Raw genomic sequence first — 176,823 nt, 5'->3', positions numbered from 1 at the left:
GCGACGATTGCGTCGGCAGCCTGAGCGCCGGAAGCTGCAACCAGAGCTGCAGCGGAGCCGAGAAGAAGGCTCTTGATGTTCATTTCTGACCTCCAGTCAAGAATCGGCGTCAGGTCAGAAAGCTATTTTAATTCAGATACTTATGTATTTTGGCGATTCAGCTTGTCAAAAAACAAGATCAACACGCCGTCGACGGAGCGCGCGAGAATCGGCCCAACGCGGTGATAATGTCTGCATTTTTGATGGGGGGATTGGTGTGCGCTGGCAGCGCAGTGGCGGAGAGGATGGGATTCGAACCCACGAGACCCTTATGAGGTCTACTCCCTTAGCAGGGGAGCGCCTTCGACCACTCGGCCACCTCTCCGGTAAGGGCGAGATAGCCGGTACGTGGCGGCATTTCAAGCGATTTACGCAGTAGCTGGTAAAATTTCCTGAGAATTACACCCTTTATATATAAGGCAATCATGGTGCAGGCCCGATTTGCGGCGTTTCCAGGACGAATCCTTCATTGCCCTGTCGCATGATAATGCCATTGGAAATGAAAGAGATTCGGAATCTTTAAAGAAGAATCGCTCGTTCCTTGCCATCTGGCGGACACTTTCCAATCCCCAGGCCGTAAACAAGGGAATCTCGAGTCGGGTTAAGCGTCCAAACTGAAAAAACACACGTTTTCAATCGTTAAGATCGATTAATTTCAATTTACTAATGTTAATAAAGACTAAAGAACCCCACTCAAAGCTGACAATTTCGTGTCTTTTCTGCAACAACCAGTCTGCATAGAGGCCTTGCTAAGGCAGGTAAGCCGTATTCGGTGTTGAAACGAAAGAGCGGGCGAGTATCTTCACATCCAGAAGAAGGAGCGCTTCGGGGCGACTTTTTCACAAGGGGATGGGGACAGGTTGTCCTTCAGCCAAATCAAAATGCCCAGACCCGTTTTTAACTTTGACTGGAGGTCAGAAATGAACATCAAGAGCCTTCTTCTCGGCTCCGCTGCAGCTCTGGTTGCAGCTTCCGGCGCTCAGGCTGCCGACGCAATCGTCGCGCCAGAGCCCGAAGCCGTTGAATATGTTCGCGTTTGCGACGCATACGGCGCTGGCTACTTCTACATCCCAGGCACCGAAACCTGCCTGCGCATCCATGGTTACGTCCGTTACGACGTAAAGGGCGGCGACAACGTTTACTCGGGTACGGATCGTGAAGGTTGGGACAAGGGCGCTCGTTTCGCTCTGCGTACCTCGACCGCTTCGGAAACCGAACTCGGCACGCTGAAGACGTTCACTGAAACCCGCTTCAACTATGCTTCGGCTAATTCCCGTGAAGACGGCGTTTATGGCTCGAACTCTTCCGACGTCGTTATGCAGTTCGCTTATATCGAACTCGGCGGCCTGAAGGTCGGTATCGATGAGTCGGAATTCCACACCTTCACCGGTTACCTCGGCGACATCATCAACGATGACGTGGTCTCGGCTGGCGCATACCGCACGGGCAAGATCTCGTACACCTTCACCGGCGGCAACGGCTTCTCGGCTGTGATCGCTCTTGAACAGGGTGCGGACAACGACGGCGGCTTTACCGGCGCTGGCGACTACGCAATCGACGGCTACATGCCACACGTTGTTGGCGGCCTGAAGTATGCTGGCGGCTGGGGTTCGATCGCTGGCGTCGTAGCTTACGACTCGGTCATCGAAGAGTGGGCTGCCAAGGTTCGCGGCGACGTCAACATCACCGACCGCTTCTCGGTTTGGTTGCAGGGTGCATACGCTTCGGAAGAAAATCCTGACCAGATGTATGGCCAGTGGGGCGGCGATTGGGCTGTCTGGGGTGGTCTGAAGTTCAAGGCAACCGACAAGGCTGTCTTCAACCTTCAGGGCGCACATGACGATTGGGGCAAGACCGCAATTGCTGCTAACGTTGCTTACGAGCTGGTTCCTGGCTTCACCATTACGCCGGAAATCAACTACACCCGCTTCAGCAACGACTGGCGCGCCTATGACGGTGGCATCACCGAAAAGGACGCGATCGGCGGTACCATCCGCTTCCAGCGTTCGTTCTAATCCTTTCCGGATTTGATACAGGAAACCCGGCAGCTCAGCTGCCGGGTTTTTTGTTGTTCTGTGATCCGAACGGCTCTTGCATTTGCGAAATGTCCTGTCTTTGTACGAACGAGCTATCGAAATGCGCTGCTTCGAAGAAGCGGATCACAGACACGGAAGGTGAGGCGACATGAAAAGCTGGTTCTGGCCGGGTGTAACGTGGACCGCAACACTGACTGCTCTGGCGCTGTGGTTCGGGGTGGAACGGGTTCAGACCGATATTTCCACTCGCACGTCCGAAGCATTGGCGCCCTATGTCTGGACTGGCTTCGATATTGAAGGCCGCGACATTACAGTGAAGGGCATTGCGCCTGACCCCGCAGAGCAGGAAGCGGCGCGTGCTGCTTTGCGTGCTGTGTGGGGAATCAACGACATCACGGATCTCACATCTGTTCTGCCTGCTACGTCGCCTTATGTTTTCAAGATTGAAAAGAGCAATGACGGCCTGGTCTTTTCAGGCTCCATTCCCGAAAATGCGCTCCGTGACCAGATCATGGAAGCCGCAGAAGGTGTCGCACCCGGCTCGTCGCTTGATGACGAAATGGCCTTGGCGCGCGGAAGCTGGCCACAATTCTCCGACAGTGTTCTTTTCGCTCTCACTTTGACCAAAACGCTTGCGGATGGCGAGGTAACGATCACCGACGGGTCGCTTTCGATCAAGGGGAAGGCGGCAAGCGCTGAGCAATATCAGGCAATGACCGATATATTGGCCAAGCCGTTGCCATTCGGTTTGAAACTGGCGGCATCCGATATAGCCCAGCCGTGATTCTATGGGATTAAGCTTATGCTAGGGCAGGGATTTGGGTGACTTTCCTGTTCGAAGTTGACAGTTTCGCTGTTTCAAATTTTGCTTTCTTATTATGACTAATGCGTGGGGGCTGACCCATGAAACCCAGTGCAGGTTTTGATGCTTTATCTTGCTGAAACATTCTGGCCCGTTCTTCTCGCGGCGGTATTGATCGGGATCGTCGTCGGGTGGCTGAGCGGTCGTAAATAAAGCAGTTGCCGAACTGGCTCGGCCTGCAAGAGATAAGATGCGCTTAATCAACAGGTTATGGCGCGTGAAGTATAGAGTACGAGGGAAACCGACATGCCGTTGCTGATCATTCAACTGGCGATCCTTGTTGCGGTGGCGTTTATCGTGGGATGTGTTCTGGGCAAATTGTTCCGGGGCAAAAGCAAGGCCATTACCGACGAGGAACGTATAATCGTTGCGGCTGCGCTCTCGACGCCTCCTGCCGTGGACGAGAAGCCCGAACCCGTTCAACCTGTCGCTGCTCCGGTAGAAGCGGCATCGCTGCCGAAAGACAAGAAGCCACAAAAAGTCAGCGCACCGAAGAAAGCGCCCGTGCCGGACGCGGAAGTCGTAGGCGGACCACTGCCGGTTCCGGCTGCAGAACCAGAAGTACCGCGTGAGCCGGAAGATCCGGGCCGTCCCGAACTGCTCGATGCGCCCCGTGAAGGCAAGGCGGATGATCTGACCGCGATCAGCGGTATCGGCAAAGCCATCCAGACGATGCTCAATAAGCTCGGCGTTTATCATTATGACCAGATTGCAAGCTGGTCAGACGAAGAAGCCGCGTGGATCGAACGTCACATCGGCTTCCCGCGCCGAATCGCACGCGAAAACTGGATCGCGCAGGCAGCAAAGCTCGCAGAAGCCACGAGCAAGCCCGCGGCCAAACGGCCAGTCAGAGCCAAGAAGGCTCCTGCGAAGCCGAAGGCCAAGCCTGCCAAGAAAACTGACGCTTGATGGAGTTACGGGATGATGTTTTGTAGCGCATCCCGCAGAATTTGAAGCTGTCTATCGACGCCCGTAAACCAGATCGGTTTCGATATCGGCAGAACCGGTCAAACGGGCTTTATAGACCTCGTAGTTTTCCATAACGCGCTGCACATAATTGCGCGTTTCCGAATAGGGAATGCGTTCAATCCAGTCGACGATCTCTTCGATCGACTGACCGCGCGGGTCGCCATATTTCTCAACCCATTCCGAAGCGCGGCGCGGCCCGGCATTATATCCGGCAAAGGTCAGGACATAGGAACCGTTGAAACGGTCAAGCTGTTCGCCAAGAAAATGCGCGCCGAGCGTGGCATTATAGCCTGCGTCGCTTGTCAGTCGCGGTGCGGAGAAAGCCATGCCGTTGCGTGTGGCGACGCTTTTGGCGGTCGCTGGCATCAGTTGCAGCAGACCGCGTGCCCCAGCCTTGGAAACGGCGCCGACATTGAATTCGCTTTCCTGACGTGCAATCGCATAGGCGAGGGCTTTGCCAGAGCCGCTGATATTGGCGCTGGCCGGGATGGCGCCGAGCGGATGGGACAGTGCACCGACATCAAGCCCGCGCATCGCGGCGGTTTTGCCCACGCGCAGCGCCAGATAGTGGTTCTCGTTGCGCTCGGCCATGACGGCCAGCAATGCGAGCTCGCCGACACTGTCGAGTTCCTGCGAAAGCTGCGTATAGATGGATGTCGCCTTGGCAGTATAGCCGATCTGTTCCAGACGCTTGATCGCCTGAACCGCGTTCCGGTTGGCAAAGCGAGCGCGATCCGTATCACTCGGTCGCGGATAGATCAGCTCCGGGGCTTTCTCATCCAGCTTGGCGGCGGAGAGCTGGCCGTAGAAGGTCGTGCCGAAATGCGCGGAGCGGCGATAATAATCGCGCGCATTGCCACCACTTCCCGCGTCCGCAGCGCGTCCAAGCCAATAATAGGCGCGCGATGCGGAAATCGGCCGGGCAGAAATCTCAGCAATTCTGGCGAAATGCGGTGCGGCCGTTTTCGGCTGCTTGAGCGCGCGCAACGCATACCAACCGGCATGGAATTCCGCTTCGGCTGCAACCGTTGGCGATTCGGCGGCGTGAGCCGCGACCACCTTATAGGCGAGCTGCGGCTTGCCAAGGTCGAGCAGTTCGCGCGACAGAATCCGCCGTTCGGTCCACCAGGCGTCCGGATCAACCAGCATGGCTGCCTGACGCGGCGCCTTCAACATCAGATCAGTGGCGTCATCATAGCGCTCAGCGCGACGCAGATAGCGGATCTTCAGAAACTGATAGGCAGCGTTCGCTTGCCAGGAGCGATCCACGGCAGCAATCGTTGCCGCTGCATTGGGCGACTTCTGGGCGACGGCTGCAAAGGCATTGTAAAGCGACTGCGCCTGTGCGGGACCGGCAAGCAGTTTGGCTGACTGTGTGCGGTCATTATAGATCGCGCGCAGAAAACGCCGCTGGTGGTCGTCCCGTGTCAGGACACCGTTGAATTCCTTCAGCACTTTCTGCTCGTCATCCGACGACAGACGCTGTGTTGCCCACCAGGGCGACAGGAGTTCACGAGCCTTCGCAGGATTGCCAATGCTGACATAGGCGCGCGCCAGTACGATCATACCCTCGGTGGTCACCGGGCGACGGCTGCCAAAAGCCGCCATCACCGTCCCAGCAGGCGGGTTTTCCTTGAACAGAGCACGTTCCGAATTGCGCTGAAGCGTGGAAATGCCGGGCCAGCCGGGCAATTCAGCGGTCGCGGCAGCAATTTCACCGCTTGAAACGCCGTCAATGCCTGAGGTCGCAATCGCCCAGGTCAGAATCTGCCGGTCAAGCGAACCGCGCGGCATGCCGTTACGGAAGGCAACCGCACTTGTTACATTGTTTGAATAAAGCGCATCGAGGCCGCTTTTCAGCGTGCCGCCAATGGCAGCCGGGTTTTCAACACGGCTGAATGATGAGGTGATAACCGGATCCGGCGGTGTGGGACGCGGTGTGGGCGTCACAAGATTCATCGGCGAAGCGGGAGACTGTGCTGCAGCAGGCGCAAAGGGACGCGCAAGCGGCGTCGGCACTTCGGTCGGCAGTGACGATTGTGCAAACGAAGCCACCGGCTGCACTGCAACCGCAACAAGGCATCCTGCAAGCAGGGCCTTTCGTCTGATACTGATCGCTACGACTTCTTTAGACATCCACACTCTGAAACAAAAATCCGGCCATCCGGGATACTGGTTGCTGTGAAATATGTTAGCAAAATCCGGCTTTTGTTAGCCTTCCATTTTGCCCGCACGTTTCGATATTCATGATACGTCTCAGGAATGAAACTATGATTAACAAAAGCTTTATAATTTAGCACCGCAGACGCCGAAACGGCTGTTGGACATACCCGCCCCGGACAGCTGTCGGGGCCTGCGAGGTAGTTGCTAAAATAAAGCCGGGATTTTCGTCGCAAATCTGCCGTATTACCCCTGTTTTCCGCTTGCAATGTGCTTGCTCCATTTCTGCTGCAAGACTATTGTTCATCGCCTCCGCAAACCGCAACACAGGTCGAGTGCCCCTTGAGGTTTGAGGTTCCGTCTATCTTTTTCAGGAGTTACTGATGCTGAAGGGCTCAATTACCGCGCTTGTCACGCCATTCGATCGTGAAGGAGCGTTCGATGAGAAAGCTTTTCGTGCATTTGTTGACTGGCAGATAAAAGAAGGCACCAAAGGTCTCGTGCCGGTTGGCACCACGGGCGAAACGCCGACGCTTTCCCATGATGAGCACAAGCGCGTCATCGAGGTTTGCATTGAAGTTGCCGCCGGTCGCGTACCGGTCATCGCCGGCGCAGGCTCGAACAATACGGTCGAGGCGATTGAACTCGCCCAGCATGCGGAAAAGGCTGGTGCTGATGCCGTGCTGGTGGTTACGCCTTATTACAATAAGCCGAACCAGCGTGGCCTCTACGAGCATTTCTCGCGGGTTGCCCGCTCGATCTCGATCCCGCTCATCATTTACAACATTCCGGGCCGTTCGGTCATCGACATGACGCCTGAAACGATGGGTGCTCTCGTGCGCGATCACAAGAACATCATCGGTGTGAAGGATGCGACTGGCAAGATCGAGCGCGTTTCCGAGCAGCGCGGTACCTGCGGCAAGGATTTCATCCAGCTTTCGGGCGAGGATGCAACGGCGCTCGGCTTCAACGCCCATGGCGGGGTAGGGTGCATTTCGGTGACGTCGAATATCGCGCCACGCCTGTGCGCCGAGTTTCAGGATGCCTGCCAGGCGGGCGATTACGCCAAGGCTCTGGAGTTGCAGGATCGCCTGATGCCGCTGCACAAGGCGCTGTTCATCGAGCCGAATCCGTCCGGCCCGAAATATGCCCTGTCGCGTCTTGGACGTGTCGAGCACCGTCTGCGCTCGCCAATGGTGCAGGTCGAGGAGTCAACCGCAGAAAAGATCGATCTGGCTATGAAGCATGCAGGTCTCATCAACTGATCCGGCAATGGCCGTGCTGTCAGTTGAAGACATGGCAAGCTGGTGATTTTTACGCTCCCGTCGTCGCGGGAGCGTTTTCATTTTAAATGCAACGCATTATATAGTGCAGTTATGAACAAGCCGAAGAATTCCCCTGCGCGCAAGATTATCGCGGAAAACCGCAAGGCGCGCTTCAATTTCGAGATTTTGGACACGCTTGAGGCCGGTCTGGTTTTGACTGGCACCGAGGTGAAGTCTCTGCGCGCCAATCAGTCGAACATCGCCGAAAGCTATGCCAGCTTCGAGAATGGTGAGTTCTGGCTGATCAATTCCTATATTCCGGAATATACGCAGGGCAATCGCTTCAACCACGAGCCGCGCCGTTTGCGCAAGCTTCTGGTCAACCGCCGCGAAGCGTCGCGTCTGTTCAACTCGGTCGCGCGCGACGGTATGACTGTCGTTCCGCTGAAACTATACTTTAATGATCGCGGACGCGCGAAGCTGGAACTGGCCGTGGCACGCGGCAAGAAGAACCACGACAAGCGTGAGACGGAAAAGAAACGCGACTGGGGTCGGGAGAAGGCGCGTCTGCTCCGCGACCGGGGCTGACCCTATTCCAACGAAAAAGAGCGCCGTGAGGCGCTCTTTTGATTCATGCTGGAGAGTGGTTATTCTTATAAACGAACCGCAATGATCTGCAGTTCGAACAGGGCTCGGTTTCGAGCCCTGACTGGTATCAATAGCCTTCGTCGAGATCGTCGTCCTGGCGGCGCGGTGCGCGCTCAGACGGGTCACGACCGATTTCAGCCTTCAGAGAAACGAGATCGATGAAATGATCGGCCTGACGGCGCAATTCATCGGAAATCATCGCAGGCTGGGTGGTCAGCGTGGAAACCACGGACACCTTGCGGCCCTTGCGCTGCAGGGCTTCTGCAAGCGAACGGAAATCGCCGTCGCCGGAGAAGATGACGAAATGGTCAACCGTGTCGGTCAGTTGCATGGCGTCGACGGTGAGTTCGATGTCCATGTTGCCCTTCACCTTGCGGCGGCCAGTCGAATCGGTGAATTCCTTGGCAGCTTTGGTGACTACCTTGTAGCCATTGTAATCCAGCCAGTCGATCAGTGGACGGATCGACGAATATTCCTGATCTTCAACAAGCGCAGTATAGTAATATGCGCGCAGCAGATAACCGCGCTTCTGAAATGCCTTCAAAAGCTTGCGGTAATCGATGTCAAAGCCCAGGGTCTTGGATGCTGCATATAAATTGGCGCCATCAATAAAAAGCGCAATTTTTTCACGAGAATCGAACATCGTGCAATATATCCACTCTACAGCCTAACGGGAGTGTGGACCGTCGACCGCGTATTCAGATTTGTTTCACAAACGTCGGCTGGCGAAATATTTCTACCAATAGCGTTTATAGCGTTTCTAAGGACATATTATAGAAAAACAAGCAACCATAGGTTGTTATTTTAGTGAGCTAATTTACCTTGTGTAGCAATTCAGATATGTGAACGAGTTTTGGTCTAGTTAATATTGTTCCATTCTGAACCGCAATGAGATAATATCCGGTATATCGTTTAAAATCGAGGACATAAGAGCGGATAAGGGCTATTTGACGCCTATAATCCCGCTTTAGCTTGTAATTTCGCCCAACAGGCGTTATGTGCAGAAAAAATCCGTTAAAGTTCGAAAATGAAAGGGACCGCGTATGGCCCGCGTCACCGTTGAGGACTGCGTAGACAAAGTCGAGAACCGATTCGAGCTGGTTCTGCTCGCCGGTCATCGTGCCCGCCAGATTTCCCAGGGCGCTTCGATCACTGTCGACCGCGACAATGATAAGAACCCGGTCGTTGCATTGCGCGAAATCGCCGATGAAACGCTTTCGCCGGACGATCTGAAGGAAGACCTGATCCACTCGCTGCAGAAGCATGTGGAAGTGGACGAGCCGGAAGCTGCTGCTCCGGCCCAGATCACCTCGTCATCCGACGAGCTGGTTGAAGGCATTGCCGAAGCTGCCGAGGAAGATGTCGTGTCTTTCGACCGCATGTCGGAAGAAGAGCTTCTGGCCGGTATCGAAGGTCTGGTTGCCCCGGAAAAGAACGACGACTTCTAAGTTTCGTTCGGGTTATCCATTTATACACGCGCTGCGGCTTATCGGGCTGCGGCGCGTATTTTTACGCGCGTGAACATAAAATGATCGCTGCGGCGGCTTGCAGGAAGTCAATTTCTGTCTGAAATTAATCCTGTTGGCAGATAATCGGTGCTAAAGCTCGCAAAACACTCGATAATTTGCGAAGTTGTGCTCGATTGGGGTGTTTAGGTGTCGCTATATGGCCGCCGATCGCCCGGCATTGGTTTGAGGAGTTGTTGTAGATGATGCGCCAGTATGAGCTTGTGGAGCGTGTGCAGCGATACAAGCCGGATGTAAACGAGGCGCTTCTCAACAAGGCATATGTCTATGCCATGCAGAAACATGGCAGCCAGAAACGTGCTTCCGGCGACCCTTATTTCTCCCATCCTCTCGAGGTCGCGGCTATCCTCACCGACATGCATCTCGATGAGGCGACGATTGCCATCGCGCTTCTGCACGACACCATCGAAGACACGACTGCGACCCGTCAGGAGATCGACCAGCTGTTCGGGCCGGAAATCGGCAAGCTCGTCGAAGGTCTGACCAAGCTCAAAAAGCTGGATCTGGTTTCCAAGAAGGCGGTGCAGGCGGAAAATCTGCGCAAGTTGCTTCTGGCCATTTCCGAAGATGTCCGCGTGCTTCTGGTGAAGCTTGCCGACCGTCTGCACAATATGCGCACGCTCGGCGTGATGCGCGAGGACAAGCGTCTGCGCATTGCCGAAGAGACCATGGATATCTATGCGCCGCTTGCTGGCCGCATGGGTATGCAGGACATGCGCGAAGAGCTGGAAGAGCTGGCTTTCCGTTATATCAATCCCGATGCATGGCGTGCGGTCACGGACCGTCTGGCCGAACTTCTGGAAAAGAACCGCGGTCTTCTGCAGAAGATCGAAAAGGATCTGTCCGAGATATTCGAAAAGAACGGCATCAAGGCCAGCGTTAAAAGCCGCCAGAAGAAGGCCTGGTCGGTGTTCCGCAAAATGGAAACCAAGGGCCTGTCCTTTGAGCAGTTGTCCGATATTTTCGGCTTCCGCGTCATGGTTGACACGGTGCAAGACTGCTACCGGGCGCTGGGGCTGATCCATACGACATGGTCGATGGTGCCGGGGCGTTTCAAGGATTATATCTCGACGCCGAAGCAGAACGATTATCGCTCGGTACACACGACCATCATCGGGCCGTCGCGTCAGCGTATCGAGCTGCAGATCCGCACCCGTGCGATGGATGAAATTGCCGAATTCGGTGTGGCTGCGCATTCGATCTACAAGGATCGCGGCAGCGGCAACAATCCGCATGCCATTTCGACCGAAACCAATGCATATGCCTGGCTGCGCCAGACTATCGAACAGCTTTCCGAAGGTGACAATCCGGAAGAATTTCTGGAACACACCAAGCTGGAGCTGTTTCAGGATCAGGTCTTCTGTTTTACGCCGAAAGGCCGCCTGATTGCACTGCCGCGCGGTGCGACGCCGATCGATTTCGCCTATGCGGTTCACACCGATATTGGCGACAGCTGTGTCGGCGCAAAGGTCAATGGCCGCATCATGCCGCTGATGACCGAGCTGAAAAACGGCGATGAAGTGGATATCATCCGCTCCAAGGCGCAGGTGCCGCCCGCAGCTTGGGAATCTCTGGTCGCAACCGGCAAGGCGCGTGCCGCCATCCGTCGCGCAACGCGTTCGGCTGTTCGCAAGCAATATTCCGGTCTTGGTATGCGCATTCTGGAACGCGCCTTCGAGCGTGCCGGAAAGCCGTTCAGCAAGGATATTTTGAAGCCGGGCCTGCCGCGTCTGGCGCGCAAGGATGTTGAGGATGTGCTGGCCGCTGTCGGGCGCGGCGAACTACCGTCCACCGATGTCGTGAAAGCCGTTTATCCAGATTATCAGGATACTCGCGTCACCTCGCAAAACAGCCCCGCCAAGACCGGTGAGAAGGGCTGGTTCAATATCCAGAACGCCGCTGGCATGATCTTCAAGGTGCCTGAAGGCAGTGAAGATCCAGAAGGCGATAAAAACAAGGATCAGGAAACTGCACCGAAGCCGGGTAAGCGCGCTTTGCCGATCCGCGGCACCAATTCCGATCTGCCGGTGCGGTTTGCGCCTGAAGGCGCTGTTCCGGGCGACCGCATCGTGGGCATTCTCCAGCCGGGCGCCGGTATCACCATCTACCCGATCCAGTCACCGGCGCTGACCGCCTATGACGATCAGCCGGAACGCTGGATCGACGTGCGCTGGGATATCGATGAAACGATGCATGAGCGTTTTCCGGCCCGTGTGAGCGTTTCTGCGATCAATTCGCCGGGCTCGCTGGCGGAGATTGCCCAGATTGTTGCGGCCAATGACGCCAATATTCACAATCTCTCCATGGTGCGCACAGCACCGGACTTTACCGAAATGATCATCGACGTTGAAGTGTGGGATCTGAAACACCTCAACCGCATCATTTCCCAATTGAAAGAAAGCGCGAGCGTCAGCGGCGCAAAGCGCGTGAACGGATAGGACCAAGATGAACACCGAAGGCGTGCTTGCCGTCTTCCGCGAAGCGGGAGCGATCCTCGAAGGCCATTTCATTCTCACTTCCGGCCTTCGCAGCCCCATTTTTCTGCAAAAGGCGCGCGTGTTCATGCATGCCGACAAGACGGAAAAGCTCTGCAAGGCGCTGGCTGAGAAGATCAAGGCGGCAAATCTCGGCCCCATCGACTATGTCGTCGGTCCAGCCATTGGCGGTCTGATCCCGTCTTACGAAACGTCGCGTCACCTTGGCGTCCCATCGGTGTGGGTCGAACGCGAAAACGGCGTCTTCCGCCTGCGCCGGTTCGATGTGCCCAAGGGCGCACGCGTCGTGATCGTGGAAGATATCGTGACGACGGGCCTGTCGATCCGCGAAACCATCGAATGCATGAAGCAACTCGGCATCGAAGTTGTGGCGGCGGCCTGCATCGTTGACCGCTCTGCCGGCAAGGCGGATGTTGGCACCAAGCTCATCGCGCTTGCGGAATATGAAGTGCCTGCTTATCCGGCTGACAATCTGCCGCCGGAACTGGCCGCGATCCCAGCGATCAAACCGGGCAGCCGCAACATCTGATCGTGTGTTTTTTTGCCAGAAAGTGTATTAGTAACAGCGTATTTTATAAGACTTTCTGGCGGGATATAATGTAAAAGTTGACGTTGCAGAGCTATTACAGCTCTGCGGCGAAATTTCTCTTTACGAATGACCTTAGGTTTACGTACTCTCTGCCGTTAACGAGAGAATTCGTTCAGTTCTCGCCGACAGGAAAATCCATCGTGGCTGTAACGTCTGTAGTTTTCGATCCGAAATCACCGTTTCGCGCGCCGTGCGGCATTTGTGTCGACTGCGATGTGCGTCGGATGGCGGTTTGCGCTGCGCTCGACGATGGTGATCTCGGCGCGCTGGAAGCGATCATGACGTCCAGAAGGCTGGATGCGAACGAGATGCTCGTGGAGGAGGGGGAGCCTAAGGCTCGGGTCTACAGCCTGACCTCCGGCATGTTGCGCATCTATACCTCTCTGTCAGACGGGCGCCGCCAGATCGCGGGCTTCCTGTTCCCAGGAGATTATCTCGGTCTCGCCGATGATGACGTCTATTCGCAGACTGCGGAAGCGGTCGTGCCTTCGGTGCTCTGCGCCTTTTCCACGAAGGAAATGGACAATCTGATGGAGCGCTTTCCAAAGCTCAAGGAAAGACTGCACCAGATGACCCGCGCCGCATTGCGCACAGCACGCGACAACCAGCTTGTTCTCGGTCGTCTCGCGCCAGTGGAGAAGCTTGCAAGCTTCCTGCTGGTTCTCTCGGCGCGTGCTGAAAAGCGCGGAGAACGCGCCAATCCGGTGCATCTGTCGATGAACCGCACCGATATTGCGGATTATCTCGGTCTCACCATTGAAACGGTGAGCCGCAGCTTCACCAAGCTCAAGAGCCAGGGGCTGATCCAGCTCATCGACGCCAACACGGTCGAGATCATGTCGCGCCGTTCGCTCGCAGCTGTTGCGGGCATGGATCTGGACGCATTTTAAGCTAACTCCCAATCCTCTGCTCGTTCATCGTCACCCGTTGATTCAAATCAATGCGGGGTGCCGCTTTGCCCTGTAATTCTTACCGTAAAGATTGATGCGGCTACAAAGGGACGGCCGCGCGGTGAATGGGGAGAAAGACGGGTGCTCTTGTGTCTGGTCACTGCAACATTGGCTGTCATTCATGCGGGGAGCCTTGCCGCCTCATGCCGTCCAGTGCCGCAGGCTGCAATTCGGGTTCCGGCATCAGCTTCTCCATTCGCTCTGGCAGAGCTTCGCCAGTCCGCGCGCCGCGCGAGGTGGATGCGCCATGCATGAAGAAACGATAAAGCTTTACGCAGCACTGGCCGTTCCTCGCTACACGTCCTTTCCGACGGCAGCCGATTTTGTTCCCTTCGAGCCTGAGACCACACAACGCTGGTTGCGTCAGATCGGTCCGGGCGAGGGCATTTCGCTTTATATCCACGTGCCTTACTGCAAGCAGCTTTGCTATTACTGCGGGTGTCATGCCAAGGTCGCCATTCGCGACGATGTTGTCGAGAGCTTCTATCATTCGCTTTTGAATGAAATCGAGACAGTGGGTCATGTGCTGACCGGCCGTCCGCGCGTCACCCATCTGCACTGGGGTGGCGGAACGCCATCCATTCTGAGTTCTTCCCAGTTTCTTGAAATCATCACCGCCTTGCGTTCGGTGTTCGAGTTCTCGCCGACGATGGAACATGCGATCGAGCTTGATCCACGCACGGTCACGCCGGACTTGGTCAGGACGCTGGCATTCATGGGTGTCAACCGGGCCAGCCTTGGCATTCAGGATGTGGATGTTCGTGTGCAGAAGGCCATTGGCCGGGTACAGATGATGGAGACCGTGTCGAACGCCACGTGGCTTCTGCGTGGCGAAGGGATCGAGAAGATCAATTTTGATCTCATCTACGGCCTGCCGATGCAGACGGTGGATAGTTTGCGCCGCACCTGCGCAACGGTGGCTTCGCTCCGCCCGGACCGTGTTGCCTGCTATGGCTATGCACATCTGCCGCAGCGACGCGCCAATCAGCGTCTGATCGATGCCAGCCTGCTGCCGGATGCGGAAGAACGCTTTGCGCAGTCGCGTGTTGTCGCCGAATGTTTCTCCGGTCTCGGCTACGAGCCGGTGGGTATCGATCACTACGCTTTGCCGCAGGACGCGCTGGCCGTTGCTGCCCGTAAGGGCCTGCTGCACCGCAATTTCCAGGGCTATACGACCGATAGAAGCCAGACGCTGATTGGTCTGGGACCGTCATCCATTTCGCAATTTCCGGGTGGTTACGCGCAGAACATTCCGGATATCGGGCAGTATCGCAAGAAGGTCGATGCGGGCGAACTTGCCACGATGCGCGGCTATACGATGCGCGAAAGCGACCGCCTGCGTGCGGCAATCATTACCGATCTGATGTGCAATTTTCAGGTTGATCTGGATGAAGTGGCGCCGGGTATGGAGTTCTCCGATGAACTCGCCCTGCTGCGCCCGCTGGTGGCCGATGGTCTGGTCGATGTGAAGGGGAGCGTCATCCGCGCTACCGAAGACGGCAAGCCGCTGATCCGCCTCGTGGCGGCTGCCTTTGATGAATTTCGCAGGGAAACGGTGCAGGGCTTCAGCTTCGCCGTTTGATCCTGCGCCTAGAGCGTTTCCAGCAAAAGTGCGTAGCGGTTTTGCTTAGGATAATGCGCAAAAACAAATAGCCTGATTGAGCGGTTCCGGAAGAGCCGTTTCAGAAATGCCGCTGTACCGGGCCGTCAAGAAGGTCAGTGGCATGGGAGCGCCGCCGTTGGGGGACGTGCGGCGCTCCCCCTTTTCGGGGGAACCTTTTCAGATTCAGGCTTTTGCTTTGCGGTTCTTTTCCAGTTTTGGCAGGAAGACCGTCAAAAGGCCGAGCAATGGCAGATACGAGCAGATCGTATAGACGAACTCGATGCCCTTGCGGTCGGCGACGATGCCGAGAACCGCGGCTGCAATACCAGCCATGCCAAAGGCGAAGCCGAAGAACAGGCCGGACACCATGCCCACGCGTCCCGGAAGCAATTCCTGTGCAAAGACCACGATGGCTGGGAAGGCCGAGGCCAGGATGAAGCCGATGATCACCGTCAAAACAGCTGTCATCTCAAGATTTGCATAGGGCAAAGCCAGAGTGAATGGCAGTACGCCGAGGATGGATACCCAGATCACTTTGCGCGTTCCGATGCGATCACCGATCGGGCCGCCGAAGATCGTTCCCGCCGCGACAGCACCGAGGAAAAGGAACAGCAGGATCTGCGAGGTCTGCACCGACACACCAAAATGATGGATTGTGTAGAAGGTGTAGTAGCTCGTCAGGCTAGCCATGTAGATGTACTTGGTGAAGATCAGCAGCGCGAGCACAGCCACGGTGGCGATTACCCGGTTGCGGGGCAGCGGCAGCGTCTTGTCAGGCTGCGCCCTGCGGGCATTGGCCAGCCGGTAGCGATTGTACCAGTTGCCGACATACCAGAGCAGCAGCATGCCTGCCAAAGCGGCAACCGAGAACCACGAAACGCTGATCTGGCCGAAAGGCAGCACGACAAAAGCTGCAAGCAGCGGTCCGACAGACGAACCGAAATTGCCGCCGACCTGAAACAGCGATTGTGCGAAGCCGTGCTTGCCGCCTGATGCCAGTCGCGCAACACGTGACGCTTCCGGGTGAAAGACGGACGAACCGAAGCCGACGCAGGCAGCGCCCATCAGCAGCACCGAATAATGATGCGCCGTGGCCAGCAGCACGAGGCCGACAAGGGTGCAGCCCATGCCGAAGGACAGCGAATATGGCATCGGCTTGCGGTCGGTATAAGTGCCGACGAGCGGCTGCAAGATAGATGCTGTCATCTGGAAGGTGAAGGTAAGAAGACCGATCTGCCAGAACGACAGGCTGTAATTCTCCTTCAGCATCGGATAGATGGCCGGAAGGAGCGACTGCATCATGTCGTTCAGGAAATGGCCCATGCTCGTGGCCAATATGATGGTGAGGACCGTATTGTCCGCACCGCTGTTGGACGGCTGCTGCGCAGCACTCATGCTCATAATGCTACTCCTTGAGCACATCCCGAAAAGTGAAACGGTTTTCGGATAGGATGTGCGTTAAAATAAGCGTCCAGAGCGCCGATCTGATTTAAGCAGATTGAAACGCATACAAAGAAGGCCCGGTCTGCTGCTCCAATCATCCCGTTGATCGGAAAGAAAAGATAGCGTGTGGATGTTTTGAAACGGAGATTTCGTCGAGCGTACTCTCCGGTTCTCTCCTCATAAGCGTATTGCGTGTCGCCCGCTTTCGTGATTTGGTCCATTACTTGTTTGAGTGGGCCAAGCTGAGCCGATTGAGTTTGATTTTGAGATGAAACCGCCATCGCCATCACGCCTTTTCTTACCCGAAAGCGAGGAGCTGCAACGCTTTCACGAAGACCGTGTGGCGATGCTGGAGACCATGACCGGACCGGTTGTGGCGCTTCCGACGAAATATCCGGATGGCTATTTCGTACCTCGCCATAGCCATTCGCGGGCGCAGCTCTTGTGTGCTTCGCAAGGTGTGGTTCTGGTCACGACGAATGCCGGGCGCTGGATGATCCCCGGTGATCACGCCATGTGGATACCGGCTGGCATCGAGCATTCGGTCGAGATCGTGGGCGATGTCTATATGCGCTCGATCTATATCAGCACAGATGCCGTGTCCGGCGTGCCCGACCATCTGCATGTGGTGGGGCTGACAAATCTGATGCGCTGCCTCATCATCGATGCAACGACGGTCGACAGCATACCGGAGGCGGGCAGCCGAGATGCGCTGGTTATCGAGCTGATCCTGCGGGATTTGCATACGCTGCCGCAAAGGTCGCTCGGGCTGCCCATTCCGAACGATCCGCGCCTGCAAAAGTTGTGTCGCGACTTTGTGAAAAATCCGTCCTCGCGTGTCACCATTGATGACTGGGCGGACAAGCTCGCCATGAGCAGGCGCTCATTCACGAGGCATTTCCAGCGCGAGACGGGGGTGAGCCTTTCGGTATGGCGGCAGCAGGCCTGTCTTTTCGCTGCCGTTCCCCGGCTTTCGGAAGGGGAAGCCGTGACCAGTGTGGCGCTCGATCTCGGCTATGACAGCGTTTCAGCCTTTACGACAATGTTTCGCCGCATGCTGGGCGTATCGCCTCGTCATTATCAGCCAAGACCAGACCTCGCGCCTACAGAATACCGCGATGCATGATCGGTAGGATGATCTAATAATAGCAATTGTTTCCGCTCGAGGAGAGCAGTATTAAGGGCCCATGTTATTCCAACGCCGACATCCACTGACCCGACGGGAGCGCCTGAGACTTATGGTCTGGCCGCGCCGTTCTTTTTCCCGTTCCTTCAAATACGGGGGCAAGAGGATTCTGCGTATCACTGCATCGCCGCATGCGGTGGCGGCGGGGTTGGCCGTTGGCGTTTTCTCGGCATTCACGCCGTTCTTCGGCTTTCATCTGATCATCGCGATTGTGCTGGCCTATTTTCTGGCCGGCAATATTGCGGCGGCCGCAATCGGCACGACGCTGGCCAACCCGCTCACTTTGCCTTTCATTTGGGGAAGCACGTTCGAACTCGGACGCTTCGTCATGAATGGCAGTGTGGACTCGGCGCCTCCGGTGCATCTTGGTCGTGCTCTCGAAACAATGCATTTCGATGAGATCTGGACGCCGCTTTTGAAGCCGATGCTGTTCGGTTCGACCATTCTGGGCGCAGCTTGCGCGGTGCTGGTCTATTTCGTGACGCGCTATGCCGTGTCCGTGTTTCGCCGTCGCCGTCTGGAGCGACTGGCTGAAAAGCACAGGCTGCATGGCGAGCGGGGGCTTCAGCAAATATGATCGTCGGCATAGGCAGCGACCTCATCGATATCCGGCGTATCGAAAAAGCGCTGGAGCGGCATGGCGACCGTTTCCGCAATCGGGTCTTCACCGAGATCGAACAGAAGAAGTCGGACGGACGCCAGCAGCGTGCGGCGTCTTATGCCAAGCGTTTTGCCGCCAAGGAAGCCTGTGCCAAGGCGCTTGGCACAGGCATTGCGCGCGGCGTGTTCTGGCGCGATATGGGCGTGGTCAATGCGCCTTCCGGCAAGCCCACCATGCATCTGACAGATGGTGCAGCCAAACAGTTGCAGAGACTTCTGCCGTCGGGAACACGCGCTGCCATACATCTGACAATTACCGATGATTTTCCTCTCGCGCAGGCTTTCGTGATCATCGAGGCGCTGCCAGATTCAAGCGGGCCGAAATAGGTTCCTGAGCAGGTTCAGGTAAAATTGATCGGCTCCGACGAAACTTGTTGGGGTTGTGACAGGTAAACTCCTGCTCATAATCGTGCGAGAAAGCAGTGCGCGGATTGCCTCACGCAATCTAAGCCGTTATTAGATCGCGTTATCGCAAGCGGAGAGACAATGAGCGTGTCCAGCAAGAGTGAAACCAAGAAGTCCGGCGGCCTAGGCGAAACCATCAGCGTTATCGTGCAGGCGCTGCTGCTGGCGCTGGTCATTCGCACCATTCTTTTCCAGCCATTCAGCATTCCTTCGGGCTCGATGCGCCCGACCTTGCTGGAAGGCGATTATCTGTTCGTGTCGAAATATGCCTATGGCTATTCGCGCTTTTCGCTGCCCTTCGGTCTCGACCTGTTTTCGGGCCGTATCTGGAGCGCGGAACCGAAGCGCGGCGACGTGGTGGTTTTCAAGCTGCCGAGCGACACTTCCATTGATTACATCAAGCGTGTGATCGGCCTGCCGGGCGACCGCGTGCAGATGCGTGGTGGTGTGCTTTACATCAACGATCAGGCTGTGAAGCGCGACCGCGTCGGCACCATCGACAATCCCGATGTGACCGAAGTGAACCGTCCGGTCGAGGTATACCGCGAGACGCTGCCGGAAGGCGTGACCTATGTCACGCTCGATCTTGCACCGAATTCTATCGGCGACGATACCCGCGTCTTCGAAGTGCCAGCCGGCCATTACTTCATGATGGGCGATAATCGCGACAACTCGCTCGATAGCCGTTTCGGCGTTGGCTATGTGCCTTTCGAAAATCTTGTCGGTCGCGCCAACATCATTTTCTTCTCCATTGCGGACAAAGCCAGCCCGCTCGAAATCTGGAAATGGCCGACCGATGTGCGCTTCAGCCGTCTGTTCAGCTCTGTGAATGCCGCGCCGCACACCGCCGTCACCGGAAACTGAGATGGTTTCCGCAGGCCAGGCAGCATCAATTCTCGAGGAGCGCACCGGACACCGTTTTCTGAATTTGAAACGGCTGGAACGTGCGCTCACGCATTCAAGTGTGCAGGCCCCTTCGCGGGCGAATTATGAGCGGCTGGAGTTTCTCGGCGACCGTGTGCTTGGTCTCGCTGTCGCAGAAATGCTGTTCGAAGCATTTCCCGAGGCTTCCGAAGGCGAATTGTCGGTGCGTCTCAATGCGCTGGTCAATGCCGAAACCTGCGCGGCGATTGCCGACGAAATCGGTCTCGCCAATTTCATCCATACCGGCTCCGATATCAAATCGCTGAACGACAAGCGCCTCATGAATGTGCGGGCCGATGTCGTGGAAGCGCTGATCGCCACCATCTATCTCGACGGTGGCCTTGAAGCAGCGCGCTCTTTCATCAAGCGTTACTGGAAGAAAAGGTCGCTTGAAACCGGCGCAGGACGCCGCGATGCCAAGACAGAGCTGCAGGAATGGGCGCATCAGCAGGGCAATGTGCATCCGTCCTATTCCGTTTTGAGTCGCAGCGGCCCGGACCATGACCCGCTCTTCGTGGTCGAAGTTCAGGTACAGGGTTTCGCGCCGGAAAATGGTGAAGGACGCTCAAAGCGCATCGCCGAACAAAGCGCTGCAGAAGCCATGCTCTACCGCGAAGGCGTGTGGAAGCGCGACGAAACTGTATGACGCAAGAACTCACGTTTTTTCAATCGAGATCGGTTATAATCGATCGATTGCGACAAATTTCGTTGTGATGACGACGCTGTTGCACAAAGGGGGCGTGCCAAGGGGACCACGCTCTATCAAAATATCGTCTGGAAGGATGGACAATGAATAATCGGACGACACCGACAGAAAGCGAAACGGAAACCGGGCAGACCCGCTCGGGCTTCGTTGCGTTGATCGGCGCGCCAAATGCGGGGAAATCCACACTGGTCAACCAGCTCGTGGGCACAAAAGTATCGATTGTCACGCACAAGGTGCAGACGACGCGCGCGCTCGTGCGCGGCATTTTCATCGAGGGGCCGGCACAGATCGTTCTGGTCGACACCCCCGGTATCTTCCGCCCGAAGCGAAGGCTCGACCGCGCCATGGTCACCACGGCCTGGGGCGGCGCAAAGGATGCGGATATCATTCTGGTGCTGCTGGATGCGCAGGGCGGTCTCAATGAGAACGCCGAAGCGCTGCTGGAAAGCATGAAGAATGTGCGCCAGAAGAAGGTGCTGGTGCTTAACAAGGTCGACCGGGTTGACCCGCCAGTCCTGCTGACGCTGGCCCAGAAGGCCAATGAACTCGTGACTTTCGACCAGACATTCATGATCTCGGCGCTCAACGGTTCGGGCTGCAAGGATCTGGCGAAATATCTGGCTGAAAACGTGCCGAATGGCCCGTGGTATTATCCGGAAGACCAGATTTCCGACATGCCGATGCGTCAGCTCGCAGCCGAAATCACCCGCGAGAAGCTTTATCTGCGCCTGCATGAAGAGCTGCCTTACGCATCGACGGTGGAAACGGAACGCTGGGAAGAACGCAAGGACGGTTCGGTTCGCATCGAACAGGTCATCTATGTCGAGCGCGAAAGCCAGAAGAAGATCGTTCTCGGCCACAAGGGCGAGACCGTGAAAGCGATCGGCCAGTCGGCGCGCAAGGAAATCTCGGAAATTCTCGAGCAGACGGTTCACCTGTTCCTGTTCGTGAAAGTGCGCGAAAACTGGGGCAATGATCCCGAGCGCTATCGCGAAATGGGACTTGATTTTCCCACCTAGCAGTCAAAACTGACGTCTATGGAATGGCATGATGAAGGCATAATTCTCGGCACACGTCGTCATGGTGAAACCAGCGCCATTGTCGAAGTGATGACCCGTGAACATGGCCGACATCTGGGTATGGTGCGCGGCGGGCGATCCCGCCGCATGCAGCCGCTGCTGCAGCCCGGCAACCATGTCGATATCGGCTGGTGGGCGCGGCTGGACGAGCATATGGGCAGCTTCACCATCGAGCTGCTGGGCTTTGCCGCAGCGCGACTCATTGAAACGCCAGTCGCGCTTTATGGCATCCAGCTTGCAGCCTCGCATTTGCGGCTGTTGCCGGAACGCGATGCGCATCGCGGCCTTTATGAAACGCTGCGGCTTATCATCGAACATTTTGACGATCCGCTCGCATCCGGTGAATTGCTGCTGCGGTTCGAAGTCATGATGCTGGAAGAGCTGGGCTTCGGTCTCGATCTCAAGGAATGTGCCGCGACAGGCCGTAGTGAAGAGCTGATCTATGTCTCGCCGAAATCCGGGCGGGCGGTCTGCCGCGAGGCAGGCGCGCCATGGGCCGACAAGCTTCTGGCCTTGCCTGCTTTCGTCAACGACACGGCGGTGCGTGCTTCGTCTTATGAAGACATCGACCATGCATTCAAGATGACGGGCTATTTCTTCCAGCGCCATGTCTGGGAACCGCGTGCGCAGACACCACCCGATTCTCGCGGGGGTTTTTTGAACGCGCTCAAACGCGGGCAGGCAGGCTAAAAACCTCGCCTTCGAACGCTTCCGCACCGCGCCCGATCAATTTGATCGCAGCAGTCATCCGGCCATTATGGCCCAGAATTTTATCTGCAATCTCGATCAGGCGAATATTCGGCGTTGCGGAAGGCGACTGTTTGCGCAACTCGAATGCCATCGCTGTTTCGTCGCTTTGCGGATCAAGCGCTATGGCCGCGATATAGGCGGCAGCGGTTGAACGGGAAATGCCCGCATAGCAATGGATGAGCAGCGGCGCGTCCTTTTGCCAGCCATGCACAAAGTCGAGCAAAGCTCGCACATGATCTGCATCGGGCGCGACCATGCCTTCGCGGGGTTCGACGATGTCGTTGAATGTCAGCACCAGACGCTGTGCAGCGCAGCTTTCAGGCAAGGCCGGAACTTCACCGCTGGTCAGTGTCACCACATGGCTCGGCCTGTGGCACTCAAGCTGTGCAGCCAGCTGGGAGAGGGGACTGACGACGATCAGCGTCATGAACCGCTCTTGCGTTTTTCTTCCAGCAAAGCAAAGCGCGCCAGAAAATCACTCTGTACGCTTTGCGTCGGGCGCGGGGTCAGGTCCAGTTCGGCGGGATCGAAATCGCGTGGACGACCGAAATATTTGATGGCTTCGCCTTCGCTGAAACCGGCCAGCCGCGTGGCCTCAAAATAGGCTGCGATCTGGTCAGCGCGTTTTACGAGTGGTTTGAGCTTTGCCGACAATGTTGCCGGTAGGGAAAAGCGGTGGTGAATAGCGGTTTGCAACCGTGTTTCGATCAGCTTGTAATTGCCGCCCATCACAGCCTTGAACGGCGAGATCATGTCGCCGATCACATATTCCGGCGCGTCATGCAGCAGGGTCAGAATTTGCCATTCGGCGCTTGCATCCGGCTGAAGGCGGTGGAAAATCTCTTCTACCAGCAGCGAGTGCTGCGCAACGGAGAAAGCATGCTCGCCAATGGTCTGACCGTTCCAGCGCGCCACGCGGGCGAGGCCATGCGCGATATCCTCAATCTCGACATCGAGTGGCGAGGGGTCGAGCAAGTCCAGCCTGCGACCCGACAACATGCGTTGCCAAGCCCGGGCTTTGCCGGATGATTTATCCGCAGCCGCCATCAGGCGTTGCCTGATTCGGCTTCAGGGAAACCAAACCGGACATGCGGCGGTAGGCTCAGCTCAAGCGGTGTTTCGCCAGCGAGAAGAGGGGTGCCTGCATCCATCGCATCCTTGACGCGGTCGATGCGCACAAGCGCGATACCGATGCCGTTCGCAGAACTGCCGAGATTGCCGACTTCGCGTCCGTCCGCTGTTATGGGCGTGCCAAGCGGCGGCAGATTGCCTTCCGCTCTGGCGACTAGAACACGGCGTCGCGGCGTGCCGCGATGCTGCATGCGGGAGACGACTTCCTGACCGATGAAGCATCCCTTCGGAAAGGTGACGCCGCCGATCTGGTCGAAATTGACGTCATGCGGAAACACATCGCTATAGGCAAAATCGGCTTCGCCTTCCGCGATGCCATATTCGGCACGCAGCTTCGTCCATGCCGATGCATCGGCATTTTCACCGGACTGACCATAGGTGCGAAGCACGTTCAACTCAGCCGGAAAACGGGAATCGCGCTTTGTTGAATCATCTTGTGAAGGAGCGGAATCAGTTTGCCAGGAAACGCTGACAAGTGATTCCGGCAATTGTGTAATTTCCGCTTTGGCGCGCAGGCGATAAAGCGTGATGCGCTTGCAAAAATCAGCTGCAGTGCTTGCGGGCAGGTCGAAGCGCAGGCCGTTTTCGATGCGCGAGACGAGGAAATCGAACAGGATTTTTCCCTGTGGTGTCAGCAGCGCACCCGGCTTGGCTTCATCAGGACCGAGCTTGTCGAGATTGGTCGTGATCACGGCCTGCAAAAACTTTTCCGCGTCTTCGCCAGTGATGTGGACCAGTGCTCTGTTGGAAAGATTTACCGTTTCGGCTGCCGTTGTCATCGCTTCTTCCTTGCGTTTCGCGCCTTCGTTACGTAATCCCCATTGGAAAGGCTCGCAAGTCCCATCCCAATCCTAGGAGACCATAATGGCCGAGACGTTCGACACGATTCTGAAAGGCGCAACCATCGTCAATCATGACGGTACCGGGCAGCGCGATATCGGTATCCGCAACGGGCGCATCGCTGCTATCGGCTCTCTGGGGCAGGCTTCGGCAGGCGAAGTGATTGACTGCACCGGCCTGCACATCCTGCCGGGCGTCGTGGACAGCCAGGTTCATTTCCGCGAGCCGGGCCTTGAACATAAGGAAGATCTGGAAACAGGTTCCCGTGCCGCCGTACTAGGCGGTGTGACGTCAGTCTTCGAAATGCCGAACACCAAGCCGTTGACGACGACTGTCGAAACGCTGGAAGACAAGATTCGTCGCGGTCGTCATCGGATGCATTGCGATTTCGCCTTCTGGGTCGGCGGCACGCGTGACAATGCCAAAGACGTTGGCGAACTGGAGCGCCTTCCGGGCGCCGCAGGCATCAAGGTGTTCATGGGCTCCTCGACCGGTGATCTGCTGGTTGAAGACGATGATGGCGTTCGCTCCATCCTGAAAAATACACGCCGCCGCGCAGCCTTCCATTCGGAAGACGAATTCCGCCTCAAACAGCGTGAAGGTTTGCGCGTACAGGGCGACCCGTCCAGCCACCCGGTCTGGCGTGACGAGGTTGCCGCGCTGCAATGCACGGAACGTCTGGTGCGCATTGCACATGAAACCGGCGCACGCATTCATGTGCTGCACATCTCTACGGCTGAGGAAATCGACTTTCTGCAGGCGCACAAGGATGTTGCGACCTGCGAAGCGACACCGCATCACCTGACGCTTTCCGCCGACGACTACAAGACGCTGGGCAATCTTATCCAGATGAACCCGCCAGTGCGCGACAAGCGCCACCGCGACGGTGTCTGGAAGGGTATCGATCAGGGTATCGTTGATGTGCTCGGTTCCGATCATGCGCCGCATACGCTGGAAGAAAAGCAGAAAGCTTATCCGGCGTCGCCATCCGGTATGACTGGCGTACAGACGCTGGTGCCAATCATGCTCGACCATGTGAATGCAGGCAAACTGTCGCTGGAGCGCTTCGTCGATCTGTCGAGCCATGGCCCGAACCGTATTTTCGGCATGTCGCGCAAGGGGCGCATCGCTGTCGGCTACGATGCCGATCTGACCATTGTGGACATGAAGCGCCGCGAAACCATCACGCATGAACAGGCTGGCTCGAAGGCTGGCTGGACACCCTACCACGGCAAGACTGTCACCGGCTGGCCGGTCGGTACGATCGTTCGCGGTATCAAGGTGATGTGGAACGCTGAAATCGTGAACCCGCATCAGGGTGAGCCGGTCGAATTCATTGAAGCTCTGCCGCGCGGATAATGGGTTGTCACGCTGTTCCTGTGAATGGCGTGATCTGTCCTATCTTTGTCCGGCATCTACCTTTCGATCAGGTTTGTAAGACGTAAATTCTCTCCTATATTCACACTGTAGGAGAACAAAAATGTCCGCTCAAGATACCGTTCTGCTTGTCGTCGATGCGCAGGAATCATTCCGGCACCAGCCTTACTATCGCGAGGCAGATGTGGCCGCCTATGTCGAACGCCAGCAAAAGCTGATTGATGGCGCAAATCAGGCGGGCATTCCGGTTGTGCAGATTTTCCATACGGCGGATAGCGGCAACTTCGCTGAAGCGTCAGGCTATGTCCGCACGCTCGCACCGCTTTCCTTCACGCCAGACGCCGTATTTCGCAAGCGCCGTCACAGCGCGCTGGTCGGCACCGGTCTCGATGTCTGGCTGGTGGCAAACGGTATTCGCCATGTGATTGTCTCCGGCATTCGCACGGAACAGTGCTGCGAAACCACCACACGTCAGGCTTCGGATCTCGGCTATGCGGTTGATTTCGTCGGCGAGGCGACCCTGACCTTCCCGATGACCGACGCGACGGGTCGTAAATGGAGCGCCACTGAGATTCGGGCGCGCACCGAACTCGTGCTCGCCAATCGCTTCGCCCGTATTGCTACGGTGGAAGAAGCTCTGGCTGGCCAAGCAGAACGGAAGGCCGCATGACCCAACCGACAGACGGCAAGCAAATCATTCCCGTCTATGTCATCGTTCCGCCACGTCTGCTTTTGCTGGACGTGGCGGGGCCGCTTGAAGTGTTGCGCAAGGCGAATCTCGATCAGGATAAGGTCGAGTTTGCGGTGCATTATGTCGGGCCGCTTGGCACGGTTCACAGTTCCATCGGTCTGGCGGTGACGGGTATTGAGCCATTGCCGGACGCGGTGCCGCAGGGATCGCTGGTGATTGTGTCCGGTTCCACGGATATGCCGCTTGGCGGGCCGGTTGCCAGCCGGGAGGAAGACGCCGTCTTCGAGCAGGCGATTATCAGCTGGCTGAAGCGCGTCGTCTGCCCCGGCGTCCGGCTGGTCACGATCTGCTCCGGCGCCTTGCTGGCGGCGCGCGCAGGGCTGCTCGATGGCTATGTGTGCACGACGCATCATCTGGCCATCGCAGAACTGGAGAAGTCTGCTCCCACCGCGAAAGTGCTGCAAAATCGCCTTTTCGTCGAAGATGGCGAACGGCTGACCAGTGCGGGCATTACCGCCGGGATCGACCTGATGCTGCAAATCGTGGCCGATATTATCGGTCACGGCGTCGCCTTGTCGGTGGCGCGCTATCTGGTCGTTTATCTGAGACGCAGCGGTGGCGATCCGCAGCTTTCGCCCTGGCTGGAAGGGCGCAATCATATGAACCCCGTCGTGCATCGTGCGCAGGATGCCATTGCGGCAGACCCCGCCGGAGCGTGGCCCGTCGAAAAGCTGGCCGATGCCAGCGGGGCAAGTCCGCGCAATCTTTCGCGCTTGTTCAATGAACATGCAGGCATGAGCGTGACCGATTATGTCAACCGGCTGAAAGTCGGTCTGGCCCGTGAGATGCTGCTCAATTCTGGTCTCGATATCGAGAATGTGGCCGAAAGATCAGGCTTCGCCTCGGCGCGGCAGTTTCGCCGTGCCTGGCAGCGCATCTATGATCAACCGCCAAGCCATGCACGTGGGGCCGTTGGGTGATTACTCTCCGGCGGTGAAAAAGCGCCAGCTTCCATCGGGTGCAATGCCGATGCTGTAGAAAATATAACCGCCCGCCTTTTTCATATCCTCAAAGTCGCTGGCGGTGACGATCTGAAACAGCTCAACGGTCTGCGATGGCGTCAGCCTGTCGAGCGGCATGGCGTAGAAATAGGGCCAGACATAGACCTCGTCATCTGTTCCGGCATTCATATGCACATAGCCCGTACCGAGCAGGTCGGCGATGATGGCGAGAATTTCGCGACCTTCCACATCGCCGGCGAGCGATTTCAGAAACTCGATGACATCTTCTTCATGGTCTTCGAGCGAAAGCTGCGTGCTGTTGTCGGCTTCGCCCAATAGCGGGCGCAATTGCTCGATGTCGCCGGATTGTGCGGCAGCAAGCATTTTCTCGCGCATTTGCCGGACAGGCTGCGGCAGCCTGTCAAAATCGCGCAGCACTTCCGGCATCGGCTTGGCGGCCGGTGCAGGCATGATCGTTGACGGATTCTGCGGTGTTGCAGATGGCACCCGGTGTGGCAACGCATTGGGAAGCGGAATCGGCGACGACACCGGATGCTCATCCGGTGCGGTGCGATAGGCCGGTAAAGTCAGGAATTCGGAGCGATCCACAAGCGCCAGTTGGTCCGCTGCCGCAAAGGCGGGCAGCGAAGCCAGCATCATGCCCGCGACGAGCGCAAGCGGTCGGACAGAATTCCAGATTGCAGGATGCATCGGTGTTGCCGGAGGACGACTGGTGGGAACGGCCGGTTCTTGCCCCGCAACCGGCGACGTTATGGTTCGGCTCGAGCATTTCCAGCAAAAGTGCGAAACGGTTTTGCGTAGGATAATGCGTGAAAACAATTGGATAGAGCGGTTCCGACGATTCCGTTAAAATAGGAACCGCTCTATTGCAGAATCCGTGCAGGAAGGAAGGCGCCAGCTTCGATCTGTTCGCGCATCTTTTCGAGCAGCTCAAGCGCGCAATCGTCACCAGCCTCACGGATAAGTTCCGTCAGCGCCGTTGTGAACGCGGCTTCTGCGAGAATTTCAGGCTCGATGCCTTCGGAAATACCGTCCGCCCAGGCCTCGTTCTGATATTCGATTGCCACGAGTTTCTTCTCGCGTGCGATCATCTCGTCCAGATCGGTCGGTGCATGTTCCATAGACTTCATCCTGGCTTTCGCCTTTCTGCCGTTTTGCGGATGTCTCACCGTGTTCCGGGAGCTCGATCCATTTGCGGCCTGCCCGCCTTCTTAAGACAGTGTTAACAGATTATAACGGATTTGAACGAGACTATTGTCCGCAATCCGCACAAGAGTGAATGATTGGTTAATTTCCATAGCGCGAGATGATCTCGTTCGACAAGCCTTCGCCTTCCTTCATGTAGCGGTCTATCGCCGCAAGTGCGGAAGGGGTGCAGCGGGTATAGTTGTCGCTGAAGACGCGATATCCGTGGTTGAAGCTCGAAACGATCCTCACCCTTTCGCCTTCCGATGGCTTCTCGGCGGCGATAATCGCATCCATGCGGTCGCGCCATTCGCTGCCTGCTTCTCCGCATAGGTTGCGCAAATAGTGCAGCGAACCAAGAACCTCGGCAAGCCGCAACATCTTGCCCTCATAAGGCGCATCCTGCGCAAAAGCCGGATTGGCTGCGCCTGCCCACATGAACAATGCGAACCGGAACAGTTTCATGCCTTTCAATCGGAAACCCTCTCACATGAAATGCACTTGTTGCGTGAAATAGGGGCTGCTTCAAGGCAGATTGTCAAATAGGTTTAATCGCCAATAGGTTTAATATCCCAAGGCATCTTCGCTTTCCGCGACAGAGCGGGCAACGTCCAGCGTGCTGTCCGTCACGCGCGCTTGCACCATTTCCTCAATCGTCAGCCAGTGGATCGCCGCAGCGTCATCGCCGGGTTGTTCGCGCCCTGAAATATCCAGCGCGCGAAAGACGGAGAGGAAATAGCTCTTTTCATAAGCCTTGCCTTCCAGCGCCAAATCCACGGTGATGACATGGGAGAGGGCGCTGACGTCCAGCGCGGTTTCTTCCTTCAGCTCACGAATGGCAGCCTGTTCCGGCGTTTCGCCTGTTTCGATGCCCCCGCCCGGAAAAGCCAACCAGCCCTTCCATGGCTCCTTCCCGCGCTCAACCAGCAGAAAGCGGCTTTCGCGGCGGCAGATCAGCGAAACGCCATGAACATGAAGCGGAACGGGAATGACGGGGATCGTAGGCATGAAATAGCTATGATCGGCTTGCAGCGATTTGGCAATCGTAAACCGGTCTTGACCGCCCGCACAAAAACCTGAACATGGCTGTCATGTGCGGACGCTTTTCATTGACGGCAAGCCGGGAAGAAATCGAGACTTTTCTGGCTGCCATGATCTCGGAGGACTTTCCTCCTCGCTATAACATCGCCCCGACCCAGCCGATCCTCACCATTGTGGCCGGGGAGACTCCGCCTGTAGGCAGTAACCGCCCGGACCGGGTAGGTACGCTGGTGCGCTGGGGTTTTGTGCCGTCCTGGGTGAAAGACCCGAATGACTGGCCCATGATGTTCAACATCCGTTCGGAAACAGCCGCCGAAAAGAACTCGTTTCGCGCTGCGCTGAACCATCGACGCGCGCTGGTTCCGGCTTCAGGCTTTTATGAATGGCGTCGCGAGGGGAAGAACAAGGCGCAAGCCTATTGGGTGCGCCCGCGCAATGGCGGTGTGGTGGCCTTTGGCGCACTGATTGAAACCTGGAGTAGTTCTGACGGATCGCAGATCGATACGGGCGGCATATTGACGACAAGCGCCAATGCGCTGCTGCGTCCGATTCACGAGCGCATGCCGGTGGTGGTACATCCGGAGGACTTTGCGCGCTGGCTGAACTGCAAGCGTTACTTGCCGCGCGAAGTGGCCGACATCATGCGACCGGTGCAGGAGGATTTTTTTGAGGCGATACCCGTCTCGGACAAGGTCAACAAGGTGAGCAACGCCACGCCAGACCTGCAATTGTGCGTTGAAGAAACGGTTGAAGCGCATACAACGCCACAAAAGCGCAAGGGTAAAACCGAACCGGATGACGGTTCCGGCGGTCAGCTTTCAATGTTCTGACCGCATGCGCGATTTGTACCGGTTGATACCGCTTACTTGGCGAATTTTTTGGCGGCCAGAATCGAATGACGACGATTGTCGTTGCGGCCTGCGCTGCTGCGCTTTGCGGCCGTCATCAAGGCGGCGACGAGCGCTGCGGGGCCAATTTCACGATACTTGTCGACCAGTCGGTCCTGACGCGGTTGCAGTTCACTCTTAGACATTTTTACTTCCTTTCCCCGAAGCGTCCAGTTTCGAATGCTTTCGAAACCAACCGATCTCCGGTTAGGCCTAAGCAATCCATGCTCACTATTTTGTGATGGATTGAGACTGAATGAAGGCTGTTTGGGGCCGGTTTTGCGGTATTCCGGTTAATGCCCGTCAAGGATTGTCCGGGTTGCAGAAATGCAACATTTTGGCGGATGCTATGGAGTAGGTTGAAGCTTCCCGGCAAAATAATCGGTAACAAGCAAAAGCGCTTGACTGTGGTTCACGGGATAGGGATAAGTGCAACCATGAAAACGCCGACCACGAACATTTGTATTTGTGCGATCATTATTGGCTAGCAGCCTGCTGGCCCGGCCGTTTTCGTCTCCCTTCCATAAAACAGGATGATAACGCCCCGGCCAGATGGCTGCGATCCGTCGTGCACTGAATTCACTTGGATTTTGCTGGTTATTTTGGGGAATGGTTACAATGGCTGATGCGCCGCAATTGCGTCTTTACAATACGCTGACCCGCACGAAGGAGGATTTTTCCCCCATCGATGCCGACAATGTGCGCATGTATGTCTGTGGACCCACCGTCTATGATTTTGCCCATATCGGCAATGCACGCCCGGTCATCGTTTTCGACATTCTGTTCCGGCTTTTGCGCGAGGTTTACGGTGCCGAACACGTCACCTATGCGCGCAACATCACCGACGTTGACGACAAGATCAATGCGCGCGCCGTCCGCGATTATCCGGATTTGGCCTTCAACGAGGCCATCCGCCGCGTGACGGAAAGCACCAACGCGCAGTTTCAGGCCGATGTGACGGCACTGGGCAATCTCGCGCCGAGCTTTCAGCCGCGTGCGACCGAGCATTTGGACGAGATGCGTGCGATGATCGACCGTCTGGTCGCCATTGGCGTCGCCTATGTGGCGGAAGACCATGTGCTGTTTTCGCCCTCTGCCATGAACGAGCGCGTCAAGACATTTGGCGGCCCGCGCTATGGCGCGCTGGCGCGCCGTTCGCTGGACGAAATGCTGGCGGGTGCGCGTGTCGACGTTGCATCCTACAAGCGCGACGAGATGGATTTCGTGCTGTGGAAGCCTTCGAAGAAAGGTGAGCCGGGCTGGCCGTCGCCGTCAGGCATCGAGACGCTTGGCCGTCCGGGCTGGCACATCGAATGCTCGGCCATGTCGATGGCCAAGCTTCTGGAGCCGTTTGGCGGCGGACTGAAATGCGATGATCCGGAAAAGAACCGCTTCGATATTCACGGCGGCGGCATTGATCTGGTCTTCCCGCACCACGAGAACGAAATCGCGCAGTCCTGCTGCGCATTCGGCACCGAGCGGATGGCCAATATCTGGATGCATAACGGCTTCCTGCAAGTTGAAGGGCAGAAAATGTCGAAATCGCTCGGCAATTTCATCACCATTCGTGACGTGCTGAATGAAGGCTTGCCGCAGTTGGGTGAGTGGGACGACAACGCAGCCCGTGACCGTTGGGTCGGTCTGGCTGCGCGTCTGTCGATGCTGCAAACCCATTATCGCGAGCCGATCAACTGGACGGCACAACGTCTGGCGGAATCGTCTGACGAACTGCGCCGCTGGTATGGCCTGCTGCGCGACGCCAAGTTCGTCGTGCCGGAAAAGCTGTCGGCAATTGGTGAAGTGACGGAAGCCCTGTCCGACGATCTGAACAGCTGGGTTGCGATTACCGCGTTGCGCAAGGCGTTCAAGAACAAGGATATTGCGACGCTGGGCGAGGGCATGGCGCTGATGGGCCTGCTCGATCCTTACTTCGTGACGGCTGAGGATGTGCCGGTCTTTGCCAGGGCGAATGTCGATACGGATGCCATCGAGGCCCGCATTGTGGAACGCCTGCGCTTCATCAAGGAGAAGAACTTTGCGGAAGCCGATCGCATCCGCGATGCGCTTCTCTCTGAAGGCGTGCAGCTCAAGGACGGCAAGGATCCTGCCACCGGCGAACGCATGACGACGTGGGATGTGGTAGGCTGACGACGATTTAAGCAGCGGTCGTTGATAAGGGAGGACGGCATGACGCTCGATAACAAGCCGATTTATACCGGTGGCTGCCAATGCGGCGCGGTGCGCTTCCGCATTGACGGCGCGTTGGGCTCGGCTTCCATCTGTCATTGTCGCATGTGCCAGAAGGCCTTCGGCAATTTCTATGCGCCGCTGGTTTCCGTCGACGAGGCGAAACTGGAATGGACGCGTGGCGAGCCGAAGCGTTTTCGCTCCTCCAACCATGTTCAGCGCGGGTTCTGCCCGGAATGCGGAACCCCGCTGACCTATGAAGCGCCCGATGGCGTCGCGCTCGCCATCGGTGCGTTCGACGCGCCGGAGGAAGTGGAGCCAACGGTTCAATGGGGGATCGAGAAGCAGCTTCCCTATGTGAGCGGACTTGCAGATCTTCCCGGCTATGCAACCGAACGCGATCCGGAGAGCATCGAATTCGTCAGAACGATGATCTCCTACCAGCATCCCGACTACGACACAGATAATTGGCCGCAACGGTAACGTTGGACCAACAGCAGACCCACCGACAGGCAGGCACTTATGGCACGCGAACGCATCTACATCTACGACACGACCTTGCGGGACGGACAACAAACCCCCGGCATTGATTTTTCTGTCGAAGACAAGAAGTCGATTGTCGCACTGCTTGAAGAATTGGGCGTCGATTATGTCGAGGGTGGTTATCCGGGCGCAAATCCGACCGATACGACGTTCTTCCAACGCCGTCAGACCGCGCGGTCCAAGTTCACCGCCTTCGGCATGACGAAACGCGCCGGTATTTCCGCTTCGAACGATCCGGGCCTGTCGAGCCTGTTGCAGGCGTCAGCCGATGCCGTCTGTTTCGTGGCCAAAAGCTGGGACTATCATGTGCGTCTGGCTCTTGGCTGTACCAATGAGGAAAATCTGGAATCGATCACCGCTTCGGTGACGGCTTCGCGCATGGCCGGTCGCGAAGCGCTGGTCGATTGCGAGCACTTCTTCGACGGCTACAAGGCAAATCCCGATTATGCGCTGGAATGCGCCAAGGCGGCTTACACCGCAGGCGCGCGCTGGGTTGTTCTGTGTGACACCAATGGCGGCACGCAGCCGCATGAGATTGCTGAAATCGTCAATGCGGTGAAAGCCATAGTGCCCGGCGAGAGCCTTGGCATCCACGCCCATAACGATACCGAACAGGCTGTTGCGGTTTCACTCGCCGCCATTGATGCCGGCGTGCGGCATGTGCAAGGCACGCTGAACGGTATTGGCGAGCGCTGCGGCAATGCCAATCTGGTTTCGCTGATCCCGACACTGCTGCTCAAGCCCTATTGGTCCGAGCGTTTCGAACTGGGTATCAAGCCGGCTTCGCTGAAGGCAATCACCCGCATCTCGCGCGCCTTCGACGACATTTTGAACCGTCCGCCGACCGAACAGGCGCCTTATACCGGCACATCGGCTTTTGCCACGAAAGCGGGCATTCACGCCTCGGCCTTGCTCAAGGAACCGCAGACCTATGAACATGTGCCGCCGGAAACGGTCGGCAACAGCCGTCGCGTCATGGTTTCGGATCAGGGCGGCAAGTCGAATTTTATCGCTGAACTGGAGCGTCGCGGTATTCGCGTTGCCAAGGATGATGTGCGCCTCGATACGTTGATTACGCTGGTGAAAGAGCGCGAGGCCGAGGGCTATGCCTATGAGGGTGCGGATGCGAGCTTTGAGCTTCTGGCGCGCAACATGCTCAATCCGCAGCCGGAATTCTTCAAGGTCGACTCGTTCCGGTGCCTCGTTGAACGCCGGTTCGATGCCAATGGCATGCTGAAGACGGTGTCGGAAGCGGTGGTCAAGGTGGAAGTCGATGGCGAAGTGCGCATGTCCGTTGCCGAAGGCCACGGCCCTGTCAACGCGCTCGATATTGCACTGCGCAAGGATCTCGGCCGCTTTCAGGCGGAAATCGAAGATCTTGAACTGGTGGATTTCAAGGTGCGTATCCTCAATGGCGGTACGGCGGCTATCACCCGCGTGCTGATCGAGTCCGGTGATGCGACCGGTGCCCGCTGGCGTACGGTCGGGGTTTCGGACAATATCATCGATGCATCGTTTCAGGCTTTGATGGATTCTGTGAATTTCAAGCTCATGAAAAACCGCTCCATGGCCGGGCTCGCCGCTGCGGAATAAGACGCATCATTCACCAGGATTGATGCTTCAATCATTTTAATTGAATGGATTTTATGAGTTGAGAAGCGCATAGCAGTGGCTGATCAAGCCATCTGCTATGCGATTTACTCAAAAAGCGGCTGTGCTTTCGAGCGGAGAGAGACAATGACCGACCAGACCTTGTCCGATGCCCGTCTTTCGGATGGGGCCAAAGGTTTTCTCATGGCGTTCGGCGCTTATGCGCTTTGGGGCGCGCTGCCGTTTTATCTGAAAGCAGTAGCCCATATTCCCGCCATGGAAGTCGTGTCTCACCGCGTCATCTGGTCGGTGCCGGTGGCACTGTTGTTGCTGGTGGCGCTGGGGCAGTTCAAGGATATCCTCTATGCTGTTCGCCAGCCACGCATGCTTGCGATGGCGGGGCTGACTGCAGCACTGATCACGATCAACTGGACAATCTATGTCTGGGCAGTCGCGCATGATCAGGTCATGGGAGCCGCACTCGGCTATTATATCAATCCGCTGTTCAATGTGGTGCTCGGTGGTCTTTTCCTCGGCGAGAGGTTGAGCAAAGTCCAGTATATTGCTGTTGGCTTTGCTGCGGCTGCGGTTTTGCTGCTCACCTTCAATGCCGGTGGCTTGCCATGGGTATCGCTGGCTTTACCGCTGACCTTCGGTCTCTACGGGTTCTTCCGCAAGTCACTGCCGATGCCGCCTTTGCAGGGCTTCACGCTTGAAGTGCTGATCCTGTGCGTTCCCGCGCTCGCTTATCTGGCCTTCCTGAGTTCGCAAGGGCAGGGTCATTTCTTTGCCGGGCCGGTTTCGAATGTCTGGCTTCTGATGCTTGCCGGGCCGTTCACCGCCATCCCGCTGATCCTCTACGCGGGCGGCGCTAAGCTGCTGCGCTACACAACGCTCGGGCTGATGCAGTATATGACGCCCACCATGTTGTTTTTCTTTGCGATTTTCATCTTCAACGAGCCGTTTTCGACCGTGCAGCTTGCCGCTTTCGTGCTGATTTGGGCAGGGCTCGCGCTCTACACCTGGTCGACACTTTCGCAGCATCGTCGCAATCGGGCACGCGCCTGATAGGTAAATCGTAAATAATTTGTGATTCACCTCCGGTGGATAACCCGCCGGAGGTCTTATTTTAGCCGCTGTGTCAGCATCATTTCCGCCAATATTTATAAAGAACCTAGAGAATTGTCGGAATGGCCCCCAGGGCAGGATACTCCCATCGCAAGCGTGCGGTTGCGGCAACGGCCCCATCTGGGTCAAGTTTCGCATCCGCCGGCGCAAATTTGAAGACGGAACCACTCTCGCACCGTAGCCTCGGGCCGGTGCGCTGGGTTCGTTTTTCCTTGCGCACGCATCTGCGTTTCTGTCTGGCGCTTGCCTCTGCCACAGTCATTGCAGGTGGCGGTTTGGTACTGGCTACCGGCGGGCTGGTACGCCACGGCCATGCCGCACAGCCAGCCTTCACCAACCCGACAGCTTTGGTTCGCCAGCATCATGCCGCCGCCAAAGACGCGCGGCTTGTACCTGCTGTGAACAACGATATGAGCCATCGTGTGTCGCGTCGTATCGATATTGCGGAAGGCGTCGAGGATGGCGATCCGCGCCTCTACACCTACCAGCATGTGGTGCTGGACGTGAAAGGCCACGACACCAGACGACCCGCCATCGACGATGCAATGGACGCATCGACAATGGCGATGAAATCTGTTGGCGTGGGCGAACCGACGCAGTCGCTATCCGAGCTGGAGCGAGGCGTTCCGGTCAATGTCAGCCTTGCCAAGCCCGCAGTCCACGAGAAGGCGGATGTGCACGAAATCATCGTTGCCCCGCAATCGCGGGAACGCATAGAAGCGCTTCTGCAAGCAGCCGGTATTGCGGCTGAAGACAGTCAAAGGCTTGAAGAAGCACTGGCCCGTACCGAGCTGTTGCCCGGTGACAATCTGGAATTGCTGGTTGATAAGAAAGACGGCAGCGATGCCGCCGCTCATGTTTCGCTTGCCCGCTTCAACCACGGCAATGCCAACAAGGCCGTCTATGGACGAGCGGATGATGGTGTGTTTCACGCCACCGGTAATGAGCGCCTGTTCGCGCGTCTGTCCCGCGATGCGATGCTGAGCGCTTATCATCCGTCGGCTCCGGCTGTCAGCAGTGATGGCAGCATCGAAACGAGGCTGGTTCAGGCTGGTGCACCGCGCGATATCGTGCGCGATGTCGAGAAGCTCGCCGATCAGAACGGCGTCGTGCTGGAGAAGGGCGCCAACTCTCCCGATCTGATCGACCTGCTTTTCAGGAAAAGTTCGGAGACGGACCCCGAGCTGGTATTCGTGGAATTTACCACGAATGGCAAAAGCAAGCGCCTCTACCGCCATGAGGGTGCGGGCGGAGCTACAGATTACTTCAACGAGGATGGCTCCTCGATGACCAAATATCTGATGCACAAGCCTTTGCCGAATGGACGTCTCAATGACGGTTTCGGCTGGCGTATCCACCCGGTTTTGCATGTCCGCAAGCACCACAACGGGGTCGATTACGACGCGCCGATCGGCTCACCGATCGTGGCTGCGGGCGATGGTGTGGTCGAGGTGATTTCGTCCGAAAAGGGATATGGCAAATATGTCCGTATTCGCCATCAGGGCGGATACAGCACCACCTATGCCCATCTTTCTTCCGCCAAGTCGGGGCTACGCATCGGCCAGCATGTGAAGCAGGGCGAAGTCATAGCCTATGTCGGCTCAACCGGTTATTCGACAGGCCCGCATCTCTATTACGAGCTGAAGGTCGGTGATCAGTATGTCGATCCGCTGACCGCGCGCCTCAATGCCGGTGAAAAGCTCTCCGGTTCGTCACTGTCGAGTTTCCGCGAGGAAATCGACCATGTCGGTCAGATCGTCGATGAAATGGCGCTGCCTATCCTGAAAGATGGCTCAGACGCCAAGGATAAAGCTGAATCGCATGACCGGCTCGGTGGCCATCAGGGGGCCGGCCCAGCTGGTGGGGGCTACGGCCGCCATTAGTTAGACAGATTACGGACGATAGGCATTCGCCAGAGCGACAAATTCCTCGACGCTCAGCGTTTCGGCGCGGCGGGTTCCGTCAATGCCGGTCTTTTCAAGCAGGGTAGCGCCGCCGATTGGCTTCAGGCTTTGGCGCAGCATTTTCCGCCTTTGGCCGAAAGCAGCCTGAGTCACCTGACCGAGCGCTGCCGCGTTGCAGGGCAGCGGATTTTCCAACGGTACGATATGAACCACCGATGACATGACTTTCGGCGGCGGCGTAAAGGCCTGCGGGGGCACGTCGAAAGCAATTCTCGATTTTGTCCGCCAGCCTGCAAGCACGCCGAGACGGCCATAATGATCGCTGTCAGGCGCTGCCACGATGCGTTCCGCCACTTCGCGCTGGAACATCAGCGTCATGGAGGAATAGAAGGGCGGCCATGGCTCAGACAGAAGCCAGTTCAGCAGCAATTGCGTGCCGACATTATAGGGCAGATTGGCGACGATCCGTGGCTTCGGCCCATCGGGAAACAGTGTCTTGAAATCCTGCTCCAGCGCATCACCGGAAATAATCCGCAGGCGGCTTGGATAATGCGCTTCAATCTCCGCCAGTGCCTCAAGGCAGCGTTCGTCGCGCTCGATTGCTGTTACATAGGCGTCTTGCGCCAGAAGGGCGCGGGTCAGCCCGCCGGGGCCGGGGCCAACCTCGATGACGGGCTGGTCTTTAAGGTCACCTGCCTGCCGGGCGATCTTGGACGTCAAATTGAGATCGAACAGAAAATTCTGCCCGAGCGACTTCTTCGGCATCAGATCATGCCGTTCGATGACTTCGCGAAGCGGGGGCAGGTTGTCGATGCTCATGCCTTGGTACCTGTTGTATTTTCTGCAAGCTCGTGGGCAAGCCGGATCGCCGCAATCAGGCTGTCCGGTCGCGCAATGCCCTGACCTGCAATGTCGAACGCTGTGCCATGGTCCGGCGAGGTGCGGATAAAGGGTAGGCCGAGCGTCACATTGACGGTTTCGTCGAACGCCAGCGCCTTGGCCGGAATCAGCGCCTGATCGTGATACATGCAGATTGCAGCATCGTAAGCAGCCCGCGCTTGACGGTGAAACATCGTATCGGCGGGCAGGGGGCCGCGCACATCAATGCCGTCGCGCAGCAGCTGTTCGACTGCCGGGCGAATGATGTCATCATCTTCCTTGCCGAGTGCTCCGCCTTCGCCCGCATGGGGGTTGAGGCCGGAAAGCGCCAGACGCGGCTGGGCAATGCCGAACCGTTCGCGCAGTTCGCGTGCCGTAATGCGCGACACTTCAAGAATATTCTCGGTCGTGAGCTGTCGCGGCACTTCGGCAAGCGGAATGTGAATGGTCACCGGCACTGCGCGCAATTGCGGTCCGCCCAGCATCATCACAGGAGTGATTTCGGTGCCGACGTGACGGCTAGCAAGCTCCGCCAGAAATTCCGTATGTCCCAGATGTCGGAAACCGGCTTCATAAAGCGGCTTCTTCGCAATCGGGCAAGTGACGACAGCGGACGTCTCGCTAGCGAGCGTGAGAGCGACGGCGCGTTCAATTGCTTCAACTGTACCGGCTGCGTTCTCCGCCAGCGGTTTGCCGGGGCTTTCTGTGTGCCTGTTGATGAGCGGCAAGACAGGCAATGCACGCGCAAAAACGCTCCGCGATGCGGTGGCATCTGCAACTGCCTCAATCTGAACGTCGAAATTGAGAAGCCGCGCGCGCGCTTCCAATTGTGCGGGATCTGCCAGCAACATGAAGGGCGGCAGGGATAGTTCATCCCGCTTGAGCCAGACGGCCAGCGCAATATCCGCGCCAACGCCGGACGGGTCGCCGATAGTAACCGCGAGCGGAAGAACAGATTTTGCGCACATGGCTTTGATTCCAAAAATAAAAGCTGGCAACCGGAAGGACCGTGCCAGCTCATATCATTGCCTTATCCTGAACGACAGCATTGCTGCCGCCGGAATTTTAGCGATTAACGATGGTGGCCTTCTTGCGCAACTCATCCAGATATTTGGTGGAGAGCGCGTCAGCCTTCTTTTCCTGACCTTCCGGCGAGTCCGCTCCCTCCATGGAGAAAACGAGCTGGGCGACGCGGTCGTCCGACAGCTGGCGCGTGGCGCAGACTGCGAGGAACTCGACACCCTTTTCGGTATCGTGCGGCGGTGTCGTGCGTCCTACGCCGGCTGCCTTCACATCCTTGGCCCATTCGCCCGGCAGCTGCTGTTCGATAATGCGTCCAAGATCGCGGACGGTCACGTCGATGATACCCTTGGCCTGCTGGCGGGTGGCGTCACAGCTCTGGAAGCGCGAACGAAGCGCATTGGCTTCCTGACGACGCTTCGCGAGAAGTGCCGGAGACCGTTTCGAGGTCGGGACGACAAAAATCACCTGCTGAAGATGATATTCGGTTGCGACTGGTTTCTTGCCGCCATCCTTCAGTATGCGCTGTACAGCATCCTGCTCACTGACCATGCCGGTTGCACGGAAGCGAGCGCTGACGAGGCGGCCCCAGCCCATCTGGACCATGATGTATTTCTTGAAGTGGTCCGGCGTAACGCCTGCCTGATTCAACACCTGGTTCATCTGGGCGAGGGTCATCTTGTTGCGGGACGCGAAGCCCGCATAGGCCTGATCGACTTCCTGATCGGAGACACTGATGTTGCGGCTCTTCATCTCGATTCGCTTCAGCATTTCGTCAGTCAGTTCCTGACGCGCGAGCTGGGTGAGATTGCCGCCTTTGCGTTGCAGCTTCAAAAAAGCCATCCGGTGCTGGATATCACCATTGGTGATGGCATTGCCGGATACGACAACCTTGACCTCACCTTCCCCAGCGGCAAAAGCCGAAGAGGGAAGTGCAACCGTGCCGAGCGCCGTCAGGCAGACAGTCGCGCTTAACAGGGAGGCGAAAAGAGGTCTTGCAAACATCATCTTGTTTCCCGATTTCCTTGCGGTCGGTGAACGAAACCCGTCACCGGATGTGTTCATTCGGTTTCGGATATGCTTGTCATCGAGCCGCAAGAGTATCGGAAACCAACTATAGTGCTGTCTGTATAGAGGAGGCAGTGCGGCGAAACAATGACCCTCGCGCATTTTACAAGACGATTGAGGGCTGCTTACTGAACGAAATCGCAATTTCTTGGAGAAGACGATTTCTATGCGAAATGTCCCAGAGCACAGATGACCGGAAACAAAAGAATATGTTTCCGGTCATAAATTTTAGAAGGTCTGGTTGCCGCTGCCGATGTCGCCGAGCGTGCGCAGCGAGATATTGAACCCGATACCGTGCGATGCCTTGTCCTCACCCGGGTTACGCGTCTGCGTGTAAGCCATCATATAGGTGAAGCACTCATCATCATAGGCAAGGCCAGATGACGCACGGACCAGCGTGCTGGACACAAGGTCATAAGTACCAGATCCGAACACGCGCCAGTTGGCGTTGACCTTCGCCGAAGCCGTACCGGTCACTTCCTGACGCAGATCGTTATAGCCATAGGCCGGCTGCGGTGTGATGTAGGCATATTGCGCTGTCAGCGTCAGCTTTTTCCAGCTCTGCTGCACTTCAAGTTCGCCACGACGCACGGACAGGCTGTCCTTGTCGAAACGACCGCGGGCGGCCAGGGCCAGACCAGTTGAATTGGACGTGCCGATCATCGCAACATAGTCGGAGCGAGCGCTGTCTAGACCCGAATCTGCACCAACATTTACGAAGTCGCTCGTGGCATAGGAATTCAGACCGCCAAGCTGGAACGACTGACCAGCCAAAGCGTAAAGCGACCAGTCGCTGTTGCTGAAGCTTCCAGAATAGCGGAAGCCGAGATTGGCGCGCGTGCCACCTTCAACGCGGTCATAGCCAGAGAACTTGTCGCGCGAGAACAGGTTCGTCGCGTCAAACACGAAGCTCTGAGCGTCTTCGTTTGGCAGTTCACCGGCATAACGCTCATTGTTGCGCACATAAATCTGCGCAATAGGCTCAATGATATGCGTTGAACTGGTGGTCGAGAACAGAATCGGCCAGCGCAGTTCGAGACCCGCTGTGGCCATTGCCCGCAGCGCTTCGGAGCGTACGACGGCGTCTGTATAGCCAGCAGACGAAAGATCAAGGCTCGTATTGGCGCCAATTGCATCCGCGCGCAACGCGAGCAACGGCGTGATAACCAAACCGGACGGCGTAATATAAGTGCGCTGCCATTCCGCTTCGCTCGTCAAGCGAGCACTAGTACCACCAAAACCGGGAACGCGCGGGTAGCGAGTACCAGCAGGCGTCACGTTATCGTTTTCTCGATAAAGGGCCTGCAGGTTGGTGTTGATGTTCAGCTCACCCCCATAGACAGGCTCAGGAACCGTGTAGGAATAGTCCAAACTTGGGAAAACCCAAGGTTGCTTCGAATGAATCTCATTTGAATCAGTTGGCAAGAGAGATTCTTGCACATTAAAACGATAGAAATTCAGATCGAAATAATTACGATTGTCGATGCCGGTCAGGTAAATTTTCGAAACCTGCGTTCCGGCATTATATCCTTCGATACTATAGGTACGGCTGAAGTTGCGATCACTCTGGGCCATGACGTCCCAGCCGTAGCGCCAGCGCGAATTGATCTCGAAATCACCCTTCGAAGCGATCATACCACGATTGTCGACATCGCGATCAACGGTCGCGACATCGAACTCGCCGGGCTTGGCCTGATGCATGCCCGCGATGCGCAGATTATAGGTGCCGTTCTCCAGACGATGACGCCACTCGGCTTCGTTCAGGAAGCCTTGCTTCGTGTAATAGGTCGACGAAAGGGTCACGTCGTAATTCGGTGCAAGAGCCCAGAAATAGGAGTTCTTGATGCCGAAGCCCAGATCGTCCTTGTAAGCAAAGCCTGGGAACAGGAAGCCGCTCTTGCGCTTGACCGTCGGGTCAGCCATTTCGAAGGCAGGGAACCATGCCAGCGGCATGCCCAGGAACTCGAACTGGCCGCGTTCGAAACGAACGGTCTTCGTTGTGCTGTTCCAGATGATCTTGCGGGCCTTGATCTGCCACAGAACAGGCCTGTCGGGGTCTTTCTTACATGCTTCGCAAGCCGTGTAGACGCCATTATTGAATGTTGTGATTTCACCGTTGCTGCGCTCGGCGCTTTCAGCGGCAAAACGTGTATTGTCCGTCGTCTCGACGCGCAGGCCATTCACAAAGCCGTCGCGGAAACTATCGGTGACATCCATATGATCGGAATAGATCTTGTTGCCGTCACGTTCGACGACCTCAACATTCCCGGTCGCGGTCATGCGGCGGGTCTGCTGATTATAGGTCACCTTATCTGCGACAAGGCGATTGCCGTCATACTCGATCTTGACCCGACCTTGAGCGGTTACGGTGTTCACATCGCGATCATAGACAAGCTCATCGGCCTGCAGAAGCATCCGGGCATTTGGATCGCTCTTGTAATTGGCACCGAGTGCCTCCTGCGCCAAAGCGGGCGAGGGCATGACTGCGACAGAAATGAAAGGCAAAGCAAGGACGCACGCCAACGCCGTCCCACGCGAGAAGCGTGAGAGCAGATGGGGCAATACCATGCGGGTGTTACTCAAACCCACTAACCATCCTCCTTATGCAACAAAAAGGAGACACCAAAGAATGTCGCAATAATCACAGGAACCCAGGCAGCTACAAACGGCGGAACGAATCCCGCATTGCCGAATGCTTTGACCAGTACCGAAACGACATAAAGCATGAAGCCAGCAACAACGCCACCCAGAATCATCGCACCGGACTGACCGAAACGCACAAATTTCAGGGACACTGTTGCAGCAATGAGAGTCATCGCCATCAGAAGCGCAGGCAATGCCAGAAGTGACTGGTATTGCATGTCAAATGCGTTTGCCGAATAGCCGAATGAACGCGCAACTTCGATCTTGTGTCGTAATTCAGTGAAGGGAATCGTATCGGGAGAAGCGAGCTTCTCTTCGACATATTCCGGACGCAGCTGCGTAGGGATAGCAAAGCTGGCCATTTTCTTGGGCTCTTCGCCGCGCGCGAATCGCGTCACGTCGTTGAGCTGCCAATGACCATCCATCAGTTGTGCGGTGCGGGCGTCGTAGCGCACGCTGATATTCTTTTGGCTGTCGAACTGGATGAAAGTCGCGTCGGCAAGCGTCGCGCCCTGATCCAGAATGCTCTTTGCGCCAATGATCGTTTCGCCTTCATCGGTCTTCTGGCGAAGCCAGGGATCGCGCAGTGCGGAAACGTCGGTAGTCTTGCCGTTTTTCCACGTTGCTGCAATTTCCTCAGCCTTGGAGAAACCATAAGCGGCGAGCGGATTGAGCACGAAAATCGTCGCGACACCGAATAGCAGCGCGCCGAGGCAGGCTGGCAGCAGAAACTGCCAGGCTGAAACACCGACTGAACGCGCTACAACCAGCTCATATTTGCGGTTCAGCGAAATCAGTGTCGCCATGGCCGAGAACAGTGCCACGAAGGGAATCATCTGCTGCATGATGAACGGCACGCGCATGGCCGAAATGCCGAGCGCTGCCCAAACCGTGTAATCAGGCAGATTTGAAAGTTTGCTGGCGTTCTCGGTAAAGTCGAGAAGCATCGAAAGCGCGAAAATACCCAGCAGAAAATAGAAGGTGATCTGCACGTAACGCGTGAAGAAGTAGCGACCAAGTGTCCAGCCGATCATGCCTGACCTCCCGCATTGCCGCGGAAGCGGCCCATCACGCGATCATAAAGATCGGAAATGATCTGCTTGAAGCGATCGAAGTTGTCGAGAATCCGGTCGTTCCACTTGCTGGGCAGTCCGATGCTGCGCCCGGTCGCCAGCGCAAAGCCGGTTACGAGCATGACGACGATGGGCACCAGATACATGACGAGTATATAGGCTTCTTCCTTGTCGGCGCGGTCGGAGGCGAAATACCCGGCCCAATAGACGAGCAAAGCAGTACTGATGGCCGAAAAGGATGCAGAAACGCGCGCTTCACGATGCGAACGGGAATCGCCTGCAAAAGCCAGCGCGATCATGGCGAAGACCACCGGATAGAGCCATTGCGTCAAACGTCGGTGCAATTCCGCCTTGTAACGGAGCGGGCGCGTTTGCAGGATCGGATCGTTTGGATCCGGATTGAGCAGATAAGACAGCGGACGGTCTTTCGCATAGATCACGAAATCGTCGCCAGCGGACGCAAACTGGCTGAGATCGAATGCGTAGGAATCGAATTTGATGATCGAAACCGTGCCATCGGAAACGCTGCGGCGCTGCACTTCACCATTCTGCATCAGAAGCATATTGGCGCCGGTATCCGTCGTGGCGATGCCGCCATCGGCTGCGTAGTAGATGAGATCGAGCGACGGATCGCGGGAATCGGCGATGAAAAGACCGCCGATGCTGCCATCGGCACGGCGCTCAGCCACCTGAATATAGAGATTATCGGCAAGCTTGCGGAAGCTGCCTTCCTGCACGATCAGATTGACGAGGTCTGCGCTGGCATTGGCGATCATGGCGCGCATGTTCATGCGCGCATAGGGATCGACATAATTGGCGACCAGAAACGAAACGATGGAAATCACGGCGGCCAGCATCAGGATCGGGCGCATCACCGCACTACGGGGCGCACCGGATGCATTGATGACGACAAGCTCGGAATCCTGGTTCATCGTCGAAAGTGTCTGCGTGATGGCGATGATCAGCGCAAAGGGCATCACCAGCGGAATGGCAGACGGGATCAAAAGCGAACTGAACTGAATGATCGTCTGAAAAGTCTGGCCGCTGGTTGTCAGAAAGTCGATGCGCTGAAGCACCTGCACCGTCCACGTAATGCCCACCGCTGCGCCCAGCACAGCGAGGAACATGATCGCCACGCGGCGCAGGATGTACAACTCTATCAATCGCATAGGTGGAGTCTACATCCCGGTTCCGTTGAAGGAGCCCATTCACAATTATGGAACGGCACTCCCAATAATGAACTTAATCTAATGCCGCTTGGCTAAGATTGCCCGAATAAACGCAGTTAACAGATTACTAAAAGCGAAGCGCTGGCGCTAGCTCCCGTCTGTTAAAAGGATTGAACTGCCTGAGGCAACATGTTTCTGCGCAACTGCTGAATGAAAAGACCGAGGTGTGACTAGGATATCGATTGCATTTGATGACGGTTCGCCCAAGTTAACGCAAAACTGATAAGGAAGGGCTTGCACCCTTGCTGTTTCGCCATATTCGTCTCACATGAGTGGGAAAAAGTCGCGACACAATCGTGTCATTTATCAATGGGCCATCGGTTTGGAGTTATCATGTCTAAACGTCCTTCGATTTCTTTCGGCGAGTTTGAAGCACCGGAAAAAGGCGTAGCCATCGTTCTGGTTGCCAAAGGCGGAGGCTTCGCTGAAGAAGCGGCAAAGGCCGTCGGCGGGGCGGAAAAGATTGCGCGCATCCTCGAAATCTCCGATTTCACCGGCGCATTGGGCAAAACCGCTGAAGCAATCGAAACGACGGCTGGCGGTATCGACAAGATCGTTCTGGTCGGCGTCGGCGAGCCGGGCAAGCTTGGGAATGACGACTGGCTGAAGATCGGCGGCGCGGCATTTTCGCGAATCGGCAAATCGGAACGCGCGACGGTCACGCTGGCCCTGCCGGAAACGACGATTGCCGGTGATGAAGCGGCTGACGTCGCGCTGGGCATGATCCTGCGCTCCTACAAGTTCGACCGTTACAAGACGCGCAAGAACGAGGAAAATGCAGAACCGAAGCACGCTGCGAAGATCACCATCAATGTTGCTGACACGCACAGCGCGAAGAAGGCCTTCGAAGTAGCCGAAGCCATCTCGGACGGCGTCATTCAGGCTCGCAATCTCGTCAATGAACCGGCCAATGTGCTGGGCCCGGTGGAATTTGCCGAAGAAGCGGAAAAGCTTGAGAAGCTCGGCGTTAAAATCGAGATCCTCGGCGAAAAAGAAATGAAGAAGCTCGGCATGGGCGCGCTTCTCGGTGTTGCGCAGGGTTCGGTGCGTCCGCCACGTCTCGTCATCATGGAATGGCAGGGCGCGAAGGGCAAAGAAAAGCCGGTTGCCTTTGTCGGCAAGGGCGTCGTGTTCGACACGGGCGGCATTTCCATCAAGCCGGCTGGCGGCATGGAAGACATGAAGGGCGACATGGGCGGCGCTGCTGCCGTGACGGGCCTGATGCGTGCGCTCGCTGGACGCAAGGCCAAGGTCAACGCGATTGGCGTGATCGGCCTTGTGGAAAACATGCCCGATGGCAATGCACAGCGCCCGGGAGACATCGTCACGACCATGTCTGGCCAGACCATCGAGGTTATCAACACTGATGCCGAGGGCCGTCTGGTTCTGGCCGATGCGCTACATTACACCAATGATCGCTTCAAGCCGCGTTTCATTATCAATCTGGCTACGCTGACCGGCGCGGTCATGGTGGCGCTTGGCCAGTATCATGCAGGCCTGTTCTCGAACGATGATGAGCTTGCAGACCAGCTTTACGATGCCGGTCAGGCAACGGGCGAGAAGCTGTGGCGTCTGCCGCTTGGCGCCGAATACGACAAGATGATCGATTCGAAATTCGCCGATATGAAGAACAGCGCCGGTCGTTACGGCGGCTCGATCACTGCTGCGCAGTTTCTGAAGCGCTTCGTGGGCGAAACGCCTTGGGCGCATCTCGACGTGGCAGGCACGGCAATGGGATCACCCGCAAACGAATATAGCCAGACCTGGGCGTCCGGCTATGGTGTGCGTTTGCTCGACCGCCTTGTCCGCGATCATTTCGAGAGCTAAACTCTTTTGGAAACAAGAAGATGGGGCGGAAATGTGAATCATTTTCTCCGCCCCGCTTCGAAAACGTTCTGGAACATGCATGGCGGAAATCCTGTTCTACCATCTGACGGAATCGACACTCGACGAAGCCCTGCCGGGTCTCGTCGAGCGGTCGCTTGGGCGCGGCTGGCGCGTGACGGTGCAGACCGTCAGCGAAGAGAGACGCGATGCGCTCGATAATCTGTTGTGGACTTTTTCCGACACGTCCTTTGTTGCCCACGGCACTGATGCGGAACCGCACCCGGACCAGCAGCCTGTCCTGCTGACGACGACCGAAAACAATGCCAATGGCGCGACCGTCCGCTTTCTGGTGGAAGGCGCAGGGCTCGAACAGGTCGGCAATTATGAACGGCTTGTGGTTATGTTCGACGGCCACGATCAGGACCAGCTCGATATTGCACGCGGACAATGGAAAGCCTTCAAGGCGGAGAATCATGATTTGACTTACTGGCAGCAGACGCCTGATCGCCGCTGGGAGCGGAAAGCCTGATGCGTCCAGTTTTTGTTGCGATGATCGTGGCGGGCGTCGGGCTCGGTCTGGGCTATCCCTGGTATATGCGCCATTTCACTGGCAGCGAGATCGGCCGCTGGACGATGCTGGAAAATCGCCAGAGCGGCTTCAAGGTGCAGCAAGTGCGACTTGAGGCTGGCGATGCGCCGGTGCGCGTTTTCATTGATGCCACGCCTTTGCCCGGCTATGTCCCGGCGGAACGTCGGTCCGCGCTGACGCTTGCCGTCAGCCGCGATGGTCAGCCGGTTCTGTCGCAGGGGCTCGATTTCGTGTCCAACAGCAGCTCGATCAATACGGACCGCCCGCAGGATGGAACGCCGCTGCGCCAGAGTGCAGGCGATTTCGATCCGGTCATTCCGGGCCAATATGCGTTTCGTCTCGTTCAGGGCAATACGGACGGCCTGCAGATATCGAAGGCCGATCTGGTTCTGCGCCGTGGGGCGGAAACGCCGGACGAAACCTTTACGACCATCGGTCTGGTTCTGGGGGTGCTGGGCGTATACGGCCTGATGCGCACCCGACTGCGCCGACAGAGCTGAGCCATGCAGTTCGTTCGCACCGTTACAGATCGTTTGCTTCTGCTTCTTCTGTCGGCTGTGCTGGCATTTATCGCCTTGTTTCCGCTTGAGAAGCTGGGCGTTTTCGGTTCGTCTTTTGAAGGATCGAGCGGTTACGCCGCAATCTATTTCGGGTTCCCGATCCTGACTATTATTTTCGCGGTTCTGGCGGTTCGGTTCGCGCCAAGGCCGTTGCCGGTCTGGGCACGCATCGTCGGATGGGTGCTGCTGGCGCTTGTTTTCGCTCTTGGGTTTCTCGGCTGAGTGATGGCGGGTTTAGGGCGCGTTTCGNAGATCGAAACGCGCCCTAATTCTCTGTTTGAGGCGCATCTTTTCCGAAAACCGTTTCACACTTTTCGGGATGCGCTTTAATCCGCCATCGCCTCTTCATATTCCGATGAAAGCTCCAGCCATTTTTCTTCCGCGTTTGCGAGCGCGGATTTCGCATCACTCATATCCTTGTTGATGCGAATGACTTTCTGAGGCTCTTTTTCATAAAGCGCCGGGTCTTCCAGCTGATTGGCGAAAGCTTGAATCTGTTTCTGCAGTTTCTGCATCAAGCTCTCGGTTTCCTTGATCTTTTTCTGCAAGGGCGCCAAGGCTTCGCGCTTCTGCGCGGCAAGCTTGCGCTGCTCCGCTTTATTGACCTTCGGACCTTCATCGCGTTCGGAAGCCGGTTCACCCTTGGCGTCGGCCAGAACGATCTGGCGATATTCATCGAGATCGCCTTCAAACGCCTTCACACTGCCTTCGCGCACCAGCCAAAGCCGCTCCATCGTGGCTTCGATCAGATGGCGGTCGTGCGCGATCAGGATGACAGCGCCGTTGAAGGCGTTGAGCGCGTGGACCAGTTCTTCGCGGCTGTCGATATCGAGATGGTTGGTCGGTTCGTCGAGGATCAGAAGGTTGGGCCCATGGAAGGTCGCAAGCCCCATCAGCAGACGCGCTTTCTCGCCGCCGGAAAGGTCCTTCGCAGGCGTCAGCATCTTTTCGGTCGAAAGCCCCATCCGTGCCACGCGAGAGCGAACTTTGGCCTCCGGCTCGGTCGGCATCAGCTTGCGCACATGCTCGATGGCGTTGTCTTCCGGCACCAGATCATCCATCTGATGCTGTGCGAAGAACGCCACTTTCAGATTGGGCGAGATGGTCAGCGTGCCGTTTTCCGGCTTCAACCGTCCCGCAATCAGCTTGGCCAGTGTGGACTTACCATTGCCGTTTGAACCGAGCAGCGCGATGCGGTCATCATTGTCGATGCGCAGCGTCACGTTACGCAGCACCGGCTTGCCCGGCACATAGCCGACATCGGCGTGGTCCAGCGCGATGATGGGCGAGGCGGCCTTCTTTTCGGCATCCGGAAAACTAAACGGCTGCACATGGCTGTCGACATAAAGCTCGATGGGCTTCAGCTTCTGCAAGGCCTTGAGGCGGGACTGCGCCTGCCGGGCCTTGGTGGCCTTGGCGCGGAACCGCTCAACAAAGGATTCCATGTGCTTGCGGTGCGCTTCCTGCTTGGCATGCGCCTTCTGCTGCAATTCCAGCATTTCGTGCCGCTGACGCTCGAACTGATCATAATTGCCGCGCCAGAAGCTGATTTTCTTCTGGTCGAGATGCATGATCGACGACGTGGCCGAATTCAGCAGTTCGCGATCATGGCTGATGATGATGACGGTGTGCGGATAGCGCTTAACATAGTCGACCAGCCACAGCACGCCTTCAAGATCGAGATAGTTGGTCGGTTCGTCGAGCAGCAGCAGGTCCGGTTCGGAAAACAGAACCGCAGCGAGCGCTACGCGCATGCGCCAGCCGCCGGAGAAGGCCGAGGCAGGACGCCGTTGTGCTTCGGCGTTGAAACCGAGACCGGACAGGATCGCACCTGCGCGCGCTTCCGCCGAATGGGCGTCGATATCGGCAAGCCGCGTGTGGATTTCCGCGATGCGATGCGGGTCGGTCGCCGTTTCGGCTTCGTCAAGAAGCGCCGCGCGCTCCTTGTCCGCCTTCATGACGATTTCGATCAGCGGTTCTTCCGTGCCGGGCGCTTCCTGTGCCACCTGACCGATGCGGGTGTTCTTCGGCACCGACACACTGCCCGTTTCAGGCGCGAGATCACCGGTGATGACCCGGAACAGGGTGGACTTTCCCGTGCCGTTGCGACCGACGAAACCGGTCTTCGATCCGGCAGGCAGCGTCACGCTGGCATGATCGATCAGAAGGCGTCCGGCGATGCGGACGGAAATGTCATCGAGAATAAGCATGGACTGGCTTTTGCACGGCTCTGCGCATTTCCGCAAGTATCAACATCAATCAGGCGAAGCGACGGCCGCCTTCCGTGCGCTGGAATTGCGAAAGGTCGAGCGAAGGGGCGTCTGTGCCGAGCCGCGTCAAGGCTGCGTGGATCTGGCCGCGATGGTGGGTCTGGTGATTAAACAGATGCGCCAGCGACGGTGCAAGCCGTTGGCTCATCGTGCGCATGTCCGAGACGGTTGTGTAGGTAAAACGCCCCGCAAGCTTGTCGGCGTTTAACCCGTCGGTATAGCGACAGATACGTCCATCCTCTGCGTGGCGCAGATCGCGCAGCGTGATGAAATTGTCGGTGATGATAGCGTCGAGCTGCTTTGGATGGTCGCCTTCGCCGGTAAACCGCTTCATCCAGATGCGGTCCGTGACCAGAAGATGGTTGAGCGTGCGATGGATCGAGCCGAAAAACAGGCCGAGATCGAGCCGGTATTCCTCGTCGCTCAGATCGGCGGCGGCGGCATAGAGCAGTTCATTGGCCCAGCGATTATACCACGCAAACATTTGAAAATGCTGTTCCATACAATTCCCCGCTACCCGACAGCCTGAATCAGAATGGCATTATCTATGCCTTCAAATTTCTGCCGTCTCAAGCTGCTAGGCGATACCGGATGTGCTCTAAAGGATAATCCGACTGGAGTGAGACGAGGATCGATAAGATTATGCTCGAAACGGCGCGGCCTCTTGGCAATTAAGCCTATCGACGGTATAGAGCCTCACTTTTCTAAAATTTCCCAGCAAACAAGGTGTCATAATGGCAATCGAACGTACCTTCTCCATGATCAAGCCCGACGCGACCCGCCGCAACCTGACCGGCGCAATCACCGCCAAGCTTGAAGAAGCTGGTCTGCGTGTTGTCGCTTCGAAGCGCGTCTGGATGAGCCTGCGTGAAGCACAGGGCTTCTACGCTGTTCACAAGGACCGTCCTTTCTTCGGCGAACTGACCGAATTCATGTCTTCGGGCCCGACGATCGTTCAGGTTCTCGAAGGTGAAAACGCAATCGCCAAGAACCGCGAAGTCATGGGCGCAACCAACCCTGCAAACGCAGACGCTGGTACGATCCGCAAGGAATTCGCTCTGTCGATCGGCGAAAACTCGGTTCACGGTTCGGACGCTCCGGAAACCGCTGCCGAAGAAATCGCTTACTGGTTCTCGGGTACCGAAATCGTCGGCTAATCCGATCCACATGCATGAAAAAAGCCGGGCTCGCGCCCGGCTTTTTTGTATCTTCTCTTAAATTAAATCAGAGATTTTGCGCCAGTGTCGCGATCTCTTTGCCGTCCTGATCAAGAAGGACGAGTTTACCCACGGTATCGATCTTGTAGGACCGCGTTTTCGTCAATGTATCAAGAAATTTACGTTCCTGATTCATGAGCGCTGGCGGGCATTGCATGTAGGTCGAACCGACATCGGCAAAGGAAATCGTTTCGCCTGTCACTGTCGCCTTGCTGAAATAGCGATTGCAGCCGCCGGAACCGCTGACAGAGCCGTCGGGGGTGACTGTCAGTGTGGTCTGGGCATTGTCAATGACGCCGCCGCCCTGAATGTCTTCGGCCAGCCAGTCCTTGCCTTCAATGCCGATGGATACGGTCTCGTCTGCGCTCTTGCGCACCATGACGACGCGCATTTCAATCGGAGTACCGGGATTGGCGGGATCGATGGTGTAATTCTGGTCGTTGACGAACCAGAGTGTATCGCCAGCAGTGATGCGGGCCTGCAGGGCATAGGTATGACCCGGCTGAATCTTGTCTGTGTCGAAATTGATCGCGAAGGGGATCGGCGATCCTTGTGCGGATTCGATGCGGGTTTCGGCAATCGTCTGGGATGGCGCATCGGCAAGCGAGATATCTGCAAGCTGTACCGTCAGCTTGGCTTCCGGCGGCAGAGCGATGCGTTCGCGATACATGACCTTGCCACTCACTGTCTTTTCAGCGGCAATGCTGCTCGTCGGCATGGACGTGGTCAGGAACAAGGCTGCGCCACCAAGCGCGCCAAGGCCGACCACGAGTGCCGTGGCAATTGAAAGAGTGCTCTTCAGTAGTTTTCGCATTCTTAAAGTCCGAAACCTCATTCCTGCACAATCGGGAATATTGCCCTATTGTGGCAGTGTTGCCGTGCCCGTCGCTCCGTCCGCGTTCCGCGTCCGACAGGAGCTTGATTCACTCCGCAGACAATAATGAAATCTTCATGTGAAAATTGTGGCAGCACAAGTAAGCGCCACCCAAATTACACTGTATTTTAGGGGTTTAAATAGTTAATTCGTGCTTAAAGAGAAACAGAGTTTTCTGCAAATAGATCAAAGCGCTGATCGGACGGATCAAGTATTTTGCGATTTGTCCCATCGCTTTCGACTTAAGTCGTCGTCATCCTTGGCCGTGACCCAGCCATCGGCGGTGCCGTCAGCGAGATGTTCGCGCTTCCAGAACGGCGCGCCGGTCTTCATGAAATCCATCAGAAAAGAGGCCGCCTCAAAAGCGGCAAGACGGTGCGCCGATGCGGTCGCAACGAGCACGATATTGTCGCCGGGCTTGATCAGCCCGTAACGGTGGATGATGGATATACCCAGAAGCGGCCAGCGCGCCATCGCCTGCTCGGCAATGCGCCTGATCTCGGCTTCCGCCATTCCGGGATAATGTTCGAGTTCTAGCGCGGAGAGGCGACCATTTTCATCCCGGCAAAGCCCGGAGAAGGTGACTATGGCCCCGATATCCTTGCGTCCAGCGCGAAGTTTTTCCACTTCCGCCGTCGCGTCGAAATCATCTTCGCGAACGCTGACGAACAGCGGGCAAATCGGCTGCCCGCCCATCTCAGCCACCCGTCATGGGCGGGAAAAGAGCGACCTCGTCCCCGTCCTGGATGAATTCATTATGTTCGGCATGTTCCTGATTGATTGCCGCGCGGATAACGTCGCCATGCTCGAAAGCGGCTTCATATTCTTCGCCACGGGTTTTCAGCTGGCTAATGAGTTCGCCGACCGTCACTTTCGGGGCAGGGAGAACGATGAGGTCTTCACCCTTGCCGATTTTCTCCCGCACCCAGGCGAAATAGACGACTTTGACGCTCACGAGCTTAATCCATCACGTGCTTGAGGCCTGCCTTGAAGTAATCCCAGCCCGTATAGAGCGTGAGGATTGCCGAGATCCAGAGCAGGACAATGCCCAGTTCCGTTACATAGGGCATGATTTTATCACCGGCAGGGCCGGCCAGCAAAAAGGCAAGCGCTACCATCTGCGCTGTGGTCTTCCACTTCGCAAGACGTGAGACGGGCACGCTGACTTTGAGTTCCGCGAGATATTCACGCAGGCCCGAAACCAGAATTTCGCGGCACAGAATGATGATTGCCGCCCACAGGGTCCAGCCGGCAATGGTGCCATCGGCAGCCAGAAGCAGCAGAATGGCAGATACGAGAAGCTTGTCTGCGATCGGGTCAAGCATGCGCCCGATCGTTGAGGTCTGCTTCCAGATACGCGCAAGATAGCCGTCGAAGAAATCGGTGATGCTGGCCACGATAAACAGGCCAAGAGCGGTCCAACGGGCGAAGTCGCTGGATTCGAGGCGCCCCTCCACAAAGAAGCACAACACCACAAGCGGCACGGCGACAATCCGTCCGTAAGTGAGAATGTTGGGCAAAGAGAGGGTATGTTTGTTCTGCATTGTTCCGCCGTAACCGTTATTTTGTGCACATCAACAGGGATGATCAATAAAATCAACACTTGTGCAGGTGTTCTGCTCGGACCTTATGACGCTGGTGCGCAAAAGCGCATCAAAATTGCGTCACCGGTCACGAAAATGATCGTGAATGGTACGTGCCATTGCCTCCGATATGCCGTCGATCTGCATCAGGTCCTCCATAGCTGCACGCGAAACCGCTTTTGCCGTGCCGAAATGATGGAGCAAAGCGCGTTTGCGCGACGGACCGATTCCCGCAATTTCATCGAGTGGGTTCTTGACCATCTCCCTCTTGCGCCGCGCGCGGTGCGTGCCGATGGCAAAGCGGTGCGCTTCATCGCGCATCCGCTGGATGAAATAAAGAACAGGATCGCGCGGGGGCAGGGTGAAAGGCTGCTTGCCATCCACGAAAAACCGCTCGCGTCCCGCTTCACGGTCCACGCCCTTAGCGATGCCGATTGCATTGACGAGATTGGCGATACCCATTTCATTGAGAATCTGACGCACAGCCCCCACTTGCCCCTGTCCACCATCAATGAGAATCACATCGGGCCAGGCCGGGAAACTGTCATTCACTTCAGGCGCTTCAGAGGTTTCAAGGTTTTCCGGATCGGACGCTTCATCCGGTGCGCCGTGCTCCTTCACCAGTCTTGAGAAGCGACGCTCGATCACTTCGCGCATCATGCCAAAATCGTCGCCCGGCGTGATATCGGTCGAGCGGATATTGAACTTGCGATACTGGTTTTTGACGAAGCCTTCCGGTCCGGCGACGATCATGCCGCCGACAGCGTTCGTGCCCATAATATGCGAGTTATCGTAGACCTCGATGCGGCGCGGCGTGCGTGCAAGACCGAATGTTTCCGCCATGCCTTGCAACAGACGCGCCTGCGATGAGGTTTCGGCAAGCCTGCGGCCCAGTGCTTCACGCGCATTGGTCAATGCGTGATCGACGAGATCCTTTTTCTCGCCACGCTGGGGCACATTGACCTGCACCTTATGACCGGCGCGGGTGGAAAGCGCCTCGGCGATGAGCGTCTGCTCTTCCACGGCCTCGGACAAAAGCACAAGGCGCGGGCAGGGCTTGTCGTCGTAGAACTGCGACAGGAAGGCGCCCAAAACTTCCGCCGGTCCAAGCGAGCTGTCGGCCTTCGGATAATAAGCGCGGTTGCCCCAGTTCTGGCCGGTGCGGAAGAAGAAGACCTGAATACAGGTCATGCCGCCTTCCTGATGGATGGCGAAAACATCGGCTTCTTCGACTGTCTGCGGATTGATGCCTTGATGCGACTGGACATGCGAAAGTGCTGCCAGACGGTCGCGATAAACTGCGGCATGTTCGAAATCGAGATCGGCAGACGCCGCCTGCATGGCGGTGGCCAGATGGTCTTTCACCGATTGGCTCTTGCCGGATAGGAATGCCTTGGCCTCGGAGACCAGCTCTCCATAATCCGCATCGCTGATTTCGTGCGTGCAGGGACCGGAGCAGCGCTTGATCTGAAACAGCAGACAGGGGCGGGTGCGGCTTTCGAACACCGAATCCGTACAGGTGCGCAGCAGGAAGGCGCGTTGCAGCGCGTTGATCGTGCGCCCCACAGCGCCCGCCGAGGCGAAGGGGCCGAAATAATCGCCCTTGCGCGAGCGTGCACCGCGATGCTTGAAAATGCCGGGCGCGCGGTGGTCGCCGGTCAAAAGAATATAGGGAAACGACTTGTCGTCGCGCATCAGCACGTTGAAGCGCGGGCGCAATCTTTTGATCAGATTCGCTTCGAGCAGCAGCGCTTCGGTTTCCGTTCGCGTCACGACGAATTCCATCATCGCCGTCTCGCGGATCATCCGCACGATGCGATTCGAATGGGCTATGCCGCGTGCATAATTGGAAACGCGCTTTTTGAGGTTCCGCGCCTTGCCGACATAAAGAACGTCGCCATCGCTGTTGAACATGCGATAGACGCCGGGATTGTTCGGCAAGCGTTTGACGAAGGCGTTGATGATATCCTGACCGCTAAGACCTGCCGTATCCGGCAGCCCGTCCGACGAATCCCACTGGATCTGGTCGGCCATGGAAGGCGCAGCAACAATTTCGGAACCCGTGTCGTCGCTGTCTTCATCATCATCGGCTTCCGCATCGCCAATGATAATACCGGCCACGTCCTGCTCGTCGTCGGACGGCAAGTTCGCACTGGTATCGTCATGGTTTTTGCGATTACCGCTCATTCCGTGATTCCTGCGATGTCGGGGGTTTCCCATGCCAGATGCTGCCCGCCATCGAGCGCAATCATCTGGCCGGTAATGGAACGATTCTCCCAGAAGTAACGCACTGTACGACCAAATTCCGGCAATTCTGGTGCACGCTGCAAGGCCACCTTGCTGACTTGCCGTTCAAAATCACCCGGACGCTGCCGTTCGCTTGGCAAGGTCGGCCCCGGTGCAATCGCATTCACACGAATGCGCGGCGCCAGTGCCTGCGCAAGCGTGCGGGTCGCATTCCAGAGCGCTGTCTTGGACAGCGTATAAGAGAAGAAGTTCGGATTGAGCTTCCAGACGCGCTGGTCGATTACATTGACGATCAACCCATCGGTTGTTTCCGGTAAGGCCTTGGCCATCGCTTCCGAAAGAATGACCGGCGCTTTGAGATGAATCGCGAAATGCCTGTCCCACAACCCCATGTCGAGATCACCAACCCGGTCATCCTCAAACAAGGACGCATTGTTGACGAGCAGGCGGATCGGCCCAAGCTGGCGCGCGGCTTTCGCAATAAGACCTCGCACATCCTGTTCGGATGCCAGATCAGCCTGAACGACACAGGCGTTGCCGCCGCGCGCAAGAATGGCGTCGGCCAAAGCCTGTCCTTCGTCAACCGACCGATTGCAGTGGATCGCAACAGGAAAGCCATGGGCAGCGAGGTCTTCGACAATCGCCTTTCCGATGCGCCGCGCGCCGCCCGTCACAAGAACCGGACATTTTGCAAGCTGGCTGACTTCCTGATCGTTCAACACGGTAAACACTTTCTTATCGAGATTCTCTCGTGATTTTCATGCCATTTTGCTCATGAAATTGCATCCATTAATAGCGCCAAGCGGGTCGGCTGCTGACAAAATAGTAGCAATTTCAGGTGCTTCTCGTGGCGAGGAGGTGAGTTGATTGCCCCGCAACAATCCGCACCTGCTCATATAGTCACAAAAGGTTGGCGTTGCGAGAATGCAACATCGCATTTTTGCCATTTTCTCGTCGGGTTTTCTTCACAGAAGCGGGCATTTCGTGCCGCAATTACCGACGATACCTCCTCCCATCAGCACGGCATGGGCAGTTCACTCCCAAAACGCTGCCCGCCCGATAAGGGACCGTGTCAAACGTAATTTGTGTAAGGAGAATGCTATGCGCACTCTTAAGTCTCTCGTAATCGCCTCGGCTGCGCTGCTGCCGTTCTCTGCGACTGCCTTTGCTGCTGACGCCATTCAGGAACAGCCTCCTGTTCCGGCTCCGGTCGAAATGGCTCCTCAGAACACCTGGGCTGGCGGCTACACCGGTCTGTACCTCGGCTACGGCTGGAACAAGGCCAAGACCGACGCTGTTGGCACCGTAAAGCCTGACGACTGGAAGGCTGGCGCATACGCTGGCTGGAACTTCCAGCAGGACCAGTTCGTGTACGGTGTTGAAGGTGACGCCGGTTACTCTTGGGCCAAGAAGTCCAAGGACGGTCTGGAAGTCAAGCAGGGCTTCGAAGGCTCGCTGCGTGCACGTCTCGGCTACGACCTGAACCCGATCATGCCATACATCACCGGTGGTGTTGCTGGTTCGCAGGTTAAGCTCAGCGGCAATGGCGACGACGAAAGCAAGTTCCGCGTTGGTTGGACTGCTGGTGCCGGTATGGAAGCCAAGCTGACCGAAAACATCCTGGGCCGCGTCGAATACCGCTACACCCAGTTCGGTAACAAGGACTACGACCTTGGCGGCGCTTCCGTCAGCAACAAGCTCGACACCCACGACATCCGCGTCGGCGTTGGCTACAAGTTCTAATTATCTGATAATTGAACACGGAAAACCGGGCAGGCAACTGCCCGGTTTTTTGTTGTCTAAAGTGCTCTTTGCCGAAAACTCGTCCGGTCAATAACCTTCCTGCTGTGCTGTATCGACCAGCCATTTGCGGAAGGAGGCCATGGCGTTTGTTTCCGGGCGAGATTGAAGCCTCGCCAGCCAATAGCTGCCCATCGTCACTGTCTGCTGGAAGGGCTGAACGATTGTTTCAGCATGAAGCTGCCGGGTAAACATTGACGGCGGTGCAAGTGCTACGCCCGCGCCCTGTATCGCGGCTTCCATCATAGCCAGCGATGAATCGAACATGATGCTTTTCGGCAGCGGCATGTCTCCAGTGACGCCGGCAGCAGCAAACCATTGCGACCATTCATCAGTCCGGTAAGATCTGAGCAGCGTTTGTCGTGTCAGATCCGACGGTGTTTTCAGCTGGTTTGCTATGTCTGAAATGCACAAGGGCGAAAGCGGCGCTTCCAGCAGCCGGGTTGCATCAACGCCATGCCAGGCGCCAGACCCAAAGCGAATCGCAAAATCCAGTCCTTCAGCCGCGATGTCGACGCGATTATTGTTGGTTGAAAGCCGCAAGTCGATGAATGGATGCGTGGTCTGAAAATCGCGCAGGCGAGGGATGAGCCAGCCGACTGCAAGCGTTCCGACGACGCCGACGCGCAGAACCTCGCGGTAATGTCCGCCCTCGAAACGTTCCAGTGTCCCGGCGATATTGTCAAAGGCCTCGCGCAAAGTGGGCAGCAGCGTTTCCCCTTCATGGGTCAGCAACAATCCACGCGGCAGGCGCTCGAACAGGGTGACATTGAGGCGGTGCTCGAGGCTTTTCACCTGATGGCTGACGGCGGCCTGTGTCACACACAATTCGATTGCCGCCTTGGTGAAACTCAGATGGCGAGCGGAAGCTTCGAAGGCGCGCAGTGCATTGAGCGGGAGATGAGGCCGTACCATCGCTATACCCAAATTTTCCTAATGCCAGAGCCAAGATAACGTCGTTTGTTTCGGACGTATAGCTCGCTTATATCGAGAGTGCCGGATAGACGGGTTTTGATTTCAGTTCACCCGCATCAGGGCTAACGCGCGTTATTTCACATGAGAAAACAATGATTTCCACCGCATGCCCCCAGAGCAGTGGAAAAATCGATTCACGATGAGGATTGCGTATAAGTCATGAGAAAAATTACCGTTCCTGCTTTGAGTATGGTCACTATCGCCAGCCTGTTGTCCAGTGTATCTGCCCAGGCTGCAGGCGCATTGAGCGAGAAAGAAATCAGGCATCTGGTCGATGAAACGATCAAGCCTGTCATGGCTGAGCACAAGATCCCCGGCATGGCCGTAGCGGTTACCGCTGGCGGCGAGACCCACTTTTTCAGCTATGGCGTCGCCTCTAAAGAACGTGGACAGAAGGTGACCGAAGACACGATCTTCGAGATCGGTTCCGTCTCCAAGACCTTTACCGCCACGCTTGGCGGATTGGGGCTTGCGGAAGGCGCGTTCAAACTGGGCGACGTGGCGACGAAATACGCTCCTGAACTGGCAAGCAGCAGCTTCGACAAGGTCTCGATGCTCGATCTTGGTACTTATACGGCGGGCGGTTTGCCCTTGCAGTTTCCAGATAGCGTCACCGATCACCAGACGATGATCGACTATTTCAAGAACTGGAAGCCGGATTATCCGGCGGGAACACAACGGCGTTATTCGAATCCGAGTATCGGTCTGTTTGGTTACCTTGCCGCCCAAAGCATGGGTGAGACCTTCGACAAGGTGATGGAAAACAAGCTTATTCCGGCATTTGGCCTGAAGCATACATTTATCCATGTGCCTGAAAGCCAGATGAAGAGTTACGCTTATGGCTATTCGAAAGCCAACAAGCCGATCCGCGTGTCTCCCGGCGCCTTCGACGCGCAGGCCTATGGAATCAAAACCACCGCACCGGATTTGATTCGTTTTGTGCAGTTGAATATGGACAGCGCATCGCTCGATCAGCCGATGCAAAAGGCCGTAGCGGCCACGCATACCGGCTATTACAAGGTCGGTGACATGACGCAGAGCCTCGGCTGGGAGCGTTACACCTATCCGCTGAACCTGAAAACGCTGCTTGGCGGCAACACATCCGACATGGCGATGAAATCGCACAAAATCGAAAAGCTCGATCCGCCAATGCAGCCGTCAGACGACATGCTGCTCAATAAGACCGGTTCGACTGGCGGCTTTGGTGCCTATGTGGCCTTTGTGCCGGCTAAGAAGATCGGCATTGTGATGCTTGCGAACCGCAACTATCCGAATGAAGAACGGATCAAGGCCGGTTACCGCATCCTGAAGGCCCTGGACGGCAACCACTAATCGCCAAAAACGCAAGCGCCCCGGATAGCGGCTGCCATCCGGGGCGTTTTTGTTTTCGTCAAGAAAGCTTAGCCGTGAACTCAGCCTTGCGGCAGCAGGGCCGTGAGTTCCGGATGCAGTTCCTGAAAACGCTTGACCCAGCGCTTGAGCTTCGGACGTCCGCGCTCCCATTTGCCGTCAAAGCGCAGCGCAAGATAGCCAAGCGTTGCAGCGACGGCGATATGGCCCGCATGGAGCTTGCCCGCCAGACGCGGCGGAGCTTCATTGAGCAGGTCGAGCGCGCGCTCTGCCTTGCGCCATTGCAGATCCAGCCAAGGCTGGTGGATTTTCTCTTCCGGGCGCATGCGGCGTTCGTAGACATGCGCGAGGAGAACGTCAGCCAGACCATCAGCAATGGCTTCATAACGCTCGGCATCGGTGCGCTTTTCCGCATTGCGTGGGAAGAGCTTGTTGCCGGAAACGCGGTTCAGATATTGCGTGATGGCGCGGCTGTCGAAAACCGCCTTGCCGTCATCCGTGACGAGGGTTGGAATCTTGCCGAGCGGATTGGCGGTGATGAGGTTCTCCGGCTCTGCCGACGTGTTCACGACCACGCTTTCAAAAGGGACGCCTGCATAATGCGCGGCCATACGCACCTTCGCGCTGTAAGGCGAAGCGGGTGAATAGAGAATCTGCGTCATGTTTGATTCCTGAGAATGAAGATTATTGGGTTGCCGGCATCATGACCGAACGGCTGCGGCAGGAGTTGTTGTTGACCTCCTGGCAGGCGCGAAACTGGAGATCCTTCGTCATGCAGATGCGCACTTCCTGAAGATAGTTGCGCTGGCACGTGACGGAAATGCCGTTGGCCTTCATGCCCGGATTGGCAGTGATGAAGGCGTTTTCGACGAGCATCGGGTCAACCCGGCGATTGCCGCTCACGCTACGCAGGCTCGGTGGGATATTGACTTGATCATAGGCTTTGCGAAGCGTGCCGAAATAGTCGGTCTGCGACAGGCCGGAACAGCTTCCGTGCTTGCGCCATTCATGCCCGATCAATCCGGCAGCAGGCATGATGTCTGAAAGGCTGGAAATGATCTGGCGCGGGACATAGCCGCCGCGGCTGCGATCATTGTCGAGCTGGCAATTGGCCGGATAGCCCCATTCATTCTGCGGCCACAGACCGTGCGCCACAAAGCCAAAAGGCCGCTGCGTGTTGCACTGCTGCTTGTTGGCGCGGCGGCCCTCCGACGCGCAATAGCTCGGCGACCACGAAAGCGACAGCACATAGAAGTCGAAATCGCCGGGCACATCGCCGCTGTCGCGGTCGTCAGCGAAGGCTGCACCCGACAATATTGTCGTTGCCATCAGGGCAACCGAAAGCAAAGCGCTCAGGACAGCCGCCAGTCTTCGCAGCATGGGACCTCCGGTCAGGTCAGCGGAGGACGCGGCAGCTTGGTGCGTCGTAGACATACCAGCGGTCGAAACCTTCAACGCAGAATTCCACGTTGCGGCCGACAGAGGCAAAACCCTGACCTTCTTCAATCAGATACCAGACCGAACGATACTGGCCGTCGCTCAATACGGCGGTGGCCTTGCAATAGGTGCGTTCGATCTCTGCCGGGTTTGTCTTCGGCTCAAAGCGGGTCAGGCGCACATCGCTCATTGCGGAAATGCCGACCTGCGGCAGTTCGGGCACATGGCGCACCTGATAGCCGAAACGCGAGACCACCGAGCGCAGCACGCTCTGCTGGTTGCAGACGGTGTTGTCGACCACGGCTGGGGGGGACTGAAGGTAATCGGCAGCGCTGGCGGGCAGGGCTGCAAAGGTTAGCGGCAGGACGGAGGCGGCGAAGAGGGCGGCTCGCGAAAAGCGTCCGAAGCGATCCAGTTTGCCCGAGGTAAGTTGCATGTCTCTATCCTGTCCCAAAATGCGAACGCGAAGCGCGCGCTTATGTCTGTGATAGCCGAAGCTTTGCTTCGCGCAGTTTCTTTCAGCAGGCCGCAGCGGTCAAGTGCGATCCGTCTCGCCGCGTATCCACCGAACACTGAAATTGCTTCCCTTTTCTTCGGCCAGCAGTTTCGTAAGGGTGGGAAGCAGCGTTTGCATCTCACTTTCGAGTGTATAGGGCGGATTCACGACGATCATGCCGGTGCCATCGAGGCGCGGTTCGGATGATGGCGCGCGAATCGCCAGCTCGATCTGCATGATTTTCGGGATGCCGGTTTCATAAAGCCGTTTGGCGAAACGCTCGGTTTCCTTGCGATCCTTTACGGGATACCAGAGTGCATAAGTGCCGCCGCCGAAGCGCTTGTGCGCTTTCGCGAGACCATCCACCATACGGTCGAACTCGCCTTCTAACTCGAAAGGCGGATCGACCAGCACGAGGCCACGCTTTTCCTTGGGCGGCAGATGTGCACCCATTGCCAGCCAGCCGTCGAGTTCAATGACGCGCACCTGATAATCGCCGTCGAAACGCTTGGCCAGTTTGGCCGCATCCTGCGGATGCAGTTCCAGCGCCGACAGACGGTCCTGCTTGCGCAACAGATGTCGTGTCACATAGGGCGAGCCGGGATAATGGCGGAGCTTGCCGTCCGCGTTTACCGCGCGCACTGCATCGAGATAAGGCGCGAGCAGTTCCAGCGCTGCCGGTTCGATCTGGCCCTTATCGACCGCATCGACAAGGCGGTGAATGCCGCCCGTCCACTCACCCGTCTTGCCGGCTTCGACACCTTTCAGGTCGTAAAGCCCGATGCCTGCATGGGTATCGATGACGCGAAAGGCCTGATCCTTGCGCTTCAGATAATCGATGATACGGGCGAGGATGACGTGCTTGACGACATCCGCAAAATTTCCGGCGTGATAGGCGTGACGATAGTTCATGATCGCGCTTGTTTCACGGCTTGTGGTTTTCGGCAAGAGCGATGCGAATTTCCGATTCGCCTTGGCTGTCATAAATGTGACATACAGCGGTCACCAACCGCATCTTCACCTGAGTCGAGCTTGCAATGTCCGGTGGCGTCCTTCTGATCGTCCTCTTTGGCGCGTTTCTTCACGCGAGTTGGAATGCTATCGTCAAAAGCAGCGGCGACAAGTTTTTCGCAGCCGCCAGCGTAACCGGCGCTGCCGGTTTCATCGCTCTGTTCATCGTGCCATTTCTGCCGATGCCGAACTCGGTGAGTTGGGTCTATATCCTGATGTCCACCGTCACCCAGACTTTCTATATGTCACTGGTGGCGGCGGCTTACAAATCCGGCGATATGAGCGAGGCCTACCCGATCATGCGCGGCACGCCGCCCTTGCTCGTCGCGCTGGTCAGTGCGCCGCTGGTGGGCGAAGTTATGGGCTGGAAGAGCTGGCTCGGCATTGTGTTCATTTGCTCGGGCGTGCTGGCCATGGCGCTGGAAGCAAGGCGGCGCAATCGCGGCACCTCCAGCCGCACGGCCATTCTGGCGTTGACCAATGCCGGTTTTATTGCCGGTTACACCATCATCGATGGTCTTGGCGTTCGGGCGTCCGGTGCACCGCTTTCCTATACATTGTGGTTGTTTGTCATCAATGCTGTGCCGCTTGCCGGTTGGGCGCTCTATCGCGAACCGGACCGGTTCATCAGCTATATGCGCAATCGCTGGCGTCCGGCGTTGATCGGCGGTGTCGGGACACTCGGCTCCTACGGGCTGGCGCTCTGGGCGATGACCATGGCGCCGATTGCCGTGGTGGCCGCCTTGCGCGAAACTGCCATTCTTTTCGGCATGATCATTTCTGCGGTCGTGCTGAAGGAAAAAGTGGGGCTACCGCGTTTTGCCGCAGCGGCGCTCATCGTTCTGGGTGCCATCACGCTTCGCCTGTCTTAACGATTCTGCGTCGAAAACATATTTCGCCGTGTGAGCGCTTGCGGTAATAAAGAAATATGAACGAGCAAGTTTCCAAATCCAATATCAAGATCGGCCATTCGGCTTGCCCGCATGACTGCCCGTCCACCTGTGCGCTCGATATCGAGCTTCTGGACGAGCGTACCATCGGTCGTGTGCGCGGCGCCAAGGACAATAGCTATACGGCTGGCGTGATCTGCGCCAAGGTCGCGCGCTATGCCGAGCGCGTTCATCACCCAGACCGTCTGAAGCACCCGCTGGTGCGCTCTGGCGCTAAGGGCGCTGGCGAATGGAAACAGGCTTCCTGGGAAGCCGCACTGGATCTGATAGCCGAACGGTTTTTGAAAGCCGAAGCCGAATATGGCAGTGAAAGCGTCTGGCCTTATTATTATGCGGGCACGATGGGGCTTGTTCAGCGCGATTCCATCAATCGTCTTCGCTTTGCCAAGCGCTACTCCAATCAGTTCGACAGTTTCTGCACCAATATGGCCTGGACGGGCTATTTCGCCGGAACAGGAAGCCTGATCGGCCCCGACCCGCGTGAGATGAGCAAGGCCGATGTGGTGGTGATCTGGGGCACCAATGCCGCCGCTACGCAGGTCAATGTCATGACCCACGCCGTGCGTGCGCGTAAAGAGCGCGGTGCGAAGATCGTCGTCATCGACATCTATGCCAATGCGACCGTGCGGCAGGCCGATATGGGCATCGTGCTCAAGCCCGGCACCGATGGCGCTTTCGCCTGTGCGGTGATGCATGTGCTGTTTCGCGACGGTCTTGCGGACTGGAATTATCTGGAACGCTATACCGACGACCCGAAGGGGTTGGAGGCGCATCTGGGCTCCCGCACGCCGGAATGGGCGTCGGCGATCACAGGGCTGACGGTTGAGGAAATCGAAGCCTTTGCGCATCTGGTCGGCAAGACCAAGCGGACCTATTTCCGCCTCGGCTATGGCTTCACCCGGCAGCGCAATGGCGCAGTGAACATGCATGCCGCGGCGTCGATTGCCTGCGTGACTGGCGCTTTTCTTCATGAAGGCGGCGGCGCGTTTCACTCGAACGCCAACATCTTCAAATTCGACAAGCGCGAGATTGAAGGTCGGGCGATGCAGGACAAGACCATCCGCTTCCTCGACCAGTCGAAGATCGGACGCATCCTCACGGGTGACCGTGAAGCGCTTTATGACGGCCCGCCCGTCATGGCTATGCTGATCCAGAACACCAATCCGATGAATGTGACGCCTGAACAACGTCTCGTCCGCAAAGGTTTTGCGCGCGAGGACCTGTTTGTCACGGTGCACGAGCAGTTCATGACCGACACGGCCAAGATGGCCGATGTCGTGCTGCCTGCCACCACATTCCTCGAACACGACGATATTTATCGCGGCGGCGGCCAGCAGCACGTCGTGCTCGGGCCAAAGCTGATCGAACCTTATGCCGAGGCGCGACCGAATATTTTCGTCATCAACGAACTGGCCAACCGGCTGGGCGTTGGTCATCTTCCGGGCTTTTCTGTCGATGAGCGCACGCTGATCGACAATATGAACGCCAATAGTGATTTGCCGCATTTCGACGAACTGAAAGAGCGACGCTTCATCGACAAGCAGCCGCCTTTTGAGGAAGCGCATTACATCAAGGGCTTCAAATGGCCCGATGGCAAGTTCCGATTCCGCCCCGATTGGACAGGAAGCCCCGCACCGGACCGCCCGCCGGAAGTCATGGGCCTGCAAGGTCCGTTCGAGTCGATCCCGGAATTCCCGGATTACTGGGAAGTGATCGAAATGGCAGATGCCGAGCATCCCTACCGGCTTGCGACATCACCGGCGCATAATTTTCTGAACTCGACCTTTGCTGAAACGCCAACTTCGCTTGCCAAGGAAATCCGGCCTGAACTGCTGATCCATCCGGATGATGCTGCGGAATTGGGCATTGCCGATGGCGAGCGGATCGAGATCGGCAATCATCGCGGCGAAGTGGTGTTACATGCCGTGCTACGCGCTGGTCAAAAACGCGGCGTGGTGGTGTCGGAAGGTATTTTCCCCAATGCGTCGTTCGAGCGCGGTGAGGGGATCAATACGCTGATCGGTGCCGAGCCCGCCGCTCCCTATGGCGGTCTGGCCGTGCATGACACCAAAATCTGGATCAGAAAACTGGGCTGAGGAGCAATGGTCTAAGCTGCTGCTCAATCTTTTCCCTCATCCTGAGGAGCCGTTGAAAACGGCGTCTTGAAGGGCGAGGGAAAACGCACAGCGCTTGTCTTCGTCCTTCGACAAGCTCTGGATGAGGGGGAAGCGTGGTGACCGGATCATGTTAAAGGTCACCAAAGTCCAATTACAAAGCCGCGCCGAATTTCTTCGGCGCGGCTTTTTCATAAAGCAGGCTAACGATTAACCGGCGTAGTTCAGGCGCAGGCGGGAAACGCCGACTGCTGCATTGAGGCCGCGCTGGCCCTGAACCGAAATCGGCTGCAGCGAAATTGTCTTCCACGAACCGCCAGTCAGGATGTTCGTGCCGAAGCCGATACCGATGGCTGCGTTGGCCGAAGCGCCGACATAACGACCCTTGAGCGCGCCTTCCGGACGAACGGTCGGAGCCCAGACGGCCCAAGCAACGGTGCCGCCATTGATGAAGCCGACGTCAACGCCGAGCTTGGTGATGGTGCCGGTGTAGTGTTCCAAAGGACCACGACCGCGCACAGGGCGGAACACACAATCAACATCCTGCTGGCTGCCGATGATCACACCGATGGCCGGGGAAATGTCGCAGGTCAGAGTGCCGACTTCCGAACGCGGCTGCGTGCGACCCGAAGCGGGAGGAGCTACGAAGTCTGCCGCGATGGCGGGAGCGGTGACAGCAATGCCGGAAATGACGGCGATTGCGGACAGGAAGGAAGTCGAAAAACGGAGAGACATGATCTTGTCCTCTTCTTGAACACATATTGAAAGAGACGGGTCTGAATGGGCTCGTCTCAATAACGGGGATTGCCGAAGCAAGTTCCGTTACAATCGAGAATTAGAGCTTTTTGCGGGAAATTAAAGTTTTATTAACAAAAAACTTGGGGTGTGATGAATTTGTCGCGCATAAGCGCCGTCAGGCGCTCACAATCATGGCGTCGGGCCTGGCATCGGGAAGAGACGCATCGACATCCTTCCTGCCGTTTGCAAATTGCCGCAGAACGAGCGGATAGATCCGGTGTTCAGCTTTCAAAACGCGTGCGGCCAGCGTGTCGGCGGTGTCGCCTTCGATGACAGGCACGGCGGCCTGGGCCAGAATGGGGCCTTCATCCATGCCTTCCGTGACAAGATGCACGGTGCAGCCCGCAAGCTTCACACCGGCGTCGATGGCACGCTGATGCGTGTGCAAGCCGGGGAACAGCGGCAACAGGGAAGGATGGATGTTGAGGATACGTCCTTCATAAGGCGCGATAAAACGCCCGGATAGAAGCCGCATATAGCCAGCGAGGCAGAGAAGGTTGGGCTTCAATGCGGCCAATGCGGCGAGGATGGCATCTTCATGCTCGTCCTTCGATGCAAAATCCTTGCGTTTGAAAACCTGGGTGGCAATGCCAGCGGCTTGCGCCTTGGCAAGGCCGCCTGCGTCTGCCTTGTCGGAAAAGACCGCGACGATTTCCGCCGGAAAATCGGGTGTCTGTGCAGCCCGGATCAGCGCCTCCATATTGGAGCCGCTGCCGGAGATGAAGATGACGACCCGTTTACGGCTCATAGCGCCAGCGTGCCCTTGTAGACGACGCCGTCCTTTTCGCGTGCGATCATGCGACCGAGCGTGACGACCTGTTCGCCTTCAGCGACGAGGGCCGCGACCACTTCGTCAACCTTTTCAGGCGTGACGACGGCGATCATGCCGATGCCGCAATTGAAGGTGCGCAGCATTTCGACAGGCTCCACGCCGCCAGTTTTGGCAAGCCAGGAGAAGACCGGCGGTACGGCAATTGCCGTCAGATTGACTTCGGCAGCCAGACCTTCCGGCAGAACGCGCGGAATATTGTCGGGGAAACCGCCGCCGGTGATATGCGCCAGCGCCTTGATGCCATCGGAAGCGCGGATGGCTGCAAGCAGCGGCTTCACATAGATGCGGGTCGGAGTGAGAAGCGCTTCGCCCAGCGTCGAACCCGGCTGGAATGGCGCATCGGACTTCCAGCCAAGGCTGGACAGTTCAACAATGCGGCGCACCAGCGAGAAGCCATTGGAATGAACGCCGGAAGAGGCGAGGCCGAGAATGATATCGCCTTCGGCAATATCGCCGCGCGGCAATAGCCGGTCGCGCTCTGCCGCACCCACGGCGAAACCGGCCAGATCATAATCGCCATCGCGATACATGCCCGGCATTTCAGCGGTTTCGCCGCCGATCAGCGCAGAGCCTGCCTGACGGCAGCCTTCGGCAATGCCTGCAACGATGTCGACGCCCTGATCAGGCGACAGCTTGCCGGTTGCATAATAATCGAGGAAGAAGAGCGGCTCTGCGCCTTGTACGACCAGATCGTTCACGCACATGGCGACGAGGTCGATGCCCACTGTGTCGTGCTTGTCGGCGTCGATGGCGATCTTCAGCTTGGTGCCCACGCCATCATTGGCGGCAACCAGAACCGGATCTTTGAAGCCAGCCGCTTTCAGATCGAAGAGGCCGCCAAAACCGCCGATTTCGCCATCCGCACCGGGACGGCGCGTCGAACGGACGAGCGGCTTGATCTTTTCAACCATCAGGTTTCCGGCATCGATATCGACACCTGCCTGCGCATAGGTCAGGCCATTGTGGCCGGCGAGCTTGTTTTCCGAGGTCATGGCCTGCTCCTGAAACTGGGTGCTATCCACCTGCGCGCAATGACACGAGATGGCTTTGCCCGCAAGGTCAAGAAGCGGGAAAAGCGCAAAACTCCGCTGGAATCTGCCCAGTTTTTCGCAGGACCGGTCATGTCCGTGTCAATATAGACGGCTGTTGCACTGGCTTTGCATTTCGCACAGCCCGGTCTACTCTTATCTAAAGAATGAGCCGTGCATCAGCGATAAGGTGACGGTAATGCAATTCTGATATTGTTTTGCCAGCAGGTCTTTGCAGAGAACGGAACCATATGGTCAAGAAACCGACGCCGACACGCCAGACGAGCACCAAGACAGGTACGAACAGAACTGGCGCCGCTGTTTCGGCTGAGAGCGGCAGCAAAGTCATTCGTCAAAAGGATGCCATCGCCTCAGACGGCAATATCCACGTCAATGTCGAGGTTGGCGGCTTCACGGGCACGACGGTACGGCGTCAGGCGATGTTCTGGGTCGCGACAATGGCCGTGTTCGTGCTGTTTCTGGTGGTTTTTAGTTCGGTCCTGCTGCCCTTCGTGGCGGGCATGGCGCTGGCTTACTTCCTCGACCCGGTGGCTGACCGACTTCAGCGCTTCGGCCTGTCCCGTATGACGGCAACCGTCGTCATCCTGCTGGTTTTCCTGATTGCACTTGTCGTTGGCCTGATGATCATCGTGCCAATTCTGGCTACCCAGCTTGCTGATTTCATTTCCAAGGTGCCGGGCTATATCACCCAGTTGCAGTCGTTGCTCGCCAATGAAAATTCACAATGGCTGAAGAAATATATCGGTATCGACAGTTCGGTCATTCAGCAAAATCTCAGCGCGCTGCTTCAGCAGGGTGCTGGTTTCATGACTACGCTGCTCCAGTCCCTGTGGAATTCGGGGAAATCGTTGATCGATATTGTAGGGCTTTTCGTGGTCACGCCGGTGGTCGCCTTTTACATGCTTCTCGACTGGGACCGCATGGTCAACCGCATCGATTCTTGGGTGCCGCGCGCGCAGCTTCACACGGTGCGCCAGATCGCGCGCGAAATGAATGCAGCGGTTGCAGGCTTCATTCGCGGGCAGGGCACACTCTGCCTCATTCTGGGTACGTATTATGCTCTCGGCCTGACCCTCACAGGGCTCAATTTCGGCCTGTTGATCGGCTTTTTTGCCGGTCTGATCTCCTTCATTCCCTATATCGGTTCATTTGTCGGTCTGGCACTCGCTATTGGTGTGGCGCTGGTGCAGTTCTGGCCTGACTGGATCATGATCTGCGCCGTCGCGGCGGTGTTCTTCATCGGCCAGTTTGTGGAAGGAAACATCCTCCAGCCCAAGCTGGTCGGCTCGTCGGTGGGCCTCCATCCGGTGTGGCTCATGTTCGCTCTGTTCGCGTTCGGTTCACTGTTCGGCTTCACCGGAATGCTGGTCGCGGTACCCGCTGCGGCGGCAGTCGGGGTGCTTGTGCGTTTTGCCTTGAATCGCTATCTCAATTCACCGATGTACGATCCTGCCTTTCGTCGTCGCGACCCGGATGCGGGACCGCTGATCGAGGCAGGCGAGAATGCAGGCCCGAATGCAGGCAAGGACAAATGAGACTGAACCGCAATCTGGACGGGTGTGCGGGAGGCAGCGATGCGTGACGCCCCGCGTCAGATTCCGCTGAATCTCGAACACCAGCCCGGTTATCACCGCGAGGATCTGATCGTCACGGGCTCAAACCGTGCAGCGGTCGATCTTATCGACCGCTGGCCGAACTGGGTGTCGCCGGTGACGATTCTGGCCGGGCCTACCGGCGCGGGCAAAACGCATCTGGCCGAAATCTGGCGTGCGGGCACAGATGCGCTTCTGGTCGATCCAACACGCATTACGGATGAAATTGTTCAGGCTGCGGCAGAGCGTGCGGTGCTGATCGACGATATTGGCGGCGCGCCCTTCGATGAAACGGGGCTGTTTCACCTGATCAACAGCGTTCGCCAACATGCGGCACAGGGCTTCGGGCCGTCACTTTTGATGACGTCGCGCCTGTGGCCCGCAAACTGGAACGTGAAGCTGCCCGACCTCGCATCGCGGCTGAAAGCGGCGACCGTGGTGGAAATCGCCGAGCCGGACGATTTGCTGCTGTCAGGCGTCATTCATAAGCTGTTTGCTGACCGTCAGGTGAGCGTTGAGCCGCATGTCGTGACCTATCTGGTCAGCCGGATTGAACGCTCGCTTCTGTCTGCGATTCAAATTGTCGATAAGCTTGACCGGGCGGCACTGGAACAAAAGACCCGCATCACACGGGCGCTGGCGGCACAGGTGCTGGCCGATACAGATGGCCAGCCGGGCGGCCAAACAGGCGACAAGGCAGGCTGACGGTGAAAATAGTCGTCACGGGGGCAGGCGGGTATATCGGCAGCGCGGTTACGCGGCAACTGCATGACGATGGGCATCAGGTCACGCCCCTCTCTCGCAACGATTTGGCAGATGCGGATTTTTCAAGCATTGAAACGGTTGTGCATTGCGCGGCGCTTGCGCATCGCACGGGCGCGGAACGACCCGATGCCGATGCCTTCGATGCCGTCAATCATCGTCTAACCGTTGAACTCGCCGCAAAGGCAAAGCAGGCGGGCGTAAAGCGCTTCATTTTCGTTTCGACCATCTACACGATTGCCGGAAACCCGTCGCCGCTCACGTCCGACATGCCGCTGTCCTCGAGGGCAGGCGACGACTATGGACGCGCCAAGGCAAAAGCGGAAGCGGCTTTGCTGGCAATGACCGGCATCGAGATTGTGATTGCACGTCCCGTGCTCGTCTACGGTCCCGGCGCGCGCGCCAATCTCAGGGCCTTGATGAAGCTCTGCGATAGTGCATTTCCGCTGCCTTTCGGTATGGCGAACAACCAGCGCAGCTTCGTGTCCTTGCAGAATGCCGCCCGCGCACTTGTATTCCTGTCGGAAGCTCCTGCCGAGACAGTCGCGGGACGGGTGTTCCATCTGGCCGAACCCAAGCCACGTTCAACACGCGAGCTGGTATCCATCGCCCGCCGTGCCATGGGGCGTCCGACGCGGCTTGTCTCTTTCCCGCCAGTGCTGATGCGCTTGCTGCTGACGGGTCTCGGCAAAAAGGGGCTTTATGAGCAGTTGTTCGGCGATCTGACGGCGGATACGTCGTCGCTGATCGCAGCCGGGTTTAAATATCTCCCCGGCGACCCGCAGATTGAAGCCATGGCTTTGGAATCCCGAAAACCCTAGTTCTTGTCCCCAACCGCCTTGGGCGGGACGATGCGGGACTGTGTCTGCACTGGCACGCTTTTCGCTATCTCCGGCTTCTTGGTCACCGAACCGGTAATCAGCGTTGCGCTATCCGGCTTGTTGCGACCACCGACAAGCTGGTCCTCATGCACCCAACCGATCATATTGGTTTTCGGAACGATAATGCGATGCCAGCGACCGGTTTTACCGTAGGAGCGCATCTCGCGCCCTTTTTCCACAGTGCCGATGGCTGCCGATTTATCCCAGGCGTTTTTGTGAATGGTCAGTTGCGTCCGGGCATAGACCACCGAAGGCGAATGCGCGGGTGTGTTGACGCCGCGTGGCGGCATCATATGTGGGCCGGTAGGCGCTGATGCAACGACCTGATTGGTCGGACGTGGAGGCTTTGGCGCCTGAACGGTCACTTGAGTGGGGGCTTGCACTGCTGCCTGCTGAACGGGCTTCTGTACGACAGGCGCAACAGGTGCAGACGGACGCGGCACAGGACCAACTGCAGCGCCATAGTCCTTGTCCTTGGACGGCGCGGTCGGCTCTGGAGCTTTGGCGGTAACGGTCGGCTTGCTCTCTGTGCGGGGCGAGGTCGATGCGAATGGATTGGTCGCGGAACGCTGGAACAGAGCGACCAGCGCGTCCTGTGGGCTCTTGTGCTGCGATGTGGCCCACAGGCTGAAAGCACCGAGACCGAGGATTGCTGCCAGCGCTAGTACAGGCGCAGACGAACCAGATCCGCCCTTGGTGGTGCGGGACCTCTTTTTCGGTGCAGCCTTTCGGGCAGGCTTCCGTGCAGCCATGTGTCTGACCCCTGTTCGAATCGCGATGGCTAGACGCTAACAAGTCTTCCTTCGCATTTCGTTACCTGAGGATGATCGGGCGATGGCTGCCCCACCAAATAGAAAACGCCGCTGGCGCGGCGTCTCTAATTCAATGTGAAGAAGCTAATCAGTGTCCGGACGTCTTGCCGTCACAGGAAGTTTCACCGGAAACCTTATCCTGTTGTTTCTGGTTCGATTCCTGCTCTTCAACTGCGTCGCGCCACTGGGCCCATTCGCGTTCGTGACGACGATAAAGTTCATCGGAAACAGTCTGGATACTCATTTCGATCCTCCGTTCATCTGGCGAAGCAAATAACACGGAGCTGTCCAGAACGTTGCATCACAAAGCGTAAGCGTTTGAAATCTAAATCGGTTTATATGTTTATAACCTTTTCAGACCTCAATTTTCCTGAACGGAAACACCACCTTCTCCGATTTTCAACTCAATCCCGGCGGGTTTTGTTTCTTCGCGATAGACGTAGAAAGCCAGACCAGCCGCAACGACGATCAACGCGCCGATAATCAGATAAAGCCCGTTTCTGTTCACGTGTAACTCCTCATTATGATCGATAAGGTTGGAACGCTTGAGCGCGGCATCGGTTCCGATAAAAAAAACCCACGCAAGCTGATGCTTGCGTGGGCTGTTGTTGGTCTGACCGTATGATCAGTGAGTTACGGCGGGCAGGGTTTCTGCCGGAACCATATGGGTAAATGGCGGCAGATAGGCCTGTGCCATCACGAGAAGGCCGATGAGCGATGCCAGTGCAATCGAGTGGAAAAACACGTAGCGCAGGATTTTCGACTCATGGCCGTACCACTGGGTTGCCGTGGAGGCGACGACGATGGACTGCGCATCGATCATCTTGCCCATGACGCCGCCCGACGAGTTGGACGCAGCCATCAGCACCGGCGACAGCCCAAGTTGCTCGGCGGTAATCTTCTGCAATCCGCCGAAAAGCACGTTGGATGCCGTGTCCGAACCGGTGAGCGCAACACCCAGCCAACCCAGCATTGCGCCGAAGAACGGATAGACCCAGCCGGTCTGCGCGAACGCAAGGCCAAGCGTGGCGTCTGTGCCGGAATAGCGCGTGACATAGCCAAGTGCCAGCATGGCAGCGATGGTGATGAGCGAGAAGCGCACCACATAAGCGGTCTTGCCGTATTCCTTGAGAAGCTTGAACGGATTGAAGCCGAGAACCAGTCCCGCCACGATGGCAGAGAGCAGGATGCCCGATCCGGTGGCCGATAGCAGGTTGAGCGTATAGACCGCCGCCTCTACATGGGCTTCGGCGACGACGGGCGGCACCTTGAACACCAGATTATGCAGATAAGGCACCTGAACCTTCAGCACCCAGAGCGAGTCGAGCCATGTGCGGAACTGCGGCGTTCCCCAGAGAAACACGAAGACCGACAGGATCAGCCAAGGCAGCCATGCGCGGAAAACGGTGCGGCTCGCATGTTGCTGGGGCGGTGTATAGGGCGCGGCGACTTCATCCGCATCGAGACTGGTGGACGTCCAGATGCGTTTCGGCTGCCATATCCGCAGAAATCCGGCGAGCGCTACCATGGAACAGACGGCGGCAATCACATCGACCAGCCACGGACCATGGAAGTTTGAAACCAGATATTGCGGCACCGCAAAGGCGACACCGGCAACCAGCAAGGCAGGCCAGACTTCCAGCATGCCTCTACGCCCGGCAAAGGCCCATATCAGCCAGAAGGGTACGATAACCGAGAAGAATGGCAATTGCCGCCCGATCATGCCGGATAGCTGCAGGAGGTCGATGCCGGTCACGGCGGAAAGCGCGATGACCGGTGTTCCAAGTGCGCCATAGGCGACGGGGGCGGTGTTCGCAATCAGCGACAGGCCTGCCGCCGGGAGAGGGGCAAAGCCCAGCCCCATGAGCATGGCGGCGGTGACAGCCACTGGCGTGCCGAAACCCGCCGCACCTTCAAAAAAGGCGCCGAAGGAAAAGGCGATGAACAGAAGCTGGAGCCGACGATCCGGCGTGATCCCGGCGATTGAATCGCGCAGGATGTTGAATTGCCCTGTCTGTTCGGTGAGGCGATAGAGAAAAATGACGTTCAGAATGATCCAGCCGATGGGCAGCAGGCCGTAGGCTGCGCCGTAGACGGCTGTTGCGCCGGCCTTGTCGGCGGGCATTCCAAATCCAATGACGGCGATGACGAGAGCGGTCAGAAGACCGAGTATTGCTGCAGTATGGGCCTTCATATGGAGAAAGCCGATGCCGCCCAGCAGGACGACAATTGGCAAAGCGGCGAGCAATGTTGACCAAAACATGCTGCCCAAAGGGTCATATACTTGATTCCAGGGCATGGTTCCTCCCTTCCTGGACTGAAAATGTTCCTCTCTTCAATGCAAAATGCTTCATCGGTCTGCGTGCCGATGAATAGGCAATGGACAGCCATCCTCTCCCAGGAGGTGCCTATTGCCGATCGTTGACTTATGTTGACGATTGATTGGTAAACTTACTTTACCAGGGCTGTCAATTCTACGGTGTCTGCTACTTTAGGCATGGAGATGCTATTCAAGCGCGAAACAAGACTGTGTTTCATGTTCTGACGTAACGTCAGAACTGTGTTTTGTCGGGGCGTTACAGGCTGTTGGCAGCCGCTTTTTCGTCGTTATTCCAGCGCACAATAAAAGGCCTCTTTGAGAGGAGGCTGTCATGGTCACGCGCGCATTGCCGCCGAAGGAATTCGAGGCACAGAATGTTCGTCAGGGCAGGCAGGGAACCCAGGTTCTTACCGTTTTGATTGCCAGTCTGATGGCATCCATCGTCGTTTGGATGTTTGTCGGGCTATTTGGATAGAACCGGGCAGATAGAGCGTATAGTCCTTCGCCGCTGGTCACCGATGCAGCGGCGTGACGGGTTTTTTGCTGACGCGAATGGTGCGCGAAGCTTCAGTCTGATCGATACTGAAGCCTTCGCACGAAAAGACATTGTCCAGATTTCAAAGAAACATCTATTGATAGGGCGGGGGAAGGCACTGCGAGTCGTCAATTTGCATTGACTGTTGTGAACACCCTGCCGGCGGCTGGGTCGGCACATCAATAAGGGAACCAGTCAAAGTAAATTGGGAGAACTTTTATGCGTGTCTTGAAGCGTATCGTTTTGGCTGCATCAATTGCGACCATTGCAACTGCGATCGGCGGGATGGCAATGACTGCCGCAAATGCCGAAGCGCCACTGAAACTCATCATCGGCACAGAAGGCGCCTATCCTCCGTTCAATTTCATCAACCCGGATGGCACGCTGTCTGGCTTCGACGTGGACATCGCGAAAGCGCTTTGCGATGAGATGAAGGCTGAATGCACTTTCATCACGCAGGAATGGGACGGGACGATCCCGGCGCTACAGGCTGATAAATTCGATGCCTATGTGTCGTCCATGTCGATCACGGAAGAACGCAAGAAGCAGGTCGACTTCTCCAACAAATATTACAACACGCCTCCAGGCATTGCCGTCCCGAAGGATAGCGATATCAAGGGCGTGACCAAGGCGGACCTCGCAGGCAAGACGGTCGGCGTTCAGGTTTCCACCACGCATGCCAATTATGCCGAGCATGCCTTTACCGACAGCACGATCAAGGCTTATCCGACGGCGGAAGAATATCGCCTCGATCTCGCCAATGGTCGTCTGGATGCCGCCAATGACGACAGCGTCACACTGGCCGAATGGCTGAAGACGCCGGATGGCGCGTGCTGCAAGATGGTGGGCACTTATCCGCCGGACCCGGAAATTCATGGTGTGGGCGTGGGCGTCGCCTTGAAGAAGGGTCGGCCGGAATTGGTTGAAAAGTTCAATGCCGCCATCAAGGCTATCCGTGCGAACGGAAAATACAAGGAAATCAACGACAAATATTTCGACTTCGACGCCTACGGCTCTGAAGACTGATTTTATCCGCGAATCTGCACCGGCCTTGCGAGTCGCAGGCCGGTGCGCTCAACGGGAGGTTTGCACCTGTGAACCTTCCCTTTGCCATTTGTGGTTTTGGACCAGCTGCGGGCACCGGTCGCGGCATTACGGGGACTTTTCGGGGTGTCCGGTCCTGTTATGTGTCAACCCGTCGATTTTTTTATGAAAGTTTGAAAATAGCTCTTGCCTTAGGAAAGCGAATTCTCTAGGGAACTCAACGTCCGAAAGGGCCACGGAGCGTAGCGCAGTCTGGTAGCGCACCTGATTTGGGATCAGGGGGTCGCAGGTTCGAATCCTGCCGCTCCGACCATTTTTCCCCACCATGATTGATCTGAAAAACCGAGCTATCCTGTGCTTGGCTTGAACCGTGCGTCTTTATCGCGTTGACATGGATTGGTGGGTCTACTATTGCCTTGTTGAAATTAAGAGCCCTTACGGGGGCGACAAGAGCATAGTCCAAGGTTCTTCAAATGGTTGCACGCATTTTCCGTCCAGCTAAGACTGCAATGCAGTCCGGTCAGGCCAAGACAGATCAATGGATCCTCGAATACGAGCCGGAAAGCCCGCGCAAGGTCGAGCCATTGATGGGCTACACGTCGTCAGGCGACATGAGAAGCCAGATCCGTCTCGCTTTCGATAGCCAGGAAGACGCTATTGCCTATGCAAAGCGCTACGGCATTGCCTATCGCGTTTCCGAGCCCAATGAACCGAAGCGCCGCAAAGTGTCCTATTCGGACAATTTCCGCTTCGACCGCACGATGCCCTGGACGCATTGACAGCTTTCCCGGCCTTGTGGTTCGCGCTAAGGCCGAGTTACCACCGCTCTGGATTTCACTGAAACCCGGAGCGCTGCACATGTCTTCGACTTTTAAAAGACGAGGTCCCGTAGCTCAGCTGGATAGAGCACCGGCCTTCTAAGCCGTAGGTCGCAGGTTCGAATCCTGCCGGGATCGCCACTTCTTCTCAACTTCCTCTCCGTTCATTTTGGCGTCCGCGATCATTTCGCAGGAATTATGCCTTGCATTTGGCACGCCCGGACCTGCGAGCCAGTCTGTGGCCGTCAGAACTTGGAATACCTCGAAGGTGAGAATCGCGCTTAAAAGCGCCGGTATTCTCATTGGAAAGGGTTGTTATGAGAGTTTTATTTCCAGTTATTTCGTTCGCTATCATTACTTTCACGCCCGCGGCCTATGCAGCGACCGACGCACAAGCCGATGGATGTGTTATCGCTCGTCCGCAGAAATGTTGTCCCAATCCAGAAAAGCCTGACTCGCTTATTTGTTTTCCATACACTGGCAGAACGTAAGCCAGGCTCAATACCGGCGACGACAGTAAATCTGGCGATATTCGGTGGATATAGTCCGATTTTCTTTCTTGTTTGCAGCTTTTGCGCGTATTTCAGCAAAGCTTAAATAAATGAAAGAGGAGAGGGCATGCGTTATATTCCAACGGCGGTGGCCGGGTTTGTCGGTCTGGTCTTGCTTAGCTTTGTTCTGGGTTCGTGGTACACGATCGACGAAGGTGAACGCGGTGTTATTCTGCGCTATGGCGCGGTGGCTGGTGTCGCGCAGCCAGGGCTGGGGTTCAAGATTCCCATGATCGGTTCCATCGTGCGCGTTTCGGTACAGTCGAAAGCTGCGATCTATAATCAGATGGAAGCCTATAGCCGCGACCAACAACCGGCTACCATGAACCTGTCGGTCAATTATCGCATTCCTCCGGATCGCGTGGAGGAAGTCTACGCCAATTACGGCGGTGAGGATGGTCTGCTTTCGCGTCTGGTGGAGCGTCGCGTCTTCGAGGAAAGCAAGACGGTGTTCGGCAAGTTCAATGCCGTGACCGCCATTCAGGAGCGCAGCCGTCTCAATCAGGAGATAGCAGAAGCCATCCAGAACAGCGTGCGCGGACCGGTGGTCGTCGATAGCGTCCAGATCGAGAATATCGATTTCTCGGATGCCTATGAACAGTCCATCGAGCAGCGCATGCTGGCCGAGGTGGAAGTTCAGCGCTTGCGTCAGAACGCCGAGCGCGAAAAGGTGCAGGCGGAAATCACTGTGACGCAGGCCAAGGCGCAAGCCGATGCGCGCCGTGCAGAAGCTGAAGCTCAGGCCGATGCTGTGCGTCTTCAGGCTGAAGCTGAATCCGAAGCCATTCGCCTGCGCGGTGAGGCGGAAGCAACCGCTATCAAGGCACGCGGCGATGCGTTGCGTGACAATCCGGGTCTGGTGTCGCTGACCCAGGCCGAACGGTGGAACGGGCAACTGCCTTCGACCATGTTGCCGAACAGCTCGATCCCGATGCTGAATCTCACGCCGCAGACGGTATCGGAATAAACGAAGAATGGCGGGGTTTTGCCCCGCCATTTTCTTGACCTGTTCGTCACATTATCGCGGTTCGTTACCGCGCGGACGTATATAGGCACGTGGGCCGCCATAGCCGCCGGGACGACCGCCGTGCCAGCCGGGGCGATCCCAGTTTCGGTTACGATAGCGGTAATCCGGGCGTCCTCCCCAGTGGCCGCGACGATAATAGTAATCATCGCGATCGTTGAGCGCAGAGCCGATTGCCACGCCCGCGATCAGCGGAATACCGATCAGGGCGGCATTGCGTCCGAAATCATCAGAATAACCGCTGCCGACTGTTCCTTCCCGGAACGCGATATAGCGTGACGCAGACCAGCCATAGGTCGAGCCATAGCTCACCTGACACCAGCCATAACCCGAGGTGCAACCATGCACCGTCACGGGCGCGCCACCCGGAATAGCGCCCATGGAAGGATAGCTGGTGCTTGGCCCGGTACGGATATTGAGATTGGCAGTGGAGATTGCATTTGCGGCCTGCGCCGCGCCTGCCGACAAGACTCCCACTACAACGAGAGCAGCTTTCAAAGCGAGTTTCATCGAACATCTCCCTGAATGATCACGATGAATGACTGTATTCTTTTATAAAACGAAGGTGCCGGACGAAAGTTCCTCTTCTGAACTTGGTAAATAATTGAAGGTCAAGGTGCTGAAGGAGAGGACAAATTTGCAGTGCAAATAAAAAGCGCCGGATTATCCGGCGCTTCTGAATGCGATTTTTCGTTCGTCTTGGCTTAGCGTCTGCAACGCGCAACGTAAATCTGGCCATGACGGTTGCGATATTGGCAATTGCCATTACGCAGCTCGCGCACCAGCAGACCGCCGAGGGCGCCAGCACCCGCGCCGATCAGGGCGCCACGTCCGCCACCGGCAATGCCGCCGATGATGGCGCCTGCGCCAGTGCCTATTGTAAGATCTTTTTCAGTGGTGGTGCAGCCCGAAATTGCCATCAGCGCCACCAGCCCAAGTGCTACTTTCCGCATTTCTCTCTCCTCCATGAACCCGATAATGCAATAAGAACGATTCGCATTGAAATCGGTTGCTTGAAATTAAAGGAGAATTTGCAGGGAAAACAGTCACTAGCGGCGATAGCGCAAAATGACCGCAATCGCCAGAACGGCGAGCCCGATGGCGATGAAACCCTGAATAATGAAAACTGCATTCATCATGATGTTATCCTTCGGCGCTGGCCGCGTTTTAAAACCAAGCCACCGCGCATAGTGTGCCATTGGCAGCGCTTTCAGCAAAGTCTGAAGCGCTGCCAATTGTTCAGATGGCTGCAAAGCCCTTTTCAAGATCGGCGATGATATCCGCGACATCTTCCAGACCGATCTGGAGGCGGATGACCGGACCCGGATAATTGCCCTTGGCAATCAGGCGGTCGGCAACGCGCACCTGCAACGCAAGGCTCTCATAACCACCCCATGAATAGCCGAGGCCGAAAATCTCAAGCGCATTGAGGAAAGCATGGGCTTCCGCTTGCCCGCCTTCTTTCAACACGAAGGAAAAAATACCTGACGAGCCTGTGAAGTCGCGCTTCCAGATATTATGGCCGGGATGGCTTTCGAGCGCCGGGTGCAGAACCTGCGCCACCGCAGGGTGGCTTTCCAGCCAATGGGCGACTTCCAGAGCGCTCTTGCGGTGATGTTCCAGACGAACCCCCATGGTGCGCATGCCGCGCAGGATCTGATAGGTGTCGTCGGGACTGGCGCAAAGTCCAAGCGTGCCGTGGGTTTCCAGAAGCTGCGGCCAGCACTTTTCATTGGCGGACACGGTGCCGAACAGAATGTCGGAATGGCCGGATGGATATTTGGTGGAGGCGTGAATGGTAACGTCCACGCCAAAATCGAGCGCCTTGAAATAGACCGCCGTTGCCCATGTATTGTCCATCATCACGATGGCGCCGCCCTTATGGGCGACGTCTACGATGGCCGGAATGTCCTGCATCTCGAACGTGTTGGAGCCGGGTGATTCCGTGAAGACGACCTTGGTATTGGGCCGCATCAACGCTGCGATGCCCGCTCCGATTTCCGGGTCATAATATTCGACATCCACGCCCATGCGCTTCAGGATCGTATCGGCAAAGTGACGGGTCGGATTATAGATCGAATCGACCAGCAAAGCGTGATCGCCGGGAGACAGAAATGCCAGCAGCGGCACGGTGACAGCTGCCAGGCCGGATGGCACACAGATTGTTCCGGCAGAGCCTTCCAGTGCGTTGATTGCTTCGCAAAGCGCATCGCTGGTTGGCGTCCCGCGCGTGCCATAAGTGTATTTCTGGTCGCCGGTCACCATGCTCTGGGCATCCGGGAAAAGCACGGTCGAGGCGCGGACGACGGGCGGATTGACGAAGCCGTGATAGTCGCGTGGCTGATAGCCATCATGCGCCAGTCGTGTGTTTATCCCCAGTTTCGCCGTCTTATCTTGCTGCTTAGCCACGAAATTGCCTCCAGACCATGTTGCATGCGTTCCGCCGGCTCTCATTTGAGAGAGTTCTGCATGGTCGTACCGACTACCGGATGCGGCCAGATGCGGTTGGCAGAAAGACCATCGATTCCGTCTGTTGCGGAATATTTAGAAGTTCATTCGATAAGCCGCGTCAGGGCTGGATGCAACCCCGCGTTCAGTGCTTGAAACGCAAGACGCGATGCGAAAAGGGAATAATGGAATGTCATCACCGGATTTGAAAAACGCGCTTCTCAATCCGGTATATGCGGCCATTGAACTTATTCGCGCTTGTCTGAGACCGGCCTACAAGGGCGCGCCGTCTTCCTGGACGATGCAGATGACTGCAATCGTCGTGCTGCTGCCGTTCATCATCCTGATTCTGCATCTGTGGGATGCCGATATCGTCCGTGCGGCGGCTGGAAGCAGCAATATCATCATGGAAGTTCTGCGGACTGTCACCGATGCCATTCGCACGGTTGTCTGGCTGGCTGTCGCGCTCGTCGTCTGGGTGGTCACAGCCTTTGTTCTGTCGCCCACCTATCGGGGTCAGATGCGCAGCGTGCTCACGCGGTGGCATGGCTGGGCCACGCTGGTTCTGGCATCCATCGTGGTGGGCAGCATCCCGTCGGAAATCGGCAAGTTGGCGATCGGGCGCGCGCGTCCGTTTTTGCTCGATCAGTATGGTGCAGCCTATTTTTCGCCCTTCAAGGGCGAGTTTCTTTATGAAAGCTTCCCATCCGGTCACTCGATGATGGCCGGTATCATGATGATGTCACTGAGTATTTTCCTGCCGCGCTGGCGCTTGCCGATCATTGTCGTTGGCCTGTTGTTCTGCATCAGCCGGCTTGCAGCCGGGGCGCATTTCCCGACCGACATTGTGGCAGGTTGTACCATAGGATTGCTCGCAACCTGGTGGGTGGCGCGCTACATGGCGACGCGAAATATTATTTTTTCTCTGGAAGACGGACAAGCACTCCCGCGGGTGTGATTCTGACCCATTTTGTCTGGTCTTCGGACCATTGTAGCAAAATGTAATTCATTTAAACATTTGTTATTACTATGTTTTCCTTGGGGTAATTCTGGCAGGCGTCAATTATTGCGTTCGGTTGGTCGCGCTCCCCAGAAATTGGGAAACCGTGTAAAAAAAATCGGTTCGCTCCCGAACTTTTCCACGAAACGCTGATTTTGCTGCCGATATTAACTTGACCATTGCCCAATTATCGCCTTCGATAAGGCGGTGAAGGCGACAGGCGTCACTATGCTCAGACATAAATAGAAGACCGGATAACCGGTCTCGGGCGAGGGGCGGTCTGCTAATGCAGTATGGGTTGGGGAGGAGCGCACGGCTTTTCCGGAAAGACCTATGCAACAAACAACGAGAGAAACGCGTGGTGTGTTTACGCCCATCGTTTCCAGGGAACAAAAAGGTTGCAGGCCAGATGAAAAATACAGTTTTGATGGGGGTACTGGGTGCAGCAGCGCTTTTTGGCGCGGCTTCGGGGGCATCCGCCGACACACTTTCCGACGTTAAGGCAAAGGGCTTCGTGCAATGTGGTGTGAACACCGGTCTTCTCGGTTTTGCTTCCACGAACGACAAGGGTGAATGGTCCGGCTTTGACGTCGATTATTGCCGCGCGGTTGCATCGGCGATCTTCGGCGATCCGACCAAGGTGAAGTTTACACCGCTGAATGCGAAGGAGCGCTTCACGGCGCTGCAATCAGGTGAAGTGGACGTTCTGATCCGCAACACGACCTGGACCATTAGCCGTGATACTTCGCTCGGCCTCGATTTTCCGGGCGTCAACTATTTTGACGGTCAGGGCTTCATGATCAACTCGAAGAAGCTCTCCGGCATCAACTCGGCGCTTCAGCTTTCGGGCGCTTCCATCTGCGTGCAGGCCGGCACGACGACCGAGCTGAACATGGCCGATTATTTCCGTTCCAATAAAATGGAATATAATCCGGTCGTCTTCGAAAAGGTCGACGAAGCCAATGCGGCCTATGATTCTGGTCGTTGCGATGCTTACACCACCGACCAGTCCGGCCTCTATGCAATTCGCCTGACGCTCGCCAATCCGGATGATCACGTCATCCTGCCGGAAATCATTTCCAAGGAACCGCTTGGACCAGCTGTCCGACAGGGCGATTCGAAGTGGGCTGACGTCATCCGCTGGACGCATTTCGCGCTGTTGAATGCTGAGGAATTCGGTATCACCAAGGCGAATGTCGACGAGATGAAGAACTCCGACAATCCGGAAATCAAGCGTTTGCTTGGCACGGAGGCCGATACCAAGATTGGTACCGATCTCGGCCTCGATAACGACTGGGTCGTCAAGATCATCAAGGGCGTCGGTAATTACGGCGAATTGTTCGATCGTAACCTGGGTAGCGGTAGCCCGCTCAAGATCGCACGCGGTCTCAATGCCCAGTGGTCGAAGGGTGGCCTGCAATACGGCATGCCGATCCGCTAAGGGCGACAGCTTTTGCATCTGACATGAGGTGGGGGCACTGGCATCCGCCTCATGCCGGATTTATCGGCTCTCTATTTCGTTGAAGCAGTTTCCCGCAAAGATCATCGGGATCTGATAGCAGCACAAGCATTTGAAATTGGGGCGATTGCCCGCAAGAGCTCATAGCATTTCGCTGGCCAGACAATTGAACCGGCCCGTCGCAAAAAATAATGGTTCGGCTGCATTGTCGTTTCGAGAATGACGCTCCGGTTTTTGGGGCGCTGTTTCCGTTCCGAAAATTTTGCGCCTGACCAAAGGTACAGGAAACATATGGCTTCCTATTCTGCAACCGAACGCCATGATAGCGGTGGAACCTCACTTCTGTACGATCCGCGCGTTCGCGGCATCTTCTACCAGATTTTAGTGTTCGTCGCGGTCGTGGGCGCGATCTACTGGATCGTCGGAAACACGGTCACCAACCTGCAGCGCGCGAATATCGCCTCGGGCTTCGGCTTTTTGAAAGGCCGCGCGGGCTTCGATGTCAGTCAGACACTGATTTCGTATAACAGCGATTCGACTTATGCCAGGGCCTTCCTGGTGGGTCTGGTCAACACGCTCTATGTTGCAGGTTTGGGCGTTATCACAGCCTCGATCATCGGATTTCTCGTCGGTATCGGTCGTTTGTCCCGCAACTGGCTGATCCGTAAGCTCTGCACGGTCTATGTTGAAATTTTTCGCAACATTCCGCCGCTGCTGGTCATTTTCTTCTGGTATTTCGGCATTTTGTCCACCTTGCCGAATGTGCGCGAAAGCATCAGCGGACCGTTGCACACCTATATCAATACCCGCGGTTTCTTCATGCCCGCACCCGTCTGGGGTGAGAAGGCGTGGCTTATTCCGGTGGCGCTGGTGCTGGGCATTGTCGCGTCTTTCGTGGTGGCGCGCTGGGCCAGACGCAGGCAGATGGCGACAGGTCAGCCCTTCCATACGATCCGTGCGACGATAGCACTGATTATCGGTCTGCCACTGCTTGCCTTCATCGCGACCGGCTTTCCGGTTTCCTTCGACGTTCCGAAACTCGGTACCTTCAATCTGACGGGCGGCGCTCAGATCAAGCCGGAATTCCTGGCCCTTTTCCTGGCCTTGTCCTTCTACACAGCCTCGTTCATTGCCGAAACGGTTCGCGCGGGCATTCTCGGCGTTAACAAGGGGCAGACGGAAGCGGCCTATGCGGTTGGTATGCGCCCTGGGCCGACGATGCGTCTCATCATTGTGCCGCAGGCGCTACGCATTATCATCCCGCCTCTGTCGAGCCAGTATCTGAACCTCATCAAGAACTCCTCGCTGGCAATTGCCATCGGCTATCCGGATCTCGTCGCCGTCGGCGGCACGGTCCTCAATCAGACCGGACAGTCGGTTGAAGTCGTGGCAATCTGGATGGTGATCTATCTGGGCATCAGCCTGGTCACGTCCGCCATTATGAACTGGTTCAACGCCAAAATGGCGCTGGTGGAGAGATGACCATGGAAAAAGCTGATCTCCAATATATCCGCACGGAAATGGTCGATGGCGAAAAGCCGCCGCGTTCGGTACAGGGCTTTTCGCACTGGCTGCGCGTCAATCTCTTCGCTTCTCCAACCGACGCGGCTCTGACAATCTTCGCCCTGTTTCTACTGGTCTGGTTCCTGCCGTCCGCCATTCAGTGGCTCTTCATCAATGCGGTATGGAGCGGAACCGACCGCACGGCCTGCCTGACCGTCGCACAGGGTGGCGCACAGCCGGATGGCTGGTCCGGCGCTTGCTGGGCTTTCGTTCAGGCCAAGTATGAGCAGTTCATCTATGGACGCTATCCGATCGATCAGCGCTGGCGGGTCAATCTGACGGCTCTGCTCTTCGTCATCCTTCTTGTGCCGCTTATGATACCGAAGGTGCCGCAGAAGGCGCTCAACGCCATTCTGTTCTTCTTCGTCTTTCCATTCGTGGCATTCTTCCTGCTGGTTGGCGGCTGGTTTGGTCTGCCCTTCGTGGAAACGCCACTCTGGGGCGGCCTTCTGGTAACACTGGTTCTTTCCTTCGTGGGTATTGCAGTCTCTTTGCCGCTCGGCATTCTGCTGGCGCTTGGCCGTCGTTCGCATCTGCCCGTCATCAAGACATTCAGCATCATTTTCATCGAAATGGTGCGTGGTGTTCCACTCGTGACGGTGTTGTTCATGGCGAGTGTGATGCTGCCGCTGTTCCTGCCGCCGGGCGTGACCTTCGACAAATTGCTGCGCGCCCTGATCGGCGTGGCGCTGTTCGCATCGGCCTATATGGCAGAAGTGGTGCGCGGCGGACTTCAGGCGATCTCACGCGGGCAATATGAAGGCGCGGATGCGCTCGGCCTCAGCTACTGGCAGAAGACGGGACTCATCATCCTGCCGCAAGCGCTCAAGCTGGTGATTCCGGGTATCGTGAACACCTTCATCGGGCTCTTCAAGGATACGAGCCTCGTCTACATCATCGGCATGTTTGATCTTCTGGGCATCGTGCGCCAGAGTTTCTCCGATGCCAACTGGGCTTCTCCACAGACGCCTGCTACCGGCCTCATCTTTGCGGGCTTCGTTTTCTGGATTTTCTGTTTCGCTATGTCGCGATACTCTATATTCATGGAACGACGGCTCGACACGGGTCATAAACGATAAAAAGAACAAAAGGGAATAATGGAATGAGTGCACAAAGCGCCCTCCCGCAATCAGAGCTCGGTGTCGAGGTCGACGGCTCGAAGATGCAGGTATCCAAAACCGATGTCGCCATCGAAATCACCAACATGCATAAGTGGTATGGTGAGTTTCATGTTCTGCGCGACATCAATCTGAAGGTGATGCGCGGTGAGCGCATCGTCGTTGCCGGTCCGTCGGGGTCGGGCAAATCGACGATGATCCGCTGCATCAACCGTCTGGAGGAGCATCAGAAAGGCAAGATCGTCGTTGACGGTATCGAGCTGACCAACGACCTGAAGAAGATCGATGAAGTGCGCCGCGAAGTCGGCATGGTGTTCCAGCACTTCAACCTCTTCCCGCATCTGACCATTCTGGAAAACTGCACGCTGGCCCCGATCTGGGTACGCAAGATGCCAAAGAAGCAGGCGGAAGAAATCGCCATGCATTATCTGGCCCGCGTGAAAATTCCGGAACAGGCCAATAAATATCCGGGCCAGCTTTCCGGTGGTCAGCAGCAGCGCGTGGCGATTGCCCGTGCACTGTGCATGAACCCGAAGGTCATGCTGTTCGACGAACCGACCTCGGCGCTTGATCCGGAAATGGTCAAGGAAGTGCTCGATACGATGGTGAGCCTTGCTGCCGAAGGCATGACCATGATCTGCGTGACGCACGAAATGGGCTTCGCCCGTCAGGTCGCCAATCGTGTGATCTTCATGGATCAGGGCCAGATCGTTGAACAGAATTCGCCAAACGAGTTCTTCGACAATCCGCAGCACGAACGCACCAAGCTGTTCCTCAGCCAGATTCTGCACTGATCCGGTTGAGTGCCTTGAATTGAAAACACCCGCCAGTCACGCTGGCGGGTGTTTTTGTTGGAGAATAGTTTCGATCAACCTGCCGCTTACTCTGCGTGTGGTCCTTCGCAGAACTGGATGCGGTTGCCGAAAGGATCAATCACGCTCATCACACGCCCCCAGGATTGGGTCTCAATCCCGGGGCGCATGAAGCGATAGCCGCGCGAAGTGATTTCCTTGTGCAAGGCATCGATGCCCTGCATGCGCACAAAAATGTTAGCGCCGGGACTGCCATCGCCGTGATGTTCGCTCAGATGCAGGATCAGGCCTTCGCGCGACACCTGCATATAAAGCGGCATATCCTCCGCAAATCGGTGCTCCCAGTCGAGGGTGAACCCCTGAAAACCGATATAGAACTCCTTGGCCTTTTCGATGTCGAAAATCCGGAAGATGGGGCAGGTTTGTTCAAACTGGATTGTCATGTTGAGCTAGCTTGCTCCGATGAGAGAGGGGACGGTGAGGTGTTTCGCCGTGCGGTATAGACGGCAGCCATAGTTCAATCTTCCACGAAGTGGCGCAGGCGCTGCAAGGCATCGTCCCACTGGGTTGAAACGGCGGCGAGATAGGCGCGGGCATCGACAAGCGGTGCCGGATGCAGGCGGAAATGACTTTCCCGACCGATCTTCTCGCGATGCACAAGCCCGACCTGTTCGAGAACCGTCAGGTGCTTGGTTACGGCTTGCCGTGTGATGCTGCCATTCTGTGACAGCACCACGATAGAACGGCTCTCACCGTCGCTCAATGTCTCGATGAGAGCGAGTCTCGTCGGGTCGGCAAGCGCCCCGAAAATAGCGGAAATCTCCATGGCGTGACTAACCGGATTTACGCTCATTTTTCGACATGGGCTTTGATATTGCCGACCTGCTCCTGCCAGCCGCCATCGTTCATGCGCAACGCCAAAGGCTGGCGTTCGGCGGGCAGGGCGTCGAAACCGCTTTCAACAACTGTCAGGCGCGTGCCGCTTTCGATCGGTTCAAGCTTGAACTCCACTAGCGTCGGCGGCTCCTTGGAATAATCCACGTCCGGCTCGACGGCATAAGGATGCCATGTAAAGGCGAAATAGTTCGGCGCCTTCATATCCTTGACAACGGATTCCCACCGAACATGCTCAAATCCCGGATAGGTGATGTGACCGGTCGAAGCTGCGCCAACGATGAACGGGCCATCGAGCTTGACGCGAAACCAGCTTCCAAACTCGTCATGGTCGGTCAAGGCGCGCCAAACGCGGTCAATACCTGCGCGAATGTCGACGGTCTTCTCAATGCGATCTGTCTTGTTTGCGACGGTCATGGTGTATCTCCTCCGTAATTGGCAACTCAATGGTTGCTAATTTAACGGCGTTGACAAAATAAGCAACCAAAAAGTTGCATATTTATTCCGGCAGGGGTGCCTTGTCGGGTAAAGGGAAGAGCGTGCGCAGTTTTTCCGCCAAAATGCGATCCCCTTTGACCGTCAGCAAATTGGCCTCCTCAAGCGCTGCCAATGGCTGTCCACCATAGATGGTTGCGGCGAGCATACGCGGTGCGCCCTGGAGTGAAAGATCGTATCGTTCCGGCATGCCGCGAGCGATATCCAGTGCCTCATCATGCAGGCGGGCGGTGAAATCTTCACCATCCAGTCGCAGGTGAATGATGGCATTCATCCCATGGGCGCGTCCGCTATCCAGCATGGTGCGCAGAGAAAGCAGGAACGAAACCGTTGAAATCGGCAGGTTCGGATCGTGCATTGGCGAACGCGCAGCCCAACGACCAAGCGCTTGCAGGATCGGTTCGCTTTCATAGCCCCATTCGGTGAGTTCATAGACCTGCACCGAGGCCGGCGGCGGCAATTTGGTCTTGTGGAGAATGCCGGCCAGTTCCAGCCCCTCGAGCCTTTGGGTGAGCACATTCGCGCTCACGCCCGGCAGATCGGCGCGCAAATCACTGAAGCGCTTCGGACCCAGCAGCAGTTCTCGCATGACCAGCAGCGCCCAACGTTCTCCAATTAAATCAAGGCCATGCGCGGCCGCGCACGCATCATCGTAGCTGCGCTTCGCGGCCTGTTTATCGCCTTTAGTTATTTTTTTTAACTTCATGGTTGCCTAATATAACTTATCTGTCATTATGTTCAAGCAAACTTAATCCGGACATCGCCAGAACACGCGAAAAATGTCTGGTGCTGCGGCGGGGCGCAGCGGCGACAAACAATAATAATGGATACAGGGCAGCGCCCTGCCAATGGAGGAAATGTCATGCCGAAAATGATTTTCGTAAATTTAGCCGTGAAAGACGTCGCGCGCTCGACGAGCTTCTATGAAGCCATTGGCGCAAAGAAGAATCCGATGTTCTCGGACGAAACCGCATCCTGCATGGTTTTCTCCGATACGATCCACGCGATGATCCTGGATCATGACAAGTTCAGCCAGTTCACGCCGAAGAAAATCGCCGATGCCAGTGCGGTGAGCGAAGTGCTGATCTGCCTGTCCGCCGACAGCAAGGCAGAGGTGGATGACACGGTCGAAAAGGCCGCGAAAGCTGGCGGTCGCGCTGATCCGGCGGCCAAGCAGGACTATGGTTTCATGTATGGGCGCAGCTTTGAAGATCTGGACGGTCATATCTGGGAGCTGATGTGGATGGACATGGAAGAAGCCGCCAAGGTTATGGGCTGAGCGCACAAACTGGATAAACAGGGAGGAATTGACCATGTCAGGTCTCACCATTTGCCTGTGGTTCGACGGGCAGGCGGAAGAAGCCGCCAATCATTATGTCTCGATCTTTCGCGCCTGCGGGCGACCGGCTTCAATTGATGGTTTCATCCGCTTCAAGCATGGCAACCAGCAAAACGAAGAACAGGCTGTCACCGCGAATTTCACGCTTGATGGACAGAAAATCTGTGGCCTCAACGGAGGTCCGCATTTCAAGTTTACGCCAGCGGCATCGTTGATTGTTCGCTGCAAGGATCAGGCGGAAGTGGATGCTTTCTGGGAAAAGCTTCTGGAAGGCGGGACACCGATGGAATGCAGCTGGCTGACCGACAAATATGGCTTCGCATGGCAGATCGTACCCGACATGTTGCTCGATACCATGGAAAATGGTGCGCCTGATGTGCGTCAGCGCGTGGCGGACGCCATGATGAAGATGGTCAAAATCGATGTTGCGACATTGGAAGCTGCGCGCGACGCGGCGTAACTTTTGACCGACTATCCGCGTATGGCCGCAACGGCATCATAGCCATAAAGCCAGTCCAGATCCTTCAGGAAAGTATCAGGGCGGCGCAGGGCGAACAGCATGTTGCGGCCAAACGCCATCGGTCCGGTGGCGTGATAGGCAAAGCGGTTAAGCTGACCGCGCTTGGCAACCGCCGCTATCCGTTCCTTGCGAACAGTTTCGAAGCGGCACAGCCCCGCCGATTGATCGGCGGCGTCAAGCGCTTCAGCAAGGGCGGCTGCATCCTCAATCGCCATCGCAGCGCCTTGCGCGGCAAATGGCGTGACGGCATGGGACGCATCGCCTAGAAATATGGTGCGGTTCGGCCCCAGAAACTGCGGTTCCGCCATTTCGAAAAGCGGCCAATAGGTCCAGTCTTCGGCAGCCGCCAACACATCACGAACGGGCTTGGCCCAGCTTCTATAAGCGGATTGCAGTTTTGAGCGGTCGCCGGTTTTCGACCAGCTTTCGCCGGGATTTTCGCCTGCTGTGATGGCAACGAAATTGAAAAATGTTCCGGCTTTGACCGGATAGGCGATGAAGTGAATGTCGGGGCCGAGCCAAGCGGATACGGCCTTGCGTTCTGGAAGAGCGCTCAGGAAAGAGGCGGGCAGGGCATCGGTCGCCAATGTTGCGCGCCACGCGATATGGCCGCTGAACTGCGCCTGGTCGTAACCGGCGATGGCACGCTGCGCAGACCAGACCCCGTCGCAGGCGATCAGATAGTCCGCCCCAACGATATCCGTCCCGCTTTCGCTTTTGACGGTCGCGACAATGCCAATGTCGCGGGCGGTATGATCGAGGATTTCACTGCCGATGTTGATCTGGATCACCGGATTTTCCTCGCAGGCTTGCAAAAGCGCCGATTGCAGATCGGCGCGGTGACAGGCCACATAAGAATGGCGCCAGCGGAGACGAGCCTTGTTGCCCAGTTCCATAGCGAGCAGGGGACGCGCCTTGCGTCCGTCAACAAGATAGAGTGTTTCAGGCGTTACAGTGTGAGGAACAAGTCTGTCGGCAATACCAAGGCGCTCAAGGTGACGCATTGCGTTCGGGGCCAGTTGCAGGCCCGCGCCGACTTCAGAAAGAGCGGATGCTTTCTCGATGAGCTGGATTGTCCAGCCCCGTGCTGCAAGTTCCAGCGCCGCGCTCAATCCCGCGACACCGGCTCCTGCTATCAATATGCGGCCTTTGCCCATATCGGTCTTCTTGCCCAATGCTGTGATAAGATGGGCTTAAATAATCGCTGATCAGGCCGCTTTATCGGCTGGAGCGTCGTAGGTGCAGCCTGTCGGAAGAGTTTCGTCGGCATGCAGCTTGGCATTGTAGCGATAAAGGGTCGAGCAATAGGGGCAAACCACTTCGCTTTCGTCGCCCATGTCGAGGAAGACATGCGGATGATCGAAAGGAGGGTTTGCACCGACGCACATGAATTCCTTCACACCGATTTCAATGGCACTATGACCGGCGTCGTTCTGGAAATGAGGAATGATGTGATCGGACATAATACGCTCCGGGCTGTCGTTCGCGGTATATAGCACGCTTCAGACCAGCGCGCTCAAAACTCTGCTTGCGTTTACCGCGAAACTCTTGTTTCCGGAAGCGTTTTCATCAATTCTAGGGATATTTAAGTGATTTGCTATCAAACTGTCATGCGACAGCCATAGGCTTTACGATGCGCCGGTTCTTTCCGGCAGATGCCGGATTAGGAAAAATGAACGAAAACAGTGCGTTGGCGAGCAAAACCCAGAGCGGGGCCCATGATATGACAGCTGAACCAGCCAGCACCTCCGAAATCGGCTCGGACATGCAAAACGCACCTGATGCTCACAAAGCTTTGAATGAGGATAAGATCGCGGAGCTGATGAGCAGCGCGGATCGCTTCGTCAATCGTGAGTTTTCCTGGCTCCAGTTCAACCGCCGCGTTCTGGACGAGGCCGCAAATATGCGCCAGCCTTTGCTGGAGCGTCTGCGTTTCCTGTCTATCTCGGCCACCAATCTCGATGAATTCTTCATGGTGCGCATTGCCGGTCTTGCCGCGCAGGTTCGCGCCGGTGTGGCGCTGCGCAGTGCCGATGGTCGCACACCGCAGGAACAGCTCGATTTTGTTCTGGATGAAGTGAGCCGCTTGCAGGCCGAGCAGCAGGGACGTTTCCGCATCTTGCGTGACGAGCTGGTGCAGGAAAATATCGAAATCGTTCGCCCATCGGGTTTGTCGGAACCGGAGAAGGAATGGCTGGAAAGTCATTTTCTCGAAACGATTTTCCCGGTTTTGACGCCGCTTTCCATCGATCCGGCGCACCCGTTCCCGTTCATCCCGAATCTGGGTTTCTCGATTGCTTTGCAGCTAGCGCGCCGTGCCGATAATCACCCGATGACGGCGCTGCTGCGTATTCCGGTGGCTCTGAAGCGATTCATCCAGCTGCCGACGGATCAGCAGAACGTCTATCGTTTCATCACCATAGAAGATGCGGTGAGCCTGTTTATCGGGCGACTGTTCCCCGGTTACGAAGTGCGCGGGGCAGGTACGTTCCGCATCATTCGCGACAGCGATATTGAAGTGGAAGAAGAAGCCGAAGACCTCGTACGTCTCTTCGAAACGGCGCTGAAGCGCCGCCGCCGCGGTCAGGTTATCCGCATTGAATTTGATGGCGAAATGCCGGAAGCCTTGCGCGTCTTCGTGGCGACCGAACTTGGCGTGTCCGAGAATCGCGTGAGCGTGCATGAAGGGCTTCTGGCGCTTAACATGATCTCGGAGATCGTCTCGATCCCGCGCGATGACCTGAAATTCGTATCCTACAATCCGCGTTTCCCGGAACGTATCCGCGAACATGGCGGCGATTGCTTCGCCGCGATTCGCGAAAAGGACATTGTGGTTCATCACCCTTATGAGTCGTTCGACGTTGTGGTGCAGTTTCTGCGTCAGGCGGCGGCGGACCCGGATGTGCTGGCCATCAAGCAGACGCTCTATCGCACCTCCAACGACAGCCCGATCGTTCGTGCACTGGTTGATGCGGCGGAGGCGGGCAAGTCGGTTACCGCGCTGGTCGAGCTGAAGGCGCGTTTCGATGAAGAAGCCAATATTCGCTGGGCACGCGATCTTGAACGCGCCGGCGTGCAGGTGGTTTTCGGCTTCATCGAGTTGAAAACCCACGCGAAAATGTCACTCGTCGTGCGCCGCGAAGACCAGAAGCTGCGCTCCTATGTGCATCTGGGCACGGGCAATTATCACCCGATCACCGCACGTATTTATACAGATCTGTCCTTCTTTACTTCTGATGCCGATATTGCCCGTGATGTGGCGCATATCTTCAATTTCATCACCGGTTATGCCCAACCGGCCGAAGAGATGAAAATCGCCATTTCGCCTTTCACCTTGCGGGCGCGCATTATCAAGCACATCGAGAATGAAGTGGCGCATGCCAAGGCAGGGCGACCGGCGGCGATCTGGATGAAGATGAACTCGCTGGTCGATCCACAGATTATTGATGCGCTCTACAAGGCAAGCCAGGCGGGCGTTCATATCGAGCTGGTGGTGCGCGGCATCTGCTGTCTGCGCCCGGGTGTGCCGGGCCTCTCCGACAATATTCGCGCCAAGTCGATTGTCGGGCGTTTTCTTGAGCATAGCCGCGTTTTCTGCTTTGGAAACGGGCATGATCTGCCGTCCGACAAGGCGATAGTCTATATCGGTTCTGCCGACATGATGCCGCGTAATCTCGACCGTCGCGTGGAGACGCTGGTGCCCATCACAAATGCCACAGTGCACCAGCAAATCCTGTCTCAGATCATGTTTGCCAACATAATTGATAACCAACAGAGCTATCAGCTACTTGCGGACGGCACCTCTCGCCGGATAGAAAAAGAAGAAGGAGAGGAAGCTTTCAACGCGCAGGAATATTTCATGACCAATCCCAGCCTGTCGGGTCGCGGAAAGTCGCTGAAGTCTTCGGCCCCCCGTCTTATCGCACATCGTAAGCGTGCGCAGGCGGAAAGAAAAACGACTGCATGAGTCCAGCTATAGCACAAGGCCGTCTGAAGGGTCTCAAGCCCATCGGCGTCATTGACATCGGCTCGAATTCGATCCGTCTCGTCATTTACGAAGGTATCGTCCGTTCACCGACGGTATTGTTCAACGAAAAACTCCTTTGCGGTCTCGGCAAGGGGCTGGCCAAGACAGGCCGGCTCAACGACAAGTCTGTCGATATCGCCTTGCGCGCCTTGCGGCGCTTTCGTGCGCTTGCCGAACAGGCGGGCGCGGTTTCCGTGCATGCGCTGGCGACTGCTGCCGCGCGCGAAGCGAAGAACGGCCCTGATTTCATCGCGCAGGCCGAGGCCATTCTCGGGCGGCACATTGAAGTGCTGTCCGGCAAGGAAGAAGCCTATTATTCGGCGCTCGGTATCATTTCCGGTTTTCACAAGCCTTGTGGCGTCGCGGGCGATCTGGGCGGTGGCAGCCTCGAGCTGGTGGCCGTCAACGATCACGATATCGGCGAGGGTATCACCTTGCCGCTTGGCGGCTTGCGTCTTCAGGATATGTCCGACGAAAAGCTGACCGAAGCTGCGAAGATCACGCGCACTGAACTTGCAAAGGCCTCACTCCTTGAAATGCATCAGGGACAGGTCTTCTACGCGGTTGGCGGTACATGGCGTAACCTTGCCAAGCTGCACATGACGGCCAAGCATTATCCGCTGCATGTCATGCATGGATATGAGATGGACCCGGTCGAGGCGCAGAGTTTTCTCAAGCGCGTCGCCAAGGGCAATATCGACACGATGCGCGGCATCGAGGCGGTATCGAAAAACCGTCGCCAGCTTTTGTCCTATGGCGCAACCGTGATGCTGGAAACCATCCGGCGCATGAAGCCGTCGAAGATTGTCTTCTCGGCATTGGGCGTGCGTGAAGGGTATCTCTATTCGCTGTTGCCCAAGAACGAGCAGAAACTCGACCCATTGCTCGCTTCTGCGGAAGAATTGGCGATCCTGCGGTCGCGCTCGCCGCGCCATGCGCGCGAACTGGCGGTCTGGACGACGCTTTCTCTGCCGCTGCTCGGCTATGACGAGACCGAGGATGAAGGGCGTTATCGCGAAGCTGCCTGTCTCGTGGCAGATATAAGCTGGCGTGCGCATCCGGATTATCGTGGTTCGCAGGCATTGAATATCATCGCGCACGGCTCGTTCGGCGGCATCGATCATCCAGGCCGCTCTTATATGGCGCTTGCCAATTATTACCGCCATGAAGGGCTGATCGAAGACGAAATCGCTCCGGAAATCGTGCAGCTTGCCACGCCGCGCCTGCGCGACAGGGCAAAGCTCCTCGGCGCGCTGCTGCGCGTTGTCTATCTGCTGTCAGCATCGATGCCGGGGGTCATTCCGCGCCTTTACTGGCGTGAGGAAGAAAACGGTATCGCGCTGGTCGTACCGAGCGATCTGGCCGATCTTGTATCGGATCGCCCGGAAGGCCGCTTGCAGCAGCTTGCCAAATTAACGGGAAAGAACCTCTATTTCGCGATAGGCGAAAAGGGAGGGGAATAAGGGAGTATGTTTTTACAGCCCTTTTAACCTATTCCCCTACTGCCTTATTCCCTTACTCCCCTAATTCCACCGCCCGGATACGACGGTTCTCGAACTTGATGCCAATCTTGCCGTCGATCAAGTCCAGTGCCTTCTGACCGAACACTTCGCGACGCCAGCCCTGCAAGGCTGGCACTTTCGCTTCATCACCTTCTGCTGCAATCTTGTCGATATCGTCCGAGTTGGCGACGATCTTGGCGGCTACGCCATGTTCTTCGGTTACAAGCTTCAGCAGAACCTTCAGAAGATCAGCTGCTGCGGCGCTGCCTTCCGGCGAATGCGATGGCTTGGGCAGCTTCGGCAGGTCTTCCTTCGGAATAGCAAGCGCTGACTGGATTGCGGCCACCAGACCGGCAGCCTGTGCCGAGCGTTCCCAGCCCTTGGGGATCGAGCGCAGGCGACCGAGCGCCTCGGCATCGCGCGGCTGCTGCTGCGCGATTTCGGCAATCGTGTCATCCTTGATGATACGGCCACGTGGCACGTTGCGTTCACGCGCTTCCCGTTCGCGCCATGCCGCGACGGACTGCATAATGGCAAGCTCAATGGGCTTGCGCACGCGGGCCTTCACGCGCCGCCATGCATCGTCCGGATGCAAATCATAGGTTTCGCGGGCGGTCAGCACCGCCATTTCCTCATTCACCCACTCGCTGCGACCTTCCTTCTGAAGCTCTTCCTTGAGATAGAGATAGATGTCGCGCAGATAGGTGACGTCGGCCAGCGCATAGTCGAGTTGCTTGTCTGAAAGCGGGCGTCTGCGCCAGTCGGTAAAGCGGGATGATTTGTCGAGATGCTTGCCAGTGACTTTCTGGACGAGCTGGTCGTAGGAAATCGCATCGCCAAAGCCGCAGACCATGGCCGCAACCTGACTGTCGAAGACCGGCGAGGGGATGAGGTCGCCGAGATGGAACACGATTTCGATATCCTGCCGTGCGGCATGGAAAACCTTGACGATCTTCTCGTCGGCCATCAGGCGGAAGAAAGGGGCAAGGTCGAGACCGGGCGCAAGAGCATCCACCAGTGCGGTGTGATCCGGCGAAGCCATCTGGATAAGGCACAATTCCGGCCAGAAAGTCGTTTCACGGATGAACTCCGTGTCGACAGTGACGAAATCTGACTTGGACAGGGCGGATACGGCCTCTTCGAGGGCCTCTGTGGTCGTGATGAGTTGCATGGTTTTCTTTTAGACAAAGCGACGCTGGTTGTCCCGAAAGAATGCGCAAAAGCGATAGCATAACAAGTGCAAATCGTGTTTTTTGTCGATACGTTACGTCATGCGGTCCGAACCGCGACACTTGTAGAGAGTGCAGACTTGACAAAACCCGGTCAAAATGCGTTTTTCCGCCAGAATTTGCAGCGCTTTGCCTGCACTGACTTATCTTACCAAAAGGCAGAAATCATGCACCGTTACCGCAGCCATACCTGCGCAGCCCTCCGTAAGACGGACGTCGGTTCGAACGTTCGTCTGTCCGGCTGGGTTCACCGCGTCCGTGACCATGGCGGCATTCTCTTCATCGATCTTCGCGATCATTACGGCATTACTCAGATTGTGGCCGATCCCGATTCGCCCGCTTTCAAGGTTGCCGAAACGGTTCGCGGCGAGTGGGTTATCCGCGTCGATGGTGAAGTGAAGGCCCGCGCAGGTGATGCGGTCAATACGAACCTGCCGACCGGCGAAGTCGAAATCTTCGCAACCGAGATCGAAGTTCTGGCCGCAGCCAAGGAACTGCCGCTGCCTGTCTTCGGCGAGCCGGATTATCCGGAAGATATCCGCCTGAAGTATCGCTTCCTCGATCTGCGCCGCGAAACGCTGCACAAGAACATCATGAGCCGCACCAAGATCATTGCCGCGATGCGTCGCCGCATGACCGAAATCGGCTTCAATGAGTTCACCACGCCCATCCTGACGGCTTCGTCGCCGGAAGGTGCACGCGACTTCCTGGTGCCGAGCCGTATCCACGAAGGCAAGTTCTATGCGCTGCCGCAGGCGCCGCAGCAGTACAAGCAGCTTCTGATGGTTGCCGGTTTTGACCGCTACTTCCAGATCGCGCCTTGCTTCCGCGATGAAGACCCGCGCGCTGATCGCCTGCCGGGCGAGTTCTACCAGCTCGACCTTGAAATGAGCTTCGTGACCCAGGAAGAAATCTGGGAAACGATGGAACCGGTCATGCGCGGCATTTTCGAAGAGTTTGCCGAAGGCAAGCCGGTCACGCAGACCTTCCACCGTATCGCCTATGACGATGCGATCCGCACCTATGGTTCGGACAAGCCGGATCTGCGCAACCCGATTGAAATGCAGGCTGTGACCGATCATTTCGCCGGTTCGGGCTTCAAGGTCTTCGCGAACATGATCGCCAACGACCCCAAGGTCGAAGTCTGGGCCATTCCGGCCAAGACTGGCGGTAGCCGCGCATTCTGCGACCGCATGAATTCCTGGGCGCAGAGCGAAGGTCAGCCGGGTCTCGGCTATATCTTCTGGCGCAAGGAAGGTGACAAGCTTGAAGGCGCAGGCCCGATTGCGAAGAACATCGGTGAAGAACGCACCGAAGCAATTCGCGTGCAGATGGGCCTCGACGATGGCGACGCCTGCTTCTTCGTGGCTGGTCAGCCGTCGAAGTTCTACAAGTTCGCCGGCGATGCACGCACCCGTGCCGGCGAAGAACTGAACCTCGTGGATCGCGACCGTTTCGAACTGGCCTGGATCATCGACTTCCCGTTCTACGAATGGGACGAAGACAACAAGAAGCTCGACTTCGCGCACAACCCGTTCTCCATGCCGCAGGGCGGTCTGGCTGCGCTGGAAAATCAGGATCCGCTCGCAATCAAGGCCTATCAGTACGATCTCGTCTGCAATGGCTTTGAAATTGCTTCGGGCTCGATCCGTAACCAGCTGCCGGATGTCATGGTCAAGGCCTTTGAAAAGGTCGGCCTCAGCCAGCAGGATGTGGAAGAGCGTTTCGGCGGTCTCTACCGTGCGTTCCAGTACGGCGCGCCTCCGCATGGCGGCATGGCTGCCGGTATCGATCGCGTCATCATGCTGCTGGTCGGCGCAAAGAACCTGCGTGAAATCTCGCTGTTCCCGATGAACCAGCAGGCGCTCGATCTTCTGATGAACGCGCCTTCGGAAGTATCGCCAGCCCAGCTGCGCGATCTGCATATCCGCTTGGCTCCTCCGGCTCAGAAAAGCTAAGCGCTTTTTCCGAGAATAAAAAACCCGGCCTTGAGCCGGGTTTTTTGTTGGTGCGAATCTAAAAGAAAACCCGGTGATGACACCGGGCTTTTTCGATTTTAGTTGTTGGCGTCGACGCCAACCTTCAGGAGCTGGATGATCTTCGTCGGATCGAGCGATGCGGTCGCAACGATCGATGCGAAGGTTACCGGCTGGTCAGGCGAGGCGCTGAGCGTCAGAGACTTCGGATCGGTGAAATACTTGTCCGATGCTGCCTTCAGCTGCTGTGCAAAATCCGGATTCTTCAGCTGCGTGGCCATCAGCGGAACCATCATCTTCAGCTGTTCACCAAGCGCCTTGGCGTCCGAACCCTGCTGCTTGGCATAATAGGTCAGCAGCTTTTCCGTCAGCGATGCATCATCGAAGCGGATCGTCAGGTTCTTGAGGTTCAGCTGTTCTGCAAGGCCGAGAATGGCAAGACCGGCGGCGTCCTTGTCGGCGTCCGACTTGGTCATCGCTTCCTGCGTCTTCTGCACAGCTTCGACAAAGGCCAGATCATAACCGCCAAGGCTGCCGGTGATGTTGATCTTGCCGAGGTCCTGTGCATCAACTTCCATCTGGTCGAGCGTGGCATCGCCTGACTTCGGCGACCACTGGCCCTTCATGTTGACGGCGGCCTGAAGGCTCTTCATGCCGAGCGGCTCAAGCGGGTTCTGGCCTTCCTTGCCGAAGGTGGCGTCGATGCTGGCAACCGAAGCGGTGTAGCCGATCTTCTCTGCCTTGTTCGACGTGTCGAGCGAGACGTCGACGCCCTTTACCGTGGCGCCATCCGTGCCCGGCTTGCCGAAAGCCAGTTCGTCGATCTTCATCTTGTCGTAGAGGATCATGCTGTCGAGCGGACCCTTGGCAGATTCCGAAGGAATATGCAGGTTCAGCATCGACATGCCCTTGATGCTGGCCTGATCGTTCTTGCCGTCGGTGCTGTCGAGCATGAGGTCGGGAACAGCAACCTGTCCGATGGTGAAACCGCCATCCGGTGCGTCCTGAACGTCTTCCAGCGTCACATCGCCGATTTCCACATCCTTGGGAGACAGCGTGGCGAGCTTGACCTTGGTGCCTTCGAGCACGATGTTCGAACCGTCAGCCTTCACATTGGCAAAGCTCAGTTCGCCGCCCTGCTTCGCATAAAGGGCCTTGAGGCGCTCGGCGACGGCATTGGCATCCGCAGCCATGGCGGCGCTGCCGAAAATCAGCGAAAGTGCTGTGCTTGCAGCAAAAATGCGCGCCGCTGGCTTGATATTGACGAAAACCTGCATTCGAAGCTCCTGCCTAATCTCTTGATTTTAGTGCGGCATTCATAGGCTTAAATCTTCTGATTTAACAACCCGATTTGCTTAACCTGTGCTTGCAACATAGGAAAACCTGTTTCCGATTGCTCTATAGTGCGTAAATGGCGGCAGATTTGCGACTGAAGCCTGCCTGCACGCTCCAATTTTGATTTGTGCAACTATGCAGTGGATTTCAAGCTCTGCCACGCTCTTTGCGTGCCATATTTAGCGCAGCGCACTGTAATGTACTGGTTTAGTTCTCCTGAACGCTTGCTGACGATTCGCGCACTTGGTACTGAGAAGCATGGGAAAAAGTCTGATTCCGCCGGGCGACGGCGAAGAACACATCGAACGGGTCGATCTTAAATCGGCCCTCGAGGAACGTTACCTCGCTTATGCGCTGTCCACGATCATGCATCGTGCGCTGCCGGACGTGCGCGACGGTCTGAAGCCGGTGCATCGGCGCATTATGCACGCCATGCGTCTGCTGCGTTTGAACCCGGATCAGGCCTATGCGAAATGCGCGCGTATCGTCGGCGACGTGATGGGTAAGTTCCACCCGCATGGCGATGCATCGATCTACGATGCGCTGGTGCGTCTGGCGCAGGATTTCGCGGTGCGTTATCCGCTGGTCGACGGGCAGGGCAATTTCGGCAATATCGACGGCGATAATGCCGCTGCCATGCGTTATACCGAAGCGCGTATGACCGAAGTGGCAACGCTGCTGCTCGAAGGCATCACCGAAAATGCCATCGATTTCCGTCCGACCTATAATGAGGAAGACGAGGAACCGATCGTTCTGCCGGGTGCATTCCCGAACCTGCTGGCCAATGGCTCGGCAGGCATCGCGGTTGGCATGGCAACGAATATTCCGCCGCATAACGTGGCGGAGCTGTGTTCCTCGGCGCTTTACCTGATCAACCATCCCGATGCGGGCGTGGAAGAACTCATCACCTCGCCGGAGCAATGGGAAGAGCTGAAGCGTGAGGCGGAAACCGATCCGTCCGCACTTCTGAAAGCCAAGGTGCGTGGCCCGGATTTCCCGACGGGCGGCGTTCTGGTTGAAGAACACGGCAATATTGTCGAAGCCTATCGCACGGGTCGCGGCGCTTTTCGTGTCCGCGCGCGTTGGGAAAAGGAAGAGGGCAATCGCGGCACCTGGGTGATTGTCGTCACGGAAATTCCGTATCAGGTGCAGAAGTCGCGCCTGATCGAGAAGATCGCCGAATTGCTGCTGGCCAAGAAGCTACCGCTGCTTGACGATATTCGCGATGAATCTGCGGAAGATATCCGCATTGTTCTGGAGCCGAAGAACCGCACCGTTGATCCGGAATTGTTGATGGAATCGCTGTTCAAGCTGACCGAGCTTGAAAGCCGCGTTTCGCTCAACATGAATGTGCTGTCGCACGGCAAGGTGCCGAATGTGCTGTCGCTGGGCGGCGTGCTGCGCGAATGGCTGGAACACCGCAAGGAAGTTCTGGTCCGTCGCTCGCAATATCGTCTGGCCGAGATCGAACGGCGTCTGGAAATCCTCGGCGGCTTCCTGATTGCCTATCTCAATCTGGATGAAGTCATCCGCATTATCCGCGAGGAAGACGAGCCGAAGCAGGAATTGATGCGGACATTCGAACTGACGGATGTTCAGGCCGAGTCGATCCTCAATATGCGCCTGCGTTCGTTGCGCAAGCTCGAGGAATTCGAGATCCGCAAGGAATTTGACGCCCTGACGGTTGAAAAGGCCGATATCGAAGGACTGCTCGCTTCCGGCACACGCCAGTGGAAGAAGATCAGCGCCGAGATCAAGGCGGTGCGTGAGAAGTTCGGTCCCGCAACCAAGCTCGGCAAGCGCCGCACGAATTTCGCCGAAGCGCCGACACACGATCTGGAAGACATCCACAATGCGATGATCGAGCGCGAGCCGGTCACGATTGTCGTGTCGGAAAAGGGCTGGCTGCGTGCGATGAAGGGCCATATGGCCGACTTCTCGACACTCTCCTTCAAAGAAGGCGACAAGCTGAAGCTGGCTTTCCATGCGGAAACCACTGACAAGCTTCTGTTCTTCACGACCGGCGGCAAGTTCTTCACCATCGGCGCCAATACGCTGCCGGGCGGCCGTGGCCATGGCGAGCCGATCCGCATTCTGGTCGATATGGAAAACGATCAGGACATTCTGACGGCCTTCGTTCACGATCCATCGGCAAAGCTGCTGCTGGTTTCGCATGAGGGCAATGGTTTCATCGTTCCGGAGAACGAAGCCGTCGCCAATACCCGCAAGGGCAAGCAGGTGATGAATGTGAAGGCGCCGGACGAGGCGAAGATTTGCACGCGTGTCTCCGGCGATCATATCGCGGTCGTTGGCGAAAATCGCAAGATGGTTGTCTTCCCGCTTGCGGAAATCCCGGAAATGACACGCGGCAAGGGTGTTCGTCTGCAAAAATACAAGGATGGCGGCATTTCCGACATTCGCACATTTGCGATGGCCGAAGGTCTCTCCTGGCAGGATTCGGCAGAACGGACCTTTACGCGCAACAAGGAAGAACTCGTCGAGTGGATTGGCGCTCGCGCTTCCGCTGGGCGCGTTGTCCCGAAGGGTTTTCCGCGTTCGGGCAAGTTTTGACAGGCACAGTAGCCCTCATCCTGAGGAGGTGCCCTGAGCGGAGCGAAGGGAACCGTCTCGAAGGATGTGGGTGACAAGTGCAGACCCTGTGCGTTTTCCCTCAGCCCTTCGAGACGCCGTTTTCAACGGCTCCTCAGGATGAGGGAAAATGGCTCTGCCCATCTTGGGCGAGCAATATCAGGAAAACGCTACGTTATCCTTCAAACCGCTGCCAGCCACGGGGGCCGAGATGTTCCTGCGGCGTGAAGCGGATTTTGTACTGCATCTTGCGCGATCCCTCGACCCAATAGCCGAGATAGACATGCGGCAAGCCTGCGGCTCGCGCCCGTTCGATATGGTCGAGAATCATATAGGTGCCAAGCGAACGGTCGTGCATATGCGGCGAGAAGAACGAATAGACCATAGACAGGCCGTCGGCCATCACATCGGTCAGCGCCACGGCAATCAACTCGCCGTCGCCCTTGGGATCGATAAAACTGTCAGGGCCGCGACGGCGATACTCGATGATCTGCGTGTTGACGTGGGTATCTTCAACCATCATCGCATAATCGAGCACGGTCATGTCCGACATGCCGCCTGAACGGTGGCGCGCATCGAGATAATCACGAAACAGCGCATATTGTTCGGTGCTGGGCTGCGCCTTGTGCACGCGACCAACCAGATCACGATTCTGGTTCCAGACGCGGCGCATATTGCGCGTCATCTCGAACTCTCCCGCCAGAATGCGCACGGAAACGCAGGCGCGGCAAAGCTCGCAGGCCGGACGATAGGCGATGTTCTGGGAGCGACGGAAGCCGCCTTGTGTCAGGAGATCGTTGATCTCATTGGCTTTATCGCCCACGAGATGCGTAAAGACTTTGCGCTCCATCTGCCCGTCGAGATACGGACAGGGCGACGGGGCCGTCAAAAAGAACTGCGGAGACTGTTGCGGTTGATGGGTCATTCAATATCCACGAAATGGCAATACCGAAACCATCACGATATCTGACAAGGATCGAACCGACGGCGCGAAACGTCAAGTGGCATTTTGCGCAGCCGGCTCTGAATTTTTTTGATCTTAGAGCGCATGCCGAAAAGTGCGAAGCGGTTTTCGGGACAAAATGCGCGTCAAAGAAATGATTTAATTGAACTGTGTTTCCCTCCACATCGGTTGGTGTCGGGAAACACGAAACTGTCTTTGAGCGCGATCTTAACGATCCGAACGGATGACCGCCGTGCCCAGCAGAAGATCGTGCACCGTGCGCTTGCGGTCGAGGACCAGCGTTGCCAGCAGGATCAGCGGCGTCAGCACGACATTGAGACCCCAGAACAGCACCGAGTGAACGATAGCGAGCATCGGGTCGACCATGCCGCCTTCAAGCCGGACGAGCTTGAGGTTCATCATCTGCATGCCCTTTGTGGCCTGCTGCGGGCCGCCCATGGTGCGCGAAACATAGATCAGCGCCACGATGGGGAACATGATGCCGTAAAGCATCCAGCCGATGCCAAGCGTCAGTATGCCGAACAGCGCAATGATGATTGCGGCCGGGATACACAGCAGAAAGACGATGAGATAATCGATGAGAAAAGCCATCATCCGGCGCGTACGCACGCCTTCGAAGAAAGCCCGGCTGTCGTAACGCGGAGCCATGATCTCGCCGTGCAGAATATGGTCGGACATTTTTCCTTCCAGTCGTTTAAAAAGACAACCGGAGACAAGACAACGTCCGGCGTCGCTCCGCCTTCCGGGCGGAACGTTACCAACATGGTAAATGAAGTGGGCCGTTTCAAGGAAGCTGCCAGAGAAAGCACGGGCAACCTGTCGGTGTCTGACATAAAAGACGCTATGCCAGGGCTACGAAGGGCCCGTTGCTCTTTATTCAGACACTCAGACTAACCGCGCTGTTTCAGCTTTTCAGCGACCTCAATTGCGAAATAGGTGAGGATGCCGTCGCAACCGGCGCGCTTGAAAGCCAGAAGGCTTTCCATCATCACCTTTTCTTCGTCGATCCAGCCATTGATACCGGCGGCCTTGATCATCGCGTATTCACCCGACACCTGATAGGCATAGGTGGGCAGGCGGAATTCGCTTTTCAGCCGGTGGATGATGTCGAGATAGGGCATGCCAGGCTTGACCATCAGCATGTCCGCGCCCTCGGCAATATCCTGTTCGGCTTCGCGCACCGCTTCTTCCGGGTTTGCCGGATCGAGATAATAGGTTTTCTTGTCGCCTTTCAGCAGGCCCTGCGTGCCAATGGCTTCGCGATAAGGACCGTAGAAAGCCGATGCGAATTTCGTCGCATAGGACATGATCGGGATATGGTGATAGCCGTTCTCGTCCAGCGCCTGACGGATCGCGCCGATACGGCCGTCCATCATGTCGGATGGCGCGATGATATCGGCACCGGCTTCAGCCTGCGAAAGCGCGCCGCGCACAACCATGGCCACGGATTCGTCATTGACGATCTCGCCATCGCGCAAAATGCCGTCATGGCCGTGCGTGGTGAAGGGATCGAGCGCGGCATCGGTGATGATACCAATCTCCGGTACTTCCTTCTTGATCGCGCGCACGGCACGGTTGATCAAATTGTCGGGGCTGGCGACAAATGCGCCGTCATCCGTCTTCACTTCCGCCTTTTCGCGCGGGAAGGGGGCAATGGCAGGAATGCCAAGCTTGGCGGCTTTCTCGGCCATGCGCACCGCCATATCGACCGAATAGCGCTCCACACCCGGCATTGCTTCCACTGGTTCGGAAACGCCGTTTCCGTAGGTGAGGAAGAATGGCAGGATCAGATCGTCCACCGTCAGTTGCGTTTCCTGCACCAGCCTGCGCGACCAGTCGGCCTTGCGCATACGGCGCAAACGGCAACTGCCGGTCACGTCATCGACATGTCTGCCGATATGAGGGGGGAGATATTTGGATTGACGGTCGCTCATTGAATTATTCCCGAGAATGGAAGCCGCGATGCAAATGCAATCAAAGGGCTGACTTCGGATGCGCACCGTTTATCACGGGAAAAGTGGTGAAACCAAGAAGATTGGCCGGTACGCACCTGTGTGGGATTGACGCGGGGCGTCTCACTTTCTACCCATTTGTTGGAACGGGAGACAAGATATGCAGATTGACTTTGGCGGTGGCGGCGAAATCAGCTTTGAACGCAAGGGAAAAGCCGGTCTGGTCAAGCTGACGCGGACCGCAGCGCTTAACGCGCTGACGCACAAGATGATTCTGGCGCTCGACCGCGCATTGCAGGCCTGGGAAGACGATCCGGAAGTCGCCTGCGTGATTCTCGAAGGCGAGGGCCGGGCATTCTGCGCTGGCGGCGATGTCGTCGCGGCTTACAAGGCTGGCCGTGAGGGAACGCCCGCTTACGATTTCTTCCGTGACGAATATCGGCTCAATGCCCGCATAGGCCGATTCCCCAAGCCTTATATCTCGTTGATCAACGGGATTATCATGGGCGGCGGCGCCGGCATTTCGGTGCATGGCTCGCACCGTATCGTGACCGAAAACACCATGTTCGCCATGCCGGAAACGGGAATCGGCTTCTTTCCCGATGTCGGTGGAAGCGCGTTCCTGCCGCATCTCCACGACAATTTCGGATATTATCTTGCCTTGACGGGCAACCGCATTCGCTGGGGCGATTGTCTCCAGAGCGGAATTGCCACCCACGCAGTTGCGGCCAGCGACCTGCACGACCTGCGCGATGATCTCATCGCGACTGCGGATATCGATGCGGCCCTGACGCGCAGCCAGTACCCGGATTTCGAAACATCCGCCGATACGCGGCATGTGATCAATGAGTGCTTTTCCGGTGCGACGCTCGCCGATTGCCTGCATTTGCTGGACAAGGCCGCAGCTTCGGGCAGCAAACCGGCGACGGATATTTTGAATGTGATCGCAACGCGGTCGCCGACCAGCGTGGCAGTGACCTTCCGGCAAATCGCCGACGGGCGTCCGCTCGACCTCGATGATTGCATGCGGATGGAATATCGCATCGCCAGCCGGATGCTTGAAGCCCACGACTTCTATGAAGGCGTGCGGGCGTTGCTGATCGACAAGGATGGCGCGCCGTCCTGGCAACCGGCTTCCATCGAGGATGTGAAACCGGAACAGGTAAACGCCTATTTCGTCAATCTTGGCGAAAAGGAACTGACGTTCTCATGAGGAATTGCTGATGCATATGGATGAGCTGCGCCAGCACGCGCAACCGACCGGCCTCGAATGGACATTTACCTGGTTCATTCGATTGCTGGCGCTTACCGCGCTGGCGAGCGGCGTTCTCTATTGGGTGCGGCTCATCGGTATTCATCCGGGATTGCTCTGGCGGTTCGATCTGATGCCATGGATGTGGCAGACCGCCGTTGTCGCGCTGGCTGTGTTAATGCCGGTTGCTGCAACGGGTCTCTGGATGCGGGCAACCTGGGGCCCGGTGCTCTGGTTCGTCGCCGCAATCGGCGAGATCAGCATCTATTCGGTTTTCGAGCGAAACTTTGAAAGCAGACCGCTGACGGTTACGTTCAATGCGCTGTGCATCGTCATTTATATCGTGTTCCGCGTCCTGCTGGTTCTGGAAAAACGGCGGCAGGCAAAGGCCAGCATTTCCGCCTGATCGCGGGAGCAGGTAAGTAAACATTAAGCCTGAATTTGCATTCCTCTCGGTAAGCTACTGTTAAGTCTGACTTTTAAGTCGAATTTTATGCATCTCCCCTAAAGTCCTCTCAAGACAGCGAGAAACATCGCTGCATAAAACAGGAAGAGAGCTGCATCGAGGATTTCCCGAATGCGGCTCCGACAGAGAGGCAAAGACAATGATGAATGCTCAGCGCAAGATCGACGCTCCGCTTTATGCTCCGGAAGCCGCACTCCGCAGCCTGTATCTGGAAGCCCTTCAGCTGGTAGAGCGTCTGCACCGCCGCCTGCTCGATGTTGTGAAGGATGAGTTCGACCGCAACGGTCAGCTCGACATCAACGCAACCCAGGCGCTGTTGCTCTTCAACATTGGCAATTCGGAACTGACCGCCGGTGAACTGCGCTCGCGTGGTTATTATCTCGGCTCGAATGTTTCCTACAACCTCAAGAAGCTTGTCGAAATGGGCTTCATTCATCACCAGCGTTCGCGTGTTGACCGCCGTTCGGTGCGTGTCAGCCTGACCGACAAGGGCAATGAGATCGCCAATCAGGTTGCCGCTCTTTACGAACGTCACGTCCTGTCCATCGAACAGGTCGGCGGAATTCAGGTTGAAGAATTCATGGCGATGAACAAGTCTCTGCAGCGCCTCGACCGCTTCTGGAACGACAGCATCGCTTATCGTCTCTGATAAATCGATCAGTGTTCCGGGAAGTTTGTTGCAGAACGGACACAACAGACCTGCATTTGCTGAAACGGATGGGCAATTATGCTTCGATCTTGATGCGCGTGGCTTGCAAACTGGGCCGCGCGACATGATTAAGCCATAAAAACCGACATAAGCAGTTCTCAAGACTGCACGGGCAAGAATGTGCCATCTTCCAACAGGTCGGGAGATATAAGCGGGCGCGCATGTTTGCGGGTCGCCTATCGCCTTGACACCCTGTTGCTGATATTCTCGGACGACTGCCGCCGACATTGAGCTATGAGCGGCGCGCCTTTTTGGGACCAAGCAAATGACCAAAACTGACAAGAATGCCGAAGCTTTCAAAGTGGACCGCCGTCGCTTCCTGCGCGGTGCTGCAACAGCCGGCCTTTCCGTGGCAGCCTCGGCTTTTGCAACCTCGTCCTTTGCGCAACAGGCTTTTAACGATGTCCTCGCGTCGCCGCGGCGCGGTAACTGGGATGACCAGTTCGATGCGCGCGCGACAGGCGGCCAGAAGGTTGCGACCAACCAGCCGGTTCTGAGCCAGCAGACCATCGGCAATATTCAGGGCGCTATCGCACAATATACCGATATTGCCGGTCGCGGCGGCTGGCCGACGGTTCCGGGCAATGCAAAGCTTCAGCTTGGCGCAAACGACCAGTCGGTCCAGTATCTGCGCAAGCGCCTGATGGTTTCCGGCGATCTACCGCAGGGCGCTGGTCTTTCCAATGCGTTCGACACCTATGTCGATGCCGCAGTGAAGCGCTTCCAGTCGCGTCACGGTCTGCCCGCAGACGGCGTGATGGGCCAGTTCACCTATGCAGCGATGAATGTGGACGCCAATACGCGTCTCGGCCAGCTCCAGACCAATTTGCAGCGCCTGTCGCCGCTGGTCAGCGCCGGTATGCAGGAACAGCGCTTCGTGATGGTGAATATTCCCGCCGCACGGATTGAAGCCGTTGAAAACGGCGGTGTCATGCAGCGTCACACCGCCGTTGTCGGCAAGATCGACCGCCAGACCCCGATTCTCAATTCGAAGATTCACGAAGTTATTCTCAATCCTTACTGGACGGCGCCGAAGTCGATCATCCAGAAGGACATCATTCCGTTGATGCGGAAGGACCCGCAATATCTGGCCAAGAACAAGATCCGTCTTTACGATCAGTCGGGTCAGGAAGTTGCGCCGGAAACCATCGACTGGAACACGGATGATGCTGTGAAGCTGATGTTCCGTCAGGATCCGGGCAAGATCAACGCCATGTCCTCGACCAAGATCAACTTCCACAACCAGTATGCCGTCTACATGCACGATACGCCGCAGAAGAGCTATTTCAACAAGCTCATGCGTTTCGACTCGTCGGGCTGCGTGCGCGTGCAGAATGTTCGCGATCTGGACGTATGGCTGCTGAAGAACACGGCTGGCTGGGATCGTCAGAACATCGAAGAAACGATCCGTTCGGGCAACAATACGCCTATTCAGGTTGTTGATCCTGTGCCGGTGCACTTCGTTTATATCTCGGCCTGGTCAACTGGCGACGGTGTCGTGCAGTTCCGCGATGACATCTACAAGATGGACGGCGCGGCATCGCTGGCGCTTGGCACCGACACCTGATTATTCGGTATTTCTTACTGAGCAAGAGCCGCCTCGAACATTCGGGGCGGCTTTTTTAGTTCTAAAACCTATATCAAATCGGTTTGCCGCATTTTGGAACATGCTTTTCGCTTTGCGGCCATTGGCCTAGGGCATTCAAGTGTGATAATGCGCCTCATCCAATAGCTTTTACCGGCTGACCCGGAGGGTGTGAAAATGTCTCAAGCCAACGCCGCCGCCAAGAATGCGTTTTCCGACGCTTTCTTCAATGCAAGCCTCGAGGACATCGATTCCGAAATTTTCGGTGCAATTCGCAACGAACTCGGTCGTCAGCGCCATGAAATCGAGCTGATCGCTTCGGAAAACATCGTCTCGCGCGCTGTTCTTGAAGCGCAGGGCTCCATCCTCACCAACAAATACGCCGAAGGCTATCCGGGCAAGCGCTATTATGGCGGCTGCCAGTATGTGGACGTGGTGGAAGAACTGGCGATCGAACGCGCCAAGAAGCTCTTCGGCTGCGAATTCGCCAATGTTCAGCCGAATTCCGGCAGCCAGATGAATCAGGCCGTGTTCCTGGCTCTGCTTCAGCCCGGCGACACCTTTATGGGTCTCGACCTCAATTCGGGTGGTCACCTGACGCACGGTTCGCCGGTCAACATGTCGGGCAAGTGGTTCAATGTCGTGTCTTATGGCGTCCGTCAGGATGACCATCTGCTGGATATGGACGAAGTGGCTCGTCTCGCCCGCGAAAACAAGCCAAAGCTGATTCTCGCTGGCGGCACTGCCTATTCGCGCGTCTGGGACTGGAAGCGTTTCCGTGAAATCGCCGATGAAGTCGGCGCTTATCTCATGGTCGATATGGCGCATATTGCCGGTCTGGTTGCCGGTGGCCAGCACCCGTCGCCAATCCCGCATGCCCATGTCTGCACGACGACGACGCACAAGTCCCTGCGCGGCCCGCGCGGCGGCATGATCCTGACCAACGACGCCGATCTGGCGAAGAAGTTCAATTCGGCTGTATTCCCCGGTCTTCAGGGCGGCCCGCTGATGCACGTCATCGCTGCTAAGGCGGTTGCCTTCGGTGAAGCGCTGAAGCCTGAATTCAAGCTTTATGCAAAGAACGTCGTCGACAATGCGCGCGCTCTCTCGGAAGAACTGAAGTCGCATGGCCTCGATATCGTTTCCGGCGGCACCGACAACCATCTGATGCTGGTTGATCTGCGTCCGAAGAACGCAACGGGCAAGCGTGCGGAAGCCGCTCTTGGCCGCGCCAACATCACCTGCAACAAGAACGGCATTCCGTTCGACCCTGAAAAGCCGTTCGTCACCTCCGGCGTTCGCCTCGGCACGCCAGCCGGTACCACGCGCGGCTTCGGCGTAACCGAATTCAAGGAAATCGGCTCGCTGATCGCTGAGGTTCTCGACGGTCTGAAGGTTGCTAATTCCGACGAAGGCAATGCCGCTGTCGAACAGGCTGTGAAGGAGAAGGTCGTCGCTCTGACCGACCGTTTCCCGATGTATGGCTATCAGGGATAATCAGCCCCTGAAAGAAGAGTATCGAAAGCCCCGTTCAACCTTGTTGAGCGGGGCTTTTTTGCCCGTCATATCCGGTGCGCCGCATTCGGTAGGTTGATTGGCGCAGATCAGCTATGATCTATAGGAATCAGTCTTCGAAGAGTTAAGTGAAAGAGTTCTATGCGTTGTCCCTATTGCCAATCTGAAGATACGCAAGTGAAGGATTCCCGTCCTGCGGAGGACGGTGCAGTTATTCGCAGGCGTCGTGTCTGTTCGGTCTGCGGCGGGCGCTTTACGACATTCGAACGCGTTCAGCTTCGTGATCTGATGGTCGTGAAGAAGAGCGGACGCCGCGTGCCTTTCGATCGTGACAAGCTGACCCGCTCTATTGAAGTGGCGCTGCGCAAGCGTGATGTTGACAGCGAGCGTATCGAGCGCGCGATTTCGGGTATTGTGCGCCAGCTCGAAAGTTCGGGTGAGGCGGAAGTGACGTCCGACGAGATCGGCCGTCTGGCAATGGATGCCCTCAAGGGTGTGGACGACATTGCCTATATCCGGTTTGCATCGGTCTACCGCAATTTCAGCAAGGCCGTCGATTTCCATAACGTGATCGATGAGCTGGGAGCCCCCGATTCCGAGGACGATCTGGATAGATAGGCATGACCGCACTGGAACTACCGCATTCGCAGGTGACCTCGGATGATATCCGCTTCATGGAAGCGACGATCCGTTATGCCCGCCGTCACAAGGGATTGACGGGAACAAATCCATCTGTCGGTACGCTGATCGTCAAGGACGGCGTCATTATCGGGCGCGGCGTCACGGCAGTTGGCGGCAGGCCGCATGCCGAACCGCAGGCACTTGCCGATGCGGGCGAGGCGGCGCGTGGCGCAACGGCCTATGTCACGCTGGAACCTTGCGCTCATCATGGTCGCACGCCGCCTTGTGCCGAAGCGCTGGTGCGTGCCGGTGTGGCCCGTGTTGTCGTAGCGGCCACTGATCCAGACGACCGGGTTAGCGGCAAGGGCTTTGCCATCCTGCGCGAAGCGGGCATTGAAGTGGTGCCGGGCGTCCTCGCTGAAAAGGCCGCCAATGATCTCGCAGGCTACTTGAATCGATCTTCCAGAAAACGCCCGGAAGTGATTCTGAAACTTGCACTTTCCGCCGATGGCATGATCGGTAAAAGAGGCGAAGGTCAGGTCCCGATTACCGGTCCGGTGTCACGCGCGCAGTCGCACATCTTACGGTCGCAAACCGATGTTATCCTGATTGGTATCGAAACAGCACTCGCTGACGATCCGGTTTTGAACTGTCGTCTGCCGGGGCTGGAACAACGCTCACCCATACGGGTTGTGCTGGATGGCGGGCTTCGTTTGCCCCTGTCATCCAAGCTGGTTCAATCGGCAGATGCGCAGCCGCTCTGGATCGCTTGCAGCGAAGAAGCATCGCCGGAACGGCGCTATGAGCTGAAGGCGGCGGGGTGCCGCATTCTGGCGACCGAGACAGATGACTGTCGAATTGCGTTGCCGGAGTTGATGGACGATCTTGCCGCGCAGGGGATTGGTTCTGTTCTTGTGGAAGGCGGCGCGGGCGTCGCAAAGAGCTTTCTGGATGAAAAGCTGGTTGACCGCCTGATCACCTTTCGCTCGCCAATAGAAATTGGTACTGCCGATGGGGTTGCCGTGCCCGGTCTTGAAACCCATATCGCAGAAGAATTCAAAATTCTCAGACAGGCGCGTTACGGTGACGATGCCTTTGCGGAATATGTAAGGAAGACTTGATGTTCACAGGCATAATTACCGATATCGGCAAGGTTGACCGGATCAAGCCGCTGAATGAAGGCGTGCTGCTGCGTATCGAAACCGTCTATGACCCAGAAACGATCGAGCTTGGCGCTTCGATTGCATGTTCCGGTGTTTGCCTGACTGTCGTTGCACTGCCGGAAAAGGGCACCAATGCCCGCTGGTTCGAAGTCGAGGCATGGGAAGAGGCTCTGCGTCTCACCACCATTTCCACCTGGGAAAATGGAACAAACATCAATCTGGAGCGCTCGCTGAAGCTTGGCGACGAAATGGGCGGACATCTCGTTTCCGGCCATGTCGATGGACAGGCCGAAATCGTTGAACGCAAGGACGAGGGCGACGCGGTGCGCTTTACCCTGCGTGCGCCGGAAGAACTGGCGCCATTCATCGCCCAGAAGGGTTCGGTCGCACTGGACGGCACGTCGCTGACGGTCAACGGTGTGCACGGTAATGAATTTGACGTTTTGCTCATCCGTCATTCGCTGGAAGTGACCACCTGGGGACAGCGAAAAGCGGGCGACAAGGTGAATATCGAGATCGACCAGCTCGCACGCTATGCGGCAAGGCTTGCGCAATATCGGAAATAGGCTTACAGCCTAAAATTCCAGGCTGTAAAAGCATATCCCGATTTGAGCGTTGACCGCAGGTGTTGCGGTCCGCAAAATTTGTCATGGAGTTTCTCATGTCCGATCACGAGGCGCATGCGCCGCATTTGCTTATTGTTGAAGCGCGTTTCTACGACGATCTAGCCGATGCGCTTCTTGATGGCGCAAAGGCAGCCCTTGACGATGCGGGCGTGACCTATGACGTCGTGACCGTACCGGGCGCGCTGGAAATTCCGGCTACCATTTCCTTCGCCCTCGACGGCGCAGACAATGGCGGCACCGACTATGACGGCTATGTCGCCCTTGGCACGGTTATCCGCGGCGAAACCTATCATTTCGACATCGTTGCAAACGAATCCTGCCGTGCGCTGACGGATCTCGCGGTTGAAGAAAGCCTTGCCATCGGCAATGGCATTCTGACCGTCGAAAATGACGAGCAGGCATGGGCGCGTGCGCGCCGTACTGACAAGGACAAGGGCGGTTTTGCTGCCCGCGCCGCACTGACCATGATTGACCTGCGTAAGAAATTCGGAGCCTGAATATTATGAGTTCTTCCGCAGAAGGTCGCCCGACACCAAACCTGCCGCGTACGGCGAACAAGCGTGGCGTTGCCCGCCTTGCGGCTGTACAGGCGCTCTACCAAATGGACGTTGCCGGTACGGGCGTGATGGAAGTGGTCGCAGAATACGAAGCCTTCCGCCTCGGCAAGGAAGTGGACGGCACGCAATATCTTGATGCCGATCCGCAATGGTTCCGCGCTATCGTTGCCGGTGTTGTGGACAGCCAGCTGAAGCTCGATCCGATGATCCATCAGGCGCTGACCGAAGACTGGCCGCTGTCGCGTCTTGATTCCACGCTGCGCGCGATCCTGCGCGCCGGTGCATGGGAACTGACGTCGCGCAATGATGTGCCGACCGCTGTGATTGTCTCGGAATATGTCGATATTGCCAAGGCTTTCTACACTGAAGACGAGCCAAAGCTTGTCAACGCGGTGCTCGACCGCCTTGCCTTCGTTATTCGTGGCGAAAGCCGTGGGGCCAAGCCGCGCCATTAGTAACGGCTTATAGATCAGGATAAGAATAGAAAGGGCTGTGAGAAATCACAGCCCTTCTTTCATTGTATGCTGGCAAAGAACGGCTTGACGTTTGTTCAACCGTTTCGCATGTTGGTCATGCGGCATTGAGAATGACCGACTACAAGGGAACTTTCTAATTATTTGATTTCAAGGTGTTAAGTTCCTGATGAACCATACCGTTGAAGCCCGGTAAGACGTGGTGGCTTCAGGCGCTTTCCATGCCGCTCTAATCGGCCCGGGGAGGGGTTTTCGGGCCTTCATGCGCATATGCCTGCCGTTAATTACCCAGTATCGGATGTTTATCTGAGGTCGATCTGACGGTAGCCGGCGCAAACTCAATAGGAGTTGGCCTTTATGCAAATGGGAGTGGCAGTTTTACTTCTCGTTATTGCCTGCGGCGTGGTTTCCGTTCTTTTCGCCTTCTGGTCGATCCGTTCGATCCTGGCGGCTGATCAGGGAACGCCGCGTATGCAGGAAATCGCTGGCGCCATCCGCGAAGGTGCGTCGGCCTATCTCACACGACAATATTCCACGATTGCGATTGTCGGTGTCGTTGTGTTTCTCGCCGCATGGTATTTGCTGTCGCTGAGCGCCGCCATCGGCTTTCTCATCGGCGCAATTCTGTCCGGTGTCACAGGCTTTATCGGGATGCATGTTTCGGTGCGCGCCAATGTGCGCACAGCACAGGCCGCTTCCTTAAGCCTGGCAGGCGGACTTGAAATGGCTTTCAAGTCCGGTGCCGTTACCGGCCTTCTGGTGGCCGGTCTCGCGCTGCTGGGCGTATCCGTCTACTATTTCATTCTCACTGTCTGGCTGGGCTATGCGCCCGCCGACCGCACGGTTATCGATGCACTGGTGGCGCTCGGCTTTGGCGCATCGCTGATTTCGATCTTTGCCCGTCTGGGCGGCGGTATCTTCACCAAGGGTGCGGATGTTGGCGGCGATCTGGTCGGCAAGGTTGAAGCGGGTATTCCGGAGGACGATCCGCGCAATCCGGCAACCATCGCCGACAATGTGGGCGATAATGTCGGCGACTGCGCCGGTATGGCGGCCGATCTGTTCGAGACTTACGCCGTTACCGTGGTCGCGACCATGGTTCTGGGTGCAATCTTCTTCAACGGTTCGGACGTGCTGCCAAGCGTCATGCTCTATCCGCTGCTGATCTGCGGAGCCTGCGTGATCACGTCGATTGCCGGTACGTTCTTCGTCAAGCTTGGCGTCAACGGCTCGATCATGGGCGCTCTCTATAAGGGCCTGATCGTAACGGGTCTCTTGTCCATAATCGGGCTTGGGGTTGCCAACACGCTGACGATTGGCTGGGGCGAAATCGGCACCGTGGCCGGTAAGAGCATCACCGGCACCAATCTGTTCATCTGCGGTCTGATCGGTCTCATTGTGACGGGCCTGATCGTGGTGATCACCGAATATTATACCGGCACCAACAAGCGCCCGGTGAATTCCATCGCGCAGGCTTCCGTGACGGGGCATGGCACGAATGTCATTCAGGGCCTTGCAGTTTCGCTGGAATCAACCGCATTGCCTGCCATCGTAATCGTTGGCGGCATTATCAGCACCTATCAGCTGGCAGGTCTCTTCGGCACGGCCATTGCGGTCACGGCCATGCTGGGCATTGCCGGGATGATTGTGGCGCTTGATGCTTTCGGTCCGGTGACAGACAATGCCGGTGGTATTGCGGAAATGGCCGGTCTTGATCCGGAAGTGCGCAAGTCCACGGATGCGCTGGATGCCGTGGGCAACACGACCAAGGCTGTGACCAAAGGCTACGCCATCGGTTCGGCAGGCTTGGGCGCTTTGGTGCTGTTCGCGGCCTATTCCAACGACCTTGCTTACTTCGCGGCCAACGGCCAGACCTATCCGTATTTCGCGGATATGGGACCGGTATCGTTCGATCTGTCCAATCCCTATGTGGTGGCAGGTCTGATCTTCGGCGGTCTGATTCCCTATCTGTTCGGCGGCATGGCCATGACGGCTGTGGGTCGCGCAGGCGGTGCGGTGGTGCAGGAAGTTCGTCGCCAGTTCAAGGAAAAGCCGGGCATCATGACCGGCAAGGAACGCCCGGACTATGCGCGCGCGGTCGATCTTCTGACCAAAGCGGCAATCCGTGAGATGATCATTCCGTCGCTTCTGCCGGTGCTGGCACCGCTTGTGGTTTATTTCGGCGTGCTGCTGATTTCAGGCTCCAAGGCCGCTGCTTTTGCAGCGCTTGGCGCATCGTTGCTCGGCGTCATCGTCAACGGGCTTTTCGTGGCCATTTCCATGACTTCCGGTGGCGGTGCATGGGACAATGCCAAGAAGAGCTTCGAGGACGGCTTTACCGACGCCGATGGTGTGAAGCACCTGAAGGGTTCGGAAGCACACAAGGCTTCGGTAACGGGCGATACGGTTGGCGATCCCTACAAGGATACCGCTGGTCCGGCCGTCAATCCGGCGATCAAGATCACCAATATCGTCGCACTTCTGCTGCTTGCAGTGCTGGCGCATATGGCTTGATCAGGTTCTGAAAGGTCCAAAATAAAAAAAACCCGCCGAGAGGCGGGTTTTCTTTTGAATTCGATCTTGCAGTGATTAGCTGCCGCCAGGTCCGCCTGCGCCAGCACCTGGCACGGAGGTCGGGGCCTTGGAAACGCCCTGAATAACCTGACCGAGGAAGGTCTGGTCCTTGCCGCCGGTTGGCGTGGTGCGCGATACGAAATCGAACAGCTTGCCGTCCTTCATGCCATAATTGGCAATGTGCTGAACCTTGCCGTCCTTGTCGAAATAGATCGCAAGAATCTGACGGTCGACCAGCTTTGGCTTCATGAACTGCGCCATGCGGTGGCGCTTCTGCGAAATGTAGTAGAACACTTCATTATCGAAGGTTGCGGTGGTCGATGGCGTGCCGAGCGCCAGCAGAACCTGCTCGCGGCTGGAGCCGACCGGTACCGAATCAAGTGCCTGCTGATCGAGCACATAGCCTTCGGTCAGCGTTTCGGACGGGTTCAGCGTGGATGCGGTGTTGCATCCGACCAGTGCGGCCGAAAACAGAATTGCCGTACCAGCCAGAAGAGCACGCTGCTTGCGTGCACCTGATGATGCGCCGGAACGCACAGTTGAGAAAATCCGCTGCAACAAAGACCTCTCCATAATTCTATTATCAGCGCGGCACTTTCGCCGTCGGGAGAACTTCGGTAAACCACCTTGCTTCTATATGCAACTGGAACGGTCGTACAGGGATGATTCTCCAACTTTTCCGCCGCAAATCGAAGGCCAATGAGGCTATCGTGCTCCGCGTGTACGAGGCGATCGTGGCAGCGGCGCGGCAAAAACGGTTTTATGCACAATTTCATGTGCCGGATACGCCACTTGGCCGGTATGAGATGTTGTCGGTGCATATTTTCCTGACACTGCACCGTATGCGCGGTGACAATCAGGCTCTGATGGCGCTTGCTCAGGAAGTGGCCGACGAGTTTTTCAAGGATGTCGATCACTCGCTGCGCGAATTAGGAATCGGCGATCAGGGCGTTCCAAAACGCATGAAAAAACTCGCCCGCATGTTTTATGGCCGTGTGGCGACCTATGGTGCGGCGCTCGATACCGATGATGCGGAGGCGCTTGCCGCCGCATTGACGCGAAATATTAGGCCCGATCTGGAATTCTGGCCACAAGCTCGCCATTTAGGCGAATATGTTCTGCGTTGTCGCGACCGATTGCGGGCAATCGACGATAGTACACTGGTGGCTGGCGAGATTTCCTTTATGGATGCCGACGATCTGGCGCTGACGCATGACAATACCGAAGAGGCAAAACAAAATGACTGATAAACCGGCGCTGAGCTATCCCGTTCCGGTTCTGCACCTGCCCCAGAAGGGCGTGACAGTAACAATCGGCACCGATGAGAAAGAGCGCGCTCAGCTCGCCGCCAGCCATGCGCTTGAGGCGGTGAATTCGTTTTCGGCCGAATTTCTGCTGACGCCGTGGAAAAAGGACGGCATCCGCGTGCGCGGACGCATTGATGCGGAGATCGTGCAGGCCTGCGTCACCACGCTGGAACCGTTGACCAATGTGATTGCAGAAGAAGTCGACACGATTTTCGTTCCGGAAAATTCGCGTCTGGCCCGCGTTCAGCTCGATGAGAGCGGCGAAATGCTGCTCGATGCCGATGGTGCCGATAGTCCGGAAACCTTTGTCGGTGACCGGATCGACGTCGGTGTGGTTGCGGAAGAGTTTTTCGAACTGGCAATCGATCCTTATCCGCGCAAGCCCGGTCTGCCGGACGATGCCGAACCCCAGGTTTTTGGGGATGCGGATGATGAGGATGACAAGCCAGAGTCGCCCTTCGCAAAGCTTTCGGAATGGCACAAGAAGCCGTGATCAACGGTGATTTGCGACGAGTTTGAGAAAATATTGTTGTACGGCAACGTAAAACCACTATTTTCGCCAAAAAAGCCCTGCCGCGTCTTGAGCGCGGCCCGGGAGCAGGGATCGAACAGGAATAATCAAGAGTGGTAAAAATATCGATTGACGCGATGGGCGGTGATTTCGGTCCTGAAGTGGTCGTCCCCGGCGCGGCAAAGGCGCTTGAGCGCCATCCCGACATGCGTTTTATCTTTTTCGGTCTGGCCGGACAGGTCGAGCCGGTGTTGGCGCGCTTTCCGAAGTTGCAGGCCGCATCCGAGTTTCGTGCCTGTGAAGTTTCCATTGGTATGGACGACAAGCCCAGCCAGGCTCTGCGCAACGGGCGCGGCAAGTCCACGATGTGGAAGGCCATTGAGGCCGTGAAGACCGGCGAAGCCGATGCCTGTGTTTCTGCAGGCAATACGGGCGCACTCATGGCCATGTCGAAATTCTGCCTGCGGATGATGTCGGATGTTGAACGTCCGGCGCTTGCGGGCATCTGGCCGACGTTGCGTGGTGAAAGCATTGTGCTGGATGTCGGCGCGACGATCGGCGCCGATGCGCGCCAGCTGGTCGATTACGCCGTGATGGGCGCTGGCATGGCGCGCGCGCTGTTTGAAGTGCGCAAGCCGACGGTTGGCCTGCTGAATGTCGGCACGGAAGAGGTCAAGGGTCTCGACGAGATCAAGGAAGCCGGTCAGATCCTGCGCGATACACCGCTGGACGGTCTGGCATATTCCGGCTTCGTGGAAGGCAACGACATCGGCAAAGGTAGCGTCGATGTCGTGGTGACCGAAGGGTTCACCGGCAATATTGCTCTTAAAGCTGCCGAAGGCACGGCGCGTCAGATGGCGACATTGCTCCGCCAGGCCATGACCCGCACTTTGCTGGCCAAGATCGGCTATGTCTTTGCCAAGGGCGCTTTTGATCGCCTGCGCGAAAAGATGGACCCGAACAAGGTCAATGGCGGTGTGTTCCTTGGCTTGAGCGGCATCGTCATCAAGAGCCATGGCGGCGCGAATGCTGAAGGCTTCTGCTCGGCGGTTGAAGTGGGCTACGACATGGTGCGCAATCGTCTTCTGGAAAAGATTGAAGCCGATTTGGCGCATTTTCACCACAGTCACCCGCATGTTTCGTCCAGTGAAGGCGGCGAAGCGGCCAAATAATTATTTGCCCCTCCAGTGGGCGCGGATTTCGACGGTGCGGGCAACAGCCTCGTTCCGTTCGTATATGAGGACAGGAATAAAAAATGATACGATCTGTCGTGCGGGGTATCGGTTCGGCATTGCCGAAGCGGGTCATGAAAAACACCGACTTTGAGGGTGTCATAGAGACCTCGGACGAATGGATCGTGCAGCGCACGGGCATTCGCGAACGCCATATTGCCGGCGATGACGAAACCACGGTTTCGCTGGGCGCAGCCGCCGCGCGTGCGGCAATCGAAAATGCAGGATTGCAGCCATCGGATATCGATCTTGTTCTGGTCGCCACCTCGACGCCGAACAACACATTCCCGGCCAGCGCTGTGGAAATCCAGCGCGAGCTTGGCATCACTTCGGGCTTTGCTTTCGACATGCAGGCTGTGTGCAGCGGCTTTATCTATGCCATCACGACAGCCGATCTTTATATTCGCGGCGGCATGGCCGAGCGCGTTCTGGTCATCGGCGCGGAAACTTTCTCGCGTATTCTCGACTGGACCGACCGCACGACCTGCGTTCTGTTTGGCGACGGCGCAGGCGCTGTGGTGCTGGAAGCTGCCGAAGGCAAGGGTCTGACCTCGGACCGTGGCGTTCTGGCTGCAAATCTGCGCTCGGACGGCAGCCACAAGGAAAAGCTCTATGTGGATGGCGGCCCTTCGACGACGCAAACTGTTGGCCACCTGCGCATGGAAGGCCGTGAAGTCTTCAAGCACGCTGTGGGCATGATCACCGACGTTATTGAAGCTTCTTTCGCGGAAACGGGCCTTACAGCAGACGATATCGACTGGTTTGTGCCGCATCAGGCCAACAAGCGCATCATCGACGCTTCGGCCAAGAAGCTGAATATCGCCGAGAGCAAGGTCGTCATTACTGTTGACCGGCACGGCAACACTTCAGCTGCATCGGTGCCGCTGGCGCTGGCGACAGCTGTTGCGGATGGCCGGATCAAGAAGGGCGATCTGGTCCTTCTCGAAGCCATGGGTGGCGGATTTACATGGGGTGCGGTTTTGCTGCGCTGGTAAGCCAATTGCCCCAAAATGAGGGCGCTCTGTCACGTTGGAAATCGGATCAGAAAAGAAAAGCAATAAAATTGATCCGCCGCGAGGGAACTCGCGGCTTGACCGAGCCGCTTTTATTTGTGTAACGTCCTGTCACGTAAGGATATTATCTGTTCAAACGCTAACCAGGTGGGTTCGGTTATGGGAGGTAAAACGGTCACGCGGGCTGATCTGGCAGAGGCTGTTTACCGTAAGGTCGGTCTTTCCAGAACGGAGTCGGCGGCTTTGGTCGAGATGATTCTCGACGAGGTCTGTGACGCAATCGTCAATGGCGAAACAGTGAAGCTGTCGTCATTTGCCACTTTTCAGGTCCGCGACAAGAACGAGCGTATCGGTCGCAATCCGAAGACCGGCGAAGAAGTACCAATTCTTCCGCGACGCGTGATGACCTTCAAGGCTTCCAATGTTCTCAAGCAGCGTATTCTGCAGGAACATCAGAAGCGCGAAACCAAGAGCAAATAATACGGATCGATGCCGCCCCAGTTTCCTCGGGCGGCATTTGTTTTTTCAGCTCGGGTGCAAAAGGCAGCGGTTTGCGCGTTCTGGCGCATAGCGCGTAATGACGGGTTCACGCTGCCGTCTCACTTCACTTACTCGCGGTTCGGTGGTCTGCTTCGCTGCAAGGTGGGGCAGCTTTGCGCATTTAAACTGGGGTGAGTTTGTATTTAAGGACTGTCTACTGTGCCTCACCCATGTGAAGGGATGCGTATAAAGCTCTGATATTATATAATGGATATAGTGGAACGAATCATTTCGCTAATATTCGAATCCGAGAGCGCATAGGCTTTTCGGAAAGAGTTTCAGCGTGAAACGCCATCGGGTTTCAATCGGCGTTCGGACAGTATAAGTAGGCCACGGTTTTTGAAAAACTGGTGGCATTCCGCCTTATTGTCACTGTCTGCGTATCGTGCGGACCGCAAGGGGAATTTCAAAGCCTATACGGGTCGCTCGGTGAGCGGGCCGTTGCTGCTGGAAAGGGCAGGTGGATGGACAAGAGCCCTGATGCATTCAGGACGATCAGTGAAGTTGCGGAGGATCTCGATCTTCCCCAGCATGTGCTGCGTTTCTGGGAAACGCGCTTTACACAGATCAAGCCGATGAAGCGTGGCGGCGGTCGCCGCTATTATCGTCCAATCGATGTCGAGCTGCTCAAGGGCATTCGTCATCTGCTCTACGATCAAGGCTATACGATCAAGGGTGTGCAGCGTCTGCTGCGCGAAAACAATCCACAGTTCATCATTGCTCTCGGCAATGGCGATGTGCAGGCCATTGAAGTCATTACGCGCCAGAAACAGGCCGCGGCTGACAAGCGTGCGGCCGAAGAAGCTGCCGATAATGAAATGGCCCTGCCAAGCGGCATCAAGGCCCCGCAGCCCTCGCGCAAGCTGTTCGGTTTGTTGAAGGGCGAAGATGACGGCCCCATTGGCGCCGATGGCAAGCGCCCGTCCAAGGACAATCGCTCGCTTTTGCAGGAAGCGCTTTTCGATCTTCTGGAATGCAAGCGATTGCTGGATCAGGTGCGCTAGAGCATTTCCAGCAAAAGTGCGAAGCGGTTTTGCGTAGGATAATGCGTGAAAACAAATGGATAGAGCGGTTCCGACGATTCTGTTAAAACAGGAACCGCTCTTGGCCAAGCGGAAAGTGAGAAGGGAGGCTGGAGCCTCCCTTCTTTTTATCGTCAGCTGGACGAGAGTTTCAGTCCGATGATGCCCGCGAGGATGAGCATAACGCTTGCAACGCGGAAGAAACTTGCAGCTTCCCCAAGAATGAAGATGCCGACGACGAAAGCGCCGACCGCGCCGATGCCGGTCCAGATCGCATAGGCCGTGCCAAGAGGCAGGCTGCGCATGGCGATTGAAAGCAGCAGAAAACTGCCGATCATCGTGACCAGTGTGATGATGCTGGGCGTCAGAAGGGAGAAGCCTTCCGACTTCTTCATGAAGAATGCCCAGACGACTTCAAGGATGCCGGCGATAGCCAGATAGACCCATGCCATTGTGAGTGCTCCATATTTGGAAATGGGTAAAATCAGAGACTTAGACTGTTTCGATGAATCAGTTTCTAAAGGTCAGATGTGGTTCGCGCTGCCTGTTGCGAGAACGTGAAGCGCACGAAATCGCCAAGGCTGGCCGCGTGGCCGCCAATAAGTCTGGACCTGACGATATGTTTGGTGGCGAATTGTTCGATTGGCCGTGACATAGGATACTCCTATGGGGCCGTCCCCTATGCGAACACAGGCACGGGTCGTCCCGCGCGCCATTTAAATAAGGTCTTAGCTGGGTTGTGGCAAGGTGCATAAGGATATTCTTGCCAACATAAACTTGATCACCACAGTCGTAGATCGGCGGCTATTTTCGGTTATCCTGTCATTCTTACTCACAATTATGCCGGGAGATCGATCGATGACCATCTCAAGACGTAATTTTATTGTTGCAGCATCTGCTGCCAGTGCGGGGATGGCGCTTTCGCCGCTGGACCTCGCAAGAGCAGCAGCCGACACGGGCAGTTCCAACGTGCAAAAGCCGTCACAAGTTGAAAATCCGGGTTTCCATCGCTTCCAGCTCGGTGAATTTGAAATCACCACACTGTCCGATGGACGCCGGGCAAGTGAAGCGCCCGAGAAAACCTATGCGATCGATCAGGATCCGAAGGAAGTCGCAGCGCTGCTTGAACAGAACATGCTGCCTGCCGACCGGTTCGTGAACAGCTTTACGCCGGTGCTGATCAACACCGGCAAGGACCTTGTCCTTTTCGATACGGGCATGGGCGCTGGCGCACGCACAAACGGGCAGGGGAAGCTTATCAGTGCACTGGAAGCGTCGGGTTACAAGGCCTCGGATGTTTCGCTCGTGGTGCTCAGCCATTTCCATGGCGATCACATTGGCGGCCTGATGGAAGATGGTAAGCCTGCCTTCGCCAATGCCCGTTACGCTGCTGGGCAGAAAGAGTTCAATTTCTGGACCGACCCCGCGCGGCTGGACAGCACGATGAAGGGCGGTGCCGAGCTTGTCGGCAAGAACGTGAAGCCACTGGTCGAGAAGACGACGTTTCTGGAAGACAACAGCGAAGTCGTCTCAGGCATTCACGCTCTCGCAGCGTTCGGGCACACACCCGGCCATTTGATATTCCGCGTCGAATCCGGCGGCAAACAGTTGATGCTGATTTCCGACACCGCCAATCATTTTGTCATCACGTTACAACGGCCCGAATGGCATGTGGCCTTCGATGTGGACAAGGAGACCGCCGTCACGACGCGCAAGCGCGTCTTCGACATGCTGGCGACCGAACGGCTGCCGTTCTCGGCTATCACATGCCGTTCCCGTCAGTGGCCTATCTTGAGAAGGATGGCGCGGGCTACCGCTATACGCCTGAGACGTACCAGCTTCAGGATAAGTAGTCCCGTTCAGCGTCCGCCTGCGACATCGATAAACGAGCCGGTGGTGTAGCCGGGGGCGTCGTTGAGCAGCCAATAGATGGCTTCAGCGACCTCTTCGGCTTTTCCGGCTCGTCCCATCGGGGTTCCGGCACCCAGCTGTACCGCCCGGTCGGGATTGCCCCCGCTGGCGTGGATTTCCGTTTCGATCAGTCCGGGGCGGACCGCATTGACGCGGATGCCCTTGGGCGCAAGCTCACGCGACAGGCCGATGGTCAGAGTGTCGAGCGCGCCCTTGGCACCCGCATAATCGACATATTCGAACGGCGAGCCGAGCTTTGCCGCCATCGAGGAAACGATGACGATGGAACCGCCTGGCTGAAGGCGACGCGCCGCTTCGCGTGCGCAGAGATAGGTGCCGTAGACATTGACATCGAACATGGTGCGCAGGCGCTCTGCACTCATGTCGGCGAGCGGCATGGTCTGCGCGACGATGCCTGCATTGAGCACGACGCCGTGTAACTCGCCGAACTCCTGCTCTGCGTCGTTATAGATGGAAAGCACATCTTCTTCGCGGGAAATATCGCCTTGCAGGGCGATGGCTTTAGCACCTGCGCACTTCAAGCTGTCGGTGGTTTCCGCTGCGGCTGCGGCGTTTCCTGCATAATTGAGGGCTATCGACCAGCCGTCTGCTGCACATCGCAACGCTGTTGCCTTGCCGATGCCGCGGCTGCCGCCGGTGATCAGAACGTTTTTCAAGCTTGCACTCCTCCGCATGTTTCATGGTGGAGTTAAAACGTTTTGACGCTCCCCGCAAAGCGGAGATTGTGAATAGAAAACAATAAGGGGAAGGGAAAATGGTCGGAGCGGCGGGATTCGAACCCACGACCCCTTGACCCCCAGTCAAGTGCGCTACCGGGCTGCGCTACGCTCCGAGCCGGGGAAAGCCTTAGAATGCAAAGGAATTTTCCGCAAGCCCTAAAAGTGGCGAAATGGCAAAATGCGCACATTTGATCTTGGGAAAACTACCAGTGTCGCTATGTCCGCGGTGCCAGCAGGATGATGCAGGTACCCGCCAGAGCCACGCAGGCGCCGGTGATATCCCAGCGGTCCGGTTTTGCGCCTTCGGCAACCCATATCCACACAATGGACGCGACAATATAGATGCCGCCATAGGCCGCATAGGCGCGGCCTGCCGTGTCGCTCTCAATCAGCGTCAGGAAATAGGCGAAGAGCGCCAGCGACGCCATGCCGGGTATAAGCCAGAGCGGCGACTTGTCGAGTTTCAGCCAGGCCCAGAAAGCAAAACAACCGGCGATTTCGCAGATTGCGGCGGCAGCATAGATGATGAACTGCACGATAGCTCCTATGCACGTGCCTGCTGGCGGGCGATTGGCGCGGTAGCGCGGGACATGCCTGTCTGACGCCGGTATTTATATTCAAGACCGGCGCAACCCCAGATGATCCCGAACAGCAGATAGAAATGCCGCCAATGGTCCGTATCGATGACATTGCCGATCAGCACGTGTCCCAGATAGGTGGCATAAGCGCAGAGTAGAAAGGGCTGCCACGGTCTGTTGCGGAACAGCAGGCGAAAGCCGATGCCAAGCGTCATGAAGGTCAGCGTGACGAAGGCTGTAAAGCCGATCCAGCCATAATCGAGTGCGGCTTTGAGCCAGTTATTATGCGTGTCCTCGCCGAACATCGGGCCGAATTCCAGCGGCCCGATACCGAGTGGATGTTGCGTGGCAAGCACCATGCCATACCAGTGACGGGCAAAGCGTCCCATGCGGTCGGCGTCATAGCTTTGTTCGAGTTGCGCACGTTGCAGAAAGAAATCGCCGATGCCGGGGATTTCAATGAGGATCAGCAATCCCACCGCTACAGCGGCAACTGCAAGCAATGCAATCAGGATCAGGCGTAAGCGAAAGCGGTTATTGCTGGCTTGCAGACACAGGGTAAGCAGGATCACCAAGCAGGCGAGGGGCACCATGGCCCAGGCTGCGCGTGAAAACGAGAACAGGACACCGAGCGTCAGGATGGCGGCGGCAGGCAGATAGACCAGCATATCGCGCGCGCGTCCGGTCAGAATGCGGTAGACGGCCCAGCTCAGCGGCAGGATGAGGAACGGGCCAAACACGTTCGGGTCCTGAAAAGCGCCCTTGGCGCGACCGTAGCGCGTGAAGAGGTCTGCTCCGGGGACGAGGTTGAGATAGCCCACAATGCCAAGAATTGCGGCTATCAGACCGACGAACAAATAGGCTTTGAAGATCGTTTGCAGCCGTCGATAATCCATCTCGATTATTGCGGCGAAGAAAACCGACGTGAAAGCGAGAAAAAGCGAGACGGCTATATAGAGCGGGGCTGTTTTCAGGTCGGCCATCTGCAAGGTCGAGATGACACCGCCGAAGTTGAACACCGCAAGGATCGCCAGAAGAACAAGGTTGGTTCGGCTCAGGCGAAGCCCGAACAGCAGCGCAACGGCAATCAACCCCGCCATATAGACTTCATAAGGGGCTGGCTCACTGAGCACGAATCCCAGCAGAAAGACCCCGAAGCCCACCGCAAAATTGACGATCAGGCGGTTCAGCGCCCGGCGCTGATGCACTGTCGCGCCAGTATTGGACGCGGAATTGTGCATCGGCGCAACTATGGACGCAGCCTGGCTCAATAGGCGTTTTCCGTATTGAGAAGCCGGATGGGCGTCAGGAAGAGGATCTTGAGATCGAACCAGAGCGACCAGTTTTCAATGTAATAAAGGTCGTATTCTGTGCGCATCGTGATCTTTTCTTCATTGTCGATTTCACCGCGCCAGCCATTGATCTGGGCCCAGCCGGTTACGCCCGGCTTGACGCGATGGCGTGCAAAATAGCCGTCGACAACTTCGTTATAGAGAAGATTGTTGGAATGCGCGGCCACCGCATGAGGACGCGGACCGACCAACGATAGCGATCCGGCGATAACGTTGAAAAACTGCGGCAGCTCGTCGATGGATGTCTTGCGGATAAAACGACCGACGCGGGTGACGCGCGGATCGTTTTTTGTCACAGCATTGCGCGCAGTCGGGTCGCATTGCTCGGTATACATCGAGCGGAATTTCCAGACATTGATGACTTCATTGTTGAAGCCATGGCGCTTCTGCTTGAAGAAAACTGGCCCCTTGCTGTCGAGCTTGATGGCAATGGCGGCGCCAATCATGATCGGCGACAGAACAACGATCCCGACAATACTGAAGGCAATGTCGAAAATGCGCTTGGCGACGGAATCCCAGTCGTTGATCGGCTTGTCGAAAATATCCAGCATCGGCACCGAGCCGACATAGGAATAGGAGCGCGGACGGAAGCGCAGGTGGTTGTTGAGCGCCGACAGGCGAATGTCGACGGGCAGTACCCAGAGTTTCTTTAGGAGTGCCAGAACACGCGCCTCGGCACTGATCGGCAGCGAAACGATCAGGAGATCGATATGGGCGATACGCGCAAACTCGATCAGTTCATTGATGTTGCCGAGCTTCGGATAACCCGCAACGACGGGCGGCGAGCGTTTGTCGTCGCGGTCGTCGAAAATACCGCAAATACGGATATCATTGTCCGGCTGCTGTTCGAGCGAACGGATCAGCGTTTCGGCATTGGGGCCGCCGCCGACGATTACAGCGCGGCGCTCCATGGTGCCGTTGCGGGCCCAGCGGCGGATTTTCCACGCAATGATCAGGCGGGAAATCAGGATGACGGCAATGGCGCTGACCGCCCAGATGAGGAACCAGCCGCGCGAGAAATGGGCTGAAATCTTGAACAGAAAGCCAGCCACTGCAAGCGTGCCGAGCGTGGCCGCCCAGCTGATGATCAGCCGTCGCAGATGGTGGGTGGGGCTTCGGAGAATATTGACCTGATAGCCGTCATTGATCTCCATCAGCGCGACATAGAGCACGCCGCCAGCGATGATGATCAGCGGATAATAAAGCAGATAATTGCTCTGAAGCCCGACATAATAGCCAAGGCTCAATATGCCCATCAGGAAGATGAGGCCAAACTCAACCAGCCGTACGACGCCGCTCAGCATGAGTGGCGAAAACGTGTCCCGCCTGTATTGCGCAGCTATGCTTTGCGCCAGGGGGCTGAGTTCCACCGGTTCTTGCGGCTTCGAATCCTGCTTGGCGCTGGCTTCGATAGCCTTGCGTCCAAATGGAGAAAAAGCATCATTGTCCCGCACGATAATGTCCCGCTTATCAGTTTACAGGAGTATGTGTATCGTCAGATTCCTAAGAAATCTCTGAGCACGCAGGTATCGGACCTGCTTGGTACTCACGAATGCGTTTCACGGTAAATCAATTCTATAGAATGCGCCATGGACTCAACTCCAAATCGTTCACGAAGTCGTGAATTATCGGGCATTTGCGCGCTGAAACTGTCTTTTCCGCCCCACGTTTCCCGGATTTTAGCGACAAGCGCTTCCATTGCCGGTTCGAACAAAGCCGGCGATGCAGGGCCGAATATTTCAGGAATGCCGCCAACGCGGCTGGCAATGACGGTTTTCCCGGCGGCAAGTGCCTCCAATACAATATAGGGGAACGCCTCCGCACGGGAAGGGACGACCATCATATGGCCGAGCGCAAATGCATCGCGCGCAGCCATGCCGGGCAGGAAATGGACGTTTTCGTCGAGGCCGAGTTCGGCTGCAAGTGCCGTAAAGATAGGCTTTTCGGAACCGTCGCCGACAATGGTTGCGCTGAGCGACAGGCCATCCTGATCGCGAAGCTGCGCCAAGGCGCGGATCAGAATATCCGGGCCTTTCAGATCACGCATGGTGCCGACAAACAAAAGATCGCTGGCTTCGGGCGCATCGGGTACGGAGATGAATTCGTCGTCAGCAAGCCCGTTATAGACGACTGCATGGAGGCCATGGGGTCGTCCGACCTTTTCCTCATAGGTTCGTTTCTCGAAATTGGAAACGAACATCACCGCATCGGTCATGGGGGCAAGAAGCCGCTCGACCAGAAAGACAGCGCCGCCACGGCGCGTCTTCCGGTCAAAATGCAGGCTTCCGCCATGCGGTGAATAGATACGGGCTACGCGAGACCTAAAAACCCGTAGAACAGAGCCGAACAGCCGGGCATAGACGCCGCCTTTGGCGCCATGTCCGTGCAAGATGTCCGGCCGCAATTTCTTGACAACGCGGTATGCTTTGAGTGCCGCCGCTGCATCGCCGATACCAATATGGCGTTGCATGGCAATTCTATGCAGGCCAAGCGCAAGCTTTGGCCGCAATTCTTCTAGAAGCGCATCCTCCCTTGGACCGCCTGTTGTTGCGTCGCAGACGATCCCGACAAGGTGACCTTTTTCCGCTTGTGCGCCGACCAGATCGCGGACATGGCGGAACAGTCCGCCAGCGGGCTCGCGAAAGCAGTGGACGATACGCAGAGGGGAAACAGTGTCGTCATCAGCCATCAATCGCCATCAGAACAGACGTTCGCGGACATAAATCGTATCGCCAGGCAGGATCGGATCGGAGATCAGAACCCGGCCCGTCAGCACCTTGCCATTGAACTGGCGGGTGATGTCGGCATTTTCCTGATTGGCGCGCGGACTGTAACCGCCTGCGGCTGCAATCGCTTTCTGAACGGTCATGCCCGGCACATAGGAATATTGCCCGGCTGCGCCCACTTCACCCATCACGAAGATCGGACGGTAACGGTCGATTTCCACGCTAACGTCTGGATCTCGCAGATAACCGCCGCGCAGTTTCGATGCAATCAGGCCTTCAAGCTGCTTGGCTGTCTTGCCGCGCGCTGGAATGCTGCCGACGAGCGGGAAAGCCACATAGCCTGCCTGATCGACACTATAGGTGTTGGTCAGGCTTGCCTGTTCAAAGACGGTGATGCGCACGCGATCGCCTGCATCCAGCATATAGGGCTGGTTCAGCGCTTCATGAAAGGCTGGCGGTGCAGGGCGATAGCTTGTGCACGCTGACGACAGAGTGATCGCCGCAAGACCGAGCGCCGTGAGCAAAGCACGGCCTGTACGCTTGTTGTGAATTTTCTTCGCCATCATGTCTCGCCTCGGTATCCCCGAAAAGCATCGCCCGCATTTATGGAAACTGATCGTCGCCGAAGCGCGGCCAGATGAATTCCTGTCACTGCGTTATCGATTGATTAGGGTTAATGGCTGGTAAAGATGTGCCGAGATGGTCAAAAAACTTTCCGGAAAAAGGGAAGGGTGAGGCAACAGAAGTATTGGAAGGTTACGACAGCTATAGAAAACGGCTTTGCCACGACGTGTGTTAGCGGATGCTTGAATGGCGCTGAAATCTCAGGGCTTAACCCTATGGTTACCTTAAGCGTTTACTTTTCCGGCCGGAAATGGGTATGCGACCTGAAGGGGAATGACGATTGTCAGTGATCGACGGGCGCCTGCGGAGTAACGAAATGGCGGAAGTCGATTCGTCGTTGAAAGACGCAGACATCGATATAGGCGCGCTTTTTGGAAGCTTGCGCCGTAACTGGCTTTTGATTGTTGGTGGCGCTCTTTTGACGGCGGCACTGGCCTGGATCATTTGTCTGCTTTTGACGCCGGATTACCGTGCCGAATCTCGTATTGTGATTGAGCCTCGCGAATCCGTTTTCACCCGTCCGAACGGCGATAACCCGGCTGAGCGCCCCTTGCTCGATCCGGAAGGTGTTAAGAGTCAGATTGAAATTCTGACATCCGGCGATCTTCTGAAACGTGTTTCGGACAAGCTGAACCTGACCGGCAATGACGTATTCATCACAACCGAAGTGAGACCATCCAGCCGCGTCCTTATTCTTCTCGGCATGATCGCCGATCCGGCGAAGCTGTCAACGGACGAGCGCGTCCAGCTGCGACTGCGCAAGAATTTGCAGGTTTATAACATCACCGGGTCGCGTGTTATCGTCGTGCAATATGCTTCGACAAATCCGCAACTGGCAGCTCAAATCGCCAATACCATTGCGGAAGAATATGTCGCGCTGCAAAGCGCGGCTAAGCTGCAATCCAATGACGATGCTACCAATTGGCTGGCGCCGGAAATCGATGATTTGCGGACGCATGTGCGTGATGCCGAGAAAAAGGTCGCGGATTACCGCGCCTCACGTGGATTGCTGACCGGACAGAGCAACAATACGATTGCATCGCAGCAGCTTTCCGAAGTTTCGACAGAACTCACCCGCGTTCGCACCGACCGGGCCACGGCAGAGGCGAGGGCGGCGAGTGTTCGCAAAGCGCTCGCCGCTGGCACGCCGGTGGATACGTTGCCCGAAGTTGTGGCTTCCGGCATGATGCAGCGGCTTGCCGAGCGTCGCATTGAGCTGAATGCGCAGATTGCCGATCTGTCGACGACGCTTCTCGATGGCCATCCGCGCATCAAAGCGTTGCGCTCCCAACTCATCGACCTCGACCGCCAGACCAAGGCGGAAGGTCGCAAGCTGCTTGCCAGCCTTGAAAACGATGTCACGACAGCGAAGCTGCGTGAAGACGAGCTGGCGCGCGAACTCAATCGCGTGCAGTCGCAGGCCGCACAGGCGGGCGATCAGGAAGTCGAGCTGCGCGCGCTGGAGCGTGAGGCGGCAGCGCAGCGCCAGCTTCTGGAAACCTATCTGACCCGTTATCGCGAGGCGGCTTCGCGTATTGATCGTAATTATGTGCCTGTCGATGCACGCATTCTGCCAGGCGAAACGCCCGCACTGCCATATTTCCCAATGGTTCTGCCAACTGTTGCGGCAACCTTTGCGGCGGCTTTACTGCTACTCTCGATCTTCGTGTTGCTGCGTGAACTGTTTAGCGGACGCGCCTTCGTCACAGCCGACGGCCGACGCGTCGAGGCTGTCGAAGAAATTGAAATGCCGGTGATTACGGCTGCTGCCGAAGCCGCCGCAGTTCCGCCGACAGCATCCGAACAGGGAGAAGGAACCGTTGCGCCGCGCCGTTCCTGGACAGTGCCTTTTATAACGAGATCGTCTGGCCCTGAGGCACGGACGACACCTGCGCCATCGGCGAAGGAGACGACCAAGTCTGCACCGAAGAATCCGAACGGCGTGGAAGCCATTGCCAATCGTCTGCTTGATGGTCGCGATAAGCGCATTGTGGTGGTTTCGCCCGAAGGTGATGAAGCGTCAGCGACAACTGTGCGTCTGCTGCGCGACCTCGCTGACCGTGGCAAGCGCGCTCTTCTGGTGGATATGACCGCGCAGGGTACGGTGGGCAGCGCAATGCTGGATGGGCATAAGCTGCCCGGCATTACCGAACTTCTGATTGGCGAGAAGCGCTTCAACGAAGTGATACACAGTGACCGTTTCTCGCAGGCACATGTCGTGCCGCTGGGTTCGGCGGACCCGGTTGAAGCCATGCGCTCCGTTGATCGCCTACCGCTTATCCTCGATGCGCTTGAGACCGTTTATGACTTCGTGATCGTCGAATGTGGTCCGTCTTCCGCCGCACAGATTCGCCGCGTGGCCGAAAACGACGCAACAGTTGTGATGAGCATTGTCGATCCAGAGAACAATGACGTTGCTCTTGCCGCGCTCGATCTCGATCAGGGCGGTTATGAGGATGTCGTCATTCTGGTGGACGATAAGAACCCGCGGCCACATGTGTAATTCGATTCAAAAACAGCGCCTTATACTGAAAAGCTGAATCAAAATCGCAACTTACTTCCGGGCAAGCTTTGCCCGGATGCGTTTGGCGAGCCGCCAGAGCCGGGGATTACGCTTGATCGTGCCGGCGATGGTGCTGCGTACGGCTTGCAGCGCCACAAAGAGCCTGCCTTTCGCCGAGAGCGGCAGAACGGTGTCGAAGATTTCAAGTTCGATATCGCACCAGTCGCGCTTGTAAGGTTCATCCCCCACACCGAAACTGTAGACCGAATACCCGGCATCGCAACAGCGCTGGATATCTTCGAAGAACAGAAACTCGCCGGGGCTGGCATGGGCCATATCGTCATCAGCAATAGCGGCAAATTCGGCAGTCGGTCCGCTCGCTGTCAGGTTTTTGCCGACGATAGAGCGGATAATGCCGCCCACTTCCAGAAAGCGTAATTCGCAGACTGGCGCTTGTGCCGTGAGACCCTGTCCGTAGAGCGCTTTGAAAAATGCTTGTATCGCCTTGTCGGCAAAGGGGTCGCTGATGCCCATCTGCCGGAAACGCCCGGCTTTCATAACGAAGAAAAGATCAAGAATCCGGTCGGATTCTTCCGGTGTCTGCGGCTTTTCAATTCGCCAGCCGCCAGCTTCTTCATAGCGGCGCTCGTGCTGACGGTGCTTTTTCAATCTCCGGCGGCGGTTGGTGCGGTCAAGCACGGCATCAAAACCGCCATCGAGCGAGACCATCAGGACCGGATTGGGATTTCTGTTCTGCCCCAGCGCAAAAAGCGGATTGTCGATATCGTCAACGGCTTCAAGCTGACGCGTCAGCGATAGCGCGTCGATATCCGGTCGTTCTTTGCGGATAGTGGCAACAAGCCGTTCCAGCGCCTTGCGGCTGACTGCGGATGCCTGTGCTCCATTTAACCACGGGAAATTACCATTGGCATGGTTTCCACCGGGATAGCGCGCGATTTTCATGCCGTTCTGGCGGACGACTTCCAGAGGCAGGAGAAGAACGGGACGATCACAATCGAAAATTCCGGCGACGAAACAGTCGCTGTTGACACAACGGTGCCAGCAATCGATCCAGGCAAAGGACTGCGGCGCGCCATGCAGGGCCAGCCCTGAAGCCCATAAACGCTCGATTTCGGAGAAATCGCTGATAATGCGTTCCGTAAGCGTGGCCGATCCCGCTATTTTGCCCCGCTCAGTCATGCTACGATGCGCCCCTCGGAATAATGTCAGAGCTGCTTTTTACGTGGGGGCTGCGCCATCCACCAGATAATCGCCATGGCAGGCAGAACCCAAAGCAGGCCCGACGCTATGAAATAGAGCAGATGCACCCATGCCGGAGAATTGCCGAGATGCGCGACGGCGATGATCGTGGCCAGAATCGCATAGACGATGACCAGCGTTACCAGCAGAAATGTGCCGATCAGTTTCTTCAGCCTTACGGGCATGATTGCGTCTCTCCTTTTCCCCGCACCATCACTAACCGCTGTACCCTGTCTGCGAAAGGGCAAAAAACGCGGCGGCATGTCGCGTGGGCTTGCCTTGTAACTCACGGGTCGATGCTGCATGTATCCCTTCAGATGTTTTGAAGGATGAACGGCATGACGGCAGCATCGATGGCGCAGCGCGGAGAGCGAAGCTCAAGAACGTCGAAGGACGAACGCGACCGGCGCCTTGTGCGTTACTGGCTTTATGCGGTTTTCGTTGTGCTGATCGTCATCGTGATGGTGGGCGGCGCCACCCGTATGACCGGCTCCGGCCTGTCCATCACCGAATGGAAGCCGATCCACGGTGTTATTCCCCCGCTCAACCATGCGGAATGGGTGGAAGAGTTCGATAAATACCGCCAGATCCCGCAATATCAGCAGATCAACAAGGGCATGGCCCTTGAAGAGTTCCAGTATATTTTCTGGTGGGAATGGGCGCATCGCCTGCTGGCCCGCTTTGTCGGTTTTCTCGTGGCCGTGCCGCTGATCTTCTTCTGGGCGACGGGTCGTCTGAAAGGTGGACTGAAATACCGTATGCTGGGTCTTCTGGCGTTGGGCGGATTTCAGGGCGCGATTGGCTGGTGGATGGTCGCGTCCGGTCTCAGCGAGCTTACCAGCGTCAGCCAATACCGGCTTGCGATCCACCTCACCACAGCCTGCGTGATTATTGCGGCGGTCTTCTACATTGCGAGAGGCCTTGTGACCTATACGGAGCGCCCGGCGGAGCGGTCGGTGCAGCGCTTTGCCGGATGGCTGGTCTTTGCCGTTCTGGTGCAGATCTATCTTGGTGGTCTGGTGGCCGGGCTGCATGCTGGTCTCACCTTCAACACCTGGCCCTTGATGGATGGCGCGATTATCCCATCCGATCTGTTCATCCAGTCGCCATGGTGGCGTAATCTGTTCGAAAGCCCGAAAACCGTGCAGTTCGTGCATCGCATGTTTGCCTATACGGTTCTGGTTCTCACCGTTCTCCACGCCGTTCAGGTCTGGAAAGATGCGCCGGGTACGACCCATGCGCGACGGACGATTGTGCTGCTCGGCCTCGTGCTGGTGCAGGCTGTCATCGGTATCGGAACGTTGCTGATGAGTGTGCCGCTGCATATGGGCCTGACGCATCAGTTCGTTGCGCTGATCGTGCTGGCTTTTGCGGTTGCGCATTGGCGCGCCACGAAGGGCGCTTACGCGGGATAGGCCGTCTGGCGCAAATATCTCAGCGCGGTGGCGATCTTCAGCTCCCGCGCTTCGTCAGCGTGATTGCTGTCCTCGCGGTGCCAAGCGGCTGAAAGACAGCCATAGGCAAAGGCATAATCGAGAATATAGGACGGCGCGCGACCGATGATCGGCGCGAAATGCTCGGCCATGTGCTTTGCACGGTCAAGGTCGAGGCAAAGATCGTCACGATCCAGTGGATTGTAGAAAATATTGGCGGCATCGAAAGCCGCATCGCCGATCAACCCGTGTGGATCAATCACAAGCCAGCCGCGCGGCCCTCGCAGGATATTCTCGTGATGAATGTCGCCATGCAGCGGAATAGGCTGATGCGGTGTCGCCAGGAGCTGCTTTGCAAGCGCTGTGGCCTCCGCGTAGAGCGGCGTCTGGTCTGCAACGGCAAAAAGGCCGGAGAAATGCCTGTCGAGCGGTTGCAGATCTGACGGCACGGGCTCGGGCGAGGGCGTATGCAGTGCGGCCAGAACTTGCCCGAAGATTACCAGACAATCCGCGTCTTGGCCGCTTTTGAGGTGTTGATCGAGATGATAGCTGCCCGCATATTCGATCAGCATCGACGTGCCTTTAAGATCGTACAGCCGCGCCGCGCCGTGTCCATCCTGCCAGCGCAGATAATGTGCGCCACGCATTTCCTCCAGCCCGGCTGGTTTCAACTGCTTGATAACAAAAACCTCGCCCGGATGATCGATACGTTCGACCTTCCAGACGAGGCTTGAATGCGTATCCGCCAGTGGTTCGAACGAACCGATATTCCATTCGACGGGGAATACCGGTTCAATCGTCATCAGGCTTTGTCGAGCATGAGGTTCATGTTCTGCACAGCCGCGCCCGAAGCGCCCTTGCCGAGATTGTCGAGCAGGGCGACCAGATTGACCTGATCGTCGCCTTCGGTGCCGAAGACAAAGAGCTTCATGCCATCCTTGCCAGCAAGCTCTTCCGCATCGACACGGGGAAGCTTGGCGCTTTCTTCCAGAGGTACGACTTCGACGATGTCCTGACCGGCATAATGCGCGCTCAAGGCAGCGTGAACCTTTGCAAGCGATGGCCTGCCTTCAAGCTCATTCAGGAACAGCGGAACCTGCACGATCATCCCTTGTGGGAAACGTCCGACGCTCGGGCTGAAGATCGGGCGACGGTCAAGGCGCCCATGCAACTGCAATTCCGGCACATGCTTGTGATGCAGTGGCAGGCCGTAAAGGAAGTTGTTGGAGGCCAGATAGTCCGGATTGTTCTTGTCTTCCATCTGGGCAATCAACTGCTTGCCGCCGCCCGTATAACCGGAAACGGCATTGACGCTAACGGGATAGTCAGACGGCAACAGGCCAGCGTCACGCAGCGGGCGTACAAGCGCAATCGCGCCAGTCGGATAGCAGCCCGGATTGGCGACAAGGCGCGCCTCGGCAATGCGCTCGCGCTGGCCTTGGGCGAGTTCGGCAAAGCCGTAAGCCCATTCGGGATGCACACGGAACGCGGTCGATGTATCGATGATCCGGGTCGCATTGTGGTCCCGAAGCAGGGAAACGGCTTCCTTCGATGCATCGTCAGGCAGGCACAGAATGGCAATGTCGGCAGAGCGCAGATAGTCGGCGCGCAAATCCTTGTTGCGCCGCTCGGCTTCCGGGATTGAAATCACTTCAAGATCGTCGCGCTCGGCCAGACGGCTGCGGATTTGCAGGCCGGTGGTGCCGTGTTCGCCATCGATGAAGATTTTCGGTTTCATGCTTTTGCCTTTTGATTTCATAAAGTTACGACAAATTCCGGAATCGGTTTTTCAACCGCTTGAATCAATTTCTCAACCGCGCGAAAGCGGCGCCGTCATCGTCGTTCTTTCTGTTCTGCCAGCAGGCCCAGATAATACATCGCAATTGTGGCTCCAGCGATAGCCGTAATATCGGCATGATCATAAGCTGGTGCAACCTCGACCACATCCGCACCGACAAAGTCAAGCGGTGTGAGCTTGCGCAGGATCGACAGCATCTTGGCCGAGGAAGGGCCACCAGCTACCGGCGTGCCCGTGCCGGGCGCAAAAGCGGGATCAAGGCAATCGATATCGAAGGTCAGATAGCTCTTCTTGCCAGCCGTGCGCTTTAGAATGGCGTCGGCAATCTCTGCCGCCGTCATGTCTTCGACTTCGTGGCCGTAAATGATCTTGATGCCGCAATCGTCCGGCGCATGGGTGCGAATGCCGACCTGGATGGAGTGGTCCGGGTCGATGATGCCGTCGCGCACTGCGCGGGCAACGAAGGAACCGTGGTCGATCCGCTTGCCGTCATCGAACCAGGTGTCCTGATGCGCATCGAACTGCACCAGCGCCAGCGGGCCGTATTTCGCGGCATGGGCTTTCAGAAGCGGCCATGTCACGAAATGATCACCGCCAAGCGTTAGCAAAAACGCGTCGGATTTGAGGATTTTTGCCGCTTCGCGCTCAATCGTGGCTGGCGTCTTATAATGATTGCCATAGTCGAGCAGGCAGTCACCATAGTCGATGACTGCGAGATTTTCGAACAGATCACGCTGGAACGGATATTGCGGGTCATTGTCGAAAATGGCCGATGCACGCCGGATGGCCTGCGGGCCGAAACGCGCGCCAGGCCGGTTGGACACCGCGGCATCGAACGGAATGCCCCAGACAACAGCTTCCGCGCCTTTGAGCGATTTCGTATAGACGCGCCGCATGAAAGACAGCACGCCCGCATGGGTCGGGTCTGTCGCAGCGCTTGTCAGGCTGCGTGCGGTGAATGCGTGATCAATGGTCTTGGATGGCATGGCCGTTTCCCGATGAAGCTCAGACTTCTATAACCGGTCAGTTGAGAAATTGGGAAGAGGTTTTAATCCCGATCGAAGCCGTAGGCGCGTTCGATACGACCAATGCGGACGCGATAGGTTTCATACCATTGCTGGCGACCAAGCTTTTGCGCCACGAGATGATCCACTTCGCGCTTCCATGCCCGAATACTGTCTTCATCCGCCCAGAACGAGTTTGTGATGCCAAAGCCTTCCGCATCGCGGGCGCTTTCGACGCCAAGATATCCGGGCTGTTGCGCCGCGAGTTCGGCCATGCGCACCGCCATATCGCCATAGCCATCGTCGTCACCAATGCGCTGCGAAGCGAACGTCACAACGTAATAAGGCGGCTCCGGTGTGACGGCAAAGCGGTCGGATGACATCGTGCTGGCTCCTTGCTGGCTGATTCCTGAAATCCATAACAAAAAGCGGACCCGAAAGCCCGCTTTTCCGTATGCGCAACGTGATATCCGCCCGTTCGCGGCGTGTTAGAAGTTGACCGCAAGATTCACTTTGATCGCGTGATCCTGCATCCCGTGCGCGACTTGTCCCCGGTATTGCAATCCAAGGGACGTTCTCTGCGTCAGGTTGAAGTCCAGACCGGCCTGTGCGTAGAGCACATCGCGACTGAGGGGCAGTCCGGCAACTATAAAGCCGGGGTTGTTTCCAAAGCTCAGCATTGTTTCCGGTTGGGCATAGCTATTGTGCTGCCAGCCGAGAGCGACCTTCGTGTTGACGCTGGTATTCTCGGAGATTGCATAATTGTTCGAAAGACGGATGCCGAGATAGTTGCTCAACAGGCTGCTGGTTGCTCCAGAGCCGGAGAGGGCCGTCACAGCTTCATTTTCAGTGAAGCTATTGGTTTTCGCGTAAGCGTAGGAAATCCCCGCGAAGGGTTCCAGAAGCACCAGCTTGGTGTCTATATTGTAACCCAGCTCGGCAAATCCCTGGTAGCTGCTGGCTTTGTAGCTTGCGCGATTATCGTTGGTGATTTCCTTGAAGCGGATCGTACGCTTGCTGTCGATATCATGCAGGTTTGCGTTGCCTCCGAAGGTCAGGCTGACATTATTCCACACATAGCTACCATAGGCGCCGATCTGATAGCTATCGACACTCGCGGATGACAGGCCGCTATTGAGTGAGGATTGCATATAGCCGCTAAAGAGGCCCAGCAACCAGTTGTCGGAGATATGGCCGTCGATACCAGTAATGAAACCGGTGGCACTGCGGCTCATGTCCTGCGCCTCTCCGTCGCTCTGGAAATGTGCCGTGGAATTATAGGCCTGTCCCCAGACACCGTTCTGAAGATGAGCATCTGGTGACTTCACCGCCCGCCCGTAACGACTGTCCGACAGGCCGTTCATGCGCTGCATGACGGCTTCGCGTGGCAACTGATTGTCGTACAGAAGCGAGGTCAGTGTGGACGCGTAAATATCGCCGGACAACTCGGTATAGGCTTCCGACAAATTGTCCTCCACCCGTGACGTCAAAACGTTCTTGTAGAGCTTGTTGTCGTGGCCGAGTGCCTGCAATGCGTCGGCAACATTTCGTTGCTGGTTGCCTGCTGCGTATACTGAGAACCTTTTTTCCTGCTTTACAAAGGTGACGCCAACTTCATTCTGTTTATAATCAAGCTCTTCACCGATGAAATTATATGTCGGTGAAACCTTGTTGAAGCGCCCCGTGATTCCATTGTCTGCTTTCAGGAAGATGCTGCTTTTGCCCAGTCGAGCAATAATCTCGTCAACAGTCAGCGGGACGCGTTTCTTGTCTCCGTCAAACATGACGCCGCCGGCTAGCTGCGCTCTATTGCTGCCATAGAGCAGAGATGTGCTGCCGTCGGTACCCACACCGATATCAAGCGTGCTACCGTCCTTCAGGTCGATGTCACCATTGACTTTCAATGTCTTCGTGCTGGATGTGCGGAAATCGCCCGGCGCGACATGAGCACCATTTCCCGCTGTTATACCTCCAGTCAAGCCGGTGCCGCTTAGCGTGCCGCCGGAATGAACCAGAACCGGCGAGGTGATAGAACCGTTGACCATCAATTCGCCAGCGTAAATGTCGGTTTGTCCTTTATAGCTGCTCTGGCCGTTAAGGACGGTGGTGCCTTGTCCGACCTGCTGTACACGGCCATCGCCGGTAATTTTGCCATCAAAATTGAGCACATTGCTGCGGTTGAAGGACAGAAACGCATCCTTCTGCATCAAATCGACATCGCCAATGATGGAGCCGGTTTTGCCGCCATTGCCAAGCTCCAGTCCGCCTTCGAGAACGAAGCTGTTGCCGGTATATTTGTTCTCTCCCGTCAGCGTCAGTTTTCCAGACTGCATTTTGTAGAGCGATCTGTTTCCATCCAGATAGCCCGCTACGATTCTATCGGATGTAGGGAAGAAAAAATTGCGCTCGGTTTTGAATAATCCATCGGGAGACCGGACGTAGAAACCCGCCAGATCGGGGTTGGACCAATATTCCCGCATATAGTTGGCGATGTAATTGTGTGTCTGCGTGGTGGGGTGAATGTCGTCCCAGAATACATGTTCGTTCTGTATCGCGGAACCTCGCCGTTGATTAAAGCATGAGGGTGTATCCACGCAACTACTGGTGGCATCTGAGAAGCCGAAAATCTTGGGGTGTTTCAAAACCATATCGAGCACATTGCCTATCTGGGGAGCGTAGACCACGGCATCCGGGTGCTTTCTCCTGAACGCGGCGATACTGTCGGCAATGGCGTGATTGAAATCGTTTGTTGCTGCTTTCGATGGGATGCCGGGTGAGTTTGCGTAGCGTGGAATTTTTGAAAAGTCAGGTAAGTCAGGCACAAGAAACTGCCTCGCCCCAGCCCGATAGAGGCGTTCAAGGAGACGATGCTGCGAGGGGAGATGGCATTCTTCCCGTGAATGAACTCATTCACCTCGTCCGCAATAGACGGGATTATCCATGATTTCGCACGGCCGGCACTCTGATATTTCGTTCCACCGATGGCGTAGTTGACGTTGATGTCGCGGTTTGGGGTGTTGTCACCAAAATCGTCGGTACGACGTCGACCAAAAAAAGGAGGGTCCCACTTAAACCCGAATATGGTGCCTCGCTTTTGATTTCGGAAGAGGTATTCGTTCCAGACGCGACCGTTGCTGAATCGTCCATCAGTCGTAACGTGTCTAGTGAGTGCCGTAACATCATCATCAAACGTACCGTTATCGCTTAAGCTGTCGCCGAAGATGATAGCTCTGTTAAAATAGGTTCTCTCGTCATTATCGGTTATGCTTTGTGAATAAGCCGCCGAAGAAAGTAAAATTTGAGAAAAGGCGAATGAAGCCAATAAAATATTGGACTTTAAAATGGAAATATTTGTCAAAATGTTTATCCAGGAAATATATAATAAAAATTAAATGAAATATAAAAAGAAATAAGAATAGTGTAAATGAGCCTCCTTCGAATAGGGGGTGGAGGGCCGTAGAAACCAAAAAAGCGAGCCTTGCGGCTCGCTTTTTTGCATATCAAGACGACAGGAATATTATCGTCTGGAAATGTAACCCCAAGCGCCGGAGCGCTTGGGTAATTCTTAAACGGGCCAGCGCTTTGAGAACTGGCCCTAAGCGGATTAGCGCTTCGAGAACTGGAACGAACGGCGAGCCTTGGCCTTACCGTACTTCTTACGTTCGACAACGCGGCTATCGCGGGTCAGGAAGCCACCCTTCTTGAGAACCGTGCGCAGGCCCGGTTCGTAGTAGGTGAGGGCCTTCGAGATACCGTGACGAACGGCACCAGCCTGACCGGACAGGCCGCCACCAGCAACGGTAGCAACGATGTCGAACTGGCCAGCGCGGTTCGAAGCGATGATCGGCTGCTGAAGGATCATCTGCAGGACCGGACGTGCGAAATACTTTTCGAATTCCTTGTCGTTGACGGTGATCTTGCCGGAACCCGGCTTGACCCAAACGCGTGCAACGGCGTCCTTACGCTTGCCGGTGGCATAAGCGCGGCCCTGTGCGTCCAGCTTCTGGACGTGAACCGGAGCGGCAGCTTCGGTCTTGGCAACAGTGCCGAGTTCTTCGAGCGAGTTGAGCTGCTCAGCCATGATTATGCATTCCCTTTGTTCTTGCGGTTCAGCGCTGCGACGTCGAGGACTTCCGGCTGCTGAGCTTCATGCTGATGGTTCGGACCTGCATAAACGCGCAGGTTCTTCATCTGGCGACGGCCGAGCGGACCACGTGGGATCATACGCTCAATAGCCTTCTCGAGAACGCGTTCCGGGAAACGGCCTTCGAGAATCTGGCGAGCAGTGCGCTCCTTGATGCCGCCCGGATGGCCGGTGTGCCAGTAATAAACCTTGTCGGTGTACTTCTTGCCGGTCAGAACAACCTTGTCGGCATTGATGATGATGACATTGTCGCCATCGTCAACATGCGGGGTGAAGGTTGCTTTGTGCTTGCCACGCAGGCGATTGGCGACGATAGTTGCGAGACGACCAACGACGAGACCTTCGGCGTCGATCAGTACCCACTTCTTCACCACTTCAGCCGGCTTCTGAGAAAAAGTTGCCATTGAAGTCTTCCTTAGACTAATCCCCGATCTTGTATCAGGGCTTTTTTTGTTGCTTGTGTTGGAGCGATCCAACCCGAACGGGCGTGCAAAAGATAAGTTTCGCGCGCTTCCGGCGGGTCGATACACAAACTCTGCCCCGCCGTCAAGTCCCGCTTTTGCGTGGTTATTTTAAAATCATAATAAAATCAATGGCTTGCATATTTGGTATTATAATACCGCATCTTTTTGCAGTTGTTTTAGCGAGGCGGGATTGAATAGGTCGCAGTTGCATGGGCCACCAGCTCGCCGGTCACGCCATCGGTCAGGCTGATGTCGAGGACGGCAAGGCGCTTTCCAAGCTTCAGCAGCCGCGCAACAGCTTCCACCGTGCCGGGCGAAGGCTTGCGCAGAAAATTGATGTTGAGATTGGTCGTCACGGCAAGCGCGACCGGCCCGATATGCGCCAGTATGGCCGCATAGGCCGCGACATCGGCGAGCGCGAAAAGGGCAGGACCGGAGACCGTACCGCCGGGGCGCAAATGTTGCTCGTCGGCGTGAAGGCGCATCGTGGCGGAGCCTTCGTCAATTGCAACAATCTCGAAACTGTCACCAAGCTGCGGAAACTCGCGCTTCATGAAGGCGCGCAGGTCGTCGATATCCATCACCGGGGTTGGGCTTGTGTGTCGTGCCATATTGATATTCATCCAGTCCTCCCAATCTTTATAGCAATAGAAGCGTGAACCATCGCGTTGCAAGCGGCATCCGCTCATGCAAACGATAAACACAGTCACGCAGTTGAAGCCGGTAAGGAAAGACATGAACAATCCGTCTAACGACCAGATTCGCGACATTCTCCAATCCGTCAAAACAATTGCGCTTCTTGGCGCTTCGCCGAAGCCGGAACGGCCGAGCAATGGCGTGATGGAGTTTTTGCTGTCCAAGGGCTACCACGTCATTCCTGTCAATCCGGGGCAGGCCGGCAAGGAAATCCATGGTCAGCGCGTTGTGGCACGTTTGGCCGATATTGAAGAGCCTGTGGATATGGTCGATGTGTTTCGGGAGCCTTATTCGCTGCCTGGCATCGTCGATGAAATTCTGGCGATGGAACCGCGTCCGTCGGTTCTGTGGACGCAGCTCGGCGTTGTTCACGAGGAGGCGGGCAAGCGCGCTGAAGAAGCCGGGCTGAAAGTCGTCATGGACCGTTGTCCGGCAATCGAATATCCGCGTTTGATCGGATAGCCGTTTGAAGTCGAAATAAATTTCCGCGCTTTGCTGTGGCTCGAAAAATTCCTCCTTTGCTTTCTTTGGGGCAAAGCCTAACGTCCGCTCTCAAAGAGTGGCATTCGTTATCAGGAGGAATAAATGTCCAAACGCTCACCCGGCATAGAAACACTGGCCGTTCACGCAGGCGCAAAGCCGGATCCGACGACGGGCGCGCGTGCAACGCCGATCTATCAGACGACATCCTTCGTGTTTGAAGATGCGGATCATGCCGCCGCCCTGTTCGGCCTTCAGGCGTTTGGCAATATCTATACGCGCATCACCAATCCGACGACGGCAGTGCTGGAAGAGCGCATTGCTGCGCTGGAAGGCGGCACTGCAGCCGTTGCAACGGCATCGGGGCATGCCGCGCAACTGCTCGTTTTCCATACGCTGTTGCAGCCGGGCGATAATTTCGTTGCCGCACGGCAGCTTTATGGCGGTTCGATCAACCAGTTCGGTCAGTCCTTCAAATCCTTCGGCTGGCAAGTGCGCTGGGCCGATGCCACCAACCCGACCGATTTTGCCAAGCAGATCGATGACAAGACGCGCGCGATCTTCATTGAAAGCTTCGCCAATCCGGGCGGTATTGTCGTGGATATCGAAGCGATTGCCGAAATCGCCCATAAGCACGGTCTGCCTCTGATCGTCGACAACACGCTGGCTTCACCTTATCTCGTGCGCCCGATTGAACATGGGGCTGACGTTGTGGTGCATTCGCTGACAAAATTCATTGGCGGTCATGGCAATTCGATGGGCGGTATTCTCATCGATGGTGGAACCTTCGACTGGGCGAAGTCGGGCAACTATCCGCTTCTGACCGAACCACGCCCGGATTATGCCGGTCTGGAACTGCACAAAACCTTCGGCAATATCTCTTTTGCCATTGCGGCCCGCGTGCTGGGACTGCGTGACTTTGGCCCGGCGATTTCGCCGTTCAATGCGTTCCAGATCCTGACCGGCGTCGAAACCCTGCCGCTCCGCATGCAGCGCCATAGTGATAATGCGCAGAAGGTTGCGACCTGGTTGCATGGCCATGAGAAGGTGTCGTGGGTGAATTATGCCGGTCTGCCGCACGACAAATATCATGCGCTTCAGCAGAAATATTCGCCAAAGGGCGCGGGCTCGGTTTTCACCTTCGGTCTCAAGGGCGGCTATGACGCAGGCGTGAAGTTCGTGGACAGCCTCGACCTGTTCTCGCTGCTTGCCAATATCGGCGATACCCGCTCGTTGGTTATCCATCCGGCTTCCACCACGCATCGCCAGCTAAGCGACGAGCAGAAGGTGGCAGCGGGTGCTGGACCGGATGTCGTGCGTTTGTCGATCGGCATCGAGGATGCAGACGATATCATCGCCGATATCGAACAGGCTCTGGCGAAGGTCTGATCGGATGAGCCGGTTTCTCGACTTTGACCTGACAGGCATTGAACCAGAGGAGGGCGCTCCCTTGCCGGAGCGCGTTCTTTCCGGCGATCCCAAATTCCGGACATGGAATCTGGAAGAAAATGCCGAGGGCACGCTCTTTGCCGGCATATGGGAAAGCACGCCCGGAAAATGGCGGATTGAATATGACGAATGGGAGTTCTGTCACATTCTGTCTGGCCGCTCCATTGTGAGCGAGGAGGGCGGAGCGAGCCGGGAAGTCAAGGCCGGCGACAGTTTCGTCATCCGCCCGGGCTTCAAGGGTAGTTGGGATGTGCTGGAAACCACCCGCAAGGAATATGTGATCAAGCTCTGACAAAAGAAAAGGCTGCGAAATTCGCAGCCTTTTTGATTCTTGGATTTACCGCGGCTCGTCGCCTCTCGGTCGGATATAGGCGCGAGGACCGCTGTTGCCCGAAGGGCGACCAGCTCCCGGACGTGGCTGCGATGGTCGTTCGGCTTGCGGGGGGCGGGGCCGCTCGCCTTGCGGCGGGCGTGGACGGTCCGGTCTGTTATAGTCTGGGCGACGATCGCGGTCCCGATAACGGTAATCGCGGTAGCGCGAGTCCCGATAATAGCGCGGGTAATTGCGGTAATAGCCGCCGCTGTCATAAACGACACCAGTGCCGATATAGCTGCCCTGCACATAATATGGGTCGTAATAACCGCCGCCATAATAGCCTTCAGACACGCACCCGGTGAGCGTTAGTCCCGATATGCCAATGCCGACGGCGATCAGAAGTGATTTTAATGACATGGCTGTCGCTCCTTGAAAGGCCGAAAACGGCGCAGCAATTAACGCACCATTTTTCAGCGAACCCTATTCAATTGGTAGTATGCCGAAAGCGTTTCAAGCGGCAAAATCAATAAAGATTGCAGAGTGATAGCTATTTCGCGATGATCGAGTTTCTTGCTTTGGTTTCGATGGATGCAATGTTTAAGAGCCGAATTATACGATGGTGAGGATGATGTTCCTGTTTAGAAATAAAAAAGCCGCCTCGAAAGGCGGCTTTTTTGTTCGACGATCACAGCAATTATTTTGCGGCGCTGATGGCGGTCGAGATTTCAGTGAACTTTGCACTGATACTCGTTCCGAGCGCCGTCGTTGCAGTGATGATGACGACTGCGATCAGAGCTGCGATCAGACCGTATTCAATAGCGGTTGCACCGGATTCATTTTTGCGAAAACGCGAGAAAAGCTTGGACATGTGTTGCTCCTGAGACTCTGCTTTTATTAGCTGGTCGTCTTGACCTGGGGGCAAATTACACGGGCAATTCTTTTTGCGCTCTTAAGTTGCATGGTAAACAGAAGATAAGCGCCTTATATGCTTAATAAATTGCTGAATTAGCAAGCTTGACGCCACTGCATTAAAACTAAGGTGGGCTGTGCCATCAGCGAAAGGCCAGATGAACAAAAACCCCGCACTGGGCGGGGTTCGTTTTCGATAGGGTCGGCGCTTACTTGGGGAGCTGCGCGCCAGCCTGCTTCACGGCGTCAGCCATAGTCTGGCACAGCTTTTCTTCGGAAACATTCTGCGCCTTTGCGCTGGTGGCAATATCCTGTTCCATACCCATGGCGGAAACCTTGCCCTGCTTGCCGGTTTCTTCCGCAGCTTCAGCCTTGGAGGTGTCGGCCGGAGGAGGGATCATTCCTAGCAGCTTGTTCTGGATTTCAATGGCTGCACCATCGGTATAGCCCTTGTCCTTGCAATAGGTCAGCACGCCCAGCTGATTGCGGGCAGCATTATAGGCCATTTCCATCTGTTCAGGCGATGCCTGTGCAAAGGCGGCGGCAAGATTTGCCCCGAGAAACAGGCCGGTCAAAGAAACACGAACGATATTACGCATTATAATTCCTCTCCATGATTCAAATGCACGGAGAGATAATGCGATTTTACCAATTGGGAAAATTCAAGAAAGATTAATTAGTGAAATGTAATATAATAGAATTAATTTCTTCCAATTTTTAAATCAGCGTCATATTTGCCTTTTAGGCTCATTGCGCTGCTCTACTTAAGCCGAGATACACTATGTTTCGGTGACCCGTATCGGGACAAGCCCGGTTTCATTGAAGCTCAGGAACATTCGCTCAGCTGGCTAAATTATGGGGGCTGATCGCTTGTCAAATTCGATCGTTTTGAGAAAATGGTCGAAACTGTGAGAATTGACGAAATTTGCTCTTGCGCTTGGCGCACGAATTGCCTAAACGGCTCTCACGCGACTGACAAATCAGTCGGGCGATTAGCTCAGTTGGTAGAGCGCTTCGTTTACACCGAAGATGTCGGGAGTTCGAGTCTCTCATCGCCCACCATTCTTTCCCCTTGAAATCATTTATAAACCTTGCATTCCCGGCCTTTTTGTCCATTTTGACGTTACAAAACACGTTACAAAATGGGCTTTCAACATGGCGGGAAAAATCCGGTATTTATTGAACAGGGACGGACGCTATTTTGCGCGACTCACCGTACCGCCAGACCTACGCGAATATCTGCAAGGCGACGATAAAGGTAAGCGCGAACTGCGAGAGCCTTTAGGTGGAGATCGCCGCATAGCACTTAAATTACTCCCCGGCGTTGTCGCGGATATTCAAGCAAGAATCGGAATAGCGGAAGCTAATCGCGCCAAGGCGACCTCAACAGCGTTCAACGCTATGCGCTATCCAATGTCGATTGAAGGGATAGCGCAGCGGCATTATCAGAAATTACTCGCCTTAGATGATCAGTTGCGCATGAGCGATCCACGCTTTGCGTCGATAGGTTTCGATGACGTTTGGATTGAGAGCCTACGCGACGGGATCGCCGGACGCCTGAGCGATGATCAGTTAGATAAGCTGATCGGCGGACATATCGAGAGATACCGTGTGTCCGGCAACACAGACGTGAAGAAAGGCTCGGAGGCGTGGCGCAAACTCGCAATGGCAATTTGTGTCGCTGAATACGAAGGCGAGTCACGATCAGCAGAACGCAACGAAGGGGTGTTTAACGGCGAACCAGAGCACCCTATGCTTGTGAAGGCGATTGCAGCGGAAGCGGTAAAGCAGCCTGATATCGCGGTCCGCACCTTTAACCAGATCATTGACGACGAAGTGAAGCGTCGGTCACGCGGTAAAGATGCCAAGCCAATTTCAGAGCGCAGCGTGAAGAAATACCGCGACAACTGCAAAGAGTTTGCGAAACACCGCAAGTCAGACAATGCGGCGACCGTGACCGCCATTGAGGGCAAACGGTGGATTGAATCTATGCAGGATGCAGGGGAGAACGGTAATCGTACCGTGAAGGCGAAATTTCAGAATGTTGTTACGGTTCTGAATTGGGAACGTAAACGCGACCTTGAAAATTTCTTCCCTTTAAGCAATCCGCTATCAGCCGTTCAAAAGCCGAATTTTGATGCGGACCCATCCTATTTGAGCGCCTACACGCTTGATGAGGCAAAGCTTGTCCTGAAAGCAGCGCGTAAGGAAGAATTGCCAATGTTTCGCTGGATACCTTGGCTCTGCGCTTATTCCGGTATGCGTATCAGTGAGGCGGGGCGGCTTGAAAAAGGGGATTTTTTTAAATCTGGCGACCGATGGTTTTACAAGGTCACAAAGGTAGGCGGTCGATCTTTGAAGAATAGTAGCAGTGAACGCCGCATTCCAGTTCACACGGCGCTTATTGATGAGGGATTTATCAAATTCATGGAAGCGGCACCGGAAGGCCGCTTATTCCGTGGAAAGACAAAGGACATAATCGACCCGCAGCCGCGTGTCAGTGAGTGGATTCGTAAGTTAATACCAATGAACGTTCATCCTGAATTAATGCCCAACCATGGATGGCGTCACCTGTTTGAAGATTTTTGCAGGCGCGACCGTGTACAGGAGGAAGCCAGATTTTATATGGTAGGTAGAACTAGCGGCGGCTCACATGAAGCTTATGGGCGAAGCGAGGTAATGCTTCCCGGCTTGGCGGTGCAGATGGGGCAAATACAGCCCATCGACTTAGATAACAAAAATTGATAAAAATCGACAATTTCCATCATTTTTGTTGATATAGGATTCACAACGAATCTCAAGTGTGAGAGAATAAGCCATGTTCAAAAGCATGGTTTAAAGTTGTGTTGCGTACAAATGTTAGCCGCGTATTTAAGGCACTTGGTTTTTCACTGGAAAAGAAAGCATACACGCTGACTAATCCGGAAATTCATTCAATTTTTGGTATTACTCCAACTGTAAGCGGTAGGAACGTTGGTGGCGAAAATGCCATTAGCGTTCCTGCCGTCTTGCAGGCGGTTCGTCTTATTGCTGAAAACATTGGCTCGCTACCTTGCAAGCTTTATCACGACCTTGAGCAAGGCAAGAAGCCGGCGAAAGAGCATACCGCACACCGCATTGTTCATAGCCGTGCCAATGGCTGGACAAGCGCCGGACAGTTGCGCACCGACCTAACCAGAGACGCATTGATTCATGGCGGCGGTTTTGCAAAAGTTGTACGCGCATCCGATGGCAGGCCGCTTGAGCTTGTCCGCCTAAAACCCGGCACCGTTTCCATATATGAAGATAGCCTTGCCGACCTTCCGCCGATCTATCGTGTAACGGAAGCTGGCGGCACCGTTGACTATCCGCACACCGAAATTCTGGATATTCGGCCCTTTGGTAGCAGATCGCCGGTAACACTCGGCAAGGAAGCAATAGGCCTTTCTGCCATTCTGGAACACCACGGCGCTAACCTTTTTAAAGGCGGCGCTCGCCCGCCTGCTGTCCTATCTCGCGATAAGGCTATTCCTTCCGATCTCGCAGTAGGCGAGCAGAGCCTGAAAAATCTCAAGAGCCGTTTTCGGGATGCACAAAACGATGGCTTTAAGGTTCCACTGATCCTTGATGATGGCTGGAATTATAACCAGATGGCGCTCACCTCGACAGACGCGCAATTTCTTGAAAACCGCACATTCCAGATTGCTGATATCGCCCGGATTTTCGGCGTCCCGCCCCATATGCTGTTTGAGCTATCCCGCGCTACTTGGAGCAATAGCGAAGAAATGTCGCGTTCCTTCATACAGCTTTGCTTGCGCCCTTGGCTGGATCGCTGGCAGGATGCTTATGCGACCGTCCTACTGTCCGAAGACGAACAGGACGAATATTCGTTTGAATTTGTCATTGATGATTTGCAGCGCGCTGACACCGCGACCCGCACCGATAGTTTCGGCAAGCTGGTTGCATCGCGCATCATGACGCCAAACGAAGCCAGAGCGGCCATGAACATGCCGCCACTTCCCGGTGGTGATGAATTGGCGAACCCTTACACTTCCGTTTCCGGTCCGAAGACCATCCCCGACAACAAGGATGATCCGAATGACCGACCAGACGCAGACCAGCCCGAATAATATCACAGTACGTTTTTCTGGCGTGGAAATTTCCGGCGCGCCGGAAGCCATTTTGCAATTTGTAAAAGGCTGGCAGAAATCAGAAGAAAAGCCGCAACCATGGTGGGTTACAGAAACCCCATGGTTTGAGCGTCACGGCAAACTCACGCCAGAGGAAGCCGCAGACCTCGAAGCCGGTACGTACGGAACCCACGACACCGCGATGCGTCATTCACCGAAATTGAGCGACGAAGATTTTGCAGCCTACAGCGAGGCCAAGCGCAAGCTGTTTGTTGTATCCCGCGCCAGTCTTGAGCGGAATTTGCGCCGATGATCACTACTTTCATTGGCGATAGCGAGCGGTCGCTGAAAATCCTGCCAGAGCATATCGAAGAACTGGAAAAGCTGACCGGCGCGGCCATTGGCGTTTTATATGGACGCGTCATGAGCGCTCAATTCCATTTTGCAGACCTTCTAACGATTGTCCGGCTCGGCTTGATCGGCGGCGGGATGGATGACCGCGAAGCTTGGAACCTGACAGACACCTACGTCAAAACGCGCCCGGTTATGCAGACCCTTCCGATTGCCCTTGACCTGATCGAACAGATTTGGAGTGGCGAAACCGTGTCCGGTGACGAGCAGGGGGCCGCATAATGGAAAAGCTGGAAATCAAAGCCGATGTTTCCATTGATGACGCCGGAACCGTGACCGGAATCGCATGGCCGTTTGGTAAGCCTGATAGCATTGGCGACCTGATAGAGCCGACCGCATTCAAATTCGCGCCAGAAATCCCGATGCTGGTTGAACATGACGGCGGGCAAGTTGTCGGCGTCTGGAAATCCTATGCCGTCACCGACAAGGGGCTTGAAGTGAAAGGCCGCTTGTTTGTCGAAGGCTCGGAGCCAGCGCGCCTTGCACGCCAGCACCTAAAAGCCCGCAGCATGTCCGGCCTCTCCATTGGTTACATGAACAACGGTTTTAAGGCTCGACCAGAAGGCGGTCGCGTCCTGACAGATATTACCGTCGCAGAAATCAGCCTTTGCCGCCGTCCGATCCATCCGAACGCCGGAATTATTGAAGTTAAAAGCGCCGTCGATGGAGCGGCATTCCATACTCAAAAGGATAATTTCTCTATGGAAAACGAAGCTATTGAAATCGTGCCGGAAGCCAAGGCCGATCCGGTTATTGACCAGAAGTCCTTTGACGCCATGAAAGCGCGTCTGGACAAGCTGGAAGCCAAGGCGAACCGCCCGCAGCCTTCGAACAACAATCATCCTCGCGCCATGAACGACAATGGCGACCTTGAGCGCAAGGCGTTCACTGATTACGTCCGCACTGGTCGCATCGAAGAAAAGGCGCTTGCTTACGGCGAACCCTCAACGGGCGGCGTTCTCGCTCCCGGTGAAACCGCCAAAACCATTCTGGAAAAGCTGGCAGAATATTCGCCGCTTCGCTCGCTTGCGTCTTCTATGAGCATGAGCATTCCGGTTCTCGAATATCCGCGTCTGGTCGATGAAGTCGAACCGGGCGAAGTTGGCGAAACCGACGACCGGCCAGAAAGTGAAACCTCTTATGATACGATTGACCTTCGCACCTTTGAAACGGCGGTGACGGTCCCGGTTACGCGTATTCTTCTGGAAGATGCGCAGATCGATCTTGAGAGCTTTCTTTCCAGCCATATTGCGCGCCGTTTTGGTCAGCGCGAAGCCCGTCATTTCATCGTTGGCGACGGTAAGAAGCAGGCGGAAGGCGTTCTCATCTCGCCGGACGTTCTGGAACTGGAAGCCGATCAAATTGACGGCGATGTCCTCATTGACCTGTTCAGCAATATCAAGACTGGTTATTCGCGGCGCGGCGCATGGCTTATGAACCGCGCCACCATGGCGACCGTTCGCAAGCTGAAAGCTACTGACGGTTCATATATCTGGCAGCATTCTATCGCCGCAGACGTTCCGCCGACGCTTCTAGGCCGTCCGGTTTATGAAGCCGTGGACATGCCGAACGCCGAAGCAGGCAAATCTCCTATTGTCTTTGGCGACTTCCAATCTGGTTACATGATCGCAGATCGCGCCGGTTTCTCGACCATTCGCGATGAACTGACCGGAGCCGATCAGGGCATTATCAAGCTTCGCGCACGTCGCCGCGTTGGTGGCCGCGTTATTCAGGGCGAGGCAATTACCAAGCTCAAGATCGTGATGTAATCATGAAATCGCGGCGCGCAAAAAACCATGCGTTGAACAGCGTGAAGGCTCTGAACCCTTCATTGCGCGCCGCGTGCCGTCTCGTTCAGGAATTTTCCGACCTAGCAGCCGTCCTTTCCGATATCCAGATTGGCAAGGTAGGCACATTGGCAAAAATCGTCCAAATCGCCAGTGGCAGGAAAAACCACGCCAGATTCTTGCACGGGATCGCAACCCACGGCGCAAAGCAAATTGCAGCTTTGCAGCCTCATTTTGTCGCCTTTATCTACGGCTTGATTGTAGACGTTCCGGCCCTGTCTGGCGCGTCGGACACGCCGCAGACTGACACAGACCAGCCCGACCGGACGCCAGAGGCTTATTATCTTCGCCTATTCCAGATCGGCACCGGCGTTCTCGGCTGGACACCAAAAGACACATGGAACGCCACCCCGACAGAAATCACCCTGGCATATCGCGCCCGCACCGAATTCGTTGCCGACATTCTGAAATCCATATTCGGCACGACCGACGAAAAGACCAGCCTCACGCCGGTCACGAAAGAAGCCCTCGACACTCTTATCAACAGCGGCAAGCACGATCCGAAGTTAGATCGCGCCGCCCTTGACGACCTGAGAGCCGCGCTATGACCGGCATTCCTCGCATATGCGCCTGCAATAACGTTGTGCCTCATGGCGAGCTTTGCGCCTGCCAGCGTAAGCAGCAGCAGAAACGCAAGGCCAAGCACGACCGCCGCAGACCCACCGCAGCACAGCGCGGCTATAACCACGCGTGGCGCAAGGCTCGCGCTGAGTTTCTAGCCATGCATCCTTATTGCGTCATGCCCGGATGCGGCAAGCCAGCTTCCGTAGTGGATCACATACAGCCGCACCGTGGAAACAAGGAACTCTTTTGGTGGCGCGGCAATTGGCAACCTCTCTGCCAGCCTTGCCACGACAGCGTGAAGCAGAAGCAGGAGCGCAACCAGTGACACCGCAGGAACGTGCCCGCCTCATCGACAAGCAAGAATTTGAAGCAGAGTGCAAAGCTATCCGCGAGCGAGCCTATGCCCTTTATCAGCGCGGTAAAAAGCGTAGCAGCCGCGTACAGGCATCTATCAATCGTGGCGCAACGCAAGGTGTGTCATGGCGACAGCCGCTAACCGCGACACAGAAGCGACCAGAGAAGTCATGGCGTCGCGGACCAATAGGCAAGCAATACACCTATCAGGGCCGAACGATGAACGCCAAACAATGGGCGGACCTGATCGGCATGAGCGTAGGCGCGTTCAAATCACGCCTTTCAAAAGGATACACTCTAGAGCAAGCGATTGAGACGCCGCAAAGACAAAGAATAAAAGTGATACGCGTCGAAAACTCCGAAAGTGATGAAGTGATGCCGGGGGGGTAGTGAAGAACTTTTCAAGTAAGCCGGGGACCGGCGCGGGGAGGCGCGCGTTTTAGAAAGTTAATTACGAGTTTTCAAATTTCAAAGGTATTTTAGTTATGACAGTTGTGCCACTTACATTGATGAAAGCGCAATTAAAGATCGATGACCACAATGTCGATGACGAGCTAATCACGCATTATCTCGAAGCAGCCGAAGAATGGATTGTAGCTTTTATTGGTCAAACCATTCCAGACCCGGCACCGGCTTCGATTAAGCAAGCAATTATGATGCTCGCCGGTCACTGGTATAGAAGCCGCGAGGCCGTAACGATTGATCTTTCCGCCGCCACCTTGCCGCTTGGCGTTATGTCGATACTTCGTAATCATCGTGATTATTCACTCGGACAAGGTGAATAATCATGGCGAAAGACAACGGCCTGAAAGCTTTTAACGCCGCGATTGATCGGCTCAAGACAGACGTACCGCCGAAGGTACTGAAAGCGCTTATCACGTCCGCAAACGAACTAGCAGCGACACAGCGCCGGTTCGCTGAAACCTCGCGAGATACTGGCGCACTGATCGACAGTATCACCGTGACGCTTCCGGGCGAGATGACGCCACCATATTCACAGCCCGGCGGCTCACGCGTGGCAGGTGAGAACGAAGTGATTATCACTGCCGGAAATTCGGACGTTCGCTATGCGCACCTAGTCGAATACGGCACCAAATCCGCCGAAGCACAGCCATTCTTTTGGCCCGCCCTTCGCCTGACCCGCAAGCGCCTGCAAGGCCGCATTGATCGGGCGGGCCGCGCCGCAGCTAAGGACGCGTGGAAGGGTACACAGGCCGGAACGGATATTGAAAATGATTGAGCCTTCACTTGCCTTACAAGCGGCCATTAACGCCGCCCTAGTCGATTCCGCAGATGTCGCCGAATTGGTTGACCCGATGAACATTCGCAGCGGCAGCACCCGCCCGGATGAGTTGCCATGCATCATCGTAAGCCCGACCATGACGCAGAATCTAGGCTATGCATCCGGCAACCAGAAGAGCGCCCGTATCTTGATTGACGTGCATATCTGGGCAGTCGATGACGGCATAGACACGGCTTGGAAGATCGGCTTTGCCGCCTGCAACGCCCTCTATGATGCGTCACCCGCCGAAGGCTTGACCGTTGTCGAGTGGGAAAAGCCGCTTATCCGGTGGATGCGTGACCCCGACCCAGAGCGCACCCTTTGCCATGGCGTTTTGTCGATCAATGCCGTTGTCATGTGGAAAGAGTGAACCATGCATATTGGGAATCTCGACCGCAGAGTTACGATTGAGCGCAAGACCAAAACCAAGACCCCAACCGGCAGCATAGTGGAAAGCTGGCAAGCCGTTACGACCGTTTGGGCTGAGATTGTGAAGCAGAGTACAAGCGAGTTTTTCACTGGCTACGGCGAGGCAGAGAGCCGGAAAACTGTTTTTCGTATCCGATACCGCACCAATATCGCGACCGATGACCGTATTGTCTACAATGGTACGGCTTACAATTTGAAAGACATTTCAGAGATAGGCAGGCGCGACGGCCTTGAACTGCAAGGTGTTGCCGTATCATGAAGCAATTTTGCGGAGTGAAACCGCAGCTTGTGCAAGATCGCGACCCACTCACGAAAGCGCCACCGGCACCAAAATGGATGACCAAAGAGGCGCAAACAGAGTGGAAGCGCGTCATGCCGCGCCTGATCGAAGATCGCATTATCACGCGCGCCGATCTTCACGGCGTCGAAGATTATTGCATCGCGACAGGCCGCGTCCGCGAGCTTGAAGCGCTTCTATCGTCCGGTTTTGATCCGAAGCTATTCAGCGCGCAGAACCGCGCCATGCAGACGGCGCGTCTTTTGGCGGCTGAATTTGGCCTGTCACCGATGAGCCGAACGCGTATTTCCTCTGGCGCAGCGGATGAGGAAGAAGGTTTCCTATGACCGCCCTTGTTATTCGTCCTGAATGGTTATTCGACGGCTCGCCTATTGAAGACACGTTCGGCTATGGCGAGCGCGCCGTTCAATGGCTTCGCCAGAATAAGCATCCGAAGAACCCCGCACCGGGAAACCCGTTCCAGCTTGCAGAGTGGCAAGAGCGGATTATTCGCGCTATTTTCGGCCCACGCAACCCGGACGGAACCCGCCGCATCAGAAAAGTTGTGATCCAGCTTGGACGAGGAAGCCGTAAGACGGCGCTCGCCGCAGCTATCGCACTTTTATGCACGTTCGGCCCTGAGAAAATGCCGGGAGGCTTGGTACAGTCGGCAGCATTTGCGCGAAAGCAGGCGCGAGAACTGTTTGAAGAAATGGCGCTTATCGTCGGCTTAGACAAGCGATACGACAAGGTAGCGTCCATTCGGGATTACAAATCTCAAATTTATAACAAAAAGACCCGTACCAGATATGAGGCTATTTCGTCTGAGGGATTGGGCCAGCATGGTTCAACGCCTCATGTGATAATTGCCGACGAGCTTCACGCTTGGACGACAGAAAAGCACCGCGAGCTATACCGAGTGTTGCGTTCGGCAGCGGGTAAAACCAGTACCAGCTTAATGGTGATTTTGACGACCGCTGGCAAAGGGCAGGAAAACTTCGCATATAAAGAAGTGGAAGCGGCGAAGCGTATCCAACTTGGTGAGATTACCGCGCCCCATGTCCTGCCAGTTATCTTTGAAGGCTCACCGGACATTGACTGGCGAAACGAGGATAATTGGTACAAGCTTTTACCCGGCTTGGCCGATGGATATCCATCCTTACAGACCTTGCGCGATTTGGCAGTCGAAGCCGAAACGTTACATATGTCGCGTGATATCCTACTCCAGCTTTATCTAGGCGTTTGGATGAACCAGAGCGCCGCTCCGTTCGTCACGATGGCGGCTTATGATCGATGCGGCTCATTGCCGATTGATTTCAAAGAACTGAAATCGAAGCCCTGTTTCATTGGCGTGGACCTGTCCGAAGTATCAGACCTCACTGCCATTGTAGCAGCATGGGCAACCGATGACGGAGGATATGCAGTCAAGCCATGGTTCTTCTGCCCAGAGGACGCCATAGACCTCAAGTCGAAGCTGGAAGGCGTCAATTACCGGCAATGGGTGAAGGACGGCCATATCGTGGCAACACCCGGAACCGCTGTTGATTACAGCTTCATTGAAGATAGGATTCGCCAGATATGCCGCGACTTCAACGTGCAAGAGATTGCCTTTGACCCTTGGCGTGCCCAGAAGACACAGCAAAACCTACTAAGTGAAGGCTTACCAGTCGTGAATTTTCGGCAGGGCTTCATTTCATTTGCGCCAGCTTGTGACGAGCTTGAGCGCGCAATTCTTGAACGCCGCTTCCATCATTCTGCGCACCCTATCTTACGATGGAATTTCGATAATATAGCTGTAGTACGAGACCCAGCCGGCAACCGGAAGTTTGATAAGTCGAAGTCACGCGACAAGATTGACGGCGCAGTGGCGGAAGCAATGGCAGTATTGCGCGCTTCCGTGGCGCAGAACAACAAATCTTTCCTCGATACAATTGATGATTTTGACAAGCTATGGAATAGTTAAATGAATACGAATGAACAACGCTTATTTGTAACCTTTGAAGCTCGCATGAACAAATACGAGCGCGATCTTGAACGCGCCCGCGCCAAGACTTCGAAGAATATGAAGGGTATGGAAGGCGCCGCCAAGCGCTCGGCCCAAAACATGGAAAAATCTTATGCTGACACCGGCAGCAAGATTGCTGAGAAATTGCAGCTTGCTTTCAAGCCGATGCTCGCCGGTGGCGCGATTGCAGCCGCAGCGACGGCTTTCAAGCAGATCGCCAGCACGGTAGCAGAAGTAGGCAGAGAAGCCGACAAAGCCCGCGTCTCGACCAAGGTATGGCAGCAATGGACTTATGTTGCCAAGGCGACAGGCGCGAGCGTTGACGGCGTAACCGACGCCCTCAAGGAACTGAATATCCGCGGTGATGAGTTTGCCCGCACTGGTAAAGGCTCGGCGCAGGAAGCCTTTGAACGGCTCGGCCTGACCGCCGCAGATGTTGCCGAACGCCTGAAAGACCCGTCTGCCTTCCTTGATGAGATTATCGGCAAGTTGCAAAAGATGGACAGCGCCGCACAGGCGCGCAATCTGGACGAGCTTTTCGGCGGCACTGGCGCAGAGGAACTTTCGAAAATGCTCGGCCTTTCCGTTGAGCAAATTCAGAAGCTTCGCAGCGAGGCGGCGACCTTCACCGATGACCAGCTGAAGGCTGCGAAAGAGTTTGATGCTCTTTGGGAAACGACATGGCGCAACGTGCAAGTTTATGCGAAGCAGGCCGCGCTTTCGTCGGTTTCATACGCGCGAGAGATTATGAGCGCTATTAGCGCTTTGAAGGGCGACAACATTATTGCGACCAGTCGAAATTACGCCCTTTCCGATGAAGGCCGTTTGAATACCTATCTGGAACGCCGCGCCGACATTTTGAAACGGATAGCCGATCTTCGCACCAAGCCGGACTTTGACAATGATTATGACGGCCTTGCGCTGGAACGGCTGGAAGATGATCTTGCCGCCGTTGATAACCAGATTGCAGCCCTGACCCCGCACAGCAAGGAATTTGCGTCGGCGCTCAAGGAAATGTCAAATATCACCCTGGGTGTTTCCAGTGGTATGAACAATGCGGCTACTTCCGCCGCCAATTTCAAGCAGGCTTTGAACGACCTCAAAAACCTTGTCCCTGAATTGAAAGAGGAATTGGACGAGCTTGCGAAACTCGATGACATTGACCAGAAATTTCAGCGAGCGGTTAAGAACGCCAAGAACCCGGCAGAGATCGAAGAAGCGAGCCGCATTCGGGATCGTGGCCGTACGATTGCTATGTATGGCGATCAGAAGGACTTTTTCAGCCTTGTGAAGCGCGTCGAAAGTGGTGGCAGCTATAATGCCACGCTCGATCATGGCCGATGGACGAACGGCCCGCAAAACCTCACCGGCATGACGCTTGACCAAATTATAGCGCTACAGGGCCGGATGCTCACGCCAGAGAACAGAAATCTCTATCGCGATAAAAACGGCAACCCTGCCGGATCGTCCGCACTCGGCGCATACCAGATTACGCGTCGGACGCTGAAAGGTTCTATGAAAGCGCTCGGCCTTGCCGGTGACACCATGTTTGATGAAACCACGCAGGACGCCATAGCGCGATATCTGGCGCGTTCGCGTGGTAATGACGTGGAAGGCTTGCGGAACGAATGGGAAGGCTTGCGCAAGGTCGATCCTGACACAATTCGTAGCCTTTACGGCCAGTCCGATCTATCGCCGCTCAAGGTTCAACCGTCTGACAGCCAGCAAAAGGCGATTGACGACGCAAAGAAAGCGACAGAAGCCCGCAAGCAGCTTAACGACAGCTTGCGCGAAAGCCAGAGCCTTGCCGAAATGGAACGCAAGACCGTTGGTATGTCGGCGCAGCAACGCGAGATTGAGCTTGAAGTTTTCCGCCGTATTCAGGATGCCAAGCGCCAAGGCTTGAGCCTGTCCGATCAAGATATCAATAAAATTCGCCAGCAGATCACGGCGACAGCGAGCCTGAACCGTGAAACGGAAAATGCGCAGCGCGCTATCAACGGCGCGCAGGAGGCGAAGCAATATTTTGCAGAGAGCTTCACATCGTCCCTGTCCGGCCTGATCACCGGCACGACCAGCCTTTCGGATGCGGTTAGCAATCTCGCGAACAACCTTATGGACGCGGTTTTGCAGGCTACTTTGCTCGGCAAAGGCCCGCTTGCAACCCTGTTTGGTTTTGGTGGCGAAGGTCAAGCTTCCGGCCTGTTAGGGTCGATTTTCGGCTTCGCAGATGGCGGCTTCACGGGAGCAGGCGGCAAATATGATCCGGCTGGCGTCGTTCATAAGGGCGAATACGTCATGAGCGCCGCCGCCGTGAAACGTCTCGGCGTGAAGAACCTTGACGCGCTCCACAACAATGCCAAGCGCGGCTATGCGGACGGCGGCTATGTCGGGCGCACCTCTTTCGCTCGGCCAGCGAATATGAACACGGTTAGCACGACGAACAACGCGCCAGCCGTCAATATCTCGGCACCAGTGACCGTTAACGCCAATGGTGGAACCTCGGAGCAAAACGCCGATCTTGCCGGACAGACTGCCAAGGCCATGGAAAAGACCATGCGAGGCATTGTGTCCGACGAGATTAGAAGATCGATGAGGCCGGGCAACCAGCTTAATAACCGGTCGCGGCGGTCCTAATGGTGATTGCTTGAGAACTTAAATACCAGATCGGCATTCGGACTATCCAAAGTGTACCGCTCGACGGTGCACTTTCCTTTTGCCCTTACTGGCGCGGGGCCACGCAATACCATTTGGTCGCCTAGATTTCGCCCTACAACCTTATACGGTGCGGGCTTGCAGCCCTTTTTGAACGCATATGCGGTTCCGGTAATTCGGTCGGATTCTTCATAGCCGGTGAATAATACGCTGTCCTCTCTAACGCCGATTGCTTCCAATCCTCGGCGTGGAGTCTCGTATGTCGCTTTCACCTCGCCACCGGCAACGAACCAAGCAATTACCGACCCATTGTGCTCATAGAAATCTAGCTGTCCGGCACAACCGACACTTGGCAGCGCCAACGCGGCAATAGACAACGCCGCAGCAATAATACCTCTCACAATACCACTTGCCCCCATTTGGTTTGATCGATGGATAATTCTTATCGACGTTCTGACGACCTAACAAGTCACCCACATTGAGCGCATTGACAAATTCATTACGTATATATATGTATACAATTATATATTTAAAGGAGCATTTGAAAATGCAGCCACAGCAAATGTTTGGTCTACCATATGAACGGGCTATTCAATTTCGGGATGTGCTTGAGGCGCGAAACCAGACGTTCGCAGATTTCGTTACAGAAGTTATCCGCAGCGCCGTCGCTATCACGCAGATTAGCCCGGACGTTCCAGAGTTTCACATTAGGCCTGAGATCGCCGGTGAGGCTCGCGGCTTTGTTATAGGTTTTGCAGATTTACCCAAAACATTTATGCCGCGAGAGATCGCGGCGGGGCTTGCCGACACATTGCGTCAGGCCGCGAACTTGAAAGAGCGCTTCCGTGAAACTCAAGGGGATACCTATTATCGCGTTGCCCGGCAGAGCAAAGGCGTTCGTGTGACAATCCCGGCGAACAGTATGACACGAAAATACAATGCCGATCTTGCGGAAGACATAGCAGCCCAAATCGACCGCGCACTTGATAGAACTGATTAATAAAAACAGCAGCAACAGCAACAGGAGAATAGAAACAAAAAACCGCGAAGGTTGAGGCCCTTCACGGTTTTAAGATAGTTAACGAATGGAAACCTTAATGAGTATTATTTCCAAACGCAATAATAGTGAATTTGTCTTTGATTTTCAAGACTTAAATCAAGGATATATCAGCAATCGGATGCTTTCTGATTTAGATAGTCTGGATGATCTTCTAGATGATGACGCGGCCACACTTCCGGTCATGGAGCGACCAGCACCATGCACGGTTCCGCTCGCTTTGGTTCCAGAGCCAGAGATTGAGAGAGTTTTGACGCCTTCAATTGAAGGAGTTTTGACGCCTTGCCGTGGTGAGATTGAAGGAGTTTTGACGCCTACTTTTCACCCGTCAAAACTCCGCAACCGAGATGTTGAAAAATCCGAAATAATTGAACAAAATCAATGCAGTTACGCCGGTGATGACGCATTTCAACCAGTGCACGATTTTAATACCTATTCCACACCTCACAACGAGATAGAAGAAATAGAGAAAATAGCACTATCAGAAATCACACCCGCCGCGACACATTTCACCACCCGTCAAAACTCTCTCAATTCAACACCGCACGGCGCACAGCGTTCGCAATTGCCCGACATATCATCCAGCAGCCTTTACGGTGCTTTTGGTGATTTTGATGCACCGCAACCCGATCGGGCAGATGCTGGCAGCGCCAAGCCGACACCATTCACCATTGCGCGTGACCATGCCTTATCATCCCAACCAGAACGGAAAGACCTTCAACACTTTCTTGACGCAAAAAACCTGACAGACCCGTTTCAACACAGATGGAAAAGCCTGACCGACAGGAAGCGGAAATTTGTGCTTTCCTCGATGCTGGCGCACGAACAAAACGGCTGGTTTTTCAGCTTGGACTTTCATGAGGATCGCGCCGCCGAACTTATGAAGTCACCCAACCCGGCTATGCTTTTCGCAGACAGGCACTTACGCAAGCACTTGCAAGCATGTCTTGGCTACGTTCCGGCTATTGCCCTCGCACTTGAGTTTGACAGTAAGGGCAAGCTTCACACCCACGGCATATGCATCCCGGATATGGAGCAGCCAGACCCCGGCTTTAAAGAGAAGCTGGCGGAAGCATTGCGCCTATCCGCGTCACGTACCTACAAGCGAAAGGAACTCTATCCGACGCTTGCAAACGTGAAGCCTATCTTTGAACCGCTTGGATTGGCCGCATACATCCTGAAAGACCTATCCCGGACACAAAAGAAGATAAGCAATAATGAAGCGAATGTTATGTATTCAAATAGAGAAATGAAGAAAATTACGATGAGTTATCACGAACTTGTTAGAAAGTAGGAATAATGATAACTAAATGATTATTTATAGAAAAAATAATATTTAAATATTTTTAACTTTTACTATTGATCTAGATTCCGGCGATTCTTATTAGAGTAGCGGTAATGCGCCGAAGCGCTCAATTAAGGATCGAAATAAATGCGTAAAACGAGAAACACACAGCGAGTCACTGAGCGCGATCAGGATTCCGGAGTCCCTTCACCTATTTTGATTGACAAAAGCGCTTGGCAGGCCGCTATGGACGAAATACGGGCAATTATTCTAGCGCCATACAATGGTGGCGCTGGATTTGGCTACGATCCGATGAACGAGATTGGCTTGGCGATTGTGAAGCACTGGAACGCCATTCCCGGATCGGTTCCACATAGTCCTGTATTAAAAAGCGAAAACCGATATGCGGGTTTAAGTGCCCATGATGCTGATAAGCTCATGTGTGACCGCATAGGAGAAATGCTTTTCGGGGAGTTTGAGGAAATACGCTCGATCCCGGATGCTGAATGGCAGTTGCGTGATAATCGCTATTGGTCGCAAGCATTGGCGGGTGCTGTTTGGGCTATCTTGCAAAGCCGCTTGAGAGGCGCACCCCATGGCTAAATTCAGCACTAAGGCAATAGAGCGGCATATCAGGAAAAAGCATCCCGGCTGTCCTAACTTCGCTGTCACTCATTTTGTGGCGCAAATTGCAGAACGAGACTGGCAAAATGCCAGTCTCGGAAAGGCAGTGGGCATCACTATGCAAAATATCATGCGCCACACCATGACCGATTATGACCAGCTACTTTTATGTGGCGTGGACCGTAAAGAGGCGAGGCGGCGGGTGCAGCCGAGAGTAAATGCACTTATCGCGACGTGGAAAAACCGATGACGGAACCTGTATTCTTAATGCCATTCGAACAGGCCGCACCTTCCGACTTTGATGAAATCAAAGAGAGGATTGAGACAATTGCGCCGCAATTTAAGGCGGCGCTGCTCAACCGGCTTATCCAATTTTTTGAAGCCTATAGGAATGGCATTCCCGACGATGACAAAACCTACGGTGTGGCTTGTGACTTGAGTACCGCGAACGTGTGGAGCGTAATTAGCGCGGCTGAATTAGCCGACGCGATGAAAGGATTAGACAGTCAGATCCAGCAAAGTTTCATCGACGGACTACCGGAGGTTTTGCGTATTGAACTGGCGGGCGGTTGACGCCAACGCAACCGGAAGATCGCGAATGAGCAAACCACCGCGATTTTGCGCGCTGTTTACACGTGGCGCTCGCGCAATTCTTCCAGAATGCGTTTTAAGTCGCCAGTGCGGCTGATTGTGACCGATTCTAATTCCCCTGAATAAATCAATGGGGACATTGATCCGCCCTCAAACTCGGCGGCTGCAAATTCCGCTTGCGCTTTTGCATAGGCATTCCAATGCGCTTGCGATGCTTTTAGGGCTGCTAATTGAGTTTCGGTCAGTAAACCCGATTGCTCTAAAGCTTCGATGGCGCGTTCCATTTGCAAGGTCGCCACTTCAGCGCGCGCGGCTGCATCGCTATTCATTTCGGCTTGGGTAATCATACTTACAACTTTCACAGCGTTTTCAACGAAAGCTTCACTTTGGCCAGACAGACGATTTAAAAACTCATCCGCATCTTTCAACATGTACCTAACCAAATCCGGATCGAGACCTTGAGCTATCAGTTTTGCTCTCATATCCAAGATTAGGGAGTTTTCTTTAATATTAATATTTTTGTTCATCCAAGGGATGCGTCGATTAATCCATTCTGTACTTGCTGGTATAAAAACTGAACGAGCTATATCTGTAATAAGACCTAACAAGAAACCAATAAGCCACCCCATGAACAGCCCCCGTTATAATATGCTCTTGAGAGATTGCGGCACCAAACTAGATATCAGCGGCTAGATTCGGTCAAGGTTTATTCGGTGCAGCTAGTCGCAGGGTTATCCACAGGCCAAAAGGGTACAAATCATCGCATGGTACAATGTTACAAAATTGCTTATTAGATAATTCTAATAATGCAATAAAATCAATTCAGTAGAACGGGTGCCGATGAGAGAATTGACTTTTCGAGTCTCTCATCGCCCACCACTTATCTCCCAGAAAATATAAAATATTTCCTAATTGAACGCAGACGTGCTGCAGCCGCAGCGGCTTCGCGTCGATAGCCCTCTATATTGGCGTTCGCGTAGGGGGCTGCCACAGAGGCGCTTAACGCGGCTAGGTATTAATCATTGATTCTGGGTATCAGAATTTGGGCGGTTATGGCGGGCAGAACACGCGCCATAACCGTAACAGATTGATTGCAAATTGCGTTAAACCGGGCTGACCTTAATGAAGTCCGCCGACCCCGAGATGCTCTTCGACGGCATGATGATCGTTGGAAAGTTCCTTCGATGTCCCAGACCAGGCAATGCGACCACGCTCCAGAATGATGACGTGATCGGCGAAATCGAGCGCGCTTTGAATGCGTTGCTCGACAAGCAGGATCGTCATGTCGCCTTTCTGCGCCAAAGCCGAGAAGGCTGCCATCAGCTCTTCGCATATAACCGGTGCGAGGCCTTCAAGTGGCTCGTCCAGTAGCAGTACCGTCGGCTTGCCAAGAATGCTGCGTGCCGTCGACAGCATCTGCTGCTCGCCGCCAGAAAGCTGCGAGCCGAGATTGCGGCGGCGTTCCTTCAAGCGCGGGAACATCGCATAGGCTTCCTCAAGCGCATCCTTGGGGCGTTTCTTCAAGCCAACGAACAGATTCTCTTCCACGGTAAGAGTGGGGAAGACGTCGCGGGTCTGGGGCACATAGCCAAGACCGGCAAGCGCACGGGCAGCTGACGGCAGCGTCGCAATATTCTGGCCGCCGAGCAGGATTTCGCCGCCATAGCGACGGGTCTGTCCTGCGATGGTCGCGAAGAGGCTGGTCTTGCCGACGCCATTGCGCCCCAATATGGCCAGTCTCGATCCGGGTTCCGCCTTGAACGACACATCTTCGATAACCCGCGTCGGACCATAGCCGGAAGAAAGGTTGCGGATTTCAAGCGAGGCTGCACTCATTGCGCATAGCTCCCCAGATAAGCTTCACGGACGCGCGTATCCTGCACGACATCTTGCGGCAGTCCGTCGAAAATGACAGTTCCTGCGGCCAGAACGACCACACGTTTTGCGAAGCGGAAAACCAGATCCATGTCGTGCTCGATCATGAGGACGGCGAGATCGGCGGGCAGGCGGTCGAGCGCTTCTTCGATGCGTCCTGTATCGCTTTGCGGTACACCGGCAGCCGGTTCGTCCAGCAGAAGTACTTTGGGACGCAGCGCCAATGCCAGCGCGATTTCCAGCAATCGTTGCTGGCCATAAGCGATCTGGCTGACACGCAGCTGGCTGAGCGGTAACAGGCCGAGTGTGTCGAGAATATCGCGCACTTCATCCATCACGCCCGGCATTTTATGATAGTCACCGAGAATGCGGCCCGTCTTGCCTTCGCGCTGCAAAATCGCAAGCGCGACATGCTCCTCTGGCGTCATATCGAAGAAAAGGCGCGTGACCTGAAACGAACGCACCAGACCGCGCCGCACGCGCTGCATGGCGTTGAGTTTCGAGACATTTTCGCCGCCGAGTGTCACCGTGCCCGAGGTTGCCGGAAGGTTGCCGGTCACGAGATTGACGAAGGTGGTCTTGCCTGCGCCGTTCGGTCCGATCAGGGCGACGCGGTCGCCCTTGGCCATGCTGAGCGAAACGTCGTTTGTGACCGCCAGACCGCCGAAATTCTTGCGCAGTTTTGAAACTTCAAACACGGTGCTCATGCGTTGCGCGCCTTCCGCTTCTCGAAATAATGGACGGCGGTGCCGTAGAGACCGCGTGGGGCGAAAAGCACCACGAGGATCAGCAATGCGCCAACCATGGTAAGCCAGTGGAACGGATTGGCCGCAGAGACCAGATCTTCAAACCACATGAAGACAACGGTGCCGATCAGCCCGCCAAACAATGTGCCTGTGCCGCCCAGAACCAGCATGACCAGCGCTTCCGCCGACATGGTGAAGCTGAGGCTGTCCAGTCCCACAACCTGCGTGGAAATGGCGTTCAGCGCGCCACCGATGCCGGCAATAGCGCCGGAGATGACATACATGCGAAGCTTTGCCGAATGAACCGATGCGCCCATGGCATGGATGCGGATCGGGTCTTCCTTCACGCCACGGCACAGCATGCCGAAAGGCGAACGGACGACATAGCGCAGGAAAATGAAGGAGACGAGCAGCAGGATGACGCCGTAAATATAGACGGTGTGCCCATAGAGATCGAATTCGAAGACACCGAAGATCGGATCTGGCGAAATGCCGCTCAGGCCGTCGCTGCCGCCTGTCCACTCGGATGCCTTGTTGGCGGCTTCATGGAAAAGATGCACCACGGCAATCGATAGAACGAGCTGCGCCAATCCGTGCGCGCGCAAAATGACGACGCCGGAAATCAGCCCGGTGATAGCACCAGCCACAAGGCCGACCAGCGTCATGAGCAGCGGATCGGTCACGCCAAAATGCGCTGCGGCAATGCCCGCGCCATAGGCCCCCGCGCCGAACAATGCGGCGTGGCCAAGCGTTGCGATGCCGCAATAGCCGGTGACGAGATCAAGCGAGAGCACGAGAAGCGCGATGGCGATGATGCGGGTCAGCAACGCCAGATTGTCAGGAAACAGGAACCAGCCGATGACGCTGGCCACAATGATGGCGATGACGCCGATCAGACCTGCATTGGACTTGCGGGTTTGGGGGAGGGTTTGCGACATATCGGTCATTTCTTGGCCAACCTTCCGGCAAGGCCGCGTGGAAACAGGGTAACGATCACGATCACCGCCAGATAGAAGAAGAATTCGCCATATTCAGGTGCGAGATAGCGTCCCGTTGTGTCGATGGCTCCAAGCAGGAGACAGGCGATGAGAGCGCCCGGAATGGAACCAGCGCCGCCGACAGAAACGACCACGAGGAACGTCACCATATAGCGCAGCGCATAATAGGGCTCGACCGGCAGCAGTTCTGCGCCGACGACACCGCCAAATGCAGCAAGACCGATAGCGAGTGCAAAGCTGACCGCGTAGACGATTTCGGTTCGAACACCGAGGGCCGCGGCCATATTGGCATTATCCACTGCAGCGCGCAGTTTCACGCCGAAGGCGGTGCGCTCGACGATATACCAGAGGCCAACTGCAACGGCGAGACCGCAGCCAATCGCGAAAACGCGGTGCTTGGCGATAGAACGGAAACCGAGATCAATCGAGCCGCGCAGCATTTCCGGCAGCGGAATCGTCTTCAGCGTCGGGCCGAAAATATAGTTGGTCAGGCCGATGATGCAGAATGTGATGCCGATGGTCATCAGAACCTGCGTCAGCTCCGGCGCACCATAAATGCGCCGATAGAGCAGCCGTTCCACGGGCACCGCGATGATCATCGTGCCGATAACGGCGATGATGATGGCGAAACCGTAATTGAGGCCAAGCTGGTGCGCGGCATAGGAGGCGAAATAGCCGCCGATCATCGCAAAGGCGCCATGCGCCAGATTGACAACGCGCATCAGGCCCATGGTGACGGAAAGGCCGATAGAGATGACGAAGAGCACCATGCCATAGGCAAGGGCATCGATAGCAATGCTGAGCACAGTCTGCATTGAGTAATCCTATTGGAGCATTCCCAGCAAAAGTGCGTAGCGGTTTTGCGTAGGATAATGCGTAAAACAAATAGATAAAGCGGTTCCACGAATCCGTTTTAACCGGAACCGCTCTAGACTGTTTCTCTGGCCCGGGACTTAGAGAAAGTCGCTCCCGGAAATGATCCGGGAGCGCAAGTGCCTCATATTCGATGGAATAAGAGGCGGGCTGAACCTTGAAACAGACGGATTACTTGGCCTTGAGGCCCGGATCGCCCTGCTTCTCGAAGGTCTGGATTTCCTTGTTGTAGTAGGTGCCGTCATCCGCCTTGGCGACTTCACGCAGATAGATATTCTGCGTCAGGTGACGGCTTTCCGGATCGATGGAAACCGGGCCGCGCGGGCTGACCCATTCCATGCCCTTAACGGCTTCCACAGCCTTTTCCGCATCCTTCTTGCCGCCGGTTGCCTCGATCATCTTGTAGATGACGTGCATGCCATCATAGGCGCCGACAGACGGGAAGGACAGTTCGGCAGGATTGCCGATTGCCTTGCGGGCTTCTTCGACGAACTTCTTGTTCTCAGGAGAATCGTGCGAGATCGCATAATGGAAGGTGGTCAATACGCCCAGCGCCGTTTCGCCGAGAGCGGGAAGGTCGGATTCCTGCGTCAGGTCGCCCGGCGCAAAAAGCTGTACGCCGCCATTTTTTAGGCCGTTATCGACGTAGGCTTTCATGAAGCCGAGCGTGGTGGGACCAGACGGTAGAAAGGCGAAAACGCCCTGCGCACCGGAATCCTTGATGCGCTGCATGATCGGACTGAAGTCATTGGTGGCAAGCGGCATGCGAATGGCTTCGACCACTTCGCCGCCAGCATCGGTGAACGCGGCCTTGAAAGCATTTTCCGCATCAACACCCGGACCGTAATCGCTCACCACGGTAATGACCTTCTTCACGCCCTTGTCGAGTGCCACTTTGGCAATAGGCGTAGAGGTCTGCCAGGTCGTGAACGACGTACGCACCACATAGGGGCTCTTGGTCACGATTGCGGACGTGGCGGCATTCATCACCACCATCGGCACATTGCCCTGCTTCAGGATGGGCGTGACAGCCATGGCATCTGGCGTGAAGTAGAAACCGGCCAGATACTGAACGCCTTCCTTGACGACGAGTTCCTGTGCCAGCGCCTTCGATTGAGCCGGATCTGCCTGCGGTACGTCGCGATAGACGACTTCCACCGTATCATCGCCGATCTTGTTACCGTGCTCTGCCATATAGGCATCGATACCGGCCTTGAAATTCTTGCCCTGAATGGCGAATGGTCCCGAAAACGGGCCGATAACGCCAACCTTAACCACATCGGCATAAGCCGCCGATGCGGTGAGCGACAAAACCGCCAATGCGGTGAGTGCTAATTTCTTCATATTCTCCTCCCAGTTGCCCACCATTCCCGCGCCTGACCGTCGCAGCGCCACAGGGAATGACCTTTCTCCAGAGCGCGTTCCGATCTGATGCTATCAGCTCGGTGCGTCTCAGCTTTCGCTCTAACGCGCATCTTTTCCGAAAACCGTTTTACGCCTTTCGGGATGCGCAATAGAATGTCGATCTGATTGTTTATGTAAAATGATATTGTTGGTCGAAATCATAACTGATTGGTTATGGGAATGTCCAAATAAGAAATGAATCGACGCCGTTGCGCACAGACTTTCTTGAGAGGATTTAAGTCGGGTATATCCTCACGTGCAAGCCTGATGCGCATTGATAAGCATGAAGGCGCACCACGTAAGAACAAAGAAGCGCGCCGGATGTTAGATTGCTTATATTTAGAATGGCAATCCTACGTAGTTTTCAGCCAATGCAGTCGATGCCGCATGAGAATGGCTGATATAGTCCAGTTCCGCTTCCTGCACCTTCTGGTCGAAGGCTTCCATGTCGGGGAAGCGATGCAGCATCTTCGTCATCGACCATGAAAAGCGTTCTGCTTTCCAGATGCGCGCCAGCGCCTGGACCGAATAGGCATCGATGCCCGCCGCTGATTTATCGAGATAAAACTCGCGCAGACCTTCAAACAAGTAGTGCACATCGCTCGCCGCCAGATTGAGGCCCTTAGCGCCTGTCGGCGGCACGATATGGGCGGCATCGCCCACAAGGAACAGCTTTCCGAAGCGCATCGGTTCGGCAACAAAGGAACGGAGCGGCGCGATGGACTTCTCGAATGAAGGGCCTGTGACCAAGGCTTCGGCATGATTTTCGGGCAGGCGGCGGCGCAATTCATCATAAAACCGGTCGTCGCTCCAATCTTCGATCTTTTCGACCAGCGAGCACTGGAGATAATAGCGGCTGCGGGTTTCCGACCGCATCGAGCAGAGTGCAAAGCCGCGTTCGTGATTGGCATAGATCAGTTCATGATCGACCGGCGGGATATCCGCCAGAATGCCAAGCCATCCAAACGGATAGACTTTCTCGAAAGAGGTAATCGCCTTTTCCGGTACCGATTTGCGGCTGACACCGTGATAACCGTCGCAACCGGCGATGAAATCGCAGTCTATGCGGTGCGTGACGCCATCTTTCTCATAAGTGACATAGGGAGAAGACCCGTCGAAATCATGCGGCGTGACGTTTGATGCTTCATAAATACCGACAGTACCGGATTTGTGCCGTTCATCCATCAGATCGTGCGTCAGTTCCGTCTGGCCATAAACGGTCACGCGTTTGCCAGTCAGGGCATGAAGGTTGATGCGGTGATCTCGCCCGTCGAAGGCGAGCGAGAAGCCATCATGTGGCAGGCCTTCGCGATGCAGGCGTTCAGCAGCACCTGCTTCTTCCATCAAACGAACGGTGCCTTCTTCCAGCACACCAGCGCGCACGCGGCCAAGAATATAGCTTTCGCTGGCGCGGTCGAGAATGACATTGTCGATACCGGCGCGCGTCAGGAGCTGTCCGAGCAGAAGACCCGACGGACCCGAACCTATAATGGCGACTTTGGTGCGCATGATTTCCTCCCAACGCAACGAATGCCCTTTATTCTTTGAAACAGCCTCAAACTGGCAATGGATTCTTGCTGCAATAAATTGTACAAATCGAACGCAGTTGAAGAGGAAGAATGATGCGCATAGACGTTCCAACCTACGAACTCTACGGGGAAGGAACCGACAAAAAACCGGATTTCTGGCTACATTGCGAAACGCTTTATTCGCGATCCAGCTTGCATCAGTTTGAAATCGAACTGCATCGCCACGAGAATTTCTTTCAATTCCTGTACATTCAGAGCGGAGCGGGCAATGCCAGTTTCAATGGCGTGATTCATAGTTTCCGCACGCCGTGCGCTATTCTGGTTCCACCCGGATTCAATCACGGGTTTTCATTCTCGCGCGATATTACCGGCCATATCATTACGATTCTGCGCCCGCAGATGCCCTTTGTCAGTGACCGGCCCGGGAGCGCCTTTGCGGCCTGGCTGAACGGGCCGCGCCTTGTCGAGATGGAGGGCGCTCCTGCGGAAGATTGTGCGCTCGCAGCTTTGACGGTCAACCGGATTCAGACAGAATTCCATTCCAGAAAGCCATATAAAAACAGCATATTGGAATCCATGCTCAAGACGATGATCGTCCTCGTCTCGCGTCCGGCATTGAGCGAGCTCCAGGCTGAAGATGGACGCCCTGCCTATAGCGATGCACGCGTTGAAAAGTTTCTGGAGCTGATCGACCGGCATTTTCGGGAACATCGTCCGGTGGCCTTTTATGCCGATATGCTGGGCCTGTCACCAACCCATCTCAACCGGCTGGTGCGAAGGCTGACGGGCGAAACGACACAACATATGATTGCACATAAGCTGATCGATACGGCCAAGCGCGACCTCATCGCAATGCCGTCTTCGGTCCAGCACATCGCTTATTCGCTGGGCTTTTCAGATCCCGCTTATTTCTCGCGGTTTTTCCAGAACTTCACCGGAGAAACGCCCCGCAGCTTCCGTTTGCGCGAACGTGCGCGGCTGGCGGAAACAATCTATGCTGACTGACTTGGACTTTTGAGACAGGTGCTCTGGCGGGCAGGCTCATACTGTCATGGAGTTTGCCGATAAGACGCAGATCAAAGGTCTTTGAAAGCCTTGATCTGCGTCTTATCTTTTATTTAGACAAGGTCAGCGGGCAGCACATCCGCGGGGATGTTCTGATAGCTGACGGGGCGCAGGAAGCGGCGGATGGACATGGTTCCGACGCTGGTCGCGCCGAAATTCGTGCTGGCCGGGTAGGGGCCGCCATGAACCATCGAATCAACCACTTCCACGCCGGTCGGGAAACCATTGGCCAAAACGCGTCCGGCCTTGCGCTCAAGAACCGGCAGAAGCTTGCGCGCGTCTGCGGCGTCGTCCTTGTCCATATGCAAGGTAGCGGTCAGCTGGCCTTCAAAGCCCTTGGCCAGATGCACCATGTCATCGACTGACTTGACGCGAACGACAACGCCGAGCGGACCGAATACTTCCTCACCAATGGTGTGGTCGCCAAGGAAAGCTTCACCAGTCGTCTCATAGAGATTGGGTGAGGCTTCGCGGCCCTTGCTTTCGGTGGTCAGCAGGGGCTTGACGGAGTTGCGGCTGTCGAAATGTGCCTTACCGTCCTGATAGGCCTTGGCGATACCATCGGTGAGCATGACCTGCGGCGCAACCTTTTCCAGAGCGTTGCGGGTTGACTGCACAAAGCTGTCGGCTTCCGAACCATCGATAACCACGGCGATGCCCGGATTGGTGCAGAACTGACCGGCACCCATGGTCAACGATCCAGCCCAGCCTTCGCCGAGCGACGAGGCGCGTGCCTTCATGGCTTCCGGCAGCAGGAACATCGGATTGACCGAGCCAAGCTCGCCGAAGAAAGGAATCGGTTCCGGACGCTGTGCGCACAGATTGAACAGAGCGCGACCACCGCCGAGCGAACCGGTAAAGCCGACTGCCTTGATGAGCGGATGCGTGACGAGTGCTTCGCCGACCTTGCGGTCACCGCCCTGAATGAGGCTGAACACGCCCTTCGGCATGCCGGTCTTGGCAATGGCGGCCTGAATGGCGTCAGCGACGATTTCGCCGGTGCCAGGATGGGCGGAATGGCCCTTCACAACCACCGGGCAGCCCGCGGCAAGGGCGGCTGCGGTGTCACCGCCCGCAGTCGAGAAAGCGAGCGGAAAGTTGGAGGCGCCGAAAACGGCGACCGGGCCGATCGGGCGCTGCATCAGGCGGATTTCCGGACGCGCTGCAGGCTTGCGGTCGGGCAGGGCCTCATCGACGCGACGGTCGAGATAATCGGCCTTGCGAATATGATTGGCAAAAAGGCGCAGCTGGCCGGTGGTGCGTCCGCGCTCGCCTTCAAGACGGCCGGTCGGCAGGCCGGTTTCCTGCGTGCCGATTTCTGTGATGGCCGCAGCACGGGCTTCAATTTCGTCGGCAATGGCTTCGAGGAACAGGGCGCGTTCTTCGCGGCTTGTATAACCATAGGTCCAGAAAGCGTCTTCCGCTGCTTCGCAGGCGCGCGCTACCAGAGCGGGCGTACCAACCGCGAATTCATGCGATGGGCCTGTTGCCGGTGTTGAAGCGAACGTCGTCTCCCCCGCAACCCACTCGCCAGCTATCAGGTGTTGTCCATGGGGTGTCCAGCTCATCTCAATTCCTTTCCGCTTGCTATTGCAGCAAGTCAGCCTATCGCGGCGCGATCTACATATTATCCCGATCCATTTTTCTGCACGCAGGGGCGGCTAAAAGGATCAGTGCAGCATGGATACATGGAATGGAGGGAATTGTCGCCTGAGTCCGTGCTTTTGCTGGCATTATGAATCACAAGATGCGGTGAACTGGCAAATATGCCGAAGCATCACGTGATTCACCACGCTGAACGACCTCGTTGCGCTGGGTGATAGGAGCGATGTGGATAACAGGATGTCTTTGAAAAGGCCGGGAAAACCAGCCTTTTGAAAGAAAGGCGAAAATTCTTTTGCTTTCTTTTCAGCACTTGCTTGACACTTGTGTTCGAACCCCTTAAACGACCGCTCACACCGCCGGAAACGACGGTGGTGACTGAAGCCTACGGGCTGAAAAAATGCGCGGGTGTAGC

General features: G+C 56.2%; 179 protein-coding genes, 5 tRNA genes and 2 pseudogenes. 100 read left to right on the top strand and 86 right to left on the bottom strand.

All coding sequences use genetic code 11. The features are described 5' to 3' along the window. Positions 1-273: 273 nt before the first annotated feature. Positions 274-364 (bottom strand) — tRNA-Ser (locus ACTJKP_RS09420). Positions 365-959: 595 nt separating this feature from the next. Here ACTJKP_RS09420 and ACTJKP_RS09415 point away from each other — a divergent pair. The 3 genes from ACTJKP_RS09415 (at position 960) to ACTJKP_RS09405 (ending at position 3,846) form a co-directional block, all read left to right on the top strand. Next, on the top strand, positions 960-2,054 hold the full coding sequence (locus ACTJKP_RS09415; RefSeq protein ID WP_182514671.1) for a porin: 1,095 nt from the start codon (positions 960-962) through the stop codon (positions 2,052-2,054). 169 nt (positions 2,055-2,223) lie between these two features. Beyond that, positions 2,224-2,859, top strand: coding sequence for a BON domain-containing protein (locus ACTJKP_RS09410; protein ID WP_440630438.1), 636 nt, complete (start codon positions 2,224-2,226; stop codon positions 2,857-2,859). 324 nt (positions 2,860-3,183) lie between these two features. Further along, positions 3,184-3,846, top strand: a complete 663-nt coding sequence (locus ACTJKP_RS09405; protein WP_440630437.1) for a 50S ribosomal protein L21 — start codon at positions 3,184-3,186, stop codon at positions 3,844-3,846. Between the two features lie 51 nt (positions 3,847-3,897). Here the strand turns inward: ACTJKP_RS09405 and ACTJKP_RS09400 are convergent, their stop codons facing one another. Further along, complete coding sequence (locus ACTJKP_RS09400) at positions 3,898-6,042, bottom strand: lytic transglycosylase domain-containing protein (RefSeq protein WP_440630436.1); 2,145 nt, start codon at positions 6,040-6,042, stop codon at positions 3,898-3,900. Positions 6,043-6,449: 407 nt separating this feature from the next. On the opposite strand from ACTJKP_RS09400, the gene dapA reads away from it, so the two are divergent. Together dapA and smpB are read left to right on the top strand one after the other, a co-directional pair. Next, positions 6,450-7,331, top strand: coding sequence for a 4-hydroxy-tetrahydrodipicolinate synthase (dapA, locus tag ACTJKP_RS09395; RefSeq protein ID WP_440630435.1), 882 nt, complete (start codon positions 6,450-6,452; stop codon positions 7,329-7,331). A gap of 111 nt (positions 7,332-7,442) precedes the next feature. Beyond that, positions 7,443-7,919 (top strand): SsrA-binding protein SmpB, encoded by a 477-nt coding sequence (gene smpB / locus ACTJKP_RS09390; protein WP_440630434.1) that lies wholly within the window; start codon positions 7,443-7,445, stop codon positions 7,917-7,919. A 127-nt stretch (positions 7,920-8,046) separates the two neighbouring features. Here smpB and ACTJKP_RS09385 read toward each other — a convergent pair whose 3' ends face one another. After that, complete coding sequence (locus tag ACTJKP_RS09385; protein ID WP_113533992.1) at positions 8,047-8,622, bottom strand: LabA-like NYN domain-containing protein; 576 nt, start codon at positions 8,620-8,622, stop codon at positions 8,047-8,049. Positions 8,623-9,022: 400 nt separating this feature from the next. Here ACTJKP_RS09385 and rpoZ point away from each other — a divergent pair, with 400 nt between their 5' ends. The 5 genes from rpoZ (at position 9,023) to hemN (ending at position 15,121) form a co-directional block, all read left to right on the top strand. Then, positions 9,023-9,427, top strand: coding sequence for a DNA-directed RNA polymerase subunit omega (gene rpoZ, locus ACTJKP_RS09380; RefSeq protein ID WP_078340702.1), 405 nt, complete (start codon positions 9,023-9,025; stop codon positions 9,425-9,427). 260 nt (positions 9,428-9,687) lie between these two features. Beyond that, the gene (locus ACTJKP_RS09375; RefSeq protein ID WP_440630433.1) at positions 9,688-11,943 is read left to right on the top strand and encodes a RelA/SpoT family protein; all 2,256 of its coding nucleotides are present in this window, start codon (positions 9,688-9,690) and stop codon (positions 11,941-11,943) included. Between the two features lie 7 nt (positions 11,944-11,950). Further along, positions 11,951-12,529: an orotate phosphoribosyltransferase gene (pyrE, locus tag ACTJKP_RS09370; protein WP_440630432.1), complete on the top strand. Its 579-nt coding sequence runs from the start codon at positions 11,951-11,953 to the stop codon at positions 12,527-12,529. Between the two features lie 284 nt (positions 12,530-12,813). Then, the gene (locus ACTJKP_RS09365; protein WP_440630497.1) at positions 12,814-13,479 is read left to right on the top strand and encodes a cyclic nucleotide-binding domain-containing protein; all 666 of its coding nucleotides are present in this window, start codon (positions 12,814-12,816) and stop codon (positions 13,477-13,479) included. 307 nt (positions 13,480-13,786) lie between these two features. Then, positions 13,787-15,121 carry an oxygen-independent coproporphyrinogen III oxidase gene (gene hemN, locus ACTJKP_RS09360; RefSeq protein WP_440630431.1) on the top strand — a complete coding sequence of 445 codons (1,335 nt, stop codon included), beginning with the start codon at positions 13,787-13,789 and terminating at the stop codon, positions 15,119-15,121. Between the two features lie 204 nt (positions 15,122-15,325). On the opposite strand, the gene ACTJKP_RS09355 is transcribed toward hemN, so the two are convergent. After that, positions 15,326-16,543: an MFS transporter gene (locus ACTJKP_RS09355; RefSeq protein ID WP_440630430.1), complete on the bottom strand. Its 1,218-nt coding sequence runs from the start codon at positions 16,541-16,543 to the stop codon at positions 15,326-15,328. Then, entirely contained in the window at positions 16,540-16,872 is a 333-nt protein-coding gene (locus tag ACTJKP_RS09350; RefSeq protein WP_440630429.1) for a hypothetical protein, read from the bottom strand. Before ACTJKP_RS09350 ends, ACTJKP_RS09355 begins: the two co-directional genes overlap by 4 nt. On the opposite strand from ACTJKP_RS09350, the gene ACTJKP_RS09345 reads away from it, so the two are divergent. The 7 genes from ACTJKP_RS09345 (at position 16,854) to recO (ending at position 22,235) form a co-directional block, all read left to right on the top strand. Further along, entirely contained in the window at positions 16,854-17,711 is an 858-nt protein-coding gene (locus ACTJKP_RS09345; protein WP_113533988.1) for an AraC family transcriptional regulator, read from the top strand. The two genes, ACTJKP_RS09350 and ACTJKP_RS09345, sit on opposite strands and share 19 nt — an antisense overlap. Before the next feature lie 61 nt (positions 17,712-17,772). Then, complete coding sequence (bspA, locus tag ACTJKP_RS09340; RefSeq protein ID WP_078340710.1) at positions 17,773-18,348, top strand: type IV secretion system effector BspA; 576 nt, start codon at positions 17,773-17,775, stop codon at positions 18,346-18,348. Next, positions 18,345-18,758 carry a holo-ACP synthase gene (gene acpS, locus ACTJKP_RS09335; RefSeq protein WP_440630428.1) on the top strand — a complete coding sequence of 138 codons (414 nt, stop codon included), beginning with the start codon at positions 18,345-18,347 and terminating at the stop codon, positions 18,756-18,758. The genes bspA and acpS overlap by 4 nt, the downstream gene beginning before the upstream one ends. A gap of 159 nt (positions 18,759-18,917) precedes the next feature. Continuing rightward, complete coding sequence (gene lepB, locus ACTJKP_RS09330) at positions 18,918-19,700, top strand: signal peptidase I (protein ID WP_440630427.1); 783 nt, start codon at positions 18,918-18,920, stop codon at positions 19,698-19,700. A gap of 1 nt (position 19,701) precedes the next feature. Continuing rightward, positions 19,702-20,406 carry a ribonuclease III gene (rnc, locus tag ACTJKP_RS09325; protein ID WP_078340713.1) on the top strand — a complete coding sequence of 235 codons (705 nt, stop codon included), beginning with the start codon at positions 19,702-19,704 and terminating at the stop codon, positions 20,404-20,406. 143 nt (positions 20,407-20,549) lie between these two features. Continuing rightward, positions 20,550-21,485 carry a GTPase Era gene (gene era / locus ACTJKP_RS09320; RefSeq protein ID WP_078340714.1) on the top strand — a complete coding sequence of 312 codons (936 nt, stop codon included), beginning with the start codon at positions 20,550-20,552 and terminating at the stop codon, positions 21,483-21,485. An 18-nt stretch (positions 21,486-21,503) separates the two neighbouring features. After that, entirely contained in the window at positions 21,504-22,235 is a 732-nt protein-coding gene (gene recO, locus ACTJKP_RS09315; protein ID WP_440630425.1) for a DNA repair protein RecO, read from the top strand. Here recO and ACTJKP_RS09310 read toward each other — a convergent pair. From ACTJKP_RS09310 to ygfZ, 3 genes and pseudogenes are all read right to left on the bottom strand, one after another. Then, entirely contained in the window at positions 22,213-22,722 is a 510-nt protein-coding gene (locus ACTJKP_RS09310; protein WP_440630424.1) for a tyrosine phosphatase family protein, read from the bottom strand. The two genes, recO and ACTJKP_RS09310, sit on opposite strands and share 23 nt — an antisense overlap. Continuing rightward, positions 22,719-23,342, bottom strand: coding sequence for a YfbR-like 5'-deoxynucleotidase (locus tag ACTJKP_RS09305; protein WP_440630423.1), 624 nt, complete (start codon positions 23,340-23,342; stop codon positions 22,719-22,721). Before ACTJKP_RS09305 ends, ACTJKP_RS09310 begins: the two co-directional genes overlap by 4 nt. Then, positions 23,342-24,271: pseudogene (ygfZ, locus tag ACTJKP_RS09300) on the bottom strand (CAF17-like 4Fe-4S cluster assembly/insertion protein YgfZ); the annotation flags it as partial. The pseudogene ygfZ and the gene ACTJKP_RS09305, both read right to left, overlap by 1 nt. Positions 24,272-24,290: 19 nt before the next feature. On the opposite strand from ygfZ, the gene ACTJKP_RS09295 reads away from it, so the two are divergent. From ACTJKP_RS09295 to ACTJKP_RS09285, 3 genes are all read left to right on the top strand, one after another. Beyond that, on the top strand, positions 24,291-25,625 hold the full coding sequence (locus ACTJKP_RS09295; RefSeq protein ID WP_440630422.1) for a dihydroorotase: 1,335 nt from the start codon (positions 24,291-24,293) through the stop codon (positions 25,623-25,625). 121 nt (positions 25,626-25,746) lie between these two features. Next, a complete protein-coding gene (locus tag ACTJKP_RS09290; protein WP_440630421.1) occupies positions 25,747-26,313 on the top strand; it encodes an isochorismatase family protein in 567 nt (188 codons plus the stop codon). Further along, a complete protein-coding gene (locus ACTJKP_RS09285) occupies positions 26,310-27,314 on the top strand; it encodes a GlxA family transcriptional regulator (protein WP_440630420.1) in 1,005 nt (334 codons plus the stop codon). The genes ACTJKP_RS09290 and ACTJKP_RS09285 overlap by 4 nt, the downstream gene beginning before the upstream one ends. Here the strand turns inward: ACTJKP_RS09285 and ACTJKP_RS09280 are convergent, their stop codons facing one another. The 4 genes from ACTJKP_RS09280 to ACTJKP_RS09265 all read right to left on the bottom strand — a co-directional run bounded on the left by ACTJKP_RS09280 (position 27,315) and on the right by ACTJKP_RS09265 (position 29,549). Beyond that, positions 27,315-28,109, bottom strand: a complete 795-nt coding sequence (locus ACTJKP_RS09280; RefSeq protein WP_440630496.1) for a hypothetical protein — start codon at positions 28,107-28,109, stop codon at positions 27,315-27,317. Between the two features lie 110 nt (positions 28,110-28,219). Continuing rightward, positions 28,220-28,477 carry a hypothetical protein gene (locus tag ACTJKP_RS09275; protein ID WP_171058775.1) on the bottom strand — a complete coding sequence of 86 codons (258 nt, stop codon included), beginning with the start codon at positions 28,475-28,477 and terminating at the stop codon, positions 28,220-28,222. 166 nt (positions 28,478-28,643) lie between these two features. Then, positions 28,644-29,006, bottom strand: coding sequence for a TIGR02301 family protein (locus ACTJKP_RS09270; RefSeq protein ID WP_318282849.1), 363 nt, complete (start codon positions 29,004-29,006; stop codon positions 28,644-28,646). 99 nt (positions 29,007-29,105) lie between these two features. Next, a complete protein-coding gene (locus tag ACTJKP_RS09265) occupies positions 29,106-29,549 on the bottom strand; it encodes an NUDIX hydrolase (protein WP_440630419.1) in 444 nt (147 codons plus the stop codon). Positions 29,550-29,632: 83 nt separating this feature from the next. Between ACTJKP_RS09265 and ACTJKP_RS09260 the strand changes: the two genes are divergently transcribed. Further along, on the top strand, positions 29,633-30,412 hold the full coding sequence (locus ACTJKP_RS09260; protein ID WP_440630495.1) for an SOS response-associated peptidase: 780 nt from the start codon (positions 29,633-29,635) through the stop codon (positions 30,410-30,412). Positions 30,413-30,444: 32 nt separating this feature from the next. On the opposite strand, the gene ACTJKP_RS09255 is transcribed toward ACTJKP_RS09260, so the two are convergent. After that, a complete protein-coding gene (locus ACTJKP_RS09255) occupies positions 30,445-30,615 on the bottom strand; it encodes a hydrolase (protein ID WP_113533980.1) in 171 nt (56 codons plus the stop codon). Positions 30,616-31,087: 472 nt separating this feature from the next. Between ACTJKP_RS09255 and cysS the strand changes: the two genes are divergently transcribed. The 5 genes from cysS (at position 31,088) to ACTJKP_RS09230 (ending at position 37,800) form a co-directional block, all read left to right on the top strand. After that, positions 31,088-32,617, top strand: a complete 1,530-nt coding sequence (gene cysS, locus ACTJKP_RS09250; protein ID WP_440630418.1) for a cysteine--tRNA ligase — start codon at positions 31,088-31,090, stop codon at positions 32,615-32,617. A gap of 39 nt (positions 32,618-32,656) precedes the next feature. Further along, entirely contained in the window at positions 32,657-33,139 is a 483-nt protein-coding gene (locus ACTJKP_RS09245) for a GFA family protein (protein WP_138785801.1), read from the top strand. 39 nt (positions 33,140-33,178) lie between these two features. Next, the gene (gene cimA / locus ACTJKP_RS09240; RefSeq protein WP_440630417.1) at positions 33,179-34,792 is read left to right on the top strand and encodes a citramalate synthase; all 1,614 of its coding nucleotides are present in this window, start codon (positions 33,179-33,181) and stop codon (positions 34,790-34,792) included. A 144-nt stretch (positions 34,793-34,936) separates the two neighbouring features. Continuing rightward, entirely contained in the window at positions 34,937-35,857 is a 921-nt protein-coding gene (gene rarD / locus ACTJKP_RS09235) for an EamA family transporter RarD (protein ID WP_440630416.1), read from the top strand. Between the two features lie 122 nt (positions 35,858-35,979). After that, positions 35,980-37,800 (top strand): M23 family metallopeptidase, encoded by a 1,821-nt coding sequence (locus ACTJKP_RS09230; protein ID WP_440630415.1) that lies wholly within the window; start codon positions 35,980-35,982, stop codon positions 37,798-37,800. 9 nt (positions 37,801-37,809) lie between these two features. On the opposite strand, the gene rsmA is transcribed toward ACTJKP_RS09230, so the two are convergent. The 6 genes from rsmA to lptF all read right to left on the bottom strand — a co-directional run bounded on the left by rsmA (position 37,810) and on the right by lptF (position 45,673). After that, entirely contained in the window at positions 37,810-38,640 is an 831-nt protein-coding gene (gene rsmA, locus ACTJKP_RS09225; protein WP_440630414.1) for a 16S rRNA (adenine(1518)-N(6)/adenine(1519)-N(6))-dimethyltransferase RsmA, read from the bottom strand. Further along, complete coding sequence (gene pdxA / locus ACTJKP_RS09220) at positions 38,637-39,668, bottom strand: 4-hydroxythreonine-4-phosphate dehydrogenase PdxA (protein ID WP_440630413.1); 1,032 nt, start codon at positions 39,666-39,668, stop codon at positions 38,637-38,639. Before pdxA ends, rsmA begins: the two co-directional genes overlap by 4 nt. Before the next feature lie 97 nt (positions 39,669-39,765). Continuing rightward, on the bottom strand, positions 39,766-40,728 hold the full coding sequence (locus ACTJKP_RS09215) for a SurA N-terminal domain-containing protein (RefSeq protein ID WP_440630412.1): 963 nt from the start codon (positions 40,726-40,728) through the stop codon (positions 39,766-39,768). A 288-nt stretch (positions 40,729-41,016) separates the two neighbouring features. Then, a complete protein-coding gene (locus ACTJKP_RS09210; RefSeq protein ID WP_440630494.1) occupies positions 41,017-43,356 on the bottom strand; it encodes an LPS-assembly protein LptD in 2,340 nt (779 codons plus the stop codon). A 20-nt stretch (positions 43,357-43,376) separates the two neighbouring features. Next, positions 43,377-44,465 (bottom strand): LPS export ABC transporter permease LptG, encoded by a 1,089-nt coding sequence (gene lptG / locus ACTJKP_RS09205; protein WP_078340735.1) that lies wholly within the window; start codon positions 44,463-44,465, stop codon positions 43,377-43,379. Then, positions 44,462-45,673, bottom strand: coding sequence for an LPS export ABC transporter permease LptF (lptF, locus tag ACTJKP_RS09200; RefSeq protein ID WP_440630411.1), 1,212 nt, complete (start codon positions 45,671-45,673; stop codon positions 44,462-44,464). The genes lptG and lptF overlap by 4 nt, the downstream gene beginning before the upstream one ends. A 393-nt stretch (positions 45,674-46,066) precedes the next feature. Between lptF and ACTJKP_RS09195 the strand changes: the two genes are divergently transcribed. From ACTJKP_RS09195 to ACTJKP_RS09180, 4 genes are all read left to right on the top strand, one after another. Continuing rightward, positions 46,067-47,560 carry a leucyl aminopeptidase gene (locus ACTJKP_RS09195; RefSeq protein ID WP_280991841.1) on the top strand — a complete coding sequence of 498 codons (1,494 nt, stop codon included), beginning with the start codon at positions 46,067-46,069 and terminating at the stop codon, positions 47,558-47,560. Positions 47,561-47,639: 79 nt separating this feature from the next. Further along, positions 47,640-48,089, top strand: a complete 450-nt coding sequence (locus ACTJKP_RS09190) for a DNA polymerase III subunit chi (protein ID WP_078340737.1) — start codon at positions 47,640-47,642, stop codon at positions 48,087-48,089. Continuing rightward, a complete protein-coding gene (bspB, locus tag ACTJKP_RS09185; protein WP_440630410.1) occupies positions 48,089-48,649 on the top strand; it encodes a type IV secretion system effector BspB in 561 nt (186 codons plus the stop codon). Before ACTJKP_RS09190 ends, bspB begins: the two co-directional genes overlap by 1 nt. Before the next feature lie 3 nt (positions 48,650-48,652). After that, on the top strand, positions 48,653-48,931 hold the full coding sequence (locus ACTJKP_RS09180; RefSeq protein ID WP_440630409.1) for a hypothetical protein: 279 nt from the start codon (positions 48,653-48,655) through the stop codon (positions 48,929-48,931). Positions 48,932-49,035: 104 nt separating this feature from the next. On the opposite strand, the gene ACTJKP_RS09175 is transcribed toward ACTJKP_RS09180, so the two are convergent. Continuing rightward, the gene (locus tag ACTJKP_RS09175; protein WP_440630408.1) at positions 49,036-50,919 is read right to left on the bottom strand and encodes an ABC-F family ATP-binding cassette domain-containing protein; all 1,884 of its coding nucleotides are present in this window, start codon (positions 50,917-50,919) and stop codon (positions 49,036-49,038) included. Between the two features lie 49 nt (positions 50,920-50,968). Continuing rightward, positions 50,969-51,481, bottom strand: coding sequence for a DinB family protein (locus tag ACTJKP_RS09170; RefSeq protein ID WP_440630407.1), 513 nt, complete (start codon positions 51,479-51,481; stop codon positions 50,969-50,971). A 232-nt stretch (positions 51,482-51,713) separates the two neighbouring features. Between ACTJKP_RS09170 and ndk the strand changes: the two genes are divergently transcribed. Then, a complete protein-coding gene (gene ndk, locus ACTJKP_RS09165) occupies positions 51,714-52,136 on the top strand; it encodes a nucleoside-diphosphate kinase (RefSeq protein WP_109368676.1) in 423 nt (140 codons plus the stop codon). Positions 52,137-52,203: 67 nt separating this feature from the next. Here ndk and ACTJKP_RS09160 read toward each other — a convergent pair whose 3' ends face one another. From ACTJKP_RS09160 to ACTJKP_RS09135, 6 genes are all read right to left on the bottom strand, one after another. Continuing rightward, positions 52,204-53,010, bottom strand: a complete 807-nt coding sequence (locus ACTJKP_RS09160) for a YbaY family lipoprotein (protein WP_440630406.1) — start codon at positions 53,008-53,010, stop codon at positions 52,204-52,206. Positions 53,011-53,277: 267 nt separating this feature from the next. Then, positions 53,278-53,766 carry a molybdenum cofactor biosynthesis protein MoaE gene (locus tag ACTJKP_RS09155; RefSeq protein WP_440630405.1) on the bottom strand — a complete coding sequence of 163 codons (489 nt, stop codon included), beginning with the start codon at positions 53,764-53,766 and terminating at the stop codon, positions 53,278-53,280. Position 53,767: 1 nt separating this feature from the next. Beyond that, positions 53,768-54,025 (bottom strand): molybdopterin converting factor subunit 1, encoded by a 258-nt coding sequence (gene moaD, locus ACTJKP_RS09150; RefSeq protein WP_078340744.1) that lies wholly within the window; start codon positions 54,023-54,025, stop codon positions 53,768-53,770. Between the two features lie 4 nt (positions 54,026-54,029). After that, positions 54,030-54,614, bottom strand: coding sequence for a CDP-diacylglycerol--glycerol-3-phosphate 3-phosphatidyltransferase (pgsA, locus tag ACTJKP_RS09145; protein ID WP_078340745.1), 585 nt, complete (start codon positions 54,612-54,614; stop codon positions 54,030-54,032). A gap of 120 nt (positions 54,615-54,734) precedes the next feature. Then, positions 54,735-56,840, bottom strand: a complete 2,106-nt coding sequence (gene uvrC / locus ACTJKP_RS09140; RefSeq protein WP_440630404.1) for an excinuclease ABC subunit UvrC — start codon at positions 56,838-56,840, stop codon at positions 54,735-54,737. Then, positions 56,837-57,622 (bottom strand): SDR family oxidoreductase, encoded by a 786-nt coding sequence (locus ACTJKP_RS09135; protein ID WP_440630403.1) that lies wholly within the window; start codon positions 57,620-57,622, stop codon positions 56,837-56,839. Before ACTJKP_RS09135 ends, uvrC begins: the two co-directional genes overlap by 4 nt. Before the next feature lie 379 nt (positions 57,623-58,001). Between ACTJKP_RS09135 and omp25 the strand changes: the two genes are divergently transcribed. Next, a complete protein-coding gene (omp25, locus tag ACTJKP_RS09130; protein WP_078340748.1) occupies positions 58,002-58,643 on the top strand; it encodes an outer membrane protein Omp25 in 642 nt (213 codons plus the stop codon). Between the two features lie 87 nt (positions 58,644-58,730). On the opposite strand, the gene ACTJKP_RS09125 is transcribed toward omp25, so the two are convergent. Continuing rightward, on the bottom strand, positions 58,731-59,615 hold the full coding sequence (locus tag ACTJKP_RS09125; protein WP_440630402.1) for a LysR family transcriptional regulator: 885 nt from the start codon (positions 59,613-59,615) through the stop codon (positions 58,731-58,733). A 219-nt stretch (positions 59,616-59,834) separates the two neighbouring features. Here ACTJKP_RS09125 and ampC point away from each other — a divergent pair, with 219 nt between their 5' ends. Then, the gene (ampC, locus tag ACTJKP_RS09120; protein WP_440630401.1) at positions 59,835-61,007 is read left to right on the top strand and encodes a class C beta-lactamase; all 1,173 of its coding nucleotides are present in this window, start codon (positions 59,835-59,837) and stop codon (positions 61,005-61,007) included. A gap of 80 nt (positions 61,008-61,087) precedes the next feature. Here ampC and ACTJKP_RS09115 read toward each other — a convergent pair whose 3' ends face one another. The 4 genes from ACTJKP_RS09115 to ACTJKP_RS09100 form a co-directional block, all read right to left on the bottom strand. Continuing rightward, entirely contained in the window at positions 61,088-61,687 is a 600-nt protein-coding gene (locus tag ACTJKP_RS09115) for a glutathione S-transferase (protein WP_138785824.1), read from the bottom strand. A 22-nt stretch (positions 61,688-61,709) separates the two neighbouring features. After that, entirely contained in the window at positions 61,710-62,405 is a 696-nt protein-coding gene (locus tag ACTJKP_RS09110) for a ribonuclease T2 family protein (RefSeq protein WP_440630400.1), read from the bottom strand. Positions 62,406-62,421: 16 nt separating this feature from the next. Next, positions 62,422-62,898, bottom strand: a complete 477-nt coding sequence (locus ACTJKP_RS09105; protein ID WP_440630399.1) for a phage portal protein — start codon at positions 62,896-62,898, stop codon at positions 62,422-62,424. A 99-nt stretch (positions 62,899-62,997) separates the two neighbouring features. Next, positions 62,998-63,870, bottom strand: coding sequence for a 23S rRNA (adenine(2030)-N(6))-methyltransferase RlmJ (locus ACTJKP_RS09100; protein ID WP_440630493.1), 873 nt, complete (start codon positions 63,868-63,870; stop codon positions 62,998-63,000). A 125-nt stretch (positions 63,871-63,995) separates the two neighbouring features. Here ACTJKP_RS09100 and ACTJKP_RS09095 point away from each other — a divergent pair, with 125 nt between their 5' ends. Together ACTJKP_RS09095 and ACTJKP_RS09090 are read left to right on the top strand one after the other, a co-directional pair. Next, positions 63,996-64,841, top strand: coding sequence for a DMT family transporter (locus ACTJKP_RS09095; protein ID WP_078340754.1), 846 nt, complete (start codon positions 63,996-63,998; stop codon positions 64,839-64,841). A gap of 56 nt (positions 64,842-64,897) precedes the next feature. Further along, positions 64,898-67,015 (top strand): molybdopterin oxidoreductase family protein, encoded by a 2,118-nt coding sequence (locus ACTJKP_RS09090; protein ID WP_440630398.1) that lies wholly within the window; start codon positions 64,898-64,900, stop codon positions 67,013-67,015. 228 nt (positions 67,016-67,243) lie between these two features. Here ACTJKP_RS09090 and ACTJKP_RS09085 read toward each other — a convergent pair whose 3' ends face one another. From ACTJKP_RS09085 to purM, 3 genes are all read right to left on the bottom strand, one after another. Beyond that, positions 67,244-67,768, bottom strand: a complete 525-nt coding sequence (locus ACTJKP_RS09085; protein WP_440630397.1) for a DUF992 domain-containing protein — start codon at positions 67,766-67,768, stop codon at positions 67,244-67,246. A gap of 178 nt (positions 67,769-67,946) precedes the next feature. Continuing rightward, positions 67,947-68,579 (bottom strand): phosphoribosylglycinamide formyltransferase, encoded by a 633-nt coding sequence (gene purN, locus ACTJKP_RS09080; RefSeq protein ID WP_440630396.1) that lies wholly within the window; start codon positions 68,577-68,579, stop codon positions 67,947-67,949. After that, complete coding sequence (gene purM / locus ACTJKP_RS09075) at positions 68,576-69,655, bottom strand: phosphoribosylformylglycinamidine cyclo-ligase (RefSeq protein ID WP_440630395.1); 1,080 nt, start codon at positions 69,653-69,655, stop codon at positions 68,576-68,578. The genes purN and purM overlap by 4 nt, the downstream gene beginning before the upstream one ends. A gap of 287 nt (positions 69,656-69,942) precedes the next feature. On the opposite strand from purM, the gene ACTJKP_RS09070 reads away from it, so the two are divergent. Genes ACTJKP_RS09070 through ACTJKP_RS09060 form a run of 3 tightly spaced genes read left to right on the top strand, consistent with a single transcriptional unit; the run spans position 69,943 to position 72,887 of the window. Next, the gene (locus tag ACTJKP_RS09070; protein ID WP_440630394.1) at positions 69,943-71,247 is read left to right on the top strand and encodes an AI-2E family transporter; all 1,305 of its coding nucleotides are present in this window, start codon (positions 69,943-69,945) and stop codon (positions 71,245-71,247) included. A gap of 39 nt (positions 71,248-71,286) precedes the next feature. Next, positions 71,287-72,009: a DnaA regulatory inactivator HdaA gene (hdaA, locus tag ACTJKP_RS09065; protein ID WP_440630393.1), complete on the top strand. Its 723-nt coding sequence runs from the start codon at positions 71,287-71,289 to the stop codon at positions 72,007-72,009. A gap of 2 nt (positions 72,010-72,011) precedes the next feature. Then, positions 72,012-72,887 carry an NAD-dependent epimerase/dehydratase family protein gene (locus tag ACTJKP_RS09060; RefSeq protein WP_440630392.1) on the top strand — a complete coding sequence of 292 codons (876 nt, stop codon included), beginning with the start codon at positions 72,012-72,014 and terminating at the stop codon, positions 72,885-72,887. Here the strand turns inward: ACTJKP_RS09060 and ACTJKP_RS09055 are convergent. The 4 genes from ACTJKP_RS09055 to ACTJKP_RS09040 form a co-directional block, all read right to left on the bottom strand. Beyond that, complete coding sequence (locus ACTJKP_RS09055; RefSeq protein WP_440630391.1) at positions 72,884-73,699, bottom strand: hypothetical protein; 816 nt, start codon at positions 73,697-73,699, stop codon at positions 72,884-72,886. The two genes, ACTJKP_RS09060 and ACTJKP_RS09055, sit on opposite strands and share 4 nt — an antisense overlap. A 148-nt stretch (positions 73,700-73,847) precedes the next feature. Further along, entirely contained in the window at positions 73,848-74,003 is a 156-nt protein-coding gene (locus ACTJKP_RS09050; RefSeq protein ID WP_167836021.1) for a hypothetical protein, read from the bottom strand. A 117-nt stretch (positions 74,004-74,120) separates the two neighbouring features. After that, a complete protein-coding gene (locus ACTJKP_RS09045) occupies positions 74,121-74,267 on the bottom strand; it encodes a hypothetical protein (protein WP_113533966.1) in 147 nt (48 codons plus the stop codon). Between the two features lie 117 nt (positions 74,268-74,384). Beyond that, entirely contained in the window at positions 74,385-76,058 is a 1,674-nt protein-coding gene (locus ACTJKP_RS09040; RefSeq protein WP_440630390.1) for an L-lactate permease, read from the bottom strand. A 352-nt stretch (positions 76,059-76,410) separates the two neighbouring features. Here ACTJKP_RS09040 and ACTJKP_RS09035 point away from each other — a divergent pair, with 352 nt between their 5' ends. The 6 genes from ACTJKP_RS09035 (at position 76,411) to ACTJKP_RS09010 (ending at position 79,994) form a co-directional block, all read left to right on the top strand. Beyond that, positions 76,411-76,554: a hypothetical protein gene (locus ACTJKP_RS09035; protein WP_162762641.1), complete on the top strand. Its 144-nt coding sequence runs from the start codon at positions 76,411-76,413 to the stop codon at positions 76,552-76,554. A gap of 279 nt (positions 76,555-76,833) precedes the next feature. Then, positions 76,834-77,640, top strand: coding sequence for an ABC transporter substrate-binding protein (locus tag ACTJKP_RS09030; protein ID WP_440630389.1), 807 nt, complete (start codon positions 76,834-76,836; stop codon positions 77,638-77,640). Positions 77,641-77,894: 254 nt separating this feature from the next. After that, positions 77,895-77,971: transfer RNA gene (locus ACTJKP_RS09025), tRNA-Pro, on the top strand. A 160-nt stretch (positions 77,972-78,131) separates the two neighbouring features. Continuing rightward, positions 78,132-78,437: an ETC complex I subunit gene (locus ACTJKP_RS09020; protein WP_078340765.1), complete on the top strand. Its 306-nt coding sequence runs from the start codon at positions 78,132-78,134 to the stop codon at positions 78,435-78,437. A gap of 103 nt (positions 78,438-78,540) precedes the next feature. Further along, positions 78,541-78,617 (top strand) — tRNA-Arg (locus tag ACTJKP_RS09015). Positions 78,618-79,094: 477 nt separating this feature from the next. Continuing rightward, positions 79,095-79,994: an SPFH domain-containing protein gene (locus ACTJKP_RS09010; RefSeq protein WP_440630388.1), complete on the top strand. Its 900-nt coding sequence runs from the start codon at positions 79,095-79,097 to the stop codon at positions 79,992-79,994. Between the two features lie 51 nt (positions 79,995-80,045). Here the strand turns inward: ACTJKP_RS09010 and ACTJKP_RS09005 are convergent, their stop codons facing one another. The 3 genes from ACTJKP_RS09005 to ACTJKP_RS08995 all read right to left on the bottom strand — a co-directional run bounded on the left by ACTJKP_RS09005 (position 80,046) and on the right by ACTJKP_RS08995 (position 82,460). Then, positions 80,046-80,561 carry an SH3 domain-containing protein gene (locus tag ACTJKP_RS09005; protein WP_078340473.1) on the bottom strand — a complete coding sequence of 172 codons (516 nt, stop codon included), beginning with the start codon at positions 80,559-80,561 and terminating at the stop codon, positions 80,046-80,048. 194 nt (positions 80,562-80,755) lie between these two features. Then, a complete protein-coding gene (locus ACTJKP_RS09000; protein ID WP_078340474.1) occupies positions 80,756-81,004 on the bottom strand; it encodes a YMGG-like glycine zipper-containing protein in 249 nt (82 codons plus the stop codon). Between the two features lie 286 nt (positions 81,005-81,290). Further along, positions 81,291-82,460, bottom strand: coding sequence for a cystathionine beta-lyase (locus tag ACTJKP_RS08995; protein WP_440630387.1), 1,170 nt, complete (start codon positions 82,458-82,460; stop codon positions 81,291-81,293). A 229-nt stretch (positions 82,461-82,689) separates the two neighbouring features. On the opposite strand from ACTJKP_RS08995, the gene lpxE reads away from it, so the two are divergent. The 5 genes from lpxE to ACTJKP_RS08970 all read left to right on the top strand — a co-directional run bounded on the left by lpxE (position 82,690) and on the right by ACTJKP_RS08970 (position 88,433). Further along, the gene (gene lpxE, locus ACTJKP_RS08990) at positions 82,690-83,457 is read left to right on the top strand and encodes a lipid A 1-phosphatase LpxE (protein ID WP_440630386.1); all 768 of its coding nucleotides are present in this window, start codon (positions 82,690-82,692) and stop codon (positions 83,455-83,457) included. A 451-nt stretch (positions 83,458-83,908) separates the two neighbouring features. Next, on the top strand, positions 83,909-84,940 hold the full coding sequence (locus ACTJKP_RS08985) for an amino acid ABC transporter substrate-binding protein (RefSeq protein WP_440630385.1): 1,032 nt from the start codon (positions 83,909-83,911) through the stop codon (positions 84,938-84,940). Positions 84,941-85,249: 309 nt separating this feature from the next. Then, entirely contained in the window at positions 85,250-86,440 is a 1,191-nt protein-coding gene (locus ACTJKP_RS08980) for an amino acid ABC transporter permease (RefSeq protein ID WP_440630384.1), read from the top strand. Between the two features lie 2 nt (positions 86,441-86,442). After that, positions 86,443-87,600 (top strand): amino acid ABC transporter permease, encoded by a 1,158-nt coding sequence (locus ACTJKP_RS08975; protein WP_440630383.1) that lies wholly within the window; start codon positions 86,443-86,445, stop codon positions 87,598-87,600. A gap of 23 nt (positions 87,601-87,623) precedes the next feature. Continuing rightward, positions 87,624-88,433, top strand: a complete 810-nt coding sequence (locus ACTJKP_RS08970; protein ID WP_078340480.1) for an amino acid ABC transporter ATP-binding protein — start codon at positions 87,624-87,626, stop codon at positions 88,431-88,433. An 86-nt stretch (positions 88,434-88,519) separates the two neighbouring features. Here ACTJKP_RS08970 and ACTJKP_RS08965 read toward each other — a convergent pair whose 3' ends face one another. The 4 genes from ACTJKP_RS08965 to ACTJKP_RS08950 form a co-directional block, all read right to left on the bottom strand. Beyond that, positions 88,520-88,894, bottom strand: a complete 375-nt coding sequence (locus tag ACTJKP_RS08965; RefSeq protein ID WP_440630382.1) for a glyoxalase superfamily protein — start codon at positions 88,892-88,894, stop codon at positions 88,520-88,522. Positions 88,895-88,968: 74 nt separating this feature from the next. Then, positions 88,969-89,277: an ArsR/SmtB family transcription factor gene (locus ACTJKP_RS08960; protein WP_440630381.1), complete on the bottom strand. Its 309-nt coding sequence runs from the start codon at positions 89,275-89,277 to the stop codon at positions 88,969-88,971. Positions 89,278-89,300: 23 nt separating this feature from the next. Continuing rightward, on the bottom strand, positions 89,301-89,762 hold the full coding sequence (locus ACTJKP_RS08955) for an SRPBCC family protein (RefSeq protein WP_078340483.1): 462 nt from the start codon (positions 89,760-89,762) through the stop codon (positions 89,301-89,303). Between the two features lie 82 nt (positions 89,763-89,844). Next, positions 89,845-90,546 carry a winged helix-turn-helix transcriptional regulator gene (locus ACTJKP_RS08950; protein WP_440630380.1) on the bottom strand — a complete coding sequence of 234 codons (702 nt, stop codon included), beginning with the start codon at positions 90,544-90,546 and terminating at the stop codon, positions 89,845-89,847. 156 nt (positions 90,547-90,702) lie between these two features. Between ACTJKP_RS08950 and ACTJKP_RS08945 the strand changes: the two genes are divergently transcribed. Together ACTJKP_RS08945 and ACTJKP_RS08940 are read left to right on the top strand one after the other, a co-directional pair. After that, entirely contained in the window at positions 90,703-91,119 is a 417-nt protein-coding gene (locus ACTJKP_RS08945) for a VOC family protein (RefSeq protein ID WP_078340485.1), read from the top strand. Positions 91,120-91,153: 34 nt separating this feature from the next. Next, positions 91,154-91,639 carry a VOC family protein gene (locus tag ACTJKP_RS08940; RefSeq protein ID WP_078340486.1) on the top strand — a complete coding sequence of 162 codons (486 nt, stop codon included), beginning with the start codon at positions 91,154-91,156 and terminating at the stop codon, positions 91,637-91,639. A gap of 11 nt (positions 91,640-91,650) precedes the next feature. Here ACTJKP_RS08940 and ACTJKP_RS08935 read toward each other — a convergent pair whose 3' ends face one another. Both ACTJKP_RS08935 and ACTJKP_RS08930 read right to left on the bottom strand, forming a co-directional pair. Next, positions 91,651-92,856, bottom strand: coding sequence for an FAD-binding protein (locus tag ACTJKP_RS08935; protein WP_440630379.1), 1,206 nt, complete (start codon positions 92,854-92,856; stop codon positions 91,651-91,653). A 51-nt stretch (positions 92,857-92,907) separates the two neighbouring features. Beyond that, the gene (locus ACTJKP_RS08930; RefSeq protein ID WP_440630378.1) at positions 92,908-93,162 is read right to left on the bottom strand and encodes a zinc-finger domain-containing protein; all 255 of its coding nucleotides are present in this window, start codon (positions 93,160-93,162) and stop codon (positions 92,908-92,910) included. Positions 93,163-93,422: 260 nt separating this feature from the next. On the opposite strand from ACTJKP_RS08930, the gene ACTJKP_RS08925 reads away from it, so the two are divergent. Together ACTJKP_RS08925 and ppx are read left to right on the top strand one after the other, a co-directional pair. Beyond that, positions 93,423-95,666, top strand: coding sequence for an RNA degradosome polyphosphate kinase (locus ACTJKP_RS08925; RefSeq protein ID WP_440630377.1), 2,244 nt, complete (start codon positions 93,423-93,425; stop codon positions 95,664-95,666). After that, the gene (gene ppx, locus ACTJKP_RS08920; RefSeq protein WP_440630376.1) at positions 95,663-97,189 is read left to right on the top strand and encodes an exopolyphosphatase; all 1,527 of its coding nucleotides are present in this window, start codon (positions 95,663-95,665) and stop codon (positions 97,187-97,189) included. Before ACTJKP_RS08925 ends, ppx begins: the two co-directional genes overlap by 4 nt. Positions 97,190-97,241: 52 nt before the next feature. Here ppx and rnd read toward each other — a convergent pair whose 3' ends face one another. Continuing rightward, positions 97,242-98,399, bottom strand: coding sequence for a ribonuclease D (rnd, locus tag ACTJKP_RS08915; protein WP_078340490.1), 1,158 nt, complete (start codon positions 98,397-98,399; stop codon positions 97,242-97,244). Between the two features lie 225 nt (positions 98,400-98,624). Here rnd and aspS point away from each other — a divergent pair, with 225 nt between their 5' ends. Continuing rightward, the gene (gene aspS, locus ACTJKP_RS08910; RefSeq protein WP_440630375.1) at positions 98,625-100,415 is read left to right on the top strand and encodes an aspartate--tRNA ligase; all 1,791 of its coding nucleotides are present in this window, start codon (positions 98,625-98,627) and stop codon (positions 100,413-100,415) included. Positions 100,416-100,513: 98 nt separating this feature from the next. Here aspS and ACTJKP_RS08905 read toward each other — a convergent pair whose 3' ends face one another. Then, positions 100,514-101,710: a hypothetical protein gene (locus tag ACTJKP_RS08905; protein WP_440630374.1), complete on the bottom strand. Its 1,197-nt coding sequence runs from the start codon at positions 101,708-101,710 to the stop codon at positions 100,514-100,516. Positions 101,711-102,026: 316 nt separating this feature from the next. Here ACTJKP_RS08905 and ACTJKP_RS08900 point away from each other — a divergent pair, with 316 nt between their 5' ends. Next, entirely contained in the window at positions 102,027-104,339 is a 2,313-nt protein-coding gene (locus ACTJKP_RS08900; RefSeq protein ID WP_440630373.1) for a DNA topoisomerase IV subunit A, read from the top strand. Between the two features lie 193 nt (positions 104,340-104,532). On the opposite strand, the gene ACTJKP_RS08895 is transcribed toward ACTJKP_RS08900, so the two are convergent. The 3 genes from ACTJKP_RS08895 to hemB form a co-directional block, all read right to left on the bottom strand. Next, the gene (locus tag ACTJKP_RS08895) at positions 104,533-105,282 is read right to left on the bottom strand and encodes an arginyltransferase (RefSeq protein WP_078340494.1); all 750 of its coding nucleotides are present in this window, start codon (positions 105,280-105,282) and stop codon (positions 104,533-104,535) included. Positions 105,283-105,528: 246 nt separating this feature from the next. Continuing rightward, positions 105,529-105,999 carry an RDD family protein gene (locus tag ACTJKP_RS08890; protein WP_078340495.1) on the bottom strand — a complete coding sequence of 157 codons (471 nt, stop codon included), beginning with the start codon at positions 105,997-105,999 and terminating at the stop codon, positions 105,529-105,531. Between the two features lie 212 nt (positions 106,000-106,211). After that, positions 106,212-107,255, bottom strand: a complete 1,044-nt coding sequence (gene hemB, locus ACTJKP_RS08885) for a porphobilinogen synthase (protein ID WP_440630372.1) — start codon at positions 107,253-107,255, stop codon at positions 106,212-106,214. A gap of 178 nt (positions 107,256-107,433) precedes the next feature. On the opposite strand from hemB, the gene ACTJKP_RS08880 reads away from it, so the two are divergent. The 11 genes from ACTJKP_RS08880 to ACTJKP_RS08830 all read left to right on the top strand — a co-directional run bounded on the left by ACTJKP_RS08880 (position 107,434) and on the right by ACTJKP_RS08830 (position 118,754). Further along, positions 107,434-108,486, top strand: a complete 1,053-nt coding sequence (locus tag ACTJKP_RS08880) for an enoyl-CoA hydratase/isomerase family protein (protein WP_440630371.1) — start codon at positions 107,434-107,436, stop codon at positions 108,484-108,486. Between the two features lie 10 nt (positions 108,487-108,496). After that, entirely contained in the window at positions 108,497-108,931 is a 435-nt protein-coding gene (locus ACTJKP_RS08875) for a DUF6163 family protein (protein WP_078340498.1), read from the top strand. A 199-nt stretch (positions 108,932-109,130) separates the two neighbouring features. Beyond that, positions 109,131-109,640, top strand: coding sequence for a transcriptional regulator LdtR (ldtR, locus tag ACTJKP_RS08870; protein WP_078340499.1), 510 nt, complete (start codon positions 109,131-109,133; stop codon positions 109,638-109,640). Positions 109,641-109,965: 325 nt separating this feature from the next. Then, positions 109,966-111,267, top strand: coding sequence for a L,D-transpeptidase family protein (locus ACTJKP_RS08865; protein ID WP_078340500.1), 1,302 nt, complete (start codon positions 109,966-109,968; stop codon positions 111,265-111,267). 195 nt (positions 111,268-111,462) lie between these two features. After that, positions 111,463-112,782, top strand: a complete 1,320-nt coding sequence (glyA, locus tag ACTJKP_RS08860) for a serine hydroxymethyltransferase (RefSeq protein WP_078340501.1) — start codon at positions 111,463-111,465, stop codon at positions 112,780-112,782. A 159-nt stretch (positions 112,783-112,941) separates the two neighbouring features. Then, positions 112,942-113,418 carry a transcriptional regulator NrdR gene (gene nrdR / locus ACTJKP_RS08855; RefSeq protein ID WP_078340502.1) on the top strand — a complete coding sequence of 159 codons (477 nt, stop codon included), beginning with the start codon at positions 112,942-112,944 and terminating at the stop codon, positions 113,416-113,418. Positions 113,419-113,420: 2 nt separating this feature from the next. Next, positions 113,421-114,542, top strand: coding sequence for a bifunctional diaminohydroxyphosphoribosylaminopyrimidine deaminase/5-amino-6-(5-phosphoribosylamino)uracil reductase RibD (ribD, locus tag ACTJKP_RS08850; protein WP_440630370.1), 1,122 nt, complete (start codon positions 113,421-113,423; stop codon positions 114,540-114,542). After that, on the top strand, positions 114,542-115,150 hold the full coding sequence (locus ACTJKP_RS08845) for a riboflavin synthase (protein WP_280991928.1): 609 nt from the start codon (positions 114,542-114,544) through the stop codon (positions 115,148-115,150). Before ribD ends, ACTJKP_RS08845 begins: the two co-directional genes overlap by 1 nt. A gap of 95 nt (positions 115,151-115,245) precedes the next feature. Beyond that, the gene (locus ACTJKP_RS08840; RefSeq protein ID WP_440630369.1) at positions 115,246-115,707 is read left to right on the top strand and encodes a 6,7-dimethyl-8-ribityllumazine synthase; all 462 of its coding nucleotides are present in this window, start codon (positions 115,246-115,248) and stop codon (positions 115,705-115,707) included. A gap of 5 nt (positions 115,708-115,712) precedes the next feature. Further along, complete coding sequence (gene nusB / locus ACTJKP_RS08835) at positions 115,713-116,222, top strand: transcription antitermination factor NusB (RefSeq protein WP_078340505.1); 510 nt, start codon at positions 115,713-115,715, stop codon at positions 116,220-116,222. Between the two features lie 375 nt (positions 116,223-116,597). Next, the gene (locus ACTJKP_RS08830) at positions 116,598-118,754 is read left to right on the top strand and encodes a sodium-translocating pyrophosphatase (protein WP_151591227.1); all 2,157 of its coding nucleotides are present in this window, start codon (positions 116,598-116,600) and stop codon (positions 118,752-118,754) included. 75 nt (positions 118,755-118,829) lie between these two features. Here the strand turns inward: ACTJKP_RS08830 and ACTJKP_RS08825 are convergent, their stop codons facing one another. Next, the gene (locus ACTJKP_RS08825; protein WP_078340507.1) at positions 118,830-119,387 is read right to left on the bottom strand and encodes an outer membrane protein assembly factor BamE; all 558 of its coding nucleotides are present in this window, start codon (positions 119,385-119,387) and stop codon (positions 118,830-118,832) included. An 89-nt stretch (positions 119,388-119,476) separates the two neighbouring features. Between ACTJKP_RS08825 and ACTJKP_RS08820 the strand changes: the two genes are divergently transcribed. The 6 genes from ACTJKP_RS08820 to ACTJKP_RS08795 all read left to right on the top strand — a co-directional run bounded on the left by ACTJKP_RS08820 (position 119,477) and on the right by ACTJKP_RS08795 (position 124,421). Then, a complete protein-coding gene (locus ACTJKP_RS08820; RefSeq protein ID WP_078340508.1) occupies positions 119,477-120,061 on the top strand; it encodes a ubiquinol-cytochrome C chaperone family protein in 585 nt (194 codons plus the stop codon). Beyond that, positions 120,054-120,614 (top strand): YceD family protein, encoded by a 561-nt coding sequence (locus ACTJKP_RS08815; RefSeq protein WP_440630368.1) that lies wholly within the window; start codon positions 120,054-120,056, stop codon positions 120,612-120,614. Before ACTJKP_RS08820 ends, ACTJKP_RS08815 begins: the two co-directional genes overlap by 8 nt. A gap of 131 nt (positions 120,615-120,745) precedes the next feature. Then, positions 120,746-121,804 (top strand): phosphate acyltransferase PlsX, encoded by a 1,059-nt coding sequence (gene plsX / locus ACTJKP_RS08810; RefSeq protein WP_113533931.1) that lies wholly within the window; start codon positions 120,746-120,748, stop codon positions 121,802-121,804. A gap of 83 nt (positions 121,805-121,887) precedes the next feature. Then, positions 121,888-122,859 carry a beta-ketoacyl-ACP synthase III gene (locus tag ACTJKP_RS08805; RefSeq protein WP_078340511.1) on the top strand — a complete coding sequence of 324 codons (972 nt, stop codon included), beginning with the start codon at positions 121,888-121,890 and terminating at the stop codon, positions 122,857-122,859. A 177-nt stretch (positions 122,860-123,036) separates the two neighbouring features. Next, positions 123,037-123,357: an integration host factor subunit alpha gene (locus ACTJKP_RS08800; RefSeq protein ID WP_078340512.1), complete on the top strand. Its 321-nt coding sequence runs from the start codon at positions 123,037-123,039 to the stop codon at positions 123,355-123,357. 524 nt (positions 123,358-123,881) lie between these two features. After that, complete coding sequence (locus ACTJKP_RS08795; RefSeq protein WP_138785870.1) at positions 123,882-124,421, top strand: MerR family transcriptional regulator; 540 nt, start codon at positions 123,882-123,884, stop codon at positions 124,419-124,421. 152 nt (positions 124,422-124,573) lie between these two features. On the opposite strand, the gene sugE is transcribed toward ACTJKP_RS08795, so the two are convergent. Together sugE and ACTJKP_RS08785 are read right to left on the bottom strand one after the other, a co-directional pair. Then, complete coding sequence (gene sugE / locus ACTJKP_RS08790) at positions 124,574-124,891, bottom strand: quaternary ammonium compound efflux SMR transporter SugE (protein WP_078340514.1); 318 nt, start codon at positions 124,889-124,891, stop codon at positions 124,574-124,576. A gap of 65 nt (positions 124,892-124,956) precedes the next feature. After that, positions 124,957-125,094: a hypothetical protein gene (locus ACTJKP_RS08785; protein WP_440630367.1), complete on the bottom strand. Its 138-nt coding sequence runs from the start codon at positions 125,092-125,094 to the stop codon at positions 124,957-124,959. A 203-nt stretch (positions 125,095-125,297) separates the two neighbouring features. Between ACTJKP_RS08785 and ACTJKP_RS08780 the strand changes: the two are divergent. Continuing rightward, positions 125,298-126,292, top strand: a pseudogene (locus tag ACTJKP_RS08780) (MBL fold metallo-hydrolase). Positions 126,293-126,298: 6 nt separating this feature from the next. On the opposite strand, the gene ACTJKP_RS08775 reads toward ACTJKP_RS08780, so the two are convergent. The 7 genes from ACTJKP_RS08775 to ACTJKP_RS08745 form a co-directional block, all read right to left on the bottom strand. Beyond that, positions 126,299-127,027 (bottom strand): SDR family oxidoreductase, encoded by a 729-nt coding sequence (locus tag ACTJKP_RS08775; protein ID WP_440630366.1) that lies wholly within the window; start codon positions 127,025-127,027, stop codon positions 126,299-126,301. 99 nt (positions 127,028-127,126) lie between these two features. Beyond that, positions 127,127-127,203: transfer RNA gene (locus ACTJKP_RS08770), tRNA-Pro, on the bottom strand. 102 nt (positions 127,204-127,305) lie between these two features. Then, a complete protein-coding gene (locus tag ACTJKP_RS08765) occupies positions 127,306-127,626 on the bottom strand; it encodes a YnfA family protein (protein ID WP_078340517.1) in 321 nt (106 codons plus the stop codon). Positions 127,627-127,634: 8 nt separating this feature from the next. Beyond that, a complete protein-coding gene (locus tag ACTJKP_RS08760; RefSeq protein WP_440630492.1) occupies positions 127,635-128,909 on the bottom strand; it encodes an O-antigen ligase family protein in 1,275 nt (424 codons plus the stop codon). A gap of 26 nt (positions 128,910-128,935) precedes the next feature. Then, positions 128,936-130,474, bottom strand: coding sequence for an undecaprenyl-phosphate glucose phosphotransferase (locus tag ACTJKP_RS08755; RefSeq protein WP_440630365.1), 1,539 nt, complete (start codon positions 130,472-130,474; stop codon positions 128,936-128,938). Positions 130,475-130,566: 92 nt separating this feature from the next. After that, entirely contained in the window at positions 130,567-131,709 is a 1,143-nt protein-coding gene (locus ACTJKP_RS08750; protein ID WP_440630364.1) for a glycosyltransferase, read from the bottom strand. A 9-nt stretch (positions 131,710-131,718) separates the two neighbouring features. Next, positions 131,719-132,309 (bottom strand): polysaccharide biosynthesis/export family protein, encoded by a 591-nt coding sequence (locus ACTJKP_RS08745; protein WP_371836102.1) that lies wholly within the window; start codon positions 132,307-132,309, stop codon positions 131,719-131,721. A 377-nt stretch (positions 132,310-132,686) separates the two neighbouring features. Between ACTJKP_RS08745 and ACTJKP_RS08740 the strand changes: the two genes are divergently transcribed. Next, positions 132,687-134,873 carry a GumC family protein gene (locus tag ACTJKP_RS08740; protein ID WP_440630363.1) on the top strand — a complete coding sequence of 729 codons (2,187 nt, stop codon included), beginning with the start codon at positions 132,687-132,689 and terminating at the stop codon, positions 134,871-134,873. Between the two features lie 51 nt (positions 134,874-134,924). Here the strand turns inward: ACTJKP_RS08740 and ACTJKP_RS08735 are convergent, their stop codons facing one another. Together ACTJKP_RS08735 and ACTJKP_RS08730 are read right to left on the bottom strand one after the other, a co-directional pair. Continuing rightward, a complete protein-coding gene (locus tag ACTJKP_RS08735; RefSeq protein ID WP_440630362.1) occupies positions 134,925-136,073 on the bottom strand; it encodes a GNAT family N-acetyltransferase in 1,149 nt (382 codons plus the stop codon). 26 nt (positions 136,074-136,099) lie between these two features. Continuing rightward, positions 136,100-136,318 (bottom strand): DUF2842 domain-containing protein, encoded by a 219-nt coding sequence (locus tag ACTJKP_RS08730; protein WP_078340522.1) that lies wholly within the window; start codon positions 136,316-136,318, stop codon positions 136,100-136,102. 153 nt (positions 136,319-136,471) lie between these two features. Between ACTJKP_RS08730 and ACTJKP_RS08725 the strand changes: the two genes are divergently transcribed. Then, a complete protein-coding gene (locus ACTJKP_RS08725) occupies positions 136,472-137,548 on the top strand; it encodes a COX15/CtaA family protein (protein ID WP_440630361.1) in 1,077 nt (358 codons plus the stop codon). Here the strand turns inward: ACTJKP_RS08725 and ACTJKP_RS08720 are convergent. The 8 genes from ACTJKP_RS08720 to ACTJKP_RS08685 all read right to left on the bottom strand — a co-directional run bounded on the left by ACTJKP_RS08720 (position 137,536) and on the right by ACTJKP_RS08685 (position 145,599). Next, a complete protein-coding gene (locus tag ACTJKP_RS08720; protein WP_440630360.1) occupies positions 137,536-138,369 on the bottom strand; it encodes an aminoglycoside phosphotransferase family protein in 834 nt (277 codons plus the stop codon). The genes ACTJKP_RS08725 and ACTJKP_RS08720 overlap by 13 nt on opposite strands. Beyond that, entirely contained in the window at positions 138,369-139,304 is a 936-nt protein-coding gene (argC, locus tag ACTJKP_RS08715) for an N-acetyl-gamma-glutamyl-phosphate reductase (RefSeq protein ID WP_440630359.1), read from the bottom strand. Before argC ends, ACTJKP_RS08720 begins: the two co-directional genes overlap by 1 nt. Before the next feature lie 95 nt (positions 139,305-139,399). Further along, entirely contained in the window at positions 139,400-140,350 is a 951-nt protein-coding gene (gene speB / locus ACTJKP_RS08710; RefSeq protein WP_440630358.1) for an agmatinase, read from the bottom strand. Between the two features lie 62 nt (positions 140,351-140,412). Continuing rightward, positions 140,413-140,751: an antibiotic biosynthesis monooxygenase family protein gene (locus tag ACTJKP_RS08705; protein WP_078340525.1), complete on the bottom strand. Its 339-nt coding sequence runs from the start codon at positions 140,749-140,751 to the stop codon at positions 140,413-140,415. A gap of 105 nt (positions 140,752-140,856) precedes the next feature. Further along, complete coding sequence (locus ACTJKP_RS08700; RefSeq protein ID WP_440630357.1) at positions 140,857-143,190, bottom strand: autotransporter domain-containing protein; 2,334 nt, start codon at positions 143,188-143,190, stop codon at positions 140,857-140,859. A gap of 782 nt (positions 143,191-143,972) precedes the next feature. Further along, positions 143,973-144,449 (bottom strand): 30S ribosomal protein S9, encoded by a 477-nt coding sequence (gene rpsI, locus ACTJKP_RS08695; protein ID WP_078340527.1) that lies wholly within the window; start codon positions 144,447-144,449, stop codon positions 143,973-143,975. A 2-nt stretch (positions 144,450-144,451) separates the two neighbouring features. Continuing rightward, entirely contained in the window at positions 144,452-144,916 is a 465-nt protein-coding gene (gene rplM / locus ACTJKP_RS08690; protein WP_078340528.1) for a 50S ribosomal protein L13, read from the bottom strand. A 236-nt stretch (positions 144,917-145,152) separates the two neighbouring features. Beyond that, positions 145,153-145,599 carry a PaaI family thioesterase gene (locus ACTJKP_RS08685; RefSeq protein ID WP_440630356.1) on the bottom strand — a complete coding sequence of 149 codons (447 nt, stop codon included), beginning with the start codon at positions 145,597-145,599 and terminating at the stop codon, positions 145,153-145,155. 112 nt (positions 145,600-145,711) lie between these two features. Here ACTJKP_RS08685 and ACTJKP_RS08680 point away from each other — a divergent pair, with 112 nt between their 5' ends. The 3 genes from ACTJKP_RS08680 to ACTJKP_RS08670 all read left to right on the top strand — a co-directional run bounded on the left by ACTJKP_RS08680 (position 145,712) and on the right by ACTJKP_RS08670 (position 147,893). Then, positions 145,712-146,134 (top strand): CoA-binding protein, encoded by a 423-nt coding sequence (locus ACTJKP_RS08680; protein WP_440630355.1) that lies wholly within the window; start codon positions 145,712-145,714, stop codon positions 146,132-146,134. A gap of 123 nt (positions 146,135-146,257) precedes the next feature. Further along, complete coding sequence (locus tag ACTJKP_RS08675) at positions 146,258-147,541, top strand: O-acetylhomoserine aminocarboxypropyltransferase (protein WP_151591296.1); 1,284 nt, start codon at positions 146,258-146,260, stop codon at positions 147,539-147,541. A 4-nt stretch (positions 147,542-147,545) separates the two neighbouring features. Continuing rightward, positions 147,546-147,893 carry a cupin domain-containing protein gene (locus tag ACTJKP_RS08670; RefSeq protein WP_151591298.1) on the top strand — a complete coding sequence of 116 codons (348 nt, stop codon included), beginning with the start codon at positions 147,546-147,548 and terminating at the stop codon, positions 147,891-147,893. Positions 147,894-147,938: 45 nt separating this feature from the next. Here the strand turns inward: ACTJKP_RS08670 and ACTJKP_RS08665 are convergent, their stop codons facing one another. The 3 genes from ACTJKP_RS08665 to ACTJKP_RS08655 form a co-directional block, all read right to left on the bottom strand. Continuing rightward, positions 147,939-148,334 (bottom strand): hypothetical protein, encoded by a 396-nt coding sequence (locus ACTJKP_RS08665; protein WP_440630354.1) that lies wholly within the window; start codon positions 148,332-148,334, stop codon positions 147,939-147,941. A 277-nt stretch (positions 148,335-148,611) separates the two neighbouring features. Continuing rightward, a complete protein-coding gene (locus ACTJKP_RS08660) occupies positions 148,612-148,785 on the bottom strand; it encodes a Flp family type IVb pilin (protein ID WP_440630353.1) in 174 nt (57 codons plus the stop codon). A 250-nt stretch (positions 148,786-149,035) separates the two neighbouring features. Further along, a complete protein-coding gene (locus ACTJKP_RS08655) occupies positions 149,036-149,425 on the bottom strand; it encodes a pore-forming ESAT-6 family protein (protein WP_440630352.1) in 390 nt (129 codons plus the stop codon). Between the two features lie 387 nt (positions 149,426-149,812). Here ACTJKP_RS08655 and ACTJKP_RS08650 point away from each other — a divergent pair. The 16 genes from ACTJKP_RS08650 (at position 149,813) to ACTJKP_RS08575 (ending at position 162,741) form a co-directional block, all read left to right on the top strand. Continuing rightward, positions 149,813-149,888, top strand: a tRNA-Val gene (locus ACTJKP_RS08650). A 93-nt stretch (positions 149,889-149,981) separates the two neighbouring features. Next, positions 149,982-151,571 carry an integrase gene (locus ACTJKP_RS08645; RefSeq protein WP_440630351.1) on the top strand — a complete coding sequence of 530 codons (1,590 nt, stop codon included), beginning with the start codon at positions 149,982-149,984 and terminating at the stop codon, positions 151,569-151,571. A 98-nt stretch (positions 151,572-151,669) separates the two neighbouring features. Continuing rightward, a complete protein-coding gene (locus ACTJKP_RS08640; RefSeq protein WP_440630350.1) occupies positions 151,670-152,935 on the top strand; it encodes a phage portal protein in 1,266 nt (421 codons plus the stop codon). Further along, positions 152,904-153,248, top strand: coding sequence for a hypothetical protein (locus ACTJKP_RS08635; RefSeq protein WP_440630349.1), 345 nt, complete (start codon positions 152,904-152,906; stop codon positions 153,246-153,248). The genes ACTJKP_RS08640 and ACTJKP_RS08635 overlap by 32 nt, the downstream gene beginning before the upstream one ends. Beyond that, positions 153,245-153,568: a gene transfer agent family protein gene (locus ACTJKP_RS08630; protein WP_440630348.1), complete on the top strand. Its 324-nt coding sequence runs from the start codon at positions 153,245-153,247 to the stop codon at positions 153,566-153,568. Before ACTJKP_RS08635 ends, ACTJKP_RS08630 begins: the two co-directional genes overlap by 4 nt. Beyond that, entirely contained in the window at positions 153,568-155,115 is a 1,548-nt protein-coding gene (locus ACTJKP_RS08625; protein ID WP_440630347.1) for a phage major capsid protein, read from the top strand. The genes ACTJKP_RS08630 and ACTJKP_RS08625 overlap by 1 nt, the downstream gene beginning before the upstream one ends. 32 nt (positions 155,116-155,147) lie before the next feature. Further along, positions 155,148-155,741: a hypothetical protein gene (locus ACTJKP_RS08620; RefSeq protein ID WP_440630346.1), complete on the top strand. Its 594-nt coding sequence runs from the start codon at positions 155,148-155,150 to the stop codon at positions 155,739-155,741. Beyond that, the gene (locus ACTJKP_RS08615) at positions 155,738-156,082 is read left to right on the top strand and encodes an HNH endonuclease signature motif containing protein (protein WP_440630345.1); all 345 of its coding nucleotides are present in this window, start codon (positions 155,738-155,740) and stop codon (positions 156,080-156,082) included. Before ACTJKP_RS08620 ends, ACTJKP_RS08615 begins: the two co-directional genes overlap by 4 nt. Further along, entirely contained in the window at positions 156,079-156,501 is a 423-nt protein-coding gene (locus ACTJKP_RS08610; protein WP_440630344.1) for a hypothetical protein, read from the top strand. Before ACTJKP_RS08615 ends, ACTJKP_RS08610 begins: the two co-directional genes overlap by 4 nt. 95 nt (positions 156,502-156,596) lie before the next feature. Further along, on the top strand, positions 156,597-156,896 hold the full coding sequence (locus ACTJKP_RS08605) for a head-tail connector protein (protein ID WP_440630343.1): 300 nt from the start codon (positions 156,597-156,599) through the stop codon (positions 156,894-156,896). A gap of 2 nt (positions 156,897-156,898) precedes the next feature. Continuing rightward, complete coding sequence (locus ACTJKP_RS08600) at positions 156,899-157,351, top strand: HK97-gp10 family putative phage morphogenesis protein (protein ID WP_440630342.1); 453 nt, start codon at positions 156,899-156,901, stop codon at positions 157,349-157,351. Next, positions 157,344-157,763, top strand: a complete 420-nt coding sequence (locus tag ACTJKP_RS08595; RefSeq protein WP_440630341.1) for a DUF3168 domain-containing protein — start codon at positions 157,344-157,346, stop codon at positions 157,761-157,763. The genes ACTJKP_RS08600 and ACTJKP_RS08595 overlap by 8 nt, the downstream gene beginning before the upstream one ends. Before the next feature lie 3 nt (positions 157,764-157,766). Continuing rightward, a complete protein-coding gene (locus tag ACTJKP_RS08590; RefSeq protein ID WP_440630340.1) occupies positions 157,767-158,081 on the top strand; it encodes a phage head closure protein in 315 nt (104 codons plus the stop codon). A gap of 77 nt (positions 158,082-158,158) precedes the next feature. Then, positions 158,159-158,446, top strand: a complete 288-nt coding sequence (locus tag ACTJKP_RS08585) for a P27 family phage terminase small subunit (protein WP_440630339.1) — start codon at positions 158,159-158,161, stop codon at positions 158,444-158,446. Then, complete coding sequence (locus tag ACTJKP_RS08580) at positions 158,443-160,062, top strand: terminase large subunit (protein ID WP_440630338.1); 1,620 nt, start codon at positions 158,443-158,445, stop codon at positions 160,060-160,062. The genes ACTJKP_RS08585 and ACTJKP_RS08580 overlap by 4 nt, the downstream gene beginning before the upstream one ends. Before the next feature lie 45 nt (positions 160,063-160,107). Next, on the top strand, positions 160,108-162,741 hold the full coding sequence (locus ACTJKP_RS08575; protein WP_440630337.1) for a hypothetical protein: 2,634 nt from the start codon (positions 160,108-160,110) through the stop codon (positions 162,739-162,741). Here the strand turns inward: ACTJKP_RS08575 and ACTJKP_RS08570 are convergent. Beyond that, positions 162,738-163,178 carry a hypothetical protein gene (locus tag ACTJKP_RS08570; RefSeq protein ID WP_440630336.1) on the bottom strand — a complete coding sequence of 147 codons (441 nt, stop codon included), beginning with the start codon at positions 163,176-163,178 and terminating at the stop codon, positions 162,738-162,740. The two genes, ACTJKP_RS08575 and ACTJKP_RS08570, sit on opposite strands and share 4 nt — an antisense overlap. Positions 163,179-163,306: 128 nt before the next feature. Here ACTJKP_RS08570 and ACTJKP_RS08565 point away from each other — a divergent pair, with 128 nt between their 5' ends. The 5 genes from ACTJKP_RS08565 to ACTJKP_RS08545 all read left to right on the top strand — a co-directional run bounded on the left by ACTJKP_RS08565 (position 163,307) and on the right by ACTJKP_RS08545 (position 166,298). After that, positions 163,307-163,759 (top strand): hypothetical protein, encoded by a 453-nt coding sequence (locus tag ACTJKP_RS08565; RefSeq protein ID WP_440630335.1) that lies wholly within the window; start codon positions 163,307-163,309, stop codon positions 163,757-163,759. 97 nt (positions 163,760-163,856) lie between these two features. Beyond that, positions 163,857-165,110: a hypothetical protein gene (locus ACTJKP_RS08560; RefSeq protein ID WP_440630334.1), complete on the top strand. Its 1,254-nt coding sequence runs from the start codon at positions 163,857-163,859 to the stop codon at positions 165,108-165,110. Between the two features lie 138 nt (positions 165,111-165,248). Further along, a complete protein-coding gene (locus ACTJKP_RS08555; protein ID WP_440630333.1) occupies positions 165,249-165,704 on the top strand; it encodes a hypothetical protein in 456 nt (151 codons plus the stop codon). Next, positions 165,697-165,975, top strand: coding sequence for a DUF2293 domain-containing protein (locus tag ACTJKP_RS08550; protein WP_440630332.1), 279 nt, complete (start codon positions 165,697-165,699; stop codon positions 165,973-165,975). The genes ACTJKP_RS08555 and ACTJKP_RS08550 overlap by 8 nt, the downstream gene beginning before the upstream one ends. Beyond that, entirely contained in the window at positions 165,972-166,298 is a 327-nt protein-coding gene (locus ACTJKP_RS08545) for a hypothetical protein (protein WP_440630331.1), read from the top strand. Before ACTJKP_RS08550 ends, ACTJKP_RS08545 begins: the two co-directional genes overlap by 4 nt. Positions 166,299-166,354: 56 nt before the next feature. On the opposite strand, the gene ACTJKP_RS08540 is transcribed toward ACTJKP_RS08545, so the two are convergent. The 7 genes from ACTJKP_RS08540 to pobA form a co-directional block, all read right to left on the bottom strand. Then, entirely contained in the window at positions 166,355-166,945 is a 591-nt protein-coding gene (locus tag ACTJKP_RS08540) for a lysozyme inhibitor LprI family protein (protein WP_440630330.1), read from the bottom strand. Between the two features lie 490 nt (positions 166,946-167,435). Next, positions 167,436-168,152: an ABC transporter ATP-binding protein gene (locus tag ACTJKP_RS08535; RefSeq protein ID WP_440630329.1), complete on the bottom strand. Its 717-nt coding sequence runs from the start codon at positions 168,150-168,152 to the stop codon at positions 167,436-167,438. After that, complete coding sequence (locus tag ACTJKP_RS08530) at positions 168,149-168,898, bottom strand: ABC transporter ATP-binding protein (RefSeq protein WP_078340536.1); 750 nt, start codon at positions 168,896-168,898, stop codon at positions 168,149-168,151. The genes ACTJKP_RS08535 and ACTJKP_RS08530 overlap by 4 nt, the downstream gene beginning before the upstream one ends. Further along, complete coding sequence (locus tag ACTJKP_RS08525; RefSeq protein WP_440630328.1) at positions 168,895-169,884, bottom strand: branched-chain amino acid ABC transporter permease; 990 nt, start codon at positions 169,882-169,884, stop codon at positions 168,895-168,897. The genes ACTJKP_RS08530 and ACTJKP_RS08525 overlap by 4 nt, the downstream gene beginning before the upstream one ends. Continuing rightward, a complete protein-coding gene (locus tag ACTJKP_RS08520) occupies positions 169,881-170,750 on the bottom strand; it encodes a branched-chain amino acid ABC transporter permease (protein ID WP_113534776.1) in 870 nt (289 codons plus the stop codon). Before ACTJKP_RS08520 ends, ACTJKP_RS08525 begins: the two co-directional genes overlap by 4 nt. A gap of 229 nt (positions 170,751-170,979) precedes the next feature. After that, positions 170,980-172,152 carry an ABC transporter substrate-binding protein gene (locus ACTJKP_RS08515; RefSeq protein WP_078340539.1) on the bottom strand — a complete coding sequence of 391 codons (1,173 nt, stop codon included), beginning with the start codon at positions 172,150-172,152 and terminating at the stop codon, positions 170,980-170,982. Between the two features lie 399 nt (positions 172,153-172,551). Further along, positions 172,552-173,721 (bottom strand): 4-hydroxybenzoate 3-monooxygenase, encoded by a 1,170-nt coding sequence (pobA, locus tag ACTJKP_RS08510; protein ID WP_440630327.1) that lies wholly within the window; start codon positions 173,719-173,721, stop codon positions 172,552-172,554. 113 nt (positions 173,722-173,834) lie between these two features. On the opposite strand from pobA, the gene ACTJKP_RS08505 reads away from it, so the two are divergent. After that, positions 173,835-174,746 (top strand): helix-turn-helix domain-containing protein, encoded by a 912-nt coding sequence (locus ACTJKP_RS08505; RefSeq protein WP_440630491.1) that lies wholly within the window; start codon positions 173,835-173,837, stop codon positions 174,744-174,746. A 113-nt stretch (positions 174,747-174,859) separates the two neighbouring features. Here the strand turns inward: ACTJKP_RS08505 and ACTJKP_RS08500 are convergent, their stop codons facing one another. Next, entirely contained in the window at positions 174,860-176,374 is a 1,515-nt protein-coding gene (locus ACTJKP_RS08500; protein ID WP_440630326.1) for an aldehyde dehydrogenase (NADP(+)), read from the bottom strand. A 165-nt stretch (positions 176,375-176,539) separates the two neighbouring features. After that, positions 176,540-176,823, bottom strand: a 284-nt coding sequence (locus ACTJKP_RS08495) for a hypothetical protein (RefSeq protein WP_440630325.1), incomplete at its 5' end; no start/stop codon positions are given.

This window comes from Brucella sp. 22210 (assembly GCF_052045675.1).
Taxonomy (GTDB): domain Bacteria; phylum Pseudomonadota; class Alphaproteobacteria; order Rhizobiales; family Rhizobiaceae; genus Brucella.
This window is presented reverse-complemented; position numbering and strand designations above follow the sequence as displayed.

What these genes read in the sequence shown, in the direction of transcription:
- ACTJKP_RS09415 (WP_182514671.1), top strand. Translation starts at nt 960, where the DNA reads ATGAACATCAAGAGCCTTCTTCTCGGCTCCGCTGCAGCTCTGGTTGCA.
- ACTJKP_RS09410 (WP_440630438.1), top strand. Translation starts at nt 2,224, where the DNA reads ATGAAAAGCTGGTTCTGGCCGGGTGTAACGTGGACCGCAACACTGACT.
- ACTJKP_RS09405 (WP_440630437.1), top strand. Translation starts at nt 3,184, where the DNA reads ATGCCGTTGCTGATCATTCAACTGGCGATCCTTGTTGCGGTGGCGTTT.
- ACTJKP_RS09400 (WP_440630436.1), bottom strand. Translation starts at nt 6,042, where the DNA reads ATGTCTAAAGAAGTCGTAGCGATCAGTATCAGACGAAAGGCCCTGCTT.
- dapA (WP_440630435.1), top strand. Translation starts at nt 6,450, where the DNA reads ATGCTGAAGGGCTCAATTACCGCGCTTGTCACGCCATTCGATCGTGAA.
- smpB (WP_440630434.1), top strand. Translation starts at nt 7,443, where the DNA reads ATGAACAAGCCGAAGAATTCCCCTGCGCGCAAGATTATCGCGGAAAAC.
- ACTJKP_RS09385 (WP_113533992.1), bottom strand. Translation starts at nt 8,622, where the DNA reads ATGTTCGATTCTCGTGAAAAAATTGCGCTTTTTATTGATGGCGCCAAT.
- rpoZ (WP_078340702.1), top strand. Translation starts at nt 9,023, where the DNA reads ATGGCCCGCGTCACCGTTGAGGACTGCGTAGACAAAGTCGAGAACCGA.
- ACTJKP_RS09375 (WP_440630433.1), top strand. Translation starts at nt 9,688, where the DNA reads ATGATGCGCCAGTATGAGCTTGTGGAGCGTGTGCAGCGATACAAGCCG.
- pyrE (WP_440630432.1), top strand. Translation starts at nt 11,951, where the DNA reads ATGAACACCGAAGGCGTGCTTGCCGTCTTCCGCGAAGCGGGAGCGATC.
- ACTJKP_RS09365 (WP_440630497.1), top strand. Translation starts at nt 12,814, where the DNA reads ATGGCGGTTTGCGCTGCGCTCGACGATGGTGATCTCGGCGCGCTGGAA.
- hemN (WP_440630431.1), top strand. Translation starts at nt 13,787, where the DNA reads ATGCATGAAGAAACGATAAAGCTTTACGCAGCACTGGCCGTTCCTCGC.
- ACTJKP_RS09355 (WP_440630430.1), bottom strand. Translation starts at nt 16,543, where the DNA reads ATGAGCATGAGTGCTGCGCAGCAGCCGTCCAACAGCGGTGCGGACAAT.
- ACTJKP_RS09345 (WP_113533988.1), top strand. Translation starts at nt 16,854, where the DNA reads ATGAAACCGCCATCGCCATCACGCCTTTTCTTACCCGAAAGCGAGGAG.
- ACTJKP_RS09350 (WP_440630429.1), bottom strand. Translation starts at nt 16,872, where the DNA reads ATGGCGATGGCGGTTTCATCTCAAAATCAAACTCAATCGGCTCAGCTT.
- bspA (WP_078340710.1), top strand. Translation starts at nt 17,773, where the DNA reads ATGTTATTCCAACGCCGACATCCACTGACCCGACGGGAGCGCCTGAGA.
- acpS (WP_440630428.1), top strand. Translation starts at nt 18,345, where the DNA reads ATGATCGTCGGCATAGGCAGCGACCTCATCGATATCCGGCGTATCGAA.
- lepB (WP_440630427.1), top strand. Translation starts at nt 18,918, where the DNA reads ATGAGCGTGTCCAGCAAGAGTGAAACCAAGAAGTCCGGCGGCCTAGGC.
- rnc (WP_078340713.1), top strand. Translation starts at nt 19,702, where the DNA reads ATGGTTTCCGCAGGCCAGGCAGCATCAATTCTCGAGGAGCGCACCGGA.
- era (WP_078340714.1), top strand. Translation starts at nt 20,550, where the DNA reads ATGAATAATCGGACGACACCGACAGAAAGCGAAACGGAAACCGGGCAG.
- recO (WP_440630425.1), top strand. Translation starts at nt 21,504, where the DNA reads ATGGAATGGCATGATGAAGGCATAATTCTCGGCACACGTCGTCATGGT.
- ACTJKP_RS09310 (WP_440630424.1), bottom strand. Translation starts at nt 22,722, where the DNA reads ATGACGCTGATCGTCGTCAGTCCCCTCTCCCAGCTGGCTGCACAGCTT.
- ACTJKP_RS09305 (WP_440630423.1), bottom strand. Translation starts at nt 23,342, where the DNA reads ATGGCGGCTGCGGATAAATCATCCGGCAAAGCCCGGGCTTGGCAACGC.
- ACTJKP_RS09295 (WP_440630422.1), top strand. Translation starts at nt 24,291, where the DNA reads ATGGCCGAGACGTTCGACACGATTCTGAAAGGCGCAACCATCGTCAAT.
- ACTJKP_RS09290 (WP_440630421.1), top strand. Translation starts at nt 25,747, where the DNA reads ATGTCCGCTCAAGATACCGTTCTGCTTGTCGTCGATGCGCAGGAATCA.
- ACTJKP_RS09285 (WP_440630420.1), top strand. Translation starts at nt 26,310, where the DNA reads ATGACCCAACCGACAGACGGCAAGCAAATCATTCCCGTCTATGTCATC.
- ACTJKP_RS09275 (WP_171058775.1), bottom strand. Translation starts at nt 28,477, where the DNA reads ATGGAACATGCACCGACCGATCTGGACGAGATGATCGCACGCGAGAAG.
- ACTJKP_RS09270 (WP_318282849.1), bottom strand. Translation starts at nt 29,006, where the DNA reads ATGAAACTGTTCCGGTTCGCATTGTTCATGTGGGCAGGCGCAGCCAAT.
- ACTJKP_RS09265 (WP_440630419.1), bottom strand. Translation starts at nt 29,549, where the DNA reads ATGCCTACGATCCCCGTCATTCCCGTTCCGCTTCATGTTCATGGCGTT.
- ACTJKP_RS09260 (WP_440630495.1), top strand. Translation starts at nt 29,633, where the DNA reads ATGTGCGGACGCTTTTCATTGACGGCAAGCCGGGAAGAAATCGAGACT.
- ACTJKP_RS09255 (WP_113533980.1), bottom strand. Translation starts at nt 30,615, where the DNA reads ATGTCTAAGAGTGAACTGCAACCGCGTCAGGACCGACTGGTCGACAAG.
- cysS (WP_440630418.1), top strand. Translation starts at nt 31,088, where the DNA reads ATGGCTGATGCGCCGCAATTGCGTCTTTACAATACGCTGACCCGCACG.
- ACTJKP_RS09245 (WP_138785801.1), top strand. Translation starts at nt 32,657, where the DNA reads ATGACGCTCGATAACAAGCCGATTTATACCGGTGGCTGCCAATGCGGC.
- cimA (WP_440630417.1), top strand. Translation starts at nt 33,179, where the DNA reads ATGGCACGCGAACGCATCTACATCTACGACACGACCTTGCGGGACGGA.
- rarD (WP_440630416.1), top strand. Translation starts at nt 34,937, where the DNA reads ATGACCGACCAGACCTTGTCCGATGCCCGTCTTTCGGATGGGGCCAAA.
- ACTJKP_RS09230 (WP_440630415.1), top strand. Translation starts at nt 35,980, where the DNA reads ATGGCCCCCAGGGCAGGATACTCCCATCGCAAGCGTGCGGTTGCGGCA.
- rsmA (WP_440630414.1), bottom strand. Translation starts at nt 38,640, where the DNA reads ATGAGCATCGACAACCTGCCCCCGCTTCGCGAAGTCATCGAACGGCAT.
- pdxA (WP_440630413.1), bottom strand. Translation starts at nt 39,668, where the DNA reads ATGTGCGCAAAATCTGTTCTTCCGCTCGCGGTTACTATCGGCGACCCG.
- ACTJKP_RS09215 (WP_440630412.1), bottom strand. Translation starts at nt 40,728, where the DNA reads ATGATGTTTGCAAGACCTCTTTTCGCCTCCCTGTTAAGCGCGACTGTC.
- ACTJKP_RS09210 (WP_440630494.1), bottom strand. Translation starts at nt 43,356, where the DNA reads ATGGTATTGCCCCATCTGCTCTCACGCTTCTCGCGTGGGACGGCGTTG.
- lptG (WP_078340735.1), bottom strand. Translation starts at nt 44,465, where the DNA reads ATGATCGGCTGGACACTTGGTCGCTACTTCTTCACGCGTTACGTGCAG.
- lptF (WP_440630411.1), bottom strand. Translation starts at nt 45,673, where the DNA reads ATGCGATTGATAGAGTTGTACATCCTGCGCCGCGTGGCGATCATGTTC.
- ACTJKP_RS09195 (WP_280991841.1), top strand. Translation starts at nt 46,067, where the DNA reads ATGTCTAAACGTCCTTCGATTTCTTTCGGCGAGTTTGAAGCACCGGAA.
- ACTJKP_RS09190 (WP_078340737.1), top strand. Translation starts at nt 47,640, where the DNA reads ATGGCGGAAATCCTGTTCTACCATCTGACGGAATCGACACTCGACGAA.
- bspB (WP_440630410.1), top strand. Translation starts at nt 48,089, where the DNA reads ATGCGTCCAGTTTTTGTTGCGATGATCGTGGCGGGCGTCGGGCTCGGT.
- ACTJKP_RS09180 (WP_440630409.1), top strand. Translation starts at nt 48,653, where the DNA reads ATGCAGTTCGTTCGCACCGTTACAGATCGTTTGCTTCTGCTTCTTCTG.
- ACTJKP_RS09175 (WP_440630408.1), bottom strand. Translation starts at nt 50,919, where the DNA reads ATGCTTATTCTCGATGACATTTCCGTCCGCATCGCCGGACGCCTTCTG.
- ACTJKP_RS09170 (WP_440630407.1), bottom strand. Translation starts at nt 51,481, where the DNA reads ATGGAACAGCATTTTCAAATGTTTGCGTGGTATAATCGCTGGGCCAAT.
- ndk (WP_109368676.1), top strand. Translation starts at nt 51,714, where the DNA reads ATGGCAATCGAACGTACCTTCTCCATGATCAAGCCCGACGCGACCCGC.
- ACTJKP_RS09160 (WP_440630406.1), bottom strand. Translation starts at nt 53,010, where the DNA reads ATGCGAAAACTACTGAAGAGCACTCTTTCAATTGCCACGGCACTCGTG.
- ACTJKP_RS09155 (WP_440630405.1), bottom strand. Translation starts at nt 53,766, where the DNA reads ATGGGCGGGCAGCCGATTTGCCCGCTGTTCGTCAGCGTTCGCGAAGAT.
- pgsA (WP_078340745.1), bottom strand. Translation starts at nt 54,614, where the DNA reads ATGCAGAACAAACATACCCTCTCTTTGCCCAACATTCTCACTTACGGA.
- uvrC (WP_440630404.1), bottom strand. Translation starts at nt 56,840, where the DNA reads ATGAGCGGTAATCGCAAAAACCATGACGATACCAGTGCGAACTTGCCG.
- omp25 (WP_078340748.1), top strand. Translation starts at nt 58,002, where the DNA reads ATGCGCACTCTTAAGTCTCTCGTAATCGCCTCGGCTGCGCTGCTGCCG.
- ACTJKP_RS09125 (WP_440630402.1), bottom strand. Translation starts at nt 59,615, where the DNA reads ATGGTACGGCCTCATCTCCCGCTCAATGCACTGCGCGCCTTCGAAGCT.
- ampC (WP_440630401.1), top strand. Translation starts at nt 59,835, where the DNA reads ATGAGAAAAATTACCGTTCCTGCTTTGAGTATGGTCACTATCGCCAGC.
- ACTJKP_RS09115 (WP_138785824.1), bottom strand. Translation starts at nt 61,687, where the DNA reads ATGACGCAGATTCTCTATTCACCCGCTTCGCCTTACAGCGCGAAGGTG.
- ACTJKP_RS09110 (WP_440630400.1), bottom strand. Translation starts at nt 62,405, where the DNA reads ATGCTGCGAAGACTGGCGGCTGTCCTGAGCGCTTTGCTTTCGGTTGCC.
- ACTJKP_RS09105 (WP_440630399.1), bottom strand. Translation starts at nt 62,898, where the DNA reads ATGCAACTTACCTCGGGCAAACTGGATCGCTTCGGACGCTTTTCGCGA.
- ACTJKP_RS09100 (WP_440630493.1), bottom strand. Translation starts at nt 63,870, where the DNA reads ATGAACTATCGTCACGCCTATCACGCCGGAAATTTTGCGGATGTCGTC.
- ACTJKP_RS09095 (WP_078340754.1), top strand. Translation starts at nt 63,996, where the DNA reads ATGTCCGGTGGCGTCCTTCTGATCGTCCTCTTTGGCGCGTTTCTTCAC.
- ACTJKP_RS09090 (WP_440630398.1), top strand. Translation starts at nt 64,898, where the DNA reads ATGAACGAGCAAGTTTCCAAATCCAATATCAAGATCGGCCATTCGGCT.
- ACTJKP_RS09085 (WP_440630397.1), bottom strand. Translation starts at nt 67,768, where the DNA reads ATGTCTCTCCGTTTTTCGACTTCCTTCCTGTCCGCAATCGCCGTCATT.
- purN (WP_440630396.1), bottom strand. Translation starts at nt 68,579, where the DNA reads ATGAGCCGTAAACGGGTCGTCATCTTCATCTCCGGCAGCGGCTCCAAT.
- purM (WP_440630395.1), bottom strand. Translation starts at nt 69,655, where the DNA reads ATGACCTCGGAAAACAAGCTCGCCGGCCACAATGGCCTGACCTATGCG.
- ACTJKP_RS09070 (WP_440630394.1), top strand. Translation starts at nt 69,943, where the DNA reads ATGGTCAAGAAACCGACGCCGACACGCCAGACGAGCACCAAGACAGGT.
- hdaA (WP_440630393.1), top strand. Translation starts at nt 71,287, where the DNA reads ATGCGTGACGCCCCGCGTCAGATTCCGCTGAATCTCGAACACCAGCCC.
- ACTJKP_RS09055 (WP_440630391.1), bottom strand. Translation starts at nt 73,699, where the DNA reads ATGGCTGCACGGAAGCCTGCCCGAAAGGCTGCACCGAAAAAGAGGTCC.
- ACTJKP_RS09050 (WP_167836021.1), bottom strand. Translation starts at nt 74,003, where the DNA reads ATGAGTATCCAGACTGTTTCCGATGAACTTTATCGTCGTCACGAACGC.
- ACTJKP_RS09040 (WP_440630390.1), bottom strand. Translation starts at nt 76,058, where the DNA reads ATGCCCTGGAATCAAGTATATGACCCTTTGGGCAGCATGTTTTGGTCA.
- ACTJKP_RS09035 (WP_162762641.1), top strand. Translation starts at nt 76,411, where the DNA reads ATGGTCACGCGCGCATTGCCGCCGAAGGAATTCGAGGCACAGAATGTT.
- ACTJKP_RS09030 (WP_440630389.1), top strand. Translation starts at nt 76,834, where the DNA reads ATGCGTGTCTTGAAGCGTATCGTTTTGGCTGCATCAATTGCGACCATT.
- ACTJKP_RS09020 (WP_078340765.1), top strand. Translation starts at nt 78,132, where the DNA reads ATGGTTGCACGCATTTTCCGTCCAGCTAAGACTGCAATGCAGTCCGGT.
- ACTJKP_RS09010 (WP_440630388.1), top strand. Translation starts at nt 79,095, where the DNA reads ATGCGTTATATTCCAACGGCGGTGGCCGGGTTTGTCGGTCTGGTCTTG.
- ACTJKP_RS09005 (WP_078340473.1), bottom strand. Translation starts at nt 80,561, where the DNA reads ATGAAACTCGCTTTGAAAGCTGCTCTCGTTGTAGTGGGAGTCTTGTCG.
- ACTJKP_RS09000 (WP_078340474.1), bottom strand. Translation starts at nt 81,004, where the DNA reads ATGCGGAAAGTAGCACTTGGGCTGGTGGCGCTGATGGCAATTTCGGGC.
- lpxE (WP_440630386.1), top strand. Translation starts at nt 82,690, where the DNA reads ATGTCATCACCGGATTTGAAAAACGCGCTTCTCAATCCGGTATATGCG.
- ACTJKP_RS08985 (WP_440630385.1), top strand. Translation starts at nt 83,909, where the DNA reads ATGAAAAATACAGTTTTGATGGGGGTACTGGGTGCAGCAGCGCTTTTT.
- ACTJKP_RS08980 (WP_440630384.1), top strand. Translation starts at nt 85,250, where the DNA reads ATGGCTTCCTATTCTGCAACCGAACGCCATGATAGCGGTGGAACCTCA.
- ACTJKP_RS08975 (WP_440630383.1), top strand. Translation starts at nt 86,443, where the DNA reads ATGGAAAAAGCTGATCTCCAATATATCCGCACGGAAATGGTCGATGGC.
- ACTJKP_RS08970 (WP_078340480.1), top strand. Translation starts at nt 87,624, where the DNA reads ATGAGTGCACAAAGCGCCCTCCCGCAATCAGAGCTCGGTGTCGAGGTC.
- ACTJKP_RS08965 (WP_440630382.1), bottom strand. Translation starts at nt 88,894, where the DNA reads ATGACAATCCAGTTTGAACAAACCTGCCCCATCTTCCGGATTTTCGAC.
- ACTJKP_RS08960 (WP_440630381.1), bottom strand. Translation starts at nt 89,277, where the DNA reads ATGGAGATTTCCGCTATTTTCGGGGCGCTTGCCGACCCGACGAGACTC.
- ACTJKP_RS08955 (WP_078340483.1), bottom strand. Translation starts at nt 89,762, where the DNA reads ATGACCGTCGCAAACAAGACAGATCGCATTGAGAAGACCGTCGACATT.
- ACTJKP_RS08950 (WP_440630380.1), bottom strand. Translation starts at nt 90,546, where the DNA reads ATGAAGTTAAAAAAAATAACTAAAGGCGATAAACAGGCCGCGAAGCGC.
- ACTJKP_RS08945 (WP_078340485.1), top strand. Translation starts at nt 90,703, where the DNA reads ATGCCGAAAATGATTTTCGTAAATTTAGCCGTGAAAGACGTCGCGCGC.
- ACTJKP_RS08940 (WP_078340486.1), top strand. Translation starts at nt 91,154, where the DNA reads ATGTCAGGTCTCACCATTTGCCTGTGGTTCGACGGGCAGGCGGAAGAA.
- ACTJKP_RS08935 (WP_440630379.1), bottom strand. Translation starts at nt 92,856, where the DNA reads ATGGGCAAAGGCCGCATATTGATAGCAGGAGCCGGTGTCGCGGGATTG.
- ACTJKP_RS08930 (WP_440630378.1), bottom strand. Translation starts at nt 93,162, where the DNA reads ATGTCCGATCACATCATTCCTCATTTCCAGAACGACGCCGGTCATAGT.
- ACTJKP_RS08925 (WP_440630377.1), top strand. Translation starts at nt 93,423, where the DNA reads ATGACAGCTGAACCAGCCAGCACCTCCGAAATCGGCTCGGACATGCAA.
- ppx (WP_440630376.1), top strand. Translation starts at nt 95,663, where the DNA reads ATGAGTCCAGCTATAGCACAAGGCCGTCTGAAGGGTCTCAAGCCCATC.
- rnd (WP_078340490.1), bottom strand. Translation starts at nt 98,399, where the DNA reads ATGCAACTCATCACGACCACAGAGGCCCTCGAAGAGGCCGTATCCGCC.
- aspS (WP_440630375.1), top strand. Translation starts at nt 98,625, where the DNA reads ATGCACCGTTACCGCAGCCATACCTGCGCAGCCCTCCGTAAGACGGAC.
- ACTJKP_RS08905 (WP_440630374.1), bottom strand. Translation starts at nt 101,710, where the DNA reads ATGCAGGTTTTCGTCAATATCAAGCCAGCGGCGCGCATTTTTGCTGCA.
- ACTJKP_RS08900 (WP_440630373.1), top strand. Translation starts at nt 102,027, where the DNA reads ATGGGAAAAAGTCTGATTCCGCCGGGCGACGGCGAAGAACACATCGAA.
- ACTJKP_RS08895 (WP_078340494.1), bottom strand. Translation starts at nt 105,282, where the DNA reads ATGACCCATCAACCGCAACAGTCTCCGCAGTTCTTTTTGACGGCCCCG.
- ACTJKP_RS08890 (WP_078340495.1), bottom strand. Translation starts at nt 105,999, where the DNA reads ATGTCCGACCATATTCTGCACGGCGAGATCATGGCTCCGCGTTACGAC.
- hemB (WP_440630372.1), bottom strand. Translation starts at nt 107,255, where the DNA reads ATGAGCGACCGTCAATCCAAATATCTCCCCCCTCATATCGGCAGACAT.
- ACTJKP_RS08880 (WP_440630371.1), top strand. Translation starts at nt 107,434, where the DNA reads ATGCAGATTGACTTTGGCGGTGGCGGCGAAATCAGCTTTGAACGCAAG.
- ACTJKP_RS08875 (WP_078340498.1), top strand. Translation starts at nt 108,497, where the DNA reads ATGCATATGGATGAGCTGCGCCAGCACGCGCAACCGACCGGCCTCGAA.
- ldtR (WP_078340499.1), top strand. Translation starts at nt 109,131, where the DNA reads ATGATGAATGCTCAGCGCAAGATCGACGCTCCGCTTTATGCTCCGGAA.
- ACTJKP_RS08865 (WP_078340500.1), top strand. Translation starts at nt 109,966, where the DNA reads ATGACCAAAACTGACAAGAATGCCGAAGCTTTCAAAGTGGACCGCCGT.
- glyA (WP_078340501.1), top strand. Translation starts at nt 111,463, where the DNA reads ATGTCTCAAGCCAACGCCGCCGCCAAGAATGCGTTTTCCGACGCTTTC.
- nrdR (WP_078340502.1), top strand. Translation starts at nt 112,942, where the DNA reads ATGCGTTGTCCCTATTGCCAATCTGAAGATACGCAAGTGAAGGATTCC.
- ribD (WP_440630370.1), top strand. Translation starts at nt 113,421, where the DNA reads ATGACCGCACTGGAACTACCGCATTCGCAGGTGACCTCGGATGATATC.
- ACTJKP_RS08845 (WP_280991928.1), top strand. Translation starts at nt 114,542, where the DNA reads ATGTTCACAGGCATAATTACCGATATCGGCAAGGTTGACCGGATCAAG.
- ACTJKP_RS08840 (WP_440630369.1), top strand. Translation starts at nt 115,246, where the DNA reads ATGTCCGATCACGAGGCGCATGCGCCGCATTTGCTTATTGTTGAAGCG.
- nusB (WP_078340505.1), top strand. Translation starts at nt 115,713, where the DNA reads ATGAGTTCTTCCGCAGAAGGTCGCCCGACACCAAACCTGCCGCGTACG.
- ACTJKP_RS08830 (WP_151591227.1), top strand. Translation starts at nt 116,598, where the DNA reads ATGCAAATGGGAGTGGCAGTTTTACTTCTCGTTATTGCCTGCGGCGTG.
- ACTJKP_RS08825 (WP_078340507.1), bottom strand. Translation starts at nt 119,387, where the DNA reads ATGGAGAGGTCTTTGTTGCAGCGGATTTTCTCAACTGTGCGTTCCGGC.
- ACTJKP_RS08820 (WP_078340508.1), top strand. Translation starts at nt 119,477, where the DNA reads ATGATTCTCCAACTTTTCCGCCGCAAATCGAAGGCCAATGAGGCTATC.
- ACTJKP_RS08815 (WP_440630368.1), top strand. Translation starts at nt 120,054, where the DNA reads ATGACTGATAAACCGGCGCTGAGCTATCCCGTTCCGGTTCTGCACCTG.
- ACTJKP_RS08805 (WP_078340511.1), top strand. Translation starts at nt 121,888, where the DNA reads ATGATACGATCTGTCGTGCGGGGTATCGGTTCGGCATTGCCGAAGCGG.
- ACTJKP_RS08800 (WP_078340512.1), top strand. Translation starts at nt 123,037, where the DNA reads ATGGGAGGTAAAACGGTCACGCGGGCTGATCTGGCAGAGGCTGTTTAC.
- ACTJKP_RS08795 (WP_138785870.1), top strand. Translation starts at nt 123,882, where the DNA reads ATGGACAAGAGCCCTGATGCATTCAGGACGATCAGTGAAGTTGCGGAG.
- sugE (WP_078340514.1), bottom strand. Translation starts at nt 124,891, where the DNA reads ATGGCATGGGTCTATCTGGCTATCGCCGGCATCCTTGAAGTCGTCTGG.
- ACTJKP_RS08785 (WP_440630367.1), bottom strand. Translation starts at nt 125,094, where the DNA reads ATGTCACGGCCAATCGAACAATTCGCCACCAAACATATCGTCAGGTCC.
- ACTJKP_RS08760 (WP_440630492.1), bottom strand. Translation starts at nt 128,909, where the DNA reads ATGCACAATTCCGCGTCCAATACTGGCGCGACAGTGCATCAGCGCCGG.
- ACTJKP_RS08750 (WP_440630364.1), bottom strand. Translation starts at nt 131,709, where the DNA reads ATGGCTGATGACGACACTGTTTCCCCTCTGCGTATCGTCCACTGCTTT.
- ACTJKP_RS08745 (WP_371836102.1), bottom strand. Translation starts at nt 132,309, where the DNA reads ATGGCGAAGAAAATTCACAACAAGCGTACAGGCCGTGCTTTGCTCACG.
- ACTJKP_RS08740 (WP_440630363.1), top strand. Translation starts at nt 132,687, where the DNA reads ATGGCGGAAGTCGATTCGTCGTTGAAAGACGCAGACATCGATATAGGC.
- ACTJKP_RS08735 (WP_440630362.1), bottom strand. Translation starts at nt 136,073, where the DNA reads ATGACTGAGCGGGGCAAAATAGCGGGATCGGCCACGCTTACGGAACGC.
- ACTJKP_RS08730 (WP_078340522.1), bottom strand. Translation starts at nt 136,318, where the DNA reads ATGCCCGTAAGGCTGAAGAAACTGATCGGCACATTTCTGCTGGTAACG.
- ACTJKP_RS08725 (WP_440630361.1), top strand. Translation starts at nt 136,472, where the DNA reads ATGACGGCAGCATCGATGGCGCAGCGCGGAGAGCGAAGCTCAAGAACG.
- ACTJKP_RS08720 (WP_440630360.1), bottom strand. Translation starts at nt 138,369, where the DNA reads ATGACGATTGAACCGGTATTCCCCGTCGAATGGAATATCGGTTCGTTC.
- argC (WP_440630359.1), bottom strand. Translation starts at nt 139,304, where the DNA reads ATGAAACCGAAAATCTTCATCGATGGCGAACACGGCACCACCGGCCTG.
- speB (WP_440630358.1), bottom strand. Translation starts at nt 140,350, where the DNA reads ATGCCATCCAAGACCATTGATCACGCATTCACCGCACGCAGCCTGACA.
- ACTJKP_RS08705 (WP_078340525.1), bottom strand. Translation starts at nt 140,751, where the DNA reads ATGTCATCCGACCGCTTTGCCGTCACACCGGAGCCGCCTTATTACGTT.
- rpsI (WP_078340527.1), bottom strand. Translation starts at nt 144,449, where the DNA reads ATGGCTGAGCAGCTCAACTCGCTCGAAGAACTCGGCACTGTTGCCAAG.
- rplM (WP_078340528.1), bottom strand. Translation starts at nt 144,916, where the DNA reads ATGGCAACTTTTTCTCAGAAGCCGGCTGAAGTGGTGAAGAAGTGGGTA.
- ACTJKP_RS08685 (WP_440630356.1), bottom strand. Translation starts at nt 145,599, where the DNA reads ATGAATATCAATATGGCACGACACACAAGCCCAACCCCGGTGATGGAT.
- ACTJKP_RS08680 (WP_440630355.1), top strand. Translation starts at nt 145,712, where the DNA reads ATGAACAATCCGTCTAACGACCAGATTCGCGACATTCTCCAATCCGTC.
- ACTJKP_RS08675 (WP_151591296.1), top strand. Translation starts at nt 146,258, where the DNA reads ATGTCCAAACGCTCACCCGGCATAGAAACACTGGCCGTTCACGCAGGC.
- ACTJKP_RS08670 (WP_151591298.1), top strand. Translation starts at nt 147,546, where the DNA reads ATGAGCCGGTTTCTCGACTTTGACCTGACAGGCATTGAACCAGAGGAG.
- ACTJKP_RS08665 (WP_440630354.1), bottom strand. Translation starts at nt 148,334, where the DNA reads ATGTCATTAAAATCACTTCTGATCGCCGTCGGCATTGGCATATCGGGA.
- ACTJKP_RS08660 (WP_440630353.1), bottom strand. Translation starts at nt 148,785, where the DNA reads ATGTCCAAGCTTTTCTCGCGTTTTCGCAAAAATGAATCCGGTGCAACC.
- ACTJKP_RS08655 (WP_440630352.1), bottom strand. Translation starts at nt 149,425, where the DNA reads ATGCGTAATATCGTTCGTGTTTCTTTGACCGGCCTGTTTCTCGGGGCA.
- ACTJKP_RS08645 (WP_440630351.1), top strand. Translation starts at nt 149,982, where the DNA reads ATGGCGGGAAAAATCCGGTATTTATTGAACAGGGACGGACGCTATTTT.
- ACTJKP_RS08635 (WP_440630349.1), top strand. Translation starts at nt 152,904, where the DNA reads ATGACCGACCAGACGCAGACCAGCCCGAATAATATCACAGTACGTTTT.
- ACTJKP_RS08630 (WP_440630348.1), top strand. Translation starts at nt 153,245, where the DNA reads ATGATCACTACTTTCATTGGCGATAGCGAGCGGTCGCTGAAAATCCTG.
- ACTJKP_RS08625 (WP_440630347.1), top strand. Translation starts at nt 153,568, where the DNA reads ATGGAAAAGCTGGAAATCAAAGCCGATGTTTCCATTGATGACGCCGGA.
- ACTJKP_RS08615 (WP_440630345.1), top strand. Translation starts at nt 155,738, where the DNA reads ATGACCGGCATTCCTCGCATATGCGCCTGCAATAACGTTGTGCCTCAT.
- ACTJKP_RS08605 (WP_440630343.1), top strand. Translation starts at nt 156,597, where the DNA reads ATGACAGTTGTGCCACTTACATTGATGAAAGCGCAATTAAAGATCGAT.
- ACTJKP_RS08600 (WP_440630342.1), top strand. Translation starts at nt 156,899, where the DNA reads ATGGCGAAAGACAACGGCCTGAAAGCTTTTAACGCCGCGATTGATCGG.
- ACTJKP_RS08595 (WP_440630341.1), top strand. Translation starts at nt 157,344, where the DNA reads ATGATTGAGCCTTCACTTGCCTTACAAGCGGCCATTAACGCCGCCCTA.
- ACTJKP_RS08590 (WP_440630340.1), top strand. Translation starts at nt 157,767, where the DNA reads ATGCATATTGGGAATCTCGACCGCAGAGTTACGATTGAGCGCAAGACC.
- ACTJKP_RS08585 (WP_440630339.1), top strand. Translation starts at nt 158,159, where the DNA reads ATGACCAAAGAGGCGCAAACAGAGTGGAAGCGCGTCATGCCGCGCCTG.
- ACTJKP_RS08580 (WP_440630338.1), top strand. Translation starts at nt 158,443, where the DNA reads ATGACCGCCCTTGTTATTCGTCCTGAATGGTTATTCGACGGCTCGCCT.
- ACTJKP_RS08575 (WP_440630337.1), top strand. Translation starts at nt 160,108, where the DNA reads ATGAACAAATACGAGCGCGATCTTGAACGCGCCCGCGCCAAGACTTCG.
- ACTJKP_RS08570 (WP_440630336.1), bottom strand. Translation starts at nt 163,178, where the DNA reads ATGGGGGCAAGTGGTATTGTGAGAGGTATTATTGCTGCGGCGTTGTCT.
- ACTJKP_RS08565 (WP_440630335.1), top strand. Translation starts at nt 163,307, where the DNA reads ATGCAGCCACAGCAAATGTTTGGTCTACCATATGAACGGGCTATTCAA.
- ACTJKP_RS08560 (WP_440630334.1), top strand. Translation starts at nt 163,857, where the DNA reads ATGAGTATTATTTCCAAACGCAATAATAGTGAATTTGTCTTTGATTTT.
- ACTJKP_RS08555 (WP_440630333.1), top strand. Translation starts at nt 165,249, where the DNA reads ATGCGTAAAACGAGAAACACACAGCGAGTCACTGAGCGCGATCAGGAT.
- ACTJKP_RS08550 (WP_440630332.1), top strand. Translation starts at nt 165,697, where the DNA reads ATGGCTAAATTCAGCACTAAGGCAATAGAGCGGCATATCAGGAAAAAG.
- ACTJKP_RS08545 (WP_440630331.1), top strand. Translation starts at nt 165,972, where the DNA reads ATGACGGAACCTGTATTCTTAATGCCATTCGAACAGGCCGCACCTTCC.
- ACTJKP_RS08540 (WP_440630330.1), bottom strand. Translation starts at nt 166,945, where the DNA reads ATGGGGTGGCTTATTGGTTTCTTGTTAGGTCTTATTACAGATATAGCT.
- ACTJKP_RS08535 (WP_440630329.1), bottom strand. Translation starts at nt 168,152, where the DNA reads ATGAGTGCAGCCTCGCTTGAAATCCGCAACCTTTCTTCCGGCTATGGT.
- ACTJKP_RS08530 (WP_078340536.1), bottom strand. Translation starts at nt 168,898, where the DNA reads ATGAGCACCGTGTTTGAAGTTTCAAAACTGCGCAAGAATTTCGGCGGT.
- ACTJKP_RS08525 (WP_440630328.1), bottom strand. Translation starts at nt 169,884, where the DNA reads ATGACCGATATGTCGCAAACCCTCCCCCAAACCCGCAAGTCCAATGCA.
- ACTJKP_RS08520 (WP_113534776.1), bottom strand. Translation starts at nt 170,750, where the DNA reads ATGCAGACTGTGCTCAGCATTGCTATCGATGCCCTTGCCTATGGCATG.
- ACTJKP_RS08515 (WP_078340539.1), bottom strand. Translation starts at nt 172,152, where the DNA reads ATGAAGAAATTAGCACTCACCGCATTGGCGGTTTTGTCGCTCACCGCA.
- pobA (WP_440630327.1), bottom strand. Translation starts at nt 173,721, where the DNA reads ATGCGCACCAAAGTCGCCATTATAGGTTCGGGTCCGTCGGGTCTTCTG.
- ACTJKP_RS08505 (WP_440630491.1), top strand. Translation starts at nt 173,835, where the DNA reads ATGCGCATAGACGTTCCAACCTACGAACTCTACGGGGAAGGAACCGAC.
- ACTJKP_RS08500 (WP_440630326.1), bottom strand. Translation starts at nt 176,374, where the DNA reads ATGAGCTGGACACCCCATGGACAACACCTGATAGCTGGCGAGTGGGTT.